At 65.2% G+C, this 230686-nt stretch carries 204 protein-coding genes, 1 tRNA gene, 1 pseudogene and 2 riboswitches (1 of these 208 cut by a window edge); of the genes and pseudogenes, 122 read left to right on the top strand and 84 right to left on the bottom strand.

Annotated features, from left to right (window positions below):
- Positions 1 to 117: 117 nt before the first annotated feature.
- Positions 118 to 1176 (bottom strand): substrate-binding domain-containing protein, encoded by a 1059-nt coding sequence (locus DFR52_RS06520; RefSeq protein ID WP_110031168.1) that lies wholly within the window; start codon positions 1174 to 1176, stop codon positions 118 to 120.
- A gap of 320 nt (positions 1177 to 1496) precedes the next feature.
- On the opposite strand from DFR52_RS06520, the gene DFR52_RS06525 reads away from it, so the two are divergent.
- The 5 genes from DFR52_RS06525 (at position 1497) to DFR52_RS06545 (ending at position 7922) form a co-directional block, all read left to right on the top strand.
- Entirely contained in the window at positions 1497 to 2852 is a 1356-nt protein-coding gene (locus DFR52_RS06525; protein ID WP_110031169.1) for an ABC transporter substrate-binding protein, read from the top strand.
- 76 nt (positions 2853 to 2928) lie between these two features.
- Entirely contained in the window at positions 2929 to 3933 is a 1005-nt protein-coding gene (locus tag DFR52_RS06530; protein ID WP_110031170.1) for a carbohydrate ABC transporter permease, read from the top strand.
- 17 nt (positions 3934 to 3950) lie between these two features.
- The gene (locus DFR52_RS06535) at positions 3951 to 5084 is read left to right on the top strand and encodes a carbohydrate ABC transporter permease (protein ID WP_210205817.1); all 1134 of its coding nucleotides are present in this window, start codon (positions 3951 to 3953) and stop codon (positions 5082 to 5084) included.
- Positions 5085 to 5135: 51 nt separating this feature from the next.
- Positions 5136 to 6803, top strand: coding sequence for a beta-galactosidase BglA (gene bglA / locus DFR52_RS06540; protein ID WP_110031172.1), 1668 nt, complete (start codon positions 5136 to 5138; stop codon positions 6801 to 6803).
- 30 nt (positions 6804 to 6833) lie between these two features.
- The gene (locus tag DFR52_RS06545; protein WP_110031173.1) at positions 6834 to 7922 is read left to right on the top strand and encodes an ABC transporter ATP-binding protein; all 1089 of its coding nucleotides are present in this window, start codon (positions 6834 to 6836) and stop codon (positions 7920 to 7922) included.
- Positions 7923 to 8537: 615 nt separating this feature from the next.
- Here DFR52_RS06545 and DFR52_RS06555 read toward each other — a convergent pair.
- The 6 genes from DFR52_RS06555 to DFR52_RS06580 all read right to left on the bottom strand — a co-directional run bounded on the left by DFR52_RS06555 (position 8538) and on the right by DFR52_RS06580 (position 16388).
- Complete coding sequence (locus DFR52_RS06555) at positions 8538 to 9158, bottom strand: NYN domain-containing protein (RefSeq protein WP_110031174.1); 621 nt, start codon at positions 9156 to 9158, stop codon at positions 8538 to 8540.
- 302 nt (positions 9159 to 9460) lie between these two features.
- Positions 9461 to 11278 (bottom strand): phosphogluconate dehydratase, encoded by a 1818-nt coding sequence (gene edd / locus DFR52_RS06560; RefSeq protein WP_110031175.1) that lies wholly within the window; start codon positions 11276 to 11278, stop codon positions 9461 to 9463.
- Between the two features lie 48 nt (positions 11279 to 11326).
- The gene (gene pgl, locus DFR52_RS06565; RefSeq protein WP_110031176.1) at positions 11327 to 12049 is read right to left on the bottom strand and encodes a 6-phosphogluconolactonase; all 723 of its coding nucleotides are present in this window, start codon (positions 12047 to 12049) and stop codon (positions 11327 to 11329) included.
- Positions 12036 to 13511: a glucose-6-phosphate dehydrogenase gene (gene zwf, locus DFR52_RS06570; RefSeq protein WP_110031177.1), complete on the bottom strand. Its 1476-nt coding sequence runs from the start codon at positions 13509 to 13511 to the stop codon at positions 12036 to 12038. The genes pgl and zwf overlap by 14 nt, the downstream gene beginning before the upstream one ends.
- A gap of 138 nt (positions 13512 to 13649) precedes the next feature.
- Positions 13650 to 14936, bottom strand: a complete 1287-nt coding sequence (locus DFR52_RS06575) for an NAD(P)/FAD-dependent oxidoreductase (RefSeq protein WP_110031178.1) — start codon at positions 14934 to 14936, stop codon at positions 13650 to 13652.
- 12 nt (positions 14937 to 14948) lie between these two features.
- Complete coding sequence (locus DFR52_RS06580) at positions 14949 to 16388, bottom strand: glutamine synthetase family protein (protein WP_110031179.1); 1440 nt, start codon at positions 16386 to 16388, stop codon at positions 14949 to 14951.
- 405 nt (positions 16389 to 16793) lie between these two features.
- On the opposite strand from DFR52_RS06580, the gene DFR52_RS06585 reads away from it, so the two are divergent.
- The 4 genes from DFR52_RS06585 to DFR52_RS06605 all read left to right on the top strand — a co-directional run bounded on the left by DFR52_RS06585 (position 16794) and on the right by DFR52_RS06605 (position 22655).
- The gene (locus tag DFR52_RS06585) at positions 16794 to 19322 is read left to right on the top strand and encodes a methyl-accepting chemotaxis protein (protein WP_110031180.1); all 2529 of its coding nucleotides are present in this window, start codon (positions 16794 to 16796) and stop codon (positions 19320 to 19322) included.
- 911 nt (positions 19323 to 20233) lie between these two features.
- Positions 20234 to 20587: an ArsR/SmtB family transcription factor gene (locus tag DFR52_RS06590; protein WP_110031181.1), complete on the top strand. Its 354-nt coding sequence runs from the start codon at positions 20234 to 20236 to the stop codon at positions 20585 to 20587.
- Positions 20580 to 21059, top strand: a complete 480-nt coding sequence (locus DFR52_RS06595) for an SRPBCC domain-containing protein (protein WP_110031182.1) — start codon at positions 20580 to 20582, stop codon at positions 21057 to 21059. The genes DFR52_RS06590 and DFR52_RS06595 overlap by 8 nt, the downstream gene beginning before the upstream one ends.
- Positions 21060 to 21452: 393 nt before the next feature.
- Complete coding sequence (locus tag DFR52_RS06605; protein ID WP_110031184.1) at positions 21453 to 22655, top strand: multidrug effflux MFS transporter; 1203 nt, start codon at positions 21453 to 21455, stop codon at positions 22653 to 22655.
- 107 nt (positions 22656 to 22762) lie between these two features.
- On the opposite strand, the gene DFR52_RS06610 is transcribed toward DFR52_RS06605, so the two are convergent.
- Positions 22763 to 23002, bottom strand: a complete 240-nt coding sequence (locus DFR52_RS06610) for an SMc00767 family acetate metabolism repressor (RefSeq protein ID WP_110031185.1) — start codon at positions 23000 to 23002, stop codon at positions 22763 to 22765.
- A 104-nt stretch (positions 23003 to 23106) separates the two neighbouring features.
- The gene (aceA, locus tag DFR52_RS06615; protein ID WP_110031186.1) at positions 23107 to 24396 is read right to left on the bottom strand and encodes an isocitrate lyase; all 1290 of its coding nucleotides are present in this window, start codon (positions 24394 to 24396) and stop codon (positions 23107 to 23109) included.
- Between the two features lie 239 nt (positions 24397 to 24635).
- Between aceA and DFR52_RS06620 the strand changes: the two genes are divergently transcribed.
- Positions 24636 to 26072 carry a helix-turn-helix domain-containing protein gene (locus DFR52_RS06620; RefSeq protein ID WP_110031187.1) on the top strand — a complete coding sequence of 479 codons (1437 nt, stop codon included), beginning with the start codon at positions 24636 to 24638 and terminating at the stop codon, positions 26070 to 26072.
- A gap of 15 nt (positions 26073 to 26087) precedes the next feature.
- Here DFR52_RS06620 and DFR52_RS06625 read toward each other — a convergent pair whose 3' ends face one another.
- A complete protein-coding gene (locus DFR52_RS06625; protein ID WP_110031188.1) occupies positions 26088 to 26663 on the bottom strand; it encodes a TetR/AcrR family transcriptional regulator in 576 nt (191 codons plus the stop codon).
- A gap of 74 nt (positions 26664 to 26737) precedes the next feature.
- Here DFR52_RS06625 and DFR52_RS06630 point away from each other — a divergent pair, with 74 nt between their 5' ends.
- From DFR52_RS06630 to DFR52_RS06655, 6 genes and pseudogenes are all read left to right on the top strand, one after another.
- Positions 26738 to 27127 carry a nuclear transport factor 2 family protein gene (locus DFR52_RS06630; RefSeq protein ID WP_110031987.1) on the top strand — a complete coding sequence of 130 codons (390 nt, stop codon included), beginning with the start codon at positions 26738 to 26740 and terminating at the stop codon, positions 27125 to 27127.
- A 31-nt stretch (positions 27128 to 27158) separates the two neighbouring features.
- Positions 27159 to 27281 (top strand): annotated as a pseudogene (locus DFR52_RS25075) (short-chain fatty acyl-CoA regulator family protein); the annotation flags it as partial.
- Positions 27282 to 27521: 240 nt separating this feature from the next.
- Positions 27522 to 28616 carry a polyamine ABC transporter substrate-binding protein gene (locus DFR52_RS06640; protein WP_110031189.1) on the top strand — a complete coding sequence of 365 codons (1095 nt, stop codon included), beginning with the start codon at positions 27522 to 27524 and terminating at the stop codon, positions 28614 to 28616.
- 71 nt (positions 28617 to 28687) lie between these two features.
- Complete coding sequence (locus DFR52_RS06645; RefSeq protein WP_110031190.1) at positions 28688 to 29830, top strand: ABC transporter ATP-binding protein; 1143 nt, start codon at positions 28688 to 28690, stop codon at positions 29828 to 29830.
- A 2-nt stretch (positions 29831 to 29832) separates the two neighbouring features.
- Positions 29833 to 30744: an ABC transporter permease subunit gene (locus DFR52_RS06650; RefSeq protein ID WP_110031191.1), complete on the top strand. Its 912-nt coding sequence runs from the start codon at positions 29833 to 29835 to the stop codon at positions 30742 to 30744.
- The gene (locus DFR52_RS06655) at positions 30741 to 31562 is read left to right on the top strand and encodes an ABC transporter permease (protein ID WP_110031192.1); all 822 of its coding nucleotides are present in this window, start codon (positions 30741 to 30743) and stop codon (positions 31560 to 31562) included. Before DFR52_RS06650 ends, DFR52_RS06655 begins: the two co-directional genes overlap by 4 nt.
- A gap of 54 nt (positions 31563 to 31616) precedes the next feature.
- Here the strand turns inward: DFR52_RS06655 and DFR52_RS06660 are convergent, their stop codons facing one another.
- Together DFR52_RS06660 and DFR52_RS06665 are read right to left on the bottom strand one after the other, a co-directional pair.
- The gene (locus tag DFR52_RS06660; protein ID WP_110031193.1) at positions 31617 to 31859 is read right to left on the bottom strand and encodes a DUF6460 domain-containing protein; all 243 of its coding nucleotides are present in this window, start codon (positions 31857 to 31859) and stop codon (positions 31617 to 31619) included.
- Between the two features lie 208 nt (positions 31860 to 32067).
- Positions 32068 to 33945, bottom strand: coding sequence for an AsmA family protein (locus tag DFR52_RS06665; RefSeq protein WP_146215546.1), 1878 nt, complete (start codon positions 33943 to 33945; stop codon positions 32068 to 32070).
- 174 nt (positions 33946 to 34119) lie between these two features.
- On the opposite strand from DFR52_RS06665, the gene DFR52_RS06670 reads away from it, so the two are divergent.
- Positions 34120 to 36072 (top strand): acetoacetate--CoA ligase, encoded by a 1953-nt coding sequence (locus DFR52_RS06670; protein ID WP_110031195.1) that lies wholly within the window; start codon positions 34120 to 34122, stop codon positions 36070 to 36072.
- Between the two features lie 251 nt (positions 36073 to 36323).
- On the opposite strand, the gene DFR52_RS06675 is transcribed toward DFR52_RS06670, so the two are convergent.
- Entirely contained in the window at positions 36324 to 41030 is a 4707-nt protein-coding gene (locus DFR52_RS06675; RefSeq protein WP_110031196.1) for a PAS domain-containing sensor histidine kinase, read from the bottom strand.
- 250 nt (positions 41031 to 41280) lie between these two features.
- Here DFR52_RS06675 and DFR52_RS06680 point away from each other — a divergent pair, with 250 nt between their 5' ends.
- The 5 genes from DFR52_RS06680 to DFR52_RS06700 all read left to right on the top strand — a co-directional run bounded on the left by DFR52_RS06680 (position 41281) and on the right by DFR52_RS06700 (position 43372).
- Positions 41281 to 41772, top strand: a complete 492-nt coding sequence (locus DFR52_RS06680) for a phasin family protein (RefSeq protein WP_110031197.1) — start codon at positions 41281 to 41283, stop codon at positions 41770 to 41772.
- Between the two features lie 163 nt (positions 41773 to 41935).
- Positions 41936 to 42012, top strand: a tRNA-His gene (locus tag DFR52_RS06685).
- A 134-nt stretch (positions 42013 to 42146) separates the two neighbouring features.
- Positions 42147 to 42449 (top strand): type II toxin-antitoxin system RelE/ParE family toxin, encoded by a 303-nt coding sequence (locus DFR52_RS06690; protein ID WP_110031198.1) that lies wholly within the window; start codon positions 42147 to 42149, stop codon positions 42447 to 42449.
- Positions 42450 to 42458: 9 nt separating this feature from the next.
- Positions 42459 to 42749, top strand: a complete 291-nt coding sequence (locus DFR52_RS06695) for a HigA family addiction module antitoxin (protein WP_110031199.1) — start codon at positions 42459 to 42461, stop codon at positions 42747 to 42749.
- Positions 42750 to 43027: 278 nt separating this feature from the next.
- Positions 43028 to 43372: a hypothetical protein gene (locus DFR52_RS06700; protein WP_110031200.1), complete on the top strand. Its 345-nt coding sequence runs from the start codon at positions 43028 to 43030 to the stop codon at positions 43370 to 43372.
- A gap of 39 nt (positions 43373 to 43411) precedes the next feature.
- On the opposite strand, the gene DFR52_RS06705 is transcribed toward DFR52_RS06700, so the two are convergent.
- On the bottom strand, positions 43412 to 44335 hold the full coding sequence (locus DFR52_RS06705; RefSeq protein ID WP_110031201.1) for an MYG1 family protein: 924 nt from the start codon (positions 44333 to 44335) through the stop codon (positions 43412 to 43414).
- Here DFR52_RS06705 and DFR52_RS24170 point away from each other — a divergent pair.
- Together DFR52_RS24170 and DFR52_RS06710 are read left to right on the top strand one after the other, a co-directional pair.
- Positions 44334 to 44636, top strand: coding sequence for a hypothetical protein (locus DFR52_RS24170; RefSeq protein ID WP_146215547.1), 303 nt, complete (start codon positions 44334 to 44336; stop codon positions 44634 to 44636). The genes DFR52_RS06705 and DFR52_RS24170 overlap by 2 nt on opposite strands.
- 34 nt (positions 44637 to 44670) lie before the next feature.
- Positions 44671 to 46542 (top strand): heavy metal translocating P-type ATPase, encoded by a 1872-nt coding sequence (locus DFR52_RS06710; protein ID WP_110031202.1) that lies wholly within the window; start codon positions 44671 to 44673, stop codon positions 46540 to 46542.
- Between the two features lie 22 nt (positions 46543 to 46564).
- Here the strand turns inward: DFR52_RS06710 and DFR52_RS06715 are convergent, their stop codons facing one another.
- The gene (locus DFR52_RS06715; protein ID WP_110031988.1) at positions 46565 to 46801 is read right to left on the bottom strand and encodes an Lrp/AsnC ligand binding domain-containing protein; all 237 of its coding nucleotides are present in this window, start codon (positions 46799 to 46801) and stop codon (positions 46565 to 46567) included.
- Between the two features lie 250 nt (positions 46802 to 47051).
- Between DFR52_RS06715 and DFR52_RS06720 the strand changes: the two genes are divergently transcribed.
- The 5 genes from DFR52_RS06720 (at position 47052) to DFR52_RS06740 (ending at position 51588) form a co-directional block, all read left to right on the top strand.
- Entirely contained in the window at positions 47052 to 48194 is a 1143-nt protein-coding gene (locus DFR52_RS06720; RefSeq protein WP_110031203.1) for an ABC transporter substrate-binding protein, read from the top strand.
- 63 nt (positions 48195 to 48257) lie between these two features.
- Entirely contained in the window at positions 48258 to 49178 is a 921-nt protein-coding gene (locus tag DFR52_RS06725) for a branched-chain amino acid ABC transporter permease (protein ID WP_110031204.1), read from the top strand.
- A complete protein-coding gene (locus DFR52_RS06730; protein WP_110031205.1) occupies positions 49171 to 50160 on the top strand; it encodes a branched-chain amino acid ABC transporter permease in 990 nt (329 codons plus the stop codon). Before DFR52_RS06725 ends, DFR52_RS06730 begins: the two co-directional genes overlap by 8 nt.
- Positions 50153 to 50899, top strand: coding sequence for an ABC transporter ATP-binding protein (locus DFR52_RS06735; RefSeq protein WP_110031206.1), 747 nt, complete (start codon positions 50153 to 50155; stop codon positions 50897 to 50899). The genes DFR52_RS06730 and DFR52_RS06735 overlap by 8 nt, the downstream gene beginning before the upstream one ends.
- A 2-nt stretch (positions 50900 to 50901) precedes the next feature.
- A complete protein-coding gene (locus DFR52_RS06740) occupies positions 50902 to 51588 on the top strand; it encodes an ABC transporter ATP-binding protein (RefSeq protein WP_110031207.1) in 687 nt (228 codons plus the stop codon).
- Between the two features lie 14 nt (positions 51589 to 51602).
- Here the strand turns inward: DFR52_RS06740 and DFR52_RS06745 are convergent, their stop codons facing one another.
- The 7 genes from DFR52_RS06745 to DFR52_RS06775 all read right to left on the bottom strand — a co-directional run bounded on the left by DFR52_RS06745 (position 51603) and on the right by DFR52_RS06775 (position 62894).
- Positions 51603 to 54887: an efflux RND transporter permease subunit gene (locus DFR52_RS06745; protein WP_110031208.1), complete on the bottom strand. Its 3285-nt coding sequence runs from the start codon at positions 54885 to 54887 to the stop codon at positions 51603 to 51605.
- A gap of 9 nt (positions 54888 to 54896) precedes the next feature.
- The gene (locus DFR52_RS06750) at positions 54897 to 56096 is read right to left on the bottom strand and encodes an efflux RND transporter periplasmic adaptor subunit (protein WP_158284877.1); all 1200 of its coding nucleotides are present in this window, start codon (positions 56094 to 56096) and stop codon (positions 54897 to 54899) included.
- A 14-nt stretch (positions 56097 to 56110) separates the two neighbouring features.
- Positions 56111 to 56734: a TetR/AcrR family transcriptional regulator gene (locus DFR52_RS06755; protein ID WP_110031210.1), complete on the bottom strand. Its 624-nt coding sequence runs from the start codon at positions 56732 to 56734 to the stop codon at positions 56111 to 56113.
- A gap of 222 nt (positions 56735 to 56956) precedes the next feature.
- Complete coding sequence (gcvP, locus tag DFR52_RS06760) at positions 56957 to 59812, bottom strand: aminomethyl-transferring glycine dehydrogenase (protein ID WP_110031211.1); 2856 nt, start codon at positions 59810 to 59812, stop codon at positions 56957 to 56959.
- A 7-nt stretch (positions 59813 to 59819) separates the two neighbouring features.
- Positions 59820 to 60182, bottom strand: a complete 363-nt coding sequence (gene gcvH, locus DFR52_RS06765) for a glycine cleavage system protein GcvH (RefSeq protein WP_110031989.1) — start codon at positions 60180 to 60182, stop codon at positions 59820 to 59822.
- Between the two features lie 20 nt (positions 60183 to 60202).
- Entirely contained in the window at positions 60203 to 61342 is a 1140-nt protein-coding gene (gene gcvT / locus DFR52_RS06770) for a glycine cleavage system aminomethyltransferase GcvT (RefSeq protein ID WP_110031212.1), read from the bottom strand.
- A 147-nt stretch (positions 61343 to 61489) separates the two neighbouring features.
- Positions 61490 to 61577: riboswitch (glycine riboswitch) on the bottom strand.
- A gap of 168 nt (positions 61578 to 61745) precedes the next feature.
- On the bottom strand, positions 61746 to 62894 hold the full coding sequence (locus tag DFR52_RS06775; RefSeq protein WP_110031990.1) for an ROK family transcriptional regulator: 1149 nt from the start codon (positions 62892 to 62894) through the stop codon (positions 61746 to 61748).
- 292 nt (positions 62895 to 63186) lie between these two features.
- Between DFR52_RS06775 and DFR52_RS06780 the strand changes: the two genes are divergently transcribed.
- The 4 genes from DFR52_RS06780 to DFR52_RS06795 all read left to right on the top strand — a co-directional run bounded on the left by DFR52_RS06780 (position 63187) and on the right by DFR52_RS06795 (position 66838).
- Positions 63187 to 64218: a sugar ABC transporter substrate-binding protein gene (locus DFR52_RS06780; protein ID WP_210205789.1), complete on the top strand. Its 1032-nt coding sequence runs from the start codon at positions 63187 to 63189 to the stop codon at positions 64216 to 64218.
- A 108-nt stretch (positions 64219 to 64326) separates the two neighbouring features.
- The gene (locus DFR52_RS06785) at positions 64327 to 65424 is read left to right on the top strand and encodes an ABC transporter permease (protein ID WP_110031213.1); all 1098 of its coding nucleotides are present in this window, start codon (positions 64327 to 64329) and stop codon (positions 65422 to 65424) included.
- Positions 65400 to 66197, top strand: coding sequence for an ATP-binding cassette domain-containing protein (locus tag DFR52_RS06790; RefSeq protein WP_210205790.1), 798 nt, complete (start codon positions 65400 to 65402; stop codon positions 66195 to 66197). Before DFR52_RS06785 ends, DFR52_RS06790 begins: the two co-directional genes overlap by 25 nt.
- Positions 66194 to 66838, top strand: coding sequence for a nucleoside triphosphate hydrolase (locus DFR52_RS06795; RefSeq protein ID WP_210205791.1), 645 nt, complete (start codon positions 66194 to 66196; stop codon positions 66836 to 66838). Before DFR52_RS06790 ends, DFR52_RS06795 begins: the two co-directional genes overlap by 4 nt.
- 79 nt (positions 66839 to 66917) lie before the next feature.
- Here DFR52_RS06795 and DFR52_RS06800 read toward each other — a convergent pair whose 3' ends face one another.
- From DFR52_RS06800 to DFR52_RS06825, 6 genes are all read right to left on the bottom strand, one after another.
- Positions 66918 to 68015, bottom strand: coding sequence for a branched-chain amino acid ABC transporter substrate-binding protein (locus DFR52_RS06800; RefSeq protein ID WP_110031216.1), 1098 nt, complete (start codon positions 68013 to 68015; stop codon positions 66918 to 66920).
- Positions 68016 to 68196: 181 nt separating this feature from the next.
- Positions 68197 to 68547 (bottom strand): DUF6867 family protein, encoded by a 351-nt coding sequence (locus DFR52_RS06805; protein ID WP_110031217.1) that lies wholly within the window; start codon positions 68545 to 68547, stop codon positions 68197 to 68199.
- 112 nt (positions 68548 to 68659) lie between these two features.
- Positions 68660 to 69394: an ABC transporter ATP-binding protein gene (locus tag DFR52_RS06810; RefSeq protein ID WP_110031218.1), complete on the bottom strand. Its 735-nt coding sequence runs from the start codon at positions 69392 to 69394 to the stop codon at positions 68660 to 68662.
- Positions 69391 to 70404, bottom strand: coding sequence for an ABC transporter ATP-binding protein (locus tag DFR52_RS06815; RefSeq protein WP_110031219.1), 1014 nt, complete (start codon positions 70402 to 70404; stop codon positions 69391 to 69393). The genes DFR52_RS06810 and DFR52_RS06815 overlap by 4 nt, the downstream gene beginning before the upstream one ends.
- A gap of 2 nt (positions 70405 to 70406) precedes the next feature.
- A complete protein-coding gene (gene livM, locus DFR52_RS06820) occupies positions 70407 to 71849 on the bottom strand; it encodes a high-affinity branched-chain amino acid ABC transporter permease LivM (RefSeq protein ID WP_110031220.1) in 1443 nt (480 codons plus the stop codon).
- Complete coding sequence (locus DFR52_RS06825) at positions 71849 to 72778, bottom strand: ABC transporter permease subunit (protein WP_110031221.1); 930 nt, start codon at positions 72776 to 72778, stop codon at positions 71849 to 71851. The genes livM and DFR52_RS06825 overlap by 1 nt, the downstream gene beginning before the upstream one ends.
- A gap of 394 nt (positions 72779 to 73172) precedes the next feature.
- On the opposite strand from DFR52_RS06825, the gene DFR52_RS06830 reads away from it, so the two are divergent.
- The gene (locus DFR52_RS06830) at positions 73173 to 74387 is read left to right on the top strand and encodes a mandelate racemase/muconate lactonizing enzyme family protein (RefSeq protein ID WP_110031222.1); all 1215 of its coding nucleotides are present in this window, start codon (positions 73173 to 73175) and stop codon (positions 74385 to 74387) included.
- 7 nt (positions 74388 to 74394) lie between these two features.
- On the opposite strand, the gene DFR52_RS06835 is transcribed toward DFR52_RS06830, so the two are convergent.
- A complete protein-coding gene (locus tag DFR52_RS06835; RefSeq protein ID WP_110031223.1) occupies positions 74395 to 74784 on the bottom strand; it encodes a VOC family protein in 390 nt (129 codons plus the stop codon).
- Positions 74785 to 74959: 175 nt separating this feature from the next.
- Here DFR52_RS06835 and rpe point away from each other — a divergent pair, with 175 nt between their 5' ends.
- The gene (gene rpe / locus DFR52_RS06840; protein WP_110031224.1) at positions 74960 to 75637 is read left to right on the top strand and encodes a ribulose-phosphate 3-epimerase; all 678 of its coding nucleotides are present in this window, start codon (positions 74960 to 74962) and stop codon (positions 75635 to 75637) included.
- Positions 75638 to 75778: 141 nt separating this feature from the next.
- Here rpe and DFR52_RS06845 read toward each other — a convergent pair whose 3' ends face one another.
- The 5 genes from DFR52_RS06845 to DFR52_RS06865 all read right to left on the bottom strand — a co-directional run bounded on the left by DFR52_RS06845 (position 75779) and on the right by DFR52_RS06865 (position 80823).
- Positions 75779 to 76441 (bottom strand): DsbA family oxidoreductase, encoded by a 663-nt coding sequence (locus tag DFR52_RS06845; protein WP_110031225.1) that lies wholly within the window; start codon positions 76439 to 76441, stop codon positions 75779 to 75781.
- Between the two features lie 147 nt (positions 76442 to 76588).
- The gene (locus DFR52_RS06850) at positions 76589 to 78073 is read right to left on the bottom strand and encodes a nucleobase:cation symporter-2 family protein (protein WP_110031226.1); all 1485 of its coding nucleotides are present in this window, start codon (positions 78071 to 78073) and stop codon (positions 76589 to 76591) included.
- A gap of 151 nt (positions 78074 to 78224) precedes the next feature.
- Complete coding sequence (gene alc / locus DFR52_RS06855) at positions 78225 to 79235, bottom strand: allantoicase (protein WP_110031992.1); 1011 nt, start codon at positions 79233 to 79235, stop codon at positions 78225 to 78227.
- A gap of 71 nt (positions 79236 to 79306) precedes the next feature.
- A complete protein-coding gene (locus DFR52_RS06860) occupies positions 79307 to 80242 on the bottom strand; it encodes a LysR family transcriptional regulator (protein WP_110031993.1) in 936 nt (311 codons plus the stop codon).
- A 92-nt stretch (positions 80243 to 80334) separates the two neighbouring features.
- Positions 80335 to 80823 (bottom strand): YaiI/YqxD family protein, encoded by a 489-nt coding sequence (locus DFR52_RS06865; protein ID WP_110031227.1) that lies wholly within the window; start codon positions 80821 to 80823, stop codon positions 80335 to 80337.
- A gap of 295 nt (positions 80824 to 81118) precedes the next feature.
- Here DFR52_RS06865 and DFR52_RS06870 point away from each other — a divergent pair, with 295 nt between their 5' ends.
- From DFR52_RS06870 to DFR52_RS06895, 6 genes are all read left to right on the top strand, one after another.
- Complete coding sequence (locus tag DFR52_RS06870) at positions 81119 to 82153, top strand: ABC transporter substrate-binding protein (RefSeq protein ID WP_110031228.1); 1035 nt, start codon at positions 81119 to 81121, stop codon at positions 82151 to 82153.
- A 109-nt stretch (positions 82154 to 82262) separates the two neighbouring features.
- Positions 82263 to 83033, top strand: a complete 771-nt coding sequence (locus DFR52_RS06875) for an ABC transporter ATP-binding protein (RefSeq protein WP_110031229.1) — start codon at positions 82263 to 82265, stop codon at positions 83031 to 83033.
- Complete coding sequence (locus DFR52_RS06880; RefSeq protein WP_110031230.1) at positions 83023 to 83868, top strand: ABC transporter permease; 846 nt, start codon at positions 83023 to 83025, stop codon at positions 83866 to 83868. Before DFR52_RS06875 ends, DFR52_RS06880 begins: the two co-directional genes overlap by 11 nt.
- A 125-nt stretch (positions 83869 to 83993) precedes the next feature.
- A complete protein-coding gene (locus DFR52_RS06885) occupies positions 83994 to 85781 on the top strand; it encodes a sugar phosphorylase (RefSeq protein WP_110031231.1) in 1788 nt (595 codons plus the stop codon).
- On the top strand, positions 85778 to 86575 hold the full coding sequence (locus DFR52_RS06890) for an HAD-IIB family hydrolase (protein WP_110031232.1): 798 nt from the start codon (positions 85778 to 85780) through the stop codon (positions 86573 to 86575). Before DFR52_RS06885 ends, DFR52_RS06890 begins: the two co-directional genes overlap by 4 nt.
- Before the next feature lie 13 nt (positions 86576 to 86588).
- Positions 86589 to 87800 (top strand): glycosyltransferase family protein, encoded by a 1212-nt coding sequence (locus DFR52_RS06895; RefSeq protein ID WP_110031233.1) that lies wholly within the window; start codon positions 86589 to 86591, stop codon positions 87798 to 87800.
- Between the two features lie 111 nt (positions 87801 to 87911).
- Here the strand turns inward: DFR52_RS06895 and DFR52_RS06900 are convergent, their stop codons facing one another.
- Together DFR52_RS06900 and DFR52_RS06905 are read right to left on the bottom strand one after the other, a co-directional pair.
- Positions 87912 to 88208: a hypothetical protein gene (locus DFR52_RS06900; protein WP_110031234.1), complete on the bottom strand. Its 297-nt coding sequence runs from the start codon at positions 88206 to 88208 to the stop codon at positions 87912 to 87914.
- A gap of 324 nt (positions 88209 to 88532) precedes the next feature.
- A complete protein-coding gene (locus DFR52_RS06905) occupies positions 88533 to 88835 on the bottom strand; it encodes a hypothetical protein (RefSeq protein WP_110031235.1) in 303 nt (100 codons plus the stop codon).
- A gap of 174 nt (positions 88836 to 89009) precedes the next feature.
- Here DFR52_RS06905 and DFR52_RS06910 point away from each other — a divergent pair, with 174 nt between their 5' ends.
- On the top strand, positions 89010 to 89228 hold the full coding sequence (locus DFR52_RS06910; protein WP_146215548.1) for a hypothetical protein: 219 nt from the start codon (positions 89010 to 89012) through the stop codon (positions 89226 to 89228).
- 441 nt (positions 89229 to 89669) lie between these two features.
- Here the strand turns inward: DFR52_RS06910 and DFR52_RS06915 are convergent, their stop codons facing one another.
- Both DFR52_RS06915 and DFR52_RS06920 read right to left on the bottom strand, forming a co-directional pair.
- Complete coding sequence (locus DFR52_RS06915) at positions 89670 to 90554, bottom strand: DMT family transporter (RefSeq protein ID WP_245415235.1); 885 nt, start codon at positions 90552 to 90554, stop codon at positions 89670 to 89672.
- Between the two features lie 99 nt (positions 90555 to 90653).
- The gene (locus DFR52_RS06920) at positions 90654 to 91958 is read right to left on the bottom strand and encodes an SAM-dependent methyltransferase (RefSeq protein ID WP_110031237.1); all 1305 of its coding nucleotides are present in this window, start codon (positions 91956 to 91958) and stop codon (positions 90654 to 90656) included.
- A gap of 214 nt (positions 91959 to 92172) precedes the next feature.
- Between DFR52_RS06920 and DFR52_RS06925 the strand changes: the two genes are divergently transcribed.
- The 5 genes from DFR52_RS06925 to DFR52_RS06945 all read left to right on the top strand — a co-directional run bounded on the left by DFR52_RS06925 (position 92173) and on the right by DFR52_RS06945 (position 97247).
- Positions 92173 to 93393 carry an MFS transporter gene (locus DFR52_RS06925; RefSeq protein WP_110031238.1) on the top strand — a complete coding sequence of 407 codons (1221 nt, stop codon included), beginning with the start codon at positions 92173 to 92175 and terminating at the stop codon, positions 93391 to 93393.
- 98 nt (positions 93394 to 93491) lie between these two features.
- Positions 93492 to 93603, top strand: a riboswitch (TPP riboswitch).
- Positions 93594 to 94202, top strand: coding sequence for a YkoF family thiamine/hydroxymethylpyrimidine-binding protein (locus DFR52_RS06930; RefSeq protein ID WP_110031239.1), 609 nt, complete (start codon positions 93594 to 93596; stop codon positions 94200 to 94202). It overlaps the preceding riboswitch by 10 nt.
- Before the next feature lie 60 nt (positions 94203 to 94262).
- Positions 94263 to 94862: an ECF transporter S component gene (locus tag DFR52_RS06935; RefSeq protein WP_110031240.1), complete on the top strand. Its 600-nt coding sequence runs from the start codon at positions 94263 to 94265 to the stop codon at positions 94860 to 94862.
- A 4-nt stretch (positions 94863 to 94866) separates the two neighbouring features.
- Positions 94867 to 96522, top strand: coding sequence for an ABC transporter ATP-binding protein (locus DFR52_RS06940; protein ID WP_110031241.1), 1656 nt, complete (start codon positions 94867 to 94869; stop codon positions 96520 to 96522).
- Positions 96516 to 97247 carry an energy-coupling factor transporter transmembrane component T family protein gene (locus tag DFR52_RS06945; RefSeq protein WP_110031242.1) on the top strand — a complete coding sequence of 244 codons (732 nt, stop codon included), beginning with the start codon at positions 96516 to 96518 and terminating at the stop codon, positions 97245 to 97247. Before DFR52_RS06940 ends, DFR52_RS06945 begins: the two co-directional genes overlap by 7 nt.
- A 14-nt stretch (positions 97248 to 97261) precedes the next feature.
- Here the strand turns inward: DFR52_RS06945 and DFR52_RS06950 are convergent, their stop codons facing one another.
- From DFR52_RS06950 to DFR52_RS06965, 4 genes are read right to left on the bottom strand one after another with little or no spacing between them, the layout of a single operon-like run.
- Entirely contained in the window at positions 97262 to 98041 is a 780-nt protein-coding gene (locus tag DFR52_RS06950) for an ABC transporter permease (RefSeq protein ID WP_110031243.1), read from the bottom strand.
- The gene (locus tag DFR52_RS06955) at positions 98038 to 98790 is read right to left on the bottom strand and encodes an ABC transporter permease (protein ID WP_110031244.1); all 753 of its coding nucleotides are present in this window, start codon (positions 98788 to 98790) and stop codon (positions 98038 to 98040) included. Before DFR52_RS06955 ends, DFR52_RS06950 begins: the two co-directional genes overlap by 4 nt.
- Positions 98791 to 98798: 8 nt before the next feature.
- Positions 98799 to 99572 carry a transporter substrate-binding domain-containing protein gene (locus tag DFR52_RS06960; protein ID WP_110031245.1) on the bottom strand — a complete coding sequence of 258 codons (774 nt, stop codon included), beginning with the start codon at positions 99570 to 99572 and terminating at the stop codon, positions 98799 to 98801.
- 31 nt (positions 99573 to 99603) lie between these two features.
- On the bottom strand, positions 99604 to 100401 hold the full coding sequence (locus DFR52_RS06965; protein ID WP_110031246.1) for an ABC transporter ATP-binding protein: 798 nt from the start codon (positions 100399 to 100401) through the stop codon (positions 99604 to 99606).
- Positions 100402 to 100495: 94 nt separating this feature from the next.
- Between DFR52_RS06965 and DFR52_RS06970 the strand changes: the two genes are divergently transcribed.
- The 14 genes from DFR52_RS06970 (at position 100496) to DFR52_RS07035 (ending at position 114522) form a co-directional block, all read left to right on the top strand.
- The gene (locus DFR52_RS06970; RefSeq protein ID WP_110031247.1) at positions 100496 to 101134 is read left to right on the top strand and encodes a TetR/AcrR family transcriptional regulator; all 639 of its coding nucleotides are present in this window, start codon (positions 100496 to 100498) and stop codon (positions 101132 to 101134) included.
- Positions 101131 to 102324 (top strand): pyridoxal phosphate-dependent aminotransferase, encoded by a 1194-nt coding sequence (locus DFR52_RS06975; RefSeq protein ID WP_110031248.1) that lies wholly within the window; start codon positions 101131 to 101133, stop codon positions 102322 to 102324. The genes DFR52_RS06970 and DFR52_RS06975 overlap by 4 nt, the downstream gene beginning before the upstream one ends.
- Positions 102321 to 103901 carry a 5-guanidino-2-oxopentanoate decarboxylase gene (locus tag DFR52_RS06980; protein WP_110031249.1) on the top strand — a complete coding sequence of 527 codons (1581 nt, stop codon included), beginning with the start codon at positions 102321 to 102323 and terminating at the stop codon, positions 103899 to 103901. The genes DFR52_RS06975 and DFR52_RS06980 overlap by 4 nt, the downstream gene beginning before the upstream one ends.
- Before the next feature lie 43 nt (positions 103902 to 103944).
- Entirely contained in the window at positions 103945 to 104727 is a 783-nt protein-coding gene (locus DFR52_RS06985) for a dimethylarginine dimethylaminohydrolase family protein (RefSeq protein WP_110031250.1), read from the top strand.
- Positions 104728 to 104830: 103 nt separating this feature from the next.
- Positions 104831 to 106354 carry an asparagine synthase (glutamine-hydrolyzing) gene (gene asnB / locus DFR52_RS06990; protein ID WP_110031251.1) on the top strand — a complete coding sequence of 508 codons (1524 nt, stop codon included), beginning with the start codon at positions 104831 to 104833 and terminating at the stop codon, positions 106352 to 106354.
- A gap of 107 nt (positions 106355 to 106461) precedes the next feature.
- Positions 106462 to 107289, top strand: a complete 828-nt coding sequence (locus tag DFR52_RS06995; RefSeq protein ID WP_110031252.1) for an AraC family transcriptional regulator — start codon at positions 106462 to 106464, stop codon at positions 107287 to 107289.
- A gap of 115 nt (positions 107290 to 107404) precedes the next feature.
- Entirely contained in the window at positions 107405 to 107848 is a 444-nt protein-coding gene (locus DFR52_RS07000) for an SRPBCC family protein (RefSeq protein ID WP_110031253.1), read from the top strand.
- Positions 107849 to 107869: 21 nt separating this feature from the next.
- The gene (locus DFR52_RS07005) at positions 107870 to 108670 is read left to right on the top strand and encodes an FAD binding domain-containing protein (RefSeq protein ID WP_110031254.1); all 801 of its coding nucleotides are present in this window, start codon (positions 107870 to 107872) and stop codon (positions 108668 to 108670) included.
- Positions 108671 to 108727: 57 nt separating this feature from the next.
- A complete protein-coding gene (locus DFR52_RS07010; protein ID WP_110031255.1) occupies positions 108728 to 109210 on the top strand; it encodes a (2Fe-2S)-binding protein in 483 nt (160 codons plus the stop codon).
- A gap of 10 nt (positions 109211 to 109220) precedes the next feature.
- On the top strand, positions 109221 to 110588 hold the full coding sequence (locus DFR52_RS24960; protein ID WP_110031256.1) for a xanthine dehydrogenase family protein molybdopterin-binding subunit: 1368 nt from the start codon (positions 109221 to 109223) through the stop codon (positions 110586 to 110588).
- A gap of 1 nt (position 110589) precedes the next feature.
- Positions 110590 to 111606, top strand: coding sequence for a xanthine dehydrogenase family protein molybdopterin-binding subunit (locus DFR52_RS24965; protein WP_110031257.1), 1017 nt, complete (start codon positions 110590 to 110592; stop codon positions 111604 to 111606).
- Positions 111606 to 112487, top strand: coding sequence for an AAA family ATPase (locus DFR52_RS07025; RefSeq protein WP_110031995.1), 882 nt, complete (start codon positions 111606 to 111608; stop codon positions 112485 to 112487). Before DFR52_RS24965 ends, DFR52_RS07025 begins: the two co-directional genes overlap by 1 nt.
- Positions 112484 to 113635, top strand: a complete 1152-nt coding sequence (locus DFR52_RS07030) for a vWA domain-containing protein (RefSeq protein WP_110031258.1) — start codon at positions 112484 to 112486, stop codon at positions 113633 to 113635. Before DFR52_RS07025 ends, DFR52_RS07030 begins: the two co-directional genes overlap by 4 nt.
- Positions 113632 to 114522, top strand: coding sequence for an amidohydrolase family protein (locus tag DFR52_RS07035; RefSeq protein WP_110031259.1), 891 nt, complete (start codon positions 113632 to 113634; stop codon positions 114520 to 114522). Before DFR52_RS07030 ends, DFR52_RS07035 begins: the two co-directional genes overlap by 4 nt.
- 3 nt (positions 114523 to 114525) lie before the next feature.
- On the opposite strand, the gene DFR52_RS07040 is transcribed toward DFR52_RS07035, so the two are convergent.
- From DFR52_RS07040 to DFR52_RS07055, 4 genes are all read right to left on the bottom strand, one after another.
- A complete protein-coding gene (locus DFR52_RS07040) occupies positions 114526 to 116910 on the bottom strand; it encodes an aldehyde dehydrogenase family protein (protein WP_110031260.1) in 2385 nt (794 codons plus the stop codon).
- A gap of 5 nt (positions 116911 to 116915) precedes the next feature.
- The gene (gene deoC, locus DFR52_RS07045; RefSeq protein ID WP_210205819.1) at positions 116916 to 117845 is read right to left on the bottom strand and encodes a deoxyribose-phosphate aldolase; all 930 of its coding nucleotides are present in this window, start codon (positions 117843 to 117845) and stop codon (positions 116916 to 116918) included.
- A 266-nt stretch (positions 117846 to 118111) separates the two neighbouring features.
- A complete protein-coding gene (locus tag DFR52_RS07050) occupies positions 118112 to 118840 on the bottom strand; it encodes a DeoR/GlpR family DNA-binding transcription regulator (protein WP_110031261.1) in 729 nt (242 codons plus the stop codon).
- 215 nt (positions 118841 to 119055) lie between these two features.
- Positions 119056 to 119412, bottom strand: a complete 357-nt coding sequence (locus DFR52_RS07055; RefSeq protein WP_110031262.1) for an ElaB/YgaM/YqjD family protein — start codon at positions 119410 to 119412, stop codon at positions 119056 to 119058.
- Positions 119413 to 119649: 237 nt separating this feature from the next.
- On the opposite strand from DFR52_RS07055, the gene DFR52_RS07060 reads away from it, so the two are divergent.
- Positions 119650 to 120750 carry an FAD-dependent oxidoreductase gene (locus DFR52_RS07060; protein WP_245415237.1) on the top strand — a complete coding sequence of 367 codons (1101 nt, stop codon included), beginning with the start codon at positions 119650 to 119652 and terminating at the stop codon, positions 120748 to 120750.
- 238 nt (positions 120751 to 120988) lie between these two features.
- Here the strand turns inward: DFR52_RS07060 and DFR52_RS07065 are convergent, their stop codons facing one another.
- From DFR52_RS07065 to mobA, 3 genes are read right to left on the bottom strand one after another with little or no spacing between them, the layout of a single operon-like run.
- Positions 120989 to 122245, bottom strand: a complete 1257-nt coding sequence (locus DFR52_RS07065; RefSeq protein ID WP_110031263.1) for a molybdopterin molybdotransferase MoeA — start codon at positions 122243 to 122245, stop codon at positions 120989 to 120991.
- On the bottom strand, positions 122242 to 122760 hold the full coding sequence (mobB, locus tag DFR52_RS07070) for a molybdopterin-guanine dinucleotide biosynthesis protein B (protein ID WP_110031264.1): 519 nt from the start codon (positions 122758 to 122760) through the stop codon (positions 122242 to 122244). Before mobB ends, DFR52_RS07065 begins: the two co-directional genes overlap by 4 nt.
- A complete protein-coding gene (gene mobA, locus DFR52_RS07075) occupies positions 122757 to 123377 on the bottom strand; it encodes a molybdenum cofactor guanylyltransferase MobA (RefSeq protein WP_110031265.1) in 621 nt (206 codons plus the stop codon). The genes mobB and mobA overlap by 4 nt, the downstream gene beginning before the upstream one ends.
- A gap of 497 nt (positions 123378 to 123874) precedes the next feature.
- On the opposite strand from mobA, the gene DFR52_RS07080 reads away from it, so the two are divergent.
- Together DFR52_RS07080 and DFR52_RS07085 are read left to right on the top strand one after the other, a co-directional pair.
- Positions 123875 to 124987 (top strand): 1-phosphofructokinase family hexose kinase, encoded by a 1113-nt coding sequence (locus tag DFR52_RS07080; protein ID WP_110031266.1) that lies wholly within the window; start codon positions 123875 to 123877, stop codon positions 124985 to 124987.
- 769 nt (positions 124988 to 125756) lie between these two features.
- Positions 125757 to 132434 (top strand): choice-of-anchor D domain-containing protein, encoded by a 6678-nt coding sequence (locus tag DFR52_RS07085; protein ID WP_110031267.1) that lies wholly within the window; start codon positions 125757 to 125759, stop codon positions 132432 to 132434.
- Positions 132435 to 132691: 257 nt separating this feature from the next.
- Here DFR52_RS07085 and DFR52_RS07090 read toward each other — a convergent pair whose 3' ends face one another.
- The 6 genes from DFR52_RS07090 to DFR52_RS24680 all read right to left on the bottom strand — a co-directional run bounded on the left by DFR52_RS07090 (position 132692) and on the right by DFR52_RS24680 (position 143730).
- Positions 132692 to 133336 (bottom strand): OmpA family protein, encoded by a 645-nt coding sequence (locus tag DFR52_RS07090; RefSeq protein ID WP_158284878.1) that lies wholly within the window; start codon positions 133334 to 133336, stop codon positions 132692 to 132694.
- A gap of 61 nt (positions 133337 to 133397) precedes the next feature.
- Positions 133398 to 136604: a c-type cytochrome gene (locus tag DFR52_RS07095; RefSeq protein WP_110031269.1), complete on the bottom strand. Its 3207-nt coding sequence runs from the start codon at positions 136602 to 136604 to the stop codon at positions 133398 to 133400.
- Positions 136605 to 136659: 55 nt separating this feature from the next.
- Positions 136660 to 137922, bottom strand: coding sequence for a ferredoxin reductase family protein (locus tag DFR52_RS07100; protein ID WP_245415238.1), 1263 nt, complete (start codon positions 137920 to 137922; stop codon positions 136660 to 136662).
- Between the two features lie 91 nt (positions 137923 to 138013).
- Positions 138014 to 142108, bottom strand: coding sequence for a CHAT domain-containing tetratricopeptide repeat protein (locus DFR52_RS07105; protein WP_158284879.1), 4095 nt, complete (start codon positions 142106 to 142108; stop codon positions 138014 to 138016).
- Between the two features lie 216 nt (positions 142109 to 142324).
- The gene (locus DFR52_RS07110; protein ID WP_110031271.1) at positions 142325 to 143467 is read right to left on the bottom strand and encodes a helix-turn-helix transcriptional regulator; all 1143 of its coding nucleotides are present in this window, start codon (positions 143465 to 143467) and stop codon (positions 142325 to 142327) included.
- The gene (locus DFR52_RS24680; protein WP_210205792.1) at positions 143464 to 143730 is read right to left on the bottom strand and encodes a hypothetical protein; all 267 of its coding nucleotides are present in this window, start codon (positions 143728 to 143730) and stop codon (positions 143464 to 143466) included. Before DFR52_RS24680 ends, DFR52_RS07110 begins: the two co-directional genes overlap by 4 nt.
- Positions 143731 to 143914: 184 nt before the next feature.
- On the opposite strand from DFR52_RS24680, the gene DFR52_RS24430 reads away from it, so the two are divergent.
- A complete protein-coding gene (locus DFR52_RS24430; RefSeq protein WP_158284880.1) occupies positions 143915 to 144355 on the top strand; it encodes a CHAT domain-containing protein in 441 nt (146 codons plus the stop codon).
- Between the two features lie 155 nt (positions 144356 to 144510).
- On the opposite strand, the gene DFR52_RS07120 is transcribed toward DFR52_RS24430, so the two are convergent.
- From DFR52_RS07120 to DFR52_RS07180, 13 genes are all read right to left on the bottom strand, one after another.
- Complete coding sequence (locus tag DFR52_RS07120; RefSeq protein WP_170132230.1) at positions 144511 to 145485, bottom strand: dipeptidase; 975 nt, start codon at positions 145483 to 145485, stop codon at positions 144511 to 144513.
- A gap of 16 nt (positions 145486 to 145501) precedes the next feature.
- Entirely contained in the window at positions 145502 to 146215 is a 714-nt protein-coding gene (locus tag DFR52_RS07125) for an ABC transporter ATP-binding protein (protein ID WP_110031273.1), read from the bottom strand.
- Positions 146208 to 146972 carry an ABC transporter ATP-binding protein gene (locus DFR52_RS07130; RefSeq protein WP_110031274.1) on the bottom strand — a complete coding sequence of 255 codons (765 nt, stop codon included), beginning with the start codon at positions 146970 to 146972 and terminating at the stop codon, positions 146208 to 146210. The genes DFR52_RS07125 and DFR52_RS07130 overlap by 8 nt, the downstream gene beginning before the upstream one ends.
- A gap of 5 nt (positions 146973 to 146977) precedes the next feature.
- Complete coding sequence (locus DFR52_RS07135; protein WP_210205793.1) at positions 146978 to 147946, bottom strand: branched-chain amino acid ABC transporter permease; 969 nt, start codon at positions 147944 to 147946, stop codon at positions 146978 to 146980.
- 10 nt (positions 147947 to 147956) lie between these two features.
- Positions 147957 to 148826, bottom strand: coding sequence for a branched-chain amino acid ABC transporter permease (locus tag DFR52_RS07140; protein WP_110031276.1), 870 nt, complete (start codon positions 148824 to 148826; stop codon positions 147957 to 147959).
- Positions 148827 to 148914: 88 nt separating this feature from the next.
- Complete coding sequence (locus DFR52_RS07145) at positions 148915 to 150093, bottom strand: ABC transporter substrate-binding protein (protein WP_110031277.1); 1179 nt, start codon at positions 150091 to 150093, stop codon at positions 148915 to 148917.
- A 53-nt stretch (positions 150094 to 150146) separates the two neighbouring features.
- Positions 150147 to 150719, bottom strand: a complete 573-nt coding sequence (locus DFR52_RS07150) for a TetR/AcrR family transcriptional regulator (RefSeq protein ID WP_210205794.1) — start codon at positions 150717 to 150719, stop codon at positions 150147 to 150149.
- Positions 150720 to 150958: 239 nt separating this feature from the next.
- Positions 150959 to 151906, bottom strand: a complete 948-nt coding sequence (locus DFR52_RS07155) for a PDR/VanB family oxidoreductase (RefSeq protein WP_110031279.1) — start codon at positions 151904 to 151906, stop codon at positions 150959 to 150961.
- Positions 151907 to 151909: 3 nt separating this feature from the next.
- The gene (locus tag DFR52_RS07160; RefSeq protein WP_170132252.1) at positions 151910 to 152416 is read right to left on the bottom strand and encodes an MOSC domain-containing protein; all 507 of its coding nucleotides are present in this window, start codon (positions 152414 to 152416) and stop codon (positions 151910 to 151912) included.
- A 69-nt stretch (positions 152417 to 152485) separates the two neighbouring features.
- Entirely contained in the window at positions 152486 to 152869 is a 384-nt protein-coding gene (locus DFR52_RS07165; RefSeq protein ID WP_110031281.1) for a RidA family protein, read from the bottom strand.
- A 48-nt stretch (positions 152870 to 152917) separates the two neighbouring features.
- Positions 152918 to 154282 (bottom strand): TRAP transporter large permease, encoded by a 1365-nt coding sequence (locus DFR52_RS07170; protein ID WP_110031282.1) that lies wholly within the window; start codon positions 154280 to 154282, stop codon positions 152918 to 152920.
- On the bottom strand, positions 154279 to 154830 hold the full coding sequence (locus DFR52_RS07175) for a TRAP transporter small permease subunit (RefSeq protein WP_110031283.1): 552 nt from the start codon (positions 154828 to 154830) through the stop codon (positions 154279 to 154281). Before DFR52_RS07175 ends, DFR52_RS07170 begins: the two co-directional genes overlap by 4 nt.
- A 4-nt stretch (positions 154831 to 154834) precedes the next feature.
- Positions 154835 to 155887: a TRAP transporter substrate-binding protein gene (locus DFR52_RS07180; protein WP_110031284.1), complete on the bottom strand. Its 1053-nt coding sequence runs from the start codon at positions 155885 to 155887 to the stop codon at positions 154835 to 154837.
- A gap of 295 nt (positions 155888 to 156182) precedes the next feature.
- Here DFR52_RS07180 and DFR52_RS07185 point away from each other — a divergent pair, with 295 nt between their 5' ends.
- Entirely contained in the window at positions 156183 to 156764 is a 582-nt protein-coding gene (locus DFR52_RS07185; protein WP_110031285.1) for a helix-turn-helix domain-containing protein, read from the top strand.
- A 246-nt stretch (positions 156765 to 157010) separates the two neighbouring features.
- Here the strand turns inward: DFR52_RS07185 and DFR52_RS07190 are convergent, their stop codons facing one another.
- Together DFR52_RS07190 and DFR52_RS07195 are read right to left on the bottom strand one after the other, a co-directional pair.
- The gene (locus DFR52_RS07190; protein WP_110031286.1) at positions 157011 to 160133 is read right to left on the bottom strand and encodes an efflux RND transporter permease subunit; all 3123 of its coding nucleotides are present in this window, start codon (positions 160131 to 160133) and stop codon (positions 157011 to 157013) included.
- 16 nt (positions 160134 to 160149) lie between these two features.
- Positions 160150 to 161280, bottom strand: coding sequence for an efflux RND transporter periplasmic adaptor subunit (locus DFR52_RS07195; RefSeq protein ID WP_110031287.1), 1131 nt, complete (start codon positions 161278 to 161280; stop codon positions 160150 to 160152).
- A gap of 195 nt (positions 161281 to 161475) precedes the next feature.
- Here DFR52_RS07195 and DFR52_RS07200 point away from each other — a divergent pair, with 195 nt between their 5' ends.
- From DFR52_RS07200 to DFR52_RS07210, 3 genes are all read left to right on the top strand, one after another.
- Positions 161476 to 162069, top strand: coding sequence for a TetR/AcrR family transcriptional regulator (locus DFR52_RS07200; RefSeq protein WP_158284881.1), 594 nt, complete (start codon positions 161476 to 161478; stop codon positions 162067 to 162069).
- A 279-nt stretch (positions 162070 to 162348) separates the two neighbouring features.
- Positions 162349 to 163386, top strand: coding sequence for a DNA topoisomerase IB (locus DFR52_RS07205; RefSeq protein WP_110031289.1), 1038 nt, complete (start codon positions 162349 to 162351; stop codon positions 163384 to 163386).
- A gap of 212 nt (positions 163387 to 163598) precedes the next feature.
- Positions 163599 to 163847, top strand: a complete 249-nt coding sequence (locus tag DFR52_RS07210) for a glycine zipper domain-containing protein (RefSeq protein WP_110031290.1) — start codon at positions 163599 to 163601, stop codon at positions 163845 to 163847.
- Between the two features lie 243 nt (positions 163848 to 164090).
- On the opposite strand, the gene DFR52_RS07215 is transcribed toward DFR52_RS07210, so the two are convergent.
- The 3 genes from DFR52_RS07215 to DFR52_RS07225 all read right to left on the bottom strand — a co-directional run bounded on the left by DFR52_RS07215 (position 164091) and on the right by DFR52_RS07225 (position 168253).
- Positions 164091 to 166034, bottom strand: coding sequence for a TRAP transporter large permease (locus DFR52_RS07215; RefSeq protein WP_158284882.1), 1944 nt, complete (start codon positions 166032 to 166034; stop codon positions 164091 to 164093).
- Positions 166035 to 166098: 64 nt separating this feature from the next.
- On the bottom strand, positions 166099 to 167115 hold the full coding sequence (locus DFR52_RS07220) for a TRAP transporter substrate-binding protein (RefSeq protein WP_110031292.1): 1017 nt from the start codon (positions 167113 to 167115) through the stop codon (positions 166099 to 166101).
- Positions 167116 to 167284: 169 nt separating this feature from the next.
- Positions 167285 to 168253, bottom strand: coding sequence for a LysR substrate-binding domain-containing protein (locus tag DFR52_RS07225; RefSeq protein ID WP_110031293.1), 969 nt, complete (start codon positions 168251 to 168253; stop codon positions 167285 to 167287).
- Between the two features lie 122 nt (positions 168254 to 168375).
- Between DFR52_RS07225 and DFR52_RS07230 the strand changes: the two genes are divergently transcribed.
- The 6 genes from DFR52_RS07230 to DFR52_RS07255 all read left to right on the top strand — a co-directional run bounded on the left by DFR52_RS07230 (position 168376) and on the right by DFR52_RS07255 (position 175040).
- The gene (locus DFR52_RS07230) at positions 168376 to 168828 is read left to right on the top strand and encodes a tripartite tricarboxylate transporter TctB family protein (protein ID WP_110031294.1); all 453 of its coding nucleotides are present in this window, start codon (positions 168376 to 168378) and stop codon (positions 168826 to 168828) included.
- Between the two features lie 7 nt (positions 168829 to 168835).
- Entirely contained in the window at positions 168836 to 170401 is a 1566-nt protein-coding gene (locus tag DFR52_RS07235; RefSeq protein WP_110031295.1) for a tripartite tricarboxylate transporter permease, read from the top strand.
- Position 170402: 1 nt separating this feature from the next.
- Complete coding sequence (locus tag DFR52_RS07240) at positions 170403 to 171374, top strand: tripartite tricarboxylate transporter substrate binding protein (protein WP_158284883.1); 972 nt, start codon at positions 170403 to 170405, stop codon at positions 171372 to 171374.
- Positions 171375 to 171435: 61 nt separating this feature from the next.
- Positions 171436 to 172638 (top strand): CaiB/BaiF CoA transferase family protein, encoded by a 1203-nt coding sequence (locus DFR52_RS07245; RefSeq protein WP_110031297.1) that lies wholly within the window; start codon positions 171436 to 171438, stop codon positions 172636 to 172638.
- A 35-nt stretch (positions 172639 to 172673) separates the two neighbouring features.
- Positions 172674 to 173636: an alpha/beta hydrolase family protein gene (locus DFR52_RS07250; RefSeq protein WP_110031298.1), complete on the top strand. Its 963-nt coding sequence runs from the start codon at positions 172674 to 172676 to the stop codon at positions 173634 to 173636.
- A gap of 252 nt (positions 173637 to 173888) precedes the next feature.
- On the top strand, positions 173889 to 175040 hold the full coding sequence (locus DFR52_RS07255) for an MFS transporter (RefSeq protein ID WP_210205795.1): 1152 nt from the start codon (positions 173889 to 173891) through the stop codon (positions 175038 to 175040).
- A gap of 63 nt (positions 175041 to 175103) precedes the next feature.
- Here the strand turns inward: DFR52_RS07255 and DFR52_RS07260 are convergent, their stop codons facing one another.
- The gene (locus DFR52_RS07260) at positions 175104 to 175832 is read right to left on the bottom strand and encodes an NAD(P)-binding domain-containing protein (RefSeq protein WP_110031300.1); all 729 of its coding nucleotides are present in this window, start codon (positions 175830 to 175832) and stop codon (positions 175104 to 175106) included.
- The gene (locus DFR52_RS24435) at positions 175832 to 175972 is read right to left on the bottom strand and encodes a hypothetical protein (RefSeq protein ID WP_158284884.1); all 141 of its coding nucleotides are present in this window, start codon (positions 175970 to 175972) and stop codon (positions 175832 to 175834) included. Before DFR52_RS24435 ends, DFR52_RS07260 begins: the two co-directional genes overlap by 1 nt.
- A 113-nt stretch (positions 175973 to 176085) precedes the next feature.
- Here DFR52_RS24435 and DFR52_RS07265 point away from each other — a divergent pair, with 113 nt between their 5' ends.
- The 6 genes from DFR52_RS07265 (at position 176086) to DFR52_RS07290 (ending at position 183005) form a co-directional block, all read left to right on the top strand.
- Positions 176086 to 176775 carry a TetR/AcrR family transcriptional regulator gene (locus DFR52_RS07265; protein WP_110031301.1) on the top strand — a complete coding sequence of 230 codons (690 nt, stop codon included), beginning with the start codon at positions 176086 to 176088 and terminating at the stop codon, positions 176773 to 176775.
- Positions 176756 to 178258, top strand: coding sequence for an FAD-dependent oxidoreductase (locus tag DFR52_RS07270; protein ID WP_110031302.1), 1503 nt, complete (start codon positions 176756 to 176758; stop codon positions 178256 to 178258). The genes DFR52_RS07265 and DFR52_RS07270 overlap by 20 nt, the downstream gene beginning before the upstream one ends.
- Positions 178259 to 178617: 359 nt before the next feature.
- The gene (locus DFR52_RS07275; RefSeq protein ID WP_110031303.1) at positions 178618 to 178935 is read left to right on the top strand and encodes a (2Fe-2S)-binding protein; all 318 of its coding nucleotides are present in this window, start codon (positions 178618 to 178620) and stop codon (positions 178933 to 178935) included.
- 45 nt (positions 178936 to 178980) lie between these two features.
- Positions 178981 to 179463 carry a bacterioferritin gene (bfr, locus tag DFR52_RS07280; protein WP_110031304.1) on the top strand — a complete coding sequence of 161 codons (483 nt, stop codon included), beginning with the start codon at positions 178981 to 178983 and terminating at the stop codon, positions 179461 to 179463.
- Positions 179464 to 179613: 150 nt separating this feature from the next.
- A complete protein-coding gene (locus tag DFR52_RS07285) occupies positions 179614 to 180801 on the top strand; it encodes an ATP-grasp fold amidoligase family protein (RefSeq protein WP_158284885.1) in 1188 nt (395 codons plus the stop codon).
- 395 nt (positions 180802 to 181196) lie between these two features.
- Positions 181197 to 183005 carry an SLC13 family permease gene (locus DFR52_RS07290; protein ID WP_110031306.1) on the top strand — a complete coding sequence of 603 codons (1809 nt, stop codon included), beginning with the start codon at positions 181197 to 181199 and terminating at the stop codon, positions 183003 to 183005.
- A gap of 354 nt (positions 183006 to 183359) precedes the next feature.
- Here the strand turns inward: DFR52_RS07290 and DFR52_RS07295 are convergent, their stop codons facing one another.
- The 5 genes from DFR52_RS07295 to DFR52_RS07315 form a co-directional block, all read right to left on the bottom strand.
- Entirely contained in the window at positions 183360 to 183614 is a 255-nt protein-coding gene (locus DFR52_RS07295) for a DUF2188 domain-containing protein (protein WP_110031307.1), read from the bottom strand.
- A 168-nt stretch (positions 183615 to 183782) separates the two neighbouring features.
- On the bottom strand, positions 183783 to 184427 hold the full coding sequence (locus DFR52_RS07300; RefSeq protein ID WP_110031308.1) for a phosphoribosyltransferase family protein: 645 nt from the start codon (positions 184425 to 184427) through the stop codon (positions 183783 to 183785).
- On the bottom strand, positions 184424 to 185098 hold the full coding sequence (locus tag DFR52_RS07305) for an energy-coupling factor transporter transmembrane component T family protein (protein WP_110031309.1): 675 nt from the start codon (positions 185096 to 185098) through the stop codon (positions 184424 to 184426). The genes DFR52_RS07300 and DFR52_RS07305 overlap by 4 nt, the downstream gene beginning before the upstream one ends.
- Positions 185085 to 186620 carry an ABC transporter ATP-binding protein gene (locus tag DFR52_RS07310; RefSeq protein WP_110031310.1) on the bottom strand — a complete coding sequence of 512 codons (1536 nt, stop codon included), beginning with the start codon at positions 186618 to 186620 and terminating at the stop codon, positions 185085 to 185087. The genes DFR52_RS07305 and DFR52_RS07310 overlap by 14 nt, the downstream gene beginning before the upstream one ends.
- An 8-nt stretch (positions 186621 to 186628) precedes the next feature.
- Positions 186629 to 187201, bottom strand: a complete 573-nt coding sequence (locus DFR52_RS07315; protein WP_110031311.1) for an aminotriazole resistance protein — start codon at positions 187199 to 187201, stop codon at positions 186629 to 186631.
- A gap of 93 nt (positions 187202 to 187294) precedes the next feature.
- Between DFR52_RS07315 and DFR52_RS24175 the strand changes: the two genes are divergently transcribed.
- The 27 genes from DFR52_RS24175 to gspG all read left to right on the top strand — a co-directional run bounded on the left by DFR52_RS24175 (position 187295) and on the right by gspG (position 212844).
- On the top strand, positions 187295 to 187528 hold the full coding sequence (locus tag DFR52_RS24175; protein ID WP_146215552.1) for a hypothetical protein: 234 nt from the start codon (positions 187295 to 187297) through the stop codon (positions 187526 to 187528).
- A 191-nt stretch (positions 187529 to 187719) separates the two neighbouring features.
- Positions 187720 to 188022 carry a hypothetical protein gene (locus tag DFR52_RS07320; protein WP_110031312.1) on the top strand — a complete coding sequence of 101 codons (303 nt, stop codon included), beginning with the start codon at positions 187720 to 187722 and terminating at the stop codon, positions 188020 to 188022.
- Between the two features lie 501 nt (positions 188023 to 188523).
- Entirely contained in the window at positions 188524 to 189531 is a 1008-nt protein-coding gene (locus DFR52_RS07325; RefSeq protein WP_158284886.1) for a PilN domain-containing protein, read from the top strand.
- Positions 189528 to 190178: a type II secretion system protein GspM gene (gene gspM / locus DFR52_RS07330; RefSeq protein ID WP_110031314.1), complete on the top strand. Its 651-nt coding sequence runs from the start codon at positions 189528 to 189530 to the stop codon at positions 190176 to 190178. Before DFR52_RS07325 ends, gspM begins: the two co-directional genes overlap by 4 nt.
- On the top strand, positions 190178 to 190705 hold the full coding sequence (locus tag DFR52_RS07335; protein WP_110031315.1) for a hypothetical protein: 528 nt from the start codon (positions 190178 to 190180) through the stop codon (positions 190703 to 190705). Before gspM ends, DFR52_RS07335 begins: the two co-directional genes overlap by 1 nt.
- Positions 190702 to 191628, top strand: coding sequence for a hypothetical protein (locus DFR52_RS07340; protein ID WP_110031316.1), 927 nt, complete (start codon positions 190702 to 190704; stop codon positions 191626 to 191628). Before DFR52_RS07335 ends, DFR52_RS07340 begins: the two co-directional genes overlap by 4 nt.
- The gene (locus tag DFR52_RS07345; RefSeq protein WP_110031317.1) at positions 191625 to 193259 is read left to right on the top strand and encodes a GspE/PulE family protein; all 1635 of its coding nucleotides are present in this window, start codon (positions 191625 to 191627) and stop codon (positions 193257 to 193259) included. The genes DFR52_RS07340 and DFR52_RS07345 overlap by 4 nt, the downstream gene beginning before the upstream one ends.
- Complete coding sequence (locus tag DFR52_RS07350) at positions 193259 to 194458, top strand: type II secretion system F family protein (RefSeq protein ID WP_158284887.1); 1200 nt, start codon at positions 193259 to 193261, stop codon at positions 194456 to 194458. Before DFR52_RS07345 ends, DFR52_RS07350 begins: the two co-directional genes overlap by 1 nt.
- On the top strand, positions 194458 to 194940 hold the full coding sequence (locus tag DFR52_RS07355) for a GspH/FimT family pseudopilin (RefSeq protein ID WP_110032000.1): 483 nt from the start codon (positions 194458 to 194460) through the stop codon (positions 194938 to 194940). Before DFR52_RS07350 ends, DFR52_RS07355 begins: the two co-directional genes overlap by 1 nt.
- A complete protein-coding gene (locus tag DFR52_RS24440) occupies positions 194937 to 195320 on the top strand; it encodes a type II secretion system protein (protein ID WP_110031319.1) in 384 nt (127 codons plus the stop codon). The genes DFR52_RS07355 and DFR52_RS24440 overlap by 4 nt, the downstream gene beginning before the upstream one ends.
- A gap of 14 nt (positions 195321 to 195334) precedes the next feature.
- Positions 195335 to 195925 carry a type II secretion system protein GspJ gene (locus tag DFR52_RS24445; protein ID WP_158284889.1) on the top strand — a complete coding sequence of 197 codons (591 nt, stop codon included), beginning with the start codon at positions 195335 to 195337 and terminating at the stop codon, positions 195923 to 195925.
- A 195-nt stretch (positions 195926 to 196120) separates the two neighbouring features.
- Complete coding sequence (locus tag DFR52_RS07370; RefSeq protein ID WP_110031321.1) at positions 196121 to 202690, top strand: RHS repeat-associated core domain-containing protein; 6570 nt, start codon at positions 196121 to 196123, stop codon at positions 202688 to 202690.
- Positions 202691 to 202725: 35 nt separating this feature from the next.
- Positions 202726 to 203154 carry a hypothetical protein gene (locus DFR52_RS07375; protein WP_110031322.1) on the top strand — a complete coding sequence of 143 codons (429 nt, stop codon included), beginning with the start codon at positions 202726 to 202728 and terminating at the stop codon, positions 203152 to 203154.
- A 117-nt stretch (positions 203155 to 203271) separates the two neighbouring features.
- Positions 203272 to 203478 (top strand): hypothetical protein, encoded by a 207-nt coding sequence (locus tag DFR52_RS24575; RefSeq protein WP_170132231.1) that lies wholly within the window; start codon positions 203272 to 203274, stop codon positions 203476 to 203478.
- Between the two features lie 205 nt (positions 203479 to 203683).
- A complete protein-coding gene (locus DFR52_RS24970; RefSeq protein WP_280954182.1) occupies positions 203684 to 203806 on the top strand; it encodes a hypothetical protein in 123 nt (40 codons plus the stop codon).
- 24 nt (positions 203807 to 203830) lie between these two features.
- Positions 203831 to 204646, top strand: a complete 816-nt coding sequence (locus DFR52_RS24580; RefSeq protein ID WP_280954191.1) for an RHS repeat-associated core domain-containing protein — start codon at positions 203831 to 203833, stop codon at positions 204644 to 204646.
- 7 nt (positions 204647 to 204653) lie between these two features.
- Positions 204654 to 205052 carry a DUF6258 family protein gene (locus DFR52_RS07385; protein ID WP_110031323.1) on the top strand — a complete coding sequence of 133 codons (399 nt, stop codon included), beginning with the start codon at positions 204654 to 204656 and terminating at the stop codon, positions 205050 to 205052.
- A gap of 50 nt (positions 205053 to 205102) precedes the next feature.
- Positions 205103 to 205669 carry a hypothetical protein gene (locus DFR52_RS07390; protein ID WP_110031324.1) on the top strand — a complete coding sequence of 189 codons (567 nt, stop codon included), beginning with the start codon at positions 205103 to 205105 and terminating at the stop codon, positions 205667 to 205669.
- A 29-nt stretch (positions 205670 to 205698) separates the two neighbouring features.
- Positions 205699 to 205950 (top strand): hypothetical protein, encoded by a 252-nt coding sequence (locus DFR52_RS24585; RefSeq protein ID WP_170132233.1) that lies wholly within the window; start codon positions 205699 to 205701, stop codon positions 205948 to 205950.
- Positions 205951 to 206136: 186 nt separating this feature from the next.
- Positions 206137 to 207003 carry an RHS repeat-associated core domain-containing protein gene (locus DFR52_RS07395; protein ID WP_170132234.1) on the top strand — a complete coding sequence of 289 codons (867 nt, stop codon included), beginning with the start codon at positions 206137 to 206139 and terminating at the stop codon, positions 207001 to 207003.
- Positions 207000 to 207221, top strand: coding sequence for a hypothetical protein (locus DFR52_RS24185; RefSeq protein ID WP_146215554.1), 222 nt, complete (start codon positions 207000 to 207002; stop codon positions 207219 to 207221). Before DFR52_RS07395 ends, DFR52_RS24185 begins: the two co-directional genes overlap by 4 nt.
- 91 nt (positions 207222 to 207312) lie before the next feature.
- Entirely contained in the window at positions 207313 to 207435 is a 123-nt protein-coding gene (locus DFR52_RS24975) for a hypothetical protein (protein WP_280954183.1), read from the top strand.
- A 266-nt stretch (positions 207436 to 207701) separates the two neighbouring features.
- Positions 207702 to 209111, top strand: a complete 1410-nt coding sequence (locus DFR52_RS07400; protein WP_110031325.1) for an RHS repeat-associated core domain-containing protein — start codon at positions 207702 to 207704, stop codon at positions 209109 to 209111.
- 1 nt (position 209112) lies between these two features.
- Entirely contained in the window at positions 209113 to 209457 is a 345-nt protein-coding gene (locus DFR52_RS25080) for a ribonuclease E inhibitor RraB (RefSeq protein ID WP_158284890.1), read from the top strand.
- Between the two features lie 363 nt (positions 209458 to 209820).
- A complete protein-coding gene (gene gspD / locus DFR52_RS07410; protein WP_245415239.1) occupies positions 209821 to 211890 on the top strand; it encodes a type II secretion system secretin GspD in 2070 nt (689 codons plus the stop codon).
- Between the two features lie 7 nt (positions 211891 to 211897).
- Positions 211898 to 212362, top strand: a complete 465-nt coding sequence (locus DFR52_RS07415) for a prepilin peptidase (protein ID WP_210205797.1) — start codon at positions 211898 to 211900, stop codon at positions 212360 to 212362.
- Positions 212363 to 212370: 8 nt separating this feature from the next.
- The gene (gene gspG, locus DFR52_RS07420) at positions 212371 to 212844 is read left to right on the top strand and encodes a type II secretion system major pseudopilin GspG (RefSeq protein ID WP_245415240.1); all 474 of its coding nucleotides are present in this window, start codon (positions 212371 to 212373) and stop codon (positions 212842 to 212844) included.
- A 499-nt stretch (positions 212845 to 213343) separates the two neighbouring features.
- Here the strand turns inward: gspG and DFR52_RS07425 are convergent, their stop codons facing one another.
- From DFR52_RS07425 to DFR52_RS07435, 3 genes are all read right to left on the bottom strand, one after another.
- Positions 213344 to 213766: a carboxymuconolactone decarboxylase family protein gene (locus tag DFR52_RS07425; protein WP_110031330.1), complete on the bottom strand. Its 423-nt coding sequence runs from the start codon at positions 213764 to 213766 to the stop codon at positions 213344 to 213346.
- Position 213767: 1 nt separating this feature from the next.
- Positions 213768 to 215294: a GMC family oxidoreductase gene (locus DFR52_RS07430; protein WP_110031331.1), complete on the bottom strand. Its 1527-nt coding sequence runs from the start codon at positions 215292 to 215294 to the stop codon at positions 213768 to 213770.
- Positions 215295 to 215459: 165 nt separating this feature from the next.
- A complete protein-coding gene (locus DFR52_RS07435; RefSeq protein WP_245415241.1) occupies positions 215460 to 216149 on the bottom strand; it encodes a GntR family transcriptional regulator in 690 nt (229 codons plus the stop codon).
- A gap of 201 nt (positions 216150 to 216350) precedes the next feature.
- Here DFR52_RS07435 and DFR52_RS07440 point away from each other — a divergent pair, with 201 nt between their 5' ends.
- From DFR52_RS07440 to DFR52_RS07485, 10 genes are all read left to right on the top strand, one after another.
- Positions 216351 to 217148: an alpha/beta fold hydrolase gene (locus DFR52_RS07440; RefSeq protein WP_280954184.1), complete on the top strand. Its 798-nt coding sequence runs from the start codon at positions 216351 to 216353 to the stop codon at positions 217146 to 217148.
- 44 nt (positions 217149 to 217192) lie between these two features.
- Positions 217193 to 218341 carry an FAD-dependent oxidoreductase gene (locus DFR52_RS07445; protein ID WP_110031332.1) on the top strand — a complete coding sequence of 383 codons (1149 nt, stop codon included), beginning with the start codon at positions 217193 to 217195 and terminating at the stop codon, positions 218339 to 218341.
- A gap of 60 nt (positions 218342 to 218401) precedes the next feature.
- Positions 218402 to 218992 carry an amino acid synthesis family protein gene (locus DFR52_RS07450; protein ID WP_110031333.1) on the top strand — a complete coding sequence of 197 codons (591 nt, stop codon included), beginning with the start codon at positions 218402 to 218404 and terminating at the stop codon, positions 218990 to 218992.
- Between the two features lie 31 nt (positions 218993 to 219023).
- Positions 219024 to 219482 carry a YbhB/YbcL family Raf kinase inhibitor-like protein gene (locus DFR52_RS07455; RefSeq protein ID WP_110031334.1) on the top strand — a complete coding sequence of 153 codons (459 nt, stop codon included), beginning with the start codon at positions 219024 to 219026 and terminating at the stop codon, positions 219480 to 219482.
- A gap of 69 nt (positions 219483 to 219551) precedes the next feature.
- Entirely contained in the window at positions 219552 to 220277 is a 726-nt protein-coding gene (locus DFR52_RS07460; protein ID WP_110031335.1) for a class II aldolase/adducin family protein, read from the top strand.
- A 96-nt stretch (positions 220278 to 220373) separates the two neighbouring features.
- A complete protein-coding gene (locus DFR52_RS07465; protein ID WP_110031336.1) occupies positions 220374 to 222002 on the top strand; it encodes a GMC family oxidoreductase in 1629 nt (542 codons plus the stop codon).
- Positions 221999 to 222925, top strand: a complete 927-nt coding sequence (gene fhmpcd1, locus DFR52_RS07470) for a 5-formyl-3-hydroxy-2-methylpyridine 4-carboxylate 5-dehydrogenase (protein WP_110031337.1) — start codon at positions 221999 to 222001, stop codon at positions 222923 to 222925. The genes DFR52_RS07465 and fhmpcd1 overlap by 4 nt, the downstream gene beginning before the upstream one ends.
- Positions 222926 to 222929: 4 nt before the next feature.
- Positions 222930 to 223472 carry a TRAP transporter small permease gene (locus tag DFR52_RS07475; protein ID WP_110031338.1) on the top strand — a complete coding sequence of 181 codons (543 nt, stop codon included), beginning with the start codon at positions 222930 to 222932 and terminating at the stop codon, positions 223470 to 223472.
- On the top strand, positions 223469 to 224743 hold the full coding sequence (locus DFR52_RS07480) for a TRAP transporter large permease (protein WP_110031339.1): 1275 nt from the start codon (positions 223469 to 223471) through the stop codon (positions 224741 to 224743). The genes DFR52_RS07475 and DFR52_RS07480 overlap by 4 nt, the downstream gene beginning before the upstream one ends.
- Positions 224744 to 224771: 28 nt before the next feature.
- Entirely contained in the window at positions 224772 to 225803 is a 1032-nt protein-coding gene (locus tag DFR52_RS07485; RefSeq protein ID WP_245415242.1) for a TRAP transporter substrate-binding protein, read from the top strand.
- Positions 225804 to 225808: 5 nt separating this feature from the next.
- Here the strand turns inward: DFR52_RS07485 and DFR52_RS07490 are convergent, their stop codons facing one another.
- Entirely contained in the window at positions 225809 to 226306 is a 498-nt protein-coding gene (locus tag DFR52_RS07490; RefSeq protein WP_146215556.1) for a hypothetical protein, read from the bottom strand.
- Position 226307: 1 nt separating this feature from the next.
- On the opposite strand from DFR52_RS07490, the gene DFR52_RS07495 reads away from it, so the two are divergent.
- The 4 genes in view from DFR52_RS07495 to DFR52_RS07510 are tightly spaced (at most 8 nt apart) and all read left to right on the top strand, a layout consistent with a single transcriptional unit that may run on beyond the window.
- Positions 226308 to 227321: a putative B6 ABC transporter substrate-binding protein gene (locus DFR52_RS07495; RefSeq protein WP_245415243.1), complete on the top strand. Its 1014-nt coding sequence runs from the start codon at positions 226308 to 226310 to the stop codon at positions 227319 to 227321.
- Positions 227322 to 227329: 8 nt separating this feature from the next.
- Positions 227330 to 228931, top strand: a complete 1602-nt coding sequence (locus tag DFR52_RS07500) for a putative B6 ABC transporter ATP-binding protein (RefSeq protein WP_245415244.1) — start codon at positions 227330 to 227332, stop codon at positions 228929 to 228931.
- A complete protein-coding gene (locus tag DFR52_RS07505; protein WP_245415245.1) occupies positions 228928 to 230037 on the top strand; it encodes a putative B6 ABC transporter permease subunit 2 in 1110 nt (369 codons plus the stop codon). Before DFR52_RS07500 ends, DFR52_RS07505 begins: the two co-directional genes overlap by 4 nt.
- 1 nt (position 230038) lies before the next feature.
- Positions 230039 to 230686, top strand: partial view of a putative B6 ABC transporter permease subunit 1 gene (locus tag DFR52_RS07510; protein WP_110031342.1) — the 5' portion only. Its footprint extends 288 nt past the window's final position; 648 of the gene's 936 nt are visible here — the first part of the coding sequence; its start codon is at positions 230039 to 230041; the stop codon falls past the right edge of the window.

Below are 230686 nucleotides of genomic sequence, written 5' to 3' on the forward strand. Positions count from 1 at the left end.
AGCCGGGGCGGAAATCGCGTCAAGGGATTGAAATTGCTGAATGGGAGTTGTGGAATCGTCCAACAGTTTCGGCCGGATAGGCTCGCCGCTTGCGCGGCGGCCTCCGTTCTGGCAGTCCTATGTCGGTGCCTGCGCTCGGGCTTTCGGCCGGCTGGACCCGGGGGCGGGGCCGGTGGAGGCGCGCACGATCAGGTCGGCCTTCCAGATTTCCTGCTGCGGGTCGGCGGCGATTCCCGCCACCTCGCCGATGAGGCGCTCGGCGATGCGGATGCCGGCCTGGCGGATCGATGACCGCGTGGTGGTGAGCGGCGTCGAGAAATTCTCGGCCTTGAGATAGGGAAACACGTCGTCGTGGGCGATCAGCGACAGCTCGCGGCCAAGCCGCAGGCCGCGTTCGTTGACGGCGCGCACCGCGCCGAGCGACAGGATCACCGACGAGCAGAGCACCGCCGTCGGCGGCTCGGCCTGGTCAAGAAGCCGCATCATCCCCCGGTATCCGTGCTCCTCGGTCATGGGCGAATTCTGAACCAGGGCAGGATCGAGCGCCAGGCCCGCGGCGCTCAGCGCTTCGGCGGCGCCCTGGTGCCTGGCGATGGCGAAGCTGAGGTGATCGGCGGCGTTGAGGAAGGCAAAGCGGCGGTGGCCGAGCTGCAGCAGGAGCCGCGTCGCATCCGCGAAGGCGCCGGCATTGTCGATGTCGAGCAGCGGGTAGTCGAGCACGCCGTCGATCTCCCGGCCATGCACCACAAAGGGCAGCGACAGCGACTTGAGCAGCGCGATCCGCGGGTCCGACCGCCTGATATAGGACAGATAGACGGCATCGACGCTGCCGCCGGCGGCAAGGCGGCGGAACGTTGCCTCCTCGTCCTCGATGCGGCTCGGATTGATCACCAATTGCACATCGTTGCCGACCGCCACCTCGCTCAGTCCGGACAGGAACTCGGCGAAATGCAGGTCGGTGTCCCGCCCCGCCCCGGTGGGCATGACCAGGCCGATGGAATTGGTGCGCCCGGTGGCGAGACGCTGGGCGGCACGGTTGGGCCGATAGCCGGTCATCCTCACCGCCTGCAGCACCCGTTGCCGGGTGTCCTCATTGACCTCGGGATAGCCATTCAGCGCCCGCGAGACCGTGGTCTGGGACAGGTCGAGCAGCCGTGCCAGCTCCCTCAAATTCACGTGCCCGACCCCGATCCACTCAAAGCGCTTTGGAAGACATCCCGCGCAGGGGCCGCGACCGCGCCCTGGCAGGTTGTACAGTTAAGCCACGCTGTACCGATAAAAAAGCACTAAATACAGAGAGCGCGTCCGAGAAATATTATGCGGTCCTCCAGTCGCCAGTTTTGCCCTTGCATTCGAAAGCTTTTGGCTTGACTCTGCCGGGCACTCGTAATCCCTTGAAGCGAGCCAAAGCGCTTTGGATTTTCGATGAAGCATGGCTGGGAGAGCCAGCACGGTTTCAGTGCAATGGTCCTGGACCAAACGGGAGGAGACACCGAATGAAGAAACTGCTTTTGATCAGCGTCGCCGCTGCAGCCCTGACGATGGGCAGCGCGTCGGCCGCGGAACTGAAATTCAAGCCGGGCGAGGGTGCCTTCAGCTGGGACAGCTTCGAGGCCTTCAAATCCTCGCATGGCGACCTGGCCGGCCAGACGATCTCCATCTTCGGTCCCTGGCGCGGGGAAGACCAGGCGCTGGCGGAATCGATGCTGGCCTATTTCTCCGAGGCGACCGGCGTCAACGTCGAATACTCCTCCTCGGAAAACTACGAGCAGCAGATCGTCATCGACACCCAGGCCGGCAGCCCGCCCAACATCGCCATCCTGCCGCAGCCCGGTCTGATCGCCGGCCTTGCCAGCAAGGGCTACCTGACGCCGCTGGGCGAGGACACCCAGAAGTGGATCCTCGACAACTACGCCGCCGGCCAGTCCTGGGTCGACCTCGGCACCTACAAGGACAAGGACGGCAACCCGGCCTTCTTCGCCTTTCCCTACAAGATCGATGTGAAGTCGCTGGTCTGGTACGTGCCGGACAATTTCGCCGACGCCGGCTACGAGATTCCGACCTCCATGGAGGAGCTCAAGGCGCTCACCCAGAAGATCGTCGACGACGGCGGCACGCCGTGGTGCATCGGCCTGGGCTCGGGCGGCGCAACCGGCTGGCCGGCCACCGACTGGGTGGAAGACATGATGCTGCGCACCACCACGCCTGAAAACTACGACAAATGGGTGTCCAACGAGCTCAAGTTCGACGACCCGATCGTCGTCGCCGCCATCGAGGAATTCGGCTGGTTCGCCAAGAACGACAAGTTCGTCTCCGGCGGCGCCGGCGCGGTTGCTTCGACCGATTTCCGCGACAGCCCGAAGGGTCTCTTCTCGTCGCCGCCGCAGTGCTACATGCACCACCAGGCCTCGTTCATTCCGTCCTTCTTCCCGGAAGGCACCAAGCTCGGGACCGATGCCGATTTCTTCTACATGCCCGCCTATGAGGGCAAGGATCTCGGCAAGCCGGTGCTTGGCGCCGGCACGCTGGCGATGATCACCAAGGATTCGCCGGCGGCGCGCGCCTTTATCGAGTGGCTGGAGACGCCGATCGCGCACGAGGTCTGGATGGCCCAGTCGGGCTTCCTCACGCCCTTCAAGTCGGCCAATGCGGAAACCTACGGCAATGCGGCGCTCAAGAAGCAGGGCGAGATCCTGCTCAACTCGACCACCTTCCGGTTTGACGGGTCCGACCTGATGCCGGGCGCGGTGGGCGCCGGATCGTTCTGGACCGGAATGGTCGACTATGTCGGCGGCAAGCCGGCGGAGGACGTCGCCAGCCAGATCCAGAAGTCGTGGGACACGATCAAGTAGTCGGCTGATCCGAATGCCGTCATCCGGGCGCTGCCCGGGTGACGGCTGGCCCGACACACTCATTGGGGGGGAGCCCATGAATCCGGCGTTGCAGGGATTAATCACCATCATATTGGGCGTCGGCGGTTGTGTCGGCTACTTCTATTTTTCCAACATCGTTCTTGACCGGTTCATCTTTCCGGCGACCGGCCCGCAGGCCGGGCGCAACATCAACCGCGCCAACCAGGTCCGGCCCTGGCTGTTCCTCGCCCCGGCAATGCTGGCGCTCGGCATCTATCTCGCCTATCCCGTGGTCGCCACCCTCTGGCTCTCCGTCACCGACCGGGATCTCGGCGGCGCCTTTGTCGGGCTTGCCAACTACCGGCAGATGGTCTCCGAGCCGAAGTTCTGGGAGGCGCTGCAGAACAACATTCTCTGGCTGATCTTCGTGCCGGCCATGGCGACGGTGATGGGGCTGATCATCGCCCAGCTCACCGACCGCATCTGGTGGGGTTCGATCGCCAAGTCGCTGATCTTCATGCCGATGGCCATCTCCTTCGTCGGCGCCTCGGTGATCTGGAAGCTGATCTACGACACCAGACCGCTGGGCTCCGAGCAGATCGGCGTGCTCAACGCGCTCTATCTCTATTTCGGCGGCGACGCACCGCAGACCTGGCTGACGATCCCGTTCTGGAATTCCTTTTTCCTGATGATCGTGCTGATCTGGATCCAGACCGGTTTTGCCATGGTGATCCTGTCGGCGGCGCTGCGCGGCATCCCCGAGGAAACCATCGAGGCGGCGGTGATCGACGGCGCCAATCCGCTGCAGATCTTCTTCAAGATCAAGGTGCCGCAGATCATGGGCACCATCGTCGTGGTCTGGACCACCATCACCATCGTGGTGCTCAAGGTCTTCGACATCGTCTACGCCATGACCAACGGCCAGTGGGAGACCCAGGTTCTCGCCAACTACATGTACGGCAAGCTGTTCGTCGGCATCGGCGACTGGGGCGTGGGCTCGGCCAGCGCCATCGTCATCCTGCTGCTGGTGTCGCCGATCCTGGTCTGGAATGTCTACAGCGCCAGCAAAGAAACGAAATAGGGGGACGGGCGATGGCTTTGTTTGCGAGCAGAAAGTCGGGCCTGACCTGGGCGGTGCATCTCACGGTGGTCCTCCTGGTGGCGCTGTGGGTGTTTCCCACCTTCGGCCTGTTGGTGTCCTCCTTCCGCACCTCCGACCAGATCTCGTCGAGCGGCTGGTGGAAGGCGCTGTCGACCCAGGAGACGCAGAACTCGCCGGTGCGCATCGCCGGCGAGGAAGATGAGGTGGACGGCAAGTTCGTCATCAGGGGCGAGCTGTTCCCGACCTCCGACACAGAACTGAGCAACTGGGGCACCAGTTCGCTCAAGCCCAACGCCTATGAGCCCGGCGAGGTGGCCGACCTGGGCGACGGCAACACGCTGACGGTCGACAACCGCGGCGCCTTCGTGCTCTCGGGGCCTGCCAGCTTCGCCGAGCAGCGGTCGCCGCGCGTCTTCACCACGGCGGCGACGCCGCCCGAATTCACCCTGCAGAACTACGAGACCGTGCTGTTCAGCTCGCGCGGCGGCGAGGGCGTCGGACAGGCCTTCATCAACACGCTGACCGTCTCGATCCCGGCCACCGTCATCCCGATCCTGATCGCCGCCTTCGCGGCCTACGCGCTGGCCTGGATGCGCTTTCCGGGCCGCGCGCTGCTGATTGCCGCCGTGGTCGGCCTTCTGGTGGTGCCGCTGCAATTGGCGCTGATCCCGCTGCTGACGCTGCACAACCAGGTCGGCATCGGCAAGAGCTATCTCGGCATCTGGCTGGCGCATACCGGCTTCGGCCTGCCGCTGGCGATCTATCTGCTGCGCAACTACATGGTCGGGCTGCCGCGCGACATCATCGAGAATGCCCGCGTCGACGGCGCCACCGACTTCCAGATCTTCACCCGCATCGTGCTGCCGCTGTCGTTTCCGGCGCTGGCGTCGTTTGCCATCTTCCAGTTTCTCTGGACATGGAACGACCTGCTGGTGGCGCTGGTGTTCCTGGGCGCGTCCGACGACAAGCTGGTGCTCACCGGCCGGCTGGTCAACCTGATGGGCTCGCGCGGCGGCGACTGGGAGATCCTCGCCACCTCGGCCTTCGTCTCCATTGCGGTGCCGCTCATGGTGTTTTTCGCCATGCAGCGCTATCTCGTGCGCGGCCTGCTCGCGGGATCCGTCAAATAATCCGGCCCCAGGGCCCAATGGCCCCAGGGGCCGCACAGAAAGTCACGCTATATGAGACTGGCATCGTCCGAATCCGCATCCCGCTCCCGGCCGGCAATCGATCCCGACTGGTGGCGCGGCGCGGTGATCTATCAGGTCTATCCGCGCTCCTACCAGGACACGTCGGGCGACGGCATCGGGGACCTGCGCGGCATTGCCGAGCGGTTGCCGCACATCGCCTCGCTCGGTGTCGATGCGATCTGGATCTCGCCCTTCTTCACCTCGCCGATGCGGGATTTCGGCTACGACGTCTCCGATTACACCAATGTCGATCCGATGTTCGGCACGCTCAACGATTTCGACCATCTGGTCGCCGAGGCGCACGGCCACGGCATCAGGGTGATGATCGACCTGGTGATCTCGCACACCTCCGACCAGCATCCGTGGTTCATCGAGAGCCGCAGGGACCGCACCAACCCCAGGGCCGACTGGTATGTCTGGGCCGACCCGAAGCCGGACGGCACGCCGCCGACCAACTGGCTGTCGATCTTCGGCGGTTCGGCCTGGCAGTGGGACCCGTCGCGCCAGCAGTATTTCATGCACAACTTCCTCACCTCGCAACCGGATCTGAACTTCCACAATCCGGAAGTCCAGGAGGCGCTGCTCGCCGCGACGCGGTTCTGGCTCGAGCGCGGCGTCGACGGATTCCGGCTCGACACCATCAATTTCTACTTCCACGACAAGGAGCTGCGCGACAATCCGGCGCTGCCGCCCGAACAGCGCAACGCGTCCATCGCGCCCTCGGTCAATCCCTACAACCACCAGAACCACCTCTACGACAAGAATCGGCCGGAAAACCTGGCCTTCCTCAAGCGCTTCCGCGCGCTGATGGACGAGTTTCCCGCCATCGCCGCCGTCGGCGAGGTGGGCGATGCCCAGTACGGCCTGCAGATCGTTGCCGACTACACCTCGGGCAATGACAAGATGCACATGTGCTACGCCTTCGAATTCCTGGCCGCCGATCCCCTGTCGCCGGCGCGGGTGCGCGCGGTCATGACCGATTTCATGACCGCGGCGCCGGAGGGCTGGGCCTGCTGGGCCTTCTCCAACCACGACGTCGTCCGCCACGCCAGCCGCTGGGGCGACCATGTCGGCGATCGCGATCGCTACCTGCGCATGCTCGCGGGGCTGCTGCTGTCGCTGCGCGGCTCGGTCTGCCTCTACCAGGGCGAGGAACTGGGTCTGACCGAGGCGGAATTGTCCTTCGAGGATCTGCGCGATCCCTACGGCATCCAGTTCTGGCCCGATTTCAAGGGTCGCGACGGCTGCCGCACGCCGATGGTCTGGTCCGAGCATGCGGCCTCCGCCGGCTTCACCGATGGCCATCCCTGGCTGCCGATCCCGAGCGAGCACCGCCATCTCGCGGTGGACGCGCAGGAGCATGTGCAGGGCTCGATGCTCAACCACTACCGTCATCTCACCGCCTTCCGCGCCCAGCACCCGGCGCTGGCCAAGGGCGACATGGTGTTTCTCGACAGCGGCGACGCGGTGCTCAGCTTCACCCGCAGCTTCGGCAACGAGACCGTCTATTGCGCCTTCAACATGTCGGAGGTCGAGCAGGCGATACCGCTGCCCGAAGGGGTGCTGACGGCGCTGCACGGCCACGGCTTTTCAGGGATGATCCGTCCCGACACGATCGCGATCCCGCCCTACGACGCATTCTTCGCGCGTCTCGGGTGAGGCAACAATGGGCAGCAGAGGGAGACAGACATGGTTGGCCTGACACTCAAGGATCTCAAGAAGTCCTATGGCGCGGTCGATGTCATTCACGGTGTTAATCTCACCATCGAGCAGGGCGAGTTCATCGTCTTCGTCGGGCCGTCGGGATGCGGAAAGTCGACCCTGCTCCGAATGATCGCCGGTCTCGAGGAGATCACCGGCGGCGAACTGACCATCGACGGCATGGTGGTCAACGACGTGCCGCCGTCCAAGCGCGGCATCGCGATGGTGTTCCAGTCCTACGCCCTCTATCCGCACATGACGGTCTACGACAACATGGCCTTCGGCCTGCGCATCGCCAAGCTGGGCAAGGATGAAGTCGATCGCCGGGTGCGAGCGGCGGCCGACATATTGCAGCTCGGCCCCTATCTCGACCGCCTGCCCAAGGCGCTGTCGGGCGGCCAGCGCCAGCGGGTCGCCATCGGCCGGGCCATCTGCCGCGACCCGAAGGTGTTCCTGTTCGACGAGCCGCTGTCCAATCTCGACGCGGCACTCCGGGTCGCCACCCGCATCGAGATCTCCAAGCTCAACGAGTCGATGCCCGACACCACCATGATCTACGTCACCCACGACCAGGTCGAGGCCATGACGCTCGCCGACCGCATCGTCGTGCTGCGCGCCGGCCATATCGAGCAGGTCGGGCCGCCGATGCAGCTCTACGAGCGGCCGGACAATCTGTTCGTCGCCCAGTTCATCGGCTCTCCGGCGATGAACATCCTGCAGGCGACGGTGGAAACGGCCGGTCCCAGCGCCATGGTCAAGCTGCCGGGCGGCAATTCCGTCGACACCGGCATCGCGGTGCCCGACACCGACAAGGGCAAGACCGTGTCCTTCGGCGTGCGCCCCGAGGACATGACGGTGACCCGGGACGACGGCTTCCTGTTCGAGGGCAAGGTGGCGCTGGTCGAGGCGCTGGGCGAGGTGACGCTGCTCTATGTCGAGGGCCTGACCGAGGGCGACCCGGTCATCGTCAAGCTGCCCGGCAACCATTCGGTCGCCCGTGACGACACCATCCGCTTCGCCGCCGACAAGGCCAAGCTGCATCTGTTCGATACCGAGGGCAAGACCTACCGGAGGTGAGGGGCAGCCGCCAGCCGCGACATGCCGACCGGAGGTCACGCCCGCCGAGGTGAACGTGATGTTGTAGATCGCGGCTCCGCGCCCCCTTACATGGCCAAAAGCGTGGGCGGTTCTTCGACATTTTCCCGATTGGTCAGGTCCCTCAGGGCTTTCACCATCTCGGCGGGGTGGGCGTCGATGAGCAGCAGGTAGGCCCGCATGGCCTGCACCGGACGCGAGCGTCCCTGTTCCCACTGCTTGAGCTGATCCAGCCCGAAGGCGAAGGTGGCGGCGAAGTCCTCTGCGACAGGCCGGTGCGCGCCCGGATCGCCTTGACGTCGATCTCGGACGGGACATGGAGGCGGAAGGGTTCGGCGTCACCGCGGGCAACGGCCAGAGCCTCCTCCAGGCCCTCCGCGATCTGGTCGAAAGCCTTCCGGGTCATCGCTGCTCTCCTTTGGGCCGGAGGCCATTTGCGCCTCTCGTGCTCCTTAACATTCCTGTCAGAAAGTTGCTCCAAACCGTTTCCTTCGGCATTGGTGAGTGTGAGTTTGGATTCCTCGCCAACACCCCGACCAGGCACGCCGGCGGATCCGGCCCGGAAGAGAGTGTCATCGAACGCACTGCAAACTCGGATTACATCCTGAATTCTAAACGGTATCTGGGCAGGTCGATTGTGGCCCAGCATTTTTGTCGCAGCAGCATGCCGTGCGGAGGGAAGCCGCCATGTATGACCTTGATTCCCTTGTTTTGAAGATATTCCGCCGCAGGGACAAAATCCTGGTCCGCCGACACGAGGACGGCAATATCATATGCCTTCTCCCAGGCCAGGCTGACAAGGTCGGTCGCAATTCGCGTGTCGATCCCCTTTTCTTCCGTGCCGCGCATGTCCGAGCCGCAATGCGGGCATTTTTCAACGGCGGCATGGCAAGCCGGGCATTTGGGTGCCGACCGCTTCCTGGTGCGCTCTTTGAACAGCGCATTCACGCCCGGAAAGGTGTCCAGTGTGTTTGTTGCCCAGTGCTTGAGGGCGCCGTCGGTGGCCGGATTGTATGAACCATAGACATTCATTCCCGAGTAGATGGCGAGGGCAGTCGCGTCAACGACCCTCCCCGCTTCTCTGGTGAGGATCTTCGGAAACGTACGCCAATCGGTCTTGAACGCAGCTTCACATTCCTTCATGGACAGTGTGAAGTTCCAGAAATCGACAAATATATGAACCCGATATTCAGCCGGCACTTGAAACCTGCTCGTCATTTGCAAGTTATTACATACGCTTTTGTTCCGCGGCCATGCAACCGTCTCTTGTTTCGGAGTTGGTGCATATTGACAAACGCAAAATAATTTTGCATATTGAGGCCAATACAGCGCCTCAGGCATCGCCCGGCAAACGGGAAACAACGCATGTCTGAGTATCAGTAAAAGGCCATCCCGCGGATGGCCTTTTTTGTTTCAGGCGATTGCGGGCGGGGACACGGCATTGCCCGACCCGCTCCCTGCACGCAAAAGGCCCGGATCGCTCCGGGCCTTGTCGTTTCAGCGTGATCGGGTCGGCAGTCTCAGTACAGCACGCTCGCGCCCATGTCGGCTGTGCCGGCGACGGCGCGGAACTTGTCGAAGATCTCCCGGCCCATGCCGCTCTCATATTGCGCGAGATCGATCATCACCGGCGTCCGCGCCGCGAACTCGGCGGCGTCGACCAGCACTTCCAGCGTGCCCGCCTCGGCGTCGAGCCGGATCATGTCGCCCTCGCGGATGCGGGCGATCGGGCCGCCGTCCTTGGCCTCCGGCGTGACGTGGATGGCGGCGGGCACCTTGCCCGAAGCGCCCGACATGCGACCGTCGGTGACGAGCGCCACCCGCTGGCCGCGATCCTGCAGTACGCCGAGCGGCGGGGTGAGCTTGTGCAGTTCCGGCATGCCGTTGGCCTTCGGCCCCTGGAAGCGGACGACGGCGATGAAATCGCCGGTCAGTTCGCCGGCCGAGAAGGCCGTCTGCATCTCCGACTGGTCGTGGAAGATCCGCGCCGGCGCCTCGATGACGTGACGGTCGGGCTTGACGGCGGAGATCTTGATCACCGCCTTGCCGAGATTGCCCTTGAGCATCTTCAGCCCGCCATTGGGCTGGAACGGCGCGTCGGCGCGCGCCAGCACCTTCGGGTCGGCGCTGGTCTCGGGCGAAGGGACGCGCGCCACGCCGCCATTCTCGCCGAGCCGCGGATCGATGGCGTAGGACGACAGGCCCTTGCCCCAGACCGTGCGCACGTCCTCGTGCACGAGGCCGATCTTGAGCAGCTGGCTGATCAGGAACCCCATGCCGCCGGCGGCATGGAAATGGTTCACGTCGGCAAGCCCGTTGGGATAGACCCGCGCCAGCAGCGGCACCGCGTCGGAGAGGTCGGAAATGTCCTCCCAGGTGAGCTGGATGCCGGCCGCCCGCGCCATGGCGACGAGATGGATGGTGTGGTTGGTCGAGCCGCCGGTGGCGTGCAGGCCGACGACGCCGTTGACGAAGGAGCGTTCGTCGATCATCTCGCCCACCGGCGTGAACTCGTTGCCGAGCGCGGTGATGGCGAGCGCGCGGCGCGTCGCCTCCACCGTCAGCGCGTCGCGCAGCGGCGTGTTGGGGTTGATGAAGGAGGCGCCGGGCAGGTGCAGGCCCATGATCTCCATCAGCATCTGGTTGGAATTGGCGGTGCCGTAGAAGGTGCAGGTGCCCGGGCCGTGGTAGGACTTGGACTCGGCCTCGAGCAGCATGGCGCGGTCGGCCTTGCCCTCGGCATAGAGCTGGCGCACGCGCGCCTTCTCGTCATTGGGCAGGCCCGTGGTCATCGGTCCGGCGGGGATGAACACCGCCGGCAGGTGACCGAAGGTCAGCGCCGCGATGACGAGGCCCGGCACGATCTTGTCGCAGACACCGAGATAGACGGCGGCGTCGAACATGTCGTGCGACAGGCCGACGGCGGTGGCGAGCGCGATGACGTCGCGCGAGAACAGCGACAGCTCCATGCCGGGCTGGCCCTGGGTGACCCCGTCGCACATGGCCGGCACGCTGCCCGCCACCTGCGCCACGCCGCCCGCCTCGCGCGCCGCCTTGCGGATCAGCTCGGGAAAGGTCTCGAACGGCTGATGCGCCGAGAGCATGTCGTTGTAGGAGGTGATGATGCCGAGATTGGGGACCACGTCGTCGGACAGGTTGGCCTTGTCGGTCGGACCGCAGGCGGCAAAGCCGTGGGCGAGATTGGAGCAGGACAGCCGCGAGCGGTTGGGCCCCTTCTCGGCGGCCCGCCGGACCCGGTCGAGATAGACCTCGCGGGTCGGGCGCGAACGTTCGATGATCCTGCCGGTGACGGCAGCAATGCGGGGATCGACGGTCATGTTGGAACCTCTGTCTGGCATTGGCGGCTCTTCCGAACCGGTTGACGTCTATGGCGCCCAGTAGATGTTGACCGGATGTCGCGCATGACGCAGCACCGCGCGCACCGGCAAGGCGGTCTCCGGTCCCGGCCCGAGCGCCTCGGTGAGGACCTGCAGTTTATCCTTGCCCTCTATATGGAGCACCAGCAGCGGCGCTTCCACCAGCAGCGGCAGGGTCAGCGTCAGGCGCGGCTCGCCGGCGCCCTCGGCTTCCATCGACATGACAGATCGCGTCGCCGCGGGGTCGGTGGCCTCGGCCAGCGCGGAGCCGCCCGGGAAGAACGAGGCGGTGTGGCCGTCGAGCCCCATGCCCAGCACGACGACGTCGAAGGGACGCCCGATCCTGCCGATCGCCGCGTCGGCGAGGTCGACCAGTCTCGCCCCGTCCATCGGCACGCTCCACAGCGGCACGAAGCCAGCGGCGGCCGCCCGGTTCTGCAGCAGCTGCGTGACCACGAGGCGCTGGTTCGAACGTTCGTGGCTTGGCGGAACCGCCCGCTCGTCCACCAGCGTTACCGTGACCTTCGACCAGTCGATGTCGGCGGTCGACAGGTTGGCGAAGAACGCCTTCGGCGTCGAGCCGCCGGAGACGGCGATGCTCGCCGCCCCGCGCGTCCTGATGGCCTCGGCCAGCGCCGCCGCCACCCGTGCCGCCAGCGCCTCGGCAAGCGCCGGACGGCTGGCGAATTCGTGGCTTTCGCTCACCGCGGTCGTGGCTTCAGTCGCTTTCATGCCAGGTCCTGCCGTCCCGTTCGATCAGCGCGATGGCCTGGCTCGGCCCCCAGGTGCCCGCCGTGTAGGGATGCACCTTCTGGCCGTTTTCCTCCCAGGCCTTCAGGATCGGATCGACCCACAGCCAGGCGGCCTCGACCTCGTCGCGGCGCATGAACAGGGTCTGGTTGGAGCGGATGACGTCGAGCAGCAGCCGCTCGTAGGCATCCGGATTGCGCACCTCGAAGCGGTCGGCGAAGCTCATGTCGAGCGGAATGTGCCTGAGCCGCATTCCGCCCGGGCCGGGATCCTTGATCATCATCCACTGCTTGACGCCCTCGTTGGGCTGCAGCCGCATGACCAGCTGGTTGGCGATCACCTTGCCGGCGCTGTCGTCGAAGATCGAATGCGGGATCGGCTTGAAGGTGATGACGATCTCGCTCATGCGCTCGCTCATCCGCTTGCCGGTGCGCAGGTAGAAGGGCACGCCGGCCCAGCGCCAGTTCTCGATCTCCGCCTTGATGGCGACGAAGGTCTCGGTGTTGGAGACGCCGCCCTCGAGCTCCTCGAGATAGCCCTTGGCCGGACCGCCGGCCGAGGCACCGGCCTTGTACTGGCCGCGGACGGTCAGGTTGTCGGCATTGGAGTCGTTGATGCGCTTGAGCGAGCGCAGCACCTTGAGCTTCTCGTCGCGCACGGCCTCGGCGTCCATCGAGGCGGGCGCTTCCATCGCCACCAGGCACAAGAGCTGCACCAGGTGGTTCTGCACCATGTCCCGGAGCGCGCCGGCCTTGTCGTAGTAACCGGCGCGGCCCTCGAGCCCGACCGATTCGGCCACCGTGATCTGCACGTGATCGATATGGGCCGAGTTCCACAGCGGCTCGTACATGGCGTTGGCAAAGCGCAGCGCCATCAGGTTCTGCACCGTTTCCTTGCCGAGATAGTGGTCGATGCGGAAGATCTGGTCTTCGGCGAACACGCTGCCGATGGTGTTGTTGAGCGCCTTGGCGGAGGCGAGATCGCGGCCGATCGGCTTCTCCACCACGATCCGCGTCTTGTCGGTGATCAGGCCGTGATTGCGGATCCGCTCCGATATGGAGCCGAACAGCGACGGCCCGACGGCGAGGTAGAAGGCGCGGATCTCGTCGCTGCCGTCGTCGAGCAGCGCCTTGAGGTCGTCCCAGCCCTTGTCCGACATAGCGTCGACCGACACATAATACAGCCGCGCCAGGAACCTGCCGACCTCGTCCTCGGACAGCTCGTCCTGCTTGAGGTGCTCCTCGAGCGCGGCACGGGCGAATTGCCGGTAGGCGTCATGGTCCATTTCCGAGCGGGAGGCGCCGATGATCCGCGTCGGTTCGGACAGCTGACCGGAAATCTGCCGGTGATAGAGCGCCGGCAGCAGCTTGCGCTCGGCTAGGTCCCCGGTGCCGCCGAAGACGACATAGTCAAAAGGGTCGACCGGAATGATCTGGCTGGTCATGTTCGGATCCTGTCCTGAAACTGCGTCACATGCATAATCTAATCGATTAGATAAAGCCAGACCCTGTCCATCGAAATGCGAAGAGGGCCTGGCTCGGCGGCCCGCACCATGCCCGCAAGCGGCTGTGCGGGAGGGGTCTCAGAGCTTGTCGCGCAGCGAGAACCAGGTCAAAGCCAAAAACAGCAGCGGCGCGCGAAAGCGGGCGCCGCCCGGGAACGGCGGGATCTGCACCGCGCGCATGGCCTCGAGGTCTTCCGAGCCGCCAAGCACATGATCGGCATAGAGCTTGCCGCAATAGTTCGACAGCATCACGCCGTGGCCGGAGAAGCCGCCGATCGAGGTGACCTGCGGCATCACCTCGCGCACGAAGGGGCGCCGCGGCAGGGTGATGCCCACCGAGCCGCCCCATGCATGGGTGATCTCGACATCGCCGAGCGCCGGATAGATCTCGGCGATCTGCCGCCGGATATGGACGGAGATGTCGGACGGATTGTCGGAGGTGTAGGCCTCGCGGCCGCCGAACAGCAACCGTCCGTCGGCACTCTTGCGGAAGTAGCGCACCACGAAGCGCGAATCATCGACCGCCTCGCCACCCGGCAGCACGGGTGAGTCGGCCGGCAACGGCGCGGTGGCGCCGATGAAGGAGCCGATCGGCATCACATGGGCGGCGGTCACCGGTTCCAGGCCGCCGATATAGGCGTTGCAGGCAATCAGCGCGCGCCCGGCGGTGATCGTTCCCTGGGCGGTCGTCACGACGACCTTGCCGCCTTCGGACCGGATCGACTGCGCCGGCGTGGATTCGTGCAGCCGGGCGCCGGCCAGCGCCGCCGCCCGGGCAAGGCCGACAAGATATTTCAGCGGGTTGATGTGTCCGGTGCCGGTGTCGAGGGTGCCGCCGTGATAGCGTCGCGAGCCGACCTTCTGCGCGATGTCCTCCTTGTCGAGGAAGCGGATATGGCCGTAGCCGTAATGGTCGGCCATGATCCGGGCATGGTGGCGATAGTCGTTCACATAGGACTGCTTGTGCGCCGCCGAGATCTGTCCCGGCCGGTAGTCGGCGTCGATGCCGTTGGCCCGGGCGAAGTCGTGAAGATGCGCCTTAGCCCGCTCGGCGACGTGAAACAGCCGCGTCGCCGTCTCGCGCCCGAAATCGGCCTCCAGTTCCTCCACCCAGGCGCGCTGGCCGGTGCCGAGCTGGCCGCCGTTGCGCCCGGAGGCGCCGTCGCCGAAGCGGGCGGTTTCGATGAGCACCACGTCCTTGCCGCCGGCGGCGAGATGGTGCGCCGCCTGCAGGCCGGTGTAGCCGCCGCCGATGACGACCACGTCGGCGGTGGCGGAGCCGGCAAGCGCGGCATAGGCCGGACGCTCCGTCTGGATCGCCTCATAGAAGGAGCGGCCGGGCGCGATCGGGCTTTGGTAAGTCATGGCTTGCATACTCTAAACATTGAGGAGGAGAAATTCACGCTCCCAGGGACTGATCACCCGCATGAAGGTTTCGAATTCGCCGCGCTTGACGCCCGCATAGGTGTGGATGAACTCCTGGCCGAAGATTCGGGCGAAATCGGGTTCGCTTTCCAGCAGCGACACCGCCTCGAGCAGCCCCCGCGGCAGGTCGATCGTGGTTCCCTCGTTGACCGTCTTGTAGGACGGCTCGCCCGGGGCGATCTTGTTGGTCATGCCGAGCCAGCCGCAGCCGAGCGAGGCGGCGAGCGCCAGATAGGGATTGGCGTCCGAGGACGGCAGCCGGTTCTCCACCCGCCGCGCCGCCGAGTCGGAGTTCGGGATCCGGAAGGCGGTGGTGCGGTTGTCATAGCCCCAGGCATTGTTGACCGGGCAGGCCATGCCGGGCGCCAGGCGCCGGTAGGAATTCACATAGGGCGCCATCATCACCAGCGCCTTCGGGATCAGCTGCTGCATGCCGCCGATGAAGTGGAAGAACGCCTCGCTCGGCGTGCCGTCCGGATTGGAGAAGACGTTCTTGCCGGTCCTGGCATCGACCACCGACTGGTGGATGTGCATCGCCGAGCCGGCGGCATCCTGCATCGGCTTGGCCATGAAGGTGGCATAGATGCCGTGCTTGAGCGCGGCCTCGCGCAGGGTGCGCTTGAACATGAAGACCTGGTCGGCGAGTTCCACCGGATCGCCGTGGCGCAGGTTGATCTCCAGCTGCGCCGGACCCTCCTCGTGGATCAGCGTGTCGATTTCCAGTCCCTGCTTCTCGGAGAAGTCATAGATGTCGTCGACGAGTTCGTCGAACTCGTTGACGCCGGCGATCGAGTAGGACTGGCCGCCGGTGATGGTGCGGCCGGACCGGCCCCGCGGCGGCTTCAGCGGATAATCGGGATCCTCGTGCTGGGCGACGAGGTAGAACTCGATTTCCGGCGCCACCACCGGCCGCCAGCCATTGTCGGTGTAGAGCTGCATCACGCGCTTGAGCACGTTGCGCGGCGTGTAGACGACGGGCTCGCCCTTGGTGTTGTGGATGTCGCAGATCACCTGCGCCGTCGGATCGGATTCCCACGGCACGGCCGAAAGGGTCGACAGGTCGGGCACCAGCTTCAGGTCGCCGTCGAGCGGATCATAGCGGAAATCGCCGGTCTCCTCCGGATATTCGCCCGAGATGGTCTGCCGGAACACCGCAGAGGGCAGCGCCAGCGACGTGTTGGAGGTGAATTTCGAACTCGGCATCATCTTGCCGCGCGGCACGCCTGAGAGATCCGGGGTGATGCATTCGATGTCTTCGATGCCCCGGTCGCGCAGCCATTCGGTCGCTTCGGCCCAGTTGCCGACGCCCCGTTTCGCGTCCAGGAAGGCAGGACGGGTCTTCCGCGCCGCCGTTTTCACAGCAGCCGGGTTTCCAGTTTTTCGAGACGCCATAAATCACCATGGTTAGATCAACAATGGCGCATCATACCTGCTTTTCGGTCCAAGACCAGTCAAGCACCCGGCTTCATGGCCGCCGCGCCGGCCGGCCCGGGCATCCGAGGGCCGGCTACGGACCCGGCGGGCGGGACCGCAGGACGGCGTGGCAAGGGGCCCTGCCGGCGGCGGCCGAAGCGCTCCGGCAGCATCGGGACGGGGGCGGAACTGGCCCGTATTGACGCATCGCTACGAAAAAATGCAGCAACATTCGCGCCGCCCGGTTCAGGCTAAATTAACCTGTGTCGCCCAACTGTTAGCCAGGGGTCGCGCCTGTCCGGTCATCGGCAGCGCGTTGCATGATGCGCCAGCCCCTTCGCGGCACTCCCGCATGCCTTTGCTCTCCAGGCCTCCGGATTTCCAATGATCATCGATCGTTTGCTTGCGCGTTTTTCCATCCAGACCAAGGTGATCGTCTTCATCCTGCCGCTGATCGGGGGCATTGCCGGACTGGCCACCATCAATCTCTACACCGGCTCGATGCTGGGCGAGAGGCTCGATGGCACCAGCGCCAGCATTGAATCACTCAGCGGATTCCAGCAGGCCTATCGCGGCATGAACGAATTCCTGCAGCACGCGACCGAGGCGAAGCGCGACGAGGTGATCGGCCAGCTCGACGCCCAGGTCGACCGCATGCAGCAGATCCTGGCGCTGGCCGGCAATTCCCGGGAGGAGACGGCCATCACCAACGCCACCGAGATCACCACCGCGCTGCGGGGACAGATGGATGGCCTGTGGGCGCTGCACGACGAGGAAACCGCGATCCGGACCCAGTTCGCCGACGCGCTCGCCTCCCTCAACGATGCGCGCAGCCGGCTCATCGAGAAGTCCGATGCCATCGAGGCGGATCTGGTGTCGGCCGAATACGAGGCCAAGCAGCTGCTGCGCGCCGCCGAAAAGCTCGGCAACGGCGCCGAGGCGGTGGTGCGGGTGTCGAGCGCGCTCTCCCGCGCCGCCACGCCCGAGGAGGCCTTCACTCTCGCCAATGAGATGCGCAAGGAGATCATGCTGCACAACCGCACGCTGCCGGCCTACATCCCCGGCAGCAAGGCCGAGCTGCGCAGCATCATCACCGACAATTTCGACGGCATCCTGGCTGTGCTGAAATCCGACGTGGTCAGCGAACCCGGCATGATCCAGCTGCAGAAGTTCGCCAACGGGCTGCGCCCGACCGGCCTGCAGCTGCAGGGGCTGGCCGCCAACACCGCGCGCGACGCCACCATCCGCTTCGCCGAGCTGGACAAGCCGATCATCCGCGGCCAGACCATCACCAAGAGCGCGCGGCAGTTCCTGACGATCGCCAACCAGCTCGAGCGCTCGATGATCGAGTTCCTCGCCGAGCCGACCGAGGAGCGGGCGGCGCTGCTCGACACCAGGGTCGCCGCCATTGCCCAGAACCTGCAACTGATGCAGCTGACCGACGGCGGCGACGAGCTGTTCGAGACCATCGGCCAGGACGCGGCCGACCGCGCCCGCGGCCTGCCCCCCATCGCCGCCGAACTGGTGGTGACGGCCGAGAGCCGCCGCGCCGCCTTCGGCGAAGCCTCGTCGCGCATCCACGACGCCTGGAACAACGTGCTCACCTTCGCCAGCAGCCAGGAAGCGGGCGCTGCCAGCGTCAAGACCCGCGCCAGCGGCATCACGCTCAGCGCCGCCGTGATCGCCGGACTGTTCGGCCTGCTTGCCGCGGTGCTGCTGGTGGCTGCGCTGAAGGGGCCGATCCTGCGTCTTGTCAGCTCCATGCGCGATGTCGCCGAAGGCAAGCTCGACGCCGAGATCTCCGGCGGCAGCCGGTCCGACGAGATCGGCCAGATGGCCCGCGCGCTCGGCATCTTCAAGGCCAATGCCATCGACAAGATCCGCATCGAGCAGGAAAGCGAGACCACCCGCCGGCAGGCGGCCGTCGAGCGCCAGCGATCGGACATCGAGAAGGCCCAGGCGGAGGAAGAGCTGCAACTGGTCGTCACCTCGCTCGGCGAGGCGCTGCGCAACCTGGCGCAGGGCGACCTCGTCGCCACCATCGACACGCCGTTCTCCGGCAGCCTCGACAGCCTGCGGGTGGACTTCAACGACTCCGTCGAGCGCATGCGCGATGCGCTGAGCCAGATCCGCGACAACGCCCATTCCATCCAGGGCAACTCCGACCAGATGCGCTCGGCGGCCGACGACCTGTCGCGCCGCACCGAACAGCAGGCGGCATCGCTGGAGGAGACCGCGGCCGCCGTCGACGAGATCTCGGCCACGGTGCGTGAATCCTCCAACCGCGCCGCCGACACCAACCGGCTTGCCAGCGAGACCTGCGCCGACGCCGTCAGGACCGGCGAGATCGTCTCGCGCGCCAACGACGCCATGGGCCGCATCGAGCAGGCCTCGGGCAAGATCAACCAGATCATCGGCGTCATCGACGAGATCGCCTTCCAGACCAATCTGCTGGCGCTCAATGCCGGCGTCGAGGCGGCCCGCGCCGGGGAGGCGGGACGCGGCTTCGCCGTCGTCGCCCAGGAAGTGCGCGAACTGGCCGGCCGGTCGGCCAAGGCGGCCAAGGAGATCAAGGAACTCATCGCCCAGTCCGGCACCGAGGTGAAGAGCGGCGTCACGCTGGTCGGCGAGACCGGCGAGGCGATTGCCCGCATCAACGAGCGGATCGAGGAAATCTCGGCCCACATCAACTCCATCGCCAAGGGAGCCAGCGAACAGGCCACCGGCCTCAACGAGGTGAATTCGGCCGTCAACCAGATGGACCAGATGACCCAGCAGAATGCGGCCATGGTGGAGGAGACCAGCGCCGCCAGCCACGAACTGGCCAAGGAGGCCGCGGCCCTGACGCAACTGGTGGCGGCATTCCGCGTCGATCTCGCGGTCGACGGCGACCAGCGCTCTTACGCCGCCTGATCGCAGGCGCCACGTTTCAGCATTTTGCCCCGGCGCCTGCGCCGGGGTTTTTTCGTTGGGGGGGAGGCCGCATCGGACGCGATGCTTTTCCTTCGCCGAACTCGGCGGAGGCGGCGGCGAGATCTCGCCTGGTCCCTCGTGGTTCAAGGCTCGCCAGGCTGAGGGTCATCGCCAAAGCGCCAACACGACCGCCAAAGCACCCCCACCCCAACCCCTTCCCTCAAGGGCTACGGCATTCACGCATCGTTGTCGTAGACCACCAGCGAGATGAGGAGATGTAATTCCAACGTGCTGATCCACACTCGCGCGCCAGAAATTGCAGGCGAGAAACGTTGCGGATGCCTCCGACCCCCTCACCAACAAAATCTACAGCTTGGCCCTGCGGTCCAAGGCTGTGATTTTGTATCCTCTCCCACCAGGGGAGAGGTGGAATCGCGGAACCCGCGGCGCGACCCCCTCTCCCTTGGTGGGAGAGGAAGCAATTTCAGCGTCTTAACGCAGTTAAGCGCTAGAAATTGCAGGCGAGGGGGTTGTTGCCGCCCGCCGCCTGGCTCTTGTCATTGAGCCCCACGCTGTCAACATGCCCAGCCACCTCCGAAATGTGTGAATCACGTAGCCCGCAAGGGGGGAGAATGGGCTCCGCAAGACCCCCGGGCCTATCCGAAATGAGGGGAGGGGCTAGGGGTGGGGTATCAATGGTTGCGTAAATGGAAATGGACATGGACCTGCATAAAAATTGGAGAGGTTTTTCGAGTTGGAACAAACCGAAATTCCGAAGCAGCAGAACTGGTTTCCCAACGCCGCCACGGGTCACCAGATGCGGGAAGGCCGCAGCCTGGGGTCGAAAAACCGCTTGCGGTATTTAGCGAATGTGTTAATTAACATTCACGCTAAATGAATCGGAGACCATCATGCAGTCCGCGCAGCTCGACGCCACCTTCTCGGCGCTCGCCGACCCGACCCGCCGGGCGGTGCTGGCCGAGCTGGCCTCAGGCGCCCGGACGGTCAATGAACTGGCCAAGCCCTTCGACATCAGCCTGCCGGCCTTCTCGCGCCATCTCAAGGTGCTCGAGCAGGCGGGGCTGATCACCCGCGGCCGCGACCGCCAGTTCCGTCCCTGCACGATCGCCCCCGAGCCGCTGCGCGAGGCCACCGACTGGATGCAGCAGTACCGCAAGCTCTGGGACGAGCGGCTCGACCGGCTCGACGCCTATCTGGCGCAACTTCAATCCCCGACATCAACAGAGGACCGCGACGATGACTGAGGCATTCCCGGAGACCGCCGACCCGGCGCGCATGATCGTCACCGAACGGCTGGTCGCCGCGCCGGTGGAGAAAGTCTGGGCAGCCTGGACCGAGCCCGAGAGCCTGAACAAATGGTTCGGCCCGGACGGCTTCCGGCTGACCACCCGGGCCTTCGACTTCCGGGTCGGCGGCGTGTGGGATTTCACCATGCACGGCCCCGACGGCACCGACTATCCGAACTGGGTGGTCTTCACGGCCGTCGACAGGCACCGCCGCATCGCCTGGCGCCATTCGGAGGCCGAGCATGACACCAATGTCTTCGTCACTTCCTGCGACTTCATCGCCGAAGGCGCCGGCACGCGGCTCAGGCTGGTGGCCGAATTTCCAAGCGTCGAGGAGCGCGAGCGCGTCGTCCGCGATCATGGCGCTGTGGAGGGCGGGGTGCAGACGCTCGGCCGGCTGGCCGCACTCGTCGAAGCGGACGCCGGGTGACGCAAGGACGGCGCTTTGCAAACCTGCCACACCGGCGCGGAATCTTCGCCGCGCCGGCCATGCCGGGGCTTCCCGCTTTCGCCGGGCAGGACTATATCGGTGTTGCAAACGTCCACCTTCAGGGAGCAGGGACGATGAACAGCATCATCCAGACCCGGTAACCAGCGCCGGACCGGCGAGCCGCCCGACGCGAGCGCGCGTCAGCGGCGCCAGCCCGTCCGGCACGGCCGGACCCAGCCGCCTGCCGTGGCAAGCGGCCGGGAACCGATGCTCCGGTTGCCCTGCCACGGACGCTGCAGGCGGTGCCTGCCCCGCAGACCTTCCAGACAGAAACGGCCGCCGGACCGCGAGGCCCGGACTGCCCGACCCTCGAATTCAGTCGCGAGAATTGCCATGACACCTGGTTTCCTGCGTTCGGCCGTCATTCTGGGACTTCTGTCCTGTGTCGGCCCCTTCGCCATCGACATGTATCTGCCGGCGCTGCCCAAGGTGGCCACCGAACTCGACGGCACCATCGCCGCCGCGCAGATGACGATCACCTCCTATTTCATCGCCTTCGGCGTGGTGCAGATCTTCTACGGCCCGCTGTCGGACATGTATGGCCGCAAGCCGCCGCTGCTCGTCGGGCTCGTGCTGTTCATCATCGGCTCGCTCGGCTGCGCCTTCGCCCCCGACGTGAGCTGGCTCATCGCCGCCCGCTTCCTTCAGGGACTGGGCGGCGCGGCAGTGATGGTGATCCCGCGCGCCATCATCCGCGACATGCACACCGGCACCCAGGCGACGCGCCTGATGGCGCTGGTGATGCTGGTCATTTCGGTCTCGCCGATGCTGGCGCCGCTGGCCGGTTCCGGCCTGATCGCCATCAGCGACTGGCGGCTGATCTTCCTCGTGCTGGCTTTCGTCGCGGTGCTGTCGATCCTGATGACGCTGTTCCTGCAGCCCGAGACGCTGGCTCCGGAACACCGGGTGCCGGTGAGCCTCAAGGCCATCGGGCGCGGCGCGAAAACCCTGTTCACCGATCCGGTGTTCATGGGCCTGACCTTTGTCGGCGGTTTCGGCATGGCGAGCTTCTTCGTCTTCCTCGCCAGCGCCTCCTTCGTCTACACCGGCTTCTACGGGCTCACCCCGGTGGGCTTCAGCCTCGCCTTCGCCATCAATGCGCTGGGCTTCTTCGCCGCCTCGCAGTTCGCCGCCGGCCTCGGCGAGCGCTTCGGGCTCATCCCGATGCTGACCTGGGCGGTGAGCGGCTTTCTCGGCGCCACGCTGATGCTGCTGGCGCTGGTGCTGGCCGGCTTCGACCAGCTCGGCGTGGTGATCCTGATGCTGATCCTCGCCAATGCCTGCCTCGGCCTCGTCATCCCCACCACCATGGTGATGGCGCTCGACGATCACGGCGACATCGCCGGCCTGGCCTCCTCGCTCGGCGGCATGCTGCAGATGTTTTCGGGCGGCCTGATGGTGGCGCTGGTGGGACCGTTCTTTGACGGCACGCCGGTGCCGATGGTGGCGGCCATCGCCATCTGCGCGGTGATCGCCTTCATTCTGATGCGGCTCACCATCTCCGCCCGGCTGCGCACGCCGGTGCTGCCTGTCTGAGGCCGCGGCCCTTGCACTGCTGCTTCAACTGAGCAACGACAATCCCCGCCGCGGTGGCCGCGGCGGGGATTGCATCTGCCGGAAGCGGATCGAAGGCGGCCTGCGCCTCAGCCGCGGCCCTGGGTGACGATGACCGGAATCAGCAGGTCGCCCCAGTTTCCCTCGCCGGCGTGATGCCGGGCGGAGCGAACCAATTCCACCGACACGCCTGCATCCACGGCCTTCATGACGGAGTGGTTGAGGCGATGCAGGTCATTGGCCACCATGCGGATGGCGGCCTGCTGGTCTGCTGACATGGCCGATGACTGCTCCTCGGCCCGTTCCTTCACGCGTGTCTGCGGTGCCATGGGAATTCTCCTTGTGGTTGGCGTTGCAGGTGACGACTCCCTGACATTCTCGGGCGCCGCCTTGGGGACCGGGGGGCATTGGGCCTGTCCCCCCGGTCGTATCTCTATTCGGCCGCGGGCCGGAACTGCGCCGATTCCGTGGATTCGCCCATCGCCGTGGTGGACGACTTGCCGCCGGAGATCGCCATCGAGACGGCGTCGAAATAGCCGGTGCCCACTTCGCGCTGGTGCTTGGTGGCGGTGTAGCCATTGACCTCGGAGGCGAATTCCGCCTCCTGCAGCTCCGAATAGGCAGCCATCTGCCGGTCCTTGTAGCCGCGGGCGAGCTCGAACATGCCGTGGTTGAGCTGGTGGAAGCCGGCCAGCGTGATGAACTGGAACTTGTAGCCCATGGCGCCGAGTTCGCGCTGGAACTTGGCGATGGTGGCGTCGTCGAGGTGCTTCTTCCAGTTGAACGACGGCGAGCAATTGTAGGCGAGCAGCTGGTCGGGATGCTCGCGACGCACGCCCTCGGCGAACTTGCGCGCCTGCTCCAGATCGGGCTTCGAGGTCTCGCACCAGATCAGGTCGCAATAGGGCGCATAGGCGATGGCGCGGGCGATGCAGGGCTCGAGGCCGTTCTTGACATTGTAGAAGCCCTCGACCGTGCGGCCGGCGTCATAGTCGACGAAGGGCCGGTCGCGCTCGTCGATGTCCGAGGTGAGCAGCTTGGCGGCTTCCGCGTCGGTGCGGGCGATGACCATGGTCGGCGTGCCCATGACGTCGGCGGCGAGCCGGGCGGCGTTGAGGTTGCGGATATGCGCCGCGGTCGGGATCAGCACCTTGCCGCCGAGATGGCCGCACTTCTTCTCGGACGCCAGCTGGTCCTCGTAGTGGACGCCGGCGGCACCGGCCTCGATGAAGGCCTTCATGATCTCGAAGGCGTTGAGCGGGCCGCCGAAGCCGGCTTCGGCGTCGGCGACGATCGGCGCGAACCAGGTGTCGACCGACAGGCCGTTGCCTTCCGAGGTCTCGATCTGGTCGGCGCGCTGCAGCGTGCGGTTGATGCGCTTGACCAGCTCGGGCGCGGCGTTGGCCGGATAGAGCGACTGGTCGGGATACATGGCGCCCGCCGTGTTGGCGTCGGCGGCGACCTGCCAGCCCGACAGATAGATGGCCTTCAGCCCGGCGCGGACCTGCTGCATGGCCTGGTTGCCCGACATGGCGCCCAGCGCATTGACGAAGTCCTCCTCGTGGATGAGCTTCCACAGCCGGTTCGCGCCGTTCTCGGCCAGCGTCTGGCGGATCTGCACCGAGCCGCGCAGCTTCCTGACGTCTTCGGCGCTGTAGGGGCGCTCGATGCCGTCGAAGCGGCCTTCCGGGGCCGAGGGGACGAGATTGTAAAAATCGGTCATGACGTAAACTCCGCTGTCAAATCCTGTTGTTTCCCGAACCGCGCTTGGGAACGCTCGCTTCGGGTCGATGACGAAGATTTACATTGCACTGCAGAAAGAGCCGAGAAAATTCAGCAAAAACGGCCGGATATTGAAGTCACGTTGTCTTGCGTTTGACAAAAGCCGGCTGTAAAACTGTAAATCTTGTAAAGAAATGGGGCGCGGCGGTCATCGCCGATTTGTCAAAGGGGTGACACGATATGGCGGAGCAGAAGATTTTCGCCGGACCGCGCATCCGCCGCATCCGCAACGCCAAGGAGCTGACCCAGACCGCCATGGCCGAGGCGCTGGGCATCTCGCCGTCCTATCTCAACCTGATCGAGCGCAACCAGCGGCCGCTGACCGTGCAGCTGCTGCTCAAGCTGTCCTCGGTGTTCAGGATCGAGATCGACGAGCTGCAGGGAGAAACCGGCGCCACTCTCGCCTCGCTCAAGGAGGTGTTCGCCGACCCGCTGCTCTCGGGGGAACTGCCCGGCGACCAGGAGGTGATCGAGATCGCCGACGGGGCTCCCAACGCCTCCGCCGCCATCATCAAGCTCTACCGCGCCTATCGCGAGCAGGCGGGCCGGCTTTCCGATCTCTCCGCCATGCTGGCCAGCGAGGGCCACAGTCCGGCGCTGGCGGGTGCCCGCCTGCCCATCGACGAGGTCCGCGAAGCCATGGACGGCCGCGGCAATCACTATCCGGCGCTCGAGGAGGAGGCCGAAGCCTTCCACGCCCTGCTCAAGCCCGGCGACGACCTGATGGGGTCGCTCAAGGCCTGGCTGAAGACCGAGCATGGCATTGTCGTGCGCGCATTGCCGGTGGCGACCATGCCGAACTGGCGCCGCCGCTATGACCGCCATTCCCAGCGCCTCTTTCTCTCCGAGCGGCTGTCCCCCTTCGACCAGTTGCGCGAGGTGGCGATGGAAGCGGCGCAGATCCGCATGAGCGTCGCCATCGCCGCCGGGGTCAACGATCTCAGGCTGACCAGCGACGAGGCCCGCCGCATTGCCCGTTTCGAGATGGCGCGTTACGCCGCGCACGCCTTGATGATGCCCTACCAGGCCTATCTCGCCGCCGCCCAGCGCGCCCGCTACGACATCGACGTGCTGCGCTCGCGCTTCGGCGTCTCCTTCGAGCAGGCGGCCAACCGGCTGACGACGCTGGCGCGGCCCGGTGCGCCGGGCGTGCCCTTCTTCATGCTGGAGGTGGACGTGGCCGGCCACCATTTTCGCCGCGCCGGCGCCCAGGGCTTTCCGCAGCAGCGCTTCGGCGGCCTGTGCCCCAAGCTGTCGATCCATGCCGCGTTCGGGCAGCCGGGACAGATCCTGGTCGAGGCGGTGCAGATGCCGGGCGGCGCCGAGTTCCTCACGCTTTCGCGCACGCTCGAGGGCCCGCAGGGCGCCTATTCCGAGCGGCCGCGCCGCACCGCCATCCTCATCGGCTGCGACATCGGCTTCGCCGACGACACGGTGTATGGCGAGGCGCTGCCGATGACCGCAGGGCGGCCGCCGCAGCGCTCCGTCATCGCCGTCGGCCCCGCCTGCCGCCTCTGCGAGCGCTCCGGCTGCCTCGCCCGCGCCGAGCCGCCGATCACCCGGCCGCTCGGGCTCGATGAAATGGTCACCGGCCTGTCGGCATTTGATTTCCAGTAACGCAGGGTACCGGCTTCAACCGCCACCGAGTATCCGCTGCGCACCTTCGTGTAACAGCACCGGCAGAAGCTCGGGGCCTTCCAGATATCCAATCTCGAGCAATCCGTCAGAGAGGGCGACAAGCAGGCTTGCGGCAATCGAAGGGCGAGCTATCCCCGCACTGCTTGCCAGATCCCGAATGCGTCCATGATACCAGCGACGACGGGCCGCGATGGCCTGTCGCACTGGACTGCCGGGGTCGGCATATTCGGCGGCGGCGTTCAGAAACGGGCAGCCGCGGAAATTCTCCGTCGCCGCCGCGTCCACTATCCGCTCCAGCATCGATATGATCAGCTCCCGCGGCGGTTTGTCCGGAAGCTGCGCGACTGCCGCACGCCCGATCTTGTCCTGCTCCTCGATGTAGGTCTTCACCAGATCGTCCTTGGACGGAAAGTGATTGTAGAAGGTCGCTTTGGCCACCCCGGACTCGGCGATAATCCGGTCGACGCCGATCGAATGGATGCCATTCAAGTAGAACAGGCGGGTTGCAGTTTCGATCAGCCGCTGCCGGGGAGGGCTTGCAGGTAAGGTTTTTGCACTCTGGTTCTTCATCGCTTGACACTAGCAGACAGATTAGTCTACTTCAACAGCCATACAGACAGGTCTGTATGAAGAGGGAGTTGAACATGAAGCACTTGACTACCGACGAAGTGATGAAGCTTTTCAATCAGGCGTTTCTGGAGCACCGGCCATCGCTGCTGGCGGATTTGGTCGCCCCCGACTGCGTCATGGAATCAATCCAGCCGGCGCCGAACGGCACCCGATACGAAGGCGGTAAGGTGTGTGCCGCGTTCTGGGAGGAACTCGCGGCTGACCGCCTTTCGCAATTCGAGTTGGAGGACACTGTCGTCACGAATGACCGGGCGGTTATTCGCTGGCGGTTCAACTTTGGAGACGGCCAATCGGTGCGAGGCGTCAATCTGATGCAGGTGCGCAATGGTCAGATCGTGGAGGCGCTTGGCTATTCCAAGTCTCCCGGACAGTCCGCTCCTCTGCCGGAGACGACCGGAAATTAGTGGCGTCGAAGCAGGCGGGGACGGTCCGGATGCCGGCCCCGCCTGCCGGCTGTGCGAGCGCTCCGGCTGCCTGGCCCGCGCCGAGCCGCCGATCACCCGGCCCCTGGGCCTCGACGAGATGGTGACCGGACTTTCGGCCTTCGATTTCCAGTGAACGGCCCCGGATTGGCACCTTCCGGTGCGGCCGGCCTGCCACAGCCCGGAGCTGCAGGTGCGGTGCGGTATCCCGCGACCGGGCGCGGCCAGGAAATGGCCGACTTGCTCTTGTGCAACGTGAGATTCGTCTTAAGGTTACCCATCCGCCGCACCCGGCAGCAAGCCTGGGACGCGGACACTCTTCCCGGTGCGGCCCTGCGCGGCCCGGGTGACAGATCAGAGAACGAGAGGAACAGGCATGAACCTGAAGACCCGCCTTCTAACCGCCGCCGCCCTGCTGGCGGCCACGACCATGATGGCTTCCGCCCAGGAGCGAGTCGTCAATGTCTACAACTGGTCCGACTACATCGACGAGAGCATCCTCGAGGAGTTCACCAAGGAGACCGGCATCAAGGTGGTCTACGACGTCTATGATTCCAACGAGGTGCTGGAAACCAAGCTGCTGGCCGGCTCGACGGGCTACGATCTCGTGGTGCCGACGGGCACCTTCCTCGCCCGCCAGATCCAGGCCGGCGTGTATCAGAAGCTCGACAAGTCGAAACTGCCCAACCTGAGCAACATGGACCCGAAGATCAGCGAGCGGCTTGCCAAATACGATCCCGGCAACGAGCACGCCATCAACTACATGTGGGGCACCACCGGCCTCGGCATCAATGTCGACATGGTCAAGGAGCGCCTCGGCGATCAGCCGCTCAACACCTGGGATATCGTCTTCAAGCCCGAGCTGATTTCCAAGCTCGCCGATTGCGGCGTCTACATGCTCGACACCTCCGAGGAGATCATTCCCGCCGCGCTCAACTATCTCGGTCTCGATCCCGATTCCAACAGCCCCGACGACATCGCCAAGGCCGAGGAGCTGCTGCAGACCATCCGCCCGAGCGTCAAGAAATTCCACTCCTCGGAATACATCAACGCGCTCGCCAACGGCGACATCTGCCTGGCCGTCGGCTGGTCGGGCGACATCCTGCAGGCGCGCGACCGGGCCGCGGAAGCCGATCAGGGCGTCAAGGTCGAATATGTCATTCCGAAGGAAGGCGCGCTGATGTGGTTCGACAGCTTTGCCATTCCCGCCGATGCAAAGCATGTGGAAGAGGCACATGAGTTCCTCAACTACATGATGAAGCCGGAGGTGGCGGCCAAGGCGTCGAACTATGTCTATTACGCCAACGGCAACCTCGCCTCGAAGGAATTCCTCAACGAGGATGTCATCGGCGATGCTGCGATCTATCCCGACGAGGCCACTTTCGGCCGCCTCTACTCCACGTCGCCGAAGGACCAGCGCACCCAGCGGGTGCTGACAAGAGCCTGGACGAAAATCGTCACCGGCCAGTGACCTGACACAGCCCCGGTCCCGCAAGGGGCCGGGGTTTTCATTTCCACTCCAAGCAGAACGGGCAGGTCCGCATGAAATCCCTGGGCAGCATTCGCCGCAGCTTCGAACCCTGGAATGACCCCGACGCCAAGCCCTATATCCGCTTTGACGGCGTGACCAAGAAATTCGGCGATTTCGTCGCCGTCGATGACCTGACGCTGCACATCTACCACCGCGAGTTCTTCGCGCTGCTCGGCGGTTCGGGCTGCGGCAAGTCCACGCTGCTGCGCATGCTGGCGGGCTTCGAGAGCACCAGCGAGGGCTCGATCACCCTCGACGGCGAGAACATGGCCGGCATTCCGCCCTACCGGCGGCCGGTCAACATGATGTTCCAGTCCTACGCGCTGTTCCCGCACATGAGCGTGGAGAAGAACATCGCCTTCGGCCTCAAGCAGGACGGCATGGCCAGGTCCGAGATCGACGACCGCGTCCAGTCGATGCTGAAGCTCGTCAAGCTCGAGCAGTTCGGCAAGCGCAAGCCGCACCAGCTCTCCGGCGGCCAGCGCCAGCGCGTGGCCCTCGCCCGCTCCATCGCCAAGCGCCCCAAGGTGCTGCTGCTCGACGAGCCGCTCGGCGCGCTCGACAAGAAGCTGCGCGAGGAGACCCAGTTCGAGCTCATGGACCTGCAGCAGGACCTGGGCCTCACCTTCGTCGTCGTCACCCATGACCAGGAGGAGGCGATGACCATGGCCGACCGGATCGCGGTCATGAACTACGGCCGCATCATCCAGATCGCCACGCCGGCGGAAATCTACGAGGCGCCCAATTCGCGCTTCGTCGCCGACTTCATCGGCGACGTCAACATCTTCGACGGCACCGTCGTCTCCGCCGACCCGACGGGGACCGAACTCGACATCGGCGGCGGCATCGCGCTGCGCTCGGACAACCAGACGAATGTGAAGGCCGGCGGAAAGGCGAGCCTGGTGATCCGCCCCGAAAAGATCCGCGTCTCGCGCGAAAAGCCCGCCGACACCGCCAACGCCATGTCCGGGGAAATGTGGGACATCGCCTATCTCGGCGACATGACCGTCTATCACATCAAGCTCGAGAGCGGCCAGATCGTCAAGGCGTCCTCGCTCAACGCCGTGCGCATCGTCGCCGACCCCTTCACCTACGACGACCGGATGTGGGTCAGCTTCGACACCGACGGCGGCGTCATCCTCGGGGAGGAATGAGCATGCGACGCTTCGCCTCCGCCGTCGTCTCCCGGCTGGTCATCATCGTTCCCTATCTCTGGCTGTTCGTCTTCTTCCTGGTGCCCTTCGGCATCGTGGTGAAGATCTCGCTGTCGGCGCCGGCCATGTCGATGCCGCCCTACACGCCCGCCTTCGACCTTGCCAACGGCATCGGCGGCCTGATCGACGCCGTCAGGCAACTGAGCTTCGACAACTACGTCTGGCTGACCGAGGACGCGCTCTACATCAACGCCTATGTCTCCAGCCTGACCATCGCCTTCATCTCGACTTTGTTCACGCTGCTCATCGGCTTTCCGCTGGCCTACGGCATGGCGCGGGCCCCGGACTCGGTGCGGCCGACACTGCTGATGCTGGTGATCCTGCCGTTCTGGACCAGCTTTCTCATCCGCGTCTATGCCTGGATCGGCATTCTCAAGCCGGAGGGCCTGCTCAACCAGATGCTCATCTGGCTCGGCGTCATCGACACGCCGCTGATCATCCTCAACACCAACACCGCCGTCTATATCGGCATCGTCTATTCCTATCTGCCGTTCATGGTGCTGCCGATCTATTCGGCGCTCGAGAAGATGGACTACACGCTGATCGAGGCGGCGCAGGATCTCGGCTGCCCGCCGATCACCGCGTTCTGGAAAATCACCTTTCCGCTCGCCATCCCCGGCATCATCGCCGGCTGCCTGCTGGTGTTCATTCCGGCCGTGGGCGAGTTCGTCATCCCGGACCTGCTCGGCGGCTCGAAGACGCTGATGATCGGCAAGACGCTGTGGAGCGAGTTCTTCAACAACCGCGACTGGCCGGTATCCTCGGCCGTGGCGGTGCTGCTGCTGCTGATCCTGGTGGTGCCAATCATGTTCTTCCAGCAGGCGCAGGCGAAAGCCCAGGAGAGCGGCCGATGAACAGCAACTGGTCCCGATTCAACATCGCCTCGGTGATCCTCGGCTTTGCCTTTCTCTATCTGCCGATCGCCATACTGGTCATCTATTCGTTCAACGAGTCGCGACTGGTGACGGTCTGGGCCGGGTTCTCGACCAAATGGTACGGCGAACTGTTCCGCAACCAGGGACTGATGGACGCCGCCTGGGTCACCGCCCGCGTCGGTCTCGTCTCCGCCACCTTCGCCACCATCCTCGGCACCACCGCGGCGCTGGCGCTGACCCGCTACACCCGCTTCCACGGCCGCATTCTCTTTTCGGGCATGGTCTATGCGCCGCTGGTGATGCCCGAGGTGATCACCGGCCTGTCGTTGCTGCTTCTGTTCGTCTCGATCGATTTCGGCCGCGGCTTCTGGACGGTGACGCTCGCCCACATCACCTTCTCCATGTGCTTTGTCGCCGTCGTCGTGCAGTCGCGGCTGGTGAGCTTCGACCGGTCGCTCGAGGAGGCTGCGCAGGATCTCGGCGCGAGCCCGGTGACGACCTTCTTCCAGATCACCCTGCCGGTGATCCTTCCCGCGGTGATTTCCGGCTGGATGCTCGCCTTCACCCTGTCGCTCGACGATCTGGTGATCGCCAGCTTCACCTCCGGGCCGGGGGCGACGACGCTGCCGATGAAGATCTACAGCCAGGTCCGGCTCGGCGTGACTCCCGAGATCAACGCGGTGTGCACCCTGCTGATCGCCGCCGTCACCATCGGCGTCATCATCACCTCGGTGCTCAACAAGAGCCGGGAAGTGCGCCGCCGGCGCGACGAGCAGGCGGCCTACGCCGGGCGCTGAGGCAGCGCTCCCCCCAGCCGGCGCCGCGCGTCACGGCGGTCCGGCCGGCGCCTGTCAGTTCCTGGGCGGCCGCAGCAGCATCGTGACCAGCCAGATCGGCACGATGACCAGAGATCCGAGCACCAGATTGGGGATCGCCCATTCGGCTCCCGTCCGCAGCATGGCGAAGACGGCTTCGGGCGTAAGCCCGATTTCCGACAGGATCTCGGCCGCTGAAATGTTGAGCGCCGACAGCACGGCGCCGGCCATCAGCGAAGCGATCACGATCTTGACGACAGCCGCCAGCACTCTGCCCATATGCGCCCGATCCCGTTGCCCGAACCCACCACGGTCCGGACGCCATTGTCGTCAAATCCGTCCCGATCCGCAAGCGCGCGCCGACACAGGCTGACGAGCATCGCGTGGATCCGGATTCTCGCGATGTGCCTGGCCTTCTGCAGATATGCATGTGGTGATCCGTAACCGCGCCGCGCGGTCGCGCGACATGCATCGGGGCGCGCGGATCTCAGTTTGCGACGGGTGAAAACACCGGTTGCGGCCAGGAGCCGCCGACGAAGAACCTGAGCGGCGGCTCCGCCTGCGTGACGGCCGGCGCCGCTTCGGCTTCGCCCCGCTTGGACCTTCCGATCACCCCCGCGATGGCGAGGCTGCCGCGCGAATAGGGAACCACGCCGGACAGGGTGATGGTTTCGGTCGTCCCGATCAGGTCGCCCCTGGTCAGTTCGGCCTGTCCGCCGGCAATGTCGACCTCGAACTCGGCCGCGTTGAACGTGAAGGGGCTGCCGGTGGCCGTGTCGGCAATGCCGAAGAAGCGTTCGGTCCGGGCGAGCTGCTTGAAGCGGGCAAGATCAAATCCGGGTGTCACGCCCTTGCCCAGCGTCAGCTTGATCTTTCCTGTCAGGTCGGCCAGCGATGTGGCCCAGGTCGGGTAGGGGGAGGCGACCTCCAGGTCGAGCGTGCCGATGCCCCGCGGCAGCGGTCCGGTCATGTCCATGGCGTCGAACAGCTTGCCGAAATCGGTGTTGCGCGCCGAGATTCTCAGCTTGGCGCCGCCGTCGACGCCTTTCTCAGAGATGGCGATCCGCCCGGTGAGATTGCCGCCATAGGCCGTGGCGTCGCCGATGTCGAACATCGCCCGGCCTTCCTCGACGCGGGCCGCGGCTGCGAGATTGGACATCACCACCGGGCCGAAGCGGGCGGTCTGGGCCGACAGCCTGAGATCAAGGCCGATCTCGCGCAGGAAGCGGGTGTCGATGGTCGAGGCGATGTCGTCGCCCGCCTTCGGCAACGGCGTGAACGCCTTCAGGAACGAGGTGATGTCGAGCGTGTTGAAGGCCAGCGTTCCGCCGACAGTCGGCGGCGCTTCCGCCGGCAGCTCCACGTCGAGCACGCCGGTGCCCCTGTTCTGGTCGATCATGATCGTCAGATTGTCGAGCTTCGCCGCAAGTCCTCCGGCGGAAATGTCGGCCGTCATCTCGAGCGCGCCCAGCGCGTCGCCCGGCTTGATCTCGGTGCCGGACCACTCCAGCGCCCTGCGCACGGAGGGGCTCTTGAGCTTCAGCGAACCGTTGAAATAGCCTTCGGGGGCCAGATTGAGGGTCCCGTTGAACGACAGGTTGAGCGGCGCCGAGGCGAGCGTGGCTTCCAGGCTCGTGGCGCGCTGGCCGAGCAGCAGCAGCGGCGACCCGATGGTGGTGGTGATCGCCACCTGCTCGCCGCGGATGATCGCCGACAGGTTGACCCGTGCCGCCGCGGTGGGAGAGGTCCAGGAGACGGTGCCGTTGACGGCGGTGAGCTTTTCGGCCGGCGCGCCCGGGTCGCGGATCCACTGCACGGTTCCGTCCTCGATCTCGACGGTGCCGAGGGCTGCGGACGCGGGCACGCTTGCCCCTTCGGGCGCCGGCTGTCCCGATTGAGCCGCCACATCCAGCGCGACGGCGCTCTTGATGCCACGGGACAGTTCACCGTCGAGCGACGCCCAGTTCGAGGTGCCGTCGGGATAGATTTCGAGGCTGAAGGTCGGGCGCACCAGTTTGAACTCGGAGAAGCTCGGGGCGCCGAGAATGGCGGAGAACAGGTTGAAATTTGCAACGATGCTGTCGGCGCGCATGATCGGGTCGCCGTCGGCGAAGCTTGACGGACTGATCTCGACATTGTCGAGCTTGATCGTCGGCAGCGGCCAGAAGCTCATGGAGGGCGCATTGCCGAGCGACACCGGATGTCCGGCCCAGGCGCCGATGTCGCGCTCGAGGCGATCGCGGACCAGGTCGCTCGAGACCGCGAGCGGCAGCGAGACCGCAATGGCGATGAGGGCAAGCGCCATGGCGAGGGCGATCAGCGACGCCGTTCGTCGCAGTGGCCATCGCCTGATCAACTCATTCACGGCTCCACCCCCGGGATTGCGCCATCATGCTCGGGTTTCTGGTTAATGGCTGGCGCGGGCGAAAGCAATCGCCACTGCCCAATGCGTTGGGGATGCAGTGTTCTTCCGCCCAAAACAGGCGTTTTTTTTCGGACGGAGCAATGGTATCAACCGCGCACCAGCAAGGAGAGACCCATGACCGACCAGCCGCTCTGGACACCGAACCCTGAAGCGCTCGCCTCCAGCCCATGGATGGCGTTCGCCGGATTTGCCGGCAAGCGCGCGGGCATCGACCTGAGCGACCCGCGCGAGCTGCAGGCCTGGTCGATCGAAGACCGCGAGGGTTTCTGGTCGGCGGTCTGGGATTTCTGCGGCATACGCGGCGACAAGGGCGCGGTGGTGATCGAGAATGCCGACGCCATGCCCGGGGCGCGCTTCTTCCCGGAGGCCCGCCTGAATTTCGCCGAGAACCTGCTGTCGCGCACGGGCGGCGAGCCTGCGATCCTGTTTCGGGCGGAGGATGCGCACAAGTCCTCCCTGAGCTGGGACGAACTGCATGCCATGGTCTCGAAGCTGCAGCAGGCGTTTCGCGCCCATGGAGTGGGCGAGGGAGACCGCATCGCCGCCATGATGCCCAACATGCCCGAGACCATCGCCTTCATGCTCGCGGCGGCCTCGATCGGCGCCATCTGGTCGTCCTGCTCTCCGGATTTCGGCGTCCAGGGCGTGCTCGACCGCTTCGGCCAGATCGAGCCGAAGCTGTTCGTGTCCTGCGACGGCTACTGGTACAACGGCAAGCGCCAGGAGATCGGCGAGAAGCTGCAGGCGATCGCCGAGACCCTCAAGCCGCAGGCTGCCATCATCGTGCCGCTGTTGGGCGATGCCGAGGGCGTGGCGGCGCGGGTGCCGGGCGGGGTGACGCATTCGGCCTTTGTCGACGGGCTTGCCGCCCGGCCGGTCGAATTCGTCCGGCTGCCTTTCGGACATCCGCTGTACATCCTGTTCTCATCGGGCACCACCGGCATTCCGAAGTGCATCGTGCACTCGGCCGGCGGAACGCTGATCCAGCATCTCAAGGAGCACCGCCTGCACTGCGGCATCGAGGCGGCCGACAGGCTGTTCTACTTCACCACCTGTGGCTGGATGATGTGGAACTGGCTGGTCTCGGGCCTGGCCGCCGGCGCCACCCTGTGCCTCTATGACGGCTCGCCGTTTTACCCCGACGGCAATGTGCTCTTCGATTACGCCGCCGATGAAGGCTTTGCGGTCTTCGGCACCTCGGCCAAGTTCATCGATGCCGTGCGCAAGGCCGGCCTGACGCCGGGCAAGGACCATGACCTGTCATCGCTCCGGCTGCTGACCTCGACGGGCTCGCCGCTGTCGCCGGAGGGATTCTCCTTCGTCTATGAGGAGATCAAGCCGGACGTGCAACTGGCCTCCATCTCCGGCGGCACCGACATCGCCGCCTGCTTTGTCCTCGGCATTCCGGCGCTGCCGGTGTGGAAGGGCGAGATCCAGGGTCCGGGCCTCGGCATGGCGGTGGATGTCTGGGACGAGGACGGCCAGCCGATCCGGGGTGAAAAGGGCGAACTCGTCTGTACCAAGGCCTTTCCGTCGATGCCGACCGGCTTCTGGAACGACGACGACGGCAGCCGCTATCACGCTGCCTATTTCGACCGCTTCGCCGATGTCTGGTGCCATGGCGACTTCGCCGAATGGACGCCGCATGGCGGCATGATCATCCACGGCCGCTCCGATGCCACGCTCAATCCCGGCGGCGTCCGCATCGGCACGGCGGAAATCTACAACCAGGTCGAGCGGCTCGACGAGATCCTCGAGTCGATCTGCATCGGCCAGACGTGGGACGACGATGTGCGCGTTGTGCTGTTCGTCCGGCTCGCCGACGGCGTCGTGCTCGACGAGGCTCTGAAGGCGAAGATCCGCGGCGTCATCCGGTCGGGAGCCTCGCCGCGCCACGTGCCGGCTCGCATTGTCGCCGTCAGCGACATCCCCCGCACCAAGTCGGGCAAGATCACCGAGCTGGCGGTCCGCGACGTCGTGCATGGCCGCCAGGTCAGGAACCAGGAGGCGCTGGCCAATCCGGAGGCGCTCGGACTGTATGAAAACATTGCCGAACTGCAGGACTGACCGCCCGCTGGGCAACGGCAGGTGTTAACAAATCCTTACCGCGAAAGTTAACCACAGGACAGGAAGGCCGGCCGATCCGTTGCATTTGACCGATTCCGGCAAGCTGCGGTTAATCCGACCCTCGCATAACGGAGAGGAACATTCGGGGCACCTGGTTGCCGCGTGTTGGTCAGCTTGTCATCAAACTCAAAGGGGCTTTCACAGCCCCTTTTTTTGTGTCTTCCGGCCGCGCCGCAAGCCGGCGGCTTGCTTCAATCGGCCAGCACGCGCTGCGGCGGGAAGGTGATCGTCACCAGCGTCCCTTCGCCCGGCGCCGAGACGATGTCGAACTGCGCCCGGTTGGATTCCACCATTGCCTTGGTCAGCGGCAGCCCCAGCCCGGTGCCGTCGCCGCGCTGGCGCGGGCCGGGTCCGACCTGGCCGAACGGCTTCATCGCCTGCTCCAGCTCCTTGCGGCCCATGCCGATGCCGGTGTCGCGGATGCGCAGCACGACGCTGCCGGACTGCTCATAGCCGGTCGAGACCACGATCTGGCCGCCCGATGGCGTGTAGCGGATGGCGTTGGAGACCAGATTGAGCGCGATCTGCTTGATCGAGCGCTGGTCCGCAACCACCTCCGGCACCGTCGCCGAGAGGCTGGTGCGGATGATCACCCGCTGGCTGTTGGCCATCGGCTGCAGCATCGAGACGCATTCGGCCAGATGATCGTTGAGGGCCACGGCGGTGAATTCGAGCTCCACCTGGCCGGCCTCGATCTTGGAGATGTCGAGGAGGTCATTGACGATGTCGAGCACATGCTTGCCCGAATTGCCGATGTCGTGGGCATATTCGAGATAGCGCGGGCTGCCGATCGGGCCGAAGCGCTCCTCCGCCATCATTTCGGAGAAGCCGATGATGGCGTTGAGCGGCGTGCGGATTTCGTGGCTGACGCGGGCCAGGAAGTCGCTCTTGTGCGAGTTCGCCGTCTCGGCGGCGCGCTTGGCGTTGCGCAGTTCCTCCTCCGAGCGCTTCCACTGGGTGATGTCGCGCAGCACGGCGCAATAGCCCTTCGAGCCGGTCAGATGCCCCATGGTCATGAACAGCGGCAGGAAGCCGCCAGCGGCCTCGCGGCCGATGACCTCGCGCCCGTCATTGAGCACACTGGAGACACCGTGATTGGCAAGCCCGCTGACATAGTCCATCACAGCGCGCTGGCTCTCATGGGCAAACAGCATGGCGAAGGGCTTGCCGCGGGTTTCCTGCTCATCATAGTTGAACAGGGCGCAGGCGGAGCGGTTCATGGAGCGGATGCTGCCGTCGGCGCGCAGGATGATGACGCCGTCGGTGGCGGTCTCCAGGATCGAGCGGAGTTCGGAGGCCTCGATCTCCAGCATGCCGACGCGGGCGTCATCCTCGCTGTCCGCGACGGGGTCCGTCATGGGGCCGGCCGGATCTTCCGCCTCGCTGCCGGCAAAGGCAGAGGGATCGCCGGTGGCCGCGTCGGGCAGCACCGATGCCGGCGACAGCGCCAGCATCAGCGCCTGCGTGTCATGCCAGTTGACCGAGCGCAGCCGTGCGGAGACCGGCACCTGTTCGCCATCGGCCCGAAGCATCAGCATGATGCCGTCCTTGATCCGGTCGTCGGCTTCGGGCTGATCGAGCAGCCGGTCAAGCCCGCCATGCGCGGAGAGATCCTCCGTCGAGCGATAACCGGTGAGAGCCAGGAATTCCGGATTGGCGTGCAGCAGGCCTTCTCCGGCATAAAACAGCAGCGCCGCGGGAATGGCGTCCACCAGCTGCTCGGTCAGGCCCGCGGGCATCTGCTGCCTCGGGGGAAGCGCAAAGGCGGATGGGGTCGGGGACGCGGACGCGGCCAGGGGAAGGGCGGCGGCCTCAATGGGCGTTTCGGCGGCATCGTCGCCGTCGGCCGGCGGCAACTGTCCGCTCACGACTTCATCCGCCGCGCCGGCAGTGGCTGGCGCATGGTCATCGTTGGCCGCGTGGTGGTCTTCGGTCCGCACCGGGTCGGCGGCGGTGGCCTGTGCCGACGGCTCGCCTGGTTCCGCATCGGCGCTTGCGGCCATTGCATCTGTCGCGGGTGTGTCGGCGTCATGGATCACAGGCCGGGCGGCCTCGGGTTCGGCCTGGTCGCGCGTCTCGCCGGACGCAGCGATGCCGGGCGGAAGGGCGCCGGGGTCCATCGCGGGCCAGGGCTCGGCCACCTCCTCGCCGCTCACTTCGGCGGAGGGCTCTTCATGTTCGGACTCGTCCTGTTCGGCCGCGTCTTGCACGGAAAAGAGATCGCGCTCGCCGGCGTCGGCAGCGCTTGGGTCTGTGGGGGCGCTGTCCGCCGCGACGGTGTCGCGGTCGGGGTGGGATTCGATCTCCACCTCCGCCGCGGCAGGGGAAACTTCACCGGCGTCCGCGGTGGCGGCGATGCCATCCTGCTCGGTACCGGACTCGGCGGCGGCATCGATGGCTTCGTCCGGCCGATCGTCCGCGCCACTGTCTTCCTCGGCGCTGTCGCCGTCGGATCGGGCTTCGGTCTCCGCCTCCGCCGCATCTCGGGGAAGATCCTCGGCTTCCGGGGCGGTGGCGCCGACATCCGCCGCAGCGAAGTCGGCGTCCGGCAGAACGGCGAGGCCATTCTGCTCGGTGCCGGACGCGGCGCCGGTATCGATGGAGTCGATCGGATGATCGTCTTCCACGGCGGTGGTGCTGTCCTGGCCGGCGGCCTCGGCTTCCGCCGCCCTGGCCGCGTCCGCCCTGGCCGCGTCCGCCCTGGCAACGTCCGTCAGGCGCACGCCGATCTCCTGGAAGGCGGCCTGCTCCTGCGGCGACAGCGCGTCACGGGCCCGTGCCCGGCGCTCCCCGAGATCGATGATCTTGTCGCTTTCGCGTCGTCCGAGATTGGATCCCATATGAAGCGCCGGCACCTCGCCGCGGAACTGGTCGGCGGGCTGGACCGGCGTCTCCATCATCTCGGGCTCGGGCTCGGGCTCGGGCTCGGCCGTCGTGTCGTCGTCCTCGCCGCCGGTCAGATCCTCGTCATCGACGGCGTCCGTCATCACCTCTTCCGCCGTCATGTTGGCGTCGAACACCGATACCGGCTCATAGGTCACCTCCGGCTCGCCGGCAGCCGCTGGGTTGTCCTCCGGCGCCGCGGCCCTGGTGGTCACGTCCTCGATCCGTGCGGCCAGCCGGGCATAGGCATCCGGGGCGTCGGCGGACAGTTCGTCGATCTCGATCGCTTCGTCGGCCGCCGGCTCGATCCGGGCGCCCGGCACCAGCGCCAGGCCGAGCGCTTCCGGGTCCAGGCGCGCTTCGGAGGGACGGACAATGCCGAAACCGCGGAAGCCGTCGAACTGGCGATCGCGCGTGTAGGTGGGCAGCGCGGCCAGGTCCACCGGTGCGGCCAGATCGGTGCCCTGGATCGGCCAGTGCACGGTCTTGCCGGACCATGTGTCGCGGCGGCTCAACAGATCGGTGATGACATGGTCGCGGTCGATGTTGAAGACCCGCGCGATGTCGGGAAACTTGCGGCCTATGATGTCGGCTGCATTGGGGCCGACGGCGGCGGCAAAGTCCGGCGAGACTTCGCTGAAGGCGCCATGGCGGTCGATCTTCCAGACGAAGCGCACCGGACGGCCGCCGGGATCGAAGCGGAACTCCGGCCCCTCGGGCACGGCGGCTGCGGATGTGTCCGCGCGGCTCTCGTCTGGGGCTTCCAGTTCGCCGGCGCCAACGAGCCGGTCGGTGGCCGAGTCGGGTTCATCGGCGGACAGTGGCGTATCGCGATAGGGCTCGGTGCTATCGCCGGCTTCGACTTCGGCTTCGGTTTCGGAGAGGAGCGCATCCTGAGTGTCCGACAGCAGAGCCGCGACTTCCGTTCCGGTCGGCTCGGCGTCCTTCTGCGCGCCCGGCAGGGCGTCATCGTGATCCTGTTCGGTGTCGGTCTGGGCTACGCGGTCCGGATCCGCGTCGGTCCAGACCTGCGATGCCAGGCCGGTGGCATCGAGCGGCGGCACGGAGCCTGCGGCCTCCACCGGGGCGGGGCCGTCCGGATCGAGAGTTGTGTCCGGCGCGCCGGCCACCAGATCCCGGGCCTGGGCGAACTCGAACGGAATTGCCGCCTCCTCCGGTGCGCGCGGTGCGCCAGCCTCCAGTTCGCTGCGCAGGCGGTCGACATCGAGACCGCCTTCGGTCGGTGCGGTTTCCGGCGTGGCCGGGGCGGGCGCGCTCGTCACCGCGTCGGCAAGGGGGGGCGATGCTGCGGCCCCTTCTGTCGCAGCTTCGCCCGCACCGGCCTCCTCGCTTGCAGCCGGTTCGACCACAAACAGCAGGTGCAGCGCCGGAGCGTCGGTCAGCCGGCCGATGGCGGCGGGCAAAGGGCCACGCGCCGAGCCGATCATCCGCTTGACCATGCGGTCGCGGTCGGCGGCGACATCGGCGACCATGCGCCGGGTCTCTTCGGTCGAAAGGCCGACCGCCGTGAAGGACGGGGAGGCGGCCAGGACTGTGCCCTCGGCGTCGAGCACCGCCACATGGGTGTCCGTGTCGTTGAAGCCGCTGATGATGCTGCGCGCCCGCGCGGCATCGTCCTGCGCCGCGTCGGCCTGCCCGCCCGAGAGCAGGATCAGAGTCTCGTCACCGCCCAGATCCAGGAATTCGACCCGGGCAGGCAGGGCTATGCGCCTGAATCCCGAGGCCACCCGCATCATGAAATTGGTCGCGGGCTGTCGCGCCAGTCCGCCCACGGCGCTCTCGACCTGTCGCGCCAGCGCCGGCTGGCCATTGATCCCGCCTTCCAGCAGTTCGTAGATGCTGGAATAGCCGAACAGCCGCGCCGCCGCGCCGTTGGCCCACAGCACGTCGCCGAGATCCGCGGTGAGCACCGCCACCGCTTCGCCTGCGGCAAAACGGTCGCGGATGGCCGCATGGACTGCCAGATCGATGAACGGGTAGCGGGCTTGCTGCATGGTGTCGGTATCCGGTTGGATCGGCCAGAGGGGCGAGAGGCCCCGTTAAGACAATATTAATAGCTTTCCCGCCGGTTTCGGTCCAGCATTGCCGCATCCGGCTGCCGGAATTGTCATGAAACGGTTAATGCTGAAGTGCGTTGCATCAAAAATGTTGCATTGCACAATAAATGATGCTAGGTTTTCTGCATCCGATACAGAGCCACGGGCGGTTCCCTGGCCTGGCTGCAAACCGTCAAGGAGAAGCATCATGGCATCGAAGAAATCCACCACCTCCGCGGAAATGTTCGAGTTCCCCAAGTTCGACATGAACAAGATGGCTGATTCCTACCGCGAACTGGCCGAGAAATCGGCGGCGCAGGGCAAGGAAGTCTACGCCAAGGCCAAGACCGCCGCCGAAGACTCCACCAAGGCGCTCGAGAGCACGCTGGAAAGCGCCCAGGCCGGCACAGTCGAACTGAGCCTCAAGGCCATCGAGGCCATGCGCGTCAACAGCGATCTCTCCCTGTCGCACATGGAAGCCATGCTCGGCGTCAAGTCGGTCGCCCAGATGATCGAACTGCAGACCGGCTTTTTCCGCAAGCAGGCCGAAGTGATGGCCGACCAGGCCAAGATGATGCAGGAGACCGCGCGCAAGGTCGCCGAGAACGTCTCCAGGCCGGTCAAGGCCGTCAGCGAGAAGAATATGGCCGAGTTGAAGTCCGTCGGCGAAAAGGCCATGGACGATTTCCAGGCAGCCTGAGCGCGCCGGGGAAAGTGACATCAAGGGCCGGGCCTCAGCGCCCGGCCTTTTCACGTTCCGCCTCATTTTGGTCGGCACAAACGGGAAAAGCAGGCCCAAAGGTCTTGCAAATTTTTCGCCTTGCCCGTATGTGAGCGGCGTTGCGCCTCGAACGGGCGCTCGTGCGGTTGTAGCTCAGTTGGTTAGAGCGCCGGATTGTGGATCCGGAGGTCGCTGGTTCAACCCCAGCCAACCGTACCATTTTTTCCTACCTGAAACTGTCGGCCGGAGTGCCCTGTGTGCGACGGGACGGATGCGCGCACCGACGGGTGGGGGCGCTGTCTGCTTCGTGCAAACTGCAAGCGAATCCAGATCACTCCCTTGAAATATGTATCATGTTGCGATACATGTTTGCCATGATCCTGAGCACGAAAGGCAGGCTGGCTGCAAGCGCCGTCAACGATGTCTACGGCAAGGGCTTTCCGGCTGAGCTGGTGAAGCGGACACGCGTCATGCTCTCCGCCATGGACGCCGCAACAGCGCTTGAGGATCTGAGATTCCCGCCTGGCAATGGCCTCGAGGCCTTGTCCGGCAATCGGGCAGGCCAGCATTCGGTGCGTATCAACAAGCAGTGGCGCATCTGTTTTGTCTGGACCGATCAGGGACCGGAAGACGTGGAAATTGTGGACTACCATTGAGGTGAACCGATGAGCATGATCAGAAATCCCGCACATCCAGGCGAGGTGCTGAGCGAATTGTTCCTGGAACCGCTGGGCATGAGCGCCGGCGCGCTTTCGAAGCGCATCCATGTCCCGCGCACCCGCATCGAACGGCTGGTCAAGGGTGAGACGGCCCTGACGGCCGACACCGCCTTGCGGCTCTCCGCCTTTTTCGGAAACACTGCCGAGTTCTGGTTGAACCTTCAGCGCGCCCATGATCTGGCGATGGCGAGATTGGTCATTGATGTGTCACACATCAGGCCCATGGCAGCCGCCTGAGGCGCGCCGCGCGGCCTTATGCATGTCGCCCGAAAGTGTGCAGCGGTTTCGGGATCACGACATGCATAATCAAAAAAGCTAAAGCACATCGCGCGGATCTGAATTCACGCCATGTGCTTTAGTGACGGGCGGTCGAATGCGGCGCTCTCCGCCTGTCCAGACTGCGTGGTGCCAGGCGTCGGCGGTCGGTCGATTCTGTCCCGATTTCGTCCCTCTTAAGGATTTGTTGCGACACTGCGCTGGTGCAGGCGACAGGACGTGAAAGCGAGGCAGCAGCAATGGTGACGGACTGGAGGGCGGCCATCGTCGACAGCGCGGACATGGCAAGGCAGATCGCGTCCGAAATCCCCGCGGTCGTGGGCAGCACCAGCATCACCGTCGATCAGGCGGCCCTGCTCTATGAGGGCATCGAGCGCTGCGCCCGGGCGCTCGACCGCATTCTAGAGGACATGCCGCAGGATGAGGTGGATCCGGCGCTCGGCGAGGCGGCCGAGACGCTGGCCGACCTCTGGGCGGTGCTGTCGGTTGCAGCCGCCAACAAGATCCGCACGCTGCGCGGATTGAAGCCGATGACGAGTCCGGGCGACGAATACCGGGGCGACGACGACGCCGGCGACGCCTGAGCGGTCGCCGCTCGGCCATTGCAGGCTCGCGACGATTTGTCAGCCCGCGATGGCGACAGCCTCCGCGACCGCAAGTTCGGCCATGGCCATGGCGGCCTCGCGGGTTTTGGCGGCGGCAATGAAGCGGCCATTGTGGCAGAAACTCGCGCCTTCGACGCCGCAGACAGCCTCCAGATCCGCATCGGTCAGGCCGGCCCAGCCCGCCGGCAGATCCGCCCGCAGCTCGAAGCCCTCCTCGGCGCGCCTTATGCCGGTCAGGCACCAGTCATGGCCGCGCGGGTGCACGACGAACAGCAGGTGGTCGGCGCCCGCCCTGACCACGGCCGGGCGGAACGGCATTCCCATCGGCAGTTCCAGAATGCGCTGCTCGCCCGCCTCGGCAATCGCCCGCTGCACGAGTGCCTCCGCCCGGAGTTTGGCGGCACTCTTGCCCACCCGCGCCTCGACAAAGCTTCGGGCGATGGCCAGCGCGGTGTGAAAGCCGCGATCCTCCGCCTCCGGATCGGTCTCGTCGAAGACCGGCTTCAGCGTTTCCAAAAGCGCCGGCAGCGTCAGGATCGCCAGCGGCCCGGTCGGGCTGAGCGCCCCGTTGTCCGTCAGGTCGACAGGCAGCACGAAGCTGGCGTCGAAGGAGGCATGGACGGCCTCGACATGCGCGTCCGGCACATTCGAGGCAGCCAGATAGGCATGGCCGAAATGCTTCCAGATCAGGCCGAACGAGCTGTAGGGCTGGCCGTCCTCGCGCAGCGGCGCGCCGCGCTGGTGGTGGTCGAAGATGCGCGCCTCGGCGTCGTAGATGCCGCCAACGTCGTAGATGATGCGGTTCGCGCCTGGCGTGATCCATTCGGGCGACCTGCTGCGGACGATGCCTGCCTGAGGGTAAAGCCGGGTCAGGATGACGCTGGAGAGCAGTTCATCGGCATGGAAGCCACCGGAATGGGTGACGAGGAAGTCTGGATTCATGCCGGGATACGCCTTGTTGTTGGCAGGATGCTTGCGGTTGCATGAAATAGCCGTTGATGCACGGCATCGCAAACCGTTTTCGCACAACCGCTTCCGGCAGCAGCGCCCGGTCGGACTGTTTCCCGCCGGACTGCCGATCGCCGGCCGCTTGCCGGCAGGCAGCCAACACGTCAGAGATGACATCGGAGATACGCTGATCGGCAAGGCGGCCACCTGCGACCGTTCCACAATGCGGTCGCAAAGTCCGTGGCGGAAGCCTACAGTCGGTGCCTTATCTGCCGTCGAAGTGCCGCCCGGCTGATCGGGATGTTCGCCCATGACACGAGGAGCATGCCATGCAACCGGATAAGCCCGACGATCGCGCCAAATGGCTGTTGCTGGGGCTGGCGGGACTTGGGCTGACCGCGGGCGTCGGCATGTGGCTGCTGGGCCGGGCCGACATCGCCCGGCTGGTATGGATCGCCGGTACGCTGCCGGTGCTGGTGGCGCTCTATGTCGAGATCGTCCGCAGCCTGATGCGCGGCGAATTCGGCCTCGACATCGTCGCGGCGCTGTCCATGACCGCGGCTCTTATCTTCGACGAAACGCTTGCCGCTGCCGTGGTGGCGCTGATGTATTCAGGCGGCACCTTCCTCGAGAGCTTTGCGGAGGGCAGGGCGCGGCGTGACATGGAAGAACTCCTGTCCAAGGTGCCGCGCACTGCGGTTCGCCACGAGGACGGCCAACTCGTCGAGGTTCTGCTCGATGTGCTCGAGCCCGGCGACCTGCTGCTGATCCGGCAGGGCGACGTCGTGCCGGTCGACGGCACGCTGGCGGGCAGTGGCGCCATGCTCGACCAGTCTGCGCTGACCGGGGAATCCATGCCGGTGCGGATTGCGACAAACGAGCCGGTGATGAGCGGCTCGACCAATGCCGGGGAGGCGTTCGATCTCCTTGCCACCCACCGGGCCGCCGAAAGCACCTATGCCGGTATCGTCCGGCTGGTAGAGGAGGCGCAGAAATCCAAGGCGCCGATCTCGCGGATGGCCGACCGCTACTCGGTCATCTTCCTGTTTCTCACGGTCGGCATCGCCACGGCTGCCTGGTGGTTCACCGGCGATCCGATCCGCGCCGTGGCCGTGCTGGTGGTCGCCACACCGTGCCCGCTGATCCTCGCCGTGCCGGTGGCGCTGGTGGCGGGTCTGTCGCGAGCGGCGCGCTTCGGCGTGCTGATCAAGGGCGGCAGGCCGCTCGAGGCGCTGGCACGGGTCAAGACGCTCATTCTCGACAAGACCGGAACGCTCACCGACGGGCGTCCGGGCATCATCTCGATCGAGACCGCCAACGGCTTTTCCGAGGACGACGTGCTGCGCTTTGCTGCCTCTCTCGACCAGGTCTCCAAGCATCCGATCGCCCAGGCAATCCTCGCCGCAGCCGCTGAGGCCGGGCAGCGGCTCGCCGTTCCGCAATCGTCCGCGGAGACGCCGGGAGAAGGGGTCAATGGCGTCATCGACGGCCGCAAGGTCTGCGTCGGCGGCGCCGACTTTGTCGCCCGCCAGATCGGCTCGGATCCGGCTCCCGACAGCGCGCGCAGCGCGGGGTCGGTGCTCGTCGCCGTCTCGGTCGACGGCAGGCTGGCGGGCCGGATCCTGATGGCGGACGCGCTTCGGCCCGGCACCGCGGGTTTCCTGAAGACCGCGCGGTCGCTCGGCGTCGAGCGCATCCTGCTTGCCACCGGCGACCGCCAGGCGGTGGCCGCGGCCGTCACCGAGGGGCTCGACCTCGACGCGGTGCGCTCCGAGCTGACGCCGGACCAGAAGGTGCTGCTTGTGCTGACCGAGCGCAAGAACGGCGCGGTGCTGATGGTCGGCGACGGCGTCAATGATGCTCCGGCGCTGGCCGCGGCCGATGTCGGCGTCGCCATGGGCGCGCGCGGGGCGGCGGCGTCGGCCGAAGCCGCCGACGTGGTGCTGCTCGTCGACCATCTCGACCGCCTGCTGCCCGGTCTCGAGATCGCCCGCAAGTCGGTCGCCATTGCGATGCAGAGTGTCTTCATCGGCATCGGGCTCTCGGTGGCCGGGATGATCGCCGCGGCGCTGGGCTATCTCACCCCGGTCGAGGGGGCGCTGCTGCAGGAGGCGATCGACGTCGCCGTCATCCTCAATGCACTCAGGGCCTTGCGCATCAACCCGCGCTCCGTTGCCAGCTCAGCGGCAGCTGCCGCATAGGGGCGCCGCCCGTCCGGCCCGGTCAGAAAGCCTTGAAGGTCAGGATCGTGTGGGTGCGCTCGATGCCGTCGATGGTGTGGATGTTGTTGGCGACGAAATGGCCGATGTCGACGTCATCCTCGACGTAGAATTTTGCCAGCAGGTCGAACTTGCCGCTGACGGAGTAGATCTCCGAGGCGATCTCGCGATTGGCGATCTCGTCGGCCACGTCATAGGCCTGCCCGAGCTTGCACTGGAACTCCACAAAAAAGCACTGCATCCGGGTCTCCTCTGGCTTTTCGGCCGCCTGGGCCGTTCGTGACCCTTCGAACCACGCTTTGCCGCCGCCATGCAAGCCTGAATTCCGCCCGGCATGGCCGGGAGCCAAGAAAAAGGACTCGCCCATCCGTTTTCCGCTGATATGGTTCCCGCCGGGGCGGGACCGCGGATGCGCCTGCCAGTGGGAACCAATTGCGCACGGGGAGGGGTTCGCCCCCGCCTTGTGAAGCCAAGTGAGTAGGGAGAGTCTGATGAAGAACACAGTTATCGCGGCCGCGACCATCGCGGCATTTGCGGCAGGCATGGCTTCGGCCCATGCCGATCCTGTCAAGGTCGGCATGATCACCACGCTGTCGGGCGGCGGCGCCTCGCTGGGGATCGATTCCCGCGACGGCTTCCTGCTGGCGGTCAAGCAGTCCGGCACCAAGGACATCGAGGTCATCGTCGAGGACGACGCGCAGAAGCCGGACCTCGCCGTGCAACTCGCCGACAAGCTGATCCAGTCCGACAAGGTCGACGTGCTCACCGGCATCGTCTGGTCCAACCTCGCCATGGCCGTGGTGCCGTCGGCCGTGGCGCAGGGCAAGCTCTACCTCTCCACCAACGCCGCGCCCTCGCAGCTCGCGGGCGCCGGCTGCAACGCCAATTACTACTCGGTCTCCTACCAGAACGACAATCTGCATGAAGCCGCCGGCGAATACGCCAACACCGCGGGCATGAAGAAGGTCTTCATCATGGCCCCCAACTACCCGGCGGGCAAGGATTCGCTGGCCGGCTTCAAGCGCTTCTACAAGGGCGAGGTGGTCTCCGAAATCTACACCGAACTCGGCGCCAAGGACTATGCCGGCGAAATCGCCCAGATCCGCGCCTCGGGCGCCGACGGCGTGTTCTTCTTCCTGCCCGGCGGCATGGGCATCTCCTTCATGAAGCAGTATGCCGGCGCCGGCGTCGACGTGCCGCTGATCGGTCCCGCCTTCTCGTTCGACCAGAACATCCTGCAGGCGGTCGGCGACGCGGCGCTTGGCGTCAAGAACACCTCGACCTGGTCGAAGGATCTCGACAACCAGGCCAACAAGGATTTCGTTGCCGCCTATCAGGCCGAATACAACCGGCTTCCGTCGATCTACGCGGCGCAGGGCTATGACACCGCCAACCTGCTGATCTCGGCGATGGCCAAGGCGGCGGTCTCCGACCAGGCCGGCTTCCGCACGGCGCTGGAAGCGGCCAATTTCAAATCGGTACGCGGCAAGTTCAGCTTCGGCCCCAATCATCATCCGATCCAGGACATCTATGTCCGCGAAGTGGTCAAGGAAGGCGACATCTACACCAACAAGATCGTCGCCACCGCGATGACGGATCATGCCGACGCCTACGCGGCCGATTGCAAAATGTAACATTCCGCATGCCGGGCGGGCCTGATCGGCCCGCCCGGCCTTGCATCACGGGCTCTTCCTTCCATGACATTCGCCCTCTTCACGGAGCAGATCCTCAACGGTCTCCAGCTCGGCGTCATGCTGTTCCTGATGGCGGCCGGGCTGACGCTGATCTTCGGCGTGATGGGGCTGATCAATCTCGCCCATGGCTCGCTGTTCATGGTCGGCGGGTTCGTCTGCGCCGCGGTCGCCGTGTGGAGCGGCTCGTTCTGGCTCGGCCTGGCTGCGAGCCTGGTGGCCTCGGCCGCCGCCGGCGCCCTGGTCGAGATCGCCGTCATCCGCAGGCTCTATGACCGCGACCATCTCGACCAGGTGCTCGCCACCTTCGCGCTGGTGCTGATGTTCTCGGAGGCCACCCGCTTCGTCTTCGGCTCCTCGCCGCTCTACCTCAATCCGCCCGCCATGCTCTCCGGTCCGGTGATGCTGCCCGGCGGCATTGCCTATCCGGCCTACCGGCTGGCGATCATCGTCGCCGGCCTCCTGGTTGCCGGCGGGCTGGGGCTGCTCATCAACCGCACGCGGCTCGGGGTGCGCATCCGCGCCGGAGAGGCCGACCGCGAGATGATCTCGGCGCTCGGCATCGACATCCGCACCCTCTACACGATCGTCTTCGCGCTCGGCGCGGCGCTGGCCGGGTTCGCCGGCGCGCTTGTCGGCGCCATCCAGTCGGTGGAGGTGGGCATGGGCGAACCGGTGCTGATCCTCGCCTTCGTCGTCATCGTCATCGGCGGCATCGGTTCGATCCGCGGCGCGTTGATCGCCTCCGTCATCGTCGGCGTCGTCGACACGATGGGCCGCTTTCTCCTGCCCGACCTGCTTTCCGGCATGATGGATGCCGCCTCGGCGCGCGGCACGGGCGCGGCAATCGCCTCGATGCTCATCTATGTGCTGATGGCGCTGGTGCTGATCGTCAAGCCGAGGGGGTTGTTTCCCGCCCATGGCTGAATTTCTCAACGAGCGGCGCATGTCGCTGGCCATCGCGCTGGCCCTGCTCGCCGTGCCGCTCATGGCCGAGTGGCTGGGCAACTCCTTCTACACCACGCTCGCCACCCGCGCCGCGATTCTGGCGCTGGCCGGCGTCGGCCTCAACATCGCGTTGGGCTCGGGCGGGCTGATCTCGCTTGGCCATGCCGCCTTCTTCGGCATCGGCGGCTATGCGGTTGGCATCATCGCCAGCCACCACCAGGCCTATGAGCCGCTGATGACCTGGCCGCTGACCATCGCCGCCACCAACCAGATGCCGGTGCTGTGGCTCGTGGCCATCCTGGCGAGCGGCCTGGCGGCGCTCATGATCGGGGCGCTCAGCCTGCGCACGTCGGGCGTCTATTTCATCATGATCACACTGGCGTTTGCGCAGATGATCTACTACTTCGCCGTCTCCTGGCCGGCCTATGGCGGACAGGACGGGCTGTCGATCTATGTCCGCGACGGCTTCCCCGGCCTCAACACGCTCCGGCCGCTCGACTTCTTCCTGCTCTGCTATGCGGTGCTGATGGTGGTGCTGGCGCTGGTGCGGATGATCTCGGGCGCACGCTTCGGCGCGATGCTCGAGGCGGTCCGGCAGAATCCGGCCCGCGTGGCGGCGCTCGGCCTGTCGCCCTTCCGCATCCGGCTTGTCGCCTTCGTGCTCTCCGGCATGGTCACCGGGCTTGCCGGCGCGCTCTATGCCGATCTCAACCGCTTCGTCAGTCCGTCGATGCTGTCCTGGCACATGTCGGGCGAGATCATGGTCTTCGTCATCCTCGGCGGCGCCGGGCGGCTGTTCGGGCCGGTGGCGGGCGCCTGCATCTATGTGCTCTTCGAGCATGTCTTCGGTGGCGTGAGCGACTACTGGCAGTTCTTTCTGGGGGCGCTGCTGCTCGGCGTGGTGCTGTTTGCGCGTGGCGGCCTTATCGGCCTGGCGGCGGGGAGGGCGCGGCATGACTGAACCGGTTCTCTCGCTGTCCGGCGTGACGCGGAGCTTCGGCGCGCTGAAGGTGTCCGACGCGGTCGATCTCGACCTGCGCGCCGGAGAGATCCATGCGCTGATCGGTCCCAACGGCGCCGGAAAGTCGACGCTGATCAAGCTGATATCGGGCGAGATCGAGCCCGACGCCGGCCGCATCCGCTTTGCCGGCCGCGATCTCCAGGGTCTCGACCAGGCGGCCCGGGCCCGTCTCGGGCTGGCGCGGACCTTTCAGGTCTCCTCGCTGATCCCGGATTTCTCGGTGCGCCGCAATGTCATGCTGGCGGTTCAGGCCCGCGAGGGATCTGGCTTCGGCTTCGTCCGCCAGGTCTCGGGCGACAGCCGGCTTGGCGATGCGGCGATGACGGCGCTCGGTCGCGTCGGGCTGCAGGACCGGGCGCAGGTGCCGGCGGCCGAGCTCTCGCACGGCGAACGCCGCCTGCTCGAGATCGCCATGGCGCTGGCGCTCAGGCCCAGGGCCTTCCTGATGGACGAGCCGATGGCGGGACTCGGCAGCGAGGGATCGGGCGCGCTGATCGGCTTTCTCGATTCGCTCCGCGGCGAGGCGCCGATCCTGCTCGTCGAGCACGACATGGACGCCGTCTTCGCGCTCGCCGACCGCATTTCCGTGCTGGTCGGCGGCCGGGTCATCGCCCATGGCAGCCCGGACGACATCCGCGCCGATGCGGATGTCCGCGCCGCCTATCTCGGGGAGGAGTGAGCATGGCGCTGCTCAGGGTCCGCAATCTCGAAGCCTTCTACGGCGCCTCGCAGGCGCTGTTCGGTGTCGATCTCGAGGTCGGCGAGGGCGAGGTGGTGGCGCTGATGGGCCGCAACGGCATGGGCAAGACCACCACGATCCGGGCGATCACCCGCATGCTGCGCTCGAGCCGCGGCGAGGTGCGTTTCGCAGGCCGCGACCTGGCGCCGCTGCCGTCCTTCCGCGCCGCCCGTCTCGGCATCGGCCTGGTGCCGGAAGGCCGGCGCTGCTTCGGGCCGCTGAATGTCAGGGAAAACCTGACTGCCGCCGCGCGCCCGGGCGCCTGGACGCTTAATCGGGTCGTCGGCCTGTTTCCGCGGCTGGGCGAGCGCATGGGCCAGCAGGCCCTGACGCTGTCGGGCGGCGAGCAGCAGATGCTTGCCATCGGCCGGGCGCTGATGACCAATCCCCGGCTGCTCATTCTCGACGAAGCCACCGAGGGGCTGGCGCCGGTGGTGCGGCGGGAAATCTGGGCGGCCATCGGCGAGCTCAAGCGCGACGGCCAGTCCATCCTCGTCGTCGACAAGGCCTTCCGGGAGCTGCGCGACCTGGCCGACCGCTGCGTCATCCTCGCCCGCGGCCGCAGCGAGTGGACCGGCCGCCCCGGCGATATCACCGAGGCGATCGAAACCAGCCTGCTCGGCGTCTGAGCACGGCTGCGCCGCTACTCGGCCGCCTCGCGCGGCATCACCAGTTTTGGTGCCGGGCGGACACCCGATTCGAGCCGTGCGAGCCGTTCGCGCAGGGACGTGATCTCCTCGGCATTGGCCTGCAGGCCGGCCGTCAGCGCCTCCGGCTCCAGCACCGCGGGGTCCGCTTCCTTCGGGCCGATGAAGCGGCTGAAGATGCGCCCGAGCAGGCGCGAGAAGTCGTCCATGATCAGGAAGAAGGAGGGCACGACCACGAGGCTGAGCACGGTCGAGACGATGATGCCGCCCATCACCGCCACCGCCATCGGCGCGCGGAACGAGCCGCCCTCGCCCACGCCCATGGCCGACGGCAGCATGCCGGCCGACATGGCGATCGAGGTCATGACGATCGGCCGCGCGCGCTTCTTGCCCGATTCGATCATTGCCTCCACCCGGTCGGTTCCGGACCGGACCAGCTCGACGGCGAAGTCGACCAGCAGGATGGCGTTCTTGGTGACGATCCCCATCAGCATCAGGATGCCGATCAGCACCGGCATCGACACTGCATAGCCGGTGAGGATCAGGCCGGCGGCCACTCCGCCGATCGCCAGAGGCAGCGAGAACAGGATGGTGAAGGGCTGGATGACGTCCTTGAACAGGAGGATCAGCACGGTCAGCACCAGCAGCAGGCCCAGCAGCATGGCGTTCTGGAAGCTGACGAGCAGTTCGTTCTGCACCTCGGCATCTCCGGATTCCCGGACCTCGACCGAGGCCGGCAGCCTGGTGTCGGCGATGACCTTGGCGAAGGCCTGCTTGGCGGTGTCGAGCGCCACGCCGATCGGCAGGCTGGCGCCGATGGTGGCGAGCCGTTCACGGTCGAAGCGGTTGATGGTGCTCGGGCCCTGGGTGATGAGGATGTCGGCCACCGATTTCAGCGGCACCTGGCCGCCGCCGGCCGTCGCCACCTGCAGATTGCCGATGCGGTCGATATCTGTGCGGTAGAGCGGCGCCAGCTGCACCCGGATCGGAATCTGCCGGTCATCGAGCGAGATCTTGGCGAGCGCCGCGCTGTTTTCGCCGATGGTGGCCACGCGCACCGTCTCGGCGATCTGCGAGGTGGTGACGCCAAGCCGCGCGGCCTCGTCGGCGCGTGGACGGATCTGCACCTCCGGACGCGGCAGGGCGCCCGAGACGCTGACGCTGGACAGGTCCGGCTGCTGCTTGAGTTTCGGCTCGAGGGCCGCCACCGCCTCGTTGATGTCGGCTTCGCTCACCGAGATCACGTTGTAGGACAGGTCGCGGTCACCGCGGTCGTTGAGCTTGTAGGCGCGGATGTCGGGCACGGCGGCAAGCTTGTCGAAGATTTCCGCCTCGATTTCCGCCTGCGACCGTGTGCGGCCGTTGACCTGCATCGTCGGCATGAAATCGCCGGGCACGGCATGGGCCAGGCCGTTGACCACCTTCTTGAGCATCGAGTGCTCGATCCTGGTCAGGAGAACGGCGACCGATGCGCGGCGAATGTCCATTTCGCCCTTCGGCGAGGTGCCGCCGAGAATGAAGACATTCTCCACTCCGTCGATCGGCGCGATGATGGCGCGCATGGCCTCGGTGGTCCTGTCGGTGTCGGCGAGCGTGGCGCCCGGGGGCAGCTCGGCGCTGATGCTGACGCGCGAGACGTCCTCCGGCGGCAGGAACGAGCCCGGCACCTGGGCCATGAAATGCACGGCCACCACCAGCGAGGCTATGGCCGCCAGCAGCGTCGTGTAGCGCCAGCGCAGCGTCCGGGAGATGAGGCCGGTATAGGCCCGCATGATCCAGCCGTCTGCGGTGCCCTCGTCATGGGCGTCGCCCGGGCGCATCAGATAGGCGGCCATCATCGGCGTGATCAGGCGGGCGACGAGCAGCGAGAACATGACCGCCACGGCGACCGTCATGCCGAACTGGCGGAAATACTGCCCCGGGATGCCCGGCATGAACGAGACCGGCACGAAGACGGCAATGATGGTGAAGGTGGTGGCGATGACGGCGAGGCCGATTTCGTCCGCCGCCTCGATCGAGGCGCGATAAGGCGTCTTGCCCATCTTGATGTGGCGCGAGATGTTCTCCACCTCGACGATGGCGTCATCGACCAGGATCCCGGTCGCCAGCGTGATGGCGAGCAGGCTGACCAGGTTGAGCGAGAAGCCGAGCAGGTCCATGACATAGAAGGTCGGGATCGCCGACAGCGGCAGCGCGATGGCCGCAATCAGCGTGGCGCGCCAGTTGCGCAGGAACAGGAACACCACGAGCACCGCGAGAAGCGAACCTTCGGTCAGCGTGTGCAGCGCCGATTCGTAGTTGCCGTAGGTGTAGAACACCGTGTCGTCGACCGGCACCAGCTTGACGCCGGGATTCCTGGCGCGGATGTCGTCGAGCGTTTCGGTGACGACCTCGGCGACCGAGACCTCGCTGGCTCCCTTTGCCCGGAAGACGGCGAAGGACACCACCTGGCCGCCATTGTAGCGCGAGAAGGACCTGAGTTCCTCGTAGGTGTCGCGGATCTGGCCCAGTTCGCCCAGCCGGACAAAGCGGCCGTTGGGAAGCGCGATCGTCGTCTTTTCCAGCGTCTCGACGCTCTGGGCACTGCCCAGCGTGCGGATCGCCTGCTCCCGATCGCCGATTTCGCCGCGGCCGCCGCCGAGATCGGCATTTGTCGCGCGCAGCTGACGGTTCACGTCGGCGGCCGTGATCCCGTAGGAGGCCAGCCGCGCCGGATCGAGCTCGACCCGGATCTCGCGGTCGGCGCCGCCGTAGCGGTCGACGCGGCCGACGCCGCGCTGGCCCTGCAGCGCGCGCTTGACGGTGTCGTCGACGAACCAGGAGGCTTCCTCAAGCGTCATGTTGGGAGCATCGACCGCGAAGGTCATGATCGCCTGTCCCTCGACATCGATGCGCGTGACGATCGGGGCCTCGATGGAGGCGGGCAGGTCGCCGCGGATCCGGTCGATGGCGTCCTTGACGTCCTGGACGGCCTTGTCGGTGGGCACTTCCATGCGGAACTTGACCACCGTGCTCGACTGGCCGTCGGAGACGGTCGAGGAGATGTCGTCGACCCCGGTGATGCCGGCGACGGCATCCTCGATCTCCTTCGTCACCTGGCTCTCGAGTTCGGAGGGCGCGGCACCCGGCTGCGAGATGGCGACGGAAACCAGCGGCACGTCGATGTTCGGGAACCGGGTGATGGGCAGGCTGTAGAAGGACTGCACGCCGACGATGACCAGCAGCGCGAAGGCCAGCAGCGGCGCGATCGGATTTCGGATGGCCCAGGCTGAGAAATTCATGGCGAACCCCTATTCCGTTGCGACGGCGGCGCGGCCGCTTTCGGTTTCGACCGCCGGATTGACCCGGTCCCCGTCGCGCACGAAGGCGCCTGCCTTGGCGACGATCAGGTCGCCGGCCTTCAGCCCGTCGAGGATTTCCACCCGGCTGCCATTGCGGATGCCGGTGGTGATCGGCGTGTTGCGGGCGCGGCCCTCGGCGAGCTTGAGCACCATCGCGCCCTTGGCCGTGATGTTGACCGAGTTGACCGGCACCACCACGCCGCTGCGGTCGGCGACGATGATGGCAGCCTCGGCGAACATGCCCGAGCGCAGGCCTTCGGGATCCGGCAGTTCGATGCGCACCAGCCCAAGCCGGGTCGAGGTGTCGAGCGCCGGCTCGATCAGCCTGACCGTGCCCAGGCGCGGCTCCGGCGAACCGGCGACGGTGACGTCCACCGTCTGGCCCTGCCGGATCTTCAGCATGTCGGTCTCGGCCACGTCGGCGCGCACTTCCAGCGCGCCGTCGCGGATCAGCGTGAACATCGGATTGCCCGAGGCGCTGGCGATGGCCCCGACGCGGGCGGCGCGCGCGCTGACGATGCCGGCGACCGGCGCCTTGACCTCGGTGCGGGCGAGCCTGAGGTCGATGTCCTCCATCTGAGCGTCGACCACGGCCACGTCGGCCTGGGCCACCTTGATGGATTCCTCCACCGAGAGCAGTCGCGCATTCGCCGTCGTCAGCGCCGCCTCGGCCTGATCGGCCTGGACGGAGGAGAAGGCGCCGCTCTTGGCGAGCGTCGCGGCGCGGTCGCGCGCTTTCAGCGCCTCGCTGGCATTCGACCGGACTTCGGCCAGCTGCGCGTTCAGCTGGGCGATGCCGGCAAGCGCCTTGGCGCGGCTGGCGTTCATCTGGCTGCGCTGCAGGATCAGCTGGTCGTCGGCGAGCTTGGCCAGCACCTGGCCGGCCTCGACCAGGTCGCCGACATTGGCGGAAAGCGTCTGGATCGCCAGCCCCTCGAGCTGCGGCTGCACCAGGACTTCCTCGACCGGCTGCACGGTGCCGTTGGCGAGCACCTTGTCGACGATCCGCTCGTTGACGGCGGCGACGGCGATGATCGTCGGCGCGATGGCCTCCGTCGTGGCCGGGGCGGCGGCATCGGCGGCATGGCCCTGCAGCGGCGGGAAGGCGAGGCTGGCAAGCAGAAGGGCGAGGGGTGCGTGAGAGCGCATGGCAAAGGGTTCCATCAGGCGTTCGGATCGGCGACGGGCGCCAGGAGTGTCTTGTCGATCGTGTCGAGTACCATCCGCCCGAGCGCGGCGGTGGCAGCATCGTCGGTGTAGTCGCGGGTGCAGTATTTCCGCTGCGCGAAGCCGTGGATCATCAGCATCATGAAATGAGCCTGGGTTTCGTAGCGCGCCATCTCCGCGGGGCTCTGGCTGCCGTGGATGCGCACGAGCGTGGCGACGATGTAGCGCCGCACGGTCTCTTCCATGTTGCGCTTGAGCTGGGCGATCTCGGGCAGCCGGAAGGAGGCCGACTGGATCTCTGTCCACAGCGCGGCGTCCTCGATGGGCAGGTTCTCGATCCGCTCCCTGAGGCAGGCGATGAAGATGGCCCTCGGATCGTCGGAGGTCTTGACCATCTCGAAGGTGGCCTCGATGTCCTGCAGGTCGCGCTCGACCAGCGCGGTGATGATGGCATTCTTGGAGGGAAAATAGCGGTAGAAGTTGCCCACGCTCATCTGCGCCGCCTGCGCGAGATCCTGCATCGAGGCACCGTCGAAGCCCTTGCTGGCGAAGACGGATTTCACCCGCTCCAGGATATCGAGCACTTTCAGCTGGGCTGCGTCGGCGGCTGTGATGTCCATATGGCTGCGTTTCCCCGGGGCCTGTGGGTGGCCTCACGTTTGCACATGTAGTGAATGAATATTCATTCCCAATAGCACAATGCGGAAAACCTTGAAAGGGGTGGGCGCATTTTCGCGGACCGGACGGCAAAAGGCCGCAGTCACGGTTAATTTGTGACTACGGCCTCACATTTGGGAGAAGTGCCGGAAGACCGGCCGGCGCGCCTGCCCCGGCAGCAGCAGCTACTCGGCCGCCTCCGCGTAGTCGCTCATCGGCGGGCAGGAGCAGACCAGGTTGCGGTCGCCATAGACATTGTCGACCCGGTTGACCGGCGCGAAATACTTCGTCGTCCGGAAGCTCCCCGGCGGGAAGCAGCCGGTCTCGCGGTCATAGGGACGGTCCCAGGCACCCACCAGATCCTCGACGGTGTGGGGCGCGTTCCTGAGCGGGTTGTTGAGAGGATCCATGTGCCCGTCCTCGATCGCCTGCGCCTCGGCGCGAATGGCGAGCATGGCGGAGCAGAAACGGTCGATCTCCCCCTTGGATTCCGATTCCGTCGGCTCGATCATCAGCGTGCCCGCCACCGGCCAGCTCATCGTCGGCGCATGGAAGCCGCAGTCGATCAGCCGCTTGGCGATGTCGTCGACGCTGACGCCGGCGCTCTCGGCCAGCGGCCGTGTGTCGAGGATGCACTCATGCGCCACCCGGCCCGATGCCGACGTGTAGAGGACGTCGTAGGCGTCCTTCAGCCTGACCGCGATGTAGTTGGCATTGAGGATGGCGATCTTCGTCGCCTGGGTCAGGCCCTCGCCGCCCATCATCAGGCAGTAGGCCCAGGAGATCGGCAGGATCGAGGCCGAACCGTAAGGCGCGGCTGACACGGCGCCGGGACGGCCGTCGGTGGCGAAGTGGCCGGGGAGGAAGGGAGCGAGATGCGCCTTCACCCCGATCGGCCCCATGCCGGGACCGCCGCCGCCATGGGGAATGCAGAACGTCTTGTGCAGGTTGAGGTGGCTCACATCGGCGCCGATGTCGCCCGGCCGGGCGATGCCGACGAGCGCATTGAGATTGGCGCCGTCGAGATAGACCTGGCCGCCATGCTCGTGGGTGATGCGGCAGACCTCGGTCGCCGTCTCCTCGAACACGCCGTGGGTGGAGGGATAGGTGATCATGCAGGCGGCGAGCCGGGCCGAGTGCGTTTCCGCCTTGGCGCGGAAGTCATCGAGGTCGACGTCGCCGTTCGGCCGGGTGCCGACCGGCACCACCGTCATCCCGGCCATCTGCGCGGACGCCGGATTGGTGCCGTGCGCCGATGTCGGGATCAGGCAGACGGTGCGCTGCGTGTCGCCGCGCGCGAGGTGCCAGGCGCGGATCGTGAGCAGTCCCGCATATTCGCCCTGGGCGCCGGAATTGGGCTGCATCGAGATCGAGTCGTAGCCGGTGACCTGGCAGAGCTTGTCCGACAGGTCGTCGATCATCAGCTTGTAGCCAAGCGCCTGGTCGGCCGGCGCGAAGGGATGGATGTCGGCATATTCCGGCCAGCTGATCGCCAGCATCTCGGCGGTGGCGTTGAGCTTCATGGTGCAGGAGCCGAGCGGGATCATCGCCCGGTCCAGCGCCAGGTCCTTGTCCGAGAGCCGGCGGATGTAGCGCGTCATCTCGGTCTCGGCGCGGTTCATGTGGAAGATCGGGTGCTCGAGGAACGGCGTCGTGCGGGCGAGCGCCTCGGGAATGGCGGGCTCGGCGCCATCCGTGCTGTCGTAGTGGAGGGTGCCGCCGAAAGCGCGCCAGACGGCTTCCAGGTTTGCCTGCCGGGTCAGTTCGTCGACGGTGATGCCGATGCGGTCGTCGCCGACGCGGCGCAGGTTGATGCCTTCGCCGAGTGCCGCGCCGATGATGGCGTTCTGCCGCTCCCCGACCGCCACGGTGATGGTGTCGAAAAACGCCTCGGGCTCGACGGCGAAGCCGAGCGTCTTCAGGCCGGAGGCCAGGCGCGACGCCTTCATGTGCACCCGGCCGGCGATGGCGCGCAGGCCTTCGGGGCCGTGAAAGACGGCGTACATCGAGGCGATGACGGCCAGCAGCACCTGCGCGGTGCAGATGTTGGACGTCGCCTTCTCGCGCCGGATATGCTGTTCGCGGGTCTGCAGCGCCAGACGGTAGGCGCGGTTGCCGCGCGCATCCACGGTGACTCCGACCAGCCGGCCCGGCATCGAGCGCTTCCAGGCGTCGCGCACCGCCATGTAGGCGGCGTGCGGGCCGCCGTAGCCGACCGGAACGCCGAAACGCTGCGTCGTGCCGACGGCAATGTCGGCGCCCATCTCGCCGGGCGACTTGAGAAGCGTCAGCGCCAGCGGATCGGCGGCGACGATGGCGATGGCCTGGGCTGCGTGCAGACCGGCGATGACATCGGTGAAGTCATGCACATGGCCGTTGGTGCCGGGATACTGCAGCACCGCGCCGAACACCGATGCGGGATCGAGATCGGCAAACGGGTCCCCCACCACCAGGCTCCAGCCCAGCGGCTCGGCGCGGGTGCGGATGACGTCGATGGTCTGGCGATGGCAGGCCCGGTCGACGAAGAAGGTGGTGCTTTTCGACTTCGACACCCGGTGCGCCATCGCCATGGCCTCCGCCGCCGCTGTCGCCTCGTCGAGCAGCGAGGCATTGGCGATGTCGAGCCCGGTGAGGTCGGCGACCATGGTCTGGTAGTTGATCAGAGCTTCCAGCCGGCCCTGGCTGATCTCGGGCTGATAGGGCGTGTAGGCGGTGTACCAGGCCGGGTTCTCGAGGATCGTGCGCTGGATCACCGGCGGCATGATGGTGCCGTGGTAGCCCTGGCCGAGCAGCGAGACCATCACCTTGTTCTGCCTGGCCGTCTGCCTGAGATGGTCCAGAACCTCGCGTTCGCTCATCGGCTTGCCCCAGGCGAGCGGTGCTTTCTGGCGGATCGCGCCGGGCACCGTGTCGTCGATCAGCGCGTCGAGAGAGGCGGCGCCGACGGTGTCGAGCATCGCGGCGATTTCCGAGGGCGAGGGGCCGATGTGGCGTCGGTTGGCAAAGTCGTAGGGGTCGTAGGCGGAGAACTTGACGGACATGGGCACCTCAGCCGATCAGGGAATTGTAGGCGGCTTCATCAAGCAGCGCGTCGGCATCGGACGGATCGGCCAGCTTGAGCTTGAAGAACCAGCCGGCGCCGGTCGGGTCGGTGTTGACCAGCGACGGATCGCCGACGATGTCCTCGTTGACGGCGACGATCTCGCCGGCGAGAGGGCAATAGACATCCGAGGCGGCCTTGACCGACTCGACCGTCGAGGCCTCGCCGCCCTTCTCGAACCTGCTGCCCACATCCGGCAGTTCGACGAACACCAGGTCGCCGAGCTGTTCGGCCGCATGCGCGGTGATGCCGACGGTGGCGACGTCTCCGTCGATCTTGAGCCATTCGTGGTCTTCGGTGAATTTCAGCATGGTCATGATCCTGTCCGCTGTCAGCGTTTGTAGGTGTTGGGAACGAAGGGGAGGGTGGCGACGACGACCGGCAGCCGCTTGCCGCGCACATCGGCGTAGAGGCGGGTTCCGGGTTCGGAAAGCGCTGCAGGCACGTAGCCCATGGCCACCGGCGCCTCGAGGCTTGGGCCGAAGCCGCCCGAGGTGACCGCGCCGACCGGCTCGCCCCCCTCGGCCCCGGCGAACAGCCGCGCGCCGCCGCGCACCGGCGCCTTGCCTTCCGGCGAGAGCCCGACGCGCTTGCGGTCGGCGCCGCGGGCCAGCTGGCCGAGGATGACGCGGTCGCCGGGAAATCCGCCCTCCCGCTCGCCGTCGCCGCGGCGCGCCTTCTGGATCGCCCAGGTCAGCGCCGCCTCGGCCGGGGTGGTGTCGGGACCGATGTCGTTGCCGTAGAGACAGAGGCCGGCCTCGAGCCGGAGTGAATCGCGCGCGCCCAGCCCGATCGCCTCCACCCGCTCGTCATCGAGCAGGAGCCGCGCCAGCCGGTCGGCGTCTTCGGCGGCCACCGAGATCTCGTAGCCGTCCTCGCCGGTGTAGCCGGAGCGGGAGACCACGGTCTCCATGCCCTTGATGTCGATGAGGCGCACGTCCATGAAGCGCATGTCGGCGGCCTCGGGCGCGATCGCCGAAAGCGCGTCCTCGGCCATCGGACCCTGAAGCGCCAGCAGGCCGCGATCGAACCGCGCCTCGACGTCGCACGCATCGGAGACGGCGACCTCGATCAGGGCGAGGTCCTGATGCTTGCAGGCGGCGTTGACCACCAGGTAGAGATGGTCGCCGCGGTTGGCGACCATGAAGTCGTCCTTCAGTCCGCCGGTCTCGTTGGTGAAGAGTCCGTAGCGCTGACGTCCTTCGCCAAGCCCCGCGACATCGACGGGGGTGATCGTCTCCAGCGCCAGCGCCGCGTCCCGGACATCGCCGCTCTTCGGCCTGAGGAGGATCTGGCCCATATGCGAGACGTCGAACAGGCCGGCATGGCTGCGGGTGTGAAGGTGTTCCTTCATCACGCCGAGCGGATACTGCACCGGCATGTCATAGCCGGCGAATGGCACCATGCGGGCGCCGAGTTCGAGATGCAGGGCATGAAGCGGGGTCTTGAGAAGCTCTTCCGTGTGGGTCACACGCACTCTCCATCAGGGTGCCGGCGGATGCCGCGCACGGGTCAATCGCAAGGGCGTGCTGGCGCCCTGATCAATTGCCCCCTCTGTCCTTTGGCCTGAGATTGCTATCCCTTCGGCGGGCGCTATATGCGCCACTCTCCAGAGTCCTGTTCCCTGCTGGTCCTTTTGCCTGAGAGTTTCCGGGGCGGTTGCTCCTTCGGCACCGGACGGATCCGGTTTCTCCCAACGGGGAAGCTCAACTATCCCCATTCAAGCAGCCGATGCAAGTCAAATCCAGTCAGGCCGGATCAAAACCGGCGGGATTTTGCTGTGCAATGCGCGACGCCCAGTGTCCCGTTTCGGCCATTGCCGCCCTTGTTGCGCCAAACCGGCGGACGGCGCCGGGTCCGGAGAGATCCGGGAGTCAGGATTCGCCCAGCAGCATGTTGCGGTCGATGAGGTACTTGTCGAACAGCGGCAGGCTGGCCGCGCCCAGCGAACGGGCCAGCGGGCCGATCGTGCCCGGCAGGATCGCGGGCAGCACCAGTCCCTGCAGATCGAACCCCGCCGCTTCGCGCCGCGTCTCCTCGACGATCCGGTCGCGGATGCCGGCGGGCAGACCGCCATCGATGATGGCCTGCTCGAAATCGATCACGGCGCTGGCCGAGACGATGGCATGGGCAAGGCCGCGCGCCACCACGCGGATCCATTCGGTGGCCAGATCCTCGAAGCCGCTCCAGTGCTCGGGACTGTTCCACAGCGGCGAGGGATCGAGGTTTCGGGCGCGGATCATCCGCTCCAGCGTCATGATCGAGGCGCGCTCGATGAGCTGCACCGGCTTGCCCTCCGGTCCGATCACCGGCAGCGGCCCGATGGCGCCCGCATTGCCGGAGCGGCCCGAGTAGACGCTGCCGTTGAGCACGACGCCGCCGCCGACAAAGGTGCCGATGTAGAAATACAAAAAGTCGCGCAGCCCCTGGTGCCTGCCGAACACCAGTTCGGCCGAACAGGCCGCCGTGGCGTCATTCTGCAGATAGACCGGGAATTCGCACAGTTGCGCGATCATCGCCCGAAGGTCGACGTCGCGCCACTTGTCCATTTCCTCGCGCGGCGCGTCGGCCTGCTCGGTCCAGTTCCAGAGCTGGAACGGTGCCGCTATGCCGAAGCCGGCGACGCGGTCGCGCAACTCCGGCGCCAGCGCCCCGGTCATGCTCTGCAGACCGCCGCGGACGAAATCGATGATCTGCTCGGGCACCGGCCAGGGGTAGCTCACCCGCAGGGTGGATTTCGGCTCCCCCAGAAAGTCGAGCAGGATCAGTTCCGCGCTGCGGCGGCCCACCTTCAGTCCGATGAAGTAGGCGCCGTCGGGATTGATCGACATCGGCACCGAGGGCTGCCCGACCTTGCCGCGCACCGGCTTGCCCCTGACGATGAGATCCTCGGCCTCGAGCGCCCGCATGATCACCGACACGGTCTGCGCCGACAGCCCGGTCATCCGGGCAATGTCGGATTTCGCCAGATTGCCATGGCCGTAGACGAGGCTCAGCACCAGTCGCTCGTTGTAGGCGCGCATGCCGCTCTGGTTCGAGCCGCGCAACGACGGGTTGGCCGCTTCGATCCGTCCTGCCTGACCTGCATCAACGACCACGTCCGCTCCTCCCGGCGCTGTCTGCCATCAGACCTGCGCTCTGCGAAGCCGAGAATGGCGCAAACGACCGACAGGGTCAATTATTAAATAAGAATGAATTATTTATTGACAGGTTCGGCGGCGCGTGTTTGCATAGGACAACACGAAGCCCGGGAATGAGGATTTCCGGAAGCTGCGTGGACGCAGGATCGTCTGCAAATTCATCTGGGAGGAAGACATGAAGCGAATTTCCGCAGTCAAGACGGCGCTGTTCTGCGCCACCGCGCTGGGCCTCATGGCCGCAGCACCGGCCCATGCCGCCGACACAGGCGCGTGCCTGATCACCAAGACCGACACCAATCCCTTCTTCGTCAAGATGAAGGAAGGCGCCGAAGCCAAGGCCAAGGAACTGGGCATCGCGCTCAAGACCTTCGCCGGCAAGGTGGATGGCGACCATGAAACCCAGGTCGCCGCCATCGAAACCTGCATCGCTGACGGGGCCAAGGGCATCCTGCTCACCGCCTCGGACACCTCGTCCATCGTCACCGCCGTCAAGCAGGCCCGCGACGCCGGCATTCTGGTGATCGCGCTCGACACCCCGCTCGAACCGGCTGACGCCGCCGACGCCACCTTTGCCACCGACAACTTCCTCGCCGGCGAACTGATCGGCAAGTGGGCCAAGGCAACGCTCGGCGACAAGGCCGCCGACGCCAGGATCGCCATGCTCGATCTCGCCATCAGCCAGCCGACCGTCGGCGTGCTCAGGGACCAGGGCTTCCTGCAGGGCTTCGGCATCGATCTCGGCAATCCCGACAAGTGGGGCGACGAAACCGATCCGCGCGTCGTCGGCCACGACGTGACCGCCGGCAATGAAGAGGGCGGTCGCAAGGCGATGGAGAATCTCCTCGCCAAGGATCCCGCCATCAATGTCGTCTACACCATCAACGAACCCGCCGCCGCCGGCGCCTATGAGGCGCTCAAGTCGATCGGCCGCGAGAACGACGTGCTGATCGTGTCCGTCGACGGCGGCTGCCCGGGCGTCGCCAACGTCAAGGACGGCATCATCGGCGCCACCTCGCAGCAGTATCCGCTGCTGATGGCTTCGCTGGGTATCGAGGCAATCGCCAAGTGGGCCGCCGACGGCTCCAAGCCCGAGCCGACCCCCGGCAAGAGCTTCTACGACACCGGCGTCGCGCTGGTGACGGACAAGCCGGCCGACGGCGTGGAATCGATCTCGGTCGCCGAAGGCACGGATCGCTGCTGGGGCTGATCCCCAGAGCGCGCAAGCCCAACTGATCCGGCGGAAGGGGCGGGGCGTCCCGTCCCTTCCGCCTGAGATCGTGCTATAGATGCCCATGACATCACCCGGGAGGAGAGCATGTCCGAAGGTTCCGCAAATTCCCAGGACTATGAGACCGTCGTAAAGGCGGGGACCGCGGAAAAGGTCGCCGAGTTCGGCGGCGGTCCGGTGTCCGCCCTCAAGCGCATCCAGCACATGCTGCACAAGGCGCCCTCGATGGTGCCGCTGATCGTGCTCGTCATGTCGATCGTCATCTTCGGCATCCTGCTCGGGTCCAAGTTCTTCTCGCCCTTCGCACTGACCCTGATCCTGCAGCAGGTGGCCATTGTCGGCATCGTCGGCGCGGCCCAGAGCCTGGTGATCCTGACCGCCGGCATCGACCTCAGCGTCGGCGCGATCATGGTGCTGAGTTCCGTGGTCATGGGCCAGTTCGCCTTCCGGTACGGCATCCCGGTCGAGGTCGCCGTCGGCTGCGGCCTGCTCTGCGGCGTCCTCTGCGGCTACATCAATGGCTGGCTGGTCGCGGTGATGAAGCTGCCGCCGTTCATCGTCACGCTCGGCATGTGGCAGATCGTGCTGGCGACCAATTTTCTCTATTCGGCCAACGAGACCATCCGCAGCCAGGACATCGACAGCCAGGCGCCGCTCCTGCATTTCTTCGGCCGCACGCTCAGCATCGGTGCCGACGAGGCCGGCCGCGGCGGCGCCACCTTCACCTATGGCGTCATCTTCATGGTGTGCCTGGTGCTGCTGCTCGCCTATGTCCTGCGCGAGACGGCCTGGGGCCGCCACGTCTATGCGGTCGGCGATGATCCCGAGGCCGCCGAATTGTCGGGTGTGCAGATCAGGAAGGTGCTGATCTCCGTCTATGTGCTCTCCGGCCTGATCTGCGCCTTCGCCGGCTGGGTTCTCATCGGCCGCATCGGGTCGGTGTCGCCGACCAGCGGCCAGTTGTCCAACATCGAATCGATCACCGCGGTGGTGATCGGCGGCATCTCGCTGTTCGGCGGCCGCGGCTCCATCCTCGGCATGCTGTTCGGGGCCCTGATCGTCGGCGTCTTCACCCTCGGCCTGCGCCTGCTCGGAGCGGATGCGCAATGGACCTATCTGCTCATCGGCGTGCTGATCATCGCCGCCGTCGCAGTGGATCAATGGATCAGAAAGGTATCAGTCTGATGGAACCGATCTTGAGAGGCGTCAATCTGGTCAAGCGCTACGGCCGCGTCACCGCGCTCGACCACTGCAATTTCGAGCTCTATCCCGGCGAGATCCTCGCCGTGATCGGCGACAACGGCGCCGGCAAGTCGAGCCTGATCAAGGCCGTCTCCGGGGCGACCATTCCCGACGAAGGCGAGGTCTATCTCGAGGGCAAGCGGGTGCATTTCCAGTCTCCGCTCGACGCCCGCCACGCCGGCATCGAGACCGTCTACCAGACGCTCGCCATGTCGCCGGCGCTGTCGATCGCCGACAACATGTTCATGGGCAGGGAACTGCGCAAGCCCGGCTTCATGGGCAGCGTGCTGCGTCGCCTCGACCGGCCTGAAATGGAGCGGATCGCCCGCGAGAAGCTCACCGAACTGGGCCTGATGACGATCCAGAACATCAACCAGGCGGTGGAGACGCTGTCGGGCGGCCAGCGGCAGGGGGTCGCCGTGGCCCGCGCCGCCGCCTTCGGCTCCAAGGTCATCATCCTTGACGAGCCCACCGCCGCACTCGGCGTCAAGGAATCCCGCCGCGTGCTGGAACTGATCCTCGACGTGAAGGCGCGCGGCATCCCCATAGTGCTCATCAGCCACAACATGCCGCATGTCTTCGAGGTCGCCGACCGCATCCACATCCACCGGCTCGGCAAGCGCCTCTGCGTCATCAATCCCAAGGACCATTCGATGTCCGACGCCGTGGCGCTGATGACCGGCGCCAAGGAGCCGGAAGAGCAGCACGCCGCATGATGGACCAGGCCGGTGGAGTCGCCGATGCCGATGCGCTTGCGGACGCGGTAATCGCCCGCGCAGAGGGCAGGCCGCGCTTTGTCGTGGCGCTGGCCGGCGCTCCGGGATCGGGAAAATCCACCTTGTCCGACGCGTTGCAGCGCGCGCTGGAGGAAAGGGGCGCGGCGGCGGTCATCGTGCCAATGGACGGCTTCCATCTCGACAATGCCGTCATCGGGCCGCGCGGCCTGCTGGCGCGCAAGGGGTCGCCGCTGACCTTCGATGCAGCCGGCTATCACGCGCTGTTGCGGCGGATCCGCGACCGCCCGGATGAGGCTGTCGCGGTTCCGGTGTTCGACCGCGGTCTCGATCTCGCCCGCGCCGGCGCCCGCATCGTCGAGCCCGGTCACCGCATCGTCATCACCGAGGGCAACTACCTGCTGCTTGACGAGGCGCCATGGTCGGATCTTGCCGGACTGTTCGACCTGACGGTGATGGTGTTTGCCGACGCGGATCTGCTGCGCCGGCGGCTGATCGACCGCTGGCTCGGTCACGGCCACGACGCGGAGGCGGCCGAGCACCGCGCCATGCAGAACGACATCCCCAACGCGGAACTGGTGCTGGCACGCTCGCGAACGGCGGACCTTATGGTGCACGGCTGAATCTGCGTGCAGCGCATCCAGGAAAAAGGGCCCGGTGCGGATGCACCGGGCCCTTGCCTTGTTTGCCAGACGGCTCGGATCAGTTGATCTGAGCGTACTTGCCGTCCTTCCATTCGTAGAAGACGTAACCCGGCAGCGACACGTCGCCCTTGTCGTCGAAGGACAGATCGCCGAGCACGGTGTTGAACGTGCCGTCGTTGAGCGCCTTGGTGACGGCTTCGAAGTCGGTCGAGCCGGCAGTCTTGGCGGCATCGGCCCAGGCCTGGATCGCCGCATAGGTGTAGAGCACGTAGCCTTCCGTGGTCTTGCCTGCATCCTCAAGGGTCTTGACGACCTTGGCGGCGGTTTCATAGCCGCGCGGATCGGGCGAGAAGGTCATCAGCGTGCCTTCGCCGGCATCACCGGTGATGGCCCAGTACTCGTCGGTGACCAGGGCATCGCCCGAGATCAGCTGCAAGGTCAGGCCCTGCTCCTTGGCCTGGCGTGCCATCAGGCCGGCTTCCGTGTGGTAGCCGCCGACATAAAGGACGTCGATGCCTTCCTGCTTCAGCTTGGAAACCAGGGCCGAATAGTCCTTCTCACCAGCGGTGTAGGATTCGACCATGGCCGGCTTGCCGCCCAGCGCTTCGTAGGCGGCCTGGGTGGCGTCGGCGAGACCCTTGCCGTAGGCGGTCTTGTCGTTGAAGAAGGCGACCTTCTTGCCGGCAAAGTTGTCGACCAGATACTTGCCGGCGACTTCACCCTGCTGGTCGTCGCGGCCGCAGACGCGGAAGATGCCTTCGCCCGGACGCTCGTCGGTGAACTTCGGATTGGTCGAAGCCGGCGAAATCTGGATGATGCTCTCGTCGGCATAGACGTCGGATGCCGGGATCGAGGAACCCGAGCAGAAATGCCCGGCCACGAAGACCACGCCTTCACCGGCAAACTGGTTGGCGACGGCCACGGCCTGCTTCGGATCGCAGGCGTCATCGCCGACTTCAAGCTTCAGCATTTCGCCGTTGACGCCACCGGCGGCATTGATGTCGGCCACAGCCTGCTCGGCGCCGGTCTTCATCTGCTCACCGAAAGAAGCGTACTGGCCGGTCATCGGACCGGCAGTGGCGATGATGATGTCGGCCCAGGCCGACGTCGACATCACGAGACTTAGGGCAGCGCCCGCCAAAAGTGCCTTTTTCATAGTAACTCCCTCAAAAGAACACCGGTTTTTCGATGTGGCAGAACGGTCGGTGCGTGCCCGGCCTGCCTGTAAACGGCGAGGTTAACCCCGCTTGGTGGCTATCAAATCCCAAATTTACCGGGAATGAAAGTGTCTTCGCCGGAAAATTCTCGCTCAGCCTTAACTCCGAACGAGGGCTCGCTCATCGCGCTTTCCAGCTCAATGGACCCGAGCGTGTATACTTGAAGGTATACTGCAGAGCCATCTGTCCCGCCCGTGTATGGCGCTTGGCGATATAGGCGATCGCCAGCAGAACCACGATGTCGACCACATAATAATGCAGCGAAATCAGCGTGCCGTGAAACAGCGCGAAATGGATGAACCGCACTGCCGCAGTCAGCAGGACGATGTAGAACCCGAGGATTCGGTTGGACCCCCAGCCAAGCGCCACCGCCCGGCCGGTCATCCAGGCCGCGCCGCCACCGAGCACGACGGTGACCAGCAGGAATTCGAAGGGGCTGACTTCCCACAAGAGTGCGTTCTGAAATTCCATCATCGGGCTCCTAGAGCATGTCCGGACGAAGCGAACGTCACTTTGCCGCCGGACGCTGCGATAAACCAATAGTTTGGAGCACCTCTCCGATTCCTCGAAAAGGAGAGGTGCTCTAGTGCTTGCCGCCTTCGAGATACGCCGCGCGCACTTCTTCGCGCTTGAGCAGTTCCCGTCCACTGCCGCTCATGGTGATCTTGCCGTTGACCATGACATGGCCGCGATGGGCGAGCTTCAGGGCATGAAAGGCATTCTGCTCCACCAGGAACACGGTAAGTCCCTGGTTGCGGTTCAGTTCGCCGATGATCTCGAAGATCTGCCGGACGATCAGCGGCGCCAGGCCGAGCGACGGTTCGTCAAGCAGCAGCAGCTTCGGCCGGCTCATCAGCGCCCGCCCGATGGCCAGCATCTGCTGCTCGCCCCCCGACAGCGTGCCGCCGCGCTGGCCCTGCCGTTCCTTCAGCCGTGGAAACAGCTCGAAGACGCGTCGGACGTCGTCATCGAAGTGCTTCTCCTCGACCAGATGGGCGCCCATCTGCAGGTTTTCCATCACCGTCATGCGCGGGAAGATCCGGCGGCCTTCGGGCGACTGGGCGATGCCCATGCGCATGATCTCGTGGGTCGGCATCGTCGTGATGTCGATGCCGTCGTAGATGATGCGGCCGGTGCGGGCGCGGGGATTGCCGCAGATGGTCATCATCAGTGTGGACTTGCCGGCGCCGTTGGCACCGATCAGCGTGACGATCTCGCCGCGGTTGACATCGATGTCCACGCCGCGCAGCGCAACGATCTTGCCGTAATAGGTTTCAACGCCCGAAACCGAGAGCAGCGGGGATGAGGTCTCGCTCATTTGGCGCCTCCGGCTTCATCGTTGGACTTCAGGCCTGCGCCCGTGGACGCAGCATCGCCGTTGGCGTCGTCTTCAAGTGCCGCCTCGACCTCCTCCTCGTCCTCGACGCCGAGATAGGCGGCGATAACGCGGGGATCGTTGCGGACGAAAGCGGCGTCGCCGTCGGAGATCTTCTCGCCGTAGTCGAGCACGACGATGTGGTCGGAGATTTCCATCACCACGCCCATGTCGTGCTCGATGAGCAGGATCGAGGTGCCGTGCTCCTTGCGGATGAACTGCAGCAGCGTGTTGAGCTCGCTCGATTCGCGCGGATTGAGGCCGGCCGCCGGCTCGTCGAGGCAAAGCAGATGCGGGCCGGTGCACATGGCGCGCGCGATCTCGAGGCGGCGCTGGGCGCCATAGGGCAGATCGCCGGCCGGGTCGTCGGCGCGATCGATCAGGCCGACCTGTTCCATCCAGTAGACGGACTTCTCGATCGACTTCTCCCGGGCATGCCTGTAGCCGGGCAGGCCAATCAGGCCGCCAAGCGTGTAGTTGGAGGCGAGCATCAGCGGATTGTGCTGGGCCACCAGCAGGTTCTCGAGCACGGTCATGCCGGCAAACAGACGGATATTCTGGAAGGTGCGGGCCACCTTTGCGCGGTGGGAGATCTGGAAGTCCTGCATGCGCTCGAGCAAGAACACGCCTGAGCTTCCCTCCACCCGGAACTGCTCTCCCGAATCGGTCGCATCCTCGATCAGCTTGTCGCTGACCTTGTCGCCATGCCGCATGACGATGCGGCCCTCGGTTGGCTTGTAGAAGCCGGTGACGCAGTTGAAGACAGTCGTCTTGCCCGCGCCGTTGGGTCCGATCAGCGCGGTGATGTCCCCGCGGCCGACATTGAAGGAGAGGTCATTGACCGCCAGCAGGCCGCCGAAGCGCATCGTCAGATGCTCCACGCTCAGCACGGCATCCTGGTCCCATGAGTGCTGCAGCGCGGCGGGCGCCGCCGTCTTGTTGTCGCCGATCATGGTCAGTGTCCCTCGCCCTGTGCGACCATATCGGCGCTGATTGACTTCTTCTGCTTGTAGACAGCCGAAGGTTCACGGGAAGAGACAAGGCCGCGCGGCTTCCACACCATGATCAGAACCATCGCGAGGCCGAAGATCAGCATGCGGTACTGGGTCGGGTCGAAACCGTCGCCGAACACCGCCTGAAGGAAGTCGAGGTTTCTCAACAGCTCGATGCCGCCAATCATCACCACGGAGGCGATGACGATGCCGATCTGCGAGCCCAGTCCGCCGAGCACCACGATAGCCAGAATGATCGCCGATTCCAGGAACGTGAAGCTTTCCGGCGAGATGAAGCCCTGGCGGGTGGCGAAGAAGGAGCCGGCGAAGCCGCCGAACATGGCGCCGGTGGCAAAGGCGGTGAGCTTGGTGGTCACCGTGTTGATGCCGAGCGAACGGCAGGCAATCTCGTCCTCGCGCAACGCTTCCCAGGCCCGTCCGATCGGCATCTTGCGCAGCCGCATGGTGATCAGATTGGTCAGGATCGCCAGCACGAAGATGATGTAATAGAGGAAGACGAAGCGCTGGGTGGTGTCGTATTCCAAGCCGAAGAAGTCCGAGAAGCTGCCTTCGCCGCGGCTGAATTCGAGCCCGAACAGAGTGGGCTTGGGAATGCGCGACACGCCGTCCGGTCCGCCGGTGAAGTCATACCAGTTGAGCAGCACGACGCGGACGATCTCGCCGAAGGCGAGAGTGACGATGGCGAGGTAGTCGCCGCGCAGCCTCAGGACCGGGAAGCCGAGGATGACGCCCCAGAGCGCGGCCAGCAGGCCTGCCAGGGGCAGCGCGATCCAGAAGCCGATATATTCGAAATGCGTCGACAGCAGCGCGAAGGAGTAGGCGCCCACCGCGTAGAAGGCCACGTAGCCCAGGTCGAGCAGGCCGGCCAGGCCGACCACGATGTTCAGGCCCCAGCCGAGCATGATGTAGGTCATGATCAGGATGGCGATGTCGATGAACTGGCGGTCGCGGGCCGGAAAGAAGTACATGAAGAAGAACGGCAGGATGACGGCGAATGCAAACAGCAGCCGCCCCAGCCAGGTGCCGAGGCCGGGAACGATGATCCGCGACAGTGCCGCACCGGCGGCTTCTTCGGCCTTCCCGCCGCGAAAGAACAGGCTGATGGCGAGCCTGCCTGCGAAGACCACCGCAATGGAGGCGAACCACAGCGACCAGCGCGTGGTGACCTCGAGGCCGCCCGGCGCAATGTCGGTCCGGATGGCCAGGAAGAAGAAGCCCAGAACCCCCGCGATCAACGCCGCGATGGCTGCGTCCTTGATGAGGGCGGCAAGCGATATCGTGCGCCCGCCCGCCGGAGGCCTGGGGGCGGAAAGGCGCTGTTCGCTCTGGAGCTGCGCCCCTTCCGGGTGGATGTCGTCGGTGGGTTGGCTGACGGTGCTGGACATCAGACCTTCTCGACTTCTGGCTTTCCGAGCAGGCCGGACGGCATGAAGATCAGCACGATCGCGAGGATCGAGAATGCAGCAACATCCTTGTACTCGACGGTGAAGTAGCCCGACCACAGCGTCTCGATCAGGCCGATCAGCAGGCCGCCGAGCATGGCGCCGGGAAGCGAGCCGATGCCGCCGAGCACGGCCGCGGTGAAGGCCTTCACGCCGGCCAGGAAGCCGATGTAGAAGTCGACCACGCCGTAGAGCAGCAGGAACATGATGCCGGCCACCGAGGCCAGCGCCGCGCCCATGACGAAGGTCAGCGAGATCGTGCGGTCGACGTTCACTCCGAGCAGGGAGGCCATCTTCTGGTCCTGCTCGCAGGACCGCTGAGCCCGGCCCAGCGGTGTCTTGGCAATCAGCAGCGAGAAGCCGACCATCAGGGTGAAGGTCACGCCGATGATGATCATCTGCATGTAGGACAATTGCACGGCGATGGTGCCGGCCTCGGCATTGCCTGGGATCAGGGTGATGCCGCCGGAGATCTGCGGCGCAAGCGGCTTGACGCGGGCACCCTGGGTGATCTGGACGAAATTCTGCAGCACGATCGACATGCCGATCGCAGTGATCAGCGGCGCGAGGCGGAAGGAGCCGCGAAGGGGACGATAGGCGAGGCGTTCCACCGTCCAGCCCCAGGCGGAAGTGAACAGCATCGACATGATCAGGACGATCAGCAGCACCAGCGGCAGGAAGGTGAAGCCGAGCACCGTGGTCAGAATGAGGAACACCGCCAGGGCTATGAACGAGCCGACCATGAAGACATCGCCGTGGGCAAAGTTGATCATGCCGATGATGCCGTAGACCATGGTGTAGCCGATGGCGATAAGTCCATAGATCGAGCCGAGAGTGAGCCCGTTGATGAGCTGTTGGAATAGGTATTCCATGATGCCACTTTCCCCGTTTTTGCGTCTTTTTTAGCGGAGGCACTTGCCGTGCTTCCTGCGCTGTCCTGCCTCTATAGCCGTTTTTCAAGGCCCGAGAACCAAAAAAAACATTCCTGCACGGGATTCGCATTCTTAAACCGATTGAAATTTTTAAAAGCAATGATTTCAATCGAATTCGGACATCAATCGCCGCATTTTTCGTCATCTGCACAGTTTCAGGGCGGCAGGGTCAGCTTGCCGCTCGGCCATTGACGGACCGGGCGAGACCGAGTGTGAGGGAGGGATGAAAGCGTTCCGTTGCTGACGGCATATTCCGGCTGGCGGCTGGATTTCGGCACAGAAACCTGATCGGATGCGCCGCAACGTGCAAGGACTAGCGGCAAGGGAAACGGGCATGAAAATCAAGGACGTCAAGACCTGGGTGGTGGGCAATCCGCCACCGCAGACCGGTGGCCGCTATTTCATCTTTGTCAGGCTGGTGACCGATGGCGGCGTCGTCGGCTACGGCGAGGCCTATGACGCGGCGTTCGATCCGCATCTGACGGCCAAGTTGATCGAGGATGTGGCCATGCGTTATCTCGTCGGTCGTGACCCGCATGACATCGAAACCTTCTTCCGGCTCTGCTATTCCTCGGGCTTCTCGCAGCGTCCCGACGCCACCATGATGGCCTGCTGCTCGGCACTGGAAATGGCCTCATGGGATATCATCGGCAAGGAAGCCGGCCAGCCCGTCTACAAGCTTCTGGGCGGCAGGATCCACGAGGGCCTGCGCGCCTACACCTATCTCTATCCTCAATCGGGCAGCGTCCATCCGGCCGACATCAAGGACCAGCGCAACGTCTACAATGACCCGGACATGGCAGGCGAGGCGGCGGCCGCCTGCGTCAAGCAGGGTTTCAACGCGGTCAAGTTCGATCCGGCGGGTCCCTACCGCGTGCAGGGCGGCCACCAGCCGCTGCTTGAGGACATCGATCTCTCCGCCCGCATGGTCCGCGCCGTGCGCGAGGCGGTGGGCACGAAGGCGGACATTCTCTTCGGCACCCACGGTCAGTTCACCGCCGCCGGCGCCATCCGCATGGCCAAGGCCATCGAGGCCGCCGATCCGCTGTGGTTCGAGGAGCCGGTGCCGCCCGACCAGGTCGGCGCCATGGCCGAAGTCGCCCGCGCCACCTCGATCCCGATCGCGGCCGGCGAGCGGCTGGTGTCCAAGGTCGAGTTTGCACGCCTCATCGAGAGCCGTGCCGCGGCCATCCTGCAGCCCAATCTCGGCCGGTCCGGCGGCATTCTCGAGACCAAGAAGATCGCCGGCATGGCCGAGGCGTTCGGCATCCAGATCGCCCCGCACTGCTATTGCGGCCCGCTGGTCGCCGCCGCCAACATCCAGCTCGCCGCCACCCTGCCGAACTTCCTCATTCTGGAATCGATCAAGACCTGGGACGGCTTTCATGCCGAAGTGCTCAAGAAGAAGATCGAGTGGCAGGACGGCTTCGTCATTCCGTCGACCGAGCCCGGGCTCGGCGTCGAACTCGACGAGGCGGTCTGCGACGCCAATCCCTGGACCGGCGACATGCTGCATCTGGAGATGACGCGCGAGCCGATCCGCTTCTGACTCCGGTTCAGGCAATCGTTCCCTTGTCCCAGGCGGGGTCGTCGAAGCTCTGGATCTCGATGCGGTAGCCGTCGGGCGACAGGAACAGCGACGAGTAGACGCCGAACTCGGCGCTGTGCGAGGGACCACTTACATAGGTTACGCCCTTGCCGGTGAGGAAGGCGTGCCAGCCGTCGACATCGGGCGAGACGATGGTGATGGTGACGCCCGGACCGCGCGGCCGGTCCGGCAGGTTGCAGACGCCGAGATAGCTCGTCGGCGACAGCCGGAAGATGTGGCAGGCGCCCTGGTCGACGACGAAATCGAGTTCCATCACCGAGCGGAAGAAATCGGAGGCGCGGGCAAGATCGTCGGTGTAGGTGAACACCACGGAGTGGCTGATCGGCGGATGCGGCATGTGGGCTCCTTGCGCGGGATCGAGGGCGAACGTCGACTGCTAGCCGATTCTCCGCCTATTCGCCGCTTCATTCGGTGGAGCAACCGCGCAAAAGCCGGTCTCCGCTCTTGACCATGCCGGCGCGCTTCGGCAAACCGCCGGGATCGGCGGCGCGGCCGCCTCTGGAGGATTCTGCATGACCGGACCCGTGATCATTTCGCCATCGGTGCTGTCGGCCGATTTCTCGAAGCTCGGCGACGAGATCGAGGCGGTGGTGCGCGCCGGCGCGGACTGGATCCATCTCGACGTCATGGACGGCCATTACGTGCCCAATATCACCTTCGGACCGCCGGTGATCAAGGCGGTGCGCGACCGGACCGACGTGATCTTCGACTGCCATCTGATGATCGAGCCCTGCGACCCGTTCCTCGATGCCTTCGCCGCCGCCGGTTGCGACATCATCACCGTGCATGCCGAGGCCACCAGGCATCTCGACCGCTCGCTGCAGGCGATCAAGGCGCTGGGCAAGAAGGCCGGCGTCTCGCTCAATCCGTCGACGCCGGAATCGGTGATCGAATATGTGCTCGACCGGCTCGACCTGGTGCTGCTGATGACCGTCAATCCGGGTTTCGGCGGCCAGGCCTTCATTCCTTCGGTGATCGACAAGGTCAAGCGCGTCAAGGCGATGATCGGCGACCGGCCGATCCATATCGAGATCGATGGCGGTGTCTCGCCGGACAATGCGGGAATCCTCACCGCGGCCGGCGCGGACGCGCTGGTGGCGGGATCTGCAATCTTCACCAAGGGCGGCGAGGCGGCCTGGAAGACCAATATTGCCGCCATCCGCAAGGCCGGTGAGGCCGGCCGGGGCTAGCGGCTGAAGGCGGCTGAAGACTGCCGACAACCAGAACGGCTAAGGCACATCGTGCGAATTCGGATTCGCGCGATGGGCCTTAGCTCTTTGATTTTGCATGTCGTGGTCCCGAAACCGCTGCACATTTTCGGGCCACATGCATTAGCTGGCCGGCGCCCGCATCGTCGCCAGCTGTTCCAGGATCTTCGTGTAGTTCTCGACGCCCTGGGCGCCGCTGACGAGATGCTTGCGGTCGAAGATGACGGCCGGCACGCCGCTGATGCCCTGCTGCGTCCAGAAGCCTTCGGTCTGCCGCACGGCCTCGGCGAAGCGCTGATCCTCGATCACCTTCCGCGCCTCCGCCGTGTCAAGGCCGACCGAACCGGCGATCTCGACCAGCACGGCGATATCGGACACATCGCGCTGCTCGCTGAAATAGGCCGAGAACAGCGCCTGTTTCAGGTCGTGGCCACGACCGGATTTGTCGGCCCAGTGGATCATCTGATGGGCATTGAAGGTGTTGACGATGCGCGAGCCGTCGGAAAACTTGAATGGAAAGCCGACAGCGGCACCGAGCTCGGTCAGCCGGGCGCGCGCCTGCTGCGACTGTTCGCGGGTGGAGCCGTATTTCTCGGCGATGTGTTCGCCCAGATTCTGGCCTTCCGGCCCCATCTGCGGGTTGAGCTCGAAGGGGTGCCAGTGGATCTCGTGCGCGGTGGCGGTGGCCGTGAGCGCCTCGGCCAGCTGGCGGTAGCCGACCACGCACCAGGGACAGACCACGTCGGAGACGATGTCGATCTGCAATCTTTCGGGCTTGTCGGTCATGGGCGTCCAGTTCTCCAATGAAGGCGGGGTCGAACCTAGATAGGCCCGGGATGGCGAAAATTCCAGCGGCATGCCGAACTGACCCTGCTCATCAAACCGAGGCCCGGATCGCTCCGGACCCCGTAAATCGCAGCCGGAGACTTCAGCTCAGGCTTCCGCCGCCATCGCCGCCTCGCGCGCGCCCTCGGCGTCGCCGCCGGCGCCGTTGAAGAAGACGTTGAGGCCGACCGCGGCGATCGAGGCGAGCAGGATGCCCGAATCGATCAGCGGGTGGATGGCGTGCGGCAGCCACATCTTGAAGTCCGGCGCGATGAGCGGGATCATGCCGAAGCCGAGCGCGATGGCGACCACGAACAGATTGTTGCGGCTGGTCTTGAAATCCACCGACGACAGGATCCGGATGCCGGTCGCCGCCACCATGCCGAACATCACCAGCCCGGCGCCGCCGAGCACCACCGTTGGCAGCGCCTCGACCAGAGCTCCCATCTTCGGAATAAGCCCCAGCACCACCATGATGGCGCCGCCCGCCACGCAGACGAAGCGCGAGCGGATGCCGGTGACCCCGACCAGCCCGACATTCTGCGAGAAGCTGGTATAGGGAAACGTATTGAACAGCCCGCCGATGACGGTGCCGAGGCCGTCCATGCGCAGGCCCGCCGACAGGGCAGGCCGGGTGATCCTGCGCCCGGTGATGTCACCCAGTGCCAGGAACATGCCGGTGGATTCGATCATCACCACGATCATCACCAGCACCATGGTCAGGATCAGCACCGGGTCGAAGATCGGGGTGCCGAAATGGAACGGCAGGATCGGCGCGAACCAGGCGGTGCTGGCCACCTTGGCAAAGCTCATCATGCCGAGCAATGCGGCGATCACCCCGCCGGCGACGATGCCGACCAGCACGGCAATGTTGGAGAAGAAGCCCCTGGCGTAGCGGGCGACGCCCAGCACGATGGCGAGCACCACCAGCGACAGGACGATGTTCTTGACCGGCGCATAGGCGGGATTGTCCATGGTGGGCGCCAGGCCGAAGCCGCGCGGCTGGTCCGGCAGCGTGGCGCCCCCGGCCGCGGCCATGTCGGAGATGCCCTTGAGCCAGGCCGCGTGCTCGGGATTGACGATCTTCGGCGCCGTGGGTCCGACGGGGAGACCGAAGATCCAGCTGATGCCGATGCGCATCAGCGTGACGCCGATGACCAGGATGATGGTGCCCGTGACCACCGGCGGAAAGAAGCGCAGCATCCGGCTGACCAGCGGCGCGATCAGGATGCCGACGATGCCGGCGCCGATGATGGCGCCGAAGATCATCCGCGCGCCCTCGGCGCCGGGATGCGCGAGGCCGATCGACACCATCGGTCCGACGGAGGCGAAGGTGACGCCCATCATCACCGGCAGCCTGATGCCGAACCACTGGGTGGCGCCGAGCGACTGCAGGATCGAGACGATGCCGCAGACGAACAGATCCGCCGAGATCAGGAACGCCACCTGCTCGGGTTCGAGCTTGAGCACCCGGCCGACGATCAGCGGCACGGCGATGGCGCCGGCATACATGACGAGCACGTGCTGCAGGCCGAGCGTGAACAGCTTGGCCGGCGGCAGCATCTCGTCGACGGGATGGACGGCTTCAGACATGACGGTTCCCCTTTGTTGGTGAACGGCCCGCCGAAGCCCCTGTCCGGTCAGGCCGGCCTGAGGATTGACGGCACACTCCCCAGGTGCCGGTCCGGGCCAGGCGCGCCCGGGCATGCAAGTCCAGTCTCGCGCCGCCCGCCGTCGAGGGATGTCAGTCCAGCTTGCCGAAAAGCTTGAGCCGGCTGATGCCCCCGTCGGGGAATATGTTGAGGCGCACATGCGTGACCGCGCCGATGTTTTCCACCGCATCGGAGAGATCGTGCACATGATCGGCCGAAAGCTTCTGCGGCGCAACAAGCATCGGCCAGAACATCGAGGAGGTGACGATGGCGTTGTCGACATCGGCGCCGAAATCCGAAAGGTCCGCGGCCTGGATCGAGCACCGGTCGGGAAAATTTCCCTTGAAGAAAGCCGTGTCGACGATGGCGCGCGTGATCTGGCCGCGGCCGCCGAGTGCCACGATGATCCAGTCATTGCCCGGCACCCGACGGCGGCGGGTTTCCCAGCCGTCCCCCATATTGATGCCGCGACCCGGCGCCAGCATCCGGTGATAGGTCCCGTAATGGGCGTCGGAGAAGGCGATGATGCGTCCGCCGTTGAGCGAGGCGGACAGTTCGATCTCGCCATCGCCGACCTTGCTGCGATCGAGATGCGGCTGGCCGAAGACACGCAGCCGCGCCACGCCGCCATCGGGATAGATGTGCAGCCGCACATGGGTGAAGATTTCGGAGGAGGTCGAGGCGAAATAGTGCGAAGCGCTGGGGCCGAGTGGCGAGGTGGAGAGCACTTCGGTCCACTGCGTGGACTCGTCCGGGTCTGTGGCCGAATTGCAGGCCTCGATGCGGCAGGCCGGCGGATAGTTGCCGGTGAAATGCGAGGTGTCGACGTCGAAGCCGTCGATGCGACCGGCCACCGCCAGCCGGACGACCGCGTGGTCGTGGCCGAGCACCCGCTTGCGGCGGGATTCCCAGCCGTCCATCCACTTGCCGTTGTCATCGAACTTGTCCTCGATGAACACGGCCGGTGCGTCGGCGAGCATCCGCTCCAGCGGGGCGAAGAACTCGTCGGTGGCCGACAGTCCCCGGGCGCCGAGCCCGGCGGAGGCCAGGTTGACGGCGTTGCGGGCGAATGCGGGAAGCTCGGCAGTCTTGTGGTCGCTCATCATGGATCCTTGCTCGGTCTGGTCGTCGGATGTCTGATTGTCAGGATAATCCAGTGTTGTGCATCCGTATTTCAAATTTTTCCGAAAGATGTTGATGTCGACTGGCTCTCTATCGTCTCGCGGCACCGCCGAACGATAAAGTCCATGAACAGCTTCACTTTGGGATCCTGCAATTTCTTGTGCGGGTAGACGCAGGAGAAGGGCTGCAGCGTCGGCGGCGTGTCGGCCGCCACCGGCACCAGCGTCCCGGCGGCCAGGTGGCCGGCGATCTCGAACACTGTCTTGTTGATGATGCCGCAGCCCGCCAGCGCCCAGCCTGTGAGCACGTCTCCGTCGTCGGATTCGAGCGAGCTCTCCGGATGATAGGCGCGGACTTCGCCATCAACCTGCAAGTTCCAGAAATACTCGGTGGCTCCGGGATAGCGCAGCAGCAGGCATTTGTGCGGCGACGAGAGGATGTCGTCGCCGGTCCGCGGCATTCCATGGCTGGCGACATAGTCGGGCGAAGCCACCAGCACGCGGTTGAAATCATGGATGCCGCGCACCCGCATGTCGGAATCGGGAAGTGCGCCGAGCATAAAGGCGGCGTCCAGGCCCTCATTGGCGATGTCGACCTTCCTGTCCGAAAGCCTGAGCCGGACATTGATGTCGGGATACAGGCGCTTGAACTCCGGAACCTGCGGGGCCACCAGTTTCTTGCCGAGCGCCAGCGGCGCCGAGATGAACAGGGTGCCCCTGGGTTGCGAGGTGATCTCGGCGATGTTGCCCTCGACCTCCCGGATGGTGTCGAGGATCTTGATGGCGCCCTTGTAGAACAATTCGCCGTGTTCGGTCGGCTTCAGGCTGCGGGTGGTGCGGTTGAACAGGCGCACCCCGAGACTCTTCTCGAGATCCGATATGCGGCTCGAGGACACCGCCGCCGAAACCCGCAGGTCGCGCGCGGCCGCCGACATGCTGCCCAGTTCATAGACCCGGACAAAGGTCAGCAGCGTCTCCACATAGGCCATGCCGGTCCCCGCCATTCCATTGATGCAGGCTGAAACGGCTCCAGATTGCCTGCCTTTCCCTGATAATCATATCGGCCGACGTGGCGCAATGCTCAGCCGGCGCGCTTGTGACGCACCAGCGCCAGATCGAGCGCGGAGAGGAAGCGCGAGCGGTCCTGACGGCTGAACGGGGCCGGGCCGCCGACCACGGAGCCGCCGGCGCGCAGGTCGGCCATGATCGAGCGTGTCGCCACCGCCATGCCGATGGAGGCCTCGGTGAAGGGCTTGCCGGTCGGGCCGATCACGGCGCTCGCCTTGGCCTTGATGCAGCGTTCGGCCAGCAGGATATCGGCAGTGACGATGACCGAGGCCGTGGTGGTCAGCTCGACGATGCGGTCGTCGGCAGCGTCGAAATTGCCCGGCACGATCTCGCGCCCGACCAGCGGATCGTCCTCGATGCGCATGAAGCTGTTGGAGATGAAGATGATCGGCACGCCGTGTCTCAGCGCCACGCGTACGCACTCCTCGCGCACCGGACAGGCGTCGGCATCGACCAGGATCTTCAGCGGGGGAGGCGGGGCGGAGTCGGTTTCGCGGGTCATTCCCGTCTCATGCCCGCAAGCCGCCGGACTGTCAAACTCGCTCAGGGCACCCGCGACCGGGCAGGCATAACCGATTGACTCGATTAATCATGAGGGATATCCGAATCTTCCACGCACGGCGTCGCCATGCTGCGGTGCCCCTGATCGGAGCGTTTCCGGACACTGCGGCGCAGCACCCGGAGAGGTGATTCCGGCACCGGATGACAGTCTGCCCGCAGTGCTGACTGTCCCGCCTGGGAGGCGGACGGCAGCGCCCCGGCTGCCGGACGAAAGCAAGCCATCAAGGAGGATTACCATGTTCAAGATGACCCGCAGGACCACGCTGCGCCGGATGACATCAGCCATGCTCGCCGCATCGCTCGGCCTGGGCTTCACTGCCGCCGCGCACGCCAACGACACCATCAAGATCGGCATCCTGTCGCTGACCTCGCATTCGCCGAGCATCATCGCTGCCGGCAAGGGCTATTTCGGCGAGCAGGGACTTGACGTCGAGTTCGTGTCCTTCCAGGCGGCCCAGCCGATGGCGGTGGCGATTGCCTCCAACGACATCGATTTCGGCATGACCGCGATTTCCGGCGGCCTGATCAGCCTCGCTGAAAAGGGCGCCATCAAGATCATCGGCGGCGCGCTGCAGGAAACACCGGAAATCGACGGCCAGAAGATCCTCGCCGCAAAGGCCGCCTATGACGCAGGCCTCACCAGTCCGGACAAGCTGGTCGGTCACAGCTTCGGCGTCACCACCCAGGGCTCCTCGTTCCACTACATGGCGCACAAGATTGCCGACAAGGCGGGCTTTGACCGGAGCGAGATCAGGATCGTGCCGATGCAGAAGGTGCCGGCGGTGATCGCGGCGCTGAAGTCGGGCCAGATCGATGCCTGGTCGATCGTGCCCAACATCGCAGGCGCGCTGACCAAGGGACCGGAAGTGGTCGAGATTGGCAAGGTGTCCGACTATATCGACAACTACCAGGTCACCACGGTCTTCACCTCGACGAAGAACGTCACGGATCACAAGGACCTGGTCAAGCGCTTCCTCGCCGGTCTCGCCAAGGGCATCGACGATTACAACGCCGCCTATGTCGACAAGACCTTGGGCGCCGACGACGTCGCCGCGATCTCGGAGATGGTGCACAAATACGTTTATGCCGACCAGCCGATGGACAAGGCCGCACCCCGGATTGCCGCCGGCGCCATGCGCATCAACAGGAATGCCAAGCTCAATCTCGCCAGCGTCGAGGACCAGCTCAAATGGTTCCAGTCCGAGAAGCTGGTGCCCGGTGGCGTCACCATGGACGATCTGGTCGACACCGAGTTTGTCGAAACCTTCTGAGGCATGGGTGGAGAATGTTCACCGGCGTCGCGTTCTCGTGGCGCCGGCCCCGCCGTCCGGAACGGCCTGGATCGCAGCCCGGAAGGGCGCTTGCAAGGAGTGACGCTCAATGGAGCTGATCCTCGAAAAAATCAATCATTCCTATGGCGACATGCCGGTGCTCACCGACATTTCGCTCTCCGTCGGCAGCGGCGAGATCGTCTGTGTCGTCGGTCCGTCCGGTTGCGGCAAGTCCACCCTGCTGCGCATTATCGGCGGACTCGAACGGCCGACCAGCGGCGAGGTTCTCATGTCCGGCGAGCCGCCGGCCGACAGCCTCAACCCGCTCACCTATGTGTTTCAGGATTTTGCCCTGCTGCCCTGGCGGACCGTCGAGGGCAATGTCCGCCTGGTGCTGGAGGACCACCGAATCGGGCGCGAGCGCGTCGGCGCCGTCGTCGATGACGTGCTCGCCCGTACCAAGCTCACCGAGTTCGCCGCAGCCTATCCGCGCCAGCTCTCGGGCGGAATGAAACAGCGCGTCGCCATCGCCAGGGCGCTGTCGGTCAATCCGGCGGTCATGCTGATGGACGAGCCGCTCTCGGCGCTCGACAGCCAGACCCGCGACCTGTTGATGGACGATCTGATCGAACTCTGGACGCAGGTGCGTTTTTCCGCCTGCTACATCACCCACAATCTGGCCGAGGCCGTGCGGCTCGGTCATCGCATCGTGGTGATGTCGCGCAGGCCCGGCCGGATCCGCGACATCGTCGAGATCGACATTCCGCTTTCCGAGCGGCCCGGTTTCCCCACAGAGACCGCGGCCATCCAGCGCCGGCTGTGGGAAATGATGCGCGACGAGGCCCGCGCCGCCGACCGGGAGCTGTCCGATGTCGCTTGATCGGAGCCTGCCTTCCGCCGCTCCGGCAACCGAGAAGCCGGGGGCAGCGCCAACCCGGCCAGTGCCGTTTCGCGGTTCCGGCTTCACGCACCGCCCGCACCGCCATGTTGCGCCGCTTGTCTTCGCCGCACTGCTGATCCTGTGGGAGATCGGCTCGCGCACCGGTTTCATCTCCAACATTTCACTGCCGGCGCCGACGGAAGCTGCGGAGGCGATGGCCGATCTGTTCCGCAGCGGCATGATCTGGAAGCACCTGTCCGCAAGCCTGTTCCGGCTGACCGTCGGCTGGAGCCTCGGCACCCTGCTCGGCATCGCCGTGGGCCTGGCCATCGGCCTCTTCTCGGTGGCGCGCGCCGGGCTGTCGCCGCTGGTCTCGGCACTGTTTCCGATTCCCAAGATCGCGCTTCTGCCGCTGTTCATCGTCTGGTTCGGGATCGGAGAGGGATCCAAGGTCGCCACCATCCTCTTCGGCTCCTTCTTCCCGACGGTGATCGCCACCTATGGCGGCGTCGACAATGTCGATCGCAGCCTGATCCGCATGGGCCAGTCCTTCGGCCTGTCCTGGTCCTCGATCGTGCGCAAGATCATCATTCCGGGCGCTTTGCCCGCCATCCTGTCGGGCTTCCGCATCTCGGCCTCCATTGCCATCATCCTGCTGGTGGCGGCCGAAATGATCGGTGCCGAATACGGCATCGGCGCCTATATCCTGATGGCCGGCGCGCTCTATGCAATTGACCAGCTGATCGCGGGCGTGGCGCTGCTGTCACTGCTCGGACTTGCCGTGGCCTGGCTGATCGGTCGCGCCGAAAAGATGTTGCTCGGCTGGCGGATCTGAATTCAATCGGAGTGCCTGAATTTTAGGCGTTGCCGGATATTGCTCTGCATGGGGCATTGTGTGCTTGCCAAGCCGGTTTGCGCCGGGCATCATGCTGCAATGCAGTATGACATGGCCCCTCAAGCATGCCGGACGATCCTGTGACACCCGGCGCCTCGATCCCCTCGCGCCTCGTGAGCGGTCTCGAGCAGTTGCTGGCCTTCATCTATCCCGACGAGAATCCCGCCACCCTGGCGAGGTTCGCCGCCGCCAGCTTCTTCGGCGATATCAAGCCGCGAAAGCGCGGCCGCATGCCCGGCACCGGCTTCTGGACCGAGCGCGACACCTACGTCATCACCTATGGCAACACCATCGCCGACGGCGTGCATCGCCCGCTCGACCTGCTGCGAGATTTCGCCGAACGGCACCTCGCCGGCGTCTTCACCGGGATCCACATCCTGCCGTATTTTCCCTTCACCTCCGATGATGGCTTCGCCATCACGGACTACAGGGCGGTCAACGCCCAGCTCGGCACCTGGGAGGATGTCGGCCGCATCGCCGGCCGGTTCCGGCTGATGTCGGACCTGGTGCTCAACCACTGCTCCAGCCAGTCGCCGATGTTCTCGGACTACCTGCAGGGCCATGCGCCCTGGGACCGGTTTTTCCGGGAAGCTTCGCCGGATGCCGATCTGAGCGAAGTGGTGCGCCCGCGCACCCACCCGCTGCTGCGCCAGGTGGAGACTGCGGGCGGCCCCCGTCATGTCTGGTGCACCTTCAGCCACGACCAAGTGGATTTTGACTTCTCGAACCCGCGCGTGCTGATGGAATTCCTCGACATCCTGCGCCTGCACATCGAGAAGGGTGCCCGCACCATCCGGCTCGATGCGGTCGCCTTTGTCTGGAAGGAAGTCGGCACCCCCTGCATCCACCTGCCGCAGACCCATGCCGTCGTCCGGCTGATGCGGTTGCTCGCCGACTACCATCCGGAGCTGATCATCCTGATCACCGAAACCAATGTGCCCAATGTCGAGAATCTGAGCTATTTCGGCAACCGCAACGAGGCGCACGCGATCTACAATTTCTCGCTGCCGCCGCTGCTGCTGCATGCGCTGCTCACCGGCTCGTCGCGCTATCTCAACGCCTGGCAGATGGGCATGCCGCCGGCGCAACTGGGATGCGCCTATTTCAATTTCTCCGCCTCCCATGACGGCATCGGCATCCGTCCCGCGGAGGGTCTGATCCCCGACGAGGAGATTGCCGCCATGATCGAGGCGGTACAGGGCTTCGGCGGGTTGGTCTCGATGCGCAGCCTGCCCGGTGGCGCAAAGCCCTACGAGCTCAACGTCGCCCTCTACGACGCGGTTGCCGGGACGGTGCATGGCCCCGACGGTTTCCAGTTCGAGCGCTTCATCCTCAGTCAGGCGATCGTGATGGCGCTCGAGGGCATTCCCGCCTTCTATATCCACTCGCTGCTTGCCAGCCGGAACGACCGCGAGGGAGTCGAGCGGCTGGGCTACAATCGCGCCATCAACCGTCGGGCGCTGGATCGGGCCGCACTGGAGGCGGAGCTGACCGACCCCGACAGCGAGGAGGCGCGGGTCTTCACGCGGATCAAGGCGCTGGTCGCCGTCCGCTCGCGCCAGCCGGCCTTCCACCCGAATGCGACGCAGTTCACGCTGCAGCTCGGCCCCGAATTCTTCGGCTTCTGGCGCCAGAGCATCGACCGTTCGCAGAGCATCTTCGCCGTCTTCAATCTCACCGCCGGGCAGCGCAGCATCCCGGCAATGTCCCTCAACCTGATTGCCGGCGAGCCGTGGACCGACCTGCTCAGCGGCGAGAGTGTGCAGCCGGTCAGCGGCGAACTCGTCTTTGCTCCCTACCAGGCGCGCTGGATCGCCAACCGGCAGGGTGCCGGTACCCGCGAGAAGCCATGAGCCCGTGCGATCGTCTTCTGGTCTTCACCGACCTCGACGGCACGCTGATCGACCACCGGACCTATGGTTTCGACGCCGCCCGACCCGCGCTCGGACGCCTGCACCGCGAGGGCCATGCCCTGGTGATGGCTTCGAGCAAGACCGCCGCCGAGGTCGTCCCGCTGCGCGCCGCCGCCGGCTTTGCCCACTGCGCCGCCATCGTCGAGAATGGAGCCGGCATCCTGCCGCCGGCCGGGGATGCCGCCGTAAGCGGGACGGAGGATGCGCACGACCGGCTGCGCGCAGCGCTCGACGAACTGCCTCCCGCGCTGCGCCGCCGGTTCACCGGCTTTTCCGACTGGAGTGTCGATGAAGTCTCGGTGAACAGCGGGCTTGATCGCGCGGCGGCATCGCTCGCGCGCCGTCGGCAGTTTTCCGAACCTGGCCTGTGGACCGGCGGCAGGGAGGATTACCAGATCTTCGCGCTGCTGCTCGCCGAGAAGGGCATCTTCGCCCAGCAGGGCGGACGGTTCCTGACATTGTCCTTCGGAGCCACCAAGGGCGACCGCATGGCGGAGATCACCCGGCAATGGCGCCGCACCGGCGAACCGATCACCACGGTGGCCCTCGGCGATGCGCCCAACGACATCACCATGCTGCAGCAGGCCGATATCGGGGTGATTATTGCAAATCCCGATCAGCCGGGCATCGACCGCCTCGAAGGCGAGGACAGCGGCCGCGTCCGCCGTTCGCTTCACCCTGGCCCCCTCGGCTGGAACGCGGAGATGCTGCGCATCCTTGACGAGTTGCGATGAGAGGACTGCCGCCATGGCCGATTACCATCAGACCGGAAATGTCGCCACGCTCCACAATCTGGGCTCGGTCTCCGCCTCCGTTCTCGAGCGCCAGCTCGAAAGCTTTGCCGAGCGTCGCAAGATCACGCTGATCCTGCCTTCGCTGTATTCCGAACTTGAGGCCCCCGCCCTCGACGCCATCGTCGAGGCGCTGGCCGGCGCGCGCTACATCAACCACATCGTCATCGGGCTGGATCGCGCGGACGAGGCGCAGTTCCGGCACGCGCGGCGGTTCTTCGCCCGGCTGCCGCAGCAGCATTCGATCCTGTGGAACGACGGGCCGCGGCTCGGCACCATCCACCGGCGTCTGGCCGATGCCGGCCTTGCAGCCGGCGAGCCTGGAAAGGGGCGCAACGTCTGGTACTGCATCGGCTACACGCTCGCCTGCCAGGACAGCGACGTGGTTGCGCTGCACGATTGCGACATCACCACCTATTCAAGAGACATGCTGACGCGGCTGGTCTATCCCGTGGCCAATCCGGCCTTTTCCTACCAGTTCGCCAAGGGCTATTACCCGCGCATCGCCGACGGCAGGCTCAACGGCCGGGTCACGCGGCTGCTGGTGACGCCGGTTCTCAAGGCGTTGCAGAAGACCTGCGGCCAGAGCGACTATCTCGATTACCTGCAGGCCTTCCGCTATCCGTTGGCCGGCGAGTTCGCCATGCGCACCTCGATCCTGCCGAACATGCGGATCCCGTCAGACTGGGGCCTGGAAATCGGTGTGCTCTCGGAAGTGGCGCGCAACCTGTCGCGCCATGCGGTCTGCCAGGTCGATATCGCAGACAGCTACGACCACAAGCACCAGCCGCTGTCGGAGGCAGACGCCAGCGCCGGCCTCTCGCGGATGTCGACAGACATCTGCAAGGCGCTGTTTCGCAAGCTGGCCACCGAGGGCGCGGTCTTCAGCCACGAGACGTTCCGCACCATCAAGGCGACCTATTACCGGATCGCCCTCGATATGATCGAGATGTATTACAACGACGCGATGATGAACGGGCTCAGGGTCGACCGCCACACCGAGGAGCAGGCCGTCGAACTTTTCGCGGCGAACCTGGTCGAGGCCGGCCACACATTTATCGAGAACCCGATGGAAACGCCGTTCATTCCGAACTGGAGTCGCGTCCAGTCCGCCGACCCGGACGTCCTGAGGGAGATTCGGGAGGCGGTGCTGGCCGACAACGCGTGAGTGGCGAGACGTCAAGCTCTGTTGCGGGCAAAGAAAACGCCGGGTCCTCGGACCCGGCGTGCGTGAAGCTCTCCGGCCGGGCGTCGTGCGCCAGCCGGCAGCTGCGTCGGCCTACATCTTGCAGCGGGCGGCGACGCTGTCGGTGAAGAGGGCTTCGTCCTTCTGCCATTCGGTGCAGGCGGCCTTGAACTTGGTCATTTCCTCGTCCGTCGCGCTGCCCATGCGTGTGGCGAAATCGTCATCGTCGCGCATCTGCTTCGTGTCCGGATTGACCATCATGTCGTAGACGCTCGGGTCCATGTTGTCCGCGTTGCTCCAATACGTATTGTCCGCATTGGTCTGCGCAAAGGCGACTGTGGAAGTCATGGCGAAGGCTGCTGCTGCAGCGATTGTGGTCAGGGTTTTCATCATTCACTCCTCATATTTGCTTTTGACAAAGCAGCTTCTGTATGGGGGAGGGTTGCTCTGTCGGTACAGATATTCAACGGGAGCTTCGGAAATTGGTTCCCCGATCAGTTCATTTTTTGGCAGAGGCATGTCGCGCACCACCGGAATCGGAGCCGGGAGTGCCGGCGATGGCCGATTGTCGCGTCGGCCGTGGCCGTCGTCCGGCCGCGTCCCTGTCATCGGTTTGGCGGCCCGCCGGCAGAGTGCCATCCCTCACGCAAAGAAAACGCCGGGCTGTGAAGCCCGGCGTCATCGATCGGATCGTCGGAGTACCGACGTTCCGGCCTACATCTTGCAGCGAGCTGCGACCTTGTCGGTGAACAGGACTTCGTTCTGCTGCCATTCGCTGCAGGCCGCGCCGAACTTGGTCTTTTCCTCGTCGGTGGCCATGCTCATGCGCTTGGCGAAATCGTCGTCTTCGCGCATGGCCTTGGTTTCCGGATTGATCATCATGTCATAGACGCTCGGGTCCATGTTGTCGGCCGAGCTCCAGTAGGTGTCGCCATCCATCGCGGTGGATGCAGCGAAGGCTGCCGTCGAGGTCAGGGCGATGGCTGCTGCTGCGACGAATGTGGTGAACTTGTTCATGTGTCACTCCCAGTGGGTTGGTCAGGTCTATTGAAATTCTCGTTCGGCTGGCTTGTGATGCCGTTACGTTCAAATAACGAACTGACCGGTATTTGGTTCCACTGATTAAGCGATCAATGGAAATAATTTGCTTCTCCTGAGATAATGCCCGAATTCGTTTCCGGCTGCCGGTCGGTGAATACCTCGCGCTCGCCCCCGACCACCCCGATCTTCACCGCACCGCGTTCAGCCCGCTGGCCTCGCCGTCCCGCTCTCACCCATCCCCTGCCCATCGGCGCCATGAGCGGCAAGCTGGTCCTTGGACCCTACGGCTTCTTCGACGCCGCCATCTTCGATCCGGCGCCGCTCGACACCTGTATCGGCGCTCAAGCGCTGCATCCGCACGCGGTCTGAAATGCACGCATGGCGTTGCGCTGCACAATTGTTGTGCGCCGGCGGATGCAAATCTGTGCAGCCTGCGGGCGCCGCGGATCCATCGAGAATTGTTTAAACTGTTGAAAAAAATCGAAATTGTCGTTCTGTCAAAACTGGCACGCTTTGTGCATTGTCAGGGTCAGATCCAGAGGGGATCAAACATAGCGTCCATCGAATGGCGCATCAGGCAAGGCCGCCAACCAGGCAACAGATCCGCGACAAGCGGATTGTCCCGGTTTGGCGGCTTTTCTTGTTTTTCAACCACGGCCGACCGGACCTCCCATCCACGCCGAAGCAGAGGCAGGACATGATCAAGACAGCATTTGCACGCGCAGCGCGGCGCCGGCTCCGGCCGCCGTCATCCGGACCTTGGTCAGGCACGAGGAGACACCCCACGGACGCCACCCCGCGCTGAGCGGATCACACGGGTGCGGCGATGGCGACCCGGTTGGCTGCGCGGATGTTGATCCAGTTGGCAAGGAAGATGACGCCGCCGCCCAGGAAGACGAACCAGTCGAGCTGCTCGTGGAACAGCACCATGCCGACGATGGCGATCACCGGCAGGCGGGCGAAATCGATCGGGATCACGAAGCTCGCCGGCGCCAGCGCCAGCGCGGTCGTCAGGCAGAAATGCGCCGCCAGCCCGGATATGCCGATGGCCACCAGCCAGGGCAGCGTGGTGGCTGTCGGCCAGGTCACCACGCCGTCATAGCCGGTCATGATGGCGCCGAAGCAGAGCTGCATCAGGGTGAGCCAGAACAGGATCGAGACGGCGCTTTCGTCGCGGGTCAACGACTTGGTCAGCAGCAGCGTGGCGGCAAAGAAGATCGCCGCGGTCGCCGCCGCGACGACGCCCGGGTTGAGCGAGTTGAAGTCGGGGCGGACCACGATCAGGATGCCGAGGAAGCCCAGCACGGTGGCCACCAGGCGCGGCAGCGTCAGCGGTTCCTTCAGGATGAAGACCGACAGCAGGATCACCCAGACCGGCGAGGTGAATTCGAGCGCGAAGACCTGCGCCAGCGGGATCAGCGCAAGCGCCCAGAACCAGAGGTTCTGCCCGGTGAAGTGACACAGGTTGCGCGCGAGATGGGACCGGAATCGCGCGACCCGGACTTCGCCGAGCCGGCCGCTGCCGCCGGCGACCGCCAGCACGATCACGAATCCGACCAGCGAACGCCAGGTCATGATTTCGAATGTGTCGTGCAGTCCCGACACCATCCGGCCGGAGATCGCCATCATCGAGAAGAACCCGATCGAGCCCATCATCCAGAGAGTCGCGGCGAGGGGGCGATAGGTCTGCGGCATGCGGGCAGTCTCCGGTCGTCATGCAGGGCTGCCGGTCAATCGCCGTCGGTGCCTGGAGAGAAAGTGTCGTGGATGTATGTGTCGCGTCGACGCCCGCTGTCAATTCGTCCGGTAAAGATCCGCGCGGGTCGGCGGCAGGGCGACGGTCGGTCCGCGATTGGCGTGCGAGGCGAGCGTCTGGTAGAGCCGCACGCCGTTGCGCTCGAAGGCGACCGAGCAGCCGCCGAGATAGAGCAGCCACATCCGCGTCTTCACTTCGCCGACTTCCGCCACGGCTTCATCGTAGCGGGCGAGCAGCCGGTCATGCCAGTGGCGGCAGGTGCGCTGGTAGTGCTCGCGCCAGTCCTCGACATCGTGCACCTCGAACTTGTGTCTCTCCAGCATCGTCACGGTGTTGCCGATGTGGTCGAGTTCGCCGCCCGGGAAGATATATTTGGTCAGGAGCGCGAATTCCTCGTTCTTGCGCTTGAAGCTGCGCGCGTCCTTCTTCGCCGGCTTGGTGATGGCGTGGTGCAGGAACAGTCCGTCGGGCTTGAGCACCCGTTTGACGGTCTGATAGTAGGTCGGATAATTGTCGATGCCGATATGCTCCTGGATGCCGATGGCGGCCACCTTGTCGAACTGGCCCTGCACGGTGGCGTAGTCGGCGAGTTCGAACCTGACCCGGTCCGACAGGCCGAGCCGCTCCGCCTTGGCCCTGGCATATTCCACCTGCTGCGTCGACAGCGTCACGCCGAGCGTGGTCACGCCATAATGGGTGGCGGCATAACAGGACAGCGCGCCCCAGCCGCAGCCGATGTCGAGCATGGTCTCGCCCGGCTTCAGCCGGAGCTTGCGGCAGATCATCTCCAGCTTGTCCTGCTGCATCGTATCGATGTCGTTGTCCCAGTCGGTGCAGTAGGCGCAGGTGTAGACCATCTCCCTGTCGAGCCAGAGCTCGTAGAAGGCGTTTGAGACATCGTAGTGATACTGGATGTTCTTCTCGTTCTCTTCGCGGCTGCCGTCCGACGGCTTTTCCGAGGGCTGCGTCTCCAGCGGCCAGGGACCGCCGCGGTCGACGAACAGGAACTTGCGCGCCGTGTTGAGCACCAGCCATTTGCTGAGCGCCTTGCGGATCTGCTTGCTGCGCACCTTCGGCCGTTGCGCCACCAGGTCGAACATGTCGCCGTTGACGAGGTCGATGCGCCGGGAGACCCAAAGATTGAGCAGCGTCTCCATGTTGGGCCTGCGGGTAAGTGCTGCGACCAGGCCCTCGTCGGCGAGCGAAATCGCAAACGCGTCGGGCGCGAGATCCTCGGGGATGGTGGAGCCGTCCCAGAGGCGAAAGCCGACATCGATCTGCAGGATTTCACGGGCATGGGCGAGAAGTTCGCGAAGGCTGTTCAGTCGGCCTGCTGCACTCATGGGACAAGGCTCCGGGGCGTTGGCGCAATCATCGTGACGCTCGGTCCAGGTCGGCCTGGCCCGATCATGGCGGAAACATGGCGCAGATCGGCGACAAACACCAGTTTATGATCGGTGCAAATGCCGCAATTCCCACGGAAATCATCAGGCAAAATCATGGATGCTTCACAAAACGCAACTGTACAGCCCGCCGGAGCCTCCATAAGGTCCGGCGATGACCGGATCCGACATTCTTGACAGCCGCTATTCCTGGCTGCGCCTTCTCGTAACGCTTCTGATCGCGATGATCGGCAATGTCGGCATGTGGGCCGTCATCATCATCATGCCCAGGGTGCAGGCCGAATTCGGGATCGCCCGCGCCGATGCGGCGCTGCCCTATACGCTGACCATGGTCGGATTTGCGCTGGGCAACCTGGTCATCGGCCGCGTCGTTGACCGTTTCGGCATCACCACCGCGATGATCTGCTCGGCGCTGACCATCGCCTTCGGCTATGTTCTGGCCGGTGTCAGTTCGAGCGTCGTCATGCTTGCCGCCGTGCAGTTCGTCATCGGCTTCGGCACCGCCGCCAGCTTCGGCCCGCTGATCGCCGACATCTCGCACTGGTTCTACAGGCGTCGGGGCATTGCCGTCGGCGTGGCGGCCAGCGGCAATTATCTCTCCGGCGCCATCTGGCCGATCCTTTTGAGCGGCATCCTGGCCGACCACGGCTGGCGTACGGTCTATTACGTGCTGGCGGTGCTGACGGTGGTGCTGGTGGTGCCGCTGGCGCTGATGCTCAAGCGGCGCATTCCCGAAGCCGCCTCGCTTCACGCCGAGACCATGTCCAGGACCAATGCGCGCTCCGTCAGCTTCTCGCCGCGCATGCTGCAATGGCTGCTGGCGCTGGCGGGAGTCGGCTGCTGCGTCGCCATGTCGATGCCGCAGGTCCACATCGTCTCGCTGTGCGCCGATCTGGGTTACGGCCCGACCGTCGGCGCCGAGATGCTGTCGCTGATGCTGATGGGCGGCGTGGTCTCGCGGCTGGCTTCGGGGGTCATCGCCGACCGGCTGGGCGGCGTGATGACGCTGCTGATCGGCTCGACCCTGCAATGCATCGCGCTGTTTCTCTACCTGCCCTTCGACGGACTGGCCTCGCTCTATGTGGTAAGCCTGGTCTTCGGCCTGTCGCAGGGCGGCATCGTGCCGAGCTACGCCATTATCGTGCGGGAATATTTGCCGGCGAAAGAGGCCGGCGCCCGGGTCGGCTTCGTCATCATGGCCACCATCGTCGGCATGGCGATCGGCGGCTGGATGTCGGGCTGGATCTACGACCTGACCGGCTCCTACCAGGCGGCCTTCATCAACGGCATTGCCTGGAATTTCCTCAATATCGGCATCATCGGCCTGATCCTGGTCAGGTCGCGCAACCGGAGCGGCAGGGTGGTGCCGGCCTGAGCCCGGGGCCGGCGGTCGCGCCTAGTGGCCCTGGCAATGTTGAAATGATTGCGGTTTTCATTTTCGGTCTTGCTTTCCACGGCAAAGCCAATAGTCTGACCGAACAACAGGGGTGCTCCGTATTGCCGGGGCTGAGATGTCGAACGCCAGTTCGCGGACCCTATAGCTGATCTGGGTAATGCCAGCGGAGCGAGGTGACGATGTTTTCCGGCGCACAGGTGTCTCTGTATCCGATGTCCGACGATTTTGTCGGCGTGATCTTCGGCGCCATCGGCGCGCTTGATGCCTGGCGTGATCGCCTCCGCATCGAAACCGACGATATCTCCACCCTGCTGGTCGGCCCGCCGGAAATCCTGTTTCCGGCCATGCGCGACCTTCTCCTCAGCGCCGCCGGCAGCGGCGTGCACTGCGTGCTCTCGGCCGCCGTGTCGCGCGGCTGTCCCGGAGAGCCCGATGATCCCGTCTGCACGCCGATCAGCGATGGTCCGGATGGCCGGCCGCTCGGCGAGCGCATCTACGCTGCGCGTGCGGCGGTGGCGGGCTCCGGGCTGACCGGGCAACAGGTGGCGGCGCAGTTTTCTCTCTACCCGCTAGGCGCCGGCCACCACATGGACGAGATCTACGGCTGCATCGAGTTCCTGAAATCGTCGGGCGTCTTCGACCGCTCGAAGAACTTCTGCACCAAGCTCAGCGGCGATGCCGGACCGGTCTTCGCCACGCTGTCGGAAGCCTTCACCCGCTTCGGCGCCGGTGCGGGCCATGTGGCGCTGGACGTGACGGTTTCGGCCAACAGTCCCAGCGCCGCCTGACCGGCGAACTCTCTCTCTCTCTCTCTCTCTCTCCCAAACCAGCCATCAAGAGGTGTAGCCATGACTCCCGCCACCGCGAATCCGTCCAGCATCTGGACCATGCGAGAAACGATGATCGTTGCCGTTCTGGGCGCCGTCTTCGGCGTGCTCTATCTCGGCTGGGTGCAGGTGTGGCTGATCGCCCAGGCCGTCTTCGGCTCCGTCACCATGGATGTGGTCATGGGCTTCTGGTTCATCGTCTCCATCATAGCGGCCGCCATCATCCGCAAGCCGGGTGTCGCGCTCGCCTCGGAGGTGCTGTCCGCGGCGGTGCAGATCCTGCTCGGAAGTCCCGCCGGATTGTTGCTGCTGGTCACCGGACTGGTGCAGGGCGCGGGCGCCGAGGCGGTGTTTGCCGCCACGCGCTGGCGCAGCTATCGTCTGCCCGTGCTGATGGCGGCGGGTGTCGGGGCGGCGGTCTTCTCCTTCGCCTACACCTGGATCCGCTTCGACTACGGCGCGCTCGCTCCGACCCTGCTCGTGGTCATGTTCGTGCTGCGCTGCGCAAGCGGCGCCCTGCTCGGGGGCCTGCTCGGTCATCTCATCGTCCAGGCCCTGTACAGGACCGGCGTGCTGTCGGGGCTTGCGATAGACCACGACAGGCGCGCCGCCGCCGCGTGATCCGATGACCGGTGCGCACGCCTGCTGGGACGAGGTCCGGGTCCGCTACCCCTATGCGGCGCGGGATGCGGTCGGGCCGGTGTCGCTCGGCCTGGCGCCGGGCGAACGGCTGCTGCTGCTGGGGCCGTCGGACTCGGGAAAATCGACCCTGCTGCAGACGCTCACCGGCCTCATCCCGCAATCCGTGCCCGCCGCGGTCAGCGGCTCGGTAACGCTCAACGGCGTGTCGGTCGCCGCCCATCCGCCGTCCCACTGGGCGCGGACCGTCTCGCAATTGTTCCAGGACGCCGAGCAGACCCTGTGCGGGCTCAGCGTCGAGGACGAGATCGCCTTCGCCCTGGAGAACGAGGCCCGGCCTGCGGCAGACATCGGCCGCCGCGTGGCCGCGGCAATGGCGAGCGTTGGCCTGCCGGACAACTGGCGCAGCCGGCGCATTTCCACCCTGTCGGGCGGCGAAAGGCAGATGGTGGCGCTGGCAGCGACGCTCGCCGCGGACGCGCCGATCTTCGTCGCCGACGAACCCACCGCCAGTCTCGCCCCGGCGGTCGCCGCGCGGATGATCGCGCTGCTGCTCGGCGGTGATCGCCTGCGCACGGTGCTGGTCGTCGATCATCGGCTCGACGGCATGATCCGCCACGTCGACCGTGTCGTGGTGCTCGACCGCGACGGGGCGGTGCTCGTGCAGGGGCCGCCGGGGCCGGTGTTCCGCGACCACGGCGACCGGCTCGAGGATCTCGGCATCTGGACCCCGCTGGTGAGCCGGTTCGACCGCGCTCTGATGCGGGCAGGGCTTGCCGCGCCGCGCCCGCCCGCGGGCAACGACGATCTCATCTCCTGGCTCGATGGCCTTCGCGGGGCGGACCGGCACCGCGCCTTTCGGGCCGTCGAGCCGATCGCGCGGGATGCGCTGCCGGCGGTGAACCTGCGCCGCGGTGGACCGGTGGCGCGGCTCGAGCAGGCCTGCTGCGCGCCGCTGTTCGGGCCGGTGGTCCTGTCCGGCATCTCGCTTGCGGTCTGCAGCGGCGAGGTGCTGGGGATCCTTGGCGCCAACGGGGCGGGAAAATCCACGCTCGGCGGCAGTCTTGCCGGCCTGCTGCGGCTCAGGGGCGGCCGGCGCCACGGGCCGGCGGGCGGCATGGCGTTCCAGAACCCGGAGAACCAGTTCACGCAAGCCTCGGTGCGCGACGAGGTGAGGCGGGCGTCTGCCGATGACTCTGCGAGAGCGGTGGCGGAGGCTCTCGAGGACTGGGGGCTGGGGGAGGTGGCCGGCCGGCATCCCTTCGAGCTGTCGCAGGGGCAGAAGCGGCGGCTGGCGCTCGCCACGCTGACGGTCAGCGACCGCTGGCCGCTTTTGGTGCTCGACGAACCCACTTCCGGACTGGATGCCGCCTCGACCCGGACCGTCGCGCGCCACATCCGCCGCCTGGCAGCCGCCGGACGAGCGCTTGCCGTGATCACCCACGACCTGGATTTCGCGTTGAAGGTCTGCGACCGGGCGGCCGTGCTCCAGGCCGGCGCGGTGAGCGCCGATGCGGAGCCCGTGCAGATCTTCCATCAGGCGGGTCTGCTTGCCGATGCCGGACTGCGCGCCCCGGAGGTGCTGCCGATGCTCGACTGGGTGGAGGGCAAGCGCCACCGCGCCGGGACCGACCGATGCTGAGCGGCCTGCATCCGCTGCCGAAGCTTCTGGTCTGCCTTGCCTGGATCGCGGCCTCCATCGTCGTCTTCGACCTCGGCTTCCAGCTGATGACGATCGCCCTTTCGTCCGCCGCGCTCATCGTGCTGGAGCGGCGGTCGCCGCTGTTCGTGCTCCTGGTGATGGTGCCCTTCGCGCTGTTCGGCTTCGGCTTTCTCACCACGAGCATCCTGTTCCGGCAGGAGTCGGATTTCGCCGTGCGCATGGCGGCCGAACAGGCGTTTTCCTCCCCGGCCGTGTCCGCCGGACTGGTGCTGTTTGCCCGCGCCGTCGCCTGCGGCATGGTCTCGGCCGTCTTCGGGCTGACCACCGATCCCGGCGCCTTGGTCAAGGCATTGATGATCCACTGGCGCCTGCCGCCGCAGATCGGCTTCGCCCTGTTCGCGGCCATCCAGCTGGTTCCCGACCTCGGGCGCGAGGCTCAGCAGATCCGGCTGGCCCGCGCCATGCGCGAGGGCCGATTGCCGCGCCGGATACCGGGACCGGCCGAGGCCGCGTCGCTGGTCGTGCCGCTGCTCGCCTATGCCATCCGCCGCGCCGGCCGATCGGCGATGGCCATGGAAGCGAGGGGGCTCTCGCGCAATGCGCCGCGAACCTTTCTCTCGGCGCCCCGGATCGGCCGGGGCGACTGGATTTTTGTTCTCGCCGCCACCGCGTTGCTGGCCTCCTGCCTGACGCTGATCGGCTGATCCGCGAAAGCCATTCAGCGCGCGCGCGCCGGAATCCGCAGCTCGAAGCGCTTGAAGGCGAGAGCGATCGCGCCGGCGATGACCATGTAGATGACCGCGAGCAGCAGCAGCGGCTCGTAGACGATGAAGGTGTCCTGTCTGACCCTCGAGGCCACGGCGTAGATGTCGATGACGGTGATCGTGGCAACGAGAGGCGTCGCCTTCAATTGCAGGATGGTCTCGCCGGCCAGGGTCGGCAACGCGTTGCGGATGGCCTGTGGCAGCCAGATGCGGCGGAAGATCGTCCGGCGCGGCATGCCGAAGGCGCGCGCCGCCTCGATCTGTCCGCGGGCGACGCCCGAAAACGCGCCGCGCATCACTTCGCCCTCGTAGCCGGCAAAGGACAGTGTCAGCGCCAGCACCGCATAGGGCCAGGCCTGGCGCAGATAGGGCCACAATTCGCTGTTGCGGATCGCCGGAAACTGCGGAAACAGCGAGCCGAGGCCGTAATAAAGCAGCCAGATCTGCAGCAACAGCGGCGTGCCGCGGATGATGGTGCAGAAGGCCTTGGCCGGCGCTGACAGATACCAGGGACCGACGGCCTGGGCGAGCCCGAGCGGGATGGCGAGCAGCATGCCGAGAACGCTGCTGACCACCAGCAGCCAGATCGTCCGCCACAGGCCTTCGAGCGCGAGGCCGGAGTATCTCGGGATCCAGTCCCAGCGCATCGACACCGCGCACCAAGCGACGATGCCCAGCGCCACCAGCATCATGACGATCCGGTGCGGCACGAGCAGCGGGCGGAGCGCGGTCATGCGCCGCCACTCCTGAGCGAGGGCTGACCCTTGCGGGCCCAGCGTTCGATGCGTTTGAAGGCGACGCCGGAGATCAGCGTGACGGCGAGATAGATCGCGCCGGCTGCAAGAAAGAAGGTGAAATAGGCCCGCGTCGAGCCCGCCGCCTGCTTGGTTTCCAGCGTCAGCTCGTTGAAGCCGACGACGGCGAGCAGGGCCGTGTCCTTGGTGGCGATCAGCCAGAGATTGGCGAGTCCCGGAATGGCGAAGCTCATCATCGCCGGGATCGTCACCCGCCGCATCAGCATGAACGGCGGCATGCCATAGGCGCGCGCCGCCTCGATCTGCCCCGGCGGCACGGCCAGGATGGCGCCGCGCAGGATTTCGGTGGCATAGGCGCCCTGGACGATGCCGAGCACCCAGATGCCGGCGACGACGCCGTTGATCTCGACCCGGCCATAGCCCAGTGCTGCGGCCATCTGGTTGATGAGGTCGGTGCCGATGTAATAGAGGATCAGGATCAGCACCAGCTCGGGAACGGCGCGGATCACGGTGGTGTAGACGGCGAGCAGGTCGCGCACCACCGGACCGCCATAGAGCTTGCCGTAGGCGCCGAACAATCCGATCACCAGGCCGAAGCCGAAGGCGCCAAAGGCGATCTGCAGCGAATTGACGAGACCGCGCAGCAAGTTCGCCCCCCAACCGGGGGGCGAAAGAGACAGCAATTGAAGGCTGCTGGCGAGACCGAGGGTCTCGACGAGGTGCGACACGGGCAGCCTTACTTGCTGTAGATGCTGGTCGTGAAGTACTTCGAGGTGATCTTGTCGTAGGTGCCGTCGGCGAGAATGGCGGCGATGCCCTCGTTGATCTTGGCCTTCAGATCTTCGTCGCCCTTGCGCAGGCCAGCGCCGACGCCGGCACCGAGAATGGCCGGATCATTGGCGACAGCGCCCTTGATCTCGCAGCAGGCGCCGGCTTCGCTGTTGACGAAATCGGCGAGCGCGATCGAGTCTGCCTGGGTGGCGTCGATGCGGCCGGCGATCAGGTCCTGGTTCGCCTCATCCTGGGTCTGGTAGACCTTGAGCTCGGTCTTGCCCTCGAAATGCGCCTGCGCATAGGCCTGGTGGGTGGTCGAGGCCTGAATGCCGAGGATCTTGCCCGCGAGGCCTTCCGGCGTCGGCTTGATGTCGGAATCCTTGGCGGCGACGATGACGGCCGGGGTGTTGTAATACATGTCGGAGAAATCGATGCTCTGCATGCGCTCGTCGGTGATCGACATCGAGGCCATGATCACGTCGATCTGCTTTCCGGTCAGCGATGGAATGATACCGTCCCAGGCCACCGGCGTGATCGCGCAATCGAGCTTGGCGGCGCCACAGACGGCGCCGATGATCTCGACCTCCCAGCCGGTCCAGTTGCCGGCGGCGTCCGCCGAGGCGAAGGGCGGATAGGGTTCGGCGGCGATGCCGACCTTGATCTGCTCGGCGCTGGCGGCGCCAAGCGACGCGGCGAGTGCCAGCAGGCTGGCGGCGGCGATGGATTTGAAAGTCATGGTTCGTCCTCTCTGGTTGTTTGTCCGCTGCTCAGGCAACGGTTTGCAGGAATTGCTTCAGCCGTTCCGACTTCGGCGCACTGAAGACGGCCTCCGGCGGGCCTTCCTCTTCGATGATGCCGTTGTGCAGATAGATGACGTGGCTTGCCACCTCGCGGGCGAATTTCATCTCGTGGGTGACGAGCAGCATGGTTCGCCCCTCGGCGGCGAGATCGCGGATCACCGACAGCACCTCGCCCACCAGCTCCGGATCGAGCGCGCTGGTGGGTTCGTCGAACAGCATCACGCTGGGCTCGATGGCGAGCGCCCGGGCGATCGCGGCGCGCTGCTGCTGGCCGCCCGACAGGAAGGCCGGATAGGTGTCGGCTTTCTCGGACAGCCCGACCCGCGCCAGCAGCGTGCGGGCCCGCTCGATCGCCTCCGCCCTCGGCACGCCGAGCACATGCACCGGCACTTCGATGACGTTTTCCAGGAGCGTCCGGTGGGTCCACAGGTTGAAGGACTGGAACACCATGCCAAGCCGCGTGCGGGCCTTCTCGATCTGCTTGCGGTGGGTGGGCGTGCCGTCGGCGCGCATCTTGATGTCTTCGCCGTTGATGACGATGCGTCCGCCCGAGGGCGTCTCGAGAAAGTTGACGCAGCGCAAAAGCGTCGACTTGCCCGAGCCGCTGCCGCCGATGATCGCCACCACATCGCCCTTGTGGGCGGTCAGCGACACGCCCCTGAGCACTTCCAGCTCACCAAAGCACTTCCGCAGCCCCTCGATGCGGATGGCTTCGGTTCCTGCCCCGGTGCCCGATGCGGTTTCGCGCGCTGGCGACGAATTCATCCCGTCCCTCCAAATTTCGATTGTATTAAGGTCAGCATTTTGAAATTATGCAAGCGTATAATAAACGTTCAACCAGGAATCAGTCCGAAAAGAGATGCGGCGCAAATTCAGACGCGAACCTGCCGACCAGCGTCGCGAGGCGCTGATTGCCTCGACGCTGTCGCTGATCGCGCGCGGCGGTCCCGAGGCAGCGACCGTGCGCAACATCGCCGAGGCGGCGGGCGTGACCCAGGGCCTGATCCGCCACTATTTCTCCTCCAAGGAGGAGCTGCTCGGGGCAGCCTACGAGCGCCACATGGAACTGTTGACCGACGCCACCGGCGTGGTGCTGGAGGAGGACCACGCGAGCGCCGTCCTGAGGCTGGCTGCGTTTGTCACAGCGGGTCTGACGCCGCCGGTCGTCGATGCCCAGGCGGTGGCGCTGTGGGCCGGCTTCATCCATCTGGTGCAGCGCGACCCGGCCATGCGCGCCATCCACGCGCACACCTATCTGGAGTTTCGCGACCAGCTCGAAGGCCTTATCGGCGCGGCGCTCGAGGAGGCCGGCAAGCCCTGCGACAAGGGGCTGCTGCGCAGATCGGCGATTGCCTGCAATGCGGTCATCGACGGTCTCTGGCTGGAAGGCGGCGCACTTCCAGAAAGTTTCGAAGCGGGCGAATTGCCTGAGGTGGGGCTGGCGTCGGTGGGCGCCATCCTCGGACTTGATCTCATCACATCTGCGAGGCGACCATGAAATATGCATCCGTGACCGAACGCCTGGCGGGCCTTGGCGGCGAGAAATGGGCCATCCACGCCCGTGCCCGCGAGCTCCGGCGCCAGGGCCGCGACATTGTCGAGCTGACGATCGGCGAGCCCGATGTGCCGGCGCCCGCGTCGCTGATGGATGTCGCCGCCGCCGCGATGCAGGCCGGACGCACCGGTTATTCGAACGGGCGCGGGGAGTCGAAACTGCTGGCGGCGCTATCCGAACGCTACACCCGCTCCACAGGCAGGCCGATCGGCGGCGACCAGTTCCTGTGCCTGCCGGGCACCCAGACTGCGCTTTATACCGTCTTCAGCGGGCTGGTGGAGATGGGCGATGAGGTGCTCGTCGGCGATCCGATGTATGCCACCTATGAAGGCGTCATCACCGCCCACGGCGCCCGCGCGGTGCCTGTGCCGCTCCGGGCGGAGCGCGGATTCCGGCTGTCGGCCGCCGATATCGAGGCGCGCATCACGCCAAGAAGTCGGGCGATTCTGATCAACACGCCGCACAATCCGACCGGCGCCATCCTCACCGCCGGGGACATCGCCGAAATCGGCGCCCTGGCGCTCAAGCACGATCTCTGGATCATTTCCGACGAGGTCTATGAGGAACTGGTGTTCGACGGGGCGACATTCGTCTCTCCGCTGGCCTTGCCGGAGCTCGCGGACCGGGTGGTGGCGGTGTCCTCGATTTCCAAATCGCACGCCGCCCCCGGTTTTCGCAGCGGCTGGTGCGTCGGTCCGGCCGAGTTCGCAAGCCGGTTGTTGCCGTTGTCGGAAACCATGCTGTTCGGCAGCCAGCCCTTCATTGCCGACATGACCGCCGCCGCGGTATCGGCGCCGTCGCCGGTTGCCGAAGGCATGCGCAGGCGGTTTGCCGCACGCGCCGACCGGCTGTTCGACAGTCTCGACGGCGTCGCCGGACTGAAGGTCAACCGACCGCAGGCCGGCATGTTCGCTTTGCTCAATGTCGCCGCCACCGGAATGTCGGGCCATGACTACGCTTTCGACCTGCTCGAGACCGCCGGCGTGGCGGTGATGCCGGGGTCCTCCTTCGGCGAGCAGCTCAAGGACTGGGTGCGGCTGGCCCTGACCGCCGGGGACGACCCGATCGGCGAGGCCTGCCTGCGCATCGCCTCGCATGCCCGTTCCGCCGTCAAGCTCAAGGCCGCATCATGACCACCATCGGCGAAGCCCTGGTCCACGCTCTCGAAGCCCGTGAGGTCGAGGTCGTCTTCGGCATCCCGGGTGTCCACACCGTCGAGCTCTACCGCGGGCTGGCGGGCTCCGCGATCCGCCACGTCACTGCGCGCCACGAGCAGGGCGCGGGCTTCATGGCCGACGGCTATGCGCGGGTGTCCGGCAAGCCCGGCGTCGCCTTCGTCATCACCGGGCCCGGGCTCACCAACTGCCTGACGCCGATGGCGCAGGCGCGCGCCGACAGCGTGCCGATGCTGGTGATCTCAGGCGTCAACGCCCGCGCCACGCTCGGCAGGCAGCTCGGCCATCTTCACGAACTGCCCGACCAGCGTGGCATGACGGCGCTGGTGGCGCGGAGCTCGACCCGGATCGAGGCGGAGGCCGGGCTCATGCCGGCGCTCGACCATGCGTTCGAGCTGTTCGCCCATGCGCGCGGCGGGCCGGTGCATATCGAGATTCCCACCGACGTGATGAAGCTCGACCACGGCGCCGGCGCCCGGGCGCCGGTGCCCGGCCAGGCGCCGATACCGGAGACGGAGGCCATTGCCGCCGCCGCCCGGTCGCTGGCCTCGGCCGGCAAGGTGGTCATCCTGGCCGGCGGCGGCGCCAAGCACTCCGATGCGACGCTCACGGCGCTGGCCGAGCGGCTCGACGCTCCCGTCATCCAGACCGCGAATGCCCGGGGCCTGATGCATCGCCACCCGCTCTGCGTGCCGGCCAGTCCCTGCCTTGAGGCGGTGCGCGATCTCATCCGCGACGCCGACGTGGTGCTGGCGCTGGGCACCGAATTCGGCCCCACCGAGTACGACATGTACCAGGCGGGCGGCGTGCCGGAGTTCAGGGGCCTGGTGCGCGTCGATGTCAGCGCCGACCAACTCGCGCGCCACCCCGCAAGCCACGCCCTCCGCGGCAAGGTGGAAGCGGTCCTGCCGCTGCTGCTCGATGCTCTGGGCAACCGGGTGGCGAGCGCTGCCGGCGCCCAACGCGCCGAGTCCGCCCGCGCCGCGGCAAGGGCCGAGATCGGCGGGGCCATGCGCGCGCAGGTCGACCTGCTCGACACCATCCGCACCGCCGTGCCCGACGCGATCCTGGTCGGCGATTCGACGCAGCCCGTCTATGCCGGCAATCTCTACTACGACCACGATCGGCCGGGCGGCTGGTTCAACGCCGCCACCGGCTATGGGGCGCTGGGCTATGCAATTCCCGCCGCGATCGGTGCGGCGCTCGCCGATCCCGGCGCGCGCGTCATCTGCATCACCGGCGACGGCGGCGCGCAGTTCACGCTCCCCGAACTGATGACGGCCGTGGACGAGAAACTGCCGATCCTGTTCATCATCTGGAACAACCATGCCTATGGCGAGATCGCCTCGGCGATGGCCGAGGCCGGTGTCACCGTGATCGGCTGCGACCCGACGCCGCCGGATTTCGGCCATATCGCGGCCGCCTGCGCCATGCCGTTCCAGCGCTGTGCCATGACACCCACGGCTCTTGCCGAAGCCCTGAAGCACGCCGAAGTCCTGACCGGGCCGGCGATGATCGAAATCGTGATGGACTGACCCGAAGCCAACGCCGCCGACGCGGCCCCGACGAGGCATATGCATGACCGACCATTCCTATGAATTCACCCGCGCTGTCACCCGCAAGCCGGGGAGCAGCATCATCGACGGTTTGCGCGCCGAGGATCTCGGCACGCCCGATCTCGAGCGCATGCTCGCCGCCCATGCGAGCTATGTCGCCACCCTGCGCGAGACCGGCGCCGAGGTGATCGAGCTGCCGCCGCTGGAGGCGTTTCCGGATTCGGTGTTCGTCGAGGACACGGCGCTCTGCCTGCATGAGGGCGCCATCCTGATGCGTCCGGGCGCCGAAAGCCGCGCCGGCGAAGTGGCTGAGATGGCGCCGACGCTGCGCGCACTCTACGACGAGGTGGTCGCGATCGAAGGTCCCGGCACCATCGAGGGCGGCGACATCCTGACCACGTCGCGCGAAATCCTCGTCGGCCGCTCGGCCCGCACCGATGCGGCGGGGGTTGCCGAACTCTCCCGGCTCGCCGGCCGCTGGGGCTACGCCGTGCGCGAGGTGTTCACGCCGGAAGGCGTGCTGCACTTCAAGACCGACTGCTCGCTGATCGGCCCGAACACCATCCTGTCCACGAGGCGGCTCGCCGCCTCGGGCTGCTTCGAGGGCTACGATGTGGTCTTCACCGCCGACGGCGAGGAGGCGGCGGCCAATGCCATCCGCTTCAACCGCCTCGTGCTGATGGCGGCGGGGTTTCCGGCCACGGCGGCGAAGCTTCGCGCCGCAGGCTACGATGTGCGCGAGATCGACAATTCGGAGTGCGCCAAGCTCGACGGCGGCATGTCCTGCCTGTCGCTCAGGTTCTGATCGGAGAATCTGTCGGTGGCTTGACTGGCCGGCTTGCCGACGCGGTCCGCTTGCTCCTACAACTTGATCGCCGCGTCCGCGGTGTTTGAGGAGAGGCTGGCTTATGTGTGGATTCGTATGCCTTTGGAGATGCGGTGACGAGGCGCTGGCCAGGCGCATGATCGACAAGATCGCGCATCGCGGTCCCGACGCGGTCGACGTGATAAGCGCCGGCAACGCGCCGGTGATCATGGCCCATTGCCGGCTGTCGATCATCGGGCCGGAAAACGGCGCCCAGCCGATGCACCAGGACGAGGACATGCTCGTCGTCAACGGCGAGATCTACAACTACACCGACCTGCGCGCCATTCTCGGCGAAGGCCGGTTCCGCACCAGCAGCGACTCGGAGACCATCCTGCATCTCCACCGTTCCGACATCCTGCGCTGGGTGACACGGCTGGACGGCATGTTCTCCTTCGTGCTGGCGACGCCCGAGCGCATCATCGCCGCCCGCGATCCGCTCGGCATCAAGCCGCTCTATTTTGCCCGCATCGGCGATGGCATCGCGCTTGCCTCCGAGATCAAGGCCTTCGACGGCATCGGCGTCGACGCGGTGGAGGCCGTGCCGGCGGGCTCGACGCTCGACAGCGTCACCGGGCTGCAGCGCTGGTTCCGCATCCCGCAGGGCGCGGGCCGCGCCGAGGATGGCATCGACGAACAGGCGGTCTGGAAGGAATTGCGGCTGGTGCTCGAGGAGGCGGTGCGCAAGTGGATGGTCGCCGACGTCGAGGTGGGTTCGTTTCTTTCCGGCGGGCTCGACAGCTCCATCATCGCGGCGATCGCCGCCCGGCAGCTGGCGCGCCGCGGCAGGCGGCTCAAGACCTTTGCCGTGGGGCTCAAGGGCAGCGCCGATCTGATCGCAGCCCGCCGCGTGGCCGGGCATATCGGCTCGGAGCATTTCGAGCGCGCCTTCACGCCCGAGGACGTGGCGGAAGTGCTGCCGCATGTCATCTACCATCTCGAAAGCGCCGACACCGATCTGGTCCGCTCCGCAGTGCCGACGCATTTTGTGGCCAGGCTGGCGCGCAGGCATGTCAAGGCCGTGCTGACCGGCGAGGGGGCCGACGAGCTGTTTGCCGGCTACACCTATCATCACGGCTATGTCGATCGCCCGCGCGAACTGGCCGACGAACTCACCCGCTCGCTCGGCACCATGCACAACATCAACCTCTTGCGGGTCGACCGCATCACCATGGCCGAGAGCCTCGAAGCGCGAACGCCGTTCCTCGACCGCGAGCTGGTCGCCTTTGCCCAGTCTATTCCGGCGACCCTGAAACTGCGCCGAACCGATGCCGACAATCCGGACCGTACCGGGCCGACGACGGAGAAATGGATCCTGCGCAAGGCCTGCGACGACCTGCTGCCGCACGACCTGGTCTGGCGCCGCAAGGCACAGTTCGACGAGGGCTCCGGCTCTGTGGATGCGCTGGCGATTGCTCTTCAGAAAATGACCGGCGCCGACGCGCCGCTCGACCGCGCCGCCGAAGGCGCCTGCTACAAGCAAATTCTCTGCGAGCAATATCAGGATCCGGAGCTGGTCCTGAGCAATGCGGGCGACTGGTCGCTGGGCCGCGCCATTGCGGTCTGACGCGAGCGCTGGCTGTCGTCGTCCCATCATGCGGCTTGACGTTGACGGCTGGCAGGACCAAGATTTCCGGTGAGGCGCGGGAGGACGCGCCTCGGGAGGAACAGCCGATGTCATCGATCAAGCTCTTTCGGGGCGGATTCGGCCATGTGTCCGTGCTCAACGTGATGAGCGACCTGGTCACCCACGCCCATCCCGAGGCCCATGTGATCATCTGGCTCGAGGGCGCGACCGGAAGGATGACGGTCGGGGACCAGCCGGTGGCGCTCGGGCCGGGCCTGGCGGTGGGCATCAACTCGCTCGAGCCGCACAGCCATGCCTTTGCCTCGGACGGCCGCCCGGGCCTGTTTCTTGCCTTCTACATCGATCCCGACTGGGCGCGGCTGCGCCGCGGCCTGCCGGCCGGTGCGCCGCTGTTTGCCGATCCCGCCATTCCCATGGACGCCTGGCTTCATCGCGCAGCCCGGCACCTCTTCGACAATCTCTGCGACGAGTCCGGTCTTGGCGATCTCGTCGACTACGAAATCGAACGCTTCATCGACTGCCTCTTCGACGCCGCCGAGCCTGGACGAAGACGCGCGCCACGCGGCTACGGTGCCGGCGCAAGCCGGGATTTTCGGGTCCGCAAGGCGATCGAACTGATGCAGGCCAACATCTGCGAGCGCATCTGCTTCGATGACGTCGCCCGCAAGGTCGGGCTGTCGCGGGCGCATTTCTTCTCGCTGTTCAAGGAGCAGATGCAGCTCACGCCGAATGTCTACTGGAACACTTTGAGGATGGAGGAGGCGCGCCGCCAGCTGCAGACCTCGCAGGACTCGCTGATCTCGGTGGCCTGCAATCTCGGCTTCACCACGCCGGGAAACTTCTCGCGCTTCTTCCGCGACCATGTCGGTGTGCCGCCGATCCAGTACCGCGAGGCGGCGCGCGCGCCCTGGTGACCGCCGCAGCCGCGGATTTTCCGACTGAGGGATAAGCCTCCAAGACGCATTGATAAGCAGCCCCGGTCCGCCGGGCCTAGTCTTGCCGCATCGGAAATCGCGAGGGCATCATTCAATGGCGAACGTCACCATCTCCAGCGTCATCGACGCACCGGTCGAACAGGTCTGGGCCCGCATCCGCGACTTCAACGGCCTGCCGTCCTGGCATCCGCGCATGGTCGAGAGCCATATCGAAGACGGCAAGCCGGCCACCGAGATCGGCTGCGTGCGCAACTTCACGCTGGCAAGCGGTCCGAAAATTCGCGAGAAGCTGACGGCATTTTCCGACGAGGATTTCCTCGTCAGCTACTCGATCATCGAGCACCCGGCGCCAATCAGCAATCACACCGCGACGCTGCAATTGCGCCGCATCACCGATGGCGACCGGACCTACGCGGAATGGTCTTCCAGTTTTGACGCGCCTGCGGAAAAGGCCGACGAAATGGCCGCCGGCATGGGCGCCAATGTGTTCCAGGGCGGTTTCAACGCCCTGCATGACCACTTCACCGCAAAGGCCTGAACCGACCCGAGGAGTTTCGCCATGTCGCTCTCCCTGCAGACGTTTTCGACGGTCAAGGACGCCTCGGCGGCGCTCAGGTCGGGCGGCGCGCGCTATCTCGGCGGCGGCACGCTGGTGGTGCGAGCCGTCAACGAGGGCGATATTTCGGTCACCGGCTATGTGCGGGCCACCGACCCGGCCCTGTCATCGATCGACCACGCGGACGGCCGGGTGCGCATCGGCGCTTCGGTGACCATGGCGACGATTGCCCGCCGCCGCGATCTCGGCGACGTGGTGCGCGCGGCGAAGGCGGTCGGCGGCCCGGCAATCCGCAACATGGCCACCGTCGGCGGCAATCTGCATGCGCCCGCGCCCTATGGAGACTTTGCCGTGGCGCTGCTGGCGCTCGATGTCACGGTGCATTTTACGGATCGCGACATGCCGATGGCGGACTTCATCGCCGGCAACGGCACGCCGTCCGGGCACGACATCGTCACCGCCGTCAGCTTTGCCGTGCCCCCCGCCGGCAGTTTCAGGTTCCTCAAGGTCTCGCGCGTCAAGCCCAAGGGTGTCTCGGTGCTCTCGATCGCCACGCTGATCGACACCGACGGCGCCGGCGCGGTGCAGACGGCGCGGATCGCGCTCGGCTGCATGGCCGAGCGGCCGATGCGCGCGGCTGCCGCCGAACGGGCGCTCGTGGGCAGCAGGCTGACCCGCGAGGGCATCGCCGCAGCCGTCGCGGCCATCGGCGAGGGAACCGATCCGATCACCGATCCGATCGCCAGCGCCTGGTACCGGGCCGAAGTGTTGCCGGTGCATTTCAGGCGGCTGCTGCTCGGCTGAGAGAGGCGTCTGGGAGAGATCGCCGCGGCCTCGGGGCCTGCGGCAGGAGGAGGAAGAATGGCCAGGGTTCCGGTTCAATTTACACTCAACGGCGAGGAGCGGGCCGAGTTCATCGAGAGCGGCACGACGCTGCTGCACGCGCTGCGCGACACGATGGGCGACACCTCTCCCAAGGGCGGCTGCCAGCAGGGCACCTGCGGCGCCTGCTCGGTGATCGTCGACGGCGAGTTGCGCCTTAGCTGCCTGACGCTGGCTCAGACCTGTGAGGGTGCAGCCATCGAGACCACCGCCGGGCTCGCCGCGGGTGGAGTGCTGCATCCGCTGCAGCGCGCGATCATGGATGGCTTCGCCGCCCAGTGCGGTTTCTGCACCCCCGGCATGATCATGGCCGCCAAGGCGCTGCTCGACCACACCCCGAACCCGACCCGCGAGGACGTGATCGAGGCGATCTCCGGCAATGTCTGCCGCTGCACCGGCTACGAGCCGATCATCGCGGCGGTGCTCGCCGCCGCCCGCTCCAATTCGCAGAACGCAGGCTGAGGAGGCGATCATGGAAATCCGGAAAGAGTATTTCGCCGATGAGCGTCAGGATGATCTCCACGAGATCGGCCAGTCGCGGCCGCGCTCCGATCTCCCCGGCCACGTCACCGGCAAGACCAACTACTTCGCCGACCGCACCTTTCCGGGCCTCACGCATCTCAAGATGGTGCGCAGCCCGCATCACCACGCCAATATCCGCTCCATCGACACGTCGGAAGCCGAGAAGCATCCGGGCGTCATCCGCGTTCTGACGGCCAAGGACGTGCCGCACAATGTCTACACCATCCTGATCCTGATCCAGGTCGGCCCCGAGGACGAGACCGTGCTCGCCGACCGGAAGGTGAGCTGGAAGGGCCAGGCGGTTGTCGCCGTGGTGGCAACGAGCGAACGTGCGGCGCAGGAAGCGGCGGCGAAGGTCAGGATCGACTACGAGGTGCTGCCGGCGGTCTTCGACATGCTCGAGGCGCTCAAGCCCGACGCGCCCGAGGTCAACGAGCACCACCCCGGCAATTACTATCATTATGACAGCGGCGACCATCGCAAGGTGCGCTTCGGCGACATCGACGCCGGCTTCGCCATGGCCGACCACATTCTCGAGCAGACCTATCATTCCTCGCCGATCGAGCAGGCGCCGGCCGAGACCACCGGCTGCATCGTCACACCCGACGGAAACGACCGCTTCACCTGCTACACCAACACGCAGGCGATGTTCTTCACCCTCGACAACACCTCGATCATCCTGCAGATGCCGGGACACAAGCTGCACATGGTCGGCGGCACCGTGGGCGGCGGCTTCGGCGGCAAGGTCGATGTCATCGTCGAGCCGATCGCCATCCTGGCGGCCAAGCTCACCAACCGGCCGGTCTCCTTCATCTATTCCCGCGAGGAGGAGATGCAGATCTCCTCGCCGCGCGCCGCCGAGACGATCATTCTCAGGGACGGCGTCATGAACGACGGCCGGCTCGTCGCCCGCAAGGTCACCGGCTACACCGACGCCGGCGCCTTCTCCCGACATTCGCCCTATGGGGCGCAGAAGGGAGCGGCGCACTATCCCGGTCCCTACACGGTGCCGAATGTCTGGATCGACACCTACTGCGTCTACACCAACCGCACGCCGTCGAGCGCCATGCGCGGCTTCGGCGTCACCATCGCCGACTTCGCGCTCGAGGTGCAGATGGACAAGCTCGCCCGGCTCATCGGCATGGACCCGCTCGAGTTCCGCTTCATCAACGCCTATCGCGACGGCGACATCAAGGCGCATCGCCAGCCGACCGAGGGCGCGGCGCTGATCGAATGCATGCAGGAGGCCTCGCGCGTGGCGAACTGGCCGGTGGCGGAGAAATACATGGCGATGTCCTCGCGCGGAAGGGAGGCCTGAGATGGCGATCCGGAAGGGCCGCGGCGTGGCGGCGATCAATTATCCGACCGGCATGAATCTCGGCGGCGACCCCAGCCAGGCGCTGGTGCACTCGACGCCGACCGGCAATTTCATGGTCTCGCTGTCGAGCGTCGATCTCGGCCAGGGGCTCAAGCAGGTGATGGCGCAGATCTGCGCCGAGACCATCGGCGTGCCGACGGACCTCGTGACCATCGACACCGCCGACACCGACACCGGCCCGCATTGCATGGGCACATTCGCCTCGCGCGGCACCCACCGCATCGGCAACGCCGTCAGGCAGGCGGCCGAGGAGGCGCGCCAGGTGATGCTGGAGGTGGCGGCGGACGAACTCGAGGTCAACGCCTCGGACCTCGACACCGACGGCACTGGCAACATCCACGTCAAGGGCGCGCCGCAGAAGTCGATCTCGATCTTCGATACCGCGCTGGCCGCCCATTTCAAGCGCGGCCGCTCGATCTCCGGCCGCGGCATGTTCCTGGTGCCGCGCTCGTTTCCGGAAACCGAGACCGGGGCGATGAAGCCCGCCACCTGCTACGCCCATGCCTGCGTCGTGGCCGACGTCGAGGTGGACGACGAGACCGGCGAGGTCACCGTGGTCTCGGTCAAGAATGTCTACGAGGTGGGCCGGGCGCTCAATCCGAAGATGGTCGAGCAGCAGCTCGTCGGCGGCTCCTGGATGGGCATCAGCCACGCGCTTTACGAGACCACCGAGCCCTATTATCCGAACCGCGAGCACGGCGGCACCGACTTCAACCAGTATCTGATGCCCGGACCCGGCGATCTGGCGGCGACCGAGACCATCGTCATCGAGCGGCCCGCCGCCGACGGCCCCTATGGCGCCAAGGGCGTGGGCGAGATGTGCGCCAATCCCCAGATCCCGGCGCTTGCCAACGCCATTTTCGACGCGGTTGGCGTTCGCATCGATTCGATGCCGATCACGCCCGAGCGCATCCTGCGCGCGTTGAAGGCGCAGGCCGGCGAAATGCGGACCGGATGATGGCAAGCGGGGCAATCGACAGCCTTGCCGCTTCGCCCGACGCCGTGGCGGCACGGCTGGCGGAGGCGGCCTATCTCGCCGACGAGAGCCTGGCGACCGCCATCTTCCTCGCCATTAGGCTCGGCAAGCCGCTGCTGCTCGAGGGTGCGCCCGGGGTCGGCAAGACGGAGGCGGCCAAGGCGATTGCCACCGCGCTCGGCCGCGACCTGGTGCGGCTGCAATGCTACGAGGGGATCGATTCAGCGCACGCACTCTATGAGTGGAACTACCAGCGCCAGCTGCTCGCCATCCGCCAGGCCGGAGAGCACGAGACCGACATCTATGACGACCGGTTCCTCATTGCCCGGCCCCTCATGCAGGTGCTGCGGGCGCCGGAACAAGCGCTGCTGCTGGTCGACGAGATCGACCGCTCCGACCATGAATTCGAGGCGCTGCTCCTGGAGTTTCTCTCGGATTTCCAGATCTCCATTCCCGAGCGCGGCACCATCCGTGCCAAAAGCCGGCCGCTGGTGGTGCTGACGTCGAACCGCACCCGCGAACTGGCCGAAGCCTTGCGCCGGCGCTGCGTCTATCACTGGATCGCCTACCCGGACGCGGCCCGCGAGGCGGAGATCATCATGTTGCGCGCCGGCGACGTCGTCCGGCAGACGGCGCTCGCCGTCGCCAGCGCCGTGCGCGACATCCGTGCCCGCCCGCTGGCCAAGCCCCCGGGCATTGCCGAGGCGGTCGAATGGGCCAATGCCGCCACCATCCTGGAGAAGGGCGGCAGCCCCTGGCCCGAAGCCTTCCGCCGCGCCATCGGCGTGCTGATCAAGGACGAGGAAGATCTCGGCTACATCGCGCCGGAACTGGGCCGCATCGTCGAGGCGGCGATGTCATGAGCCCGACCAGCGCCCCGGACCCATCGGACTTGCCTCAGGCCGCCAGACCTCTCTTCGGCTTCGCCCGCCTGCTCCGCCGCCACGGTTTTCCGGTGGCGCCCGAACAGGTGACCGGCTTCATGCAGGCGGTGTATCTGCTCGGGCCACGTTCGATGGACGATATCCGCGAGGCGGCGCTGGCGATGCTGGCGCCGCAGCCCGACAGGCGCGACGAGTTCGAGGCGCATTTCCGCAGCTGGTTTTATGGCGAGGCGGCGGCGGTCGTTGAAGGCGAGGGCGAGGACGAAACCGAAATCAAGGATGACGGGGGTGCAATCGAGGAGCAGCTCGAAATCCAGCGGACCGAGACCGGCGGCGAACTCTCGTCAGCCGCTGAGCAGTTGAGTCGCCGTGAGCTTCAAAGCGACCGCTCCCGCCTCACGAATTTCCAGCGCCGGATCTCCGACAGCCTGCCCAGGCGCCGATCCTTCCGCACCGTGCGCACCGCGTCCGGCGGTCATGTCGACCTGCGGCGTTCGCTGCGCAGCATCCTCGGCTCCGACGGCGACATCCCGTCGCCGCGCTGGCGCAAGCGCCAGACGGTGCCGCGCCGGCTGCTGGTGCTGATCGACGTGTCGGGCTCGATGAAGCTGCACACCGCCGATTACCTCAGGCTGGCGCACGCCGTGGTGCAGGGCGCGCCCCATGCCGAGGTCTTCAGCTTCGCCACGCGGCTCACCCGGCTCACCTCCGCGCTCAGGGTTCGCGACCGCGACCAGGCGCTGGCGCGCGCGTCCGAACTGGTCGACGATTGGGACGGAGGCACCCAGATCGGCGCCACGCTGCTCGCCTTTCTCTCGGTGCCGCGCTTCTCGGCCTTTGCCCGCGGCGCGTCGGTGGTGATCCTGTCCGACGCGCTGGAGCGCGGCGATCCGGCGGCCATGCAGCTTGCCGTGCAGCGCTTTGCCGCCCGCGCCCATCGGCTGTCGCTCGCCACGCCGCTCGCCGGCGATCCGCGCTTCCGGCCGGAGACCGCGGCGCTGAAGGCGATCCTGCCGCTGCTCGACGACCTCGTCGACGGCTCGTCGATCGCCGGACTCACCCGATTCCTGCTGTCGCTGGCGCGCTCCGCGCCCGACGCGAAAACTCTCTGGCGGAGGGCATCATGACGCAACCGATCATCGATTCGCATTTCCACATCTGGCGCCAGGAGGACCTGCCCTGGCTCAAGGGGCCGATGGTGCCGCGCATCTTCGGTCCCTACGAGCCGATCCGGCGCGACTATCCGATCGAGGAGTTTCTCGAGGACCAGAGCCGCTCCGGCATCGAGAAGGCGGTCTATGTGCAGACCAACTGGGCGAAGCAGGATTTCGAGAAGGAAGTGGCCTGGGTGCAGGCGACCGCCGACCATACCGGCTGGCCCCACGCCATCGTCGGCTATGCCGACATGACGGTCGACGATGTCCGGCCCCAGCTCGACCGGCTCACGCGCTACCCGCTGCTCCGCGGCGTGCGGATGCAGTTGCACTGGCACGAGAACCCGGACTACCGCTTTGCCCCGTCGGCCGAGCAGGTGCTCGATCCCAAGGTGCGGGCCAATGTGGCGCGGCTCAAGGACTATGGCCTGTCCTTCGACCTGCAGCTGTTTCCGCCGCAGATGCGCGACGGCGCCGAGCTGGTGGGCGAAAACCCGGACACCGACTTCATCCTCACCCACACCGGGATGCTCACCGACCTCGCGCCCGAAACCCGCGCCGCCTGGGAATCGGGGCTGAGCCAGCTGGCCGTGCACCCGAACCTCTCGGCCAAGCTCTCGGGCCTCGGCACCTTCATCCACGCCAATGATCCGGCACTGATCAAGTTCATCGTCGGCAGGGCCGTCGACATCCTCGGCAGCGACCGGCTGATGTTCGGCTCGAATTTTCCGATCGAGAAATTGTGGACCGACCATGCCGCCCTGACGCGGGCGCACCGGGCCGCCACGGAGAGCTTCGACGCCAAGGCGCAGGCCGACATCTTCTGGACCACCGCCGAGCGGATCTACCGGCCGGTGTGAAGCCTATTCACCATAGGGGATCCAGATGTTCTTCACATCCACGGCGCGGCGGAGATAAAGCGCCCCTTCGGCCTCGGCGCGGTTCATCCAGTCGGTGGCCTTGCCGTGATCGACAAAGGTCCGCTTCAGGTTGCCGACCGACAGCTTCTCGACCATCGCCGACAGCTCGGCGGTGCCGAAGGCCCAGAGGGCATCGACATCGTTGTGAGTGGCGAGCGCCTTGCCGAGTTCGTCCGTCGATCCGGTGACGATGTTGATGACGCCGGCGGGCACGTCGGAAGTTTCCAGGATCGAGTAGAAATCGGTGGCGGCCAGTGGATGGGCCTCGCTCGGTACCGCGACCACCCGGTTGCCCATGGCGATCAGTGGCGCCACCAGGCTGATGAAGCCGAGCAGCGGCGCTTCCGGCGGACACAGAACGCCCACCACGCCGAGCGACTCCGGCATCGCCAGCGCCACGCCGCGCAACGGCGGCACATGCACCGCGCCTTCATATTTGTCGGCCCAGGCGCCATAGGTGAACAGCCGCTCTATGGAGGCCTCGACCTCGGCCGCGGCCTTGCCGGACGATACACCGGTCATCGCCGCGATGCGGGCTGCGAACTCGTCGGCGCGACTGCTGAGATTCTCGGCAATGTAATAGAGGATCTGCGCCCGGTTGTGCGCCGTGGCGCTCGACCAGCCGGCGGCTGCCTGGGCGGCGGCAACGGCATTGCGGATGTCCTTGCGGTTGCCTTCGCCGACTTCCCCCAGAACCTTGCCCTTGGGCGAGACGATGCTGCGCGAATAATTGCCGTCGGGCCGTGCCTGTTTGCCGCCGACATAGAGCTTGGCGGTGCGGTCGAGCGAGGGCATGCCGAATTCGCCGGCGGCCGGTTTTGCAGCGGGAAGGGCGGGCATCGCCCGCGGCTTGCGGCCCTGCCAGGCTTTCGGCTTGAGATATTCATAAGCGCCTTCGCGCCCGCCCTCGCGTCCGAAGCCGGATTCGCGCTTGCCGCCGAAGCCGACGGCGGCATCGAACAGGTTGGTGGCGTTGACCCAGACCACCCCGGCGGCGAGCTTGGCGGCGACGTTGAGCGCCAGTCCGATGGTCTCGCTCCAGACGCTTGCCGCAAGGCCGTAGCGGGAATTGTTGGCAAGCTGGATCGCCTCGTCGGGCGTGCGGAAGGTCATCGACACGGCGACCGGCCCGAAGATCTCCTCGGTGGCGACCGTCGAGGACGACTGCACGCCGCTGAGCAGCGTCGGCGGATAGAAGCTGCCGCCTTGAGGCATTTCGATCTGCGCCTGGTGCAGCGTCGCGCCTTCGGCAACGCCCTGCTTGACCAGTGCCTCGATGCGGCTCAACTGCACCGGCGCGACGATGGCGCCCATGTCGATGCACTTGTCGAGCGGTTGGCCGACGCGAAGCGTCGACATCCGGCGCAGCAGCCGCTCCTGGAACAGCGGCGCGATGCCTTCCTGCACCAGCAGCCGCGAGCCCGCGCAGCAGACCTGGCCCTGGTTGAACCAGATCGCGTCGACCACGCCTTCGACCGCGCCGTCGATATCGGCGTCATCGAAGACGATGAACGGCGACTTGCCGCCGAGTTCCAGTGTCAGAGACTTGCCGCTGCCGGCGGTGCGCTCGCGGATGAGGCGGCCGACCTCGGTCGAGCCGGTAAAGGCGATCTTGTCGACATCGCCGTGATCGACGAGCAGGGCGCCGGTCTCGCCTTCGCCTGTGACCACGTTGAGCACGCCGGCGGGCAGGCCCGCGGCGGCCGCCAGTTCGGCAAACAGCAGTGCGGTCAGCGAAGTGAATTCGGCGGGTTTGAGGACCACGGTGTTGCCGAGCGCCAGCGCCGGCGCCACCTTCCAGGCCAGCATCAGGAAGGGGAAGTTCCATGGAATGATCTGACCGACGACGCCGACCGGTATATGGTCGGAAAATTCGGTATCCTGGATCTGCGCCCAGCCCGCGTGATGGTAGAAATGCCGTGCCGCCAGCGGAATGTCGATGTCGCGGGTCTCGCGCACCGGCTTGCCGTTGTCGATGGCCTCGACCACCGCGATCAGCCGCGCGTGCCGCTGGATCATCCGCGCCAGCGCATAGAGATGTCGGGCGCGGGCATGGCCGGGCAGTTTCGCCCACGGGCCTTGCGCCTTGCGCGCGGCGGCGACGGCATGGTCGACATCGGCCTTGCTGCCGATGGCGAGTTTTGCCAGCACGGCGCCGGTGGCCGGCTCGAACGTGTCGAAGCTCTTGCCTGACTGCGATGGCGTGAAGCCGCCATTGATGAAGTGTCCGAACTTGCCTTCGTGACGCGCCAGCCAGCCGCGGGCCTCGCTGTCGGCTTCCGGGGCAGGGCCGTAGGACATCTCGTCGAAATATTTGGCAACGCTCATCTGGGTCATCCGATCGGGTGTCTGTTGAAGGCCGAATAGGCGCCGGTCACATGGTGTTCCAGCTGCCGCTCGATGTCGGCGAGCAGGCTGGAGGCGCCGATGCGGAAGAGGTCCGGCTCCAGCCATTCGCGCCCCAGTTCCTCCTTCATCAGGAACTGGTAGTTGAGAATGTCCTTGGCCGCCGAAATGCCGCCGGCGGGCTTGTATCCGACCTTGATGCCGGTGCGCTCCTCATAGGCGCGGATGGCGCGCAGCATGGTCAGCGTCACCGCCAGCGTCGCGTTGACGCCTTCCTTGCCGGTGGAGGTCTTGATGAAATCGGCGCCCGCCATCATGCAGACGAGCGACGCCCTGGCGACATTGCGCAGCGTCTTGAGATCGCCGGTGGCGAGAATCGCCTTGACATGGGCATCGCCGCAGGCGGCGCGATAGTCCTTCATCTCATCGTAAAGCGCCGTCCAGTTGCCGGTCAGCACATGCTCGCGGGTGATCACGATGTCGATCTCGCGGGCGCCGTCGGCGACCGAGGCCTCGATTTCCTTGAGCTTGAGGTGATGCGGGCTCAGTCCCGCCGGGAAACCGGTGGAGACGGCGGCGACCGGGACGCCGCTGTCGCCCAGCGCCTCGACGGCAGTGGCGACGTAGCGGTGGTAGACGCAGATGGCGCCGGTGGTGATGCGGCGATCACCCATGCCGAGGCGTTCGAGAATGTCGCGACGGACCGGATTGAGCGCCTTGGCGCAGAGCCGCCTGACCCGCTCGGGGGTGTCGTCGCCGCTGAGCGTGGTCAGGTCGATGCAGGTCACGGCTTTGAGCAGCCAGGCCGCCTGCGCGTCCTTCTTGACCGTTCGGCGTCCCGGCAGCGAAGCCACCCGCCGCTCGGTCGCCGAAAGGTTCACCCGGCTGTCGAGCACCCAGGACAGATCGAGCTCCATGCCGGGATTGCGCGCATGCCCGTGATTGGACTGGCGATGGGCCAAGGCCGATGCCGCGCCATGCTCGTGAGTGTGCGGTGCTTCCAACGGCCAACCTCCCGGCATGGGTGCGGCCGGGGCCGTCATGCCAATCGTCAATTGTTAAATTTCTTTCATTTTGATGTTACTATTCCACCATGCGGCGACGGCGTCAAGGGCAGCGACTTCGCGCCTTGTAGGCATGCATGTCGGATCCCCAACCGCCGCGCACTTTCGGGCGACATGAGTCAGGCCGGCAGCTCGGCAGCCCCGTCCTCGGTGATGACCGCGTCGAACGCCTGCGCCTCGCCGAAGAAGGCCGGGCGGAGCCTGCCGATCTTGCTGGAATCCACCAGCAGGACGGTCTGGCGCGACCGCGCCATTGCCGCGCGTTTGATCTCTGCCTCATGGAAATGGGCGCAGGTCGCGCCCCGCTGCCGGTCGATGCCGGCGGCGGAGAGAACGGCGACATTGATGGCAAGCCCGTTCAATGTCCGCAGGGCCTCGGGGCCGGAGAACGAGGCGGAGGCGGGATGGTACACGCCGCCCAGCATCACCAGGCGGACATTGCGCTTGCGCACCAGGCGTTCGGCCACATTCAACGCGTAGCAGACCGCGGTGATCGAAATCTCCTCGGGCAACAGATCGACCAGATGGGGGACGGTGGTGCCGCAATCGAAGAACACCGTGTCGTCAGGCTTGATGAAGCCGATGGCGTGGGCGCAGGCCCGGCGCTTGGCGGTCGCATGGCTGTCGCCGGCGCGCGCCAGATCGTAAGGGCCATCCCGCTCCAGATCTCCGGCCGGGACGATATGGCCTCCGAGAAAGGCGAAGCGGTCGCCATGAGCGCCCACATCGCGGCGCACGGTCATCTCGGAAACGCCCAGCATCTGTGCCGCGGTCTTGATGTGCAGCACACGGTGGGTGACGAGGGCATCGGACAATGCCGAAATGCGCCGTGCTTTGGGATGGCTCATGAATCCGCCTCGCTGGGTGAGGCATGGATTACAGGTTTGTGCCGATATTCACAAGATGGTGATTGGATATGATCATCCAGAGCGCCGATGCCGCCCCCGTTTTCGCCCCGATGCAGCGACGAACCGGCCGAGCTGACACCGGAGGCGGCGGATGGACCGGCCTCCGGCGGGGGCAGCCGGAGGTTCAACCCGGCTGCACAGTTTTTAACGAGCGCTCAGCGGCGCGTGAAGGCGGCGAACAGGTAGCCGATGCCGGCTGCGACCGCGACCGCCTTCAGCGGCTTGCGGCGGATCCGTTCCTCGAGGTCGCTTTCGAGCGATGCAAGGCTGTCGCGAGCCTGGTCGAGCGCCTGCTGAGACGTGTCCGCGGCCTCCTCACCCAGGCGCGAGGCGCGCTCCTTGTATTCTTCCGCTTTCAGCGAGCCGAATTCGCGGATGGCCTTGCCGAGGCCCGTCACATCCTGGCGCAAGAGCTCCAGTTGATTGAGGACATCGTCGCCGGCGGCGTTGGCATCGGCCGCGGTGGCGGCGGCTGCGGCAGACTTCGAAGCCGAAGCGGGCGGAGGGGTCATGGCATAAACTCCTTGTTGTTCACCCCGACAACTCGCCAGCCCGGCGGTTGTTCCACCTCCACAGGATTCTTGCGGTGACGTGCAGGTCGGAGGCCGCACCGCTTGCGATTGCGCGCATGCAGGTTCTGCGGCACAATTGGAATGTGAGGGTGGTGCATCGCGGCGGCCTTTCGCGAGCCTGGCGGAGCGGCTGGGGCGCAAGCAGGGGCATTGCGGGAGACATGTGCCGAGGGCGTCATGGACATGACTCGGGAGAAGATGGAGATACTCGTCGTCGGCGCAGGACCGACCGGTCTTACGGCCGCCCTTCAACTGGCGCGGCGCGGATATCTGCCGCGGATCATCGACGGCAAGGATCGTCCGACATCGCTGAGCAGGGCCGTCGGCATCAGCCCCAACAGTCTGGATCTGCTGGAGCCCACCGGCGTGACCGAACTGCTGCTGGCGAAGGGACTGAAGGTCCGGCAGCTCTGCTTCCATGCCTCCGGCAGGCAGCTCTGCCAACTGGATTTCACCCAGCTCGGCCACCGCTTCGACTTTCTGCTTTCCCTGCCGCAACGCGAAACCGAGCGCTGCATGGTTGCGGCGCTCGAGCGACAGGGGATCCATGTCGAATGGGGCAGTGAGCTTGTCGCGGTGGACCGCGACGGGGCACGCCTGCTGGCCGCGATCCGCGCGCCGGAGGGTGCCATCACGGTGTCCTGCGACCATCTGTTCGGTGCCGACGGCGCCCACAGCACGGTGCGCCGCCAGATGCGGGCGGAGTTCGAGGGCAAGACCCATCGGCGCCGATGGAGCATTGCCGATGCGGAGATCGACGGCTGGCCCCACGAGCCGCTGGCGGCGCATGTGTTTCTTCACCGCAACGGCGATGCCGGCTTCATCATTCCGATCGGCCCCCGGCGGTTTCGCGCCGTCTCCAACACGCCCGACGCGCTGTCGCGAATCCCCGGCGGCTATACGGTGGATCGGCTGCTGCAGGCCGACAGCTTCGAATTGTCGGTGCGCCAGGCCTCCACCTACCAGGCCGATGGCATGGCGCTGGGCGGCGACGCCGCGCATGTGCATTCGCCGATCGGCGCCCGGGGCATGAATCTCGGCATCGAGGATGCCTCGGCCTTCGCCGCGCGGCTCGCAGACGGTGAACTCGACGGCTACACCGCCGAACGCCGGCCGATCGGAGGCGAATGGATAACCTTTTCCGAACGGCTCCTGGCGCTCGTCGAGACGCGCAATCCGCTGCTCGCGGAGTTCCGCAATCTCGCCCTCAGCGCAGCCGGCCGTGCCCCGCCGCTGCAGCGCGCCGTGTTGCGCCGCATCACCGGACTTCGGCAGTGAGGCCACCAATCGGGTGCCGGGACCGCCTTGCCGGGAGTGTTCCAAGCCGTGCAGGCGGCCGGATGATGGGTGCGGCTCCGCGACTGTGATCCGCGAGCCGCGGTGCGTCAGGCCGCAAGCTGGCGCTCGCGGTCCTGGGCGCCATTCTGCCGGCAAGCCTGGCCCGCATGGCGACCCGAGCTTCGGCGGAGGGTTCGCCGCAATGCATTCTCGCGGGCGATCGCGCGCCGGCTGCTCTTCAGCCGTCTATTCCAAAGCCTGTGAAGGGCAGGAATGACACCAGGTCGCCCCGCTCCACCGTGGTCGTGGCCTCTGTCACTTCGATCAGGCCGGTCGCTTCCCGCAGCCCCGAGATCAGCCCCGAGCCATCTCGGGCGAATTTGTGCGCCACCGGCCGACCGTCTGCGCCGGTCTCGAGCGAGCCGCGCCAGAACTCCCGGCGACCGGGCTTCTTGTCCCGCACCTCGAAGCCGGCCGCCACCGGGAACCGCACCGGCTCCCGGTAACTGCCGCCGCCAAGCACGGTGAGCGCCGGGCGCACATAGAGCAGAAAGCAGACGAAGGCGGCCACCGGATTGCCCGGCAGGCCGAGAAACACGCAGTCCCCGATCTGCCCGAAGCTCATCGACCGGCCGGGCTTGATTGCCATCTGCCAGAGATGGCGGGTGCCCAGTCGGTCGACGGCGTTGACGATGTGGTCCTCGTCGCCGTGCGATGCGCCGCCGCTGGTCAGGATCACGTCATGGCTCTTGGCGACCTCGGCCAGGGTGGCTTCGATCAGCGCCGCGTTGTCCGGCAGGATGCCGAGATCGGTGATCTCGCAGGGCAGGGTGGCGGTCAGCGCACGCAGCATGGCGCGGTTGGAATCATAGACCTGTCCCTGGCTGATTTCGGCGCCCGGCTCCAGCAGTTCGTCACCGTTCGACAGGATCGCGACCCGCACCGGGGCGCGCACCTTGACCCGCGCCAGACCGAAGGACGCCAGCGCCGCCATGTCCTGCGGCCGCAGCCGCGATGCGGCGTGCAGGACGGTGCTGTCGGCGGCCACATCCTCGCCGGCACGGCGGGCATTGTCGCCGCGCCGGAGACCGGACGGAACGCTGACGGTGTCGCCTTCGACCGTGCAATCCTCCTGCATCGCCACCGTGTCGGCGCCTTCAGGCATGGCCGCACCGGTGAAGATGCGGGCGGCCTGGCCCGGTTCCAGGCTGTGGCGGCCGAGATCACCGGCAGCGATGCGGGCGACCACCGGCATCGGACCACTGGCCGGCGCCGCGAACGTGTAGCCGTCGACTGCGGCGTTGTCGTGCAGCGGCACGTTGCGCGGCGCCATGATGTCCGCGGCGAGCCAGCGTCCGGAAGTCGCGGCCAGCGGCAGCTCCTCGGTGCCGGTCACCGTCGAAAGCCGTCCCGTGAGGATCGCCAGGCATTCCCCATGGCTCATGGGGTCGCCCTCGGTGCGGAAGCAGTCGCTCAGCAGCTTGCGCGGGGTCATGCGGCGGTCCCTCCCAGTCCGGTTGTCCGCGCGATCATATCGGCGATCCCGCCAATGTCGTCCAGCGCGAAGACGGGAATTCGGGCATCGGCAACCGGATGGTCGGCGGCGATGGCGCAGATGCTCCCATGGGTGTCGGGCAGCGGCGCCCGGTCGCCTGCAGCCAGCCTTCGGACCTCGATCTTCGGATGGCTTTCGCGCTTGTAGCCTTCGATCAGCACCAGGTCGCAGGCCCCGAGCTGCGCCAGCACCGCGTCAAGCGACGGTTCGGAGGCCTCGCCCAGCTCGTGCATGACCGCCCAGCGGCGGCCGGAAACGATGGCGACGTCGCGGGCGCCTGCCTGGCGATGGCGGTGGCTGTCGGTGCCCTCGCGGTCGATATCGAAGAGATGGTGCGCGTGCTTGACCGTGCCGACCGCAAAGCCGCGGCGGGTGAACTCCGCCACCAGCCGGCAGGTGAGCGTGGTCTTTCCGGAGTTCTTCCATCCGGCGACGCCGAAGATGCGTCGGGTCATGCCGCGGCCCCGGCGAGGTAGCGTTCAGCCTCGGCGAGCTGCCCGGGCGTGTTGGCGTTGAAGAACGGGTCCGGCGCGCCGTCGGCATCCGCCTCGAAATCGCAAGCGACGTGATCGTGCCGATCGACCCAGGCGCGCACCTTCAGGGTGTCGCCCGCGGCCAGCCACTGCGCCAGGTCCCCGCGCAGGACCGTCGGCCAGAGTCCGAACACCGGATGCAGGTTGCCCCCCGAGCGGGCGACGACGATGCGCTCCGGGCCCGCCAGCAGCGCGAACCGTTCGACAAGGTCGAGCGGCAGGAACGGCGTGTCGGTCGCGGCGGTGACCAGGTGGGTGACGCCCGGCAGTGTTGCCGCCCATTCGAGCCCCGTCAGCACACCTGCAAGCGGGCCGGCATGGCCGCCGACCGTGTCGGGCAGCACCGGCAGGCCGAAGTGCCCATAGGGGGCTGGATCGGAATTGGCGTTGATCGCCAGCAGGTCGACCTGCGGCGCGATCCGGTCGATCACCCGCGCGATCATCGGCCGGCCGCCGAGCGGCTGCAGGCCCTTTTCGCCTCCGCCCATCCGTCGCGACAGGCCGCCCGCCAGGACCAATCCGGCAATTGCCTTGCTCATCGATCCGTCTCCCCGGCAGTGACGCCGCGCCTTGCGCGGACCGCCTTCGATCCGGCGCTCCGTGAGCCGCGAGACCGGGCGGAGGGCATGTCAGCCCCGGTGGCAACGAGATGAGAGTCAATGTCCATGCTCCTGTCTAGGGGGAATCTGGCCTGAATGGAACCACCCCATCCCCTGGCGGCGGGCAGGGCGGACCAGCCGACGAGCCGCCGACCAGCGGCGGGAACGATCCGGACGGACGACGCTGCGCCACCGCATCTTGATGGAGATCAAGGCGATCCGCTTCGCATCAGTCTGATCATGTGGATGTTGCATCAAAAGACCGGATTGGCGGATGCTTGCAAACCCTATGACTTTCGGCGAAGCAATGGCGGTCCGTTCCCGCCGCGCTGCCGCCATGAACGAGGCAGCCGGACGCGCTGCCGGCGCCGGGATCTGCCGGTCCCGAAACATGGGCTCGCCCCGTCCGGCGGGCTGCCGAGATCACACACGTGCCCATGAGCAGGATCCTGACCATCACGCTCAATCCGGCTGTCGACATCTCCGGCGACACGGATGTCGTCACGCCGACCCGCAAGGTCCGGACGTCGGGCACGCGCCACGATCCGGGCGGCGGCGGCATCAATGTCGCCCGCGTCATCGCCGAGCTCGGCGGGGATGCGGAGGCCGTCTTCCTGGCCGGAGGCGAGATCGGCCCTCTGCTCGACCGGTTGCTCGCGGAGGAAGGCCTGCGCCGCAGGTTGTTTCCCATCGCCGGACAGACCCGGGTCGACTTCGTCGTCCAGGAGCGCAAGACCGGTCTCGAATATCGCCTTGTCGCCGCGGGTCCGGCCGTGGGACCGGACGAACTCGAGCCCTGCTTCCAGGCCATCGCCTCGCATATCGGCGGCTACGTCGTGGCCAGCGGCAGCCTGCCGGACGGTGCGCCGAGCGACACCTATGTCCGCATGGCGGAGCTGGCGGCGGCGTCGGGCAGCCGGTTTGTTCTCGACACGTCGGGGGAAGGGCTGCAGGCGGCCCTGGAGAGGTCGCGCATCTTCCTCGTCAAGCCCAGTCTCGGTGAGCTGGAGAAACTCGTCGGCCGCCAGCTCGACGACGACGGCGCCGGCCGGGCCGCCGCCGGCATTGTTGCGCGCGGCGCGGCCGAGATGGTGGCCGTCACGATGGGGGCGGACGGTGCGCTGCTGGCCACATCCACCGGCCTCCTTCGCGTCCCGCCCATCCATGTCCGCGTGCGCTCCGCCGTCGGAGCCGGAGACAGTTTCCTGGGCGCGATGGTCTGGGCGTTGTCCGAAGGCAAGGCTGTCGGCGAGGCGTTCCGGTTCGGCGTGGCCGCCGGCGCCGCGGCGGTGATGACGCCGGGTACCGAACTCTGTCGGCGCGGCGACGTCATCGAACTCTTCGAGATGCTGAACGCGCGCGGCGGCGACGGCGGGAGGACCATCCGGATGAGCCGGCAATCGACGGACAATTCAGGTCCCGCATGCGATGTGCCCCAGGTGCCGGAGGTGACGGAGGCCGACGTGGTCGCGATCTGCCTGTCCCATGGCAATGGCCGCCTCCGGAAGATGCAACAGATCGATAACCATGTTCGCTCTGCGGTTCAATAAAGCCGCGGCCTACCAGACCTGCGGTCCGCAACAGGTCCGGGCCATCCGCCCTGCATATCCAAAACCGGATGCGGCGGGGCGTCGGTCGATCGCAAGCCGGCACCGCCTGCAGCAGGAGGTTGACATCGACAACCGCCTCACCCGTCTGCGCGAAATAGTCGCCAGGCAATTCGACTGCTTTTCGAATCCCTCCTCAACCCTTCTGCGGTTTGCTCTGAATGCGGAAACGTCTGAATTCCCGGCCGACGTTGCAGATTGCAGAAGTCTGTCTTTAAATCAGTATTCGGACAGACATGATTTTAGATATTGATTTCATTATGGAAATTATCTGATTGTATATACTGAACACTTGAATGGATTCGTATATATGGGTTGAGATGTTTAAATTCATGGTATAAATCTGCGGAAAGGCGAGTTTTTTGCACGTGACAGCTGTTCATTGCTGGAGTGTCTGGCGGCAATGCTGCAGAATGTCGTGTTCTCGCGCCGCACCTGCCCGGTTCAGCTTGGCGGGGCGACTTCGGGTTCTGCGGACGCAGTCCGGATTGGCGCCACCGACCATTGCGCCCGGAACGCGATCGGGCTGGGCCGTACGAGGACCGGGCGTTGCCGCCAGGACCCATGGCCTGACGGGCCGGGCTTCGCGGCTGCGTTCTCGACGGGCAGACCGCTGGTGCGGCTGACCTGACCGGTTTGCAGTGCCGCGCCCGCATGCGGGCAAGCGGGATGGATGGGTATCCCGCTGTGCGGGAGAGGCTTGGGGGAATGAATGAACTTGATTGCGCGACCTTTCCGCTCGCCGGCGTCACCGAGACTGCCAGGATCCGGCATTCTGGTCACCCTGCTCCTGTTTGCCTTCGCCTTCGCCGCGGGTCTCGATGTCCGGCCGGCCAGTGCCGCATTCGATGATTGCACCGAGACCATAGCGACAACCGAGGTGCTGATTCTGGACGTGACGCTGAACAATTGCGCCAAGACGGAGTTTGCCACGCCCGGCAGCAACGTGATCATCATCACTGCGAACGCGGGGGCCAACGCCAATTTCGATATCTGGGGCTTCAATGACCCGAACGGCAGTTTTTCCGGCCTCTCGATCACCCATGATGGCGGCACGACCAACATTCCCGACGGCACCAGCTTCGGGACGGCGAATGACTACAGCGCCGCCTTCAACTGTTCGGGGGGGTGTACGATCTCCGGCAACTATTCGGGCCCTGCCATCAACGGACCTTTTTCAGTGACCTACTCGCAGAGCGGCGGCTCGGGTGCGCTCGGTCCCCCGCCCGCGCCCGAGATCGAGGTCTCGGCCTCGATCGGCGGCGCGGTCGTCGACGGCGGCAGCAACGCGCAGGGTTCGCAGACGGCCGGCAGCCCGGTGACGGTGACCTACACGGTGACCAATACCGGCACCGCCGACCTGACGATCGCCACGGCGACGGCGTCGGGACAAAGCAATGTGACGGTGGGTTCGATCGCTGCTCCGGGATCGACCACAGTGACCGCCAATGGCGGCACGACGACCTTTGACGTGCAGTACACGCCGACCTTGGCCGGCGCCTTCTCCTTCGGCCTCTCCTTCGTCACCAATGACGGCGACGAGAACCCGTTCAACTACACCGTCTCGGGAACGGCGACGGGCGCTCCGGAGATCTCCGTCTCGGCCTCGATCGGCGGCGCGGTCGTCGATGGCGGCGCCAACGCGCAGGGCTCGCAGGCCGCCGGCAGTCCGGTGACCGTGACCTACACGGTGACGAATACCGGCACCGCCGACCTGACGATCGCCACGGCGACGGCGTCGGCGCAAAGCAATGTCACGGTCGGCTCGATCGGTGCTCCGGGATCGACCACTGTGACTGCCGCCGGCGGCACGACCACCTTCGATGTTGAGTACACGCCAACGCTCGCCGGCGCGTTCTCCTTCGGCCTGTCCTTCGTCACCGATGACGGTGACGAGAACCCGTTCAACTACACAGTGTCAGGGACTGCGACCGGCACACCGGAGATCGAGGTCTCTGCCTCGATCGGCGGCGCGGTTTCGGACGGCGGCGCCAACGTGCAGGGCTCGCAGACCGCCGGCAGCCCGGTGACCGTGACCTATACGGTGACCAACACAGGAACCGCCGACCTGACGATCGCCACGGCGACGGCGTCGGCGGCAAGCAATGTCACAGTCGATTCGATCGGCGCTCCGGGATCGACGACCATCGCCGGCGGTGGCGGCACGACGACCTTCGATGTGGAATATACGCCAACGCTCGCCGGCGCGTTCTCCTTCGGCCTGTCCTTCGTCACCGATGACGGCGACGAGAATCCCTTCAATTACACCGTCTCGGGGACAGCCACAGGCACGCCGGAGATCGAGGTCTCGGCCTCGATCGGCGGCGCGGTCGCCGATGGCGGCGCCAATGCGCAGGGCTTGCAGACCGCAGGCAGTCCGGTGACGGTGACCTATACGGTGACCAACACAGGCACCGCCGACCTGACGATCGCCGGGGCGACGGCGTCCGGGGAAAGCAATGTCACGGTGGGGGCGATCGGGGCTCCGGGATCGACGACGCTCGCCGGCGGCGGCGGCACGACGACCTTCGACGTCGAGTACACGCCGACGCTCATCGGCGCCTTCTCCTTCGGCCTGTCCTTCGTCACTGATGACGGCGACGAGAATCCGTTCGATTACACCGTCTCCGGGACAGCGATCAGTGCGGCCGAGATCGAGGTTTCGGCCTCGATCGGCGGCGCGGTTTCGGACGGCGGCGCCAACCCGCAAGGCGCCCAGGCCGCCGGCAGTCCGGTGACGGTGACCTACACGGTGACCAATACCGGCACCTCGGACCTGACGATCGCCGCGGCGACGGCGTCGGGGGAGAGCAATGTCACGGTCGATTCGATCGGTGCTCCGGGATCGACCCTGGTGACGGCCAATGGCGGCACGACGACCTTCGATGTACAATATACGCCGACACTGGCCGGCGCCTTCTCCTTCGGCCTGTCCTTCGTCACTGATGACGGCGACGAGAACCCATTCGATTTCACCGTATCGGGGACGGCGACCGGCACTCCGGAGATCGAGGTCTCCGCCTCGATCGGCGGCGCGGTCGCCGATGGCGGCGCCAATGCGCAGGGCTCGCAGGCGGCCGGCAGTCCGGTGACGGTGACCTACACGGTCACCAACACAGGCACCGCCGACCTGACGATCGCCGGGGCGACGGCGTCGGGGCAAAGCAATGTCACGGTCGGCTCGATTGCAGCCCCCGGATCGACGACCATCGCCGGTGGCGGCGGCACGACGACCTTCGATGTGGAATACACGCCGACACTTGCCGGAGCGTTCTCCTTCGGCCTGTCCTTCGTCACCGATGACGGCGACGAGAATCCATTCAATTTCACGGTCAGCGGCACGGCGACCGGCACTCCGGAGATCGAGGTCTCGGCCTCGATCGGCGGCGCGGTTTCGGACGGTGGCGCCAACGCGCAGGGGGCACAGACCGCCGGCAGTCCGGTGACGGTGACCTACACGGTGACCAACACAGGCACCTCGGATCTGACGATCGCCACCGCCACGGCGTCGGGAGCGACCAATGTCACGGTCAATTCAGTTGCGGCACCCGGATCAACGACCATCACCGGCGGTGGCGGCACGACGACCTTCGATGTGCAATATACGCCGACACTGGCCGGAGCTTTCTCCTTCGGCCTGTCCTTCGTCACCGATGACGGCGACGAGAATCCGTTCGATTTCACGGTCAGCGGGACGGCGACCGGCACGCCCGAGATCTCCGTCTCGGCCTCGATCGGCGGCGCGGTTTCGGACGGCGGCACCAACGCGCAAGGTTCGCAGACCGCCGGCAGTCCGGTGACCGTGACCTATACGGTCACCAACACAGGCACCGCCGACCTGACGATCGCCACGGCGACGGCGTCGGGGGAAAGCAATGTCACGGTCGGCTCGATCGGCGCCCCGGGATCGACGACGATCGCCGGCGGCGGCGGCACGACGACCTTCGATGTGCAATATACGCCGATCTTGGCCGGCGCGTTCTCCTTCGGCCTGTCCTTCGTCACCGATGACGGCGACGAGAATCCGTTCGATTTCACCGTCTCGGGAACGGCGACGGGCACGCCGGAGATCGAGGTCTCTGCCTCGATCGGAGGCGGTGTTACGGACGGCGGCACCAACGCGCAAGGCTCGCAGGTGGCCGGCAGTCCGGTGACGGTGACCTACACGATCACCAACACAGGCACCTCCGACCTGACGATTGCCACGGCGACGGCGTCGGCGGCAAGCAATGTCACGGTCGATTCGATCGGGGCTCCGGGATCGACCACTGTGACAGCCGCTGGCGGCACGACGACCTTCGATGTTGAGTACACGCCGACGCTCGCCGGCGCCTTCTCCTTCAACCTGTCCTTCGTCAATGATGACGGCGACGAGAATCCGTTCGATTTCACGGTCAGCGGCACGGCGACCGGCACGCCGGAGATCGAGGTCTCGGCCTCGATCGGCGGCGCGGTTTCGGACGGCGGCGCCAACGCGCAAGGCGCCCAGGCCGCCGGCAGCCCGGTAACGGTGACCTACACGGTGACGAATACCGGCACCGCCGACCTGACGATCGCCACGGCGACGGCGTCGGCGGCAAGCAATGTGACGGTCGGCCCGATCGGGGCTCCGGGATCGACCACCGTGACAGCCGGTGGCGGCACGACGACCTTCGATGTGGAATATACGCCGACGCTCGCCGGCGCCTTCTCCTTCGCACTGTCCTTCGTCACCGATGACGGTGACGAGAATCCATTCAATTTCACGGTCAGCGGCACCGCCACCGGCGCTCCGGAGATCGAGGTCTCGGCCTCGATCGGCGGCGCGGTCGCCGATGGCGGCACCAACGCGCAGGGCTCGCAGGCGGCCGGCAGTCCGGTGACGGTGACCTATACGGTCACCAACACAGGCACCGCCGACCTGACGATCGCCGGGGCGACGGCGTCGGCGGCAAGCAATGTCACGGTCGATTCAGTTGCTGCCCCCGGATCATCGACCATCACCGGTGGCGGCGGCACGACGACTTTCGATGTAGAATACACGCCGACCTTGGCCGGCGCCTTTTCCTTCGGCCTGTCCTTCGTCACCGATGACAGCGACGAGAACCCGTTCAACTACACCGTCTCGGGAACGGCGACGGGCACGCCGGAGATCGCGGTCTCGGCCTCGATCGGCGGCGCGGTCGCCGATGGCGGCGCCAACGCGCAAGGCTCGCAGACCGCCGGCAGCCCGGTGACGGTAACCTATACGGTGACGAATTCCGGCACCGGCGACCTGACGATCGGGACGGCGACGGCGTCGGGACAAAGCAATGTCACGGTCGGCTCGATCGCCGCACCCGGATCGACCACGGTCGCCGCAGGCGGCGGTACGACGACCTTCGACGTCGAGTACACGCCGACGCTGGCCGGCGCGTTCTCCTTCGGCCTCTCCTTCGTCAATGACGACGGCGACGAGAATCCGTTCAACTACACCGTCTCGGGGACGGCGACCGGGGCGCCGGAGATCGAGGTCTCGTCTTCGGAGGGCGGAGCGGTTGCCGATGGCGGCACCGACACCTTCGGCAGCATGCCGCCCGCGGGCACCGCCGCGACGGTGACCTATACGATCACCAATTCAGGCACCGATACGCTGACGATCACGCCGCCGACCGTCGGGGGCAATGTCAGTGGGCAGAGCAATGTGACTGTCAACAGCCTGACCTTGGGATCGACGATGGTGGCAGGGGGTGGAGGCACGACGACGCTGGTGGTCAGCTACACCCCGACGGCGGCGGGCGCCTTTGGCTTTGAGCTGTCCTTCTCCAGCACGGATGCCGACGAGAGCCCCTACGATATCACGGCCGGCGGCACGGCGGGCGCCGGCTTGCCGGCGGGTCTGGCGGCCATCTCGGGATCCAACCAGAGTGCCGAGATCGAGACCGCCTTTGCGGCTCCGCTCGTTGCGATGGTCTCCGATTCAGGCGGAAACGGTATCGCAGGGATCAGCGTCACCTTCACCGCGCCGGCCACCGGCCCATCGCTCGTGTTCGCGTCGACCGGCACGAATACGCAAACCGTTGTCACCGACGCGGCGGGCGAGGCGACCAGTTCCGCAATGACGGCCAATGCCGTGCCGTCCGACTATCTCGGCGGCAGTTCGTTTGCCTCCTATACGGTGACCGCCAGTTCCACGGGACTGACGAGCGTCGGGTTTTCGCTCACCAATCTGCGGGATTCAGACGCCGACATACAGAAGACCAGGGAGGTGATTGCCTCCTTCGTGACCAACCGGGCCGATCGAATCGTCGCCGCGCAGCCCGATCTTGTCGACCGGCTCAAGGGCCGTGGTCTGGGCCTGCAGACCGGCGCCAACAGCTTTTTCGCCGAAGGCACGCCCTCAAGCCAGGTGATGAGTTTCCAGTTCTCGATGCGGGCATTCGCCAACAGGCTGAGCGGGAATGACACCACGGCCCCGGCACCGCCTGCGCATCTCGTCACCGACCCTGGCGCCCTTGGTCGGGGGCATGAACTGGGCTATGCGGCCGGCCTTGGCCTTGCGGGCGGGTCTGCGGGAGCATTGAGCTTTGCACCGGTTGGGCAGCAGGAGACCGTGTCGGACAGCGCGGAGAGCTTCGCGTCCGGGGAGGCGGCACCGAAGTCCGGATTCGACTTCTGGATGGAGGGAACCTATGCGCGGGTCGAAAACGGCAACAACGAGAGCAACAACGGCATCTTCTTCGCCGGCATCGACTACCGGATCAGGAACGATGCGGTCATCGGCCTGACGGGCCAGCTCGACATATCCGACGAAAGGAACCTGGTGGCCAACACCGCGGCCGACGGCGTGGGCTGGATGGCCGGGCCCTACGCGGTGGTCCGCCTGAACCGGAATCTCTATTTCGATGCCCGCGCCACCTATGGCCGGTCCTCCAACCAGGTCAACGCGCTGGGACTGTTCACCGACGACTTCGACACCAGCCGGTTCCTGCTGCAGGCGGGGCTGACCGGCGATTTCCGGGTCGGATCCGTCACCGTCAACCCGTTCGCCCGCGTCACCTATTTCAGCGAGGATCAGGAAAGCTACGTCGATTCCCTCGGCAACAGCATCGGCAGCCAGACCTTCGATCTGGGCCGCCTCGAATTCGGTCCCAAGGTCACGTTCGACGTCAAGTCCGAGGATGAATACGACCTGTCGATGTTCGTGCAGCTTTCGGGGATCTACGATTTCAACAGGCTTCTCGATACGCCGGCGACCAATCCGACGCTGGCGTCTTCCGATGAATCGGTGCGTGCTCGCGTCGAGGCCGGCGGGGCCATGGCACTGGCCGGAGCCGGAACGCGGATCAGGGGATCGGTGTTCTACGATGGCCTGGGCACGGATGACTTCCAGGCCTATGGCGGCTCACTGGGCGTGAGAATCCCGTTCTAGGACCGGGTCCGCGGCCGGGACAATGCGGCGGCAGTCCTGGTCGTCGCGGCTGTCGGTTCGTTTGTCCGGCAACGTCGTCATTGCCGATGACCCGGCGAATGCCCCGCATCGTCTAAGGCATCATCCATCCCCCGCTGGGATCAAGCGCGCGGGCGCCGCCGTCGATCGGCGCCGCTCCTGCCTGAGCGGCTTGCTCCCTTTGACTGCCGAGGTCTGGAGCGGCACGGATCAGGAGCGGTAATTCGGCTCGACGCGCATCAGCTTCCCATGTTGACGATCTCGACACGGCGGTTCTCCGCCGCATCGGGATCATGGCTGTTTCGCAGCCGTTCCTCGCCGAAACCGATGGCGATCAGCCGGCCGTCCTTGATGGGAAAGTGCGAGATCAGATAGTGCTGCACCGCGACGGCGCGCCGCTCCGACAGATCGAGATTGTAGTCGTTCGAGCCCTTGGCGTCGGTATGGCCGTTGAGGATGATGCGCGCATGCTCCAGCGACGGGTCGATCAGCGCGGCTCCGAGCGCGTTGAGGTCGGGAATCGAGCTCGCCGTGATCGCGTCCGAGTTGAATTCGAATTGGATCTCGATGTCGAGCCGCGGCGGCTTGCGGTCGTCGATGATCTGGCCGATCTCCTGTTTCATCGCGACTTTCAGCCCGCGGGTCGGCAGCGACCGGATCAGGCTCTGCTCCTCGGCGGAGTAGCTGGGCGCGCCGCCTTCCTGCTTGCCGAGCGAGCGGGTTCTCGGCTTCTTGGCCACCTTCAGGCTGCGCACGATGTCGGCGGCGGTCAGATCGTCGGCGCCGGCCGGGACGGGCAGGGCGACGAGGCCGGCCAGCAGGATGGACAGCGCCAGGGCAGGCGGCGCAAGCCTCGCGCCCGCTCGGGTGGACTTCAGGTTCATGTGCACTCTCCTTCGATCATCGGGTGGTGCCTGCCGGCGCCAATTCATCCGCGCCACGGGCTCATCGCTCCCGGACATTGAACGTGACCAGTTGCAGCGCCGACTTGCCCTTCTCCGCGTCCGGCAGCCTGGCTTCCGCCTGCTTGTTCTTCTCGTGCATCCGGATCATCAGCCCGCGGGTGGGTTTCTCGGTGCTCGACGCGATCATCCCGCGCGCGTCGGCCGCGCTCATCCTCGCGTCGCCCAGTCCGCCGGCCTGGCAGAACAGCACCAGCGACTCGTTGTAGGCCGGTGTGTCGAAGATCAGGTCGCCGACGCTTGCATCCGGGATGCGCCTGCCGACGCCAGGCTGCAGATAGGGCTCGCCGATCATCTCCTGCGGGATCACCTCGACGGTGCCGTCGGTCTCGACATAGAAGATCTGCAGTTCGCAGGCCTGGTTGGCCGTGACGGTGAAGGACAGCTTGTCGTTGACATGGACATCGGTGGCCGGCACGTCGACGGCCATTTCCAGTTTGCCTGCGGCCTGGCCGGCGGGCTTGTAGCCGTCGTCGCGATAGGCGGCGTCCTTGTACTCCGGCACGGTCGGCTGCGCGCTGCCGCCGTCCCGATGCAACGGTCTGAGGTTGAGCAGCGGCTCGACGAAGGCCGCATACTGCTCCTCGACCTCGAAGCGCGGGATCTTCGATCCGCCCTTGAGCTGGGTCAGCCAGTCCAGCGCCAGCCTGAGCGCATGCGGATCCTTCACGCGCTTAATCGCTCCCTCGAACTCTTCCGGCGTCATGTTGAATTCCGCTGCCAGACGATCCGCGTCGAGGTCGTCCTCGTGCGTGTCGGCGAACCAGGTGATGATTTCGGCACCGCCCGGACCCGACCGACTCTTCAGCGACCCGTCGGGCGCCTTTTCGGTGGCGCCGATTCGGTCGAGAGCCTTGACGAAGGCGGCCCGGTCGCGCTCGAAATAGCCCGTGAGCTCGTCCTGCGGCACATACATCTGCAACAGCAGATCGCGCTGGGCGAGGCTGAAGTTGGGCGAGGTCTCGATCGACTGGCGCAACTGGTCGCGCTTGGCGATCATGCCGTCGGCATGGCAGCTCACGCAGGACCGGGCATTGATCACCTCGATGCCCTTGCCGATCGGGCGCTCACGGAACGACACGATCTGGGTCGGGCCGCGGTCGATGCGCTTGCCGGTATGGTCGGAGAGATAATAGCCCTGCAGCCCGTTGGGGAGCGAGAAGATCATCTCGCCGCCGTCGTGATGGAAGGCGCCGAGATCCTCGGGCAGCGGCTCGGCATCGACCGGACCATGCGGGTGCTGGCGCAGGCTCTGCAGGCCGCGGCTGCCGGCGAAGTCATAGGACTTCCAGTAGTAGCCGCCATTGGCCGCGTCGTGGCGCTCGACCATGCGGTTGTGGTCGGAGACGCCGGACGACCCTTCCTCGAAGGCGGCGCGAACGACGCGACGGTTGCGGATATTGGCGTCGACATCGACGCCGATCCGGTCCTCGAGGTCCCGGATGTGGTCGGTGAGGTCCATCAGCCCGTGATAGATCTCCGGCTGCAGCGCATTGGCCATGAACCAGCCGGTGCGTATCACCGGCAGCGACGTTTTCGCGTCTGTCGCCAGGGTTTGCAGCGCGGCGTCGCTGGCCGGATCATAGCCGTAAGGATATGCTGCAGTCAGCAGATCCCATTTGGCGGGTTCCCAGCCAAGGTCGCGAAGATCGACGCGCACCAGGGTGCCGTCGCCGGTGGCGACGGCGACCGGCACCACCGGCACCGGTCCCAGCGACACCGAGTTCAGCGCCTTGTTGAACCCGGCCGAGAACAGCTCCATCCGGCTGGCAAACACCTTTGCGGTCTCGCAGGGAAAGTAGCCGTTGTAGAGCTGGCGATAGCTGAAATAGCGCATGAAGCGCCGGTCATCCCGGCTTAGCGCGCCGATGTCGACCATGGCGGCGTCGATCTCGCCGCGCCAGCTCAGCGGCTCGCGCATCCGCGGCGGCCTGGTTGCCTGCGCGGCAACGGCGATCTCCGCCGCGCCGAGCGAATCGATCCAGGCGCCGAGCGCTTCCACCTCCTCGTCCGAAGGCTTCGGGCCGTAGGGCATGCGGCCGCTGGCGACGCTGGTGTAGAGCATCGAACGGCCGCGGTCCCCCGGCGTGACGAAGGCGGCGTTGCGGGCGATCGAATCGAGATCGCCGGCGGGGAAGCTGCCCTGCGCGCTCTGGCCGGCGCCGTGGCAGTTGCGGCAATAGCGGCCGACGAAGTCGTCGGCGGCGGCCGGCAGGCCGGAGACCGGAGCCGCGCCGCCGGCGACGTCTGCCGCGCAGCTCGCCTCCGCCTGCAGCGCCGGCTTGTCGGCCACCTGCTTCTCGCCGGTCAGATAGGCGGTCAGCGCCAGCCGGTCCTCCTCGGTCAGAGCGGAATGGCCCTGGGCGATGTGCGCCTTGATGCTCGAGGCGAACGGGCTGCCCGACAGCCGGGCGCCGTTTTCGAGGTAGCTGGCGGCGAAGGTCTTCGGCCCCGCGGCGACAAGCGCCTGCGGCGTGATCGCCGGCGCCGCCTCGCCGGTGAGCGCGATCTCGCCCTCGAGCGGCCGCTCCGCGTTGAGACCGTAATCCATGGTCCGCGGCGTGTGGCACTGGCCGCAGGCGCCGACGCTTTCCGCGAGATAGCGGCCGCGGCTCATCTGCGATCCGTCGCCGGGCTGGAAGGCCGCCACATCGAAATTGCCGCGCTTCCACATCGCCCAGAAGAAATTGGTGTTGTAGGGAAACGAGATCTCGTGGGCAGGGGGCCTGTTGTCGGACGGCTCCAGCGTGGCGATATAGGCCTTGATGTCGAGCACGTCCTCCGGCTTCATGCCGGCATAGGCGCCGTAGGGGAAGACCGGAAGGTAATGCCGCCCCTCCGGCGAGATGCCGTTGATGACGGCGTTGAGGTAATCGGCGTTGGAGAAGCCGCCGACGCCGTTGGCATGGCTCGTGATGTTGGGCATGAAGACGGTGCCGACATAGCTGTCGATGCGCGCGCCGCCGGCCGGGCTGGACACGTCGCCGGCCGAGGCATGGCAGCCCATGCAACCCGCCGCATTGGCCATGTAGCGGCCGTTGTCCAGGTCGCCGGCATAGGTCGAGAAGGCGCCGGCCTCGAAGAGGTCGCCGGCCGTGGCAGCCGTGGGCGCGAGCGCCGCCGCCAGTCCGACCATGAAGACGCAGGCTGGGAGCATGCCTTCAAGCGGCAGTCCGTTTCGGTTGTGCATGTTCGTTCTCCCAAGTGCCGGCCCGTCTCCTTCGACGCTCCGGCGAAATCCTGTGTCATCGGAACTCGAATCGCTCGAATTCCACCCGTGCCAGCTTGACGCCGCTGTCCCGGAACCCCTTGACGATCGCCTGCCGCATGGCCGCCGGGCCGCAATACCAGAGATCGGCGCCGTCGAGATCGAAACCGGCGCCGGCCTTCATCACCTCCGGGCTCACCCGCCCGTCAATCGCCGAACTGTGCAGCGTGTAGCTGAACTGCGGGTGCTTTCGGGCTTCGTCGAGATGGGCGAGTCCGATCGCCTCGCCGGCATCGCGCACGCAGTAGACCAGGTGGATCTTCTTGCCGGCCAGGTCGGCCATCGAGCGGGCCATCGCCAGGAACGGCGTGACGCCGATGCCGCCCGCCACCCAGAGCTGGCGCTCGCCGCCGCGCCGGGCGCTGAAACGGCCGTAGCCGCCCTCCACCATCAGCGTGTCGCCGGGCGCGATGCGCTCGCGCAGCCGCCGGGTGAAATCGCCCAGCGGCTTGACGACGAAGGTCAGGCGGGTGACGCCGTCCGGCCCGGTGTCATGGCCGGCAATGGTGAAGGGATGCGCCTCGCGCAGGCCGGGGCGGTGGGCGGCGATGAAGGCGAACTGGCCCGGCGCCGCCCTGATGCCGCGGCCGACCGGCTCGGCGGTGATCAGGGTTGCGCTGCCCGCCCTGTCGACCTCGACGACCCGGTAGCGACGGCGGCGCAGCAAGGCGCGCAGCTGGGTCTGGATGTAGCTGGCAATGCCGATGGCGGCGAAGACGTTGAGGTAGATCGCCAGCCAGGCGGTGCCGTCGAAGGGGCGCTTGATGAAATTGAAATGGATGGCGATGGCGATGAAGAACACGCCGATGAAACGGTGCAGCTGACGCCAGAGATGATACGGAAACTCGCGGGCAATCCGCGGCAGCCGTTTGGAAACGGATATGCCGCCCAGCACCATCAGTCCGTAGAAACCGATCTCGCCGAACAGCCTTGCCAGATCGTTGAGGCCGGTGGTGAGCAGTTTTCCCTTGAAATTCGGGGTGATGACGTAATGCGCCAGGATCAGCCCAAGTGCGACGATTCCGGTCCACTTGTGCGCCCTGTAGATCCGGTCGAGACCGCCGAAGAGCGGCTCGACATAGGTCGGGCGAGTCGCCAGATACTGGTTGACGGCCATGGCGACGAAGGCCGTCGATGCCGAGGCGATCGAAAACCAGGTCGCAAGACCGGCATGGCTGGCGGCGGGCACCGACAGCAGCATGGCCACCAGGCAGGCCAGGAAGATGATCAGGATACCCAAGCCGGTGGTCCTCAGCCGTTCCAGTGTTTCGGTCTTGCTTGCAGAGGATGGCGTTTGCCCACCCTCGTCATCGCCTGCGCGTCCGTGCCATTCAGCTTTCCGCCCCCCTCGGCTCTCCCACCAGGATGAACGGCGCCCAGTAGGCCGGGTCGGCCCATTCCGGATGCCGGGCGTCATCGATCATGGAAATCATCGCCCGCCGGATCGCTTCGGCGCCACTTGTCTGCGGACTCGACGCCTCGTCGAAGGTGCGCGTCATCAGCGCGACGGTCGCGTCGCTGGCGACGGCCCAGTGCGAAACCAGCATCGAGCGGGCGCCGGCATAGAAGAACGCCCGCGCCAGACCGGAGAGGGCATCGGCGCCATTGCCGTCGCCCGCCGCCGTGTTGCAGGCAGAGAGAACGACCCAGTCGGCGTTGAGCTTGAGCTGTGCCACTTCCGATGCGGTAAGCAAGCCATCGTCGAGCGGCGACGGCGCTTGCGGCAGGCTCAGCACCAGCGCCGGTTCCGCGCCCTCGCGCGTCACCTGCGCCGTCTCGCCGGCCACCAGGCCATGGGTTGCGAAATAGACGATGCCGTAGTCGCCGAGCACGTCGGCCTTGATCGCCGCTTCGCTTGCCGCATGTCCAAGCACTATGTCCGCCTCCGACGCGCCGAGACTTGCCGCCACCCGGCGCAATTCGTCGGCGGTTTCCGGCAGTGCGACCAGTCCCTCGCTCAGGAGCCGCACATCGGCGAGCCCGCGCTTGAAATAGGCGTCGAAGCCCGCCTGGCCTGACACCGCCGGACCTGAATCGGTTGCGGCCGGCGCCTGCCCGCCGGTTTCGACCCGGAACACCGGATCGCCATAGCCGCGGAACTGCTTGGCCGCCTGGGCGGCGTCCGTTCCGGCGCGCAGGATGGACAGGCTGGAGACCGAGGGAAGCACGGTGACGGCGTGGTCGCGGATGAACCAGTCGATCTCGCGCAACGGCTTGCCGGCCGGATCGGCGGTGACCAGCAATTGCATCGGCAGCGACGAGACCGGCCCGTTGAGCACGAACAGCACCTCGGATCTGCCTTCGATCTGGGCCGACACGGGGCCGATCAGCTTGGTGTAGAGATCGTGCGCGAGAGCGGCGTCGAAGGCCTCGCGCTCGTCGCTGTCGAGCTCCAGGCCCCGGCGCAGCGCCGTCACCGCTTCGGCAATCTCGCCCCTGGCGGTATCGAGCCTGTGCGCGGCGATTTCCCCGGCACTGACCGCCCAGACATAATCCTCGCCGTCATTGTCGCGGTCTCCCGCGATGTCGATGAGCACCAGAACTTCTTCCGGCTTGAGAAGCCGCTGGACTGCCTCGCCAGGCAGCGAAGCCGACCCGCTGAGTTCGGCATATTCGGGGAAGGCCTCGGCCAGCCGCGTTCCAACCGCATCGAGATCGCCCGCCGCCGCGGCAATGTCCTTGCGCAGCGCCGCCTCGGCTTCTGCCTGGCGCTCCGCCGGCGCGCGGGACAGCTCCGCCAGCAGGGCGTCCTTGAGCCGGGCCAGGTCAGCCTCTCCGTCCTGTCGCAATCGCACCAGGTCGGCGAGCTCGTCCGATCCGGCGGCGAAGCGCACCGACAGGCTGCGCAGCGCGGAAGCTGCCTTCGACTTGTCCATGCGCTGAATGGCTTCGAAGCCCTCGCGCACGGTTTCCGGGGTCTGGTTGGACCCGCCGACCAGCAGCGGCAGATAGCTGCGACGATTGACAAGCTCCTTGTCGGCCACCGGCCTGAGCAGCGCCAGCGCCTCGTCGACGTCGCCTCTCTGGCGCAGGATTTCCGCCAGTCCGTCGAGGATCCAGAACTGCTCGCGGCTGTCGGGGCCGAAATTGCGCTGGTAGATGTCCCTCGCTTCGCGGTAGAGGCTTTCGCTTTCGGTGTGGTCGCCCTGCTTCTTCCTCAGGAAGGCCAGCCCGACCAGCGCCTGGCCGTAATCGGGATGATCGGTCCCCATCCGCGCCCTGATGACGGAATTGGCGTGACGATAGAGCGGCTCGGCTTCCTCAAAACGCCCCACGCCGGTCAGCATGCGGGCGAAATTGTGCTCCGCCTTGGCGACGCCGACATGATCGCTTCCATAGGCGGTGGTCTTGATGTCGATAATGCGCCGGTAGAGTTGCTCCGCGCCCGCGATATCGTCGCGGTTGGCGCGGATCGCCGCCAGGCTGTCGAGCGCCGAGGAGATCGCAGGGTCATTGGGCCGGGCAATCGCCTCGTAGATGGCGACGGCGCGGGTGAGCAGTTGCTCGCCGCGCTCGGGCTCGCCGCGGTCGCTGATCACGATCGCCAGATTGGCAAGATTGTTGGCGACCGCGTAGGAGCTCTTTCCGAACGCGGCCTCCGAGGCGGACAGCGCCTCCCCATATATCTCCTCGCTTCGCCCGGCATCGCCGCGCTTGGCAGCGATCTCGCCCAGCGCCATCAGCGCGTCGATGCGGCCGGGTGCGCCCGCATCGAGGATCTTCAGCGCGCGGTCGGCCGCCTCCTCGGCGCCGTCCAGATCGGCGAGCCTGATCCGCACATTTGCGAGCGATGTCAGGCTGTCGGCCACTGCCGGGTCATCGGAGCCGAGCGCGGTCTCCCTGATGCCGAGCGCTTCAAGATTGAGTGCTTCGGCCTCGCTGTAATCGGTGTTGTCGGACGCACGACGCGCCAGGATGGCGAGACCCGTGGCGTAGTCGGGAGAGCTGGCGCCCTTGTCCTTCCTGCGGATCTCGAGCGCCCGGCGGAACAGCGCCTCGGCCTTGGCGTAGTCGACATCATGGGCGGCGATGGCGCTGAGGCTTTCGAGAAGATACTGCACCTGCGGATGGTCGGGCCCGAGTTTGGCCTCGCGGATCACCAGTGCGCGTTCGAATTCAGGCCGGGCGGCTGCGAAGTCCTTTCGCGCGAGCAGGACGTCGCCGAGCTTGGACAGAGTGTTGGAGATCATGATGTCGTCAGCGGGAAGCGCCTTTTCCTGGATCGCCAGCGCGCTTTCAAGCGCCAGCGCGGCGTCGTCTCCGGGCGCCGGCGCGAGGACCGCATCCGCCGCCGCAACGCCGGGACGCGGGGCCTCGACGCCGGCCAGTGCGACGCCGAGATTGTAGAACGTGGCGGCGACCTGCGGATGATCCTCGCCCAGCGCCTTCTTGCGGATGTCCAGCGCGCTTCGCACCAGCGGAACCGCCTCGGCATGTTTTCCGGTCTCGCTCAGCGTGGCGCCGAAATCGGAAAGAATGTCGGCCAGTTGCGGGTCGTCGGCGGCGAGCCTGGCCGTGGCGATCTCGACCGCCCGGCGCAGCTCCGGCTCGGCGGCGGCGAAGTTGCGGCGGTCGATATGGGTGCGGGCGATATGCCGGTAGCTCTGCATGAGTTTCAGGTCGCCGGCCGGCAGCACCTTCGCGCGGATCGCAAGCGCGCGGCGGAACAGCGGCTCGGCGGCTTCCGGACCCTTGATCTCGCTCGTCAGCATCCCGAGAAAATCGATGCTGTCGGCCACCGCGGGATGATCCGGCCCGAAGGCCTGGGTCAGCAGCTCCGGAACTTTTGCAAGCGCGGCCTCCGCGCCGGCGGGATCGCCGGCCTTGAAGCGCTCGATTCCCTCGGCATGCAGCCGGCGGGCCTGCTCCATCAGCTTGTCGCCCGAGGCGCTCTGCTCAGCTGCCGATCCAAAAAGCGCCGCGTGGCATTCCGTCACCGCGTTGATCGCGCCGCGCGTTCCCTTGAGCGACAGCTTGACCAGGCGCTGTTGGCCGTTCGAGATTTCCAGCGTGGAGGAATGGGCGACCTGTTCCTGGAACTCACCGGGTGGATAGGTGCCCAGAATGCCCGCCTTGCTGTCGATCGCGATGCCGGCGAAGCCGGTCCGCCAGTTGATCCTGCCATCGAAGACCAGGTCCAGCCGGTGTTCCTTGCCCGGCTCGAACGCGCTCATCGCGTCATTGAGCACCAGAAGGCTGAAGCGGCGGTCTTGCTGCGACACGCCGAGCAGGAACATCGCGCCATCGGCTTGTTGCTGTTCGGCCAGGCAACCCTTGAAGCCATCGCTCCAGTAGATCTTCCAGCCCTTTGCGTCCTGCCAGTCGCGGTCGGCAGGCAGGACGGTCGCTGCCGAAGCCGACAGGGACGCGGCGAGGCCGGCCAGACAGCCGGCGAGGCGCCACCATCCGCTCAAGGTCATTCTCATCCGCTGCTTCACACTGTGCCCCCTGCCTGCATCGTCCTGCTCCCCGCCGGCTCCACCGGCCTGTCGGTTTCCCGTCGCGGCTCCCGGCATCATGGCCCGGGACCGGCCCGGTTCCGCCGGTGTCGCGGGCGGTCTGCCGTGTCTGAAATCATGCGCACTGGCGGCGCGCTGGACCATTCCCCAACTGGGGAATTCGGGGTCCACGCCGGGCGCCGGTCAGTCCTGCGCTGCTCGCCGTGATTGAACCGCGGGCCTGTGCCGCATCAGGCGGTAGCGCTCGAAGGCCTGGAAGATCTTCTTCTGGCTGTTGAGTTCGGTCTTGCGCATGGCCGATTTGAGCTGTTTCTGCACGGTGTCGAGGCGGACGCCTCGCGCCTCGGCTATGGCGCCGAGCGGCCGCGACGAAAGCACCGCCTGCAGCACCTCGGCCTCGGCGCGGCTGATCTCGTAGGCGCGGCCGAAATCCATCACCTCGTCGATGCCGGGATCGGCAGCGAAGCCGAGTTCGAGGATGGTGACGGTGCGGTGGCCGTCATGGCGGCGCTGCCCCGGGATCCGTGAGAACAGGTCCTGGCACTGCAGCAGATAGGTGACGCCCTTGGCGTGATGGCGCAGCACCAGGCTGCCGCCCTCGCCGGATGTAACCCGGCGGGCGATAAACCGGGTCAGCGATTCCGCCTGGGCCGGGTCGGCACAGGACAGCGCGCCGTTGGAAAGCAGGAGGAAGCGCTCCTTGAGCAGTTCGCCGAAGGCGGCGTTGCCATCGAGAACCCGGTTGTTGGCAATGATCGCCACGGCCGCATTGAGCATGTCGAGCGACTGCCGCGCCAGGTCGCCGGCGAGGCCGAGATCGAGATGCCTGCGGGTGAGCTTGATCGCGGTGAAGACGTGGCGCGACAGCAGTTCCAGGAACCGGCGCTGCCGGGCATCGAAATCATGAGACGGACCGAGCGTCGACACGCCGAACCAGCCGATGCAGCCGTCATGGCTCAGATTGGCGCCGCTGATGTTGTAGATCTCCTGCCGAAGCAGATACTCCTGGTGGATCGGACTGACGCGCGCCTCCTCGCGGCTGACATAGCTGCGCTCGTCAATATAGACGCCGGGCTGGTGCGCCATGACCCGCGGCACCCGGAAATCGATCGGGGCGTAGTCGGCCAGATATTCCGTGGCGAAGTCCGGGTTGCCGCGCGCCAGCAGGCTGACATAGTCGCGTCCGGTTTCCAGCGAGCTCAGCATCAGATGGATCGGGCCGGCGCCGAGATGGTCACCGATGGCCGCGGCGGTGTCTGACCAGCTCTCCGGCTCCAGAGCCGATTCGTAGACCATCCGGATGAGACGGTCGGTCCCGTCCATCATCCTGCCTCCGCACGAAGCCGACCGTGCCCGGCGGCACCGCGCGACACCCGCCTGCCGGCGATGCCCCCGGATCGGCCTGCAGCGCCATGGACGCCCGGCAGCACGCCCCGGCGCGCCTCGCCCCCCGTCTGACGGGACACGCCCCCGGGCAGCTGCGCGGTGATGTCGTGACGGACACTGGTGCGGTGGATATCGGGAGCCTTGATGGGAAGCGCGGCGGAGATGCCTGCAAGCTGCATCGGCGCCCGTCTGGCAATCAACATGCATCCCCTGTTGCGATGGTCTCGGCGATCCGAAAGTTCCTCGCGGGCCTGGTGGCCGCGCGAGCTCGTGCAGGTGCCCCATTCTTTCCGAGCATTAGAGCCTTGTCAATTGTCGCGGGACGGCCGACGGCCCGCGCCTGCGCCGCCAGCATCGTCTTCCGCGCGGATACTCCCCAGATGGGGTATGGCCACGGCGACTGGCCTTGCTAGGAATGTCGGGGTCCCGCTGGCGAAGGTCGGCGAGTTCTATGCCGCCAATGGCGCGGTCTCGGCCCTTCCGCCGCAGGTGCTGGTGAGCAGGCGACCGGAGACCAGTGACCTGGGCAGCGGCGCCTGGCTGATCCGCGATCACGCGATCACCGTCATGCCGACGGTGTCCGGCCTCAGCATGCTGCGCACGCAGGCAGCCGGCGCGCGCGCGCTGCTGGTCTCCCACTGGGTGGTCGACGACGCCGCCACGGCGGCGCTGATGTCGCGCCTGTTCGGCGCCGCCGCCCGACCCGGCACGCGGCCGAGCCAGGCGCTGCAGCTTTCCATGCTGTCGCTCATCGATGATCCGGACAACCCCGACTGGAAGGACCCCGCCTACTGGGCGCCCTTCGTGCTGGTCGGCGAACCGCTGTAGGGGCGGGGGGAGCAATGCTGAGGCGAGATTCCAAGCTTGATGGGAAAAGCGACATCACTGGCTGGCGCCGCCGCTTAAGGGAGGCGCCAGAAGTGCAGATCCTCTCAGAGCCTGTAAAAGTGTGATGGTCGCGGCTTGTTGCCGGCCCGCCGCACTCACAGAACCTGATCGAGCAGGCCCAGCCAGTTTTCGCCCATGATTTTGCGGATCTTGCTGTCGGTCCAGCCGGCGCGCTGCATGGCAGCCGTGAGGTTGGGGTAGTCGGATATTGATTTCAGACCATCGGGGAAATCGACCTTCCAGAACTCGGTCAGTTGTCTGCCGTCACCCTTGTCCCGGTTGAGATACTCGAAAAAGGGCGTGCCGTAGCCCATGGTGAAATCGGTGCCAAAGCCGGTTGAATCTTCGCCGACGATATTGATGATATAGTCGATGGCCTCGACATAGTCGTCGACCGTGGAATCATTGCCGCGCCGCAGGAACGGCGGGAACATGGTGACCCCGACGAAGCCGCCGTGTTCGGCGATAAAGCGCAACTGCTCGTCGGACTTGTTGCGCGGATGCTGCTTGAGACCGCTCGGCAGACAATGGCTGTAGGCCACAGGCTTCTTGGAGGCGAGGATGACGTCCCGCGAGGTCTGCGGTCCGACATGGCTGAGATCGCAGAGCATCCCGACCCGGTTCATTTCTGCGACCACGTCATGCCCGAAATCCGACAATCCGCTGTCGCGGCTCTCATAGCACCCAGAACCAACGAGGTTCTGGGTGTTGTAGGTCATCTGCACGATGCCCACGCCCTGCTCCTTGAACAACTCGATGAATTCGAGCCGGTCCTCGAAGGCGGTCGTGTTCTGGAACCCGAGCAGGATGGCGGTCTTGTTCTCGGTCTTGGCCCGCCGGATGTCGTCGGCGGTGCGAGCCTTCAGCAGGCGGTCGGGATATTTCGCAAATGCCCGGTTCCACTCAGCGATGTTGAGCATCGTGTCGCGGAAGTTTTCCCAAACCGAACAGGTGCAGTTGGCGCCGGTCAGGCCGCCGCTCCGCATGGCGTCGAAGACCTCTTCGCTCCATTTGGAAATGATCAGGCCGTCGAAGACGATGAGTTCGTCGTGCAGTGTTGCCACGCTCATGGGATATTCCTTTGTCTTAGAGATAGATGTTGCGCACGATCGCTTCGTGATCACCGGCCATGGCCGCGACATCGCCGCCGTCAACCGCCTGACCGTCGCGCAGAACGATGAAGCGGTCTGCAGCGCGGAAGGCCAGATTGAGGTTCTGCTCGACCATCAGCAGCGTCACCCCTTCAGCCTTCAGTATGTCGATGATCTGCGCGATTTCCTCGCACAGTTGCGGCGAGAGCCCGCCAGAAGGCTCATCGAGCAGCAGCAGCAGTGGATCCGACATCAGCGCGCGGCCGATGGCGACCATTTGCTGTTCGCCACCCGAAAGGGTTCGTGTGGGCTGCTTTCTGCGGTCGGCCAGCCGCGGGAAACGCTGGTAAGTGGTGGCGAGCGACTGGGCGGCCGTCGACGAGCCGCGGCGCATCGCGCCGAGACGCAGATTGTCCTCGACCGTGAGGTCTGGGAACAGGTCGCGTGCTTGCGATACCTGAGCGACGCCGTGGGCGAAGATTCGGTGCGGATCAAGGCCCGCGAGTTCGGTGCCCATCAGTTTCACTGAGCCCGACGTGGGTTTGATGAAGCCACAAATAGCATTCAAGGAGGTTGATTTTCCCGACCCGTTGGCGCCCAGAAGCGTCAGGCATTCGCCACGACGCACATCATAGCTGGCGCCGCGCAGGATGGCTTTCTTGCCATAGCTGACATTGAGATCAGAGATCGAAAGAAGAATGTCATGCATGACCGAGATAGGCCTCCAGAACCGTCTTGTCGTTGCGAATTTCTGCCGGGGTGCCCTCGGCGATCCGCATTCCGGCAGCCATGACCAGGATACGGTCGGCCGCCGCCATCACCAGCTCGACTGCGTGCTCGATAAGCAGGATGCCGACACCGTTTTCCCCTGAAAGGCGCTTGATGATCTCCATCATCTGAGCGCGCGCGATGGGTGAAAGTCCCACCGCCGGCTCGTCGAGGAGCAGCAAGGGCGGTTCGCTCGCCACCGTGCGGATGATCTCGACGATGCGCTGCTGGCCACCGGAAAGCTCGCTGGCCGGAATGTCTGCCATCTGATCCATCTTCATGAGCTTGAGCAGGCGCCTTGCTTTTGCCGCTGCGTCGCGTTCGGCCTGGCGAGCCTGGCGGAGGCCGAACAGGATCTGGATGAAGTTCCCCTCTGTCTGCATGTGGAGTCCCGTCATGACGTTCTCCAGCACCGTCAGGGCCGGGAACAATCCGCCGTTCTGGAAGGTTCGCCGTAGTCCCCGGGCGGAGATGCTGTGCGGCGAACTGTGCGCGATTTCCGCGCCATTGAGCCGCACCGACCCATGGGTGGGCCTGACATAGCCGGAGATCGCATTGAAGAGCGTCGTTTTGCCGGCGCCGTTCGGACCAATGACGGCGCGAACTTGCCCAGCCTCCAGGGAAAATGACACATCATCAAGCGCCTTCAGGCCGGAGAAATGAACCCCGAGATGGTCTACCGTGAGGAGAGATGTCATGGGGTTCAGTCCCTGTGATGGGTTTCGTGAAAGATCGGCGAGACACGCCGCAAAAGGCTGGCCAGGCCCTTGGGCATGACAAGCAGAACGACCATGACGATTACGCCGAAGAAGATCTCCTCCATGCCTGGAAAGGCGCGGACATATTCGGGCAGCGCCGTCAACGCCACGGCTCCGAGCACCGCGCCTATCACCGAGCCGAGCCCTCCGACCAGCACCATGGCGAAGTTGATTATGAGCTGTGTCAGGCCGAAGGATTCAGGAAACACCCGCCCGGTGTGCAGCGCGAACATGGCGCCGGCGATTCCGACGACGAAACCGGACCAGACGAACGCTGTGACGATGATGCGTGACGTGGCAATGCCAAGCGATGCGGTTGCGATCTCGTTTTCACGGACCGCGACGATTGCCCGGCCCAGCCGCGAACGCAGCAGATTTACCGTGCCCGCCACCAGCAGCGTGGTCAGCAGCAAGAAGATGTAGAACTGCACCGTATCGGAATTGAGCTGCAGTCCAAAAATGTCGCCGCGATCGAGCGCCAGCCCGTCGGTGCCACCGGTGAGGGCGCCGGCATGCGTGTAGAACCAGCGCATCAACTCGCCGAACGCCAGCGTGACGATTGCCAGATAGTACAGTCTGATGCCGCGCAGGGCTGCTGCCGAGGCCAGAAATCCTCCGGCCGCCCCCGCCAGGCCCGCGAGGGGAACGGTCAGGAGCCAGGGAAGTCCAAGGGCATTTCCCGCCATGGCCGAGGCGTATGCCCCGATACCGAAAAAGGCGGTGTTGGCGAACGCAAGTTGCCCGAGATTTCCAATCACCACAGAAAAGCCGAGCGTGACCAGCGTATAGATCAGCATGGCATTGATAATGAATTGCGTATACGGGTTTGTCGCCAGCGGAATGGCGAGCGCCAGGATCGGCAGCAGCCAGAAGATCCAGCGCGGTGCAGTTCGGGATTCGGCCGGAGTGTGCATGGTCATTTCCTCAGACCTTGATCACGACTTTGCGGCCGAAAAGGCCGCGGGGCCGGATCAGCAGCACGAGGATGATTAGGAGATAGGCGGTGATATCGATGAGGGCCGTGTTCAGATAGGCCCCCGCATACTGCTCAGCGAGCCCGAGCAGAAGTCCGCCGATCACCGAGCCACCGAGCGAGCCGAAGCCGCCGAGCGTCATGGCCGCGAATCCCTTGATCAGAAAACTGGCGCCTAGATCGGGGTGGAGAAACGATACCGGAGCGATGAGCACGCCGCCGACCGCGCCGAGAGCGGCGCCGGTCCCCCAGCTGAAATCGTGGAAGCGACTGACGTCGATGCCGATGAGCCGCGCGCCGCGTTCGGATTGATAGACCGCCTGCACCATTTTACCGATATCGGTCAGATGCAGGAGGATGAAGAAGGCGGCAAGCAGCACGGCGACGATGCCGATGGTGAATATGGCATCGCCGGTGATGATGATGCTGCCAACGAAGATTGGATCAACATCGAACACCCTGGGCATCGGCAGGACTTCACGGCCCCACACCAGGCGGGCGATACCGCGCAAGGCGAAGCCGAAGGAAATGCTCATCAGCGCCAGTCCGATATGAGGTCCGCCGCGGATGGGCCGTATGAGCCCGCGGCTGAAGACAATGCCGATGGCGAACATGGCCGCGATGGCGAGGAGGCCTGCGGGCAGGAAGGCGAAGCCGAGACCGATCACCAGTATATAGGCGAGGAAGGCCCCTGCCATGACAAAGTCGCCGTGACCAAAGCTGACAATGGTCGTCGAGCGGTAGATCACCGTGAGCGACAGCGCGATGAGCGCATAGATGGCGCCTTGGGATATGCCGGCGATGGAAAGCTGCATAAGCATGGAGATGCCTTTCTGGTGCTGCTCTGCTGGTGCGCTGTAGACATCGGGCGGAATGCGTGCCGCCCGATGCTTGATCTGCTGATCCGGCTTACTGGTACGGCGTCTGCCAGGCCTCGAGGACGGTCGGCTTGCCATCGACGAAGCCGGCGACGGCTGATCCCTGCACACCGCGGCGTTCGTCGGCGGACCATGTGATCGGTGACGAGAGGATGCCGGTGTCCAGATCCTTGATCGCGTCGAGCGCCGCGATCAGCTTGGCCCGGTCTAGATCGGGGCCGATGGACTTGAGTGCTTCGACAAGCGCAACCCCGGAGCCGATGGCGATGTAGGAGAAATTGGTCAATTCCTCGTCGGGATAGTACTTGTGGATCATGTCGGCCCACTTCTTCATGCGGGGACCGTCGAGATTGTCGACATAGGGATGGACCACGAAGTAGTTCTTCACGGTGTCGAGGTCGCCCACTCGTTTGAGCGTGTTCTCGAGATCGGTTCCGGCAGTGCCCATGACGGGTGTGTCCAGTCCGTATTTCTTCATGTCTCGCAGGAAGATCGCCGTTTCAGCCTCGTAGAGCGCGCCGATGATGAAATCGGGCTTGGCCTGCTTGAGCTTCAGCACCTGGGCCGTTGCGTCCGTCTGGCCGCGTTCCATGACCAGTTCCAGAACGGGCTCTATGCCTTGCTGCTTCAGATAGGCCCGGGCGGGGTTCGAATAGGAATGAGCCCAGTCGTTGGAATGCTCGATGATCGCTACGTTCCTGGTGTCCGGCCTCGACAGAACAAATGCGGCCATCGCGTTGCCGTTTGCCTCTCCGGTTGGAACGCCATGGAAGATGTTGGCGCTGGGCGGGGTCGAGATGGTATCACTCACCGCATGCGCGACGATCCAGGGCAGGCCGGCATCGACGACTTCCGGCTTGATCGCCACGGCGGCGCCGGAGCATGAATTGCCCTGCAGCATGAACACCTTGTCCTGGTGGATGAGCTTCTTGGCCGCCGCGATCGCCTTGGCCGGGTCGCAGGCCGTGTCTTCCTGGATGGCGACGAGCTTGCGGCCATGAATTCCACCCTCGTCGTTGATCATCTGGTAGTAGGCCATCAGGCCAATCTCGGCCTTGCTGTAGGAAGAGGCGTTGCCGCTGAACGGGCCCATCACGCCGATACTGATGCTGTCGTCGGTGATGCCCGTGGTCTCGTCGGCGAAAGCCGGATTGACGGCCAGGAGTGCCAGTACGGCAGCGAGGCCAAATTGCTTAGCGCGAGAGTTCATGTGGTTCTCCTTCTGGGTTAAGATAAAAACCGTCTGACTTGTTTGTATGTTAATCAGCCTGGACTTTCGGTGATCGGCGTCACATGGGAATGCAGGATTGCCTTTATCGCCTGCAGCATCTCCTCATAGTAGGGGGTCTCACGGCGCAAAACCGCCTGCACAGCCATTCCGCGAAGCACGTTCATCACAAGGTTCATTGCGACCCGGGACGACAGCTTCTCGGGTTCCTTTGCAATGAAAGTGGCATCCCACGCGGTCTCGAAGCGGGAGTGCAGATTGAGGATGAGGGGAGCCAGGCGCTGCCGCAGCCCTTGATCGCCACGGGCGGCAACGATGATCTCGAGCGAGGCGTAGAACCATGTCCCAGAGATCATTTCGGCCCAAAGTCTGTCGATGAACTGGCCGAGATCGTATTCGCCGTCACGCAGGCCCGTTGCCAGCTTCTCGATGTCGTTTGCGAAGCCCTCGAACATGGTCTCGGTCGCAGCGACAATTAGGTCCTGCTTGCCCGGATAATGGTGTGTCTGAGCGCCTCGCGACACGCCGGCGCGCTTGACGATGTGCTGGGTTCCGGTGTTTGCGTAGCCAACTTCCAACAGGGAGTCGATCGTTGCTTCGTGCAGCAATCTCTTGGTTTCGGCGCTGCGCTCATCCTGTGTCCGTCTTCGCGTCGTCACTTTCGCCGGCCCTCAAACTAACATACAGATCAGTATGTATCTGCAATTTGAACTGTCAAGCGGTTCTCGCAAGCGGACATGATTTTTCTGCTTTCATTCGGCGCAACTCCATTTTCTGCCTTTTTGATAGGCAAACATCTCGCCTTTGATGGTGCGTTTGCCGCCATCGGCGAGGCTTGGCTCACGCGTCACAGGTCGAGGATGATCGTGCCCTTGCCGCGGGAGACGCAGGTCATCAGCCGGGTGGCGCGGTCGTCGGGGCCGAGGACGACGTCGCGGTGGACCACCTCGCCTTCGAGATAGCCGCATTCGCAGGCGCCGCAAACGCCGATCTCGCACGAGGAGTCGGGCGCGATGCCGTTGTCGGCAAGCACCGACAGCAGGCTGCGCTCCGCCGGGACCTGGAGCCGGGCGCCGCTCGAGGCGATGACGGCCTCGAAGGGCTCGGGACGGAAGTCCGCGTCCTCGAGCGCGGTAAAGCGTTCGGCGTGAAAGCGCTCCGCCGGCCAGCCGAGCGCAAGGGCGGCCTGCTCGACCGCGTCGGTCAGCCGCCGGGGGCCGCAGACATAGAGCCGGGCTCCGGTCGCGGCCCCCAGCACCGCGATCGGGTCGAGGCGCCGGTCGTCTGCGGACAGCCAGGTCGTCAGCTCCGCGCCGCAGACCGCCTCGAGGTCGGCCAGCAGCGGCGCGTGCGCCTGGTCGCGGGCGCAGTAGTGAAGCCGGAACGCCGTTCCCCGGCGCTTGAGCGTCCGGGCCATCGCCGCGATCGGCGTGACCCCGATGCCGCCGGCAATCAGCAGGTGCGGGCCGGCCTGCGGATCAAGCCGGAAGTGGTTGCGCGGCGCCGAGACGGGCAGCTCCGTTCCCGCTCGCAGATGCTCGTGCAGCCATGTCGAGCCGCCTCGACCCAAATGCTCGCGCTTGACGGCGATCTGGTAGTGGCCGAGATCCTCCGGATCGCCGCAGAGCGAATACTGGCGAATGCCGCCGTGCGGAAGATGCACGTCGACATGCGCTCCGGCCGACCATGCCGGCAGGGAGGGGCGCCGCGGATGCTCGAGCCGCAGCCCCAGCACGTCGGGCGTCTCCGCACGCATGTCCGCCACGCGCAGCTTCATGACCAGCCGGTTGCCCATCGTCTAGTCCAGCATCTCGATGATGTCCCCCGGGCGGATGATGCCGCCGCGCTCGATGCCGCAGTTGAGCCCGGAGCGGTTGTAGAGCGGCAGGAAGACCGGCAGGTCGAGCAGGGTCTCGAGATACTTGCACGGAAAGTTGAGCCGCCCGCCGCGCAGGATCACCTCGCCGACCCGGAAGCGCCGGCCGACCAGGTGGTTGAGCGGCACCCCCCTGACCGTGAGGTTGCGGCGATGGTCGATCGGGTCGAGCCGGATCGGCCCCGCCTGCAGCGGCGGATCGTTGCGCGCGAGCGCATCGAGCGCTTCCTGTTCGATGAGCGTGATCTCGCGCACGTCCGGCCGGGTCGAATAGGTTCCGCTCCCCAGAAAATAGCGGTCGCCCTCGATTCCGCGGCCGGGCACGCAGACCGCCTCGTCGAGCTCCTCCATCTCGTAGCTTGCCTGCGGGGCGATGTGGATATGCAGCAGCACGCCGGTCCAGTCCCGCGCGCCGCCCTCGGTCTTCATCGCCGCCTCGGCCGCCGGATGGCTGAAGGCTTCGGTCATGTCGGGTTTTTCATTCGCCATGGTCGTCCCTCAGTTCACGCGCGCCGCGACGGCTTCGATTTCCACCAGCGCGTCCTTGGGAAGCCGCGCCACCTCGATGGCGGAGCGGGCGGGCGGGTCGGTCTCGAAGGCGGCGGCATAGACGGTGTTCATCGCGCCGAAATCATCCATGTTCTTGAGAAACACGGTGGTCTTCAGCACGCTCTGCATCGAGGCGCCGGCGGCTTCGAGCACGGTCCGGAGATTGTCGAGTGACGCCCGGGTCTGGGCGGTGATGCCCTCGGCGAGGAGGCCGGTCGCCGGGTCGATCGGCAGCTGGCCGGATACGAAGACCAGATCCTTGTAGGCGATGGCCGGCGACAGCGGCACATTCGGCACGGTGACGCTCGGTGGCGCGATGACGGTCTTTAGCATGGAAGGCAGTCCTTTCAGGGTTGGTTCGAGAGGGGAATTCGGTGATCCTCAGTAGCCCAGGTAACCCGGCAGCCAGAGCACCACGGCAGGAAAGACCAGGCACAGCACCAGTCCCGCCAGTTGCAGCAGCGTGAATGGAATGACGCCGCGATAGATGTCGCCGAGGGACAGGTAGCCCTGTCCCGCCTGGCGAAGGTAGAACAGCGCCGGGCCGAAGGGCGGCGTGAGGTAGGATGTCTGCAGGTTGACCGCGACGCCGATGGCGAACCACAGCAGGATCTTCTCGGTCGGAACGGCATCGCCGAAGTCGAGCGCCATCACGATGGGTCGGAACACCGGCAGGATGATCAGCGTGATTTCCAGCCAGTCGAAGAAGAATCCGAGCAGGAAGATGATCACCATCAGCAGCGTGAGCAGCATCCAGTCGTGCAGGTCGAGCAGGTCGATCAGATGGATGATGGCGTCGTCGCCGCCCAGCTCGCGGAAGACGTAGGAAAACAGCGTCGCCCCGCAGAAGATGCCGAAGATCATGGCATTGGTCAGCGCCGTGCCGCGGACGACCTCCCTGAGCAGCGGCAGGCTGAAGGTCCGGTTGAAGACGGCCAGCAGCGTTGCGCCGAAGGCGCCGACGCCGGCGGCCTCGGTGGGGGTGGCAAAGCCGCCGATGATCGAGCCGAGCACGAAGACCACCAGCACCGTGGGCGGCAGGAAGCCGCGCAGCAGCAGGCCGGCGAAGCTGTCGCCGGTGTCCGTGTCGCCGTCTTCGTATTTCGGCATGCGCTGCGGGCTGATGATCGCCACGACGACGATGTAGACGATGTACAATCCCGACAGGAGAAGACCCGGGATGACCGCGCCGGCGAAAAGATCTCCCACCGGAATGGCCAGCAGGTCGCCCATGATGACCAGCATGATCGAGGGCGGGATGAGGATGCCGAGCGTTCCGGAGGCGGAGATCACCCCGGCGGCGATTCTCCTGTCATAGCCGCGGTCCATCATCACCGGAAGCGACAGCAGCGCCAGCATGACAACCGAAGCGCCGACGATGCCGGTGGTCGCCGCCATGATCGTGCCCATGATGATCACCGACAGGGCCAGTCCGCCCGGAACGCGGCGCAGCAGCAGCGACAGGATTTCCAGCAGGTGGCGGGCGACGCCGCTTTTCTCGAGCATGATCCCCATGAAGATGAACATGGGAATGGCGACAAGGACGAGGTTTTCGGCGATCGACCCCCAGATGCGGCTGACGATCAGGAACAGCTGCATGGGATGGAACATGTCGAGCATCCCGCCCAGCAGCGCGAAGATCAGCCCTACGCCGGCAAGGCAGAACGCCACCGGGAAGCCCGAAAACAGGATGAAGACCAGCAGAGCCAGCATCGTCAGAGGCAGGACCGTGTCGAAAGTGCTCATAGTCCTGTCTCCTGGTGGCGGACATGCGGATCATCGGGATGCTTGCCGCCGAGCAGCACGGCGATGGAGTCGGCAATGGCGCCGATGGCCGCCGCAAGCAGGGTGGCAAAGCCGGCAAGCAGCATGGACTTGATGATCCAGCGGTGCGGCAGTCCGGTCTGGGAGGCCGATCCCTCGTCAAGCAGGAAGGAGCGCTCGACGAAGTTGTAGCCGTAGTGGAGCACGATGACGCAGAACGGGACGAGAAACAGCGCCGCGCCGACAATCTCGATCACGGCGGCGAGCTTCGGCCCGAAGCGTGCCTGCAGCACGTCGATGCGGACATGCTCGCCCTCGACATAGGCGTATCCGAGCGACAGCAGAAACAGAGCGGCATGGAAATGCCACTCCAGATCTTGGAGTTTCGTCGAGCCAAGCACGATGAAACGGCGGCTGACCACATCGATGACGACGGTCAGGACAAGCAGCACGACGAGCCATGCTGCCGCCTGACCGATGGAACGAGCGACCGCCTTGAAGAACCGGGCAGAAGCGAGAAGAGTGATCATCAGCCTACTTCAGGTAGCCGAGTTCGCGCCAGGTCGCATATTCGGACCTGAATTCCGAGAAGCTCGCATAGGCGCGCGCGAAGTCGGGATCGGCGGCCGATTGTTCGGCGAACACCTCGTCGACCGCGCCATGCAGCTTTTCGAGATCCTCGTCGGACCAGCGGTGCAGTTCGACGCCCTTTTCCTGCAGTTCCTTGAGGGCGGGGACCTGGATCGCCTCTCCCTCGGCAATGCCGTAGCGGACATTGTCGCCGCAGACGGCTTCGATCTGGGCCTGCTGGGTTTCGGTGAGCGCGTCCCATTTCTCCTTGTTGATCATCAGGTCGAAGAAGGTCGACTGCTGATGCCAGCCGGGAAAATAGTAATGCTTGGCGATCTGCCAGAAGCCCATCTTCAGGTCGATTGCCGGCTGGACGAATTCGAGGCCATCGATGACGCCGCGGTCGAGCGCGGGATAGACGTCGGGAGCTGCCAGAAGCTGTGCCGAGACGCCGAATTTCTCCAGCGCCTTGGCGCCGAGGCCGAAGAAGCGCAGCTTCAGTCCGGCAAGATCGTCGACGCTGCTGATTTCCTTGCGGAACCAGCCCGATCCTTCCGGCGCCAGCATGCCGCACATCACCGAATGAATGCCGTGGCGGGCGTAGATCTCGTCGAAAATCTCCTTCCCGCCGCCGAAATAGAACCAGGCCATGTATTCCGGCGACGGCGGGCCGAAGGGGAGGGCGCCGAAGACCTGCAGCGCCGGCACCTTGCCGCCCCAGAAGCCGGGCGTGGAGAAGGCGGCGTCGATGGCACCCACCGAGACGGCGTCGAAGGCTTCGAGCGGCGGCACCAGCGCATTCGGTTCGTAGAAGCGTATTTCCAGGCTGCCGCCGGAGACCTTGGCGATCTGCTCCTCGATGCGTTTGCCCAGCGTGCCCAATTGCGGCAGCGAGCTGGAGAAGGTGCCAGCCATCTTCCACTTCACGGTCGGTTCGTCGGCGGAGGCCGAAGACAGCGAGGCGATGGTTGCCAGGAGCGCGGCGGTGGAGACGCGCAGGATGTTGACCAGTTTCATGAAGCCGTTCCCTTGTGTTGTTTGCTTGGTTTTTAGACAACGTTGCCCAAAAGACAATCAATTGTCATCCGCCATGGGCCTTTGAACGGGTGACAATTGAAGCCATGCAAGGGCTGTGCCAGAACGGCGCGACTTCAGCCGATGGACGAATCGGCACTCGTTGCCTATAAGGCATCATGCAACGGCGGCATCGCATGTGGCGCACGGTGCCGATGTGAGCCCGCGGCGGGTGCATCCGCAGGGCCGGACTGAACGAAAGTGCCGCGCGCTGGCGCAGCGGAGGAGAACGCAGACGATGGCGCAACGCGAACCTGCCCATAAGCTGAACCTGCCCACGGGCGTGAGTCTGGGGCGGGCCATCCGCGGCCTGCGCATGGAAAAGGCGCTGTCGCTGTCCCAGCTGGCGCTGGCGGCGTCGATCGACAAGGGCTACCTGTCCCGGGTCGAGCGCGGCCTGAAGGTGCCTTCGGTGGCGATCATCCTGCGGATCTCGACGGTTCTCGAAGTCTCCGCGGCGCAGCTGTTCGGGGCGGCGGAAAACCACGAGCTGCTGTTCGTCACCCGCGCCGACGATCGCGGCGACCTGGTCGCCGAGGACCGCAACTATCACATGCGGCTGCTCACGCAGAGCGACGGCAGTTCCGGGCTCGAAGTCTTCCTGATGATCCCCCCCAGCGAATTGCGCGATGAGCCCGAGGCGGAGCATCGCGGCGAGGAACTGCTCTTTGTGCTCGAGGGCCAGGTGGAGATCAGCTTTCCCGACGACAATCTGGTGCTCAACAAGGGAGACTCGGTCCAGTTCCCCGGACCGCTCCGCCACCAGGTCAGGCGGCTCGTCGAGAACAGCTGCGTGCTCATCGCCGTGAGCGGCCCCTGATGCATGTCGCCCGAAAGTGTGCAGCGGTTTCGGGGTCACGACATGCATAATTAAAAACAGCTAAAGCACATCGCGTGAATCCGAATTCCCGCGATGTGCTTAGGGCTTCCCGGGAAGCGAACCCTGTCTCGTCTCAGCAGCGCTGTGGCGATGCCTCCCGCGGAAGCGGAATACCGGACCATGCCGCAAGCCATGGGCATGCGGTGCGGCCACCGGTCCTGACGGCAGCGGCGCTCACCTGTCCGGTCAGATCGCGGCTTGGGTTTCGGCCGCTTCCGGCTTTGCCCTGCGCCGCCGCGTGACCAGCACGAAGAACAGCGGCACGAACAGGACGCCGAGAATGGTGCCCGAGATCGTCCCGCCGAGCACGCTGGTGCCGATGGCGTTGCGACCGCCTGAGCCGGCGCCGGTGCTGATGACCAGCGGCAGCACGCCGAGGGAAAAAGCCATCGAGGTCATGATGATCGGGCGGAAGCGCTGCCGCGCCGCCTCGCGGACCGCCTCGAACAGGGGTTCCCCGGCCTCGAAACGGTCGCGCGCGAACTCCACGATCAGGATGGCGTTCTTGCCGGTGAGCCCGACCACGGTGAGCAGGCCCACCTGGAAGAACACGCCGTTCTGGTAGCCGCCGAACAGCGTCCACAGCAGCGCGCCGAGAATGCCGACCGGCATGGCGAGCATGACGGCGAAGGGAATCGACCAGCTTTCGTAGAGAGCCGCCAGGCAGAGGAACACCGCCGCAAGCGACAGAGCGTAGAGCAGCGGCGCCTGATTGCCCGATTCGCGCTCTTCCAGCGACAGGCCGGTCCACGACACCCCGTAGCCGGGCAACTGGGACGCCAGCTGCTCGATTTCCGTCATCGCCTCGCCGGTGGTGACACCCGCCGCCGGCGTTCCCTGGACCTGCATGGCATTGACCGCGTTGTAGCGGTTGAGGCCCTGCGGGCCGAAGGCCCAGTTGCCTTCGGCGAAGTTGGCGAAGGGGACCAGTCCGCCGCTGGAGTTGCGCACCTTCCATTTCGAGATGTCGGAGGGCAGGGAGCGGGAATCGGGCTCGCCCTGGATGTAGACGCGCTTGATGCGGTCGCGATCGATGAAGTCGTTCACGTAGGTGCCGGCCCAGGCAACCTGCAGCAGCTGGGCTACATCGGTGGCGGCGACGCCCATCGCGCCGGCGGCGCGCCAGTCGATGTCGAGATGATACTGGGCGGCATCCTCGAGGCCGGAGGGGCGGGCCGAGCCGATCAGCGGACTCTGTGCCGCCATGCCGAGCAGCTGGTTTCGCGCCGCCAGCAGCTCCTCGTGCGACTGGCCGTTGCGGGCCTCGAGGTAGAAGTCGAAACCGCTCATGATGCCGAGTTCGGGAACCGACGGCGGCACGATCGGGAAGGCCATGGCGTCCCTGATGCCCATGAAGGCGGGAAAGGCGCGGCCGGCGATCGCCTGGGCGCTCTGGCCCGGAGACTGGCGCTCCGACCAGTCCTTGAGCCGCACGAAGGCGAAGCCCATGTTCTGGCCCTGGCCGGAGAAGGAGAATCCGACCACGCCGAAGACCGATTCCACGTTGTCCTTTTCGTTGACCATGAAGTGGTCCTCGACCTGCTTGAGGACCTTCTGCGTGCGCTCGGCGGTGGCGCCGGTGGGCGCCTGGATGAGGGCGAGCAGGATGCCCTGGTCTTCATCGGGCAGGAAGGCGGTCGGCGTCTGGACAAAGCTCCACACCATCAGGCCCACCAGCGCCAGGTAGAGGACGCCGACACGGAAGGGACGGCGAACGATCCAGCCGACGCTGCTGCCGTAGCCGCCGCTGAGGCGGTCGAAGCCGCGGTTGAACCAGCCGGCCGGGCCCCGCCTGGCGTGATGGCCCGCCTTTGACGTCAGCAGCGTGGCGCAGAGCGCCGGCGTCAGCGTCAGCGCGACGAGGACGGAGAGCCCCATCGCCGAGACGATGGTGATCGAGAACTGCTGGTAGATGACGCCGGTCGAGCCGCCGAAGAAGGCCATCGGCACGAACACCGCCGACAGCACCAGGGCGATGCCGATCAGGGCGCCGGTGATCTGGTCCATGGACTTGCGCGTGGCCTCGAGCGGACTGAGCCCCTCTTCCTCCATGATCCGCTCGACATTTTCCACCACCACGATGGCGTCGTCGACCAGCAGCCCGATGGCGAGCACCATGGCGAGCATGGTCAGCGTGTTGATGGAGAAACCCGCCGCGGCGAGAATCCCGAACGTGCCCAGCAGAACCACCGGAACGGCGAGCGTCGGAATCAGCGTCGCACGGAAATTCTGCAGGAAGACCAGCATGACGAGGAAGACGAGCGCGATGGCTTCTGCGAGCGTCTTGACCACTTCCTCGATCGAGATTTCCACGAAGGGCGTGGTGTCGTAGGGCACGACGTAGGACACGCCGTCCGGAAAGAAGGCCGATGCCTCCTCGATCTTCGCCTTGACCAGCTCGGCCGTGTCGATCGCATTGGCGCCCGTCGCCAGACGGATGGCCATGCCGGTGGACGGCTTGCCGTCGTAGCGTGCGATGGTGGAATAGTCCTGCGCGCCGATCTCGACGCGTGCGACGTCCTTGAGCAGGACAAGCCCGCCGTCGGTGGCGGCGCGGACGACGATGCCCTCGAAGTCCTCCGGTGTCGTCAGCAGCGATTGCGCGGTGATGGTGGCGTTGAGCTGCTGCCCCTCGACCGACGGCAGGGTGCCGAAGGCGCCGGCGGAAATCTGCGCGTTCTCGGCCGACACGGCGCTCACCACATCGGCCGGCGCCAGGCCGAAGGCGGCAAGCTTGACCGGGTCGAGCCAGATGCGCATGGCGTATTTGGCGCCGAACACCTGCACCTCGCCCACGCCTTCCAGACGGCTGAATTCATCGACCAGATTGGTGTTGAGATAGTCGGACAGGTCGGTCTGGTCGAGCGCGCCGTCGTCGGAAATCAGCGCGATGACCATCAGGAAACTGGCCGACGATTTCTGCACCGTCACGCCCTGGCGCTGAACCGTTTCCGGCAGCAGCGAGGTTGCCTGCGACAGCTTGTTCTGCACCTGGACCTGGGCGATGTCCGGATCCGTCCCTGTCTCGAAGGTAAGCGTGATGGACGCCGTGCCCGCCGATGTCGAGCTCGACGAGAAGTAGCGCAAGCCGTCAAGCCCGGTCAGCCGCTGCTCGATGACCTGCGTCACCGTGTTGGCGATGGTCTGGGCCGAGGCGCCCGGGTAGCTCGCCGAGATCGAGATCGTCGGCGGTGCGATCTGCGGGTACTGGGCGATCGGCAGTGTCATGATGGACAGCACGCCGGCGCCCATGATGATGATCGCGATCACCCATGCGAAGATCGGCCTGTCGATAAAAAAGCGTGCCATCTCAATCTCCGCGGGGTCAGTTCTTGGCCGGCTGGTCGGCGCGTTCGTCCGCGGCGACCTTGGCGCCGACGGCAATCTTCTGAAGGCCTTCGACGATCACCCTGTCCCCGGCCTTGACGCCGTCCGAGACGATCCAGTCGGAACCGCGGTCGGAGACGACCGTCAGGGTCCGCTGCTCGACGACGTTGTCGGCGGTCACCACCATGGCGATCGGGTTGCCGCGGCGGTCGCGCGATACGCCCTCCTGCGGCACGAGCACCGCATTCTCGATGACGCCCTGCGGCATCTCGACCTGCACATACATGCCGGGGAGGAGCATTTCATCGGGATTGGCGAACTGCAGGCGGAGCGTCACCACGCCGGTTTCCTCGTCCACATGCGGTTCCGCGGCGGTCAGTTCGCCGGTCTGGTCGTAGGCCGTTCGGTCGGCGAGCGTCAGCGCGACCCTGGTGTCGACATTCGCGCCGGCGGCCTTGGGACCCATGCGCTTCCAGCGCACCAGATCGGCCGCCGACTGGGCGACGTCGACATAGACCGGGTCGAGCTTGCGGATGACCGCCAGCGGACTGGTCTGGCCGGAAATGACGAGCGCGCCCTGGGTGGTGAGCGAAAAGCCGATCGTGCCCGAGATCTGGGCGCGGATGGTGGTCCGGTCGAGGTCGATGTTGGATGCAAGCAGTTGCGCATCGGCCACCTGCAAGGCGGCATCCGCCGTGTCGCGGGTGGTAATGGCGGTATCGAGGGCCTGCTCGCTGGCGACATTGCTGTTGCGCAGCGTCTGCATGCGCTTGAGTTCGCGGTCGGCCGAATCGCGGCTGACCTTTGCCTGGTTGACGGCGGCGGCGGCCGCCACGACCTGCGCCTTGTAGGTCGCCGGATCGATCCGGTAGAGGACATCGCCCTCCTTGACCGTCGAGCCTTCCTCGAACAACCTCTCGATGATGATGCCGTTGACCTGGGGGCGCACCTCGGCGACACCGGAGGCGACGACGCGTCCCGGAAGCGTGGAGGTCACGGTGACGCTCTCCGCCTTCACCGTGACGACCGTGACGGGGGTCGGCGGGCGCTCCTGCTGCTGGGCAAGGACGGCGGGTGAACCCAGGGCGATCACCAGGGACATCAGGGCGGTGCAAGGCGCTAGCCTCATCGGGTATCTCCGTGAATTCGGGAGTGGCGTCTTGGCGAACACGCACACAGCGGCTAATATGGAAACCAATCGGTTTTATAATCGTTTTCTTGCATTGCGCAAGCGCCTTGCTGCAACTGCGAACACCGGAGGATGGAGGAGTTGCCAAAATGTTGCAATCCCCAGCGTGGACCCGGCAGGCCACGGCAGCTGGATGTGACGGAACGCGAGGCGATCATCACCGACGCCGCGCAGAGCGTGATCGTGGCCCAGGGCCTGGCAGGTGCCTCCATGGCCGCGATCGCGCAGGAGGCGGGCATGTCCAAGCGCACGCTGTACGAGGTCTTCGAGAGCCGTGCGGCGCTCTTCGCCTCCCTGGTCCGGCGCATCCGCGACACGGTCACGCGCCCGCTGACCGTCGCGGAGCTCGACCTGCCGCTCGCCGCGCGCCTGCGCCTGCTGTTGACGCCGACGGGGGAGAAGTTCTTCGATCCTCTGCCGCTGGCGGTGCTGCGCGCCGTCATTGCCGAGGCGGAAAGGCAGCCGGAACTGGTGCGCGAATTCATGCAGGAGGGACCCTATGCGCTCCGCGACATGGTGCGCGTGGAACTCGACCGCTCGGTCGCCCGCGGCGAGATCCGCATCTCCGACACGGTGGCGGCCGCCTGCTTGCTGGCCGACATGGCCCATGAGAGCGTGCTCGATCACCTCCTGGTTCCTCAGCCGGCATGCGGTCGCCAGGCGGCCTATGACCGGCGGCTCGACCTTGCCATACGCGTCTTTCTCGGTGGCATAGGCGAAGTCGAATAGACCACGGCACCGGTCGATCGCCCGACTGTCCTCTCCGGGCGGCGGTCGCTGGATCCGTGCGCATGGACGACTGCTGTTGCTTTGTCCGGTCAGTCCCGTTGCTTTCAAGCTGCGGGCAAGCTGCGGGCAAGCTGCGGGCGATGCCGCGCCTGCCGGCTCCCGCGGCGCTCTGACCGGCGATCCTGCCGGATGGTCCAGCCATCGGCGCGGCCCCGGGAACCAACGGTTGCGCCGGGCGTTTTGCCGGGGCCCGGGAAGGGCCGGAGACAGCAGCGCGTCATGCAAGCCGAACTGAAGTATGTCAGCGACACGGAACCGGGAATCCGACGCCTGCGGAGGGGCAGGGGCCATTGCTTTGTGCTGCCGGACGGCCAGCTTCTGAAGGACGAAAGGCTCCGCAGCAGGATCAGGGCTCTGGGGATACCGCCGGCCTACCAGGAGGTCTGGATCTGCCTGGACGAGAACGGGCACATCCAGGCGACGGGCGTTGATGCGCGCGGGCGCAAGCAGTATCGCTACCACCCCGAATGGGAGGCCGCGCGGAGCAGGCACAAATTCGCGCAGCTGCCGGGGTTCGGTGCCGCGCTGCCGCGCATTCGACGGCAGATACGGCGGGATCTCGAGACGGAATTGCCGGCGGAGAACGCCATTCTGGCGGCGATGCTGGCGCTCATCGATGAGGCTCATATCCGCGTCGGCAGCAAGATCTATGTCAAGCAGAACCGCACCTATGGTGCGGCGACGCTGCTCAAACGGCATGTCGATCTTGGCGAGGCAGGAAGCATCCGTGTCCGCTTTCCCGCCAAGGGCGGCAGACGGGACGAATATCTGGTCGAGAGCAGGCTGCTGCACGATGCGCTGGACGGGATCGCCGATCTCGACGGCCGTGAACTGTTCTCGTGGCGTGGCGAAGACGGGCAAAAGCACGAAATCGATTCGGGCCGGCTCAACCGGTATCTCGGCCGGATTTCCGGCGGCGATTTCACCGCCAAGACGTTCCGGACCTGGGCCGGCAGCCTGGCTGCCTTTCGTCAGGCACGGCAGGCGGCCGGGCAGGAACGGCGACCCACCATCAAGGAAATGTGCGAAGCAGCCGCGCGCGACCTCCACAACACGCCGGCCATCTGCCGGTCGAGCTATGTGCATCCCGCGGTGCTGGACCTGGCGGAGGATGTGTCGCCGCTCACATCGCTGCCGGCGCAGCCCGGAAGGCGCCGGGGACTGAAGGCGGAGGAGGGCCGCTTTCTCGCCTTCCTCGATGGCGGCCCGAGATCGCCCCGCCCAGAGAGTCGGCGAGGAGATGACGCGCGCGATTGAGCCTGCCTTCCACGGTGCCCGTTGCGCAGTCGCAGATGGCGGCTCGCCGCGGCAGCCTGGTCCCAACTGTCAGGCTGCGACCCGTCGCACGTTGAGAGCCGGTTCCGCCCGGAGTTGCTCCGCCAGCCACGGACGGCGGGCAGACGGACAGAATTTGCGGAACCCTGGCGGCTTTTCGCAGTTACACGGGTGTTCGAAGAGAGGAGAAGACGATGAAAAACCTTTTGCTGGCCGCAATCCTGGCCTCGCCCGCCGGCTGCACTGCGACCGAGCGCGGCGCCGCGATCGGCGGGGCCTCCGGTGCCGCGATCGGCGCCGCCGTCAGTGGTGATGTCGGAGGGGCCGTCGTGGGCGGTGCCGCCGGCGCTGTGGCGGGCGCCCTGATCGGAAATGCGCAGGAACCCGGGAAATGCTATTACCGGAACCGCTACGGGCAGCGCTACATCGCCAACTGCCCCTGATCGGGAAGACCTCTGAAAGCCGGCGGTCGCGGCACGCGGATGTGCCGCGACTGCTCGCCCTGCGGAGTGCTCGACCGACAGGCCAGCCCGCGGACCTGGGGTGTGCAGCGCGGCCACGGGATCCGAAGACGGGGTCTCCCGGCTGAACCACATCGCGTGAATTCGGATTCGCGCGATGTGCCTTAGCTCTTCGATTTGCATATGGTGGTCCCGAAACCGCTGCACCCTTTCGGGCGACATGCATTAGGTCAGCGAGGGCAGCCACAGGCAGATCTGGGGGAAGATGACGATGAGGGCGACGAGCAGGAGATAGGCGACCCAGAACGGCAGCACCCCCCGGAAGATGTCGTACATCGGCACGTCCCTGGCGATGGCGGCGATCGCGAACACATTGACGCCGATGGGCGGCGTGACCACCCCGAGTTCGACCATGATGACGACGAGCACCCCGAACCAGACCGGGTCGAAGCCGGCATTCATGGCGATGGGATAGAAGATCGGCACCGTCAGCACGAGCGCCGGCAGCGCGTTCATGAACATGCCGATGACGATGTAGAAGAGCAGGATCGCGGTGATGATCTGGTATTTGCCGAGATCGAGCCCGAGGACGAGATTGCCGAGCTGCTGGGTCAGGCCGCTGAGCGCGATGAACCGGCTGAAGGCGGCGGCGAACATGAAGATGATGATGATGCCCGCCGTCAGCCGCAGCGTCGCGGCGATGGTGGCGGCGAGCTTGCGCGCGTCGATCCGGCCCATGGCGAGCGCGATCAGGATCGCGCCGAAGACGCCGAGGCCCGCCGCCTCGTTCGGGGTGACGGCTCCCGAATAGATGCCGCCGAGCACGAGCAGCATGAGCAGCAGGATCGGCCAGGTGCCGAAGCTGGATCTGAACCGCTCGCTCCAGCTGCTCCGTTCGCCGCGGGGCGCAAGCGCCGGGTTGAGCGTTGCGCGCAAGGTGATCAGTCCGATCAGGATGACGGCGAAGAGCAGACCCGGAAGGACGCCGGCCATGAACAGCTTGCCGATCGAGACCTCGGTGATCATGCCGTAGACGATGAAGGCGAGGCTCGGCGGAATCATCACCCCGATGGTTGCCGCGCAGGCGACGGAGGCCGTGGCGAGCTTCATGTCGTATCCGTAGGCGCGCATTTCCGGCAGCGCGATCGATCCCATCGAGTAGACGCCGGACAGCGTGTCGCCCACGATCGAGGAGAGACCCGCGCAAGCCACCGTGCTCGCCGACGCCAGCCCGCCCGGCAGGTGTCCGATCCAGCGATAGGCCGCCCTATAGAGTTCCGCCGCAAAGCCCGAAGCCACCACGATCAGCCCCATCCATGTGAACAGCGGAACGACGCTCCATGTCTGGTCGCTGACCACGTCGATGGTCGTCGTGCCGAGGCTGGTCAGGCTGGCGCCCGAGGAGATCAGCAGGCTGATTCCGACCAGCGCCGTCAGCGCCATGGCCGCGGCGACGTGGACACCGAGGAAGATCAGGACGAAGCAGAGCGTGATCGAAAGCAGGCCGCGGGTGCTGCGGGAGAGTTCGAACGGCAGGGCATCCGGGTTGAAGCAGAGCGTGATGATCGCGGCGGTGGCGGCGACCCACAGGCCGAGCACGACGAGGGATCGCCAGTCCGCCTGGCGTGCGACCTGCGCCAGTCCGGTCATCAGATTGGCAAGCAGGGCAAGCGCGAACAGAAGCACAAAGATGGCCGCCGCCGCCACGAAGGGCCATTCGGGCAGGCCGAGAACGCCGGTGACGATGCCATTGCCCCACAGATAGCGCACCTGCTCGAAAATCTGGAATGCCGTCACGACCATCGCCGTGAAGGCCAGCAAAAGCCCGCCGACCACCGTGGGTGCCCGCACATGCTCCGGCATGGCGTTGAGCAGGAGGTCGACCTGGACGTGGTTGCGCTCGATCTCGACGACGCTGACCGTCGACAGCACGACGAGAACGGTGAGCAGCCCTGCGACCTCAAGCCCGCCGGGCACGACGGTCGAGAACAGGTTGCGCAACACCACGTCGGCCACCGTCAGGCCCATCAGCACGACGATGGCGGCTCCGCCGAGGAGGACCGCCGCCTTCCCGGGCCATGCCAGCGCATTGGCCAGTCCATTGCCGGCGGCATCGAGCCACTGGCATATCCGCTCGTTGACCGCTGCGGCCGGCATTGCATGCGTCACCTTGTGTCCTCTCATGTCCATCCGCGGGATGCCGGCCAGAGCCGGCGCATGCGCCGGCTCTGCGTCAGTTCCGGTCGTAGAGCGCCATCAGCCGCACGGCCTCGTCGAGGATCTTCTGGCCGGGCCATCCCCTGGCATCCGCCTTGGCGACCCATTCATCCCATTGCGGCCGCATCTTCGCCGCCAAATCCGTCTGGTCCGCTTCGCTGAGCGTGATGATGTTTTCGGCCGCGATGTCGGCTGTCGCAAGTGCTGCGCTGTCGGTGGTGTTGTAGAGGAAGTAGAGCGGCGTGATGTCCGCAAGATGATCCTTCTCGGTCTGCGTCAGCCGGTCGTAGGCGGTCTTGTTCATCACCGTCGAATAGGTGCCCGGATTGAGATTGAGCAGCGTGTGATAGGTCGAGACCTCGTTGAGCTTGAAATTGTTGACCCATCCCCAAGCCGACAGGATGCCGTCGATCGAGCCGCGCTGCATGCCGAGATAGGCATCCGAGCCCACCATCACCGAGGCGCTTGCACCGAGTTCCTCGAGCACCTTCACGCCGGCCGAATCCTGGGCGCCGAAGACCTTGCCCTTGATGTCGGCAAGCGTCCGGATCGGCTCCCGCGTGTGCAGGTGGGATCCCATGGCGACGAAGGTCGCCAGTTCCACCACATTGTCCCCTTCCGAGAACAGCTCGCCCATCACGGGGTATTCCTCGCGCAGGCGCCAGTAGACGGTGCTGGCGATGGTCTGGTTCTTCGACAGTCCCGGGAGGCTGAGCAGCTCCATTTGCGGGAACTTGCCCGGAAGAATGGGGTGCCAGACAAATCCGATGTCGAGCAGTCCCGCACCTGTCGCCTGCAGCCAGTCCTTGAACGGCGTCACCGAATTGGGCGGGAAGAACTCCACCTTGGCGCGTCCCCCGGTTATCGTTTCGATCTGCTTGGCGAACCGGCGGTCCATGTCGTTCCAGGCCGTTCCATCCGGGGATGCGAACTGCATCTTCAGTTCGAGAGTATCGGCCGCAAGCGACGTGGTCGCCGCGGCGCCGATCATGCCCGCGAGCGCCATGGCGCCCGCCAGAAGCAACTTCCGCATTTCAGTTTCCTCCCAATGATGTGCGGGGCGGGACCTGCCGCCGACAGACACAATGCGCTTTCAGGGCGCACCTCCGTTCCAATTCCTAGACCCGTTTCGGTAAGAAGAAAAAATCGAAAATATCTTCAATGTGAAAGGAAATTCTGATGGCGACCCGCAAAGGGCGGGCTCAGTCGACACCGCTGACTCCGGCTGCGTCGTTGAAGTGTTCGGCCGTCGCGCGCAGCACCCGCCGAAAACTCTGCAGGGCAGCCATGTTCTCGTGCTCGGCCAGTGTGACGAAACTGATCTGGATCGGCGGCAGGCGCAGCGCGGGGATGTCGAGCTGGCACAGTTCGCCGGCCGCGATATGCGTGTCGAGAATGAAGCGCGGCACGCAGGTCAGGACGTTCAGTTCCCGCGCCAGGATCATCATGCCCGCCAGGTCGGCCGAGATTTCAAGCATCGGCACAGGGGCGGCGACACCATGGTTTCTCAGTTCGGTTTCGAGCGCGATCCGGTTGTTCGAACCCGCGGGGGGCATCACCCACTGCCATTCGGCAAGCTCGGAGATCGCAATGTCGCTGCGTCTGGCGAGAGGATGGTTGACGGAGCAGGCGAGGACCAGGTCCGTCCTGATCAGCGGATCCTGCCGCAGCAGCGATGCCATGTTCTGAGGCATCTGGTCCCAGTCGACGCGTCCCACATAGCAGTCCAGGTCGCCGTCCCACAGCGACTGCAGCATCTCGGTGACGATGCCGGTGCGGAGCCTCAGCCGGATCCGCTCGTCGGCGGCTTCCAGGCGCCGCATCGCATCCGGGAGCATCTTGAAGATCACGGCCGGATTGGTGCCCACTCTCAGGATCGGTGACTGCTCGGCTGCGAGTTCGGTGATCAGATGGTCGAAGGACGCCAGGCCCGAGCGCGCCCGCTGCAGGGCAAGCCGTCCCGCCGGGCTGAGCTCCACCCCGCGCACGGACCTCTCCACCAGGGGGACTCCGAAGGCATATTCCAGATCCTTCACCATCTGGGAGACCGCCGGCTGGGTCCGATTGATGATGGATCCCACGGCCCTGAGCGACCCATGCTCGTCGATGAGTTCCAGGAGTCGGAGGTGACGAAGACGCAGCCCGTCAAGACGTGGGGAATGTGAAGCCATAACGAAAGCTTATCACATTCAAGAAAGATTGGACTATTTCTTTTCGTGCTTTCGGGGGTAGGTGTTGGGGAGATCGGACCCATGAGCCTTCTGAGTCACGGGCCGGCCGCGAGGAGGAGTCAATGAGGCGAGCCAATGTCATGGCTGGCGTCATCCTGGCCGTTTTCGGCCTGGTGATGCTGGTCATCGTTATTCCCAGGCAGATCGGGCCGGGGCCGGACGGCATGATGTCGCCGAGCCTGGTCCCGAGCATGATGATGATCGTCATCACCGCGTTGTCGCTCATTCTCGTCATCAGCAACATCCGCGCCAGACCGGTCGACGCGCGGGCCGAGCCCGCCGCGCCGATCTCGCGCGACGAGATCCTGGCGCTTGTCAGGATCCTGGGCCTCTTCGCCGTCGCGCTCGGCCTCCACCTGTGGCTGTCGCCACTGGCCGCGGGCTTCGCGCTGGTGGCCGGGGCGCAACTGGTGCTGGGCGAGCGCCGGCCCCTGCTGCTGATCCTGGTGCCCGCAGGCTTCCTCGGTGCGATCTGGTTGCTGTTCTACAAACTGCTGGGGACGGCCATCCTATGAGGACGCCATGGACTATATGATCGTCGGTTTCCAGGACGTCCTCAACCCGACGACCCTGTTCTGGGTGACGGCCGGTGTCACGCTCGGCTATGTGCTGGGTGCGCTTCCCGGGCTGGGCAAGGCGACCGGGGTCGCGGTGGCAATTCCCATGACCTTCTATCTCGACCCGACGGCGGCGCTGGGCATGCTGATCGGCATCGCCAAGGGCAGCGGCGCGGGCAGCGCCGTGTCGGCGATCCTGCTCAACACGCCGGGCGAGCCGTCCTCTGCCCCCACCGCGCTCGACGGCTACCCCCTTGCCCGCCAGGGAAAGGCGCAGAAGGCGCTGAAGATGGGGCTCTACGCCTCCGTCATCGGCGATCTGCTGTCGACGCTGGTGCTGATCATGCTGGCAGCGCCGCTGGCGCGATATGCCCTCCTGATCGGCCCGGTCGAACTCTGCGCGATCCTGCTGTTCTCGCTCACCTTCATCGGCGGCCTGTCCGGCAGTTCCATGACCAAGGGCATGATCGCGGCGGCCTTCGGGGTGTTCTTCGCCACCATCGGCATGGAGACGGAGACTTTCGTGCCGCGCCTGAGCTTCGGCCTGCTCGAGCTCGATGACGGGTTATCGCTGGTGCCGCTGGCCATCGGCATGCTGGCCGTGGCCGAGATGATCGTCCAGGCCGGCAACATCAAGGCGCTCGATCATGAATCCGCCCAGATCGTCGATGGCGCCGCGCGCGAGGACCGCATCATCACGCGCGACGAGTGGCGGCGCAGCATTCCCGCGATCCTGCGCGGCACGGTGATCGGGTCGATCGTCGGCATCCTGCCGGGGCTCGGTGCCAGCGTCGGCTCCTTCATCTCCTATGGCGCCACCCGGAAGGCCTCGAAGACGCCGGAGAAATTCGGAACCGGCATGATCGAGGGCGTGGCGGCTGCGGAAAGCGCCGACAACGCCGTCGTGCCGTCGAGCCTGATCCCGCTCTTCGCGCTCGGCATTCCGGGCAGCGTCATCGCGGCCATCCTTATCGCGGCCTTCATCCTGCACGGGCTGACGCCGGGACCGCTCATGTTCGTCCAGCAGCCTCGGCTGGTCGCGGGCGTCTACGCCTCGATGATCTGCGCCAGTTTCATCATGCTCGCCATCGGCTATTTCGGCCAGCGCCTGTTCGCGCTGGTCATCAGGCTGCCGCTGCGTCACATCATTCCCGGCGTGCTTCTGCTGTGCTCGATCGGCGCCTATATGGACACCAACAGCGTGTTTTCGATCTACGTCATGCTTGCCTTCGCGGTGATCGGCTTCTTTGCCCGCAAGCTTGATTTTTCCTTTGTGACGTTTCTGATCGGCTTCGTCATCGGGCCGACGCTCGAGCTGACGTTCAGGCAGTCGCTGCAACTGCTCGACCACCGCACGGTCAACCTCGTCCATCACCCCATCGCCGCCGCCTTCATTCTCCTCACGCTGCTGACGGTGGTCTGGCTCGGCCGCGGCAATGGCCGCCGCGTCGGGATGGCGCCGGCCGTCGCGGCCGTTCCGGGACTGGACACGACGCCAGGCGATACAACCGAAATCAAAAGGGAGGACTGACATGACAAAGCTGACCCGACGTTCCGCACTCGGTGCGACACTGGCGCTCGCACTCGGATGCGCCGGCATGTGCGCACCTGCCGCGATGGCGCAGGAGGGCTATCCGGACAAGCCGATCACCATGCTGGTCGGATACGGCGCCGGCGGCCAGACGGATCTCGTCGCCCGCGCCGCCGCCAGGGCAATGTCCGCCCAGCTCGGCCAGCCGATCAACGTCGTCAACAAGCCGGGCGTCGGCGGCGCCGTGGCGGCGCGCGAACTCGGCCAGGCGGCCCCCGACGGCTACACGATCCTGTTCAATTCGAACGCGCTGATCAACCTGGCGCCCTTTCTCATGCAGAACGCATATTTCTCGCCTGACGAGTTCGACTATGCCGGCATGATCACCGCCTTCCAGCTCGCCCTGGCGGCCCCCAAGGACGCTCCCTTCGACGACATCGCGGGATATGTCGAATGGGCCGGGAAGAATCCAGGCTCCAGCTTTGCCGCGCTCGCCCCCGAAGCGCGCCTCTACATCAACGAGATCATGAAGAAGACGGGCATCAAGGTGAACATCGTGCCGGTGCAATCGGGCTCGGAAGTGATCAACACGCTTCTCGGCGGTCAGGTGATGCTGGCCTATTCGGGCGGCATTCACTACCGTTACCCCGACCAGATCAAGACCATCGCGCCGACCACCACCTTCCGTCACCCCTCGGCCCCGGAGGTTCCGACCATCGAGGAACAGGGGTTCCCCCTCGGCATGGACACCCGAACCACGGTGATCCTGCCCAAGGGCACGCCGCAGGCCATCATCGACAAGTTGTCGGCGGCTCTCGAGGCCTGCAGGACCGATCCTGACTTCAAGAAGATCACCGACTCGGCCGACATCCCGATCCAGTACTTCGACGCCGCGGCGGCGAGGCAGGAAATGGAATCGAGCACCGCCAAGAACAAGGCGATCATGCAGGCCGCGGGCGTCATCGCCAAGTGACCCATTGCCGCTGCGGGCCTTCCGGGCCCGCAGCGGAACTGCGAAAGATGAAAGGCGAGCAATGTTCCAACCCCTCAAAGGTGTCCGGGTGGTCGACCTCAGCCAGGTCCTGGCCGGTCCCTATGCCACCTACCAACTTGCCCTGATGGGCGCCGAGGTCATCAAGATCGAGAAGCCGGGCGAAGGCGACTGGACCCGCACCGGCGGTCCGCTGCCTGATCTCTCGGAGCGCCGCATGGGTCTCGGCTACCTGACCCAGAACGCGGCGAAGAAGTCGGTCACGATCAATCTCAAGACTCCGGAAGGACTGGAGCTGGCAAGGAAGCTCGTGGCCACCGCGGATGTCTTCGTCGAAAATTTCAAGCCCGGCGTCGCCGCAAGGCTGGGATTGGGGTTCGAGGCGGTTCGCGGCATCCGCAAGGACATCGTCTATTGCTCGATCTCCGCCTACGGGCAGAATGGCCCGCTCAGCCGGCGCCCGGCCTATGACCATGTCATTCAGGGCATGTGCGGCATCATGCTGACCACCGGCAAGCCCGGAGACGGCCCCACCAAGGTCGGTGCACCCTATGTCGATTTCGCCACCGGCATGAATGCGGCGATGGCCGTCATGGCCGGACTGATGGAAGCCAGGCGCACCGGCGCGGCGGTCGAGCTCGATGTCGCCATGCTGGACACCGCCCTGATGCTGATGGCGTCAATGATGACGCAGCACAAGACCGCGCACTGGATGCCGGTGCAGAATGGCAACGAGGCCTGGAGCACCAGCCCGTCATCCGGTGCGTTCGAGACGGCGGACGGCATGTTGATGCTTGCGGCCAACAACGAGCCGCAGTTCCGCAAGCTCTGCACGGCCATCGGGCGGGAGGACATTCTCGCCGACGCGCGCTGGCGCAGCCCCGAGGCGCGCAGGACCCATGGGCCAGAACTGCGGGAAGCGCTCAATGCGACCTTCCTTGCGCGCACCGCGGCCGACTGGGAAACTATTCTCGAAACCGCCGACGTGCCCGCCGCCAGGGTTCGCGGACTGGACGAAGCGCTTGCCGAGCCTCAGATTGCCGCCCGGCAATTGCTCAGCGAAATCCGCGTGGAGGGTCATGATGGCGCAATCCATGTGCCCTCGCTCAGCTTCATGGCCGATGGACTGGCCGTCGCGCCGCAGTCATCCGCCCCCAGGCTGGGCGAGGACACCGACAGTGTGATGCGCGAGCTGGGAATCGATGCCGAACAGCTTGACAGGCTGCGCGCGTCGAATGTGATCTGACCGGATCAGAACCGGCCGGCAGACGGGAGAGATGAATGGACAGCGTTTCGGAGCAGTGGCCGGGTTCCCCCCGGCCGGCACGCGCCACCCGACGGATGATCACGTCGCCCGAGGACGGGCAACCCGTCGAGGTCACCTGCAGGTGGCCGGAAGACGGCGCGGTCAAGGGGTTCGTGGTGTTCTGCCACGGGCTCGGCGCAAGCGGGCGGGATCAGGAGGAACTGACCCGCTTCTGGGCGTCCCACGGCTATCTGGTCGTTCTTCCGACCTTCGCCGACTGGGTCGGCGCTGTCGCCGCGGCGGAGCCGGGACTGGGCTATGCCGCTGATGATCGCGAGTTGCTGCGCTGGACCACCGTGCCCGTGCTCCGCAGCCGGCTCTACGAGATCCTGCACACACCCGCCTACTGGCTGGCGCGCGCCGGCATTGTCCGCGCGGTCATGGCGCGGATCGAGGATATCGCCGCCTCGACCTGCGGAGCTTCCGTCGGCACCCTGCCGGGCGCCATTGCCGGCCATTCCTTCGGAGCCTATACGTCCCAGCTGTTCTCGGGGGTCGAGATCGACATCCCCGAAGACGGCACGCGCGATTTCACCGATGAACGGTTCCGGGCGGCGCTCCTGCTCAGCGCACCGGGGCGCCACCAGCAGGGGCTTCGCGACGGATCTTGGGACAGGATGCGGGGGCCGGTGCTGACGGTGACGGGAACCCACGATGTAGGGTCGAGGGGCCAGGACTGGCGCTGGAAGACCGAGCCCTTCGAACTGGCCCCGCCCGGTGACAAGTGTCTCACCGTCTTCGCCGACGCCGACCATTATCTCGGCGGCATGACCGACAACGATCCGACCCCGCACCGCCCGGAGCAGCAGCGGGCGGTGGCCACCCTCACGCTCGCCTTTCTCGACGCCCATCTCGGCAGGGATCCGGGTGCCCGCGGTTGGCTGGAATCGATCAGCGACCGCATTGGTGCATGCCCGGTCACGATCCGGCGCAAATAGCACGCAATGTGCCGTTCTCTCGAACGGGACGGATGACGGCACCTTCGGCGAGCGCCGCGACGGTTGCGCGGGCAGGCTTCCGCAGTGCCCCGATTGCGCCAGTCCGGATGTCGCTCCGGTGGCTTGCCAAGATCCGGTTTCGCGCAGACTGTGCCGCCATTCGACATCTCCAGTTGCCTCTCTTCAGCGTTAGCCAGCAAATTGGTCCAGAACCGCCTCCCGCTCGTCGAGTTTCCGCCAGCCAGAGCCGGTGTGAACTCCTTTGCCATTCTCGCCGCCTGCGAGGCGTCAGCCCGGGCGACACTGGTCTCGGTCTATCCTGTGCTGATGTACCGGGCGCTGGGCAGCGCCGCCTCGGTATCGGAGGTCTATGCCCTGGTCGGCCTGACCGGGCTGCTCTGCGCGCTGGGCGTCCCGTTGCTCGCCCGCTATGTGCCGCGGCGCTGGCTCTACACGCTGGGGGCGCTGATCATGGTCGCCGGCAGCGTCCTGGGTGGTTTCTTCGATGTCCGTTACGTTCCCTATGCGGTTGCCGCCACGTCGGTCGGCCTGGTCATCCTCGCGGTGTGCTTCAACGCCTATGTGATGGATTATGTCGAGCGCGCCTCGATGGGTCGAAACGAAAGCCGGCGGCTGCTGTTCAGCGGCATTTCATGGAGCGTCGGGCCGTTCCTCGGTGTGGTGCTGATGGATTGGCATCCCCAGGTTCCGTTCCTGATCTCGATCGTCGCCTGCGTGGTGATGCTCGGCTTCTTCTGGTATTTGCGTCTGGGCGACGGCAAGGTCATCACCAAGGCCCGCCGGCCGCCCGCCAATCCGCTGCGCTACATTCCGCGGTTCTTTCGCCAGCCGGCTCTCGTCGGCGGCTGGTTCTATGCCACGATGCGTTCCGTCGGCTGGTCGGTCTACACCATCTATGTGCCGATCTTCGCGGTCAAATCCGGACTGAGCGACCAGATCGGCGGTCTGGCGCTGTCGATCTCCAACGGGTTTCTGTTCTCCACGCCGTTCATGCTCGGCTTCCTGCAGAAGACAAGTGTCCGCAGGGCCATTGTCACCGGTTTTGCCGGCTCCGGCGTCCTGTTCGCCGGTGCGACGCTGATATCGGCCTTCCCCTATCCGGCGATCGTCATGCTGGTGACGGCGACCATCTTTCTGGTCCTGCTCGATGTCAGCGGCGGACTGCCGTTCCTCCTGACGGTCAAGCCTTCCGAGCGCACCGAAATGGCAGCTGTCTACTCCACCTTCCGCGATGTCGCCTCTGTCGGCTCGCCCGCCTTTGCGCGCCTGGTGCTGGTGTTTGCGCCGGTGCAGGGCGTGTTTGCCGCCACCGGCGTGCTGCTGATCGGCTGCGCTCTGGTCGCCCGGCGCACCCATCCGGGTCTCGGCCGACGTCGGCACTGAGCGGGCCAAAATGCAGACATTCGGGTTCGGAAGCGGGTTGGTTGAACGCCCGTGTTGCCATGCTCATCCGAGCAGGCGGTCGAGCCCTTCACGCAGCTCCCGGCCGAGGCCCGCATCCCGCATGTGCTGCCGCAGGCGCTGGTTGTAGCCGCCGGGCGTGTCGAGCGCCTCAAGCAGCTCCGCGCAGGGCGATCCGAGAAGACTGCTGCCGACGAGGGAGCGGAGGAACAGCTCCGCCGTGTCCGGATCGGACAGGCCGCGCCGCTTCAGCCAGTCCGCGGCATCCTTGACCATGCTGACGGCGGGCGCGAGCACGGCCTGGGCGCAGAGAAAGCTGCCCAGCTCCTCTTCGCTGCCGAGCGCGAAGACCGAATTGCGGGCGCCGAAGAGCTCGTCGACCAGGCTGCGGTCGCCCGAGACCAGGATCGGCGAATTCCCGGCCGCGATCGCCGGGAACGGGATCATGCGGGCCGCCATCTCAGCCGGAGCGACCAGTGCCGCCGTGGCCGCGAAACTCACATCCGCCATCAGCGAGATGATCCGCTGCCCCTTGCGAAAACGCAGCGGCGCGAGTGCGGCCTGCGCGGCGTCGCCCGTCGTGCCGAGGATCACGACGTCGCTGCCGTCCACGACCTGCTGGTTTTCGGCCACCGTCACATGCCCGAACCGCTCTGCAAGCCGCGCCGAATTGATGCGGCTGCGGGCCGACACGCTGATCTCGTGCCCGTCGTCTGCAATGCCCTCGACCACTGCGGTTGCGATGGTCCCGAGGCCGATGAACCCGATCCGCATCACCGCACGCCCGCCGGCAGGCGCGCGGCGCAGCCAGGGTGATCCTTCGGCACGGCGGCTTCGGGGCCGGCGGGGTCGTGGCCGGTGACCATCCGTCCGGTCTTCGGCGCGACACGCGGCAGCAACGGTTGGACGGACATGGCATCCTCCTGATTTCCCCAATCCCACCACGGACTGTTCATCAGTGTCAAGTTGAAGGTCACCCCTGTGCATTTCCGTTGCCGAGCAGGATGCAGGTGGCTATGCTGCCGTCATGGCGGATGCGCAGACAGATGATGAAACGGAAAAAGGCTGGCGCGGATCGCGCGAGGTCTGGCTGGAGGCAGCCAGCACGGCCTTGCTCAGCAACGGAATAGACGCGGTGAAGATCCAGCCCCTGGCCACCGCGCTCAACCTGTCGAGAACAAGCTTCTACTGGTTCTTCAAGGACCGGCAAGCGCTGCTGGATGCGCTCCTGCAGCAGTGGGAGGCCCGGAACACCGGCGCCTTCCTCGACGCGTGCGGGGCCTATGCGGAGACCGTGGCGGAAGCCGTTCTCAACCTCATCGCTGTGTTCCATGACGAGGCGCTGTTCGATCCCCGGCTGGATTTCGCGGTGCGCGGCTGGGCGCACCAATCGGACGCGGTGATGATGCGCGTCAACGCCGCCGACGAGCGCCGGCTGTCGGCGATCCGCGACATGTTCGAACGGTTCGGATATGCCGGCGACGAGGCCGACGTGCGGGCCCGCACCGTCTACCTGACCCAGATCGGCTACATCTCGATGCAGGTGCGGGAAAGCACGGCAGTCCGGCTGTCGCGCGTGCCCGGCTATGTGAAGACCTTCTCCGGCGTCGCGCCGACAGCGAGCGAGCTTGCGCGGTTCCGCGCCCGGATCAAGGTCGAGCCGACAAAGTTCAACGCAACAGGACAGGCATCCGGGAATGACCAGAGCACCACTTGACCACCTCGACGGCACGCAATGGGATGTCGTGGTGATCGGCGCCGGCGCCGTCGGCTGCGCCGCCGCCCGGGAGCTGGCGGGGCGCGGCTATTCGACCCTCTTGCTCGACCGCGGCGACTTCGGCTCAGGCACTTCCTCGCGCTCGAGCCGGATGCTCTACTCCGGCCTTGGCTATCTGGCGGTGCGGTACCCGCTGTGGCAGATGGCGCTGCATCCGCTGGATATGGTTCAGCGTCTGCTCTACACGCGGGACGTGATGCGCTGCCGGGCGGTACTGGTGCGCGACATGCCCGGCCATCTCACCAGGCACAGGTTCTTCTATCCGTTCCGGAAGGGTGACCGCTATCCGCCATGGCTGGTCGATCTCGGCTTTCGTCTGGTCGAGGCGCTCGGCGGCTGGAAGGTGCCGCTGTCCTACCGCCGGATCACGCCGGGTGAGGCCGCTGCGCAAAGCGCGCTTGCTGCGGGCCTTGGCGGACCGTTGCGCGGCGTCGGCGTCTTCGATGAATACATGTATGCCTGGCCCGAGCGGATCTGCGTCGACACCGCCCTTGATGCGGAGCGGCGGGGCGCCACACTGCGGACCTACACCGAGGTCACGCACATCGCGCGCCACGAAGATGGCTGGGCCGTCAGCCTTGGCGAGCGTGCGCCCTTGGCGGAGGGCCAGGCGCGGGTCATGGGCCGGATGGTCGTCAACGCCGCCGGTCCCTGGGTCGACCGGCTGTCCGGTGCGGGCGGAGACGGCAAAGGTCGCATCGTCGGCGTCAAGGGCGTCAATGTCATGGTGCGGCTGCCCGACGCCTACCGGGGCGAGGGGCTGGAGGCGTTTTCGAGCAAGGGCGAGCCCTTCTACGTGTTTCCCTGGCGGGACAGCCATTTCATCGGACCGACCGAAACCGTGGTGTCGGAAAACCCCGACGATATCCGTGTCGAGGACGCCGAGATCGACTATATCCTGTCGGAGGCAAACCGGCTCTTCCCCGACCTCGGGCTGACGCGCGATCACGTCCTGCATTGCTGGTGCGGGGTCCGGCCGACCTCGACGCTTGACGGACGCACATCGAGGACTGTCGTGCGGGCGATCGAGAACCCCGAGGCGCCCGGGCTGGTGACGATGACCGGGTCGACGATCATGCTCCACCGACACGCCGGCTGCATGGCCGCCCGGGCGGTGGAGCGCCGGCTCGGCAGGCGGGGACCTGCGCCGAGCGGCGTGATCGAACAGCCGCCCGCGGCACGGTCCGAGGCCATTGGCCAACTGGCCGCGGCCGAGCATGTCGTGCGGCTCTCCGACCTGCTGCGCCGCCGCCTGCCTGACGGTCTGGACGCCGATCTGGGACGCGACCGGGCCGAGGGCATCTCGCGCGTGGCCGCCGCCGGCCTCGGCTGGTCGGAGGAACGACGGCAGCAGGAGCTCGACCATTTCGAGCGCGAGACGGCGATGACCTACCCACGGCCAGTCGAGGCATGCGGCGGATGACGCGCCCTCCCGAGCGGCTGCGTCAGCAGGGCGCGGGCATCCGCAGTCCCGGCAACCGGGTGCTCGGTCTCTTGCCGGAATCCGAACCCATTGACTCCATTTTCGGAATACATTACCAGAAAACTCATGTTTGGGTCCAGGCGACGCGAATTCGCCCATGGATCCGACGTGTGTGAGACCTGTCCTGCCGCAGCTGACTGCGCCGGCAACCGCTGGATCTGATCGTTCATGAGAAACACCGCTGGACGGCATGCCGAAATGATGACGTGGTCCGATGCGGGCATCGGCGCAACCGAACGTGCCGGTGCAGGCACGGCAAGCCGATCGCGGCTCGGCGGGCCGGATTGCGGGATGAGATCATGATCGTCTGCAGTTGCAACATCGTGTCGCGAAGGGACATTGAGGCGGTCATCATGGATCTGCTCAATGCCGACGAGTGGCAGTTGATCACGCCGGGGAAGGTCTTCCAGGCCGTGAGCGCGCGCGGCAAGTGCTGCGGCTGCTTTCCCGGCGTGATCGACATCATTGTCGAGACAACGCAGCGCTACCACACCCAGATGCAGAGCCCGGAGCCGCAGGTGGTGGATCTGCTCAAGCGCATCGCGGGCCAGCGGCGGCGCATGGAAGACGCAAAAAACAAGGCTGCAGCGAAAAGACGGTCGCCACTGCTCACCTGATGGTGCAAAATGCGCGGTGTTACACCACAAGGACACCGACCATTTATGAAAAAGAGCAAAAAAGTCATCGAATGCCTGAACGAGGCGCTGTTCATGGAGCTCGGCGCCGTCAATCAGTACTGGCTGCATTACCGGCTGCTCGAGGATTGGGGCTACGCCAAGCTGGCCGCCAAGGAGCGGGCGGAGAGCATTGAGGAAATGCAGCATGCCGACAAGATCATCGAGCGGATCATCTTTCTCGACGGCTTTCCCAATCTCCAGACCGTGGCGCCGCTGAGAATCGGCCAGAACATCCGCGAAGTGCTCGAGGCGGACCTCGCCGGCGAGCAGGATGCCTGGGCCGCCTACACCAAGTCCCGCGACGTCTGCGAGAAGGAAGGCGACTACGTCTCCAAGAATCTGTTCGAGGCGCTGATTTCCGACGAAGAGGGGCACATCGACTTCCTGGAAACCCAGCTCCAGCTTCTCGGCACTCTCGGCGAGCAGATGTACGGCCAGCTGAACGCCTCGTCGGCCGATTCGCAGTAGCCCGGTCGACCGGCCCGTGGCTCCCTGAGGCTTCGCCGCAACCCGCGGCGAAATGACCTTGAGCGCACGGCCGGCTCGGCGCCGACCCCGTTCCCGATACGGCTCGCCAGACCGGTGAGCCGTATCCGGCTGCGCAAATCGGCACAGGGGTTGAAGCGCCGCTCGAGCCGCCCCGAGGACGAAATCTGCCGACAACCCGCTGCTCTCCGCCACAAGCCGGTCACGATCGGACGGATATCGGGACCCGCCGCCGCACCCGGGCGCCAGGCGGAGATCTGGCGCGCCCCATCCGGCCACGACAGTGAGGACAGTGAGGCGCGCACTGCTGGATTTTCGGAATTGAACAATCTAGTGATGCGGATGATTCATTGGCACCAGTCGGGAAATCCCATGCAGGGCGCGTTCTTCAAGTTCATCGACCTGGTGGTCTACCTCCGGCACCCGCGCCTGATGTTGAGCTATTTTCGCAACATGGGGTATTGGCCGCAGGTCGCCTTGCCGCGCAATTTCAACGAGAAGTTTCTTTGGCGCAAGGTCTTCGACCACGACCCGCGATTTCCGGAATGCATCGACAAGCTGCGCAGCAAACAGCATGTCCGCGCGCGATATCCCGATGTGCGGCTGCCCGAGACCATCTGGGAGGGAAGCGATCCGGCGGCGATCCCCGACTCCGCCCTGGCGGGCAACTGCGTCGTCAAGGCCAATCACGGATGCGGGTGGAACCTGCTGGTCGAGGCTGGAAATGTAAACCGTTCGACTGTCAACAGGAAGGGCCGCAAATGGATGCGTCGCCGCTATTACGGTCGGAGACGGATGGAATGGGGCTACAGGGATATCATCCCCCGTCTGTTCGTCGAGGAGATGGTGATGGACGCGGGGCGTCCGGTTGACCGGGAATACAAGTGCTACATCGCAGGAGGGACATGCGTTTTCGTCTACATGAAGGTGGGGCGATTCGGCAGGACGCCGCTGGACGTGGTGTTCGGTCCTGACGGAGTGTCGCGAGTCACGCGATGCAGCAGACGCTACGACTCGGTTCCGTTCGCCAAGCCGGAGAACTGGAATCGGATCATTGCGGCGGCCGAAGAAATGGGCAGGGAGTTCGACTCGGTCCGATGCGATCTCTACGAAATCGATGGCGAAATATGGTTCTCCGAATACACGTTCTACTCGGATGCCGGCTATGACTATATCGATTGGCCCGAGGTCTATGGGCAGTTGGGCGATCTCTGGGATCTCCGCAGGTCCCACTTTCTCCTGCGGGATCACAAGGGATTGAGACAGATCTACAAGAGGCGCCTGATCCGACAGCTCGATGCCGATGCTGCCCTCGACTGAGGGGAGGGGCGAGGGCAGCCACGCCTGCCCGCTCGCCTGCCCGCTCGCCTGCCCGCTCGCTTGTCCGCTGCGGGTTCCGGCCCGGTTGCGGTGGCGTCTTTGCTCCACCCGGACCGGTTCGATCCGGTGCCGCAAAACTGGCGGCCTTCCGTGCCGGGGTAACAGGTGGTCACGCCTGTCCGCAACGGGTTTCGCCGCACGGGTGCTGCCATCTCGGCGCTCCCGCCGCCTCCCGCGACCAAGCGGGTCATCGGCCACGTCCGGGCCCGGAACTGCTGCGGCTGCGTGCATTTCCACGGCGAGAAGAGATCGGAGGAATAAATCGTCCTGCCACGCAACTCCCGGAGCGCCGGCGCGTTTGTGAGACAGCCGAAACACCGGCTCGGGGCGGATTGATGTCTTACAGTTTTTTTTCGGACTTCCTGGCGGATTGGTCCGCCGGTCTTTCTGCAGTTATTCTCGGCCTGGTGTTCCTCGGATTCCTGTTCGAGAAGATGCCGCCGGCGGCGGTGGCCACCGCCGGAGCGGCGGCGTTTCTGTTGCTCGGCTACGTCACCACCGAGGAGGTGCTGGCAGTCTTCTCCAACCCGGCTCCGATCACCATTGCTGCGATGTTCATCCTGTCCTCCGCGCTGGTCAGCACGGGCGTGCTCGACGCGGCCTCGTCCTATTTTGTCGGCCTGTCGGAACGGCGTGGACCGATTGCCCTGGTTCTCATCCTGCTCGGCGCGGCGCTGGCGTCGAGCCTGATGAACAACACGCCGCTGGTCATCGTGCTGATCCCGATCATATCCAGAATGGCCCGTGCTCTCGATATTCCGTCCAGCAAGGTTCTCATTCCGCTGTCCTACATGGCGATTCTCGGCGGTACTCTCACGCTGATCGGCACCTCCACCAATCTGCTCATCGACGGCGTGGCGCAACGCGAGGGGATGGAGCCGATGCGGATGCTCGAGATCCTGCCCTTCGGCCTGGTGGCGCTCGTGGTGGGTGGTCTCACATTGCTGGTCCTGGGACCGCGGCTCCTGCCATCGCACATGGCGTCCGGGGAGGCCATCGATGACAGCGCCACCGAGTTCATGTCCGAAGTCCAGATCATCGCGCCCGCCGCCGACGCGGACGAACCCAATTCCACCGGCAGGGTGCTGTCGGATTTCAGCGCGCTGTCGAAGACGCGGGTGATCGCGGTCCTGCGCGGCACCGAGCGCCTGAAGCCCGATCCCGAGCTGGAACTCAACCGCAACGACCTGGTCATTTTCCACGCCAATCAGTCCGAGCTTCTGACCCTTCACGATCACCCCAATTACAGCCTCGGCTACTTCAAGGCGCTGCTTTCGGTGGCCGACCAGCAGAAGACCGAGAAGGTGGAGGCCGTCTATGCCGGAGACGCCGGCAGCAGCGGTCGCCAGCTGCGCGATCTCGGCTGGTTCAAGGCGGGGGTGCGGGTGCTGGGCATTTCCAGGCGAAAGCACAATCCCGGGCCCGAACTCTCCGAAGTCCGGCTCCGGGCGGGTGATCGCATTCTCCTCGAAGGCAGCCCGGGCGATCTCGCGGAAATCCTGCAGTCGGAGAGCTTCGTCGCGGCGGCGGAGCCGAAGCTCAGACCCTACAAGCGGCATCGGGCGGGAGTTGCCATCCTGACAATGGCCACCGTCATCGTGCTGTCGATCTTCAATGTGGCCCCCATCGTCACCCTGTCACTCCTCGGTGTCGGCATCATCCTGCTCATGCGCTGCGTCGAGGCCGAGGATGCCTGGAAGGCCATCGACGGTTCCATCCTGGTGCTGATCTTCGCCATGCTCGCCATCGGCCGCGGCCTCGACAACACCGGCGTGGTGCAGGGCCTTGTCGAGGCGGTGACGCCGTACCTGAAGACTGTGTCACCGCTGGTGGTGCTGTTTGCGGTCTACGCGCTCACCTCGGTGCTGACCGAGCTGATTTCCAACAATGCGGTCGCCGTCATCCTCACGCCGATGGCCATCGGCCTGGCCACATCGCTCGGCATAGATCCGAAACCGCTCATCTACGCCATCATGCTCGGTGCCTCGGCGAGCTTCGCCACGCCCATCGGCTATCAGACCAACACGCTGGTCTACGCCGCCGGCAGTTACCGCTTTGCCGATTTTCTCAAGATCGGACTGGTCATGAACGTGGTCGTCGGCATCGCAAGCTGCCTGGCGATCTGGGCCTTCACCGGGATCTGACCGACGTCGGCGAGGCGGGCGGATGCAGGTAGTCGCCGCACCGGTTTGGCTGTTCGGACATGCGGGCAGGCTTGCCACATCTAACGGTCTCGCGAGGACCGTGAGGATTCGGACGAATCCAACGACCTCGCCGCGCATAGGTTTGCATGGTCGGGCCGGACTCCCCTGCGCGGATCTGTGGACACTCGATCGGCATACGGACGCGCCGTCCGCATCCTCGAACTATGCCGGACAGAAGCCGTCATGGCGGGGATCGCCTTGCGGACCCCGCGCACGATGATGATCGTCGGGCCTCCACCCGCCAGGGCGCCTTCCGTTTCGTGGAACCGGAGAAGCGCTGCCAGCATGGGTGCTTTAGCGCGATGGCCCGTTGTCCTCGACAACGGTTTCCGGCCGATCACGCCCATCTATCAGTTCCTCGTGCCAGTTGCCGGCAGTGTCCTCGAATGCCACGGCTGCAGTGTCCCCGCCGACCCGCTGGCGTCCCGCGGCTTCGCGGGCGGTTCTCAGCGCGTCATCATGATTGGAAAAGGTCTCCGAATAGACATCGCCCACCTTGTAGGCGAAGCCGCCGTCATGCTGGACAATCTGATAGGTGATTTTCGTCATAGTCGGCTCCTTGCCGTAAACTGCACGACGAACCGCAACGGCCGCCACGCGAAGGTGGGCGCGAGGAGGCTATAGAGCGCCCCGCGAGACAACGGGCTGCCTCAACAAGAGTTCCGTGAGCAGAAGCGGCCGGGGCGTTGCGCCGGGATGCGCCGGGTATCCGACCGCTCAGAGAAAGGTCTCGGGCAATGGCACCCACTGGTCGCCCTGGTCGCCGGTCTTTGTAAATTGCGGAATATGCGCAAGGCTCTGCAGCAGCCGGGTGTCGTCGCCCAGGGCCTGCATCCAGTCACGGGCTTCAGTCAGGATGACGCCGACACCGACCACGATGCCGCCGGCCCTGCGCACAAGATCGATGGAGCCGCGAAGGCTCGAGCCGGAAGCCACGACGTCGTCGACCACAACCACCCGCCGGCCTGCAAGCAGCGGAATCGACCGGCGGTCGAGCAGCAGTCGCTGCTCGCCTTTCGACGTGATGGACGAAATCGACTGGCTGAGGGCGTTCCCGAGATGAATCTTGGGTGACTTCTGCACAATGACATAATCGTCCAGGCCGAGGGCGCGGGTTACCTCGATGGCGACAGGGATGCCGAGCGTGGCGGCGCCGACCACAATGTCGGGCTTGCTCGGCGCCAGCTTCCGGCCGAGTTCGCTGCCGACATGCGCGCCGAAGCGAATGCCAAGATCAATCACCATCATCAGCGAGATGCCGAAGTCCGGCTTGATGGCGACAATCGGCAGATCGACCTTGAGGCCAGCGACATCGACCGTCCAGATTTGATCGGTGACGGGGCTTTCGGAAGGATCGGTCATGGCAGTCTGTCCTGTGCTTTCGGGAGGCGCGGTTCGACCATCAGGCCGACCTTTCGCCAGGTGGTGCGCTTTTCACGCATGTCGAAACCGTGGATGGAGAGGGAAAGCGAGATCGAGTGCGCCATACGTATGGCCTGAACCAGCAGGGGGACGCCGCGGGCCAGTGCGAAGCGCAGTCGCACCAGAAACCCGACATCGTCGATTTCCATGCCTCTTGCCCGCTGGGCGTCGGCGATCCGCTCGAAATCATCGCGCAGCATCGGGATGATGCCGAAGGTCAGCGACAGCACCAGGGTGGCCACCGGCGGCAGCCGGGCGGCGCTGGATGCGGCGAGAATTGATCCGGGCGTGCTTGTTTCCATGACGAAGAAGAACGCCGCGGTGGTTGTCACCAGGCGCGCCGACATGCCGGTGGCCATGGACAGGGCTTGCAGGGCGGGCTGGCCCTGCAGCATCAGATTGACGACCCAGCTTGCCTGCACAAGCAGGACCAGAAGCGCCGCGCCCTTGAGATAGGCCTTGATGCCCGGCACTTGCGCGATCCGGAGAAAGCCCAGTGTGGCAAGCGCCAGCGGCACGCCGAGCCGCCAGTCGGTGGCAAACCACGCCCCGACGGTCAGCAGCAGGGCGCCGGCGAGCTTGAGGAAGAAGTTGACCTCATGAAAGCGCATGGTCTGGCTCCGTTGGCTCCGCCTGCCGCGGCCCCGGCCAGCCGAGGCGGCCATAGGCATGACAATCCCATGCGTGCTCAGTCGGGCCATCAAAGGAGATCCGGCCCTCGTCGAGAAGCAGGACCCGCGAGCAGACATCATCGACCAGTTCCAGATCGTGCGAAATCAGCATGATCGCCCGATCCTCCGCCATGGCGGTTGCCAGAAACAGATCGAGCATTCTGCGCCCGTCCAGGTCGCGGGCAAGCAGGGGTTCGTCGAGGATCGCAAGCTGGCTGCCGGCCGCTTCCGCGCAGGCGAGGCCCAGCAGCGCCTGCTGCCGGGATGACAAGGCGAAGGGGTTGGTGTCGGTCTGTTCCGAGAGGCCGTATCTTGCCAGCGCCGCGCGGGCCCGGCTCAGAGTGATGGGCGGGTTGGCATCTTTCCGCCCGGCGGTGATGGCAAAGACCGCTTCCTCCAGCACTGTCATGTTGAACAGGATCCGTCGCATGTTCTGCGGCAGGTAGGCAATCGAGCGGGCGCGGCGGGCGGTGGTCCATTCCCGGGCGGGCTCGCCGGCGATCGTGATCATGCCGGACGCGATGGGTGCAAGGCCAAGGATGGACTGGAACAGCGTGGTCTTGCCGGCGCCGTTGCGGCCGATCAGCCCGACGATTTCTCCTGCCCGTATGTCGAGACCGACATCGACGAGAACGGGCGTGCCGTCCGGGCGCTTGAGTTCCGTGCAGAGGGCTGCGACAGACAGCAGGGTCCGTCCGGTCGCCCGGGTGCTGCTTTTGTGGCGCCGCTGGCGCGGCGGCAGGATGCAGGCGTCCTGCCAGGCCGCGCTGATGCCCATCAGATCGCCAACCGGCTCCGGCGCGGCAAGTCTGCCGGACTTGAGCAGGCTCACGGCGTCCACCACGGCCTGGACGGCCGAGGGGTCCTGTTCGGCAATCAGCAGTGAGGGGATTTCGGCGCGAAGCCGGTTCAGCGTCGCCACCAGCCGCAGCCGCGCGACAGGATCCAGCCCGGTGGTCGGTTCGTCGAGCACCAGCAGGCGCGGAGATCCGGCCAGGGCCGCCGCGATGGCGACAAGTCTGCGTTCGCCGCCCGAAAGACTGAGCACGCGGCGGCCGCGCAGCTCGTCGAGCTTGAACTCATCCATCAGGATGCCGATGCGCTGTCGAACCTGGTGTTTCGGCATCCGCCGGTTTTCGAGCGGGAAGGCGATGAGGTCCTCGACGCCAAGGTCCCAGAGCTGGTCCTCGACATTCTGGAACACGATGCCGATCGAGGTGAACAGCTCCTCGCGGCTGACGCTGGTCATCGGTCGCCCTTCCCAGCGGATGTCGCCGGAAAACAGCGGCGCCGGGACCAGTCGCGGAATGATGCCTGCCACGGTCTGCATGAGAGTGGACTTGCCGCTTCCGGCAGCGCCGCAGACCAGCAGCCGCTGCCCTCTGGCGAGTTCAAGGCAGGCTCCGGCGATCACCGGTCTGGTGTCGCCGAAGCCAACCGAGACATCCTGAAGTGTCAGCACGGGATCGGTCAGAAGCGCTTGAACCCGGCGGGGTGGGCACTTTTGAGGATCTTCAGCGCCGGTATGATCAGAAGGGGCGTTCCGACGATCATCGGAACGATGTCGGAGAGACCGAGATATCCGACCGCCCACCAGAATGGAAAAATGCCGAGATAGGCGAGGCTCGCCGACACCGCGAGCACCATGACGAAGCCCACCACCAGGCAGGTTGCCGCAATTTTGAGCAGGGCGTTGCGATCCAGCACCATCTTTGCCGGGTTGAACAGCAGGCCGGGGACCAGCCCGGTCAGGCCGACCATGATGCCGTCGACGATGAGCGAATGGGCGGGAATGAAGGTGCCGGCGAGCAGCGACCAGATGATGGTGCCGAGATATCCGCAGATGAAGCCGCTGCGCCATCCCAGCAGGATCCCGATCAACGGGGGCAGGAATGCGAATATGCGCCATTGAATGACGCCCGGCACCAGCTGGATGGGATTTGCATAGGCCCACAGCACGCCCGTGGCTGCGGCGGCGACGATCGACAGGACGAGCGGAAACAGTGTGTTGCCTTCCGTTTCCATGACGGTTGAATTTGCCATCGAATTCTCCAAAAACAGATCCCCCCGCTGCTGCCATGCAAGTTGCATGCCGGAAACGGCGGGAGAAACAATTCGCAGGGAGCTGTGACGTCGGTGAGCCGGCGCGCCCCGGCCCTCCCGGCACGTTCGGCCAGTATCCGGGATGGAGGCGGCTCGAAAAAACGGGCCCCGGACCGGGTGCAGGGCACGGATCCATCGCTTGCCGCCTGGCTGGTCGACGCCGCCGGCAGCTACCGCTTTGCCGATTTTCTCAAGATCGGATTGGTCATGAACGTCATCGTCGGCATCGCAAGCTGCCTGGCGATCCGGGCCTTCACCGGAATCTGACGGAGGTCGGCGAGGCGTGCGGATGCAGGTAGTCGCCGCACCGGTTTGGCTGTTCGGACATGCGGGCAGGCTTGCCCCGGGCGGCTTCGGCTGCCGGCCGTGGAATGCAGGGCGGCGATTGATCTGCCGCAATATCAAGCATGCCAGATGGCACTAGGCTTGCGGGGAACTCAAAAAAAACAGGAGGCCCCATGGTCCGGATCAGTATCCATTCGCGTTTCATTGCATTGACTGCTGCACTGGGCCTCGCACTCACGGCGGGAGTTCGCGCGCAATCGGCAGACCCCGCCTGGCTCGACCGGCTGTCCGAACAGCTGGCCGTCGAAAAGGAGTGCCAGGTCGAATATTTTCTCGCGGTGAAGGAGGGTCAGTTGGCCGGGCGGCCGACATTCGAGGCGCGTGCCCAGTGTACAGACGGGCGTCAGTTCGACGGGGCGCTGACCGAGCCTGCGAAGGAATTCAACCTGAGCGAATGTGGCACCCGGATCTGCTGAGGCTGCCGCTTGCAGTTGTCACCCGCGGCGATCCCTGTCAGCGTCGTCTGATGCACCTGACCTCTCGCATGAACGGTTTGGTCTTGCCGGCGGGCATGGGTCTGGACGTGGTTCGCCACATCGGCCATCGCGCCATTGCCCGCGGCATCATCTGGAGCAGGCTTCAACGCAGTTCTGTCATCCGTTCGCCCACGGGTCTCCGATCATGAGCGCACGAGAATGCGAACTGAACGCTTCGCTGTGACCCGGCCGTGTCGCGCCGAAATCCGGCTCTCTGCTGCACAGGCGCGCCGGCAGGTCCGGCATGGGGAACAGGCCGATCGCGCGTAACGCAAGTGGTCCAGCGAACAGTGTTGATTGAAATTCCGAAGTATAGGTACATAGAAGCAACGTCGATTGCATTGGTTGAGTCGAGCGCAGAAAATCGACCTTTCGAGAGTCGCTTTTGCACGCCTGGCGTTGATGTCGTGGCCGCTCCATGAATCGGAATCGGGCTTTGGGATGAAAAGTGTCCTCATCGATATGTGGAACTGGTGGGCGACAACCCTGGCTTCGTGCCGGCCCGGCCGGTTCAACGTGACAAAGCCCGGCAGCCACATCGCCATCGACGACGCGGGAGTAACGCTTGTTGCGGGCAACGGGGCGATCCTCGCGCGCTGCGCGGACGGCAGGCTCGCTGAATTCGCCAGAGACGCCGCGAGAGCGGCCGGCCGCAAACCGCTGCCGGTCAGCATCGGCGAAAACCGCTACGTCGAGCGCAACCTCACGCGTGTGCCATTGCGCGAGACTCACAGCCGCGACATGATCCTGCTCGACGTGGCCGGATCGATTCCGTTCAATGTCGAAGACATCCACGTCCTGCGGGGGCAGGCTCGCGGCTTTCGGGCAAGCGGCGTGACCTACCAGATCCTGCGCAGATCGGTTCTGGCGCCGATCCTGAAGGCACTGGATGAGGCAGGCCTGCGGGTCGGTGAAATCCGCTTGCAGCGCGAATCCGGGTTCTGGGCGGTCCGCCCCCAAGCCATCGGCAGAGGGCGGAGAACGGCCTTTTCCGGCCCGTTCCAGCTGCTGGGCACGGGACTGGTGATCGCCGCATGCCTGGCGACATTCGTGCACCTGCACGTGCGCAACGCCACAGCATTGGGAGCGCTCGAGGCAAGGGTCGACGCGCTGGGAGTCGAGGCCGCGGCGGTCCGCGCGCTGCTGGCGCAGCGGAAGCAGGCGGTCGACCGGTTGACCGCGATCCATGTGTTCCGCAATTCCAATCCCGCCATAGTCTCGGTCTGGGAGCAACTGACCCAGGTCATTCCCGATTCCGCCTATCTGACGGATCTGGAGGTCAGCCAGTCCGATGTTCGGCTCACCGGATTCGCGGATTCGGCGGCCGAATTGCTGCCGGCGCTCGAAGCCGCGCCGATGTTCGAGAATGTCGAGTTCACCGCGCCGGTGGTGAACGTGCCTGGCCGAGACCGCGAACATTTTTCCATGATGCTGAGAGTGGCGAGATGATCGACGCGGCATTCTCAGCCTTGCTGAACCTGCCGAAACTGACGCAGCAGCTCGTTGCCGTCGCCATGCTGCTGCTGGGCGCGCTCGTCTCAGTCGGATTGATCTCGGCCGGTGCGGGACATCTGCAGTCGCAGCGGGATTCCATCCAGACCCTTCGCAAGCAGGCCGGCGTCCTCGAAGCCATTGTCGCGCAACGCCCCTTTCTGCAGACCGCTTCGGCGGAAGAGGGCCAACAGTCCGGCCTCGCCGGCCAGATGCTCCAGGGAGAGAATGCCGCGCTGGCGCGTGCCGCCCTGCAGAGCCGGTTCTCCGCGCTGGCGCAAGGTCATCGGGTTGAGGTCGTTTCGGTGGCGAATGCGCGCGATCTCGACATCGGTGGCCTGATCTATCTCGGCCTGGCGGTCAGCCTGCAGGGGCCGATGCATGAACTCCACGCCACCGTGATGGATCTGGAGACCTCGTCGCCGCAACTGTTTCTGCAGGATGTGGCCGTTCGTGCCATCCATGCGTCGCGCGCCGACGACGGCATGGCGGCCCCCGAGACCGAGCTGACGCTGCAGTTCAAGATCTATGGCCTGTTCCTGGCCCGGGCCGAAGACAGATCCGCGCCGGACGCAGTGGTCGCCGAACCCGTGGCGGGGCAGTGATGCGGGCGCTCTCGATCCTCGCCCTGCTTCTGGGCCTCGCCGCCTGGATAAACTGGACTGTCTGGACCCGGCCGACCGACCTCACATCGCTGCCGGCCGGTCGGTCCGGAAACCTCCTTGCCGCCTTGCCCGAAACTCCGATCGAGGCGGCCCGGTTCGACAGCACATTGCTGCAGACCTATGCCCGCCCCCTGTTCGAGCCCAGCCGCAGACCCTATGAGCCGCCGGCCGTCGAGGCGGCTGCCCCTGCCGGGATCCCGGAGCAGGCTCCGGCCATGGCGGTTGCGCCCGTCATCACCCAGTTTCCGGAAATACGTGTCCTCGGGATCCAGCGGATGCCCGGCCAGGCCCAGGCTCTGCTGCAGCTGCAGGGAGAGAGCCAGGCCGTCTGGTACCGGCAGGAGGACAGTGTCGGCGGCTGGATCCTGAAGGACATCGGATCCGTGCATCTGACATTCACGCGTGACGGGCAGGAGGCGAGCGCCGATCTCTATCCGGATACGGGACTTGGCGGAGGGATCAATTGAAGCGCCGGAGGCCGATCACGGACGACCGGGGCTTTGCGCTGGTGGCTGTGCTGTTCTTTCTCATTGTGCTGGCGGCCGTGCTGACACCGTTCACGATCGCGGCGAGAACCTATCAACTGGTCGTGCGCAATACGCTCGCAGCGTCCGCGTCGACGGCGGCGTTGAGCAGCATCCTGCAGACCGGCGCGCTGGTGTTCACGCTGGGTGAGGCCAACGGCCTTCGATGGCCGGACCCGACGCTGGTCTGCGAGATACGGCTAGGCCCGGACAGCAGGGTGATCCTGCGCTATGTCAACCATGCCGGCCTGATCGATCTGAATGCCGCTCCGCCCGAACTGCTGGCCTTCGGATTTCGCGCCCTTGGTCTTGATCCGGACGCGGCGGATGGTGTCGCCGCCGCCGTGGTGGCGTTCAGGACCGCCGACACCGGCTCCGGGCACGCCATGCTGGCAGAGTCCGTCGCGGTGGCGGGCGGGCTCAAGCGCGGACCCTTCGAGGCGGTGGCGGAACTGTCCGATTTCCAGCCGCTGGCGGCGACCGCCAACCGTCGGCTTGAAGAGGTCTTCACCGTGCTGTCGGGGGCCGGCACCGTCGACAGGCTGCGCCTGACGCCCGTGCTGGAGGCGATGCTGCGCCGGGGAGCGGGCGATGCCCACGCCTTTCTGATCGAAAGCGGCGGACGGGCGCCGGCGGTCACGCTGGAAGCGGAGCTCTATCGCGGCGATGCCGTCACCCACCGCGGGCGCACCGTCTTTGCCCAATCGGGTGCGGGCGAAACAGCCCCCCTGCACCTGCTCGAGCCGATGTCCTTTGAAGCCAGCCCCGACACCGCCATTCTCCGACCTCAGGGATCGGGCGATCCGCTTTGCGCCGGCTATTTTGAACCGGCGACGCAACAATTGCTCGCGGAGTTCCTGCCATGACCGGGCCATCGCCGCTCCCCACGCTGGACGAATTTCTGGCCCACGCCATTGCCGCCGGGGAAACAACCCCGGAAAAGGCGCGCCGGCTCGGCGCCGCCGTCAGCGAATCCGGCCACCCGGTCGATGTCGTGATGACGGAACTCGGCATCATGACCGAGGAAGGGCTGGGACAAGCGCTGGCGAGATTTCTCGGCACTGAATTCTTAGCCGATCCCGGGCCGCGCATCGATCGCGATCTGCTCGAACGGCTTGGCAGGCCTTTCTTCGAGAGCAACTGCATCCTGCCGATCAGCGGTGGGGATCACGGTGAGGTTCCGGTGTGCGTGAGCACACCGTTCTCCGATGACGGACTGAAGCTGCTGTCCTACCGTCTTGAGCGGCCCCTGCGGCTGCTGGTCTCCACCCGGCCGGTCATCCTGGCCGCGCTCGCCGGCTTCGGTGCCGGGGAGGCGGCCATCGCCGACCCATTGCCGCCCGGTGGCATCGAACTCGATGCCTTCGACCTCGAGCGGTTGCGTGACGTGGCCCAGGAGGCGCCGGTCGTGCGGCTGATCGCCCGGGTCCTGCAACGCGCCGTCGATCTGCAGGCCACGGATATCCATATCGAGCCGATGGACCGGCATGTGCAGATCCGGCTGAGGATCGACGGGCTGCTGCAGACCTGGGAATCTGTTCCCATCGACATGCTCTCGGGCGTTGCCACGCGGATCAAGATCCTGTCGCGGCTCAACATTTCCGAGCGGCGGCTGCCCCAGGACGGTCGCATGCGCGCAGTCATCCGCGGCACCGAAGTGGATTTCCGCGTCTCGGTGCTGCCCAGCGTCAACGGCGAGACCCTGGTGCTGCGGGTGCTCGACCGCACCCAGGTGGCACTCGATCTGGCGAGCCTCGGATTTGCCGACGATGCCCGGGCGTCGCTGGCGCAGTTGGCCCATGTCGCCAACGGCATTGTGCTTGTCACCGGCCCGACCGGCAGCGGCAAGACCACGACGCTTTATGCGCTGCTGCGGATGATCAATTCCATCGGGGTGAAGATCTTCACGGTCGAAGATCCGGTCGAGTACCGCATGGAAGGGGTGACCCAGCTGCAGGTCGATCCCGGCATCGACCTGACCTTCGCGCGCGCCCTGCGCTCGGTGCTGCGTCAGGACCCGGACATCATCCTGGTCGGTGAAATCCGGGATCGCGAAACCGCGGAGATTGCAATGCAGGCGGCGCTGACCGGCCACCTGGTGCTTTCGACGCTGCACACCAACTCCGCGGTCGGCGCCGTCACCAGGCTGCGCGACATGGGCATTGACGATTATCTGATCGGCGCCACGGTGAAAGCCGCAATCGGGCAGCGGCTGGTTCGAAGGGTCTGCCGGGCCTGCCGGAATACGGAACCGGGAAGGTGCGGCCAGTGCGGCGGCACCGGCCTCAAGGGTCGCACGGTCACCTACGAAATTGCCCGCTTCAGCAACCGCATCTCGTCCAGTGTGGCGCGCGGCGCGCTCGAGGACGCAATCACAGCCATGGCCCTGGATGAGGGCATGGTTCCGATGCAGACCCATGCGCAATCGCTCCTGTCTATTGGCGTCACCACACGCCAGGAGATCGCGCGGGTCATCCAGCTCGACGGGACGGTATGATGCTGTATGCCTACAAGGCGTTGCGGGTCGACGGCAGTTATGAGCAAGGCCGCATCGAGGCGGACGGCCCCGCCGAGGTGCTTGCGAGCCTGCGCCGCAACGGCAAGACCGCCGTCAGCATCGTGGAGGCTGGCGCCGCGGTTGCCGCGGCCGGCGCAGATGCCGTGCTGCGACCGGTGCAACTGGCCGCCTTCTTCGCCGACCTCGCCATGCTGATGACCGCGGGACTGACCGTCGATCAGGCGCTGAAGACGATGGCGGCGAGCCAGGAGAACTGGCGGCTCAAGTCCCTTGCCGCCGGGATCGCGGCCAGCCTGGCGACCGGCGACACGGTGGCCGGGGCCATGGAAAAAACGCGGTCTTTCCCGCCGGAGGCGACGGCACTGGCCGCCAGCGCGGAACGCGTGGGGCGGCTGGCCGAGGTCTTCGGCGCCCTGGCGGCCGACTTCGAACGCCAGGCCCGGGCACGCCGGGCGCTCCTGGAGGCATTGGCCTATCCGGCTTTCCTGGTCGCCCTGGCAATCGTGGCTGTTGTCCTGATTTCGGTCTATCTCGTGCCGGCGCTTGAGCCGATCTTCGAGAGCGCCGGGGTGGACCCGCCACCGGTGGTGTGGATCCTCACTCGCCTGCGTGGGTTCATGACGGACTACGGCATCTATCTCGCCGGAATCGCGGCGCTTCTGGCCATTGCCGCCTGCTTCGCGGAGACCCGCGCCGCACTGTCCGCCGGCTTTTCCGCCCTGTGGGCGGTCTTGCCGGGGGTCGGCCGGATCCAGCGGGATCTTGCCATGGCGCGCTATCTGCAGAGCCTTGCGCTGTTGCTGCAGAACGGCGCCCAGATCAGCGTGGCGCTGGAGCTGTCGGCAAGCTGCTGCGGCCGCGGATCGATCCGCCGGCGCCTCGCCGGCGTGCGCGACGAGGTGACCCACGGAGCCAATGTGACGGATGCCTTGAGACGGACGCAGCTGTTTGGCGAGGGGACCCTGTCGCTGATCTTCATGGGCGATGAGGTCAACCGGCTGCCGATGGCGCTCGACCGCAGCAGCGTGATTCTGATGACCAGATCGCGCCAGGTGATCGACAGGTCTCTCGCTGTCCTGGCGCCCGCCATCATCATCGCCCTCGGCCTGATGATCGGTCTGCTGGTCACCTCGGTGATGACCGCGCTTTTGTCCGTCAATGAACTGGCGATCCAGTGATGCGCGCCCGTTCGGAGCCACATTGGGGAGATGAGGCCGGGTTCACCCTGATCGAGATGATGGTGGTGCTTGCGGTCATCGCCATGGCCTCGCTCGGCGTGGTCGCCTATGGCGTCAACCGCGACCGGGAACCGACCAGCCGGGCGCTTGCGCAATCCACCGCGCTGCTGGCCCATCGCGCTTCGCAGGCTGCTGTCACGCGCGGTCTGCCGGTGCGTCTCCGGGTCGATCTTGAAGCGGGCGTCATCTCCCTCGATGCGGGAAAGAAGCAGGACGTGGTGCGGTTCTCCGCCGACAGCGCGGGTGCGCGGCTGGCCACCGGGCGCGGACTGGTGGCGAGTCCGGGTGTGGGCGAGATTGTCTTTCTGCCGGATGGAAGTGCGACGGGTGGCGAGATCCGGTTTCAGCGCCAGGGGCAGCCGGCGTACCGGGTGCGCATCCACTGGCTGACGGGCGCGGTCAGCTATGGGGAGGCGAAATGATGCACGGGGCGGCGGCAGGGCGCGGCGAAGACGGATTCACCTTGCTGGAGACCTTGATCGCCTTCACCATTCTTGCGGGTGCACTGAGCGTGGCGCTGCAGGGGCTGAGCATTGCGGCCAGGCAGCTGAATGCCGCGGTTGCGGCCGAGGCGCTGCACGAATTCGCAAGCCGGGCCGCAGCCACGGCGGGAGCCGCGCAGCCCCGGGATCCGGCGGGCGCGTTCGAGGCGAGAACGACGACGGAGAGCCGCGTCGTCAAGACGGGAGGCATCCACAGGGGACTTGTGACGCTGCGCCGGGTGGAGGTGTTCGCACCGGCCGACTCGGCGCCGGCTTTCTCTCGACTGGCCGTCACCGCGATGGCGATCGGCGGGAATTGAGACCGCGTCCCGCCATGGCCGGCGCCGACGCAGGCGAGGCCGGGTTCACGCTGGTGGAGGTGCTGGTGACGCTGGCGCTGCTGTCGGTGATGGCGGCGCTGATGCTGCTCGTGGCCGGCCAGTTTCGCGGTCTTGCCGCGCGGCAGGCGGATCTCGCCGCGCGGCAGGAGGCGGCCGCCATTGTCCGACATCTGGGCGACGAGATCGCCGCGGCCCGGGCGTTGCCGCTCATGGGCGCCGATGCCGCGCAGAAAAGCCCCATGGCGGGCGGGGCGGCGGGCCTGCGGTTCTCCGCCGTGGTGCGCACCGGTTCGGCAAACTCGGGTCTGCGCGAAGTCCTGATTGCGCTGCGCCCGGGCGACCGGCCCCGGCTGGTCGAGATCCGCCGGCTGCGCCGCATGCCGATGATTGCTGCCACCGAGCCGGAGATCGTGCTCGCCGACGACGTGGAGGCGCTGTCGCTGCGCTATCTCTCCGTCGATGGCTGGAGCGGCGATTGGCAGGGGAGACCGGAACTGCCGCGCGCGGTCGATATCAGGCTGTCGCTCAGGCGCAACGGCCGCATCGTCTCGGCGGCCCATGTCGTGACGACGGGACTGCGGTAGGTTTCTCTCCACGACTTGGAGCGGAGCCCTGGTTCGCCAGATACCGCGCATGACGGTCCTGTTTCGGTTGACGGGTGTCTTGATCAATAGAGATCCGTAGGTCTGGGTGAAATTGTGGATAAATGCAATTTTCTGTTGAGTTGTTTTTTGTCGTAATTCAAAGTTGAGCGAGGGTGTATTGCTTTGGGGAAAGTAATGATCACTTTAAAACAGCTTTTTAGCGCGGTAACGGTCGCGGCGTTGCTTCTCGTCGGACCCGCGCTCGCCGATGGTCTGGGAAACGCTGGGGGTGGACTGGGGAATGGGTCAAGCGCCAGTCCGCCCGCGATTGCCACCGAGACAGACAATTCATCCGCATCTCCGAACTCGGACACGAGCAGGGCTGACGAATCAGAGAACCCGGACAGCGGCGGCGGGGAGATGGCGCCAGAGGCTCCCGTGGCGAAAGACGATACCGGCGCCAAAACGCTGGCATCGCCGGAAGCTGCGGTTACCGCGGCCGCAACAGCATCGGCCACAACGAACGATACGGGCTATCCGGAGCCTGCCATCGCGCCGGCGTCCCTGCCCGAGACCAGCGGCAATGGCAGCCTCGGCTACAGCTACCCAATCGATTCGCCGGAGTTTCGCGGCCTGGGGCCGGGCATCGCGCTCACCTATGATTCCACCCGCAAGACCAAGCGGTCGGCCAACTACCAGGGCTGGTCGGGTTATGGCTGGGGCATCGCCGGATTCGATGTTATCGAGCGCGAGCGGCCGCGCCGCGGCGTTGCCGCCTTCAATGCGCAGGACGTCTTCGTGCTCAATGGCGTCGAACTGGTTGCCTGCGCCAGCGGCATGGTCAGCCCGTCCTGCGATGCGTCCGTCGGCGGCACCCACACGACGGAAATCGAGAGTTATCGCCGCATCGCCTTCGACGCCGGCGCCAACAGCTGGACGATCACCGACAAGGACGGCACGCGGACCATCCTCAGGTCCGTCGGCACTCTGTCGGGGCAGGGCGGTCTGACCGGGGATCTGCTGACGCTGTCGCGCGATTTCCGCTGGCTGGTGGCGGAAGTCGTCGACACCCATGGCAATCGTATCGTCTACTCCTATGCCTGCGATACCCTGCCGGCGTGTCACCCGTCGGCCGTGGCGCTGTACAATCAGGGGGCGTCAACGCCTTACGCCCGGACCTTGTTTCATTGGGAGGCTCGGCCCGACACCATTCTGATGGCCAATGGCCTGACGCTGAGCCGCGACACCAACCGGCTGCGCGCGGTGTCTGTCGAGGTCGGCGGCGTGGTCCGCAGCGCCTATACGCTGCACTACATTCAGGACGCATTTTCCGGAGCGAGCCTGCTGGCCGAGATCCGCCGCTATGGGCGAGGGGTCAATGTGTTGGCGGCAGAGCCCGTGGGCAGTGCGTACAAGGCGACGAAGTTTGAAAGTGCGGCGCCAATGGCTTGGACGACGCAGACAGTTCCACCTCCACCCATTGTCGACGCTGCACCCTTCGATTCCTATGTTGTACGACGTCAACATCTGCCCGATGGCGAATCGGCGTGGTGGGTTTTGTATAAGGCGCGTTTCGCAATAATAAATCCAAGTTTTACTTGGTACAATTTGCGGGAGTGTCCTGGACAGACGCAGGCCGGGCAGGGGCAGGTCGGCCAACAACAAGGGTGGGTCTGCAACAAATACAATGTTGGCTCATATATTGTGGGCACAAGATATTCGGATGCGTCTCTCCAAGTTGCTACAGGAACCTACCGATACCATAGAATTTCTTCGTCCGGGCCATCCGGAACTGCCACGCCACCGAACGTCATCGCCACTTCGGCGATGAAGGATGAGTTCTCGGCGTCGGATAAGAAAGTCCTATTTTCCTCAGGAACAGCGGTGGCATTTCCGCCGGAGACATTTGGTAGCTCCACACTTGCTGATTCGAATTTGTCAAACCAGGAGCCCGTTTCGGCGAGCAACGCGTGTAAAGCGCTCTATGGCACAACAGCTTCGGTCTCAACTCGAAAGATCCAAGGGAAGTTTTTGCCAGGTTTGGGAACACAGGATATTTTCCAGTGTCAGGTCACAAGCACCTATGGAGTCCCTCATGAGGGAGAAGACCCGCGTGTCGTAACGACCTATAAGGGCGTGCTGGTTAGGGTAAAACCGTACAGTGGAGAATACGGGAATTCCATTCTTTGTTCTACGCATCCCGAGCCGGTCATTCGCGACATTTGCTCCCGTATTCCAAATACGGTTGGCCGTGCGTTGGATCATGACGGCGACGGAATAGATACCTTCGTTCAGACGAACGTCCCGCTAGGCAAAGAGTCACCCGCACTGGATTTCGCAGGGAATACGAGCGAAATTTTACTACAACGGCCGACTTCGCAATACGATTATTCGGCTAAAATCTACACATATGACGGCCAGGCCTGGTCCTACAAATCGACGACGATCAATTGCAGAGCCTGTGGCTATGCTGACCTGAATGGCGACAACGTCACGGACCGACTCAATTTTGTTGATCCAGATGGGCGGCACCAGATCTATTTGTGGACAGGAGTACGTTTTGAACAATTGCCTGATGCCACAGGCGGCATGAATTTCGACTTTCCCAAGGTCCGATACTCCGGGAACGACTCGGGTCCCCCTGGCGTCGACTACAAACTGGCCGATATGAACAACGATGGGCGCACAGAAATTCTCATGCCCAGGGAAAACGTCACAGTGGCGTCGCCTGGAGCGATGCCAGACTATTCCGCGAGAGCGATATATGTGACTCTGGAGGAGGGTGGCGGTCGGTTAGTCGATCAAATCGTGCCGTTGTCGCAACGTGCTCTGGACACTACGCCTGCGCCTGAGCCAACTGAAGCATTTTGGTTGAACGACCTAAATCTGGACGGCGTACCGGACAAAATCCTAGGCACGACGAGCCTGGCCGATCTGGCGCCAAACGGCCCCAACCCGCCCACGATCCTGCTCTCCGGCACCACGTCACCCGGCCTCCTGGTCTCGATCACCACGGAGATCGGCGGCAAGGCGAGCTTTGAATACAAGCCCTCGACGGCGTGGGTGAATGAATTCCTGCCCTTCGTCATTCCGACGGTGAGCGCGATCACCGCCGCCGACGGCAGGGGGCACTTTGCAAGAACAACCTACGCCTATGCGGGCGGCAGGTTCGACACCGCTGCGCGCAAGTTCCTGGGCTACAGGACCATCACCGAGACCAAGCCGCCGGTCGGCGCCGAGGTCGTCGGCTCCGCGACCGAGACCACCTACCGCCAGGATCTGGCGAGCTACGGCCTGCCCGAGAAGGTGCTCTACAGGGACAGCGCCGGCGCGCTGATGAAGCAGGTCGACCATGCCTATTCGGTCAATCTGGCATCCAGGCCCTACAGGGCGCTGCGGACCCAGACCGATGTCCGCCTGCTCGATGTCGAGGCAAGCCGCGTGCGTGAGACCTACGCCTATGATGCTTATGGCAATCTGGCGGACCAATACGAACATGGCCGGCTCGACGTCGCCGGCGACGAGCGCCGCACCGTCGTCGCCTTTGCCTACAACCCCTCCGTCTACATCGTCGGCAAACCCAAATACCGCTTTGTCCAGCAAGACCCGGCGACACCGCTGCTGCGCAATTCGATGGAGTATTTCGCGTATGACGGCAACGCCTTGCCGGACACTCCGCCAACGATTGGCGATCTGACCCGCCATGCAGTGATGGCCGACGAATATGCCAATCCGCAGCGCCACCAGTCGACCTATTACAGCTATGACGCCTGGGGCAACCGGACGTCGGAACAGGATGACGAGGGCAGCCGCACCGAGTGGGACTATGACGCGACGCATCATCTGTTTGCCGTCGCCGAGCGCCAGCCGCAATACTTTGCCGGCGACACCCGCTTTGCTGTGACGATCGTCACCGATCCGGTCTGCGGGGTGGAGACCTCCCGCACCGATGTCAATTCCATCGTCCACACGAGAACCTATGACGGGTTCTGCCGGCCGCTGAGCTATGCCAATGGCTCCACCGGCTATCTGGTGACCAGCGAATACGGCAACGAGGGCGATCCGGCCAGCCAGTACATTCTCACCCGCAAGCGGATATCCGGCGCGGCGATGAGCTACACGCTCAATTATTACGACGGGCTGGGGCGCGGCTGGCAGACGGAAACGGCGGGCGACAGCAGCACTGACGCGGCCGAGCGGCGGATCGTCTCGCGACGCTTCGACCGGCGCAACCGCCTGCGCTGGGAAACCCTGCCCTATCATCAGGGCGAGACCCAGTACGCGGTCGCCACCACCCATGACTGGGCCGACCGGCCGACCTCGATCACCCATGCCGATGGCGCGGTCACCACCATGGCCTATGACCTCAATCTGGGTATCACCACCGGCGTGGCGCCGAGCATCAATGCCGGGCTTGAGCGGGTGAGCGTCAACGAAGCCGGACTGCGCCTCACCAAAACCACCAGTTCGGCCTTCGGCAAGCCGATCCACATCGAGAAGACCAACGAGGGCCGCGCGGTGGTGGAAACCCGCGCCTATGACATGCTCGACCGCATGGTTCATGTCCGCGATCCGCTGGGCGCGGTGTGGACCTATGTCTACGACATGGCCGGCAACCGCATCGGCGTCACCGACCCGGATCTGGGTCAGTGGAGCTACAGCTACGACCGCGCCAACCGGCTGAAAACCCAGACCGACGCGCGCGGGGTCGTCACCACGATGACCTACGATGCGATGGGCCGGCTGCTGACCCGCACCGCCGCGGGGCAGGCGGGGACCACCATTCTTGCCAGCAACAGCTATGACAGCGCCGTCAGCGGCTACGCCAATGTCGGTCAACTGACGCGATCAGAAACGCCCGACGGCGTCTCGCATGTCTTCGACTGGCACCCCTCCGGGCAGATTGCCCGCGATGCCGCCATCATCGACGGGGTCTACCACACCACTCAGACGCAGTACTCCGACGGGCACCTGCCGGTGTCGATGCTCTATCAGCCGCATGCGCTGTCGGTGGGCAGTGCGGCCGAGCCGTGGACCTATACGCTGGGCGGCCTGTCGCGCACCGTTCCGGGCTATGTCACCGAGACCATCTACGAGCCCGACAACCAGACCCGCGAAATCCGCTACGCCAACGGCGTGGTGACACGATTCAGCTATTCGCCGACGCGGCGCTGGCTCACCCGCATCGAGACGTTGGCGCCCGGCGGCGCCACCCATCTCGTCGATTCAAGCTACACCCGCGACGCCGTCGGCCGCATCACCCGCATCGACGCGCTGACGCCCGACGACAGCTGGGTCTACAGCTATGACGGGCTCGACCAGCTGTTGAGCGCCGACAATCTCGGCGGCACCAGTCTCGACGAGGTGTTCACCTACAATGACGGCGGCAATCGTCTGACGCGCAACGGCCTCGCCTACACCTATCCGGCGGGCAACCAGGCGCGGCCGCATGCGGTGCTGTCAGTGGGCGCCACGAGCTTCGCCTATGACGCCAACGGCAACATGGTCAGCGATGGCGACCGCACACTCGCCTGGGATGATACCAACCGGCTGACGGGAGTGCTGCTCACACCGCAGGCTTCACCGGTTACCTTCAAATACGGGTCGGATGGATCCAGGGCGCGCAAGACGTCGCAGTTCGCCTCCACCATCTATCCTTCCGCCAATGCCGAGATCGATACCGCGGGCATGCCGGCGGGCGGCTCGCTCGCCGCCGGCACCGCCTACTACCCGGTGGGCGCTTATACCCGCTATCCACATATGGACGTCAAGATCGAGGGCGGCGCCAGGCAGTTCCTGCACCGAGACCATCTCGCCTCGGTGCGCGTGGTCACGGATGCGGCCGGCGCGGTTGTCGAATCCACCGGCTACATGCCCTATGGCCGAAAACTCAACCAGGGCTTCCAGACGCAGAAGAGCTTCCTCAGTGAGCGCGACGACCCCGAGACGGGGCTGATCTATCTCAACGCCCGCTACATGCACCCCGACCTCGGAAGATTCATCTCCCCCGACGACTGGGACCCGACACTGCCGGGCGTCGGCACCAACCGCTACGCCTATACCGGCAATGATCCGGTCAACAAGAGTGATCCGAATGGGCATAGCGACTGGAGCTTCGGTTTTTACGGAGAGGTCACGCCAGGCACGGGCATAGGCTCTGGACTTGGCGTCACCATCTCAGCGCCAACCGAACGAGATCCGGGCGCAAAGTACGACTTATCCATTGATGCGACGATCAGCGGGCGTGCCGGACTGGGAATTGGGCTCACTGGGTACGGCACGACAAACCCAGTATCATCACCAGATCAGGACGTATTTTCAGGCAGCTTGACTGCCGATGTAACATTCAGCGTCGGCCCGGTGGCCGGCACTGTATCGGCCGGCGTGTCAAAAAACGTGAAGGGTGCAGTTTCACCGACCGTCGGACGGAATATTCCTGTCGGACCGACCGGCCTTCCCAGCCTTAGAGGAGGACTAACGACAGGCTTAAATGCAAATGGGAGCTTTTCTGTCAGGGGTGCATGGGAAGCAATCGCCAGCCTGTTTTCAGGCAGCAATAATGAGCGCAACAAAAAGTCCAGAGAAAAAAGCTCTACGACTGGCACTGCGCACGGAGCACGGGGAGTGGGTAGCCCGACCGCAATAGGTAGCGAAAGTGAGACGGGTTCCGGATCCAGCAATGCGGGCGACGTTGGTCAAAGGGATTCTGGATCTAGGCCTACGGGGGCGCCACCTGGCATAGGGACATCTCCACATGCGCTATAAAAACGCATTCGCAGACGGCTTCAGGAGATAACGAAATGCATAGTCCTTTATCGATTTCCACCGCAGCTAGACCTCTGGTACCTCTTGTGCTTTTCGCGCTTTCAATCGTGGGATTCTATCTCGAATCCGAATTCATCATCGTGTCTCTTCTTGGGATTTTAGCCGTATTCACTTGGTACCTAACCTTGAATGGTAAGCTTATCAGCATGACAGCCAGGCATCTCGATATGCTCTATACTGATAAGGTTTATTCCGCCTCCGAAGTCGAATTTCGGAATTCGACGAATTTCGGCTCCCTGAGTGTCCCATTTCTCTTTACATGCTTTTTGTTTGCGATTGCTAAAAACTCCATCCCCGTGTTTCTAATGCTTTGTTTCGTAGCAGGTGGAGATGTCGCCGTTGGTTTCTGGAAGTACTTTCATGATCGAAAAGTCAAAAAGGCGGCGGACGGTGATCCCAAATAGCTGCTTGCGAATTACGCCGCCTCGTCCCCCAGCCGTGATTTCCTCTCCGACCGCACGCTTGCCTAGGACGACGCCAACCGGCTGGCGGAGGTGCTCGTCGCCCCACAATCCTCGCCGGTGACCCTCCAATTCCGGCCGGACGGGGCGAGGGCGCGCAAGAGCTCGCAGTTTGCCTCCACCATCTATCCCTCCGCCAATGCCGAGATCGACACGGCCGGCATGCCGGCCGGTGGCACGCTCGCCGCCGGCACCGCCTACTACCCGGCGGGCGCCTACACCCGCGATCCGCACATGGGTGAGCGCCGGTCCGCCGAAGGCGGATAGCGAATGCCGGCGGCATGAGCCAAGGCGGCGAACGCCGGGACGCTACCGCAGGCAGCGGGCGCCCGGCCGGGCCCGAAGGCTCAAGATCGAGGGCGGCGCCAAGCAGTTCCTGCACCGCGATCACCTCGCCTCGGTGCGCGTGGTCACCGATGGTGAGGCGGGCCAGCGATTGATCCGGTGAATCAATCGCCCGCCGAACGGCGCCGTGGTCGAATCCACCGGCTACACGCCCTATGGCCGAAAACTCAACCAGGGCTTCCAGACCCAGAAGAGCTTCCTCAGTGAGCGCGACGACCCGGGTGAGGCGGACCAGCGGTTGATCCTGTGAATCAACCGCCCGCCGAACGGCCTCATCTATCTCAACGCCCGCTACATGCACCCCGATCTCGGACGGTTCATCTCGCCGGACGACTGGGACCCCACCCTGCCGGGCGTCGGCACCAACCGCTACGCCTATGCCGGCAATGATCCGGTCAACAAGGCGGATGCGAATGGGCATGGTGCGCTGGATGTCCAGGATAGCGATATCGGCGGGGGGTATGGAGGTACGAGCTGGGAAGGTGGCGGCGGATCGGCCGGTCGCGGTGGGGAAGGATCCAAGACATCTGTCGATGAGACATCACTCGGTACGTTCACATTTGGGCAGCAAATTCCGGGCACCCGGCGGAGCGGCGTAGGTCAATTGACACCCGCTCAGCAGAATATCGCTTATCGGATCGCGGAAACCAAAGCGGCCATACGGGAATTAAATCCCAAGGAAACGTTCATCGATCCACCCAATACACATTCTCTTCAGGCGCTACGGGGGTATACGGCCAGGTTGCAGGAATTGCAAAGGCAGGCTAATAGGGCGGTTGATCCATTGACCGGTCCGCCAGTTGGACGTTTTGTTGTTGATACGAAGGGGAACGTCATGATCGAGCCGGTCGGCGGCACGACAGTACCCGGGCCGACGCAAACAGATACCCATACGACATATCCAAATGGTTCAAATTATCAACGTTTGAATTCGTCGGGCCATTCAACCAATCCCACGCCCCACGGGCACGGTCATCTTCCAGGCTCTGGGCCCGAGGCCAACAGGCGAGGCCAAGGACCATCAATAGATATACGGGGGAATGTCGTGAGCCCTAATTCACCTGATGCTCACTGGGATATCCATTGGTGAAAATCAAATGAAAAATTCCGCTTTTCTGGGCACCATCTATCTTGGTGATCGCGCCGCACGCCAATGCATCATTGACTTCGACAATAATGCATTACTCATGAAGATCGATTGCATATCTCGCGTAAGAGATAAATATTGGAATTTTTATATCGATGAGGATTTGTATGATGGCTATCTCGTATTCGAGGATATCGCTTTTCTCGAATTTGAGGATTCGACGCCTCCCCGAAACGGCGATATCGGCAGCATCGATGTTCTGTCTGAGAATGACGACCTGACGGTCTTCGAAATACGCTTGGGCTTTTTGAAATTACAATCTGGATATGCGCGAACAGTGTTTCGCATTGGTTTTAAAACTTTGTGCCTGCAGGCTACCGACGACCCATCTTCACGCATTAGGGATTAGTGGCAGTGAAAGGCGCCTTGGGGCTGCAGATTGATTAGAGGAGCATTTCTTTGGCGTGGATCTGGCGCGATCCGGAAGAAATTCTCGAGTTCGGGACGCTCTATGACTATGACGCGTCGCAACCGGCGACCAACAATGAGCCCTTTGCCGAGGAGCCGGTCGATCCCAACCTGCGCCCGGTCTTCCACTCCCGGTCCGGCCTGAAGCGCTTCAAGGCGCTGCACTGCCCACCTTTCAGTGGCCAACCGGTGGTCGATGCGGTCTGGCGCGACATCATCCGCACGTTCGTACCCGCGGACCGGATCCAGTTCCTGCCGGTCCGGCTGATTGCCCGAGGCGAGGTCTGCGACGACTTCATGTATGCGATCCCGTTCGACCGGCGGCTCTGCATCGACGCGGAAAGATCCAATGTCAGGCGCAAGATCGACAAGGGCGGTATGGCGATCATCTTCTCGGTGACCGGCATCGTGCACCATCCGGATTGTCTTCAGGGCTCTCACATGGCGCGGGATCTGCAACTGACGACGCATCTGGTCATTTCCGACGAGCTGAGGGGCGCCCTCGCCGCCACCGGCGAGGACAGCGTCTTCTGGCCGCTGAGCCGGATTGCGTACTAGACACTGAGCGATCCGTTGCTGGGGCCCGGATGCTCGTCACCCCGCAATCCTCGCCGGTGACCTTCAAATACGGGCCGGATGGATCCAGGGCGCGCAAGTCATCGCAGTTCGCCTCCACCATCTATCCCTCCGCCAATGCCGAAATCGACACCGCGGGCATGCCGGCGGGCGGCACGCTGGTCGACGGCACCGCCTATTACCCGGCGGCCGCCTACACCCGCTATCCGCACATGGGTGAGCGCCGGTCCGCCGACAGCGGATGGCGAATGCCTGTGGCATGAGCCAGGGCGGCGAACGCCGGGGCGCTGCCGCGGGTAGCGCGCCCCCGGCCGGGCCGAAGGCTCAAGATCGAGGGCGGCGCCAGGCAGTTCCTGCACCGCGACCATCTCGCCTCGGTGCGCGTGGTCACCGATGGTGAGGCGGGCGGGCGATTGATCCGGTGAATCAATCGCCCGCCGAACGGCGCGGTGGTCGGATCCACCGGCTACAAGCCCTATGGCAAAAAACTCAACCAGGGCTTCCAGACGCAGAAGAGCTTCCTCAGTGAGCGCGACGACCCCGAGACGGGCCTCATCTATCTCAACGCCCGCTACATGCACCCAGACCTCGGGCGGTTCATCTCCCCGGACGACTGGGACCCGGCGCTGCCCGGCGTTGGCACCAACCGCTACGCCTATGCCGGAAACGATCCGGTCAACAGGGCGGATGCGAATGGGCATATCAGTTGGGAGGGAGTAAAGGAGTTTTTTGGATTTGGGAGTAAATCAAGTGTTACGGGCAATGGTGCCAATGGCGGTGGGTCTGAAGATGTCCCCGCATCGAACCGAAATGTGACTGCGGCTCACAATCAGCCTCCGGAGACCATCGAGGACCAGAAAAAAATCGGCTTAGGGAAATCTTTAGTCCAAGTTGGCCTTCGGGCAGGCGGCAATTTTGCATCCGGATTGGGGTTTTACTTTGGAATGACTACGGGTTTGAATGAAGGCGAGCCGCAACCTGTAGATCTTTCTTATAATGGGCACTCGGCTAGTTCGCTAGCGATCAGCGGTGCGCGCATCGATCCGAAAGACATTTCGGGTAAACTAACTGTGGCTGGACGCGCAATCGCCAAGCACAATCCAGCTTCCCGAAGCGGTTCGGCATATCCCGCAGTTACTGGAGGACCAGAAGCATTGAACAGTGCCGGCCAAATCCAGCTAAATGAAATCGTTGGCGATAGCCAAAGTCGGATGTCGCCTGGCAACCGTTTTGGTGGCTTTGATGTCATATCACCATCGGGACGCGGTGCGCGGTTCGATTCTGACGGACAATTTAGAGGATTCTTGGAGCCATGAAACAAGAATATAAATATCGTATAAGCAGTGATATTGACTACGATGAGTTGATTTGTGAGTTATACATAGAAAATGAGCCGTGCTTGATTATATTTCTAGAAAAAAATAAGCAAAGAATCCTGTTTCTTGATGGAATAAAAGCAAAAAATGTTGTAATGGAAGAATTGGTCGAGAACATAAGGTCCGCCTCCGATGCGCTGATGCGACATATTAAATGAACACATTTTCTGGTTGGAATATATTTACTGTAGAATTAGAAAATTAAGCGAAATAAAAAAACGCCTGTACTGCAACCGTATTCACCTGACAGTGCCGCGTTTTGAGGGGGCGTCAGGCGCCACGAGCTTCTTCTATGATGCCAACGGCAACATGGTCGGCGATGGCGACCGCACGCTCGCCTGGGGTGAGGCGGACAAGCCATCGATCCAGTGAATCGATGGCCCGCCGAACGCCAACCGGCTGGCGGAGGTGCTCGTCACCCCGCAATCCTCGCCGGTGACCTTCAAATACGGACCGGATGGATCCAGGGCGCGCAAGAGCTCGCAGTTTGCCTCCACCATCTATCCCTCCGCCGCCGCCGAGATCGACACCGCGGGCACGCTCGCCGGTGGCACGCTGGTCGACGGTACCGCCTATTATCCGGCCGCTGCCTATACCTGCTATCCACACATGGGTGAGCGCCGGTCCGCCGACAGCGGATGGCGAATGCCTGTGGCAGAGCCAAGGCGGCGAACGCCGGGGCGCTGCCGCAGGCAGCGGACCCCCGGCCGGGCCGAAGGCTCAAGATCGAGGGCGGCGCCAGGCAGTTCCTGCACCGCGACCATCTCGCCTCGGTGCGCGTGGTCACCGACACGGCCGGCGCCGTGGTCGAATCCACCGGCTACAAGCCCTATGGCCGAAAGCTCAACCAGGGCTTCCAGACCCAGAAGAGCTACATCGGCGAGCGCGACGACCCGGAGACGGGTCTGATCTATCTCAACGCCCGCTACATGCACCCCGATCTCGGACGGTTCATCTCGCCGGACGACTGGGACCCGACGCTGCAGGGCGTCGGCACCAACCGCTACGCCTATGCCGGCAATGATCCGGTGAACAAGGCGGATGCGAATGGGCATCAAAGTAATAGTATGGATTTTGAAGCCGAAATGAAATCGGTCATCACCGAAGCAAGTCGTAACTCGTCAGATCGTGATACACCGGAACAAAAAGAAGCAAAGGAGGCGACGATTGAATGGGCGCACGCCGAATTGGCCGCCGAAGAGGCAAGAAAGAAGGAAGAACATTACGCAATTGGTTTGTCGATGTTCGATATGTCTTGGGCATCGCTTACTGGAGGTTTAGCCATGCAGAAAGGCGCGGCTATGAACGTTGCAATAGCACAAGCGAGACGATCCGATTCGGCAAGTCCACGGCCGACCTGCTGCTTTGTCGCCGGGACCTTGGTCGATGCAGAAGGTGGGCTACGGCCAATTGAGACAATTCAAGCCGGTGACCGCGTTTGGTCGCGAGATGTGAATTCCGGAATCACTGAGCTAAAGAAGGTCACCGACCTGATTCAACGACACAATCGAGAAATCTGGGAGGTAGCTCTCGTCTCTACCGGCGGCCAAATTGCGCGCTTCGAAACCACAGATGATCATCCCTGGTGGATTGCCGATCTGGGATGGATAACGACTGAGGAACTGGGTGACGGAATGGCGGCAACAACCCGTGACGGTCATGGAATGCTCGTTGTGTCTGTAAAAAAAATGTACAAAACAGAGAGAACTTACAATCTCACCATCGCCGATTACGAGACATATTTTGTAGGAAGCAGACGAGTGTTGGTCCACAATTGTCCAACTGGATCATACATAAATCAACACGCTTCCGGAAAGGTCTATATTGGTAAGGGAGATAAGAAACGTTCGGAGATTTCGGGTCAGCGGATAGAAAAAGCTCGGAATGATCCACACGTTGGAACAAAGCTTCATAAAGCTACAAGTGATCGCGAATCATTTAAGCAAGAGTCTCGTGAACTGGATAAGTTCGGAGGACCGAAAAACGGACAGAATTACAATTCGATTGAGTCCCCTGGCAAAAGATACAGGGCAGAGGATGGGGAATGAAATGGCAATCAGGAGGGATAGTTTTCCCAGCGATGACGACGGTGAGACACTTTATTCATTGGCGGTCAGAGGGGTAGATCTAAGATTAAAACGTAAAATAGATTTCTATTGTCATGTAAAAGACTGTGAAACGGCAAAACGAATATGTGAAGACCTGATAACGTACGGTTATAATGTCTCTATATTTGAAAGTAAATATGAAAATAGAATCTCTGATATTTCTGTATATATGTCGATTGAAATCCTTCCGAAGTACGAAATATTAATAATGGAGCAAAATAGAATTAACCTATTGCTTTCAGACTATGGTGTCAAATGCGATGGGTGGGGAACTCTTGTTTCATAACAGAATGGGTGAGGGGCTACATAGGGGGGCTTCCACTTCCTTCCTGTATAGTGAACTGCGCTGATCTCCGGATCGAATGATTGCAGTAGGCCCAATCTCCTCGATGCGCAGCGCACGGCTGCCCGAGCTTCCGGTCAGGCAACTCCAAATGACTTCCGTCGCGGGTGGCAACTCCTTTGCATCGACCCACGCCCAAGGTTTCGGCCCAGTATCCGGAAGACAAGCTCGCAGCCGATCGATGCAAGTCCTCCACGCATCTGTGGACAGTACTGGTCAAACCGCAGCCGGGGCGGGACTCTGCTTGCAGGAACGTTGTAGGCTTTCCGTTCGGACAGCGGGGCAGGGATGATCAGGCGTCTTTTCATGGTCGTATGCACAGGCCTGGCGCTCGCGGGTTGCGGCACCGCGTCGACGTCGACCCTGTTCGAGCAGACGATCGACAGCCTGCGCAACGAGGGCAAGCCGGCGGCGAACCTGAGCGGCGGCTCGCGAAGCCTCTTCGCCTCCGATGCCAGGTCCGGCTTCACCGGCGCCCAGGTGGAGGGGTCGAACACCTTCGTCGCCTCCGTCGCGCCGTCGATCAACGCCGGCACGACCCGCGCGGGCGAGGAGGGATACACGCTCAATCTGCTCGGCGCGCCGGTGGCTATCGCCGCCAAGAGCGTGCTCGGCGATATCCTGCATGTCAATTACACGATCGACCCGCGGGTCGAGGGCACGGTGTCGCTGCAGACCAGCGACCCGGTCAACCGCGACGATCTGGTCGAGCTGTTCGAGACCGCGCTGTCGATCGCCAATGTCTCCATCGTGCGCAAGGGCGCGGGCTACCAGCTGGTCCCCAGTTCGATGGCGCTTGGGGCGACGCCGGGCGTCAGCGTGCCGTCGCTCTCCGGTCGCGGACCGGGCGTCATCGTGCAGGTGATCGAACTGCGCAACATCGCCGCCGAGGAGATGCAGACCATCCTGACGCCGATCAGCCGCGAGGGGTCGATCCTGCGGGTCGACACCAAGCGCAACTACATCGTCATTGCCGGCACCCAGGCCGATCTGCGCGCGATCCGGGATGCGATCAATGTCTTCGATGTCGATGCGATGCGCGGCCAGTCGGTGGCGCTGCACCCGCTCAAGCAGGCCAAGCCCGGCGACGTCGTGCGCGAGCTGGAAAACATCTTCGGCGTCGAGAACGGCAAGAGCGGCGTTGTCCGCTTCATCGCCAATGACCGGCTCAATTCGGTGCTGGTGATCACCTCGCGCTCGGCCTATCTGCAGCGCGCGTCAGCCTGGATCCGCAAGCTTGACAGTCTCGCCAACAGCTCGGACGCCCAATTGTTCGTCTACCACATCCAGAACCGCCCGGCGCGGGAACTGGCAGGCGTGCTGCAATCGGTCCTCAGCGGCGCGTCTTCGACCGGGACGACCGCCGCCAGCCAGGTGTCGCCGGATCAGGATGCCGTCGCCCTCGGCGCCGACCCCGCGGCGCTCGAGACAATGGCTGCCGGCCAGCTGTCCGACGCATCGGTGGTCGCCGACACCGAGAACAATGCCCTGCTGATTTCCACCAATGAGCGCGAATACAAGCGCATCGAGCGCATCCTCGCCCAGCTCGACGTGCTGCCGACTCAGGTCCTGCTCGAGGCGGTGATCGCCGAGGTGACGCTGAACGACGAATTGAAATTCGGTCTGCGCTGGGCGGTCGAGAGCGGCAACTTCAACTTCAATTTCTCCGATCTCGCCACCGGCCTGGCGTCGGCATCGTTCCCGGGGGCGGCCTTCGGCTTTGCCACCGACAACATCCAGGTGACGCTGAATGCGCTGGCCAGCATCACCGATGTCAACGTGATCTCGTCGCCGACGCTGATGGCACTCAACAACCAGCAGGCCATCCTGCAGGTGGGCGACCAGGTGCCGATCGTCACCCAGCAGGCGACCAACACGGTCACGGTGAACGCGCCGGTGGTCAATTCGGTGGCGCTGAAGGACACGGGCATCATTCTCAAGGTGTTGCCGCGGGTCAATGCCAGCGGCCGCATCCTCCTGGACATCGACCAGGAGGTCTCGAGCGTGGTCAAGACCACCTCCTCGGGCATCGATTCGCCGACCATCCAGCAGCGCAAGATCTCCACCAAGGTGGTGGTCAATGACGGCGAGAGCCTGGCGCTGGGAGGTCTCATCCAGGAGCGCAACAATCTGCAGCGCGCCCAGGTGCCGGTTCTCGGCAACATCCCGCTGTTGGGCAACGCCTTCAAGAACAAGACCGATTCGATCGCCCGGACGGAGCTGATCATCTTCATCCGCCCGCGGGTGGTGCGCAATGTGGAGGAGGCGCGCGATGTCACCGCCGAGTTCCGCGACCGCCTCGGATTCAATTCCGCCATCGGCCTGCGCCGCGGCGGCACGCCGCTGCAGCAGGATCTCAGGCGTCTGGCCTATTAGGATGGAGGTGACCCTGGCCTTCTTCGGTGTTCTCGTGGCGTTGTGTCTCCGGATCGCTGTCGTCGATCTGCGCGACCTGCGGATCCCCGACCGGCTCAATCTCGCGCTCGGCCTGCTGGCGCTGTGCCACCTGGCGGCGGCGGGCCGAGGCGCCGAGCAGGGCCTGGGCCGCCTGGCCTTTGCGGTCGCCATCGCCCTGGCCTTTGCGGGGTTTCGCTGGCTCCACCACAGCCGCTCCGGCCGGATCGGCCTCGGCCTCGGCGACGTCAAGATGATCGCCATGGCCGCGCTCTGGATCGGACCGCTGCATTTCCCGCTGTTCCTGTTCGTCGCCTCGGCCGGCGGTCTGGTTTTCGTGCTTGCCAATTCGGCGATCGCGGGAATGATGTCGCGGGAGACGAGAACCCCGTTCGGACCGTTCCTGGCATTCGGGCTGGTGACGGTCTGGCCGATACAGGAGAATCTGTGGTGAGGACGTCCATGACAATGATTGAACGATCGGGAAGGGATGGTGGTGGGTTTTCTCCGGACCGGCCGTCCCGGCCCGGTCGCGGGGAAGATGGCTTCACGCTGGTCGAAATGCTGGTGGTGCTGGCCATCATCGGGCTGATCGCGACACTGGCGACACCGCGTGTGCTGCGCTACCTGGGATCGGCGAAGGTCTCGACGACCGTCACCCAGATCCGCAATCTCGAGGGAGCCCTGGAGCTCTATTATCTCGACAACGGCGCCTATCCCGAGACCAGCGAGGGGCTTTCCGCGCTCGTCAAGGCCCCGGACAAGCCCTCAAACTGGAATGGGCCTTATCTCAAGGGCTCCGAGGTCATCAAGGACGCCTGGGGGCACGAATTCAGATACGAGCTCAAGGACAACGGCAGCACCGTTTCGATCCTGTCGCTCGGCGCGGACGGCAAGGAAGGCGGCACGGACACCAATGCCGACATCAGCAACTGAGCCGGCACGGCCCCCAATGCAGCTCGCCCGAAAGTGTGCGGCGGTTTCGGGATCACGACATGCATCAATACAAACACCTGTGCTGCAGGTGCCGAAAGCGCGCGCCGGCCGTGTCATCGCGGCTGGCGTGTGGCCTGCCTTGCCGCAACGCTCCGGACGCCATCTTCCCTGTGAAGTTGAGGGACCAGGCGGCGGCGGACGCAGCTCTGTCCGCCGTCATGCCGGGCCTGGAGCCGGCACCCGGCGGGCGAACGTCCGCGAGCCGGGGGACTGGTTCCTGCCGCCCCCGCAGAGCGGCATGCAGGTAGACACGTGAATATCGAAGCACCGCGACCGGATCGGAACGGATCTGCGCGCTGTCCGGAACTGCGCCGCTGACCAGGAAGCGAAGCAAAGCCAGACGGAATGAGCAGTCACTTCAGCGCGAACCAACTTCGGCGATAAAGCGGATCAGGCGGTTTGGTGATGCCCCAAATCGCACAGGCCTATCGCCTCACGATCAACGTTGCGACACCTGCGTGGTCGCCGCATCAATCTCGGCAAACACCGCTTTCGCAGAGCGCAGTGCGTCCAATGAGGCAGGCGCGCCGCAATAGATCGCGCCCTGCAGGATGATCTCCACGATCTCTTCTCGGGTAACGCCGTTGTTCAGAGCGCCCCGGACATGCAGCTTGAACTCGTCCGAGCGGTTGAGCGCCATAAGCATGCCCAGATTGAGGACGCTGCGCATGCGGCGCTCCAGACCGGGCCGGCTCCAGATTTCTCCCCAGCACCATTCGGTCAGCAGTTTCTGCAAGGGGGCGGAAACGTCGTCGGCCGCCGCGATCGAGCGGTCGACATAGGCGTCGCCCAGGACCTCGCGGCGGATCTGCAGACCCTTTTCGAATTGTTCTCCCTGGAATTCCGGCCGACGGTCGGTCATCTCAAGCTTCCTTCCTGCTGTTGAACATCGTTCGGGCGAACGTCTCGGCAATCGCCAGGACGGCGGCGTGGATCGGACCTGCGGTGAGGCTGGGCATCACGGACGCGTCGACGACGAAGAGATTGTCGAGTGCCTTGAGCTTCAGATCGGCGTCGACGGGCGCCGCATCGTCCTTGCCCATCCGGCATGTGCCGCTGGGGTGGTGATGCGTGATGGCCGCATTGGCAATGAACGCGTCAATCTCCTCGCGGGATTCGAGCGGACCCGGGAGGATCTCATGATCGCGCCATTCGGCCAGTTCGTCCGACTGCCCGATGGTCCGCGCCGCCTCGAGCGCGGCGCGGAACAGGTCGCGATCTCGCTCGGTCGAAAGATAGGCGGGGTCGATGATCAGCCGGTCTCCCGGCTCCGGGCCGGTGATCTTCAGCGTGCCGCGGCTGCTCGGATGGGTGACGCCGAAAAGCAGGGAATAGGCTGTGCCGGGGGCGGGAGCCTCGAAACGTTCCGAGACGATGGGCGCCACCCCGCATCCGACAACGATTTGCGGCTGCCCTCCTTCGGTGAAGCTGCCCGCGCGCATGTAGGTCATCGATTCCGAATGCTGGAGCCGCGAGGGCGGGAGATGCTTGCGTGTCGCATAGAGGTTTCCCGCACCCAGGAGATGGTCCTGCAGGTTGCGGCCGATCTCGGGCATGTCGATGAGGCATTCGACGCCCGCCGCATCGAGAACGTCTCGCGGCCCGATGCCCGATCGCATCAGCAGAGCCGGACTTTCGAGCGAGCCGGCGCACAACACTACGGTATCAGCAGAAAACAGCACCGGGCCGTCACGGCCCCTTACCTCGACATGGTGAACATGGTTGCCGACCAATACCAGGCGGCGGGCGAGAGCTCCTGTGACGATTGTCAGGTTCTCGCGGGCACGGACCTCCGGCGTCAGCCACGCATCGGCGACCATTACCCGCTTGCCGTCGCGGATGTTCATCGAGTTCGGCGTCACGCCGATCATCACGCCCTCGTTGTGACCCTGAAGCCGCGGCAGTCCGAGAGCGGCGCCGGCGGCGATGAAGGCGTGCGTCAGCCGGCTCGCCTCGGCATCGGTGCGGTGGATGGGCAGAGGGCCGCCGTCCCGTCCCGCGACCTCGCGGTCCTCGTTGGCCTCGAAGGCGGGCAGCAGACCGTCCCAGCTCCAGCGCGCATCGCCCGTTGCCTCGGCCCAGCTGGCGAAGTCTTCGGGATGGCCGCGCATGTAGCCCATGGCGTGCAGGCAGCTCGATCCCCCGACAAGGCGGCCGCGCGCCCAGTGATGGACCCGGCCGGCCGTGCCGGCCTGTGGCTCGGTCCGGTAGTTCCAGTCGTAGCTGCGACCCTGGAGCGTCGGCCATGCGGCGGGATCCCAGATATCCGGGTCCGTCGCCTCGTCGCCGGCCTCGATCATGAGCACCTCGCGCCCGGGATCCTCGCTCAGCCGCGCGGCCAGGAGCCCGCCGGCCGAACCGCCGCCGATGATGAGGACGTCGGCTTTCATCTTGCCATCAGCACCAGACACCAGCAGATCCTATTCGCCGACGCAGACGGGAAGTCTGGGCTGTCCTGCGCAGGAGGACGTGCAAGTCGATGCGCGCCCTGATGGCCATTGAACTCGATAGGGCATGATGAACATTTCCGTTGCATGGATGAGCCGCCAGAACAGCTAGTCGGGTGGCGGCATGGACTTCTTTGCCGCCGCCATGGCCTTGAGCACGTGTTTCCGCGACGCCTTGCGGGCGGCCTTCTCGTCGTGCGCGGCAATCGCCTCGTAGATCTCCCGCATTTCCGTCAGACTGCTCATCGCCCGTCCTTTGAGCGACATTGAGCGCGACCTGAAAAGGCTGATCCGGGCGACCAGGCCGCGGTGGATTTCCTCAAGGATCGGGTTGCCGCAATTGGCAAGGATGATGGAATAGAAGTCGGCGGCTGTCGTGATCCGGGCAAGCCCGTCATTGCTGAGGGCGGCGGCCTCGAAGGCGGAGAGCGACTTTTCCAGCGCGTCGAGTTGCTCGTTCGATATCCGTTCGGCGCAGCGCCCGACGGCCTCCACTTCCAAGAGCTCCCGCGCCTCGTAGATGGCGGTGACTTCTTCCCATGTCAGGGCCGGGATCGACGGGCCGCGGTTCGGCACAATGTCGATCAGCCGTTCGGCGGCAAGACTGCGCAACGCTTCCCGGAGCGAGGGGCGGCTGATGCCCAGCCGCAAGCACAGATTGCTCTCGATGAGGCGGCTGCCAGGCTCGAAAACGCCCGAAAAGATCGCCAGTCGCAACTTGTCGACGGCCTCTTGTTGAACCGTGCGCGGCAACACTCTCAAATTCAGCTCTGGCGGCATCATTTTGATCTCGTCCATTGGGGTCGCAACCTGAGGCAGCATACGCGATGTCATCCCGATTTGACAGCAATAATGTGGATACTGTCAACACGTAAGATTGAAAGAATGTCTGACAATCGGGTTGACGTTCGTTTGATTTCTGTCATGCTTCCTGCCAATGAGAACAACACGATGGGGTCCCGGAACATGGCTTCAGCCGCCTCGCGCCATGACATGATTATGCGCCGTATCGACACTGGCCGCATCGCCCTGAACGTGCGGGAGGCCGGCGACGGCCCGCTGATGCTCTTCTTCCATGGGATCACCGCGAATTCCGGTACGCTGGCGCCTCTGGCTGTCCGGTTTGCCGACCGTTTCACTGCAATCGCCGTCGACCAGCGAGGTCACGGGCTGAGCGACAAGCCGGACGACGGCTATGGGGCGGCGGATTTCGCCGAGGATATCGCCGCACTCATCAGGGCGCTTGACCGCGGACCGGCCATACTGGTCGGCCACTCGCTCGGTTCGCGCAATTCGGTCACCGTTGCCGCCAAATATCCCGGGCTGGTGCGTTCCGTGGTGGCGATCGATTTCACGCCCTTTATCGAGGCCGAAGTCTTCGATGCGCTGGAATCCCGAGTGAATGCGGGTGATCGGCTGTTCAAGGATTTGCCGGCTGTGGAGGCCTATCTCGCCGGTCGCTATCCCAACATTCCTGCCGGCGCCATCAGGATCAGGGCGGAGACCGGCTATCACGAGGTCGATGGCGGGCTTCGCCCGCTGGCGTCCGCATCCGCCATGGCACAGATCGCCACGGGCCTGCGTGCCGATCTCACTCAGGCCTATCGTGAGGTCACGAGGCCGGTGCTGCTGATGCGGGGAGCGGAAAGCAGGCTCGTTTCGGCCGAGGCGCTGGCGGAGACCAGTCGTCTTCGCCCCGATCTCCCGGTCGTCGTCGTTCCTGGCGCCGACCACTACGTCAACGAGGTGTCCCCGGACATCACCTACAGGGCAATCACCAACTTCATCGAAGCCTGACGGCGGATACTCCGTCACTTTGCATAGGTAACAGGATTTGGACCATGGCGAATATAAACAGGACGACTGGGAAGGCTCTTCGTGCGCATGTCGCTGGTGCGGGATTCGCGGGCCTGACGGCGGCGATCGCGCTGCGCCAGAACGGCTGGGACGTGACGCTGCACGAAAAGGATTCGGAACTTCGCGCATTCGGTGCGGGCATCTATCTCTGGCACAACGGCCTGCGCGTCCTTGAAGGCATCGATGCGCTCAATGACGTGCTTCATGGCACCCACACCCCGCCGGCCTACGAAACCTGGATGCACAACAAGTCGGTGTCCAAGGAGACCTTCAACGGTCTGCCATGGCGCATCATGACGCGTTCGCACCTCCACAACGCGCTCGTAAAGCGCGCCCATGCGGTCGGTGTCACTGTTCGAACCAATTCGGAGGCCGTATCGGCCGAGGCCGACGGCCGTCTGACCCTGCAGAGTGGCGAGGTTCTCGAGGCGGACCTGATCGTCGGTGCTGACGGTGTCGGCTCCAAGGTTCGTGACTCGCTCGGTTTCAAGCAGGATCGCTGGGTGTCCACCGATGGCATCATCCGACTGATTGTTCCGCGGATGAAGGACAAGCTTGGTGATGAGGCCGAGTGGGACAACACCATCGACATGTGGAACCTGGAGCCGCGCGTCCAGCGCATCCTGTATTCGCCCTGCAACAAGGAAGAGCTCTATCTCGGACTGATGGCGCCGGCGGCCGACCCGCGCGGCTCGAAGGTGCCGCTCGATCTCGAGGTCTGGGTCGAGATGTTTCCCTTCCTCGAGCCCTGCCTCGCCGAGGCCGCCAAGCTGGAAGCGGCTCGCTACGACAAGTATGCGACCACCAAGCTCGACAGCTGGGTGAAGGGCAAGGTCGCTCTTGTCGGCGACTCCGCCCACGCCATGTGCCCGGCGCTTGCCCAGGGCGCGGGTTGCGCCATGGTCAACGCCTTCAGCCTTGCGCAGGACCTCGCTGAACAGTCGTCGGTTGAAGATGCGCTTGTCTCCTGGGAAAGGCGCATCCGTCCGCTCACCGATCACACGCAGGCTCTTTCAGGCGAATACGCGGCGAACCGCTCGCTCTCGAAGGGCAACATGTTCACCAACGAGGCTCTGGAAGCCGCGCGCTATGATCCCATCAAGCGCGTCTATTCCTGGCCGCAGAACCAGTAATGACCAGCCAGCCAAAAACACTGGCGCGCGCCTTGGATGCGCGTCCCCAAGGAGACAAGAATGAACTATTCCGCCGAAGTTGAGAAGCACTATCAAGTCCGTGGCTGGTACTCGTCCGTTCAGGAAATCCGGCACGACGGCGGTGAGCCAGGTGAGCCGCTGATCAAGGTCGCCGTTGGCGTCATCATCCGCAACCCCTTCGCGGGCACCTACGAAGCCGATCTCTCGCCGCTGACGGGGCCGAGTGCCGCCATCGGCCACGCGCTGGGCGAACGCGCCATGGCACTGCTCGGCGGCCGTCCTGCCGACAGCTACGGCAAGGGCGGCATCGCGGGTGTCGGTGGCGAACAGGAACATGTCGTTGCCTGCATCACCACCGAGTTCGGCAACCCGCTGCGCGAGCAGTTGGGTGGCGGTGAGGCCTGGATCTCCTCGGCCTCCAAGGTGGCCTCGGCCGGCACCTCGATCGACATCCCGCTTGCCCACAAGGACGAGCTCTACATCCGATCTCACTATGATGCGATCACCTTCGCGGTACCGGATGGCCCGCGTCCGGACGAGATCCTCATTTGCGTCGCAGTGGCGACCGGTCCCCGTGTCCACCATCGCGTGGGCGGCAAGACGGTCGCGGACCTCGCGGCCGCTCAGTAACCCGACAGAACATGACGGAAGGACGCATTCCATGCCACTAAACATCAAAGACCTCAAAATCACGTCCACGGATTTCAAGCCGCTTGAAATGATGCGCGACGAGCATGCGGGCGACAAGGGCAATGTCTTGCCCAGGCTCACTGTCAGCGGCGTGCCGGCCGGCGCCAAGGAACTCGCCGTGATCTGCCACGATCCCGACGCTCCGCTGCCCCAGGGTTTCACCCACTGGACCGTCTACGGCATCGACCCCGCAGCGACCGATCTCTCCGACGCGCAGGAAAAGTTCCGCGTCGGCCCGAATGGTGCAGGTCACACGCAATATTACGGCCCTCAGCCGCCTGCAGGCCACGGAAAGCACCATTACTACTTCTGGGTCTACGCTCTCGACACCAAAGTTGAAGGAACGCTCACCCGCGAAGAGTTCCTGGCCAGATATGCCGACAACATCATCGAGCAGAACAGGATCGTCGGCCTTTACGAAAACAATTGAAGTGCACGGTCCCGGCGATAACAAGAACAAACAGCCGCCGCGACCGTAGCGACTTGGGAGACTTCAGACATGACCACCACAACATCTGCGCAGCAAACAGTCTTCGAAGAGCTGGTCACAGCCACGAAAATCCTGTTGCACGAAGGCATCCTTGACCCGTTCGGCCATATCAGCGCCCGCGACCCCGAGGATCCCCAGAGCTTCTTCCTGGCGCAGAAACTCGCCCCCAGTCACATCACGACAGGCGACATCCAGCGTTTCAATCTCGAAGGGGAGACCGACGACAATCGGCCTTCCTATCTGGAGCGCTACATTCACAGCGAAATCTACAAGGCGCGGCCGGACGTCCATTGCGTGCTCCACAGCCACTCCCCCGCCGTGCTTCCCTATTGCTTTACCGACCAGCCGATGCGGCCCGTCACCCACATGGGCGCGTTCCTCGGCGAGGCGGTTCCCGTCTATGAAATCCGCGACAAGCACGGCGATGCCACCGATCTCTTCGGCGGCGGCCCGGATGTCTGTGGGGATATCGCCGAAGCCCTCGGTGACTCGCCGGTTGTCCTGATGGCCCGCCACGGCGTCGTCAATGTCGGCCGCTCGGTGCGTGAGGTCGTCTTCCGTGCCTACTACACCGAACAGGAAGCCAAGGCGCAGACGGCCGGCATGCAGATCGGCACGATCAAGTATCTCTCACCGGGCGAGATCAAGACGGCCGGTAAACTCGTCGGCGCCCAGATCGACCGGGGCTGGGATCATTGGACCATGACCCTCCGTCAGGCCGGGCTGCTGAAATAGCGTCCCGGGAGAGTGCGAAATCCTGGCCCTGGGTCAGGGTTTCCAGCAGTCTCGATGGTCCGCGGTTGCCGGATCTCAGGTGAAAGCAGGGAAGTCATGTCGCACGCGGAAAGCTATGATTATGTAATCGTCGGAGCCGGTTCGGCCGGTTGCGTGCTCGCCCATCGGCTGAGCGCGGACCCGAGCTGCACCGTGCTGCTGCTCGAGGCCGGAGGCTGGGATCGCGATCCGATGATCCACATCCCGCTCGGATGGGGCAAGATCCTCACCGAACGCCGCCACGACTGGATGTATTTTTGCGAGCCGGAAGCGAATGTCGGTGGCCGCAGCGTCGAATGCGCGCGCGGCAAGGTCATCGGCGGTTCGTCCTCGACCAACGCCATGGCCTATGTGCGGGGCAATCGCGGGGACTACGACCGCTGGGCCGCCCACGGGATGGTCGGCTGGTCCTACGACGAGATCCTTCCATATTTCCGCAAGCAGGAGACCTGGGAAGGCGGCGCTGACGCCTATCGTGGCGGTTCGGGTCCGCTCAGCACCCAGCATTGCAAGTACCAGGACCCGCTGATCGATGCCTGCCGCACTGCAAGCGTCGAGGCAGGCTACCCGCAGACCGAAGATTACAATGGCGGGACGCAGGAAGGGTTCAGCCACCTGCAGATGACGATTTCCAGGGGACGTCGATCCTCGACCGCATCAGCCTATCTCCGTCCGGCGTTGAAGCGGCCGAACCTGACGGTGCTCACCAGGGCAATGGCAAAGCGCATCGTCATGGAAGGCAGCCGGGCCACCGGCATCGTTCTCGATCACAACGGAACGGAGAGGACGGTCACGGCGCGCCGGGAAGTGCTCCTGTCGGGCGGCGTCATCAACACTCCGCAGCTTCTGATGCTCTCGGGCGTGGGGGCCGCAGAGGAATTGGCCGCCCACGGCATCCAGACCCGCGTAAACCTGCCCGCGGTCGGCAAGAACCTGCAGGACCACGTCTCGGTCATCCTCATGTATCGCCGCCGCGAGCCGGGTCCGTTCCTCAAGAAGATGCGGGTGGACCGGATCGGTCTCGACTTCGTCAAGACCTATCTGACGGGCAAGGGCTTTTCGGCCGACGTGCCCGGCGGGGTCGTGGCGTTCCTCAGGAGCGGCCCCGAACGTCCGTTGCCTGACGTGCAGCTTCTCTTCACCGCAGCACCCCTTGCGGCCTGGCCCTATTTCGAGCCGTTCAAGGCCCCGTTCCCGGACGGATTTGCGACGCGCGTCGTGGCGACCCAGCCCGAAAGCCGTGGCTCGGTGAAACTCGCCTCGGGCGATCCGATGGCCGCACCGCTGATCCACCAGAACTTCCTCGCTTCCCCGAAGGACTGGGCATCGCTCCGCGCCGGCTTCCGGGTGGCGCGTGATCTCGCCGCCCAGCCGTCCATGCAGCCCTTCATCCAGGCGGAGTTTTTCCCCGGACCCGCCTGCCAGACGGACGAGGAAATCGACGAGCATATCCGCAAGACCTGCATCACCGTCCATCACCCGGCGGGCACCTGCCGGGCCGGCACCGATGCCGGGGCGGTGGTCGATCCGGACCTCAGGGTCCGCGGTGTCGCCGGTCTGCGCGTGGTGGATGCTTCCGTAATGCCGGATCTTCCCTCGGGCAACATCAATGCCGCAGTCATCATGATCGCCGAGAAAGCGGCCGATCTCATCAGGAAGTCACAGATACAGGAGGTCGCGGCATGATCCAGCGAGTAGCCATCATCGGCCTAGGTACGATGGGTCCCGGCATGGCGGCCCGTCTGGCGCGCGGCGGTATAGACGTGGTCGCCTATGACATCGCGCCGGCGGCGATCGAGCGGGCGCGCACGATGCTGGCGGCGGCCGACGGCGTTCTCGACAATCTGGGAATTGAGGCCAAAGGTACCGGCGGTTCGGTTCGCTTCACCAGCGAACTCGAGGAGGCCGTGCTGGGCGCCGACCTGATCATCGAGAACGTTCCCGAGAATGAAGAGATCAAGGCCGGCGTCTACCGCAAGATCGAGGGCATGATCTCGGCCGACACGATCGTCGCCTCCGATACCTCGGGCATCCCGATCACCAGGCTGCAGGCGCATATTTCAAATCCGGGCCGCATGGTCGGCATGCATTGGTCCAATCCGCCGCACATCATTCCGATGATCGAGGTGATCGGCGGCGAGCAGACAGCACCGGAGACGGTCGCCACCATCCGCGACTTTATCCGCTCGCTCGGCCTGCTGCCGGTTCTGCTGAAGAAGGACGTTCCCGGTTTCGTCGAGAACCGTGTGCTCTATGCGCTGCTGCGCGAGGTCGTTGATCTCGTCGAGCGCGGCGTGATCGAGCCCGAGGACATTGACACCTGCGTTTCCTGGGGCATCGGCTACAAGCTGGCCGTCATTGGACCCATGGCGCTTCTCGATATGGCCGGCATGGACATCTACCATTCGGTCTCTTCGTTCCTGAACGAGGACCTGTGCGATCGCAAGGACGTGGCGCCACTGGTCACCAAGCAGATGGCCGACGGCAAGCTCGGCATCAAGTCGGGGGAAGGGGTCTATTCCTATACGCCCGAGAAGATCGCACAGCTGCAGCCGGAGCGGGCGAAAAAGCTCGTCGCCATCCGGCGCATTCTCGAGGGGAGAGAATAGCACCATGACCACAGGACCGGGGGCTGAAGACGGACGCAAGAGTGGCAACGGGTTCATCCGGGTGGAGGCGGCCGTCGTCCGGCTCGTCGGGATGCTTCTTGGCGTTGGCCTGATCGTCATGGTCTTGGTCAACGTCGCCAATGCGGTGGGCCGCTATAGCGGCTGGTTCTCCCTTGTTGGTGCCGATGAACTCCTGGTCTACGGCATGATCTGGATCGTCATGCTCGGCGCGATTCTTGCCGCTCGCAGCCGTGATCATCTCTCGATCAACCTGTTGCCGACTGCCATGAGCGGTGCGTTGGCAGCGACCGTTCAGATCCTCATCGACATTGCCACGGTCGCCGTGTCCCTCTTTATCGCCTGGCACAGCTTCGTCTTCATCGGGCGGATCGCGAACCTGAACCAGACCAGCATGGGGCTGGGCATCCCGATGGTCATACCCCACTCGGCGATCCTCGTCGGTTTTGTCGGCATCGCCGCAGTCACGGCCTTCCTGACAGTCGTCGACATTTCCCGCCTCGCGGTTTCTGAAGGAGATCGCAAATGAGCTGGGTTCTGGGCATCAGCGTCGTCATCCTGATTGCACTCGGCGCCCCGATCTTCGTTGCGCTGCTGACTGCCGCGTCGCTGGCGCTGCTTTTCTTCCCCGGCCCCCCGCTGATCGCGCTCCAGCAGACGATCTTCGGCGGCCTGGATGCCTACGCGCTCCTCTCGGTGCCGTTCTTCGTCTTTGCCGGCGAACTGATGGCGATCAGCGGCATCGCCGACCGGCTGATCAATCTGGTGCGCGCGCTCTTCGGCCGTGTGCCTGGATCGCTCGGGATCGCAGCCCTCGGCGGATCGACCCTGATCGGTACGATCTGCGGCTCTTCCGCTGCGGCAGTCGCCGCCGTCGGCCGAAACATGTATCCCCAGCTCATCGAGGGCGGTTACGGCAAGCAGCGTGCGGCCGGCATCATCACCTCGAGCGGCGCGATCGACATCGTCATCCCGCCCTCGATTGCCATGATCCTCTATGGCGCCTCTGCCGAGCAGTCGATCGCCAAGCTGTTCGTCGCGGGCATCATCCCCGGTGTCGTCATGGCGCTGCTGATGGCCGGTTACATCTCGTTTTCGGCAATGAGGGCGCGCATCCCTCGGGAAGCGGGTTTCCGTGCCCGGGTTGCCTGGCAGGCGTTCAGGCAGGCCTTCTGGGCGCTCACCATGCCAGCATTCGTGATGACCGGCATTTATGCGGGTTTCTTCTCGCCCACCGAGGCCGGCGGCTTTGCCTGCGCCTATGCCGCCTTCATCGGGATCGTGGTCTACCGCACCGTCAACTTCCGCTCATTGCTGGAAGCGGCCATCAGCTCCGCCATGATGACCGCTCGGATCATGATCGTGGTCGCTGCCGCAGGCGTCATCAGCTGGGTCCTGACCGTTGAAGGGGTCCCCCAGGCCCTGATCGCGGCCACCGCCGATGCGGGCATGTCGCCTCTGGGCTTCCTGCTGACCGTGAACCTGCTGCTGCTGGCGATCGGCTGCGTGCTCGACCCGACTTCCGCGATCCTCGTCCTGTCGCCGCTGCTGGTGCCGATTGCGGTATCGCTCGGTATCGACCCCATCCACTTCGGCGTGGTCATGACCGTCAACCTCGCCATCGGCATGTTCACGCCGCCCTTCGGTCTCAACATCTTCGTCGCGCAGTCCGTTCTCGGCTTGCGGACGTCTGACATATACCGCGGCGTTTTGCCCTACATCGGGGTGCAGATCTCCGCTCTCGTCCTCATCACTCTCATCCCCGCGCTTTCGCTATGGCTGGTCAACGGCATGTCGTGAGCGCTTCGAAGCACATGGAGCACTGGAAATGACGAAACATACGACACGCTTCACTCTGACCCGGCGCGCATTTGGCGCGGTCGCGGCACTCTCCTTGATGCTGCCCTTCGCCGGTTCCGCCTATGCGCAGAGCACGATGAAGCTCGCCTCGGCCACCATCAACGATGTGCAGCACGAGTGGCAGAAGGAATTCCAGAAGGAAGTTGAGTCCCGCGTCGGCACCGCGCTCAAGGTTGAGATCTACCCGGCCTCGCAGTTGGGCGCGATCCCGCGCATGTCCGAAGGCGTTCTCCTCGGCACCATCGAAGCCTTCACCACGCCGACCTCCTTCGTGACCAACGTCGATCCGCGCTTTCAGGCCTTTGATGTGCCCGGCCTCTTCAAGGATGCCGATGAAGTCGACGCGGTGATCCACGACAAGGATTTCCGCGACTACATGGAGACGCTTTTCCTCGACAAGGGCGTGCGGATCATCGGCGCAATCTTCAATTCACCGACCCAGATCCTCACCCGCGAACCGGTGACCACTCTTGACGGCTTCAAGGGCCTGAAGGTGCGAACCTTCGCTTCGCCGCTTCAGATGGAGCCCATGGCGGCGCTCGGTGTGAACCCGACGCCGCTGGCGCTGTCGGAAGTCACCCCGCAGCTGCAGGCGGGTGGCATCGACGGCATGCTGGCCGGCATCCCGATCCTGACCGCCTTCAAGTTCTATGACACCGCCAAGCACGTCACCAACATCAACATGAACCAGATCGTTTCGGTGACGCTGGTCAACGAGGCGTGGTTCCAGTCGCAGCCCGAGGAGGTCAGGACCGCGATCATCGAAGCGGGCCGGGCGGCCGAGAAAACCGTCTTCCCCTGGGGCGTTGAGAACGTCGAACGCGCCGAGAAGGCCTGGCTGGGCAATGGCGGCGAGATCCATACGCTTCCTGACGATCAGCAGGCCGAGCTCCAGGCGACCTTTGCCAGGGTGGCCGACGAAGTCATCGCCGGCCAGCCCGCAGTCATCGAGGTCAAGGGCCGGATCGTCGCCAAGCTTGAAGAGGTCCGCTCGAAATGACGATTTCAGCCGCTCGCAGCCTCGCAGCTCAAACCGGCTTCGCCACCGGCACGGCAGGAGTAGCGCAACGCCGCCTTCGCCTTGCCGCTGGCAATCGGCAGGGTGAGCCGCGTGCGGCCGGCTTCGCTGGCACACCAGAGGGCCTCGACCGGCATCCGGTCATCGGTCGCGTTCATCAGGTTGAAGACGCCGGTCTTCTGGTCGTGCCACAGCGTCAAGGTGAGCTCCTCGCCCGGAGAAACGCGACCGAGTTCGTCGGAGTACCAGTGGGCCAGCGCGGCCTCGCAAACAAGCGGAACGCTGGTTTCGTTGACAACCGAAATCTTCACCGGGTCGGCGCCTTCGGTCCCGTGAATGATGCCTGAATAAGGCACATAAGCTCCGCTTCCGGCACTGGCCGGGAGCGAGGAAAGCCCAGCAGACAGGGCGATGAAAACAACAAACAGTCTGCCAACCGCTTCTGTATTCTGTATTGAAACCGACAACCATTGTGGGAACAACATGATGAAAAACCTGCTTATTTCTGCCGCGCTCAGCGTGGTGCTAGCAGCCCCGGCGTTCGCCGCCGAGGTAGATACCATAGCCATTCTCACTCCGGAACAGGGAAGTGACTTTGGCTGGAACCAGCAGGGCGTCGACGCTGCCAAGGCTGCAGCCGCCGCGACCGGCGTCAAGATCATCGTCGCCGAAGGCCTCGGTTACGGTGACGTCCGTGCGCCAATGCGCGAACTTGCCGCCGAAGGTGCCGACCTGCTGATCGCCCATGCCAGCGGCTACAACACCGCCGGCCCGGAAATCGCCGGGGAGACCGGCGTGGCCGTCGCCATTGTCGACAGCCCCGACGCTCTCGTCGCCGGCAAGGTCGCCGACTACACCCTTTCGGGTCATGAAGGCGCCTATCTGGCCGGCCGTCTCGCCGCCAAGATGACCACCACCGGCACCGTCGGTATCGTCGTCTCCGGTGAGCCGCCGTCATGGAACTCGCAGTCGGCCGGCTTCGCCGAAGGCGTGCACGCCGAGAAGCCGGACACGAAGATCCTCTACTCTGTGATTGGGCCGGCCGCCTATTCGGATGCCGCCGGCGGCAATCGCGTCACCACCTCGGTGATCGCAGCCGGTGCGGATATCATCTTCGGCCAGGGCAACGGATCGAGCTTCGGCATGATCCAGGCGGTGGAGTCCAACAAGGCGACCAACGGTTCGGACGTGCTCTTCATCGACGTGATCGGCGACAAGTCCTCGCTGGACAAGGGTCATCTTCTGACCTCCGTCCTGTGGGACATGACCCCGGTCTATACCGCGATGATCGAGGACCTGAAGGCCGACAAGTTCGGCACCCACGGCTACTCGATCAGCCTGGCCGACGATTCGGTCAAGCTGATCAAGACCCCGCAGGTCGACGAGAAGGCCTGGGAAGAAGTGATGGCCCTGCGTGAGCAGATCATCTCCGGCGCGATCAAGGTCGAGCCGAAGTTCGATGCCGCGGATGTCCGTGCGCTGGTCACCGTGGCCGAGTGAGCATGTCCGTGGCAATTGCAGCGGAAACCCCGACAAACCTGCCCCCGGAAACGGGGGCAGGTGTCATCGGCGTGCACGGCGTGACCAAGCGCTTTCCGGGCGTGATCGCGGTCAACAACGTCTCGCTCACCATCCACCCGGGCGAGGTTCACGTCCTGCTCGGCGAGAACGGCGCGGGCAAGTCGACGCTTGTCGGCATCCTCGCCGGGCTTCAGGAGCCGGACGAGGGCCACCTGTCGCTCAACGGCCAGAGAACGCGGCTGGCCAGCCCCTCGGCCAGTCTTGATGCGGGCATCAGCACGGTCTTCCAGCATTCCATGCTGGTGCCGACGCTGACCGTGCTCGAAAACCTCACTCTTGGCGCACCCTGGTACGAGCGCCCGCCGAGGGCGGCGATCGCTGCGCGGATGGAGGAACTCAAGCGTGATTTCGCGCTCTCCCTGCCGCTCTATGCCATCACCGGCGAGTTGTCGCTCGGTCAGCAGCAGCAGATCGAAATCGCCCGCGCGCTGTTGCGCGACAGCAAGGTGCTGATCCTCGACGAGGCGACGTCCATGCTGACGCCGCAAGGCGCGGAGGAACTGGGCGCCCGCATGCAGAAGCTGGTCAGGAGTGGCCTGGCGGTGATCTTCATCACCCACAAGCTCGCCGAGGCCTACCGTTTCGGCAACCGGATTTCAGTCCTCAAGCAAGGCGCCCTCGCCGGCGAGATGGGCCCGGAAGAATTGAAGGGAATGTCGGAAGGCGAGGCCGTGGACAATATTGTCCGCCTGATGTTCGGCAGCGAGGCCGGTGCCAACTCCATGGAACATCGGGCAAGCACTGCGCGTGCCGAAACCGTTCTGAATGTGGCCGATCTTGCCACCCAGGGCGATGCCAACGTCATGGCACTCGAGAACATTTCCCTGACGCTCAAGGCAGGAGAAATTCTCGGTGTGGCCGGGATCGACGGCAATGGCCAGAAGCAGCTGGCCGAGGCACTTGCGGGGCAGCGTCCGCTTACAGCCGGTCGGGTCGAACTAGACGGCGAGGACATCACGCGCGCATCGGTCGCCCAGCGCCGAAGCAAGGGTCTGCGGTACCTCACCGACGACCGGCTCGCCGAGGGGTCGGTCGGCGCATTCCCGATTTCCGAGAACACCGTGCTCAAGGATATCGGCCAGCCGCCGTTCTGGATGAACGGTATCGAGCGACCGCAGCGCATCGCGCAGCACGCACGCGACCTGATCGCGAAGTTCTCGGTTCGCACGCCGAGCGAGACCATCCCGATCGGGCGGCTTTCGGGCGGCAACATCCAGAAGGTGCTGCTCGGTCGGGAACTGTCCGGCGAGGCCCGTGTCGTCGTCTTCAACAAGCCGACCTACGGGCTCGACCTGCAGAACATCGACACCTCGCGCCAGCGCATCGCCGAAATCGCCGGCAAGGGTCTGGGTGTCGTGCTCATCTCCACCGACCTTGATGAACTCATGGCATTGTCGGACCGCATCGCCGTGATGGAGGGTGGCCGCATCCGGGGTGTCGTCGAGAACGACGGAACGGGAGAGACGCTGCGCCTTCGCATCGGCCGGATGATGGCGGGCGAAGAAGAACACAAACAGGCGACCGCATGACCATGGAAAAAGATATCCATCCTGCTGCGGCGGGCCAGGAAGCCAATGCGGCGGATGCCGCCGGACCGGCGACGGAGCGCAGCGCCTTTCAGCGCCTGATGACTGTCACCGTCGGACCGATCGTGGCCGCCTTCCTGCTCTCCGCCATCATTCTGATGCTGGTGGGCATCAATCCGCTGACCTATTACGGCTACATTCTCGAGCGGTCGCTGCTCTCGGGCCTGGGGCTGGAGCAGACGGCGACGCGCATGGCGCCGCTCCTCTTCCTCTGCGCGAGCCTGATCATCGCCTTCCGGGCGGGGATCTGGAATCTCGGCACCGACGGGCAGTTTCTGCTCGGGGCCGTCGCGTCGGCCGCCGCCGCGCCGCTTCTCGTCGGGGTTCTCCCCGGTTGGGCGGTCTTGCTGGTCGGCTTCGCGCTCGCGGCGATCGTCGGCGCGGTCTGGTCGATCATTCCGGCGCTGCTGAAGGCCTATCAGGGCGTCAACGAGATCATCACAACATTGATGATGTCCTTCCTGGGTGTCCTTCTGGCTTCGACGCTGGTCAAGCTCGCCTTTCGCGATCCGGCAACCACCGTGCCGCAGACGCGTACCCTGCCGGTCGAGGACCGCCTGCCAAGACTGTTTGACACCACAATCTCGAGCGGGCTTGTCTGGGGCCTGATTGCGGTGCTGCTGGTCCATCTGATGATGACCCGCACCTCCTTCGGCCTGCGCCTGCGGATGGTGGGCGCCAATCCGGTGGCCGCAACCCATGCCGGTCTTTCGGTCCCGCTGCTGACATTGGCCACTTTCGGTCTTTCGGCAGGCTTGGCTGGCCTGTCGGGCGCATCCGAGATCCTCGGTGTGGCCGGCAACGTGCCCGCCAACTGGAATCCTGCCTACGGGCTGATGGTGATTCCGCTGGTCTTCCTCGCGCGCTTCCATGGCGTGGGCGCCATCGTGCTGGTGTTCTTCTATTCGGCGCTGCTGATCGGCAGCGAGAGCGCCGCCCGACGTCTCGGCGTGCCGCAGAACTTCACCCTTGTGCTGGTGGCGAGCCTGCTGATCTGTCTCGGCCTCGGTGAATATGTCGATCAACACAAGCGGAAGAAGGAGCGCTGAGATGGGCGGATTGCTGACCGAGGCGTTTCTGTCGTCTCTCTTCACCGGCGCGATCGTCGCTGCTCTGCCCATGCTGCTGGCCGGTCTCGGCGAGCAGATGTCCGAAAAGGCCGGTGTCCTCAACATCGGCATCGAGGGCATGATGCTGATGGGCGCCTATCTGGGTTTCTTCGTCGCCTTCAAGACCGAATCCCTGTGGCTGGGTTTTCTGGGCGGCATGGCGGGTGGCATGCTGGTGGCCATCATCATGGCGATTCTCTGCGTGCGGCTGGGCCTGAACCAGATCGTCATCGGCATCGGCCTGACGCTCGGGGTGGAGGGGCTCACCGCGCTGCTTCACCATTTCCAGTTCTCGCGCACCTATCCGCGCCTGCCTGCGCCGGAACGGCTCAATATTCCGGGCCTCAGCGATCTGCCGGTGATCGGGCCGTCGCTCTTCGGCCGGCACCCGATCGTCTACATCGCGCTGCTTGCCGTCGCGGTCATGGCGATCCTCTATCGCCGCACCAATCTCGGCATGAACCTGCGGGCTGCCGGTGAACGCCCGGCCGCGCTCGATGTGGCCGGCGGCAACGTGCTCGGCATCCGCATCTTCGCGGTGCTGTTCACCGGCGCGATGGCCGGACTCGGCGGCGCCTACCTCGCCAAT

This window comes from Hoeflea marina (genome assembly GCF_003182275.1).
Classification (GTDB): domain Bacteria; phylum Pseudomonadota; class Alphaproteobacteria; order Rhizobiales; family Rhizobiaceae; genus Hoeflea; species Hoeflea marina.

Bases quoted from the DNA above. Each gene is read 5' to 3' on its own strand.
- DFR52_RS06525 (WP_110031169.1), top strand. From the start codon at position 1,497: ATGAAGAAACTGCTTTTGATCAGCGTCGCCGCTGCAGCCCTGACGATG.
- DFR52_RS06530 (WP_110031170.1), top strand. From the start codon at position 2,929: ATGAATCCGGCGTTGCAGGGATTAATCACCATCATATTGGGCGTCGGC.
- bglA (WP_110031172.1), top strand. From the start codon at position 5,136: ATGAGACTGGCATCGTCCGAATCCGCATCCCGCTCCCGGCCGGCAATC.
- DFR52_RS06545 (WP_110031173.1), top strand. From the start codon at position 6,834: ATGGTTGGCCTGACACTCAAGGATCTCAAGAAGTCCTATGGCGCGGTC.
- DFR52_RS06555 (WP_110031174.1), bottom strand. From the start codon at position 9,158: ATGACGAGCAGGTTTCAAGTGCCGGCTGAATATCGGGTTCATATATTT.
- edd (WP_110031175.1), bottom strand. From the start codon at position 11,278: ATGACCGTCGATCCCCGCATTGCTGCCGTCACCGGCAGGATCATCGAA.
- pgl (WP_110031176.1), bottom strand. From the start codon at position 12,049: ATGAAAGCGACTGAAGCCACGACCGCGGTGAGCGAAAGCCACGAATTC.
- zwf (WP_110031177.1), bottom strand. From the start codon at position 13,511: ATGACCAGCCAGATCATTCCGGTCGACCCTTTTGACTATGTCGTCTTC.
- DFR52_RS06575 (WP_110031178.1), bottom strand. From the start codon at position 14,936: ATGACTTACCAAAGCCCGATCGCGCCCGGCCGCTCCTTCTATGAGGCG.
- DFR52_RS06580 (WP_110031179.1), bottom strand. From the start codon at position 16,388: ATGGCGTCTCGAAAAACTGGAAACCCGGCTGCTGTGAAAACGGCGGCG.
- DFR52_RS06585 (WP_110031180.1), top strand. From the start codon at position 16,794: ATGATCATCGATCGTTTGCTTGCGCGTTTTTCCATCCAGACCAAGGTG.
- DFR52_RS06590 (WP_110031181.1), top strand. From the start codon at position 20,234: ATGCAGTCCGCGCAGCTCGACGCCACCTTCTCGGCGCTCGCCGACCCG.
- DFR52_RS06595 (WP_110031182.1), top strand. From the start codon at position 20,580: ATGACTGAGGCATTCCCGGAGACCGCCGACCCGGCGCGCATGATCGTC.
- DFR52_RS06605 (WP_110031184.1), top strand. From the start codon at position 21,453: ATGACACCTGGTTTCCTGCGTTCGGCCGTCATTCTGGGACTTCTGTCC.
- DFR52_RS06610 (WP_110031185.1), bottom strand. From the start codon at position 23,002: ATGGCACCGCAGACACGCGTGAAGGAACGGGCCGAGGAGCAGTCATCG.
- aceA (WP_110031186.1), bottom strand. From the start codon at position 24,396: ATGACCGATTTTTACAATCTCGTCCCCTCGGCCCCGGAAGGCCGCTTC.
- DFR52_RS06620 (WP_110031187.1), top strand. From the start codon at position 24,636: ATGGCGGAGCAGAAGATTTTCGCCGGACCGCGCATCCGCCGCATCCGC.
- DFR52_RS06625 (WP_110031188.1), bottom strand. From the start codon at position 26,663: ATGAAGAACCAGAGTGCAAAAACCTTACCTGCAAGCCCTCCCCGGCAG.
- DFR52_RS06630 (WP_110031987.1), top strand. From the start codon at position 26,738: ATGAAGCACTTGACTACCGACGAAGTGATGAAGCTTTTCAATCAGGCG.
- DFR52_RS06640 (WP_110031189.1), top strand. From the start codon at position 27,522: ATGAACCTGAAGACCCGCCTTCTAACCGCCGCCGCCCTGCTGGCGGCC.
- DFR52_RS06645 (WP_110031190.1), top strand. From the start codon at position 28,688: ATGAAATCCCTGGGCAGCATTCGCCGCAGCTTCGAACCCTGGAATGAC.
- DFR52_RS06650 (WP_110031191.1), top strand. From the start codon at position 29,833: ATGCGACGCTTCGCCTCCGCCGTCGTCTCCCGGCTGGTCATCATCGTT.
- DFR52_RS06655 (WP_110031192.1), top strand. From the start codon at position 30,741: ATGAACAGCAACTGGTCCCGATTCAACATCGCCTCGGTGATCCTCGGC.
- DFR52_RS06660 (WP_110031193.1), bottom strand. From the start codon at position 31,859: ATGGGCAGAGTGCTGGCGGCTGTCGTCAAGATCGTGATCGCTTCGCTG.
- DFR52_RS06670 (WP_110031195.1), top strand. From the start codon at position 34,120: ATGACCGACCAGCCGCTCTGGACACCGAACCCTGAAGCGCTCGCCTCC.
- DFR52_RS06675 (WP_110031196.1), bottom strand. From the start codon at position 41,030: ATGCAGCAAGCCCGCTACCCGTTCATCGATCTGGCAGTCCATGCGGCC.
- DFR52_RS06680 (WP_110031197.1), top strand. From the start codon at position 41,281: ATGGCATCGAAGAAATCCACCACCTCCGCGGAAATGTTCGAGTTCCCC.
- DFR52_RS06690 (WP_110031198.1), top strand. From the start codon at position 42,147: ATGTTGCGATACATGTTTGCCATGATCCTGAGCACGAAAGGCAGGCTG.
- DFR52_RS06695 (WP_110031199.1), top strand. From the start codon at position 42,459: ATGAGCATGATCAGAAATCCCGCACATCCAGGCGAGGTGCTGAGCGAA.
- DFR52_RS06700 (WP_110031200.1), top strand. From the start codon at position 43,028: ATGGTGACGGACTGGAGGGCGGCCATCGTCGACAGCGCGGACATGGCA.
- DFR52_RS24170 (WP_146215547.1), top strand. From the start codon at position 44,334: ATGCCGGGATACGCCTTGTTGTTGGCAGGATGCTTGCGGTTGCATGAA.
- DFR52_RS06705 (WP_110031201.1), bottom strand. From the start codon at position 44,335: ATGAATCCAGACTTCCTCGTCACCCATTCCGGTGGCTTCCATGCCGAT.
- DFR52_RS06710 (WP_110031202.1), top strand. From the start codon at position 44,671: ATGCAACCGGATAAGCCCGACGATCGCGCCAAATGGCTGTTGCTGGGG.
- DFR52_RS06715 (WP_110031988.1), bottom strand. From the start codon at position 46,801: ATGCAGTGCTTTTTTGTGGAGTTCCAGTGCAAGCTCGGGCAGGCCTAT.
- DFR52_RS06720 (WP_110031203.1), top strand. From the start codon at position 47,052: ATGAAGAACACAGTTATCGCGGCCGCGACCATCGCGGCATTTGCGGCA.
- DFR52_RS06725 (WP_110031204.1), top strand. From the start codon at position 48,258: ATGACATTCGCCCTCTTCACGGAGCAGATCCTCAACGGTCTCCAGCTC.
- DFR52_RS06730 (WP_110031205.1), top strand. From the start codon at position 49,171: ATGGCTGAATTTCTCAACGAGCGGCGCATGTCGCTGGCCATCGCGCTG.
- DFR52_RS06735 (WP_110031206.1), top strand. From the start codon at position 50,153: ATGACTGAACCGGTTCTCTCGCTGTCCGGCGTGACGCGGAGCTTCGGC.
- DFR52_RS06740 (WP_110031207.1), top strand. From the start codon at position 50,902: ATGGCGCTGCTCAGGGTCCGCAATCTCGAAGCCTTCTACGGCGCCTCG.
- DFR52_RS06745 (WP_110031208.1), bottom strand. From the start codon at position 54,887: ATGAATTTCTCAGCCTGGGCCATCCGAAATCCGATCGCGCCGCTGCTG.
- DFR52_RS06750 (WP_158284877.1), bottom strand. From the start codon at position 56,096: ATGCGCTCTCACGCACCCCTCGCCCTTCTGCTTGCCAGCCTCGCCTTC.
- DFR52_RS06755 (WP_110031210.1), bottom strand. From the start codon at position 56,734: ATGGACATCACAGCCGCCGACGCAGCCCAGCTGAAAGTGCTCGATATC.
- gcvP (WP_110031211.1), bottom strand. From the start codon at position 59,812: ATGTCCGTCAAGTTCTCCGCCTACGACCCCTACGACTTTGCCAACCGA.
- gcvH (WP_110031989.1), bottom strand. From the start codon at position 60,182: ATGCTGAAATTCACCGAAGACCACGAATGGCTCAAGATCGACGGAGAC.
- DFR52_RS06775 (WP_110031990.1), bottom strand. From the start codon at position 62,894: ATGCGCGCCTACAACGAGCGACTGGTGCTGAGCCTCGTCTACGGCCAT.
- DFR52_RS06780 (WP_210205789.1), top strand. From the start codon at position 63,187: ATGAAGCGAATTTCCGCAGTCAAGACGGCGCTGTTCTGCGCCACCGCG.
- DFR52_RS06785 (WP_110031213.1), top strand. From the start codon at position 64,327: ATGTCCGAAGGTTCCGCAAATTCCCAGGACTATGAGACCGTCGTAAAG.
- DFR52_RS06790 (WP_210205790.1), top strand. From the start codon at position 65,400: ATGGATCAGAAAGGTATCAGTCTGATGGAACCGATCTTGAGAGGCGTC.
- DFR52_RS06795 (WP_210205791.1), top strand. From the start codon at position 66,194: ATGATGGACCAGGCCGGTGGAGTCGCCGATGCCGATGCGCTTGCGGAC.
- DFR52_RS06800 (WP_110031216.1), bottom strand. From the start codon at position 68,015: ATGAAAAAGGCACTTTTGGCGGGCGCTGCCCTAAGTCTCGTGATGTCG.
- DFR52_RS06805 (WP_110031217.1), bottom strand. From the start codon at position 68,547: ATGGAATTTCAGAACGCACTCTTGTGGGAAGTCAGCCCCTTCGAATTC.
- DFR52_RS06810 (WP_110031218.1), bottom strand. From the start codon at position 69,394: ATGAGCGAGACCTCATCCCCGCTGCTCTCGGTTTCGGGCGTTGAAACC.
- DFR52_RS06815 (WP_110031219.1), bottom strand. From the start codon at position 70,404: ATGATCGGCGACAACAAGACGGCGGCGCCCGCCGCGCTGCAGCACTCA.
- livM (WP_110031220.1), bottom strand. From the start codon at position 71,849: ATGTCCAGCACCGTCAGCCAACCCACCGACGACATCCACCCGGAAGGG.
- DFR52_RS06825 (WP_110031221.1), bottom strand. From the start codon at position 72,778: ATGGAATACCTATTCCAACAGCTCATCAACGGGCTCACTCTCGGCTCG.
- DFR52_RS06830 (WP_110031222.1), top strand. From the start codon at position 73,173: ATGAAAATCAAGGACGTCAAGACCTGGGTGGTGGGCAATCCGCCACCG.
- DFR52_RS06835 (WP_110031223.1), bottom strand. From the start codon at position 74,784: ATGCCGCATCCGCCGATCAGCCACTCCGTGGTGTTCACCTACACCGAC.
- rpe (WP_110031224.1), top strand. From the start codon at position 74,960: ATGACCGGACCCGTGATCATTTCGCCATCGGTGCTGTCGGCCGATTTC.
- DFR52_RS06845 (WP_110031225.1), bottom strand. From the start codon at position 76,441: ATGACCGACAAGCCCGAAAGATTGCAGATCGACATCGTCTCCGACGTG.
- DFR52_RS06850 (WP_110031226.1), bottom strand. From the start codon at position 78,073: ATGTCTGAAGCCGTCCATCCCGTCGACGAGATGCTGCCGCCGGCCAAG.
- alc (WP_110031992.1), bottom strand. From the start codon at position 79,235: ATGAGCGACCACAAGACTGCCGAGCTTCCCGCATTCGCCCGCAACGCC.
- DFR52_RS06860 (WP_110031993.1), bottom strand. From the start codon at position 80,242: ATGGCCTATGTGGAGACGCTGCTGACCTTTGTCCGGGTCTATGAACTG.
- DFR52_RS06865 (WP_110031227.1), bottom strand. From the start codon at position 80,823: ATGACCCGCGAAACCGACTCCGCCCCGCCTCCCCCGCTGAAGATCCTG.
- DFR52_RS06870 (WP_110031228.1), top strand. From the start codon at position 81,119: ATGTTCAAGATGACCCGCAGGACCACGCTGCGCCGGATGACATCAGCC.
- DFR52_RS06875 (WP_110031229.1), top strand. From the start codon at position 82,263: ATGGAGCTGATCCTCGAAAAAATCAATCATTCCTATGGCGACATGCCG.
- DFR52_RS06880 (WP_110031230.1), top strand. From the start codon at position 83,023: ATGTCGCTTGATCGGAGCCTGCCTTCCGCCGCTCCGGCAACCGAGAAG.
- DFR52_RS06885 (WP_110031231.1), top strand. From the start codon at position 83,994: ATGCCGGACGATCCTGTGACACCCGGCGCCTCGATCCCCTCGCGCCTC.
- DFR52_RS06890 (WP_110031232.1), top strand. From the start codon at position 85,778: ATGAGCCCGTGCGATCGTCTTCTGGTCTTCACCGACCTCGACGGCACG.
- DFR52_RS06895 (WP_110031233.1), top strand. From the start codon at position 86,589: ATGGCCGATTACCATCAGACCGGAAATGTCGCCACGCTCCACAATCTG.
- DFR52_RS06900 (WP_110031234.1), bottom strand. From the start codon at position 88,208: ATGAAAACCCTGACCACAATCGCTGCAGCAGCAGCCTTCGCCATGACT.
- DFR52_RS06905 (WP_110031235.1), bottom strand. From the start codon at position 88,835: ATGAACAAGTTCACCACATTCGTCGCAGCAGCAGCCATCGCCCTGACC.
- DFR52_RS06915 (WP_245415235.1), bottom strand. From the start codon at position 90,554: ATGCCGCAGACCTATCGCCCCCTCGCCGCGACTCTCTGGATGATGGGC.
- DFR52_RS06920 (WP_110031237.1), bottom strand. From the start codon at position 91,958: ATGAGTGCAGCAGGCCGACTGAACAGCCTTCGCGAACTTCTCGCCCAT.
- DFR52_RS06925 (WP_110031238.1), top strand. From the start codon at position 92,173: ATGACCGGATCCGACATTCTTGACAGCCGCTATTCCTGGCTGCGCCTT.
- DFR52_RS06930 (WP_110031239.1), top strand. From the start codon at position 93,594: ATGTTTTCCGGCGCACAGGTGTCTCTGTATCCGATGTCCGACGATTTT.
- DFR52_RS06935 (WP_110031240.1), top strand. From the start codon at position 94,263: ATGACTCCCGCCACCGCGAATCCGTCCAGCATCTGGACCATGCGAGAA.
- DFR52_RS06940 (WP_110031241.1), top strand. From the start codon at position 94,867: ATGACCGGTGCGCACGCCTGCTGGGACGAGGTCCGGGTCCGCTACCCC.
- DFR52_RS06945 (WP_110031242.1), top strand. From the start codon at position 96,516: ATGCTGAGCGGCCTGCATCCGCTGCCGAAGCTTCTGGTCTGCCTTGCC.
- DFR52_RS06950 (WP_110031243.1), bottom strand. From the start codon at position 98,041: ATGACCGCGCTCCGCCCGCTGCTCGTGCCGCACCGGATCGTCATGATG.
- DFR52_RS06960 (WP_110031245.1), bottom strand. From the start codon at position 99,572: ATGACTTTCAAATCCATCGCCGCCGCCAGCCTGCTGGCACTCGCCGCG.
- DFR52_RS06965 (WP_110031246.1), bottom strand. From the start codon at position 100,401: ATGAATTCGTCGCCAGCGCGCGAAACCGCATCGGGCACCGGGGCAGGA.
- DFR52_RS06970 (WP_110031247.1), top strand. From the start codon at position 100,496: ATGCGGCGCAAATTCAGACGCGAACCTGCCGACCAGCGTCGCGAGGCG.
- DFR52_RS06975 (WP_110031248.1), top strand. From the start codon at position 101,131: ATGAAATATGCATCCGTGACCGAACGCCTGGCGGGCCTTGGCGGCGAG.
- DFR52_RS06980 (WP_110031249.1), top strand. From the start codon at position 102,321: ATGACCACCATCGGCGAAGCCCTGGTCCACGCTCTCGAAGCCCGTGAG.
- DFR52_RS06985 (WP_110031250.1), top strand. From the start codon at position 103,945: ATGACCGACCATTCCTATGAATTCACCCGCGCTGTCACCCGCAAGCCG.
- asnB (WP_110031251.1), top strand. From the start codon at position 104,831: ATGTGTGGATTCGTATGCCTTTGGAGATGCGGTGACGAGGCGCTGGCC.
- DFR52_RS06995 (WP_110031252.1), top strand. From the start codon at position 106,462: ATGTCATCGATCAAGCTCTTTCGGGGCGGATTCGGCCATGTGTCCGTG.
- DFR52_RS07000 (WP_110031253.1), top strand. From the start codon at position 107,405: ATGGCGAACGTCACCATCTCCAGCGTCATCGACGCACCGGTCGAACAG.
- DFR52_RS07005 (WP_110031254.1), top strand. From the start codon at position 107,870: ATGTCGCTCTCCCTGCAGACGTTTTCGACGGTCAAGGACGCCTCGGCG.
- DFR52_RS07010 (WP_110031255.1), top strand. From the start codon at position 108,728: ATGGCCAGGGTTCCGGTTCAATTTACACTCAACGGCGAGGAGCGGGCC.
- DFR52_RS24960 (WP_110031256.1), top strand. From the start codon at position 109,221: ATGGAAATCCGGAAAGAGTATTTCGCCGATGAGCGTCAGGATGATCTC.
- DFR52_RS24965 (WP_110031257.1), top strand. From the start codon at position 110,590: ATGGCGATCCGGAAGGGCCGCGGCGTGGCGGCGATCAATTATCCGACC.
- DFR52_RS07025 (WP_110031995.1), top strand. From the start codon at position 111,606: ATGGCAAGCGGGGCAATCGACAGCCTTGCCGCTTCGCCCGACGCCGTG.
- DFR52_RS07030 (WP_110031258.1), top strand. From the start codon at position 112,484: ATGAGCCCGACCAGCGCCCCGGACCCATCGGACTTGCCTCAGGCCGCC.
- DFR52_RS07035 (WP_110031259.1), top strand. From the start codon at position 113,632: ATGACGCAACCGATCATCGATTCGCATTTCCACATCTGGCGCCAGGAG.
- DFR52_RS07040 (WP_110031260.1), bottom strand. From the start codon at position 116,910: ATGAGCGTTGCCAAATATTTCGACGAGATGTCCTACGGCCCTGCCCCG.
- deoC (WP_210205819.1), bottom strand. From the start codon at position 117,845: ATGGAGCTCGATCTGTCCTGGGTGCTCGACAGCCGGGTGAACCTTTCG.
- DFR52_RS07050 (WP_110031261.1), bottom strand. From the start codon at position 118,840: ATGAGCCATCCCAAAGCACGGCGCATTTCGGCATTGTCCGATGCCCTC.
- DFR52_RS07055 (WP_110031262.1), bottom strand. From the start codon at position 119,412: ATGACCCCTCCGCCCGCTTCGGCTTCGAAGTCTGCCGCAGCCGCCGCC.
- DFR52_RS07060 (WP_245415237.1), top strand. From the start codon at position 119,650: ATGGACATGACTCGGGAGAAGATGGAGATACTCGTCGTCGGCGCAGGA.
- DFR52_RS07065 (WP_110031263.1), bottom strand. From the start codon at position 122,245: ATGACCCCGCGCAAGCTGCTGAGCGACTGCTTCCGCACCGAGGGCGAC.
- mobB (WP_110031264.1), bottom strand. From the start codon at position 122,760: ATGACCCGACGCATCTTCGGCGTCGCCGGATGGAAGAACTCCGGAAAG.
- mobA (WP_110031265.1), bottom strand. From the start codon at position 123,377: ATGAGCAAGGCAATTGCCGGATTGGTCCTGGCGGGCGGCCTGTCGCGA.
- DFR52_RS07080 (WP_110031266.1), top strand. From the start codon at position 123,875: ATGAGCAGGATCCTGACCATCACGCTCAATCCGGCTGTCGACATCTCC.
- DFR52_RS07085 (WP_110031267.1), top strand. From the start codon at position 125,757: ATGAACTTGATTGCGCGACCTTTCCGCTCGCCGGCGTCACCGAGACTG.
- DFR52_RS07090 (WP_158284878.1), bottom strand. From the start codon at position 133,336: ATGAACCTGAAGTCCACCCGAGCGGGCGCGAGGCTTGCGCCGCCTGCC.
- DFR52_RS07095 (WP_110031269.1), bottom strand. From the start codon at position 136,604: ATGCACAACCGAAACGGACTGCCGCTTGAAGGCATGCTCCCAGCCTGC.
- DFR52_RS07105 (WP_158284879.1), bottom strand. From the start codon at position 142,108: ATGAGAATGACCTTGAGCGGATGGTGGCGCCTCGCCGGCTGTCTGGCC.
- DFR52_RS07110 (WP_110031271.1), bottom strand. From the start codon at position 143,467: ATGATGGACGGGACCGACCGTCTCATCCGGATGGTCTACGAATCGGCT.
- DFR52_RS24680 (WP_210205792.1), bottom strand. From the start codon at position 143,730: ATGTTGATTGCCAGACGGGCGCCGATGCAGCTTGCAGGCATCTCCGCC.
- DFR52_RS24430 (WP_158284880.1), top strand. From the start codon at position 143,915: ATGGCCACGGCGACTGGCCTTGCTAGGAATGTCGGGGTCCCGCTGGCG.
- DFR52_RS07120 (WP_170132230.1), bottom strand. From the start codon at position 145,485: ATGAGCGTGGCAACACTGCACGACGAACTCATCGTCTTCGACGGCCTG.
- DFR52_RS07125 (WP_110031273.1), bottom strand. From the start codon at position 146,215: ATGCATGACATTCTTCTTTCGATCTCTGATCTCAATGTCAGCTATGGC.
- DFR52_RS07130 (WP_110031274.1), bottom strand. From the start codon at position 146,972: ATGACATCTCTCCTCACGGTAGACCATCTCGGGGTTCATTTCTCCGGC.
- DFR52_RS07135 (WP_210205793.1), bottom strand. From the start codon at position 147,946: ATGCACACTCCGGCCGAATCCCGAACTGCACCGCGCTGGATCTTCTGG.
- DFR52_RS07140 (WP_110031276.1), bottom strand. From the start codon at position 148,826: ATGCTTATGCAGCTTTCCATCGCCGGCATATCCCAAGGCGCCATCTAT.
- DFR52_RS07145 (WP_110031277.1), bottom strand. From the start codon at position 150,093: ATGAACTCTCGCGCTAAGCAATTTGGCCTCGCTGCCGTACTGGCACTC.
- DFR52_RS07155 (WP_110031279.1), bottom strand. From the start codon at position 151,906: ATGGGCAACCGGCTGGTCATGAAGCTGCGCGTGGCGGACATGCGTGCG.
- DFR52_RS07160 (WP_170132252.1), bottom strand. From the start codon at position 152,416: ATGAAGACCGAGGGCGGCGCGCGGGACTGGACCGGCGTGCTGCTGCAT.
- DFR52_RS07165 (WP_110031281.1), bottom strand. From the start codon at position 152,869: ATGCTAAAGACCGTCATCGCGCCACCGAGCGTCACCGTGCCGAATGTG.
- DFR52_RS07170 (WP_110031282.1), bottom strand. From the start codon at position 154,282: ATGAGCACTTTCGACACGGTCCTGCCTCTGACGATGCTGGCTCTGCTG.
- DFR52_RS07175 (WP_110031283.1), bottom strand. From the start codon at position 154,830: ATGATCACTCTTCTCGCTTCTGCCCGGTTCTTCAAGGCGGTCGCTCGT.
- DFR52_RS07180 (WP_110031284.1), bottom strand. From the start codon at position 155,887: ATGAAACTGGTCAACATCCTGCGCGTCTCCACCGCCGCGCTCCTGGCA.
- DFR52_RS07185 (WP_110031285.1), top strand. From the start codon at position 156,183: ATGGCGCAACGCGAACCTGCCCATAAGCTGAACCTGCCCACGGGCGTG.
- DFR52_RS07190 (WP_110031286.1), bottom strand. From the start codon at position 160,133: ATGGCACGCTTTTTTATCGACAGGCCGATCTTCGCATGGGTGATCGCG.
- DFR52_RS07195 (WP_110031287.1), bottom strand. From the start codon at position 161,280: ATGAGGCTAGCGCCTTGCACCGCCCTGATGTCCCTGGTGATCGCCCTG.
- DFR52_RS07205 (WP_110031289.1), top strand. From the start codon at position 162,349: ATGCAAGCCGAACTGAAGTATGTCAGCGACACGGAACCGGGAATCCGA.
- DFR52_RS07210 (WP_110031290.1), top strand. From the start codon at position 163,599: ATGAAAAACCTTTTGCTGGCCGCAATCCTGGCCTCGCCCGCCGGCTGC.
- DFR52_RS07220 (WP_110031292.1), bottom strand. From the start codon at position 167,115: ATGCGGAAGTTGCTTCTGGCGGGCGCCATGGCGCTCGCGGGCATGATC.
- DFR52_RS07225 (WP_110031293.1), bottom strand. From the start codon at position 168,253: ATGGCTTCACATTCCCCACGTCTTGACGGGCTGCGTCTTCGTCACCTC.
- DFR52_RS07230 (WP_110031294.1), top strand. From the start codon at position 168,376: ATGAGGCGAGCCAATGTCATGGCTGGCGTCATCCTGGCCGTTTTCGGC.
- DFR52_RS07235 (WP_110031295.1), top strand. From the start codon at position 168,836: ATGGACTATATGATCGTCGGTTTCCAGGACGTCCTCAACCCGACGACC.
- DFR52_RS07240 (WP_158284883.1), top strand. From the start codon at position 170,403: ATGACAAAGCTGACCCGACGTTCCGCACTCGGTGCGACACTGGCGCTC.
- DFR52_RS07245 (WP_110031297.1), top strand. From the start codon at position 171,436: ATGTTCCAACCCCTCAAAGGTGTCCGGGTGGTCGACCTCAGCCAGGTC.
- DFR52_RS07250 (WP_110031298.1), top strand. From the start codon at position 172,674: ATGGACAGCGTTTCGGAGCAGTGGCCGGGTTCCCCCCGGCCGGCACGC.
- DFR52_RS07260 (WP_110031300.1), bottom strand. From the start codon at position 175,832: ATGCGGATCGGGTTCATCGGCCTCGGGACCATCGCAACCGCAGTGGTC.
- DFR52_RS24435 (WP_158284884.1), bottom strand. From the start codon at position 175,972: ATGTCCGTCCAACCGTTGCTGCCGCGTGTCGCGCCGAAGACCGGACGG.
- DFR52_RS07265 (WP_110031301.1), top strand. From the start codon at position 176,086: ATGGCGGATGCGCAGACAGATGATGAAACGGAAAAAGGCTGGCGCGGA.
- DFR52_RS07270 (WP_110031302.1), top strand. From the start codon at position 176,756: ATGACCAGAGCACCACTTGACCACCTCGACGGCACGCAATGGGATGTC.
- DFR52_RS07275 (WP_110031303.1), top strand. From the start codon at position 178,618: ATGATCGTCTGCAGTTGCAACATCGTGTCGCGAAGGGACATTGAGGCG.
- bfr (WP_110031304.1), top strand. From the start codon at position 178,981: ATGAAAAAGAGCAAAAAAGTCATCGAATGCCTGAACGAGGCGCTGTTC.
- DFR52_RS07290 (WP_110031306.1), top strand. From the start codon at position 181,197: ATGTCTTACAGTTTTTTTTCGGACTTCCTGGCGGATTGGTCCGCCGGT.
- DFR52_RS07295 (WP_110031307.1), bottom strand. From the start codon at position 183,614: ATGACGAAAATCACCTATCAGATTGTCCAGCATGACGGCGGCTTCGCC.
- DFR52_RS07300 (WP_110031308.1), bottom strand. From the start codon at position 184,427: ATGACCGATCCTTCCGAAAGCCCCGTCACCGATCAAATCTGGACGGTC.
- DFR52_RS07305 (WP_110031309.1), bottom strand. From the start codon at position 185,098: ATGCGCTTTCATGAGGTCAACTTCTTCCTCAAGCTCGCCGGCGCCCTG.
- DFR52_RS07315 (WP_110031311.1), bottom strand. From the start codon at position 187,201: ATGGCAAATTCAACCGTCATGGAAACGGAAGGCAACACACTGTTTCCG.
- DFR52_RS07320 (WP_110031312.1), top strand. From the start codon at position 187,720: ATGGTCCGGATCAGTATCCATTCGCGTTTCATTGCATTGACTGCTGCA.
- DFR52_RS07325 (WP_158284886.1), top strand. From the start codon at position 188,524: ATGAAAAGTGTCCTCATCGATATGTGGAACTGGTGGGCGACAACCCTG.
- gspM (WP_110031314.1), top strand. From the start codon at position 189,528: ATGATCGACGCGGCATTCTCAGCCTTGCTGAACCTGCCGAAACTGACG.
- DFR52_RS07335 (WP_110031315.1), top strand. From the start codon at position 190,178: ATGCGGGCGCTCTCGATCCTCGCCCTGCTTCTGGGCCTCGCCGCCTGG.
- DFR52_RS07345 (WP_110031317.1), top strand. From the start codon at position 191,625: ATGACCGGGCCATCGCCGCTCCCCACGCTGGACGAATTTCTGGCCCAC.
- DFR52_RS07350 (WP_158284887.1), top strand. From the start codon at position 193,259: ATGCTGTATGCCTACAAGGCGTTGCGGGTCGACGGCAGTTATGAGCAA.
- DFR52_RS07355 (WP_110032000.1), top strand. From the start codon at position 194,458: ATGCGCGCCCGTTCGGAGCCACATTGGGGAGATGAGGCCGGGTTCACC.
- DFR52_RS24440 (WP_110031319.1), top strand. From the start codon at position 194,937: ATGATGCACGGGGCGGCGGCAGGGCGCGGCGAAGACGGATTCACCTTG.
- DFR52_RS24445 (WP_158284889.1), top strand. From the start codon at position 195,335: ATGGCCGGCGCCGACGCAGGCGAGGCCGGGTTCACGCTGGTGGAGGTG.
- DFR52_RS07370 (WP_110031321.1), top strand. From the start codon at position 196,121: ATGATCACTTTAAAACAGCTTTTTAGCGCGGTAACGGTCGCGGCGTTG.
- DFR52_RS07375 (WP_110031322.1), top strand. From the start codon at position 202,726: ATGCATAGTCCTTTATCGATTTCCACCGCAGCTAGACCTCTGGTACCT.
- DFR52_RS07385 (WP_110031323.1), top strand. From the start codon at position 204,654: ATGAAAAATTCCGCTTTTCTGGGCACCATCTATCTTGGTGATCGCGCC.
- DFR52_RS24585 (WP_170132233.1), top strand. From the start codon at position 205,699: ATGCTCGTCACCCCGCAATCCTCGCCGGTGACCTTCAAATACGGGCCG.
- DFR52_RS24185 (WP_146215554.1), top strand. From the start codon at position 207,000: ATGAAACAAGAATATAAATATCGTATAAGCAGTGATATTGACTACGAT.
- DFR52_RS07400 (WP_110031325.1), top strand. From the start codon at position 207,702: ATGGCGAATGCCTGTGGCAGAGCCAAGGCGGCGAACGCCGGGGCGCTG.
- DFR52_RS25080 (WP_158284890.1), top strand. From the start codon at position 209,113: ATGGCAATCAGGAGGGATAGTTTTCCCAGCGATGACGACGGTGAGACA.
- gspD (WP_245415239.1), top strand. From the start codon at position 209,821: ATGGTCGTATGCACAGGCCTGGCGCTCGCGGGTTGCGGCACCGCGTCG.
- gspG (WP_245415240.1), top strand. From the start codon at position 212,371: ATGACAATGATTGAACGATCGGGAAGGGATGGTGGTGGGTTTTCTCCG.
- DFR52_RS07425 (WP_110031330.1), bottom strand. From the start codon at position 213,766: ATGACCGACCGTCGGCCGGAATTCCAGGGAGAACAATTCGAAAAGGGT.
- DFR52_RS07430 (WP_110031331.1), bottom strand. From the start codon at position 215,294: ATGAAAGCCGACGTCCTCATCATCGGCGGCGGTTCGGCCGGCGGGCTC.
- DFR52_RS07435 (WP_245415241.1), bottom strand. From the start codon at position 216,149: ATGGACGAGATCAAAATGATGCCGCCAGAGCTGAATTTGAGAGTGTTG.
- DFR52_RS07440 (WP_280954184.1), top strand. From the start codon at position 216,351: ATGCGCCGTATCGACACTGGCCGCATCGCCCTGAACGTGCGGGAGGCC.
- DFR52_RS07445 (WP_110031332.1), top strand. From the start codon at position 217,193: ATGGCGAATATAAACAGGACGACTGGGAAGGCTCTTCGTGCGCATGTC.
- DFR52_RS07450 (WP_110031333.1), top strand. From the start codon at position 218,402: ATGAACTATTCCGCCGAAGTTGAGAAGCACTATCAAGTCCGTGGCTGG.
- DFR52_RS07455 (WP_110031334.1), top strand. From the start codon at position 219,024: ATGCCACTAAACATCAAAGACCTCAAAATCACGTCCACGGATTTCAAG.
- DFR52_RS07460 (WP_110031335.1), top strand. From the start codon at position 219,552: ATGACCACCACAACATCTGCGCAGCAAACAGTCTTCGAAGAGCTGGTC.
- DFR52_RS07465 (WP_110031336.1), top strand. From the start codon at position 220,374: ATGTCGCACGCGGAAAGCTATGATTATGTAATCGTCGGAGCCGGTTCG.
- fhmpcd1 (WP_110031337.1), top strand. From the start codon at position 221,999: ATGATCCAGCGAGTAGCCATCATCGGCCTAGGTACGATGGGTCCCGGC.
- DFR52_RS07475 (WP_110031338.1), top strand. From the start codon at position 222,930: ATGACCACAGGACCGGGGGCTGAAGACGGACGCAAGAGTGGCAACGGG.
- DFR52_RS07480 (WP_110031339.1), top strand. From the start codon at position 223,469: ATGAGCTGGGTTCTGGGCATCAGCGTCGTCATCCTGATTGCACTCGGC.
- DFR52_RS07485 (WP_245415242.1), top strand. From the start codon at position 224,772: ATGACGAAACATACGACACGCTTCACTCTGACCCGGCGCGCATTTGGC.
- DFR52_RS07490 (WP_146215556.1), bottom strand. From the start codon at position 226,306: ATGTTGTTCCCACAATGGTTGTCGGTTTCAATACAGAATACAGAAGCG.
- DFR52_RS07495 (WP_245415243.1), top strand. From the start codon at position 226,308: ATGAAAAACCTGCTTATTTCTGCCGCGCTCAGCGTGGTGCTAGCAGCC.
- DFR52_RS07505 (WP_245415245.1), top strand. From the start codon at position 228,928: ATGACCATGGAAAAAGATATCCATCCTGCTGCGGCGGGCCAGGAAGCC.